Source organism: Streptomyces sp. NPDC041124, assembly GCF_055592385.1.
In genome coordinates this window covers 114858-345543 of the sequence record NZ_JBVIYR010000010.1, presented here as the reverse complement: position 1 = coordinate 345543, position 230686 = coordinate 114858, and the positions used below count along the sequence as shown (strand labels likewise).

Genomic DNA, 230686 nt, shown 5'->3' with positions numbered 1-230686 from the left:
AAGCTGCCGATGGGCCGGTCGGGGCTGGCGAGCCCCGCGCGGGAGCGCAGCACGGCGTCGGAGACGACCCGCACCGCCTCCTCCTGGCCGACGACCCGCTGGTGCAGGTGCTGTTCCAGACCCAGCAGCCGGTCCTTCTCCTCCTCGGTGAGGCGGCTGACCGGGATGCCGGTCTGCCGGGCCACCACCTCGGCGATCGCCTCGGCGTCCACCCACAGGCTCTGTCCCTCGTCGACCTCGTCCTCACCACCGGCCTGGACGATCCGCTCCTTCAGCTCCCCGATGCGGTCCCGCAGACGCATGGCCTGCTCGTACTGCTCGTCGGCGACCGCCTGGTCCTTGTCGCAGGTCAGCTGTTCGACCTCGCGCTCCATGGCCCGTACGTCCGTGCCCTTGGTCCGGGCCCGCAGCCGCACCCGGGCGCCCGCCTGGTCGATGAGGTCGATGGCCTTGTCCGGCAGCCGCCGGTCGCTCAGATAGCGGTCGGACAGCTCCACGGCCGCCACCAGCGCCTCGTCGGTGTAGCGCACCTGGTGGTGGGCCTCGTAGCGGTCCCGCAGCCCGCGCAGGATCTCGATCGCGTCCGCGGAGGTCGGCTCCGGCACCATGATCGGCTGGAAGCGGCGGGCCAGCGCGGCGTCCTTCTCGATGCGGCGGTACTCCTCCAGCGTGGTCGCCCCGACGACGTGCAGCTCGCCGCGGGCCAGGGCCGGTTTGAGGATGTTGCCGGCGTCCATCGAACCGCCCTCGCCGCCGCCACCGGCGCCGACGACCGTGTGCAGTTCGTCGATGAAGACGATCAGCTGGTCGGAGTGGGAGCGGATCTCCTCGACGATGGTGTTCATCCGCTCCTCGAAGTCGCCCCGGTAGCGGGTTCCGGCCACGACCGCGGTGAGGTCGAGGGCGACCACGCGCCGGCCGAGGAGCACGTCGGGCACGTCCCCCTCGGTGATCCGCTGGGCCAGCCCTTCGACGACCGCGGTCTTGCCGACGCCCGCGTCACCGATCAGCACCGGGTTGTTCTTGCCGCGCCGGGAGAGCACCTCGACGGTCTGCTCGATCTCGTCCTCCCGTCCGATCACCGGGTCGATGCGGCCCTCGCGGGCCATCGAGGTCAGGTCACGGCCGTACTTGTCCACGGTCGGGGTGCCCGTGGCGGGGCGGGGGCGCTCGGCCCGCGGCTGCTGGGTCTCCGGTGCCTCGGGCGGGGGAGCGGGGGCGTAGCGGGCCGCGTGCAGTATGTGTCCGGCGGCCGAGTCCGGGTTGGCGGCGAGGGCGCTGAGCACGTGCTCCGGGCCGATGTAGCCGACACCGCTCGCCCGGGCCATCTCGTGCGCGTCCAGGAGCGCGCGCTTGACGGCGGGGGTGAGGGACAGCGAGGTCGGCGGCGGGGCGTCGCCCGGGGCGTGCTGGACGGGGCCCGACCGGTCGTCGATCTCGGACGCCAGCGAGTCCGGGTCGGCGCCCGCCCTGCTGAGCAGACTCCGGGTCGGCTCGGCCGAGAGGGCGGCGCGCAGCAGGTGCTGGGTGTCCAGGTCACGGCTGCCGTGCTCGGCGGCGTACTGGGCGGCGCCGCGCACCAGTTCCCGTGCGGGCTGGCTGAGGAGCCTGCCGATGTCGATCTGGCGGGGGCGCTGTCCGCCGAAGAAGCGGGCGAGGAATTCTGCGAACGGGTCACCCTCCGGGCCGACGAAACCACTCGTCATCGTCATCCGTTCCTTCGCTGGGTCGACGTGCCGGGGCCGGGTAACCCGGCCGGGGCTCGCTCATGCCCACGATGACACGATCCGTCGGGGCGGGCATGTTCGCCGGCGCGGGCACGGCGATGGTGCGCACCCCCTTGACCCCCGAAGAGCGCGAACGCGGCGAGCGGCTCGGCCGGCTGCTGCGCGAGGCGCGCGGCAGCCGCAGCATGACCGAGGTGGCGGCGGGCGCCGGCCTCTCCGCGGAGACCCTCCGCAAGATCGAGACGGGCCGGGCCCCGACCCCCGCGTTCTTCACGGTGGCCGCCCTGGCGGCCGAGCTCGGCCTGTCCATGGACGCACTGGTGGGCCGCTGCGCGCCGCCGAGCGCGTCGATCGCCGCCTGAGCCGGGCGGCCTCCCGCCGCCTGAGCCGGGCCGCATCCCGCCGGAAAACTCTCCGTAGCGCCGCCGTAACACGACGGGTGTTACCTACGGATCCGAGTACTCCGGATCTGGCGGGAGTTGGGTATGAAGGCGGAGCAACTCCCGGACGAGATGCGGCAGTTCGCGGACTATCTGCGGTCTCTGCTGGCGCGGGTCGACCGGTACGGCGGCTGGTGTCCGGTGTTCCGGCAGCGGGACCCCGACGGCATGCGGGCCTGCGTCGAGGGGCGTGAACCGCCGCCCTGGGACGTGGTGGAGTCCCTGCTCCACGACCTCGCCGCCGCACACGGTCCGGCGGTCGCCGAGGCCGAGCTGCCGACGGCCCGCTCCCTGCACACGGCCGCGCTGGCCGCCCGCGACGCCCGGCCCGGCGCGCGGGAGGCCCTGAACGGCCGGCTGGACGCCGTGCTGCGCGAGCAGCGGTACGCGGCGCAGCGCAGGACGCGACTCGCCCGCCAGCTCGCCGCCGCCACCTTTGAGGAGGCCCGCGCCCTGCGCACCGACCTGGCCTGGGCCGACGACGACCACCGGCGCGCGGTGGCCCGCTGCGCGGAGATCACGGCCCGCCTCCGCTCCCTCGGCCGGCACACCGCCCGGGCACAACCCTTACCCCCACCGCCCGCACCGCACGAGAGCCACCTCCGCGCCCCCGGACCCGGCCGTACGTCCGCCGCCGAACGGGACCCGGCCGGCGCACGCGGGGAGCGTCCGGCCCCCGGCGGGCGCGACGCACCGGTGTCCTCCGCCGGTCCCGGCTCGTTCCCCGCGGCGGGGCGGGACCAGATGGCGCGGGAGCGGGACGTACGGGCCTCCTCTGCCGGACCGGGCCCCTTCGGCGCGAGCGCGAAGAGCCCGCTCCCGGAGAAGGCCGGGGCTCCGGCCTCCGGCGGACCCGGTGCCCCCGCCCCCGAGCGGCCCGCGGCCCGGGCGCGCGGGCGGAGGCGAGGAGGCGCGCGGTTCGCCGGTGCGGGCGACGGGGAGGCGGAAGCCGTCGTCACGCCGCCCGTCGCCGTGCCCGCCGCCGTGTCCGCCGCTCCCGCCGCGCGCGGGGCGCGGTTCGCCGGGGCCGCCGAGAGGCCGGGCGACGGCGCGGAACCCTGGGGCGAGCGGCCCGGCGGCGCGGCCGACCGGCAGGAGGTCGGCCGTACCGTCGCCGAGCTCGCGCGGCTGCGGGGCGAGGGACGGAGCGGGGAGGCCCACGCGCTGCTGACCGAGGCCGCGGCCTCGTCCACCGTACGGTTCCCGCTGCTCGCCGACGCGATGCTGCGGGCCGGGCTCGGCGCCGACTGGACGACACTGCTGTGGGAGGCCGCAGCCGCGCTGCCCGCCGACCGGCTCGCCGCCGCCGCCGACGCCCTCACCGGGGCGGGCCGCACCGCGGACGGCGAGCAGCTCCTCAGGCACGGCGTCCTGCGCCCGGCGGACGAGATCGGGCGGGCCGCGCTCGCCCTGGACGCCCAGGCGCGGCACCGCGAGGCGCGGGCGCTGCTCGACGCCTGCGTCCGCATGCGCGCCCCGGCGGACGCGGCCCGCGTGGCCGCCGCCGATCCGCGCCGGCTCGTCCCGCTGCTCCTCGCCGTGTCCCGGGGGGTCTCCGAGACGCGGCACCGGGATCTGCTCCACGCCCTGCGCGTCGCGGGCCTCACCGTCTGACCGGGAGCCGGCGGCCCGGCCGGCTCACCCACCGGGGTGTCAAACGCGATCGACTCGCGCGGCCTCGACGACGATGGTCTTGGCAAGGTCGTCCGAGGGGCTTACGTTCGTCCCTCTACGACCCGTTTCTACGGGTGTAGAGGCGCTGACGTCGCGTCGAAGGAGCAGCTCATGACCCACGTCGTACGTGCCGCTCTGGTCCAGGCGACCTGGACCGGCGACACCGAGTCCATGCTCGCGAAACACGAGGAGCACGCCCGCGAGGCGGCCCGGCGGGGCGCGAAGGTCATCGGATTCCAGGAAGTGTTCAACGCCCCCTACTTCTGCCAGGTCCAGGACCCCGAGCACTACCGCTGGGCCGAGCCCGTGCCCGACGGCCCGACCACGCGCCGGATGCGGGAACTGGCCCGCGAGACCGGCATGGTGGTCGTCGTGCCGGTGTTCGAGGTCGAACAGCCGGGCCACTACTACAACACCGCCGCCGTGATCGACGCCGACGGAACCGTCCTCGGCAAGTACCGCAAGCACCACATCCCCCAGGTGAAGGGCTTCTGGGAGAAGTTCTACTTCCGTCCCGGCAACCTTGGCTGGCCCGTCTTCGACACGGCAGTCGGCAAGGTCGGCGTCTACATCTGCTACGACCGCCACTTCCCCGAGGGGTGGCGGCAACTCGGCCTCAACGGGGCACAGCTGGTCTACAACCCGTCCGCCACGCACCGCGGTCTGTCGTCCCACCTCTGGCGACTGGAGCAGCCCGCCGCGGCCGTCGCCAACGAGTACTTCGTCGCCGCCATCAACCGCGTGGGGGTGGAGGAGTACGGGGACAACGACTTCTACGGCACCTCGTACTTCGTCGACCCGCGCGGACAGTTCGTCGGCGACGTCGCCAGCGACAGCAAGGAGGAACTCGTGGTCCGCGACCTGGACTTCGGCCTCATCGACGACGTGCGGCAGCAGTGGGCCTTCTACCGCGACCGCCGCCCCGACGCCTACGAAGGGCTGGTACGGCCGTGACCGACGACCTGCTGGGCCGCCACCGCTCCGTGCTCCCGGACTGGCTCGCCCTCTACTACGAGCAGCCCATCGAGATCACCCACGGCGAGGGACGCCACGTCTGGGACGCCGACGGCAACCGCTACCTCGACTTCTTCGGCGGCATCCTCACCACCATGACGGCCCACGCCCTGCCCGAGGTCACCAAGGCGGTGAGCGACCAGGCCGGGCGGATCGTCCACTCCTCCACCCTCTATCTCAACCGGCCGATGGTCGAACTCGCCGAACGCATCGCCAAGCTGAGCGGCATCCCGGACGCCCGGGTGTTCTTCACCACCTCCGGCACCGAGGCCAACGACACCGCCCTGCTGCTCGCCACCACCTACCGGCGCAGCAACACGGTCCTGGCGATGCGCAACAGCTACCACGGCCGCTCCTTCAGCTCGGTCGGCATCACGGGCAACCGCGGCTGGTCCCCGACCTCGTTCTCCCCCCTGCAGACGCTCTACGTGCACGGCGGGGTGCGCACCCGGGGGCCCTTCGCCGCCCTGGACGACTACGACTACGTCGCGGCCTGCGTCGACGACCTCAAGGACCTCCTCGGACACACCCGCCCGCCCGCCGCGCTGATCGCCGAACCCATCCAGGGCGTCGGCGGCTTCACCTCGCCGCCCGACGGGCTGTACGCGGCCTTCCGCGAGGTGCTGCACGAGCGGGGCATCCTGTGGATCGCCGACGAGGTGCAGACCGGCTGGGGCCGCACCGGCGAGCACTTCTGGGGCTGGCAGGCCCACGGCCGCAGCGGCCCGCCCGACATGCTGACCTTCGCCAAGGGCATCGGCAACGGCATGTCCATCGGCGGGGTCGTCGCCCGCGCCGAGATCATGAACTGCCTGGACGCCAACAGCATCTCCACCTTCGGCGGCACGCAGATCACCATGGCCGCGGGCCTCGCCAACCTCACCTACCTGCTCGAACACGACCTGCAGGGCAACGCCCGCCGGGTCGGCGGGCTGCTCATCGAGCGGCTGCGGGCGGCCGCCGCCCAGGTCCCGGCCGTCCGGGAAGTCCGCGGACGCGGGCTGATGATCGGCATCGAGCTGACGAGACCCGGCACCGACCGGGCCGACCCCGAGGCGGCGTCCGCCGTCCTGGAGGCGGCCCGCGAAGGCGGCCTGCTCATCGGCAAGGGCGGCGGACACGACACCAGTGCCCTGCGCGTCGCCCCGCCGCTGTCCCTCAACGTCGCGGAGGCCGAGGAGGGCGCCGACATCCTCGAACGCGCCCTGCGGAGCATCCGGTAGGAGCGGAACCCGAACAGAAGGACGCTGTCATGACCACCTGGGAGCCACCGGCGCCGGCCCTCTCGGTCCGGCAGGTCCTCGCCCTGGAGCGGGTGCTCGCCGGGGAGCCCGAGGTGGTGGCCGGCGCCGGCCGGCTGGACCGGCCGGTGCGCTGGGTGCACGTCGCCGAGGCCGCCGACGTCGGGGTGATGCGAAGTTCTACTTCCGTCCCGGCAACAGCGGCTGGCCCGTCTTCGACACCGCGGCCGGCCGGATCGGCGTCTACATCTGCTACGACCGCCACTTCCCCGAGGGCTGGCGCGCGCTCGGCCTCGCGGGAGCCGAGATCGTCTTCAACCCCTCGGCCACCTCACGCGGCCTGTCCGGCTACCTCTGGCAGCTGGAACAGCCCGCGGCGGCCGTCGCCAACGAGTACTTCGTCGGCGCCGTCAACCGGGTGGGCGTCGAGGAGTACGGCGACAACGACTTCTACGGCACGAGTTACTTCGTCGACCCCGAGGCCCGGTTCGCCGGCGAACCGGCGAGCGACAAGGAGACCGAACTCGTCGTCCGCGACCTGGACCTGGCGAAGCTCAGGGACGTACGCGACCGCTGGCAGTTCTACCGCGACCGCGCGCCCGGCGCGTACGGGCCGCTGACCGCACCCTGACAGCACCGACCACGCGAGGAGAGGGAGCACCATGAGCAGCCGTACCGTCATCCGCGGCGGCCTCGTCATCACCGCCTCCGACGAGATCCACGCCGACGTCCTGATCGAGGACGGCCGCATCGCCGCCCTCGCCGCCTCCGGCACCCCCGCCGCACAGGCGTTCACCGCCGGCCGCACCCTCGACGCCACCGGGAAGTACGTCATCCCGGGCGGTGTCGACGCACACACCCACATGGAGCTGCCGTTCGGCGGCACCTTCGCCTCCGACACCTTCGAGACGGGCACCCGGGCCGCCGCCTGGGGCGGCACCACCACCATCGTCGACTTCGCCGTGCAGAGCGTGGGCCACACCCTGCGCGAAGGACTCGACGCCTGGCACGCCAAGGCCGAGGGCAACTGCGCCGTCGACTACGGCTTCCACATGATCGTCTCGGACGTCAACGCCGGGACGCTCAAGGAGATGGACCACCTCGTGGAGGAGGGAGTCACCTCCTTCAAGCAGTTCATGGCCTACCCGGGCGTCTTCTACTCCGACGACGGCCAGATCCTGCGCGCCATGCAGCGCTCCGCCGACAACGGCGGGCTGATCATGATGCACGCCGAGAACGGCATCGCCATCGACGTCCTCGTCGAACAGGCCCTCGACCGCGGGCAGACCGACCCCCGCTACCACGGCGAGGTCCGCAAGGCCCTCCTGGAGGCCGAGGCCACCCACCGCGCCATCCGGCTCGCCCAGGTCGCCGGCGCCCCGCTGTACGTCGTGCACGTCTCCGCCGCCGAGGCCGTCGCCGAACTGGCCCGGGCCCGCGACGAGGGCCTGAACGTGTTCGGCGAGACCTGCCCGCAGTACCTGTTCCTGTCCACCGACAACCTCGCCGAACCGGACTTCGAGGGCGCCAAGTACGTGTGCAGCACCCCGCTCAGGCCGAAGGAGCACCAGGCCGCGCTCTGGCGGGGCCTGCGCACCAACGACCTCCAGGTGGTCTCCACCGACCACTGCCCCTTCTGCTTCACCGGCCAGAAGGACCTCGGCCGCGGCGACTTCTCCAAGATCCCCAACGGTCTCCCGGGCGTGGAGAACCGCATGGACCTGCTCCACCAGGCCGTCGTCGACGGGCACATCTCCCGCCGCCGCTGGATCGAGATCGCCTGCGCCACCCCGGCCCGCATGTTCGGCCTCTATCCGCGCAAGGGCACCCTCGCACCGGGCGCGGACGCCGACGTCGTGATCTACGACCCGGCCGCCGAGCAGGTCATCTCCGCCGACACCCACCACATGAACGTCGACTACTCCGCCTACGAGGGCGAACGGGTCACCGGCCGCGTCGAGACGGTCCTCTCGCGCGGGGTCCCCGTCATCACCGACCGGCAGTACACCGGACGCGCCGGACACGGCGTCTACACCCCGCGTGCCACCTGCCAGTACCTCACCTAGGAGCACCGCGCATGGACTTCGGACTCGTACTGCAGACCGACCCGCCGGCCTCGCGGGTGGTCAGCCTGATGCAGCGCGCCGAACGCAACGGCTTCACCCACGGCTGGACCTTCGACTCCGCCGTGCTGTGGCAGGAACCCTTCGTCATCCACAGCCAGATCCTCGCCCACACCACGCGACTGAAGGTCGGCCCGATGGTCACCAACCCGGGCACCCGCACCTGGGAGGTGACCGCCTCCACCTTCGCCACCCTCAACGACATGTACGGCAACCGCACCGTCTGCGGCATCGGCCGCGGCGACTCCGCGATGCGCGTCGCCGGACGCAAGCCCAACACCCTGGCCCGCCTGGGCGAGGCGATCGACGTGATCCGCGACCTCGCCGAGGGGCGGGAGACCGAGGTCGACGGGCAGCCGCTGCGGATCCCGTGGGTGCGCGACGGGAAGCTGCCCGTCTGGATGGCCGCGTACGGGCCCAAGGCGCTCGCCCTCACCGGCCGCAAGGCCGACGGCTTCATCCTGCAGCTCGCCGACCCGTACCTGACCGAATGGATGGTGAAGGCCGTACGCGCCGCGGCCGTCGAGGCGGGACGCGATCCCGCCTCCGTCACCATCTGCGTCGCCGCCCCCGCCTACGTCGGTGACGACCTGGCGCACGCCCGCGAGCAGTGCCGCTGGTTCGGCGGCATGGTCGGCAACCACGTCGCCGACCTGGTGGCCCGCTACGGCGAGCACTCCGGCATGGTCCCCGAGGCGCTGACCGCCTACATCAAGGAACGGCGCGGCTACGACTACAGCCACCACGGGCGGGCCGGCAACCCGTCCACGGACTTCGTGCCCGACGAGATCGTCGACCGGTTCTGCCTGCTCGGCCCGCCCGAGGCGCACATCGAGAAGCTGAAGGCACTGCGCGAGCTGGGCGTGGACCAGTTCGCCGTCTACGACATGCACGACGCGCAGGAGACGACGATCGACGCGTACGGCGCGGAGATCATCCCGGCACTCGACCGCTGATCCGGTACCACCGCCGAAGGGCACGCCCATGACCGCGACCGTCCCGCCCACGCCGTCCGACAGACCGATACCCGACCCGGCGGGACGCCTCGAGCTCCCGCCGGGCACCCGCCTCACCGACAGCCGCTTCGTCAACGACGACCTGCTGCCCGTGCCGCTGGCCCGCCGCCGCTGGACGACGTACAACTTCACCGCGCTGTGGGTGGGGATGGCGCACAACATTCCCTCCTGGCTGCTCGCCTCCGGCCTGGTCGCGCTGGGCATGGACTGGAAGCAGGCCGTGTTCACCATCGCGCTCGCCAACGTCATCGTGCTCGCGCCGATGCTGCTCACCGGTCACGCGGGACCCAAGTACGGCATCCCGTTCCCGGTGCTGGCCCGCGCCTCGTTCGGGCTGCGCGGCGCCAACCTGCCGGCGATGATCCGGGCCGGGGTGGCGTGCGCCTGGTTCGGCATCCAGACCTGGATCGGCGGCCAGGGCATCTTCGTGCTGCTCGGCAAGATCTTCGGCGGCTGGGCGAATGCGTCGGAGGTCGGCGGCCAGCCGTGGACGCTGTGGGTGTGCTTCGTGCTGTTCTGGGCGCTCGAACTGGCCGTCATCTACCGGGGGATGGAGACCCTGCGGCGGTTCGAGAACTGGGCCGCGCCGTTCGTCATCGTCGGTGCGTTCGTCCTGCTGGCCTGGATCGCGCACCGGGCCGGCGGTCTCGGCCCGCTGCTCGACCAGCCGTCGCGGCTCGGCTGGGGCGCCGACTTCTGGCCGGTGTTCTTCCCCTCCCTCATGGGCATGATCGCCTTCTGGTCGACCCTGAGCCTGAACATCCCCGACTTCACCCGCTTCGGCGCGGGCCAGCGCGCCCAGGTGTGGGGGCAGACACTCGGACTGCCCACCACCATGACCCTGTTCGCGCTGCTGTCCGTGTTCGTCACCTCCGGCTCGCAGGCGGTGTACGGGGCCCCGGTGTGGGACCCCGTCGCACTCGCCGCCAAGACGGACAACGTCTTCGGACTGCTCTTCGCGCTGGTGACGGTGCTCGTCGCCACCATCTCGGTGAACATTGCGGCCAACGTGGTCTCACCGGCGTACGACCTGGCGAACCTGGCGCCGCGGATCATCAGTTTCCGCACCGGCGCCCTGATCACCGGGGTCGTCGGCGTGGTGATCATGCCGTGGAAGCTCACCGAGACGCCCGAGCTGTACATCTTCACCTGGCTCGGCCTGGTCGGCGGGCTGCTCGGCACCGTCGCCGGCATCCTCATCGCCGACTACTGGATCGTCCGCCGCACCGCCCTGGACCTGCCCGACCTGTACACGCCCGGCGGCCGCTACTGGTACAGCTCCGGCTGGAACCCGCGCGCGGTCGCCGCCTTCCTGGTCGGCGGCGTGCTCGCGGTGGGCGGGTCCCACTCCGCCCCCGGCAAGGGTCCCTTCCCGGAGGACGGACTGATCCCCTTCCTGAAGCCCCTCGCGGACTACGGCTGGGCGGTGGGTCTCGCGGCGTCCCTCGTGGTGTACGTGGCGCTGATGGCCGGGCACCGGCGGGACGCCTGAGCGTGGGACCGCCTACCGGGCCGTGCCGAAGTCCTGCGTCCAGTAGTTGCCGGGCTGCGCGAGACCCACACCGATCTCCTCGAAGGAGCAGTTGAGGATGTTCGCCTTGTGGCCGGGGCTGGTCATCCAGCCGTTCATCACCTGCTCGGGGGTGGAGTAGCCGTAGGCGACGTTCTCGCCGTACGTGCTCCAGGTGTAGCCGGCGCGGGTGATGCGGGCGCCGGGGTCGGAGCCGTCGGAGCCGGTGTGCGACATGGTGCCGCTCGCCGCCATGTCCTCACTGTGCTTCTGCGCGGCCTGCGTCAGGGTGGCGTTCACCTTGACGGCGGAGCAACCGGCCTTGGCGCGCTCGGCGTTGACGAGCTCGACGACCCGGGCGACGGTACCGGACGCGGCGGGGGCCGAGGCGGTGGCGCTGGGCTTCGGGGCGGCCGTGGTGGGCTTCGGGGCGGCCGTGGTGGGCTTCGGGGCGGCCGTCGTGGGCTCGGGAGCCGCCGTGGTGGGCTTCGGCGCGGCCGTCGTGGACTCGGGAGCCGTGCCGGCCGGCCGGGACGCGGGCGCCGCGGGGGCCGTCTTCGCCGGCTCGTGCGACGGCTTGCGTGACGTGTGCGGCGGCTTGGAGCGGCTCGGCTCGGTGGTGCCCGGCTTCGGGGTGCCGGGCTTCGAAGCGCCCGGGGTCGCGGCCGGGGTGCCCGACGGCACCGGCGAGGGCGTGCCGTGCTGCTGGCCGCTCCACTGGCGGTACCAGTCGGGGCCGCCCCAGCTGTCGTGGTCCGCGGCCCGGGCGGCGCCGTCACGGCTCTGCCGTTCCCCGCCGCCGGGCCAGTCGGTACAGGCCATGGCGACCGAGGGTATGCCTATGACGCCGACGGCCATCGCCGCGACGACCGTCCGGCGGTACTGCTTGTGATGGCGGTGCTTTCCCATGAGTGACCTCACCCCTGCTGTCCGGAGGCTGGTCATTCTTGGGACGGCCGGGTGCGGGGCGCAAAGGGCCCACCTACTACCGCGTCTCGTAGACCGACAGGGGCCTTGCGGCGCTCGCGAGAGCGTGCCGACACCCGGTGACGGGCTCCTCGCGACACCTGCCGCCTCGTCAGAACGCCCCGCGCCGCGACGCGGTCCCGGCTCCCGGCTCCCCGCCGGACCACCACCCGCTCCGACCGGGGACGGTTTCACGGCAAGACGGACAAGTCCCCCATGTCGCCGGAGCGGTTCCTACTAAGCGCCCCGCGCAGATCGGGATCGCGCTGTGACAGATGTCACGGAACCATCAACTCCGGATCACTCCGGAGCGTTCCCCAGGGCGGCGACCGCCTCCTTGGCGGCCTTGATCGCGCCCTTGTTGATCTCGTCCGTGGCCGGCGCCTTCTTCGACTCGAAGTCGCTGCCGTTGTACGTCACGATCACCAGCGCGTTGGAGGCCCGTGCCAGCACCACGCCCTCACGCGTCTGCTGCTTGTCCTCGGTGGTGAGGTTCACGACCGAGTAGGCCGCGTCCCCGAGCCCGGGCACCTCGCCCCCGCCGCTCCTCTCCTCCACCCGCCCCTGGTACGACCGCTCCGCCGCCTCGTCCGACTCCAGCACCTCGTAGGACACGTCGAGCCAGCGGTACTCGTAGCCCTTGAGGGCGTTCCAGGAACAGGTGCGGCGCAGCTTCGCGTCCGTGGACGGTATCTCCTTGCCGGCCGTCTTGGCGCCCGGCACCAGGGACTTGACGCTCTTCTCGGTGACGCTGCCGCACGGCGCGGGCGCGGCGGCGTACGTCTTCACCGCCTGGGTCTGTGACGGGGTGGACGCGGACTGGGTCTGCGTCTTCTCGGTCGGCTTGTTCGCGGCGGCCTCCGGCGGGCCGGAGGACAGCGCCCATCCCGCCGCGGCGAGGACGACCACCGGGGACAGGCGCGCGGTCAGGGCGATCGGCAGAGGAAAGGAACGCACGGCGCACTTCTCGTGGGGTTGGTGCGGAAGGGGTCCGCACTGCGGACGGGACGCCAGTGTCACACGCATCGCGGTGGCGCGGAAGTGTCAACTCGCTCCGTAGGCGCGTGGTGACGGGGGCGTACCGTCCGGGGCACCCGGTTGCTTCGATTCCTGTGGGAAACAGGCCATGTGGGTGTGCGTCAGGGGACGCGAGCGATCCACTCCGGCGAGGTGAACTTCGTCCGCGCCAACTCCCGTGCGCGCGACAGCTCCTCGTCCGTCACCTTCCCGGAGGCGAGCCCGTACCGGGCGCGGAAGGAGCCGATCATCCGGTCGATGACGGCCTCGCGCGGCAGACCGGTCTGCCGGCGCAGCGGATCCACCCGCTTCTTCGCGCTCCTGGTGCCCTTGTCGGACAGCTTCTCCCGCCCGATCCGCAGCACTTCGAGCATCTTGTCGGCGTCGATGTCGTACGCCATCGTCACGTGGTGCAGCACCGCTCCGGGACCGCCGTCCTGACCCACGAGCCGCTTCTGCGCGGCGCCGGCGATCTTGCCCTGGTCGGTGGCGATGTCGTTCAGCGGCTGGTACCAGGCGCGGATCCCCATCTCGCCGAGCGCGCCGAGCACCCAGTCGTCGAGGTAGGCGTAGCTGTCCTGGAACGACAGCCCCTGCACCAGCGCCTCGGGCACCGACAGCGAGTAGGTGATCGTGTTGCCGGGCTCGACGAACATCGCGCCGCCGCCGGAGATGCGGCGCACGACCTCGATGCCGTGGCGTCGGGCGCCCTCGGGGTCGACCTCGTTGCCCAGCGACTGGAAACTGCCGATGATCACCGCGGGGGCGCCCCACTCCCACACCCGCAGCGTCGGCGGCCGCCGGCCGGCGGCGACCTCGGCGGTCAGCACCTCGTCCAGGGCCATGTGCAGCGCGGGGGGCTGCGGGCTCTCGTGGATCAGCTGCCAGTCGTAGTCGGTCCAGTCGGTGGCGTGGGCCAGCGCGCGGCGCACCGCGATCCCTACGCCCTCCGAGGTGAGCCCGTACATCACGGTCCCCTCGGGGAGGGCCGCGTCGATCCGGGCCGCCAGACCGGCGGCGTCGGTGTCGGCCGGCGCGCCGTCCAGGGCGCGGTTCACCGCTTCGAGCGCCTCGTCGGGTTCGAGGAAGAAGTCGCCCGCCACGCGCGCGCGGCGCAGCACGCCGTCCTCCACGTCCACGTCCACGACGACCAGCTTGCCGCCGGGAACCTTGTACTCACCGTGCACGGCTCCGCCTTTCGTCCCTACCGCCGGCGTCAACACCGGCAACCGCGGACGTGTTCCCCGCCCCCTGACCCGCGTCCGCGTGCCGACCGGGCCCGCCGTGACCGTCCGATGGCCCTCCGCGGCTCAAGTCCCTTGTTCACCATGGCGTTTCGAGATCGGAGAGTGCCGACCGGTGCCGGCCTCGGACGGCATCCGACGGACACCGGCGGGGGCGGGACGGGGCCCGTACCCGCCGGTGTCCGTCGGCGGCGCCGGGGCGGTCAGACGCTGACGGTGGTCCCCGACGGGGCCGGCTGGGGGTGCACGCAGTGCCAGCGGTGCCCGTCCGGGCCGTCGGACGCCTCCGGGAACGCGCCGGCGCACGCGTCGTCCGCCTTCCAGCAGCGGGTGCGGAACGGACAGCCGGAGGGCGGATTGGTCGCCGAGGGCACCGGGCCGTGCAGCACGATCCGCTCGGGACGCTCCAGCAGGCTGGGCGTGGCCGACAGCAGCGCCTCGGTGTACGGGTGACGGGACGCGCCGGAGACCTGGGCGGCCCGCCCCTCCTCCACCACACGGCCGAGGTAGAGCACCGCGATGCGGTCGGCCAGGTAGCGCACGGTCTGCACGTCGTGGGAGATGAAGACCATGGCCAGACCGAGCCGCGCGCGCAGGTCCACCAGGAGGTTGAGGATCTGGGCGCGCACCGACACGTCCAGGGCGCTGGTGGGCTCGTCGGCCACGATCAGCTCCGGCTCCAGGGCCAGCGCGCGGGCGATCGCCACGCGCTGGCGCTGACCGCCGGACAGCTGGCCGGGCAGCGCCTCCAGGGTGTGCCCGGGCAGGCCGACCAGGTCCAGCAGTTCCTCCACGCGCCGGTCGCGGTCCGTGCGGGTGCCGCGCCCGTGCACGTCCAGCGGGTCGCGCAGGATCCGGCGCACGGGCAGCCGCGGGTTCAGGGCCGTCGAGGGGTCCTGGAAGACGACGCCGACGCTGGCACCGAACCGGCTGCGGCGTTCCGCGGCGGGCATCCGCCAGAGGTCCTGGCCCTTGAAGTACACCTGGCCCTCGGTCGGGCGCTGGAGCCCGGTGACGACCCGGGCCAGGGTGGACTTGCCGCAGCCCGACTCGCCGACCAGGCCGAGGATCTCGCCGCGCCGGACCTCCACGGAGACGTCCGTCAGGGCGTGCACGGCGTCCCGGCGCAGGATGCCGCCGCTGCGTGCCTTGTGCCGGACGTGGATGCGGTCCAGCCGCACGAGCGGGTCCATGGTGTCCTCCGGGGCGGTCATCGGGCACCCTCCAGCGACTTGGCCGACGGACGCGCCGGCGCCGGGTGGTGGCAGGCGAAGAGGTGGTCGCGTCCGCCGTCGCGGTCGGCGGCGGGCGGCGGGGTGGTGGCGCACAGGCCGGTGGCGGCGGTGCAGCGGGAGGCGAACCGGCAGCCGGCACCGAACGCCTTGGGCGCGGGCACCACGCCGCGGATCTGGTGCAGCCGCTCCGCGCCCGCCTCCAGCGAGACGACGGAGCCGAGCAGACCCCGGCTGTAGTGGTGCGCCGGGTCCGTCAGCAGGGAGCGGGTGTCCCCGGCCTCGGCGACCTGACCGGCGTACATCACCGCGACCCGGTGGGCGAGGTCGCCGACCAGGGCCAGGTCGTGGGAGACCAGGACCATGGCGAACCCGAGCTCGTCGCGCAGCTCGACGAGCAGTTCGACGACCTGGGCCTGCACGGTCACGTCCAGCGCGGTCGTCGGCTCGTCGGCGATCAGCAGCCGCGGGCTGCGGGAGAGCGCCATGGCGATGAGCACGCGCTGGCGCTGGCCGCCGGAGAGCTCGTGCGGGTAGCTGCGCAGGGTGCGCTCGGGGGAGAGGCCGACCAGTTCCAGCAGTTCGGCGGGGGTGCGGGTGCCGCCGCGCGAGGTGAGACGCTTGAGCTGGGTGCCGATCAGGACGGACGGGTTCAGGGACGACATGGCGTCCTGGTAGACCATCGCGATCTCCGGACCCATCAGGGCCCGGCGCTCCTTGGGCGACATCGTCAGCAGGTCGCGGCCGCGGTAGAGGATCTCGCCCTCGGCCTCGGCGTTGCGTGCCAGCAGACCCATGACGGCGAGACTGGTGATGGACTTGCCGCAGCCGGACTCGCCGACCAGACCCAGGGTCTCACCCTCGCGGACGGCGAAGGAGATGCCGTCGACCACACGGATGTCGCCGTAGCGGTCGGGGAAGCGGATGGACAGGTCACGGACGACCAGCAGGTCGGGGGCGTCGTCGGCCAGCGGCGGGACGGCCGGCTCCGTCGCCTCGATCCGTGCGGCGAGCTCGGCGAGCGCGGCGTCCGCCGCGGCCCGGTCGGCGGCCGGCTCGGCGGCGGCGGTCTTCTCGACGGTGTCGCCGCCGTCGGCGCGGGCCTTGTCGGGGGAGGCGGCGGCGTCCGTCATGCCCTCCGACAGGACGTTCAGCGCGAGCACCGTGATCAGCAGGCACAGGCCGGGGAAGAGGGTCGCCCACCAGCCGCCCGACAGCAGGATCTGCCGGCCGTAGGCCAGCACGCTGCCCCAGCTGGGGTCGGGATCCTGCACACCGGCGCCGATGAAGGACAGGCTTGCCTCGAAGATGATCGAGTCGGCCACCATCACGGTCGCGAACACCAGCACCGGCGCGGCACAGTTGACGGCGACGTGCCGGGCGACGATGTAGTGGCGCCGGGCGCCGATCACCTGCTCGGCGGCGACGTAGTCCTCACCGTACTGCTCCAGCACGTTGGCCCGGACGACCCGGGCGAGCGAGGGGGAGTAGACGAAGGCGATGGTGAAGATGATGACCGGGACGCTGGGGCCGAACACGGCGACCAGTACGGCGGCGAGCGCGATCGGCGGGAACGACATGACGACGTCCAGCGTGCGCATCACCGACTCGTCGGCGAACTTGCGCGAGGTGGCCGCCAGGGCACCCAGGAACGAGCCGATGGCCAGCGCGAGGAGGGTCGCGCCGAAACCGATGACGAGGGAGTAGCGGGCGCCGTGCACGACCCGGGCGAACACGTCGCGGCCGGCCCGGTCGGTGCCGAACCAGTGGTCGGCGCCGGGCGGCTGGGCCGGGACGCCGGTGGCGAGCGGGTCCTGGGTGAGCAGCGGCGCGAACACCGCGCCCAGGACGACGACGAGGAGGACCCCGAAGGCGATCCGGGAGGTCAGGGGCAGGCGACGCAGGCGGGTGCCGGGCCGGAGCCGCTCGGCGAGGGAGCGTGGGGCGAACATCACACCGTCCTGATGCGCGGGTTGACGAGCAGGTAGAGCAGGTCGACGATCACGTTGACCACGAGGAAGGCGATGGCGATGGTGAGCACGGTGCCCTGGACCAGCCCGACGTCGCCGCCGTTGACGCCTTCGAGGATCAGCTTGCCCATGCCGGGCAGGTCGAAGATCGCCTCGATGACGACGGCGCCGCTGAGCATGTAGCCCACCTTGACGCCGAGCACGGTCAGCGGGGTGATCAGGGAGTTGCGCAGCACCGACCGGATGATCATGAACGGTGGCAGGCCGCTGCCGCGGGCGGTGCGCACGTAGTCGCGGTCGAGTTCGGCGACCATCGAGGTGCGGATCAGCCGGGCCAGCGAGGAGGCGACCGGCAGGGCGAGGGCGACGGCCGGCAGGGCGAGGCTCTCCAGCCAGCCGGAGAAGGAGTCGGCCGGGTTGACGTAGCCGCCGGTCGGGAGGACCTGCATGTTCAGCGCGAACTGCTGGATGAGCAGCACACCGAGCCAGAACGAGGGCAGGGCGATGCCGATCATCGACAGCACCCGGAAGGCCTGGTCGGGCCAGCGGTCGCGGTACACGGCGCTGAAGACGCCGAAGACCAGGGCCAGCACGATGGCCAGCGAGAGGCCGAGGAGCGTCAGCTGGAGGGTGAGCGGGAACGCGGTGGCGATCCGGTCGGCGACGGGCTGGCTGGGCGCCACGGTGACACCGAGGTCCCCCTGCACCAGATCACCGAGGAAGGCGAAGTACCTGACGGGCAGAGGGTCGTTCAGGCCGTGCTCCTCGGCGAACGCGGCACGCGCCTCGGGACTCGCGCTGTCGCCGAGCGCGTTGTACGCGGGGTCGGCCGGCGAGAACTGCAGGACCACGAAGACCAGCAGGGCGATACCGAGGATCATCACCGGCATCATCGCGACGCGGCGCAGCGCGAGCCGGAGAAAAGCAACCATCGTGAGGTTCCTAGTGATTGGGGCGGGGGCCGCCGCCCGGCAAGGCGCGGCGGCCCGCCGGCCTGGGCGTGCGGGGTCAGGCGCGGCCGACGCCGATGAAGGACAGCCCGGTGGTGGGCAGTGGCTTGAACCCCGTCAGCGTCCCGTCGCGCCAGGCGGTGGGCAGCTTGCGGTGCAGCACCGGATACAGGGCGGCCTCCTCGGCGACCAGGTCGGTCACCTGGCCCCACAGCGCCTTGCGCTTCGCCTCGTCGGCCTCCGCCGCGGCCTTGTCCAGCAGCGACTTGACCTGCTTGTAGGCGGCGCTGCCCGCCCAGCCGTAGCGCTTCTCCGGCCAGAAGCCGTAGTAGAACCAGCGCAGCAGCAGGTCGGCGTCGTTGCCGAAGACGGACGGGTCGCCCGGCGCGGCCAGGGCCTCGAACGTGCCCTTGTCGATCTTGGCGTACTGCGCGGCGGACTGCTGGATGTCCAGCTTCGCCTCGACACCGACCGCCGCCCAGCTCTCCTTGATCAGGGGCGCGATGTCCTTGACCCAGCCGTTGTCGGTGAGCAGCAGGGTGAAGGAGAGCTTGCCCACGCCCGCGTCGGCGAGGAGCTTCCTGGCCTTGGCCGGGTCGTGCTCGTAGACGGTGGCGGCCTTGTGGTAGTCGGGGTGCGGGGCCGGCACGTACCCGGTGGCCGCCTCGGCGTTGCCCAGCAGGGCGGTGGAGATGATCTTCTCGGTGTCCAGGGCGTACCGCAGCGCCTGACGCACCCGCTTGTCCGCGAAGCGCTTGTCTGCGGTGTTGAACATCAGGAAGAGCAGCCCGAAGGACTGGACGGACTCGACCTTGTCCTTGCCGGTGATGCCCTGGACGTCGATGTAGGGGACGTCCTCGATGGCCTGCACCCGGCCTGACTTGAGCGCGCTGACCCGGGCGGACGGGTCGGAGATCAGACGCCAGACCATCTTCTTGGCCTTGGCGGGGTGGGGGCCGTTGTACTTGTCGTACGCCTCCATGACGATCTTGTCCTCGCGGACCGCGGAGACGAAGCGGTACGGGCCCGAGCCGACCGGCTTGGCGTCGAAGGCCTTGGGGTCGGCGCCGGCGATCTTCTTCGGCACGATGCGCACCACGGATATGCGCGAGGGGAAGAGCGCGAAGGCGTACTTCAGCTTGAACTCCACCGTGCTCTCGTCGACCGCCTTCACCTGGTCGATGAAGGGCACGAACTGCGCCATCAGCGAGGCGTTCTTCGGGTCGAGGACCCGCTCGAAGCTGAACACCACGTCGTCCGCGGTGACCGCCGAGCCGTCGTGGAAGGTGGCACCCTTGCGGAGGGTGGCCCGGTACGTGGTCGCGTTGATCTTCTGCGGCATCCCGGTGGCCAGCGTCGGGCGGGCGACCAGAGTGGCCGGGTCGAGGTCGACCAGGCCCTCGAAGATGTGCATGTTGGCGGCGAAGGGGGTCGCACCGGAGGTGATCATGGGGTCGAAGCCCGTGGAGAGCGGGTAGGACAGCCCGGCTTCGATGGTGTCGGTGCTGCCGCCGGAACCGCCGGAGTTCTCGCTGTTGCTGCCCGGGCCTCCGCAGGCGGACAGGCCTGCGGTGATCGCGGTCGCCACACCGAGGGCGCTGGTGTATCTCATGAAGGTGCGGCGGTCGACGCCGGATGCGCTGCGCGGGGACAAGGAACCCTCCTGGCGGGGAGTCATGACGGGCGAGGATGCGGACTGGCTGATTCTGTGCGACGGGGATGGCGCGAATGTACCCGTCGAGGATGCATCAGACGTCTGATGTCTGATGCTTGATAGCGTGGGAACGTAGTCGGGCAAGGGAGAGGGGTCAAGAGGTGGCGGTGGGACAAAGGGCGATTCGGCATGATGCGCCGGAGCCGAAGGCGGCACGACAACCGTTGCGGCAGGAGGTCGTGGACGGCATCAAGTCGTACATTTTGCGCAACGAGCTGCGCCCCGGCGATCCGCTGCCGACCGAGCCGGCCCTGTGCGAGGCGCTCGGCGCCAGTCGCTCCAGCGTGCGGGAGGCCATCCGGATCCTCACCGCGCTCGACATCGTCGAGGTGCGGCACGGTCACGGCACCTACGTGGGCCGGCTGAGCCTGTCCGCCCTGGTGGAGAGCCTCACCTTCCGCGGTCTGCTCAGCCCCGACGACGACTTCCAGGTGATGAGCGACCTCGTCGAGGTGCGCGAGCTGTTCGAGCGCGGCATGGCGGAGCGGCTGGTGGAGTCCCTCAGCGACGAGCAGATCGACCGGCTGGCGGCCCTCGTCGACCAGATGCGCACGGCGGGCGCCGGTGAGGGGCACGGCTTCGTCGAGGCCGACCGCGCCTTCCACACGCTGCTCGTCGCCCCGCTCGGCAACGACCTCATCGGGCAGCTCTCCGCGGCGTTCTGGGACGTCTACGTCATCGTCGCGCCGCACCTCGACGTCTTCACGCACGAACACGAGGCGGCGACCATCGCCAACCACCAGCGCATCGTGGACGCCGTGCGGGACCGGAACCCGGCCGAGTTCGCGACCGCCCTCACCGAGCACTACGCGCCCGTGCGGCACCGGATCGCGGAGGCCCGGGCCCGGCGCTGACCGGCGTGTTTCCACGGCGGAGGCGGTCCCGGCGCGGGGCCGCCTCCGCCGCTTCGTGCCCCGTGCCGGGCCGCCGGCGGCGCGCGGCGACCGGCCGCGCGGGATCGCGCACGGCCGGCTCACCACCCTCCGGCCGGCCGGCGGGGCGGGGCACTTGACGGCCGACTCGCCGATCTCTAGGGTCCCAGGACAGCAGACATCAGACGTCTGCTCTCAGCTCCAGCCGTTGCGCTGCGCCGCGCGCACGCCTCACCCGACGGGGCCCCTCCATGCCACTGACGGACCTCACCCTCGCCCAGTGCCTGGCACTCCGGCCCGACCTCGACGAACCCGCCGACCTCGACGCGTTCTGGGACCGCACCCTGCGCACGGCCCGGGCGGCCGGCGGAACCCCGCGGTTCACCCCCGTGGACTCGGGCCTGACCCAGATCACGACCTACGACGTGTCCGTACCCGGTTTCGCGGGCGAGCCCGTACGGGGCTGGCTGCACCTGCCCGCCGGTGCGGACCGGCCGCTCGGCTGCGTCGTGGAGTTCCTCGGCTACGGACGAGGCCGCGGCCTGCCGCACGAGCAGGTCCTGTGGGCCAACGCCGGCCACGCGCACTTCATCATGGACACCCGCGGCCAGGGCTGGTCCACCGCCGGCGGCGACACCCCCGACACCGTCTCCCTGAACGGTGACGTACCCGGCTTCCTGACCCGCGGCGTGGACAGCCCGGACCACCACTACTACCGGCGCGTCTACACCGACGCGGTGCGCTTCACCGAGGCCGCCCGCGCCCACCCGGCGGTCGACCCCGACCGGGTCGTGGTCACCGGACACAGCCAGGGCGGCGGCATCTCCCTCGCGGTCGCCGGGCTCGTCCCGGGCCTGGCGGGCGTCATGCCCGACACCCCGTTCCTGTGCGACATCCGCCGGGGCGCCCTGGTCGCCGGCGCACCCCCCTACACCGAGATCGCGGAATACCTGAGCCTGTACCGCGACCGCACCGAGACCGTCCTCACCACCCTGTCCTACATGGACGCGGCGCTGCTGGCCTCCCGCGCCACCGCCCCCTCGCTGTTCTCCATCGCCATGATGGACGCCGTCTGCCCGCCGTCCACCTGCTTCGCCGCCTACCACCGCTACGGCGGCGCCAAGGACCTGCGGGTCTACGAGTTCAACGGCCACGAGGGCGGCGGAGGCCACCACCGGCGTGAGCAGCTCGCCTGGGTCCGGGACCTGCTCACCTCACCCCACACCCTCGACGACCCAGCCATCTCCACCCTGCACGATCCCCAACTCGCCTGACCCCTCCCGAGAAGAGGCCCGTTCATGCAGCGTAGAGCCACCCTGGCCACCGCCACCGCGGTCGCGACCCTGGCCCTCCTGGCCGCCGGCACGCCCGCCGCGCACACGGCCGACCAGCAGGCTGCCTTCGCCCCCAACACCCTCACCTCGCAGAACATCGCCACCGCGGGCACCGGCTCCCCCTACTACCGCATCCCCGCCCTGACCCGCACCACCAAGGGCACCCTCCTCGCGGCGTACGACGCCCGCCCCACCCTCGGCGACCTGCCCGGCAACCTGAGCGTGGTGCTGCGCCGCAGCACCGACGGCGGCGCCACCTGGCAGGCCCAGCAGGTGGTCCGCAAGGAGGCCGCCCCCAAAGGCTTCGGCGACCCCAGCCTCCTCGTCGACCGGGAGACCGGCCGCGTCTTCGTCTTCTACGCCGCCTCCGTGAACCAGGGCTTCTTCGGCTCGGCCACCGGCAACGACGAGAGCGACCCCAACGTCCTCCAGGCCGACTACAGCTACTCCGACGACGACGGCCTGACCTGGAAGCACGAGCGGATCACCGCCGAGATCAAGAACCCCGCCTGGGCCGGCATGTTCGCCGCCTCCGGCGAGGGCATCCAGTTGCGGCACGGCACCCACAAGGGCCGCCTGATCCAGCAGTACGCCATCCGCAACAACGGGGCCAACTACGCCGTCAGCGCCTACAGCGACGACCACGGGGCCACCTGGAGGATGGGCACCCCCGTCGGCCCCGGCGGCGACGAGAACAAGACCGTCGAACTCTCCGACGGCCGTGTCATGCTCAACAACCGCTCCGCTCCCTACCGCACGGTCGCGTACTCCAGCGACGGCGGTGTCACCTACACGCCGTTCCAGCAGGACAAGGAGCTCCCCGACCCCGCCAACAACGGCTCCGTCATGCGCTTCGCCCCGGACGTGCCCGCGACGCACCCGCGGGCGCGGTGGCTGATGTTCAGCAACACGGCGACCACCAACAGCCGCAGCAACCTCACCGTACGGCTCTCCTGCGACAACGGGCAGAACTGGCCGGTCCGCAGGACCGCCGAAGCCGGCTCGGCCGCCTACTCCACGCTCACCCCGCTCGGCAGCGGCACCATGGGCGACGACCGGGTGGGCATGCTGTGGGAGCGCGCCAACTACCAGCACATCACCTACTCGTCCTTCGACCTGCAGTGGCTCGGCGGCGTCTGCGCGCCCGTCACGATCACCCCGCCCGCCTCCCTGCCCGCCGGGAGGACCACCGAGGTCACCGTCCGCGTCGTCAGCCAGAACGACAAGGACCTGCCTTCGGGATCGGTCTCCCTCACCCTGCCCTCCGGCTGGAGCGCCCCGGCCGTCACCGTGCCCGCGCTCAAGCCCGGTCAGGGCGCCAACATGAGGATCCCCGTCACCGTCCCGGCGAACGCCACCGCGGGCGCCGTGCCGACGACCGCCACCTACCTCGTGCGCGGCTCCCAGCGGTCCTACGGTGACCACACGCTCACCGTGACCGCACCCTAGCGGCCCCGCCGCCGGGCCGCCCGCACCCCACCGGCCGCGGGCGGCCCGCCCTCCCCGTACCACCGTCCGCACAGCCCAGGAGTCACCATGTCCTCGTCCCAGCCCCTCCGCGGCGTCGTGCCGCCCGTCTGCACCCCCCTGGATGCGTCGGGCGACGTCGACACCGTCTCGCTCGCCCGGCACGTGGAACACCTCGTGAACGGGGGAGTGCACGGGCTGTTCGCCCTGGGCTCCAGCAGCGAGGTCGCCTTCCTCACCGACCGGCAGCGGGAGGTGACGCTGCGGACCGTCGTCGAGGCCGCCGCGGGCCGCGTCCCCGTCCTCGCCGGCGTCATCGACATGACCACGCCCCGCGTCCTCGTCCACGCCGAGGCCGCCCGCGAGGCGGGCGCCGACGCCCTGGTCGCGACCGCGCCCTTCTACGCCCGCACCCACCCCGTCGAGATCGCGCACCACTTCCGGACCCTGCGCTCCCGCGTCGGCCTGCCCCTGTACGCCTACGACCTGCCGGTCTCCGTGCACAGCAAGCTCTCCGCCACCCTGCTCCGCGAACTCGCCGAGGACGGCACGCTGGCCGGCCTCAAGGACAGCAGCGGCGACGAGGGCGGGCTGCGCCGGCTCATCGTCGAACTCGGCGGACGCCACGGCCGCGCCGACGGCCCCGCCCCCGCCTTCAGCATCCTCACCGGCTCCGAACTCACCGTGGACGCCGCCCTGCTGGCCGGCGCCGACGGCGTCGTGCCCGGCCTCGGCAACGTGGACCCCGCCGGTTACGTACGCCTCTACGACGCCGTCCGCGGCGGTGACGTCGACGGCGCCGTCAAGGAACAGGAGCGGCTGGTCGAACTGTTCGGCATGGTCGACGCCGGACCGGAGGACGAGATGGGCCGCAACTCCTCCGCCATCGGCGCGTTCAAGCACGCGCTGCGCCTGCTCGGGGTGTTCGCCGAGGGCACCACCGCCGCCCCGCAGGTCCAGCTCGGCGACGCCTCCGTCGCCCTCGTCGAGGAGCGGCTGCGCGGCGCCGGCCTGCTCCCGGTCCGATGACGGCACACGCTCCCGGCGGCGCACCGGTGATCGGCCTCGACCTCGGCGGCACGAAGATCGCCGCCGCTCTCGTCGCGGGCGACGGCACCGTCCTGGCCCGGCACTCCCTGCCCACCCCGGCGACAGCGGGGGCGGAGGCGGTGCTCGACGCGCTGGCCAGGCAGGCCCGCGCGGTGTGGACACCCGCGGCCACCGCGATCGGGGTCGCCGCCGCGGGAGTCGTCGACCCCGTCACCGGAACCGTCACCAGCGCCACCGACACCATCCGCGGCTGGGCGGGCACCGCTCTGGCCGCCGGCCTCGTCGCCCGCACCGGCCTCCCGGTCGCCTGCGACAACGACGTACGCGCGGCGGCGGCCACGGAACTGTCCGGCCCGCACCCGGGCGGCAGCGGATCCGGGACGACCCTGATCTACGCCGCCGTCGGCACCGGTGTGGGCGGCGCCGTCGCCGTGGACGGGCGCATGCTGCACGGGGCGGCCGGCATCGCCGGGCACCTCGGCCACCTCCCGAGCCCCGAGGCCGAGGGACTGCCCTGCACCTGCGGCGCCACCGGGCACCTGGAGGCGATCGCCGCCGGCCCCGGCATCACCGCCCACTACACCCGGATGAGCGGACTCCCCGCGGACCGCCTGGAAAGGGTCGCCGCCCGCGCCGCCGAGGGCGAGCCGCACGCCACCGCGGCCATCGCGCTCGGCGCCCGGGCCGTCGGCCGCGCCCTGGGCGGCCTCGCCAACGCCCTGGGGGCCGACCGCGTGGTCGTCGCCGGCGGAGTGCCCCGCATCGGCGCCCGCTACCTCGACGCGCTGGACGCGGCGTTCGCCGCCGAACTCATGCCCCCCTTGCGGAAGCTGCGGCCCGTACCGCCCCGCGGCGGAGCCGACGCCGCCGTCCTCGGCGCGGCCGCGCTCACCCGCACCCTGCCCCTGCACCACCCCCACACGACCGGAGCCCCGCGATGACCCCGCCCCTGGCCGACGCCCTCGAGGGCCGACTGATCGTCTCCTGCCAGGCCCCGCCCGGCGACCCGATGCGGCACACCGACACCCTGGTCCGCATGACCCTCGCGGCCCGGACGGGCGGCGCCGCGGCCGTGCGGGTCAACGACCCGGAGGTGGTCGCCGCCACCGTCGCCGCCGTGGACCTCCCGGTGATCGGCCTGTGGAAGGACGGCGACAGCGGCGTCTTCATCACCCCGACCGTGCGCCACGCCCTCGCCCTGGTGGACGCGGGCGCGGCGGTCGTGGCGGCCGACGCCACCGCCCGCCCCCGCCCCGACGGCAGCACCTTCGCCGACCTCGTCGAGGCCGTCCACGCGGCCGGCGCCCTGGTCATGGCCGACGTGTCGACCTTCGACGAGGGCCGCGAAGCCGCCGGGCGGGGCGCCGACTTCGTGGGCACGACCCTCTCCGGCTACGTGCCCGGCTCGCCCGTGCAGACCGCCCCCGACCTGGCCCTCGTCGCCGACCTCGCCGCCGCGATCGACGTCCCCGTGATCGCCGAGGGCCGCATCGCGACCCCGGAGCAGGCCGCCCGCGCCCTGCGGGCGGGCGCCCACAGCGTCGTCGTGGGCACCGCGATCACCGCCCCGACCGCCCTGACCCGGACGTTCGCGACCGCCCTCGCACCCTGAAGGACCCCGGCCGGGGGGCCGGACGGCGAAACGCCTCACGCCGGGCGGGACGCCCACCGGCCTCCCGCCGAAGCGCCCGCCCGCGCCCGGTCCGCGCCGCGCAGACCTTCACCGGCCCCTGACACGCCCACGGCACCGCCGCCCACCCCCGGTCGATAGCCTGCTGCCTGTTCGAGGCCCGAGGTCACCGGCGCACACCGAGGTGAGAGATGCAGTTCACCACCCGTCCCACCCTCCAGGGCACCTTCGGCATGGTGTCCTCCACGCACTGGCTGGCCTCGCAGTCGGCGATGGCGGTACTGGAGGACGGCGGCAACGCCTACGACGCGGCCGTGGCCGGGGCCTTCGTCCTGCACGTCGTCGAACCGCACCTCAACGGACCGGCCGGCGAGGTGCCGATCCTGCTCGCGCCGGCCGGCGGGGAGGTGCGGGTGCTGTGCGGGCAGGGCGTCGCACCGGCCGGGGCGACCGTCGCCCACTACAAGGGGCTCGGCCTGGACCTGGTCCCCGGCACCGGACCGCTCGCCGCGGCCGTGCCCGGCGCCTTCGACGCCTGGATGCTGCTGCTGCGCGACCACGGCACCAAGTCCCTCGCCGACGTCCTGAAGTACGCCATCGGCTACGCCGAGCACGGACACCCGCCCGTGGAGCGCGTCGGCGAGACCGTCGAGACCGTGCGCGAACTGTTCGAGACGCAGTGGACGTCCTCCGCCGAGGTGTACCTGCCCGGCGGCCGCTCCCCGCGCCCGGGTGAGCTGCTGCGCAACCCCACCCTGGCCGCCACCTGGAAACGGCTGCTCGCCGCGACCGCGGGAGCCGGGGACCGCGAGGCGCGGATAGAGGCGGCGCGGGAGGTGTGGCGGACCGGCTTCATCGCCGAGGCCCTGGTCCGCCAGTCGCGGCGCCCCACCCTGGACACCAGCGGCGAGCACCACAGCGGCACCCTCACCGCCGCCGACCTCGCCGGCTGGTCCGCGACCTACGAGGCCCCGGTGACGTACGACTACGGTGGCTGGACCGTGTGCAAGGCCGGGCCCTGGAGCCAGGGACCGGTCCTGCTCCAGCAACTCGCCCTGCTGCCGCCGGAGCTGCCCCGCCCCGGCTCCGCCGACTACCTGCACCTGCTGATCGAGGGCTGCAAGCTCGCCATGGCCGACCGTGAGGCCTGGTACGGGGACGCCGCCGAGGTGCCGCTCGACGACCTGCTGTCGGCCGAGTACAACGCCGAGCGGCGGACCGCGGTCGGCCCGCGCGCTTCCCACGACCTGCGCCCCGGCAGCCCCGGCGGACGTACTCCGCGACTGAGCGCCCACGCGCGGCTGGTGGTCACCGGGGACCCGGACTTCAGCCCGATGGGCGTCGGCGAGCCCACCGTCGCCAAGAGCCCCACGTCCCCCGTGCCCGGCGAACCCGAGGTCCGCACCGACGGCGGCACCCGGGGCGACACCTGCCACCTGGACGTCGTCGACCGCTGGGGCAACATGATCGCGGCCACCCCCAGCGGCGGCTGGCTCCAGTCCAACCCGGTCGTGCCCGAACTGGGCTTCCCGCTCGGCACCCGCCTGCAGATGACCTGGCTGGAGGAGGGCCTGCCCAACACCCTCACCCCCGGCCGCAGGCCCCGCACCACCCTCACCCCGTCCCTCGCGCTGCGCGACGGCGTGCCCGTCATGGCGTTCGGCACGCCCGGCGGGGACCAGCAGGACCAGTGGCAGCTGCACTTCCTCCTCGCCGTCGTCCTGGGCGCGAAGGTGCGCGGCGGCCTCGACCTGCAGGGTGCGATCGACGCCCCGAACTGGCACAACGACAGCTTCCCCGGCTCCTTCTACCCGCGGGGCATGCGTCCCGGCAGCGTCACCGTCGAGTCCCGCACGGACCCGGCGGTGGTGGACGCGCTGCGCCGGCGCGGCCACCAGGTCACCGTCGGCGACGCCTGGTCGGAGGGCCGGCTCTGCGCCGTCGCACGGGACCCCGCCACCGGCGTCCTCTCCGCGGCCGCGAACCCGCGCGGGCAGCAGGGCTACGCGGTGGGCCGCTGAGCCCACACACCGGGTGGCCGGCACCCCATTTTCATGCCGATTCCACCGGGGGTGCACCGGGAGGGACGGGAATGTCAGTGGCCCGTGCTCTCATGGAGGCATGATCGAGAACCGTGACGAAACCATCGACGAGTTTCTGACCCGGCACGCCTTCGACGTGGAGGACGCCGTACGCAAGGCCGCCGCGCAGGAGATCATGCCGCGCTGGCGGCGCCTCGCCGACCACGAGGTGGACCGCAAGGCGGGCCCGCACGACCTGGTGACGGACGCCGACCGCAACGCCGAGCTGTACCTCACCGGGGTGCTCGCCGCCCTGCTGCCCGGCTCCGTGGTCGTGGGTGAGGAGGCGGTGCACGCCAACCCGGCCTCCTACGAGGCGGTCCGGGGCGACGCACCGGTCTGGATCATCGACCCCGTCGACGGAACCCGCCAGTTCGTGCACGGCGAGTCCGGGTTCTGCACCCTGGTCGCCCTCGCCCGGCACGGAGTCGTCCACGCCTCCTGGACCTACGCCCCCGTCCACGACCGGCTCGCCACGGCCGTCCGCGGACACGGCGCCCACCTCGACGGGGAGCGGCTGCGCGCCGGCTCCCCGCGGCCCGGCGAGGACCTCCGGGTGGCCACCTCCCACCCGGACTTCACCACCGACGCGCAGAAGCGCTCGCTGCTCGGCCTGTGGACGGACGGGGTCGCACCCCGCCCCTGCGGCTCGGCCGGGCTCGAGTACCTGGCCGTCGCCCGCGGGGAGTCCGACGCCACGGCCTTCGGCTGGGAGGCGGCGTGGGACCACGCGGCGGGGCTGCTCCTCGTGGAGGAGGCCGGCGGCATCCACCTCACCCGCGCGGGCAGGCCCTTCGACATACGGGGCGGCAACACCCTGCCCTTCACCGCCGCCCGGGACGCCGCCACCGCGCGCCGGGTGGTGGACCTGCTGGCGGACGCGGCCTGACCCGATGGGCCCCGGGGGCGCCGGAGCCCCGGCATATCCTGATCCCCCAGTGGCCGCCCGCTGACAAAGGAGTCCGAAGGTGCCGTCGATGCTCGATGCGGTCGTGGTGGGGGCGGGGCCGAACGGGCTGACCGCCGCCGTGGAGCTGGCCCGGCGCGGTTTCTCGGTGGCCCTGTTCGAGGCGAAGGACACCGTGGGCGGCGGAGCCCGCACCGAGGAACTCACCCTTCCCGGCTTCCGCCACGACCCGTGCGCCGCCGCCCACCCCCTCGCCGTCAACTCACCCGCCTTCCGCGCCCTCCCGCTGGAGCGCCACGGCCTCACGTGGCTGCACGCGCCGCTGCCGATGGCCCACCCCTTCCCGGACGGCACGGCGGCCGTGCTGTCCCGGTCGGTCGCCGAGACGGCCGCCTCCTTCGGTCCGCGTGACGCCGGCGCGTACCGCCGCCTCGTCGAACCCTTCCTGCCCCGATGGGACACCCTGGCCCGCGACTTCATGTCCCTGCCGCTGACCGCGCTGCCCCGCGACCCGGTCACCCTCGCCCGCTTCGGCCTCGTCGGGCTGCCCCCGTCGACCTGGCTCACCCGCCGCTTCCGCGACGAGCGGGCCCGCACCCTGTTCGCCGGTCTCGTCGCCCATGTCATGGCCCCGTTGGGCGGCTTCGCCACGGGCGCCGTCGGGCTGGTCTTCGCCCTCGCCGCTCACGCCCGCGGCTGGCCCGTCGCCCGCGGCGGCTCCCAGGCGATCTCCGACGCCCTCGCGGCCTACCTGAAGGTACTCGGCGGCGCCGTCCACACCGACTACGAGGTCAAGCGCCTCGACGACCTGCCGCCCGCCCGCGCCTACGTCTTCGACACCTCGCCCACCGCCCTCGCCCGCATCGCCGGCTTCGGCGACCACTACGCGAAGTACCGCTACGGCCCGGGCGTCTTCAAGATCGACTACGCCTTGGACGGCCCCGTGCCGTGGACCGCGCCCGAGGCCCGCACGGCCGGCACGGTGCAGGTCGGCGCCGACAGCGGCGAGATCGGCGCTGCCCTGCGAGCCGCCTCCCGCGAGGGCCGCGCCCCCGACGCCCCGTTCCTCATCACGGTGCAGCCCTCTGTCGCCGACCCCACCCGCGCCCCCGCCGGGAAACACGTCTTCTGGGCCTACGGCCACGTGCCGAACGGCTGGACCGGCGACCTCACCGACGCCATCGAACGCCAACTGGAGCGCTACGCCCCCGGTTTCCGCGACCGTGTGCTGGCCCGGGCCACCGCCGGACCGCCCGAACTCGCGGCCCGCAACGCCAACTACGTCGGCGGTGACATCGCCACCGGCGCGGCCTCCGGACTCCGGCTGCTGCTGCGCCCCAGACTGTCCCTGTTCCCCTACGCCACCCCGCACCCCGCCGTCTTCATCTGCTCGTCGGCCACCCCGCCCGGCCCCGGCGTGCACGGCATGCCGGGCCACAACGCGGCGAAGGCCGTCTGGAGGAGGCTGCGCCAGACATGACCCCCACCCCCACCCTCACCCTCGTCCGGGGCGACATCACCCGCCAGAGCGCCGACGCGATCGTCAACGCGGCCAACTCCTCCCTGCTCGGCGGGGGCGGCGTCGACGGCGCGATCCACCGCCGGGGCGGCCCGGAGATCCTCGCCGAGTGCCGCGCCCTGCGCGCCTCCGCGTACGGAAAGGGCCTGCCCACCGGGCAGGCGGTGGCCACCACCGCCGGCCGTCTCGACGCCCGCTGAGTGATCCACACCGTCGGCCCGGTGTACCAGGGACCCGGCAGCGATCCCGCGCCGCTCGCCTCCTGCTACCGGGAGTCGCTGCGCGTGGCCGACGAGCTGGGCGCCCGCACGGTCGCCTTCCCGGCGATCTCCACGGGCGTGTACCGCTGGCCGATGGACGACGCGGCGCGCATCGCGGTCGACACGGTGCGGAACACGCCGACGGCCGTCGAAGAGGTGAGGTTCGTCCTCTTCGACGACCGGGCCCACGAGGCGTTCGCGGCGCAGACCGGCTGACCCGCCCCCGCCCGCCCCCGCTCACGTACGGCTGTCGTCGCCGCCCTCGGCGAGCCGGCGGCGCCGGAGGCCGGCGCCCGGGGTGCCGCTGTCGGCCTCGGCGGCGTCCGCGAGGGCCTCAGCCGCCGCCCGGGCCGCCTGGGCGGTGTCGTCGGCGGCCCGGGTGGTGCTGTCGTCGGCCGACGGCTTCTCCCGGGTGGCCGATGACGGCGGCAGCACCTCGGTGAAAGCGCGCGACACGCCCTGCAGGGCGGAGGTGATCTCGCTCGGGATCACCCAGAAGTTGTTGCCCGAGCCCTGCGCGAGCTGGGGGAGCGCCTGGAGGTACTGGTAGGCGAGGAGCTTGGGGTCGGGGTCGTTGCGGTGCACGGCCTGGAACACCTCGTCGATGGCCCGGGACTGGCCCTCGGCCTCCAGGATCGCGGCCGTCCGGTTGCCCTCCGCGCGCAGGACGGCCGCCTGCTTGTCGCCCTCGGCGGTGAGGATCTTCGACTGGCGCTGGCCCTCGGCCCCCAGGATCGCGGCCCGCTTGTCCCGCTCGGCGCGCATCTGCTTCTGCATCGCCTCCTTGATGGACTGCGGCGGGTCGATCGCCTTGATCTCGACCCGGTTGACCCGCAGCCCCCACTTGCCGGTGGCCTCGTCCAGCACCCCGCGGAGCTGGCTGTTGATGGTGTCCCGGGAGGTGAGGGTCTTCTCCAGGTCCATGGACCCCACGACGTTGCGCAGGGTGGTGACCGTGAGCTGTTCGACGGCCTGGAGGAAGCTGGCGATCTCGTAGAAGGCCGCCCGCGGGTCGGTGACCTGGAAGTACAGCACGGTGTCGATCTCGACGACCAGGTTGTCCTCGGTGATGACCGGCTGCGGTTTGAAGGAGACCACCTGCTCCCGCAGGTCGATCAGCGGGTGCACCCGGTCGATGTAGGGGATGACGAGGCTGAGCCCGGGGGTGAGCGTGCGGTGGTAGCGGCCCAGCCGTTCGACGTTGCGGGCGCGGGCCTGCGGCACGATGCGGACCGCTCGCACCACGGTGAAGATCGCGAACAGGGCGATGATCAGGCCGGCGATGAGAGGGGCGGAGATGTCCATGGCTTCAGTCCCTGGGGTAGACGAGCGCGGTGGCGCCGCTGATCTCTATGACGTCGACGGTCCTTCCCGTATGGATGACCAGGGTTTCGTCGTAGCTGCGCGCCGTCCACTCCTCGCCGTCGATCCGCACCCGGCCGCCCGTCCCCGTCACCTCCGACAGGACGTAGGCGGGCCTGCCGATCAGGGCGTCCGTGCCGAAGCGCGCGGCCTGGGGCTGCACCATGTGGCGCAGCGCGAGGGGACGGACGAACAGCAGCGTGCCGGTGGCGACCAGGGCGTACACCAGGAGCTGGAGCCAGAGCGGCAGCCCGACCGCGGCGACTCCCGCGGTGGCCAGCGCCGCCGCGCTCAGCATGCCCAGTGCGGCGGTCAGGGTGAAGATCTCCGCCAGGGCCAGCACGGCCGCGACGATCAGCCAGATCAGCCATGGATCCATGACGCGCCTCTTCTCACCGGTGCGGGGTTCGAGGGCCAGACCTTTGCTTCCACTTTAGGCGGGGGCGGGCCGGGATCCGAGAGGCGTGCGCCGAGAGGACCATCCCTATCGACGAACCCTCAGGACCGCACAGAATCGGACGGGATCATTGCTTCGGTTGTGTTCGGGTCCTAGGGTGTGGCTGGCTCAGTAGCAGCTCCGTCACCAACCGTCGTGGTTCCTGCCCGGAACAACGTCCCCCGCCCGGCGACGCGGCGACGGGGGAGTCCGACGTGCCCTCAGTCCGTGCAGCGCTCTGTCGAACCGAGGAAGGCCACGGTCCATGCCGCACCCCCACATGTCTCCCGCCGACCGGCCCACCCACCCCGACCGGCCGGTCGTCAGCCGCCGCCGTCTCCTGGAGTCCGGCGCCGCCCTCCTCGGCGCCGTCGCCCTGTCCGCCCCGCCGGGCGCCGCGCACGCGGCCGCCGGCCGGCGGGCGGCGGCCGGCCCGCCCCCGGAATGGAACGACTTCGGTGTCTTCACCGTTGGCACCCAGCCGCCGCACACCACCCTCATGCCGTACGCCGACGTACGGCAGGCCCTCGCCGGTGACCGCACCCGCTCGCCCTACCGGCTGAGCCTGGACGGCGCCTGGAAGTTCGCCCTCGCCGACCGCCCCGACGACCGGGACCCCGACTTCCACCGCACCGACACCGACGACAGCGACTGGGACACCCTGCCCGTCCCGTCCGTGTGGCAGCTGCACGGCCACGACGTCCCGATCTACCTGAACATCACCTACCCGTACTGGGGCCCCAACGGCCGCGGTGAGGACCCGCAGCCGCCCGCCGCCCCCACCCGCTACAACCCGGTGGGCCAGTACCGGCGCACCTTCACCGTCCCGCGCCACTGGACGGGCCGCCGCACCTTCCTGCACTTCGAGGGCGTCAAGTCCGCCCACTACGTGTGGATCAACGGCGAACTCGCCGGTTACGACGAGGACTCCTACACGCCCTCCGAGTACGACATCACCGACCGTCTGAGGCCCGGCACCAACCAGATCGCCGTGGAGGTGTACCGATACGCCGACGGCGACTGGCTGGAGGACCAGGACATGATCCGGCTGAGCGGCATCTTCCGCCCGGTGTACCTCTACTCCACCCCGGCCGTGCACCTGCGCGACTTCAAGCTGGACACCCCGCTGGACGACACCTGGACCGACGGCGAGCTGGCCGTCACCGCGAGCGTCCGCGCCTACGGCGAGGGCGGGAGCGGCCGGTACACGGTCGAGACCCAGCTGTACGACGCGCGCGGCCACGCCGTCTGGTCCCGCCCGCTCCAGCAGACCGCCGACATCGCGGCGGCCGGCGCGGGGGAGGACGTCACCGTACGGGCCGCGAAGGCCGTGACCGGGCCGAGGCTGTGGTCGGCCGAGCGGCCGTACCTCTACACGGCCGTCCTCCGGCTCCGCGACCCGGCCGGAGCGGTGGTGGAGACCCTGTCCCACCGGGTGGGCTTCCGCGAGTTCGCGATCAGGGACGGGCTGATGCGGATCAACGGCCGGCCCGTCTCCTTCCGCGGCACCAACCGTCACGAGATGCACCCGGCCCGCGGCACCGCCCTCACCCGCGAGGACATGATCGAGGACATCCGGATCATCAAGCGGACCAACATCAACTCCGTCCGCACCTCGCACTACCCGAACAACCCGCTCTGGTACGAACTCGCCGACGAGTACGGCCTCTACCTCGTCGACGAGACCAACCTGGAGACCCACGGCATCCGTTCCGAGTACCCCGGCAGCCACCCGCAGTGGACGCAGGCCTGCCTCGCCCGCGCCCGGAACATGGTGCACCGCGACAAGAACCACCCCTCGGTGGTCATCTGGTCACTCGGCAACGAGGCCGGCGGCGGCAGCACCTTCACCGCCATGCACGACTGGATCCGCTCCTACGACCCCACCCGCGTCATCCAGTACGAGGGCGACGACCGCCCCGGTGTCAGCGACATCCGCTCCCGGATGTACGAGAGCCCGGCACGGGTCGAGCAGCGCGCCCGGGACACCTCCGACACCCGCCCGTACGTCATGATCGAGTACTCCCACGCGATGGGGAACTCCAACGGCAACCTCACGAAGTACTGGGACGTCGTCCGCCGCCACGACGTCCTCCAGGGCGGCTGGATCTGGGACTTCGCCGACCAGTCCCTCCACACACCCGTCCCCGACCGCATCCTGCTGACCGAGTCCGGCCCGGCCGGACTGCGCGGCGAGATCCTCGCCACCCGCGGCACGCTCGACCGCGACAAGGGCCTGTCCGGCATCACGGTCTTCGAACGCCACGACAGCCTCGACCTCACCGGCTCCCTGACCCTGGAGGCCTGGATCACCCCGGACGTGCTGGGCTACCACCAGCCCGTCATCGCCAAGGGCGACACCCAGTACGCGCTGAAACAGACCGACCGCAGACTGGAGTTCTTCATCCACGCCGACGGCCAGTGGATCGCCGTCAACTGGACGCTGCCGGACGGCTGGACCGGCCGCGAACACCACATCGCCGGGGTCTTCGACGCGGACGCGGGCACCCTCGGCCTGTACGCCGACGGCGCGCTCCGGGCCACCCGCACCACCGACCGGCGGCCCAGCAGCAACACCGCCCCCCTCTCCCTCGCCTCCGACGCCGACAACCAGACCCGCGAGTTCAGCGGCACCCTCCGCCGCGCCCGCGTCCACGCCCGTGCCCTCACCGCCGCCGAACTGGCCGACGAGGGCCGCGGTCCCGGCGACGACGGCGTACGGTTCTGGTTCGACGCCGCCACCGTCGAGGCCGAGCGGGAACGTCCCGGCGCGGGGACGTTCCTCGCCTACGGCGGCGACTGGGGCGACAACCCCAACGACGGAGCCTTCGTCGCGGACGGCATCGTCACCGCCGACCGCGCCCACACCGGCAAGGCGGCCGAGGTCAAGCGCGTCTACCAGGCGATCCACGCGGCCTCCGGTCCCAGGCCGGGTGACGTCACCCTCACCAACGAGCACCTGTTCACCAACCTCCGTGACTTCGACGGCCGCTGGGAACTCGCCGCGGACGGCCGGATCGTACGGCGCGGACGGCTGACCCGCGACCAGCTCGACGTGCCACCGCAGGCCGCCAAGGACATCACCCTGCCCGTACGTCTGCCCGCGGACCCGGAGCCGGGTACCGAGTACTTCCTCCAACTCGCCTTCACGACCAGGGAGCCCACGAAGTGGGCCGAGGCCGGCTTCGAGGTGGCCCGCCAGCAGCTCCCGCTGGCGGCCACGAGCCCGCCCGTGACGCCGGTGCCGCTGCGCAGCGTTCCGGTCCTGCGGCACGAGGAACGGGAGGAGGACATCCGTGTCACCGGCAAGGGCTTCTCGGCCACCGTCGACCGGAGCAGCGGCACCCTCACCTCCTACGAGGCGGACGGCACCCCCCTCGTCACCTCGGGCCCCGTGCCCAACTTCTGGCGGGCGCCCACCGACAACGACCGCGGCAACGGCCAGCACCTGCGCAACCAGACCTGGCGCGACGCCGGCGCCCGGCGCACGGTCACGGACGTCGCCGTACGAGTCCTCGACGACCGGGCCGTCGAGATCACCGTCGGCGGCACCCTGCCCACCACCGTGGAGTCCGCGTACACCACCGTGTACACGGTCTTCGGCAACGGCGAGATCAAGGTCGACAACACCCTCCACCCGGGAGCCGCGAACCTGCCGTACCTCCCCGAGGTCGGCTCGCTGCTGTTCCTGCCGCGCCGCCTGGACCGCCTGCACTACTACGGCCGCGGCCCGGAGGAGAACCACTGGGACCGCAACACCGGCACCGACGTGGGCCGGTACGCCTCCACCGTGGCCGGCCAGTGGACCCCGTACATCCGCCCGCAGGAGAACGGCAACAAGACCGACGTCCGCTGGGCCGCCCTGACCGACGGCCGCGGACGCGGCCTGCTGGTGTCGGGCGAACCCCTCCTGGAGATCAACGCCTCGCACTTCACCCCGGAGGACCTGTCCGCCGGGGTCCGCCACGACTACCAGCTGACCCCCCGGGACGCCGTCGTCCTGCGGGTCAACCACCGGCAGATGGGCGTGGGCGGCGACGACAGCTGGGGCGCCCACACCCACGACGAGTTCAAGCTCTTCGCCGACCGCGACTACGCGTACACCTACCGGCTGCGCCCGCTGACCGGTGTGAGGGAGGCGACGGCGGCCGCGCGCCGGCCCACGGCGACCGAATGAGGCACACCCGTGGGAGCCCCGGGTAACCGGGCTCCCATGGGTGACATTCTGGTCGGAGCGTGTTCGTGGACGGACCGTCAACTCCTCGCGAGCGGCTGGTATCCGCGCGGACGACGGGACGCCGAGGGCCGGCTGCGGCACTACGCCTCCCGGCTGCCCGTCGTCGAAGTGGACTCCGGCTACTACGCGTTGCCCCGCCGCCGCAACAGCGAGCTGTGGGTGGAGCGCACACCGGAGGGCTTCCGTTTCGACGTCAAGGCGTTCTCCCTGCTCACCGGCCACCCCACGCCTGAGCGCGCACTGCCGCCTGACCTGCGCGGCCGGGCGGTGGGCGGCGACCTGCTCGACGAGGTGTGGGGGCGGTTCGCGGACGCGGTCGAGCCGCTGCGCGCCGCCGGGCGGCTGGGCACCGTACTGTTCCAGTTCCCGCCCTGGTTCGCACCCGGCTCCACCGCCGAGCGGACCCTCGAGGACTGCGCGCGGCGCACCGCCGGCTGGCCGCTCGCCGTCGAGTTCCGGCACCCCGCGTGGTGGGGTGCCGACCGCGCGGACGACACCCGCGCCCAGCTGACCGCCCTGGGCGCCACCGCCGTCGGCGTGGACATGGCGCAAGGGCTCACCGGCTCCCTGCCGCCCCTCGCACCCGTCAGCCGCCCCGGACTCGCCGTCGTACGGTTCCACGGACGCAGCCCGGCCTGGGGGAGGGGCAGCAAGGAGGACCGCTTCCGCCACGACTACGACGTGACCGAACTGGCCGCCTGGGTGCCCCGGCTGCGGCGCGCGGCGCGACGGACCGACGAACTGCATGTGCTGTTCAACAACTGCTGTGCGGACGCCGCCGTCCGGGCCGCCGAGACCATGCGCGGGCTGCTCACCGAGCCGGACCGCTGAACCGGGCCGCCGGACGATGCCACGCGCACGCCACGCCCCCGCGCCGGGCCGCGGCGGACCGGTCCGGGCGATCCGGACCGCCGCAGGACGGAGGACGTCGATGTCGGATTCCCGCCAGACCGGGGTGCCGCCGTACCCGATCCTTGAGACATGCGAATGGGGATGCACACCGACACCGAGCGCTGCGTGCGCGCCGTGCGGTCGAAGGACGCGCGGTTCGACGGCTGGTTCTTCACCGCCGTCCTGACCACCGGCATCTACTGCCGGCCCAGCTGCCCGGTGGTGCCCCCCAAACCGGAGAACATGGTCTTCCACCCCAGCGCGGCGGCCTGCCAGCAGGCCGGCTTCCGGGCCTGCAAACGCTGCCGCCCCGACACCAGCCCCGGCTCACCGGAGTGGAACCACCGGGCCGACCTCGTGGCCCGCGCCATGCGGCTGATCGCCGACGGCGTCGTGGACCGCGAGGGCGTCCCCGGCCTCGCCGCCCGGCTCGGCTACAGCACCCGGCAGGTCGAACGCCAGCTCCTCGCCGAGCTGGGCGCGGGCCCCCTCGCGCTCGCCCGCGCCCAGCGCGCCCAGACCGCCAGGCTGCTCATCGAGACGACCGGCCTGCCGATGGCGGAGATCGCCTTCGCCGCCGGGTTCGCCTCCGTGCGCACCTTCAACGACACCGTGCGGGAGGTCTTCGCCCTCTCCCCGGGCGCCCTGCGCACCCGCGCGGCCCCGCGGAGCACCACCCCGCCCGGCGCCGCCCCCGGCGCACTGTCCCTGCGGCTGCCGTTCCGCACCCCGCTCAACCCCGACAACCTCTTCGGCCACCTCGCCGCCACCGCCGTACCCGGAGTGGAGGAGTGGCGGGACGGCGCCTACCGGCGCACCCTCCGTCTGCCCCACGGACACGGCATCGTCGCGCTCGCGCCGCAGCCCGACCACATCGCCTGCCGCCTCACGCTCACCGACCCCCGCGACCTCACCGTCGCCATCAGCCGCTGCCGCCGGCTGCTCGACCTGGACGCCGACCCGGTCGCCGTCGACGACCAGCTGCGCACGGACCCGGTCCTCGCCCCCCTGGTCGACAAGGCCCCCGGCCGCCGGGTGCCGCGCACGGTGGACGAGGCGGAGTTCGCCGTCCGGGCCGTCCTCGGCCAGCAGGTCTCCACCGCCGCCGCCCGCACCCACGCGGCCCGCCTCGTCACCGCGCACGGCACACCGGTCGGCGACCCCGAGGGCGGCCTGACCCACCTCTTCCCGTCCCCCGGGGCCCTGGCCGCGCTCGACCCCGAGACCCTCGCCATGCCCCGTACCCGGCGCACCACCTTCACCACGCTGGTCCGCCGGCTCGCGGACGGAGAGCTCCGTCTCGGCGCCGACAGCGACTGGTCCGGGACCCGCGCCCTGCTCCTCGCCCTGCCCGGCGTCGGACCCTGGACGGCCGACGTCGTCGCCATGCGCGCCCTCGGGGACCCCGACGCCTTCCTCCCCACCGACCTCGGCATCCGCCGCGCCGCCCGGGAACTCGGCCTGCCGTCCACGCCGGCCGCCCTCACCGCCCGCGCGGAGGCCTGGCGGCCCTGGCGGGCGTACGCGGTGCAGTACTTGTGGGCGACCGACAGCCACCCGATCAACTTCCTCCCCGTCTGAGCAGCCGAGGACACGCAGCCGATGAAGCAGCACACCGTGATCGACAGCCCCTACGGCCCCCTGACGCTCGTCGCCGACGACGGCGTCCTGTGCGGCCTCTACATGGCAGGCCAGCGCCACCGCCCGCCGGAGGAGACCTTCGGCACGCCCGACGACACCCCCTTCACCGAGACGCGGGCTCAGCTGGCGGCGTACTTCGCGGGCGACCTGAAGGTGTTCGGCCTCCCCCTGCGTCTGGACGGCACGCCGTTCCAGCGCCGGGTCTGGGAACAGCTGGCGCGCATCCCCTACGGCGAGACCCGCACCTACGGCCAGCTCGCGGACGCCCTCGGCAACCCCAGGGCATCCCGCGCGGTCGGCCTCGCCAACGGCCGCAACCCGATCGGCATCATCGTCCCCTGCCACCGGGTCGTCGGCGCGAGCGGCGGCCTCACCGGCTACGGCGGCGGCCTGGAGCGCAAACAGCGCCTGCTGGACTTCGAACGCGCGGCGGCGCTGTTCTAGGACCTTCGGACCCCGCTCAGGCGGCGATCCGGCGCAGCAGCTGCGGCAGTGCCGTCCCGATCGGCTCGCGGATCACCTCGTCCGCGCGCTCGTCGTACGGCGTCGGCTCCGCGTTGACCACGATCAGACGGGCCCCGTGGTCGGCGGCCACGTCCGCCAGCCCGGCGGCGGGGTGGACCTGGAGACTGGTGCCGACGGCGACGAAGACCGTGCAGGCCTTGCTGATCGCCACCGCCTCGCCCAGCACCACGGGATCGAGGCGCTCGCCGAACATCACCGTCGCCGACTTCAGGATGCCGCCGCAGTCCCGGCACGGCGGATCGTCCTCACCGGCCTCGACCCGGGCGAGGGCGTCCTCCATCGCACCGCGCGCATGACACCTGGTGCACACCACGCTCCGTACCGTGCCGTGCAGTTCGAGCACCTTGCGGTCCGGCACGCCGGCCCGCTGGTGCAGCCCGTCCACGTTCTGGGTGATCACCCGCACCGCCGCCCCGGACCGCTCCAGCTCGGCCACGGCCCGGTGCGCGGCATTGGGCTCGGCCGCGAGCGCGAAGGTCTCGCGCCGCATCCGCCACGACCGGCGGCGGATCTCCGGGTCGCCCATGTAGTACTCGTACGTCACGAGCTTCTCGGCCTCCGGATCGCGGCGCCACAGGCCGTTCGGCCCGCGGTAGTCCGGGATGCCGGAGTCGGTGCTGACGCCGGCACCGCTGAGGAGGGCGACGAGGGGCTTGCTCATGAGCCGAGGGTAGGTTCCGCCACGCGCGCCCCGCGAACGGATATCGGCGCCGGTGCGCACTCAGCGCACCCGGTACCCGTCCTCCAGCTCCGCGGTGCCCGAACCGTCGGCGAGGACGTCCAGCGCGGCCAGCACCCGGCGCCCCGTCGAGCCCTCGAGGTACCCGGTCAGCTCCCCGCGCGGCACGAGCCGCCACGACAGCAACTCCGACTCCTGCAACCGGATCGCCCCGAGGTCGTCGTCGCCGAGCACCCCACCGTCGTACAGGTACGCCACCACCGGCGGCCGGCCCGCTCCCCGCACCCAGTCCACCGCCAGCAGCCGGCCGAGCTCCCGGTCGAGGCCGATCTCCTCGGCCGTCTCGCGCCGGGCACCCTCGCGCGGGCTCTCCCCGTCGTCCGACTCGATCGTCCCGCCGGGCAGCGCCCACCCCTCCCGGTAGTCCGGCTCGACGAGCAGCACCCGGCCCTCCCCGTCCCGGAAGAGCGCGGCGGCGCCGGCGAGGACACGGGGGAGGGAGGCGATGTAGGCGGCGTAGTCCTGGGTGTCCTGGGTGGTGGTCATGCGGGGAAGGGTAGTGGCGGTGCCGGGCCTCCTCCCGGCAACGGTGACCGGCTCACCGGGCGCACCACAGCACACGCCGTCCCACGGCCGGCACGGGCGGCGCACGCGCCGGGGCACGGGTGAGGGGCCACGCCCGCCGTCGCCTGCGGCCGGAGGCGGGGACGCGCCACCCGTCCGACGCCCCCGCCGCAGGCCCCACCCGCCCGTCCCGGGACCGGCGGGCCCGGCCGTCCGTCAGACCTCCGCCCGCGCCAGCCGCAGCGTCCGCTCCGCCAGTTCGCCGACGCGCACCCCGTCGAAGCCGAAGACGGCGCTGCGGACCGTGTCCCGCAAGGGGTCCTTCCAGTGCGCCGGGATCGCCGCGGCACCGCACATCACCCCGGCCACGGAGCCCGCCGTCGCCCCGTTGGAGTCGGTGTCCAGGCCACCGCGCACCGTCAGGGCGATCGTGCGGGTGAAGTTGCCGTCGCCGTACAGCAGACCGGCGGTGAGCACGGCCGCGTTCGGCACCGTGTGGATCCAGCCCAGGCCGGCCGTCTCCTCCTCCAGCGTCGTGAGCGTCTCCTCCCAGGCCAGCCCCGCACCGTGCAGTGAGGCCACCCGGCGCAGGGTGCGGGCGAGGCGGCTGCCCGCCGGGATCACCGTCAGCGCCTCGTCCAGCGCGTGCCGCACGGTGGGCGCGGTGAACGCCGCCGAGATCAGCGCCGCCGCCCACATGGCGCCGTACACGCCGTTGCCGGTGTGGGACAGCACCGCGTCCCTGCGGGCCAGCGAGGCGGCGCGGCGCGGGGCGCCCGGCCAGGTCCAGCCGTGGATGTCGGCCCGGATGAGGGCGCCGATCCACTCCTGGTACGGGTTGTCGTACGTGGCTGTCAGCGGGGGCTTCAGTCCGTTCGCGAGGTTGCGGTACGCCGCCCGTTCGGCCGTGAACGTCTGCAGGTACGGCAGCCGCAGCAGCCACAGGTCGCCCACCTGCTCGGTGCTGAACCCGAAGCCGTGGGTCTCCAGCAGGTGCAGGCCGAGGACCGCGTAGTCGATGTCGTCGTCACGGCAGCTGCCGCGGACGCGGCCGCGGACACAGGCCCGCCACTCGGGGCGCAGGTCACGCGCCTCGCTCTCGGACGGCGGCTCGGGCAGATAGTCGGTGAGGGGGAGGGCGTCGGTGCGCCGCAGGTAGCGGTCGATGCGCGCACGCGTCCACACCTCGCCCTGCTCGACCGGCTTGCCGAGCATGTTGCCCGCGATCCGGCCCAGCCAGCCTCCCAGGACGCGGTCGGCGAGTCCTGACTCCGTGCGCACAGCGGTCGTCGCGGTCATGCAACCGGTGTACCCGCTTGCGCGCCGTTCCACGAGGTGGGCAGGCCGTGGCGGCGGCCCCGCCCGCCGGTTAGGGTCACAGCGGCGCGACTGGCCTCCGCAGGTGCGCGAGGCCCGCAGAGCGAGGGGAACGCAAGTGGCGGACGCTGCAGGAAGCGGCACTCGTACGGTGCGGTCGGCACAACGGGTGCTCGTCGCCGCGGACAAGTTCAAGGGATCGCTGACGGCCGTCGAGGTCGCCGGACGGGTGACGGCCGGGCTGCGCCGGGTCGTACCGGACCTGGTGGTCGAGGCGCTGCCGGTGGCCGACGGCGGCGACGGCACGGTGGCCGCGGCGGTGGCGGCGGGGTTCGAGCGGCGCGAGGTACGCGTCACCGGACCCCTCGGGCAGCCGGTGACCGCGGCGTACGCGCTGCGGGACGGCACCGCCGTCGTGGAGATGGCGGAGGCCAGCGGGCTGCAGCGGCTGCCGGAGGGGGTCCTCGCGCCGCTCACGGCATCGACGTACGGCTCCGGGGAACTGCTGCGGGCCGCGCTGGACGCGGGCGCCCGGACCATCGTGTTCGGGGTGGGCGGCAGCGCCACCACCGACGGCGGTGCGGGCATGCTGTCGGCGCTGGGGGCGCGGTTCCTGACGGCCGGGGGCGAGCCGGTGGGGCCGGGAGGCGGAGGGCTGGCGGAGCTGGCGTCCGCGGATCTGTCCGGCCTCGACCCGCGTCTCGGGTCGGTCGCCCTGGTCCTCGCCAGCGATGTCGACAATCCGCTGACCGGTCCGAAGGGCGCGCCGGCGGTGTACGGGCCGCAGAAGGGTGCGTCGCCGGAGGACGTGGAGCGGCTGGACGCGGCCCTGGCGCACTTCGTGAAGGTGCTGGAGGCCGTCGTCGGGCCGCGGGCAGCCGATCACGCGGCGTCGCCCGGTGCGGGCGCGGCGGGCGGCATCGGATTCGGGGCGCTGCTGCTGGGCGCCGTGTTCCGGCCGGGCATCGCGGTCATGCTGGACGTGCTGGGCTTCGCGCCGGCGCTGGAGCGGGCCGATCTGGTGATCACCGGGGAGGGCTCGCTGGACGAGCAGACCCTGCACGGGAAGGCCCCCGCGGGTGTCGCCGCGGTGGCCCGCGCCGCCGGCAAGGAGGTCGTCGCGGTGTGCGGGCGGCTGGCGCTGCCGCCGGAGGTGCTGGGACGGGCGGGAATCCGGCGGGCGTACGCCCTGACGGACCTCGAGCCGGACGTGGCGCGGTGCATCGCCGAGGCGGGACCGATCCTGGAACGCACGGCGGAGCGCATCGCCCGCGACTTCCTGCGCTGACCCGCGGCGGGTCCGGCGGCCATCGCCTGGACCTATCGCCGCCTCACCGGGCGTGCCGGTCCCGGCCCGGGCCCCTGGCCGGGACCGTGTGGCGATCCCCCCACGCAAGACCCCCGCGCAGGACGGGCAGATCCGCGGAGGTGCGGTCACGGCCCGCTCACTGCAGACAGAGGGGCCCCGGACCCGACCGGGTCCGGGGCCCCTCGGGGCGCACCGAGGCGCTACGGCAGCTGGGCCGCCCTCGCCTCACGGCGGTTGTCGCGGAAGTTGTTCACCCGGCGGGCCGTGGCGAACAGCGGGATCACCGCGCCCATCACCAGCTGGAGCGCGCAGCCCGTCTGCAGCAGCAGCTGGCCGCTCGGCGCGTCGAACGCCCACGCCGCCAGCAGACCCATCGACAGCACGATCCAGGAGAGCATGGCCACCGCGAGGCGGCCCCGCGGCTTCGGGTACTCCACCCGGCTCACCATCAGCCAGGCCGTGCCCAGGATCGCCAGCAGCGTCGCCACGAACGGCAGCTCCAGCAGCACGATCGACACGACCGTGAGGGCGCCGAACGGTGACGGCATGCCCTGGAAGGTGCCGTCCTTCACCGTGACGCAGGAGAACCGCGCCAGTCTCAGCACCACCGCCAGCAGCACCACGATCGCCCCGACCGCGGCCACTCTCTGGTGCGCGTCGTCCGCGACCATGCCGTAGACCAGGACGAAGTACGCCGGCGCCAGACCGAAGCTGATCAGGTCCGAGAGGTTGTCCAGCTCCGCGCCCATCGGTGAGGAGCGCAGCTTGCGCGCCACCAGGCCGTCGAAGAGGTCGAAGACCGCCGCGCACAGCATCAGGATGACGGCGGTGGCCGCGCTGTGGCGGGCCATGCCGGTCTCCTGGCTGCCCTGGAGGTGCGGGATCAGGATGCCGGTGGTGGTGAAGTACACCGCCATGAAGCCACAGGTGGCGTTGCCCAGGGTGAGGGTGTCCGCTATCGACAGGCGGAGCGAGAGGGGCATCTCCTCCTCGTCGTCCGCCTCGTCGGCCTCCGGCACCCAGCCGGCCTGTGTCTCCGGATCAACCACGGTCAATGCGAGTCACCCCAGCCACGGTCTTCTGACCCACTTCGACGTCGACCTCCACGCCCTCGGGCAGGTAGATGTCGACACGGGAGCCGAAGCGGATCAGACCGATGCGTTCGCCCTGCTCGACCTTGGTGCCCCGGGGCACGTACGGGACGATGCGGCGGGCGACGGCGCCGGCGATCTGGATCATCTCGATGTCGCCGAGCTCGGTGTCGAAGTGCCACACCACGCGCTCGTTGTTCTCGCTCTCCTTGTTGAAGGCGGGAACGAAGCCACCGGGGATGTGCTCGACGGACGTCACCGTGCCGGCCAGCGGGGCGCGGTTCACGTGGACGTTGAGCGGGCTCATGAAGATCGCGACGCGGGTGCGTCCGTCCTTCCACGGCATGATGCTCTGCACCACACCGTCGGCGGGCGAGATGACCCGGCCCTGGGCGATCTCGCGCTCGGGGTCGCGGAAGAACCACAGCATCCCCGCCGCCAGGGCGGTGGCGGGGACGGCGACGGCCTTGGCGGCACCCGAGCGGCGGGCGCGCAGAAGGCTGACGGCTGCGGTGGCGACGGTCGGCAGGAGCCACGGCGAGGCTCCGCGCGCGAGGCGTACGCCGGCGAGGCTGTCGCGAGGTGCAGAGGTTTGGCTGTGGGGCATGGATGACCTTCGTAGCGGATGATGCCGCGCAACTGCGGGGGACGGCGGCTTTCCGGCGATCGTAGCGGCTTCCGGCCGCAACTGGGTAAGCCAGGCAACCAAGTCGACGGCTGAAGAGTGCATACGGGGTGTGATCCTCTTCTCCAAGAAAACACCCCGTACCCGGACATCTAGCCCTGGAATCGATACTCTTCGAGCAGTCGACGGCCGATGATCATTTTCTGGATCTCGGCGGTGCCTTCACCGATCAGCAGCATCGGCGCCTCACGGTAGAGGCGCTCGATCTCGTACTCCTTGGAGAAGCCGTAGCCGCCGTGGATCCGGAACGCGTCCTCCACGACCTCCTTGCAGTACTCGGAGGCGAGGTACTTCGCCATCCCTGCTTCGAGGTCGTTTCGTTCTCCGGAGTCCTTTTTGCGCGCTGCGTTCACCATCATGGCATGCGCGGCCTCCACCTTGGTAGCCATCTCCGCCAGCTTGAACTGGATGGCCTGGTGCTGGGCGATCGCCTTGCCGAAAGTGTGACGCTGCTGGGCGTACCGGACGCCCAGCTCGAAGGCACGCTGAGCGACGCCGCAGCCGCGGGCCGCGACATTGACGCGGCCGACCTCGACGCCGTCCATCATTTGGTAAAAACCCCGGCCGGTGACGCCGCCGAGCACCCGGTCGGCGGGAATCCGCAGGCCGTCCATGATGAGCTCGGTGGTGTCGACGCCCTTGTAGCCCATCTTGTCGATCTTGCCGGGGATGGTCAGGCCGGGACGGACCTCGCCGAAGCCGGGCTCCTTCTCCACCAGGAAGGTCGTCATCGACTTGTGCGGCGCCGTGCCCTCGGGGTGACCCTCGTCACTCCGCACCAGAACGGCCACCAGCGACGACGTCCCGCCGTTCGTCAGCCACATCTTCTGGCCGTTCAGGACGTACTCCTCGCCGTCCTTCACCGCCTTCGACGTGATCGCCGACACGTCGGAGCCGAGGGCCGGCTCCGACATCGAGAAGGCGCCGCGGATGTCGCCGGCCGCCATGCGGGGCAGGAAGTGGTCCTTCTGCTCCTGCGTGCCGTGCTGCTTGAGCATGTACGCCACGATGAAGTGCGTGTTGATGATGCCGGACACCGACATCCAGCCCCGGGCGATCTCCTCGACGCAGAGGGCGTACGTCAGCAGGGACTCGCCCAGACCGCCGTACTCCTCGGGAATCATCAGGCCGAACAGGCCGAGTTCCCTCAGGCCGTCGACGATCGCCTGCGGGTACTCGTCACGGTGCTCCAGCTCGGTGGCGACCGGGATGATCTCCTTGTCCACGAAGTCGCGGACGGTGGAGAGGATCTCCTGCTGGACGTCGGTCAGACCGGCGGTCTGGGCGAGACGGCTCATCTCTACTTCTCCTGCTCCCCGAGCTCCGGGCGGCCGGGCTGCTCGCCGCCGCGCTCCTTGATGTACGTCTCCGTGGGCACCATCACCTTGCGGCGGAACACGCAGACCAGCGTGCCGTCCTGCTTGTAGCCCTTGGTCTCGACGTACACGATCCCGCGGTCGTTCTTCGACTTCGACGGCCACTTGTCGAGCACGGTCGTCTGCCCGTAGACCGTGTCGCCGTGGAAGGTCGGCGCCACGTGCTTCAGCGACTCGATCTCCAGGTTGGCGATCGCCTTGCCGGAGATGTCGGGCACGGACATGCCGAGCAGCAGCGAGTAGATGTAGTTCCCGACGACGACGTTCTTGCCGAAGTCCGTCGTCCTCTCCGCATAGTTCGTGTCCATGTGGAGCGGGTGGTGGTTCATGGTGAGGAGACAGAACAGGTGGTCGTCGTACTCGGTGACCGTCTTCCCCGGCCAGTGCTTGTACGTCGCGCCGACCTCGAACTCCTCGTAGGTGCGTCCGAACTGCATCGCGCTCAGGCCTCCGGGATCTCGAACGTCGACGTGCGCCGCATGCCGGCGGCGCGGCCCTTGCCGGAGATGACCAGGGCCATCTTGCGGCTGGCCTCGTCGATCATCTCGTCGCCGAGCATCGCCGAGCCCTTCTTGCCGCCCGCCTCGGACGTGTAGTAGTCGTACGCGTCCAGGATCAGCTCGGCGTGGTCGTAGTCCTCCTGCGACGGCGAGAAGATCTCGTTGGACGCCTCGACCTGGCCGGGGTGCAGCACCCACTTGCCGTCGAAGCCGAGCGCGGCGGCGCGCCGGGCGACCTCGCGGTAGCCGTCCACGTTGCGGATCTGCAGGTAGGGGCCGTCGATCGCCTGGAGGTTGTTGGCGCGGGCGGCCATCAGGATCTTCATCAGGATGTAGTGGTAGGCGTCCGCCGGGTAGCCGGGCGGCTGCTCGCCCACGACCAGCGACTTCATGTTGATGGAGGCCATGAAGTCGGCCGGGCCGAAGATGATGGTCTCGACGCGCTGGGAGGCCTGCGCGATCTCGTTGACGTTGTTCAGGCCGCGGGCGTTCTCGATCTGCGCCTCGATGCCGATCTTGCCGACCTCGAAGCCCATGGTCTTCTCGATCTGGGTCAGCAGCAGGTCGAGGGCGACGATCTGCTGGGCGTCCTGGACCTTCGGCAGCATGATGCAGTCGAGGTTCGGGCCGGCTCCCTCGACGACCGTCACGACGTCCCGGTACGTCCACTCGGTCGTCCAGTCGTTGACGCGCACGACGCGGGTCTTGCCGGTCCAGTCGCCCTCGTTGAGGAACTTCACGATGGTGTGCCGGGCCTCGGGCTTGGCGAGCGGGGCGCAGGCGTCCTCCAGGTCGAGGAAGACCTGGTCCGCCGGGAGGCCCTGGGCCTTCTCCAGGAAGCGCGGGTTCGAGCCGGGCACCGCCAGGCAGGAACGCCGGGGGCGAAGGCGGTCGAAGGAAAGGGGCGCGGCGGAGCCGCCCGTTGGAAGGGCGGTGGCGGGCGACGGGTGGGCCGTCATGCGGGGACCTCCATGGGGTCGAGCTTGTTCGCGTTGCGGATCTCGTCGACGATGCGGCCGATGATCCCGGTGATGTCGAAGTCCTTCGGGGTGAAGACCGCGGCCACTCCGGCGGCCCGCAGCTCTTCGGCGTCTCCGCTGGGGATGATGCCACCGGCGATCACCGGAATGTCCGTGGCGCCGGCCACACGGAGCCGTTCGAGCACGTCCGGCACCAGCTGGGCGTGCGAGCCGGACAGGATGGACAGGCCCACCGCGTGCACGTCCTCGGCGAGGGCGGCGTCCACGATCTGCTCCGGCGTCAGCCGGATGCCCTGGTAGACCACCTCGAAGCCGGCGTCGCGGGCCCGCACGGCGATCTGCTCGGCGCCGTTGGAGTGCCCGTCCAGGCCCGGCTTGCCAACCAGGAAGCGCAGCTTGCCCACGCCCAGGTCCTTGGCCGTCAGTTCCACCTTGCGGCGGACCTCCGACAGGGCGGAGCCCTCCTCGGCGGCGACCGCGACCGGGGCGGAGGAGACACCGGTCGGTGCCCGGAACTCGCCGAACACCTCGCGCAGCGCCCCGGCCCACTCGCCGGTGGTGACACCGGCGCGGGCGCACTCCAGGGTGGCCTCCATGAGGTTGTCGGTGCCGCGGGCGGCCTCCTTCAGCTTCTCCAGCGCCTTGCAGGGGCGAGGGTGGTTGAAGGGCGGCTGGTAGCGGCTGTCGCGCCAGTTCCGCAGCGAGGCGACGACCCGGGCCTCCACCGCGGGGTCGACCGTCTGGATCGCGGTGTCCAGGTCGGCGGTCAGCGGGTTGGGCTCGGTGCCCTCGAAGGCGTTGACCCCGATGATCTTCTCCTCGCCGGACTCGATCCGGGCCCGGCGCTCGGCGTGCGAGGAGACCAGCTGGGACTTGAGGTAGCCGGACTCGACGGCGGCCATCGCGCCGCCCATCTCCTGGATCCGCTCGATCTCCGCGAGCGAGTCCGTGACCAGCTCCTCCACCTTCGCCTCGATCACCTTCGAGCCCTCGAAGATGTCGTCGTACTCCAGCAGATCGCTCTCGTACGCCAGGACCTGCTGGATGCGCAGGGACCACTGCTGGTCCCAGGGGCGCGGCAGGCCCAGGGCCTCGTTCCAGGCCGGCAGCTGCACGGCGCGGGCGCGGGCGTCCTTGGAGAGGGTGACGGCCAGCATCTCCAGCACGATCCGCTGGACGTTGTTCTCCGGCTGCGCCTCGGTCAGACCGAGGGAGTTGACCTGGACGCCGTAGCGGAAGCGGCGGTGCTTGGGGTTCTCGATGCCGTACCGCTCGCGGGTGATGCGGTCCCAGATGCGGCCGAAGGCGCGCATCTTGCACATCTCCTCGACGAAGCGGACGCCCGCGTTGACGAAGAAGGAGATGCGGCCGACCACGTCGCCCATGCGCTCCTGCGGCACCTGGCCGCTGTCGCGCACCGCGTCGAGCACGGCGATGGCGGTGGACATCGCGTACGCGATCTCCTGCACCGGCGTGGCCCCGGCCTCCTGCAGGTGGTAGCTGCAGATGTTGATCGGGTTCCACTTCGGGATGTGGGAGACCGTGTACGCGATCATGTCCGTCGTCAGGCGGAGCGACGGCCCCGGGGGGAACACGTGGGTCCCCCGGGACAGGTACTCCTTGACGATGTCGTTCTGGGTCGTGCCCTGGAGCGCGGTGATGTCCGCGCCCTGCTCCTCGGCGACGACCTGGTAGAGCGCCAGCAGCCACATGGCGGTGGCGTTGATCGTCATCGAGGTGTTCATCTGCTCCAGGGGGATGTCCTGGAACAGCCGGCGCATGTCACCGAGGTGGGCGACCGGCACCCCGACCCGGCCGACCTCGCCGCGGGCGAGGACGTGGTCGGAGTCGTAGCCGGTCTGGGTCGGCAGGTCGAAGGCGACCGACAGACCCGTCTGTCCCTTGGCGAGGTTGCGCCGGTACAGCTCGTTGGACGCCTCGGCCGTCGAGTGACCGGCGTACGTCCGCATGAGCCACGGACGGTCCTTCTGGCGCTCTGTCATGTCCCGGCCCTCAGATGTTCCGGAAGCGGTTGATGGCGTCGATGTGCTGCGCGCGCTTCTCGTGGTCGCGCACGCCCAGGCCCTCCTCGGGGGCCATGCACAGCACGCCGACCTTGCCCTGGTGCAGGTTGCGGTGGACGTCGTAGGCGGCCTGGCCGGTGTCCTCCAGGGCGTACGTCTTCGAGAGCGTCGGGTGGATCTTGCCCTTGGAGATGAGGCGGTTGGCCTCCCAGGCCTCGCGGTAGTTGGCGAAGTGGGAGCCGATGATGCGCTTCAGCGACATCCACAGGTAGCGGTTGTCGTACTCGTGCATGTAGCCCGAGGTCGAGGCGCAGGTGGTGATGGTGCCGCCCTTGCGGGTGACGAAGACCGAGGCGCCGAAGGTCTCGCGGCCGGGGTGCTCGAAGACGATGTCGATGTCCTCGCCGCCGGTGAGCTCACGGATGCGCTTGCCGAAGCGCTTCCACTCCTTCGGGTCCTGGGTGTTCTCGTCCTTCCAGAACTTGTAGCCCTCGGCGTTGCGGTCGATGATCGCCTCGGCGCCCATCGACCGGCAGATGTCGGCCTTCTGGTCGCTGGAGACGACACAGATCGGGTTGGCGCCACCGGCCAGCGCGAACTGCGTGGCGTAGGAGCCGAGTCCGCCGCTCGCGCCCCAGATGAGGACGTTGTCGCCCTGCTTCATGCCGGCGCCGTTGCGGGACACCAGCTGCCGGTACGCGGTGGAGTTGACCAGACCCGGGGCGGCGGCCTCCTCCCAGCTGAGGTGGTCCGGCTTGGGCATCAGCTGGTTGGACTTCACCAGCGCGATCTCCGCCAGGCCGCCGAAGTTGGTCTCGAAGCCCCAGATGCGCTGCTCGGGGTCGAGCATCGTGTCGTTGTGGCCGTCGCTGGACTCCAGCTCGACCGACAGGCAGTGGGCCACGACCTCGTCGCCGGGCCGCCAGGCGTTCACGCCGGGGCCGGTGCGCAGCACGACGCCGGCGAGGTCGGAGCCGATGATGTGGTACGGCAGGTCGTGGCGCTTGGTGAGCTCGCTGAGCCGGCCGTAGCGCTCCAGGAAGCCGAAGGTGGACAGCGGCTCGAAGATCGAGGTCCACACCGAGTTGTAGTTGACCGAGGAGGCCATGACGGCCACCAGGGCCTCGCCCGGGCCGAGCTCGGGCAGCGGCACGTCGTCGAGGTGGATCGACTTGCGGGGGTCCTTGTCGCGGGTCTCGAGGCCCGCGAACATCTCCGTCTCGTCCTTGTGCACGGTGATCGCGCGGTACGACTCGGGGAGCGGCAGGGCGGCGAAGTCCTCCGACGTGGAGTCGGGCGACTGGATCGCGGCCAGGATGTCCTTGACGGTCACGGTGTTGCCTCCGGCGGTGAGCGCCCTGAGGGAGGGGCGCTGGGGGTTACGTCGGGTGTGCTGCTGAGGGTCGGGGGTTGCCGTCGGTCCGGCGGTGGTGCTTCGGCAGCGCTTGGTGTGCGCGGGAGGGTGCCTGTGACGCAGGCGTCCGGACGTGCGGGCGGTGGGCCCGCCGGGACTCGCCCGGACTCCTTCAACGTATGGCACGCCGTGTCATCAGGCAAGGCACCCAGTGCCAGAACCTTGGCTCAGGTGAAACTTTTACCCATCAGATGAGCGATGATCGATCGAATGGGCCCGGAAGCGGGTCCTAAAAGGGGCCCTGACATGGCAAAACGGCCACCCGGTGGGGTGGCCGTCGTCACAGTGGCGAGGGAGCGTTTTCCGAGCCTCCGGGGGCCGCTCAGCGCTCCTTCAGTGCCTGCTCGATGGTCCGCATCACCTCGTCCAGCGGCGCGTCCACGTGCGCCACGGTCACCAGGACCTCGCCCTGCGCGGACACCGAGGCGGCCGGCCGCTGCGGGGGCGCGGCGCGCCGCCCCGCCATGATGCCGCTGCCGAAGGTCTTGCGGACGATCGCGAAGGCGTGGTCCAGCTGCGTCTCCACATCGCCCTGGCCGCCGGCCCTGAGCCAGCGCCGCAGCACGTGGTTGTGCGCGGTGACGACGGCCGACGCGGCGACCTCCGCGAGCAGCGGGTCGTCGTTGGCGTCGTCGTCGTGCGCGTGCTCGTCGAAGTGGCCGAGCAGATAGCGGGTGAAGAGCCGCTCGTAGCGGGCCACCGACGCGATCTCGGCCTCCCGCAGGGTGGGCACCTCGCGCGTCAGCTTGTAGCGGGCGACCGAGATCTCCGGCCGCGCCGCGTACATCTTCATGACCTCTTTGATGCCGCGGCACACCGTGTCCAGCGGATGCTCGTGCGCGGGCGCGGCGTTGAGCACCGCCTCGGCACGCACGAGGGTGTCGTCGTGGTCGGGGAAGATCGCCTCTTCCTTGGAACGGAAGTGGCGGAAGAACGTGCGGCGGGCGACCCCGGCGGCGGCCGCGATCTCGTCGACGGTGGTGGCCTCGTACCCCTTCGTCGCGAACAGCTCCATCGCGGCGGCCGCCAGTTCCCGGCGCATTTTCAGCCGCTGGGCGGCGGCACGGGAGCCCGCTGAGCTCTCCGGGGGCTCGGTCGTGGCTGGCGTACGTACGGACTTGGCGGGCTGGGACATGCCCTGAACGTACTGCATGTGCGCAGCTCGATGCGCGTGAGAGGGGCTTCCCCCGCCCTCCGCGGGCGGGGGAGGGGCGCTGCGGGCGGGCGGCGCGAACCGGTCGGGGTCGAGCAGCCCGCCCCACTGCGCGCCGCCCTCGAACCGGTCGCCGGGGCGCGCCTCAGCGCTTGGCATATTCGCGGAAGCCACGGCCGGTCTTGCGGCCGAGGCAGCCCGCGGCCACCAGGTGCTCCAGCAGGGGCGCGGGGGCGAGGCCCGGGTCACGGAACTCGCGGTGCAGCACCTTCTCGATGGCGAGCGAGACGTCGAGCCCGACGACGTCCAGCAGTTCGAAGGGGCCCATCGGGTAGCCGCCGCCCAGCTTCATCGCGGCGTCGATGTCGTCGAGGGAGGCGTAGTGCTCCTGCACCATCTTGACGGCGTTGTTGAGGTACGGGAACAGCAGGGCGTTCACGATGAACCCGGCCCGGTCACCGCAGTCCACGGCGTGCTTGCGGATCCTCCCGCACACCTCGCGCACGGTGGCGTGGACGTCGTCCGCGGTCAGCACCGTGCGCACCACCTCGACCAGCTTCATGGCCGGCGCGGGGTTGAAGAAGTGCATGCCGATCACGTCCTGCGGACGCGAGGTGGCACGGGCACAGGCGACGACCGGCAGGGAGGAGGTGGTCGTGGCGAGCACCGCGCCCGGCTTGCAGACCTTGTCCAGCGTCCCGAACAGCTGCCGCTTGACCTCCAGGTCCTCGGCCACCGCCTCGAGCGCGAGGTCCACGTCGGCGAAGTCGTCGTAGGTGCCCGTCGCACGGACCCGCTCCAGGGTCTGCGCGGCGGCCTCGGCGGTCATCCGGCCCTTGTCGACCGAGCGCGCCAGCGACTTCCCGATACGGGCCTTGGCGGCGGCCGCCTTCTCCTCGCTGCGGGCGGCCAGGACCACCTCGTAGCCCGCCTTGGCGAACACCTCGGCGATACCCGAGGCCATGGTGCCCGAGCCCGCGACACCCACCGAGCGCACGGTGCGGCCGGGGGCCCCGGAGGCGTCCTCGCGCGGGGTGAGGGCGTCGGGCACGACCGTCCCGCTGCCCGGCGCCTCGTAGGTGTAGAAGCCGCGCCCCGCCTTGCGGCCGGTCAGGCCAGCCTCGCTGAGCTGCTTGAGGACGGGAGCGGGGGCGTGCAGCCGGTCCCGGGACTCCGCGTACATGGCCTCCAGAACGGTGCGCGCGGTGTCGATGCCGATCAGGTCGAGCAGTGTCAGCGGGCCCATGGGCAGACCGCAGCCCAGCCGCATCGCGGCGTCGATGTCCTCGCGCGAGGCGTAGTTGGCCTCGTACATCGCGGCGGCCTGGTTGAGGTAGCCGAACAGCAGGCCGTCGGCGACGAATCCGGGCCGGTCGCCCACCGCCACGGGCTCCTTGCCCAGGTCCAGGGCGAGGTCGGTGACCGCCGTGACGGCCGCGGGCGAGGTGAGCACGCTGGAGACGATCTCGACCAGCTTCATGGCCGGTGCCGGGTTGAAGAAGTGCATGCCCAGCACCCGCTCGGGGCGGGCGGAGTCGGCGGCGAGCCGGGTGACCGAGAGGGCGTTGGTGCCGGTCGCCAGGATCGTCTCCGGCCGCACGATCGAGTCGAGTTCACGGAAGATCTGCTGCTTGGCCTCGTACGACTCCGGGGCCACCTCGATCACCAGGTCGGCTTCGGCCGCGGCGGTGAGGTCGGTGGAGGTGGTGACGCGGGCGAGGAGCTCGGCGCGCTGCTGTTCGGTGAGCCGGCCGCGCTCGACGGCGCGGGCGGTCGAGGCCTCCAGGGCGGCGACGCACTGCGCCGTCTGGGCCTCGCTGATGTCGATGCCGACGACGTCGCGGCCGGCCGCGGCCAGGACCTCGGCGATGCCGGTGCCCATCGTGCCGAGTCCGACCACGGCGACGGTGCGCAGCGGGGACAGGGAGGTGTCGGAGAGGGGAGTGGCCATCGCGGGACTCCAGGAATGAGGGTGACGACGGGAGACACGCCCGGTGCGCCGAGGGGCGCACCGGGTGCGTGCGGGATGCGGGTGTGGACCGGGCTGCGAGCGCACACGCCCGGCGCCGCGGAGAAGCGGCTGGTGGATCCGACCGGCCCTGTCCCGGGGCCGAGCCGTACTGCGGTACACGGGGTACCGAACCGACTGCGACTCACTGCGGCCGCGTCACCAGACCGCCGTGAGGAGGGTCGCGAGTGGGTAACTCGCTCGTCTGAGCTTAACTTGCGGGTAACGAGCGCGCCAGCCCCCCGGGTTTGTGATGTACGTCCCGCGTACCCCGCCCGGCACCTAACCTCGGGGGCATGGACGAAGAGGTGCGATCGCTCACGGAGCGCTTACGGGCGGAGTCGGGCGGATCGGCGGCGTACGACCGGCTGCTGGCCACGGACGACCCCGACACCCTGGCCGGCGTCCTCACCGCGCCCGGACAGCCGCTGTGGGCACGGGAACTCGCCGCGTTCCGGCTCGGACTGGCCGGTGACCGCCGGGCGTTCGAGGCGCTCGTCCTCCTCCTCAACCACCGGGACCCGCCGCGCTGCGCCTCCGCGGCCCACGCCCTCGCCCGCCTCGACGACCCGCGCACCGCCCGCGCCGCCGCCGCCCTCGCCACCAACGAACTGCGCGTCGCCTACGCCCTGCACCCGGTCCGCCTGCTCGCCCGACTGCGCGCACCCGAGGCGGTGCCGGCCCTGATCACCACCCTGCGCCGCAGGCTGCGCCCCCAGGACCCGTACCGCCGGGTCGCCCTCGCCTGCGTGGAAGGGCTCGGCGAACTCGGCGACCCGCGCGCCGAACCCGTACTCAACGAGGCCCTCGCGCACCCGGCACTGGCCGAGGCGGCGGTCCACGCCCTGTCCCGCATCCCCCGCCAGGGCGGCGCCGCCCGCGGCCGCACACCCGGACAGCGCTAGCGCCGCCGCCCGGTGAGCTCGCTCGCGGTGCGCGCTTTCCCGCCGCTGCCCGTACCGGGCCGGCGGAGCCCCCCGGGTGCGGCGGAGGCCGTCGCGGGGCGTTCCGGCGTCAGTCGGTGAGGTCCCTGGCGTACCGGACCTCCGGCACCGCCCGTCCGGCCACCTCGAAGGGCTCCTCGGTGCCGTCCGGGGCGAAGCCCGCGCGCTCGTAGAAACGGCGGGCGCGGAGGTTGCCCTTGAGGACCCACAGGTACATGCGCCGGTGACCGGCGCCGGCGCAGCGGCGGGACGCCTCGGTCAGCAGGGTGCGTCCCACGCCCTGGCCGATGCGCTCGGGAGGCAGGTACAGGGCGTACAGCTCGGCGTCCGCCGTGCGCGCCTCGCCGTCCCGGTAGGGGCCGAACGCGACCCACCCGGCGAGTTCACCGCCCCCGGTCTCGGCGACCAGGTCGACCGTACTGCCGTCGCCCGCCGAGAGGCGCGCGCGGTGCCGCTCGGCGTCGGCCGCGATGTCGAGGCCGTCGAGGTACGACTGCGGGACGAGACCCCGGTACGCGTGCTGCCACCCGCGTATCCGGATCGTGGCGACGGCCTCGCAGTCGTCGGCGGTCATGGGCCGCAACAGCGGCCCGCTCACGCGTCCACCACCGCGGGGGCCTCGATCCCCGGCAGGAACTCCGGGCGGACCAGCCCGGCGACCCGGACCGCGGACGCGGCCGGCAGCCGGTCGTCGGGCAGGTGCGCGGCGCGGGCCGCGCGGACGGCCGGCAGGTACGCCATGTCCGCGACGAGGTGGGCCGGTTTCGTCACGTCGTCGAACGTCGCACCCGCCGCCGGACAGCGCCTCAGGTTCTCGAGGACCCGACGGGCCCGGGCCCCGGCGTCGCCCTCGCCGACGGGCCCGCCGTCCTCGTCCGGGGCGAGCCGGCCGGAGACGGCGACGAGGCGGCCGGTGCCGGTCACCACGTGGGTGTACTGGGCCGCGGGAGCCACGCCGTCGGGGGTGGGGAGGCGGGTGAGGCGGGTCATGGAGTGCATGATGCCCCATGAGGCCGGCCCGCCTTGATCCCTGCGGTCGGCCCGGCGCCCGCCCCCGACGGGGCGTCGGCCCTCAGCCCCGCGGGCCGAGCAGGCCGTGCAGCGTCGAGCCGCGGGCCGTGTCCGGTGCCGCCTTAGACGTCAGCGGCTCCGGGTCCGGCAGCCCCGCGCACACCGCCTCGGCCTCGCCCCGGCCTCCGCGCGGCACCGTCCCGTCGGTGAGGTAGGCCACCAGGTGCCGGTCCAGACAGGAGTTCCCGCTCAGCGTGATGCCGTGGTTGCCGCTCCCCGACTCCACCACCAGGCTGGAACGCCCCAGCAACCGGTGGACGGTGACCGCGCCCTGGTACGGCGTCGCCGCGTCGTCCGTCGCCTGGAACAGCAGCGCCGGCGGCAGCGCGCTGTTGTCGACGCGCTCCGGCCGCAGGGACTCGGTCGGCCAGAACGCGCACGGCGCGTTGTACCAGGCGTTGTTCCAGGCCATGAACGGTGCCCGCTCGTACATCTCCCAGGTGTCCTTGCGCCACTGCGCCCAGTCACGCGGCCAGGAGGCGTCCCGGCACTCGACCGCCGTGTAGACGCTGTAGCCGTTGTCCCCGGCGGCGTCGTTCGCGCCGAAGTTCTCGTACGCCTCGACCAGCGGCCCGTCGTCCCCGTCGTTCACGTACGCGGCGAACGCCTCCGCGAGATAGGGCCAGTAGCCGTTGTAGTAGCCGCCCGGGATGTAGGTGTCCTCCAGTTCGGCCGCACCCACCTTGCCGTCGGCCGGGGCCTTCTTCAACTCCGCGCGCATCGCGTACCACTTGGCCTCGATCTTCTCCGCGTCGGTGCCCAGACGGTACGTCGTGTCGTGCTTGGCCACCCAGTCCATGAACGCCCGGTGGCGGTCGTTGAAGGCGAGGTTCTGGTTCAGGTTGGCGTCGTACCAGACCTCGGTGGGGTCGACCACCGAGTCCAGGACCAGACGGCGCACCCGGTCCGGGAACAGCTTGGCGTAGACGGCGCCCAGGTAGGTGCCGTAGGAGTAGCCGAAGTAGTTGATCTTCTTCGCGCCGAGGGCCCGCCGGATCACGTCCAGGTCGCGCACCGCGGCGCCCGTGCTGATGTGCGGCAGCAGATCGCCGTACTTCCTGCCGCAGGCCTCGGCGAAGGACTTCGCGCGTGCGAGCCCGGCCCGCTCCGCCTCGGGCGAGGCGGGCACCGAGTCGGGGCGCACCGGCCCGAAGTGGTCCGGCGCGCAGTCCAGCGCGGGTTCGCTCGCGCCGACCCCGCGCGGGTCGAAGCCGATGACGTCGTACTGCGCGGCCACCTTCTTCGGCAGCGACGACGCCACGAACCCGGCGAGCGTCAGCCCGCTGCCGCCGGGGCCGCCCGGGTTCACCAGCAGCGGGCCCTGGTACTTCTTCGCGGTGTGCGGGACGCGGGACAGGGCGAGGGTGATCGTGCGTCCGGCGGGGGCCGAGTGGTCGAGCGGCACCTCGACCGACGCGCACTGCAGCGTCGGGTAGTCGTCGGTGGCGCACTTCTTCCATGCGGGCTTCGCCACGGGGAAGGTGTCGGCGGCGCGCGGTGTGCCCGCTGCGGCGGGGAGTGCCGCGAGGCTTCCGGCCAGGACGACGGTGGCACCGCACAGCACGGCTGCGCGTCTTCTCATGGGTCCTCCCAGGACGGAAGTGCTGAGGACCGCGAGGCTCACGGCCCACGCGGCATCGTCCCGGTGCGAGGCCCTGGATGAACGTGTTGCGCCCATTGTTGACCCAATTGGGCCGCCGGAAGCGCTCGGATGCGCTGCCCGCGTGCCGGGCGGCGCCCGGGGCCTACAGGAGCGTGAGCTGGGTCGGCTCGGGTGTCTGAGGCTCGCTCGGTCCGGCGGCCCGCGCGCGCCGCGGCATGCCCGGGCGGGTGGGGCCGATGCCGTACTCCTCGGCCAGTTCGTGCACCTGACGGGTGATCTGCCGCTGGTACCACTTCGGGGCGTAGGCGCCGTCCGCGTAGAGCCGCTCATAGCGGCCGGTCAGGTGCGGGTGGTAGCACGCCAGCCAGGACATGAACCACTCGCGGGCGCCGGGCCGCAGATGCAGCACCAGCGGGGTGACGGAGGTGGCGCCGGCGGCCGCGACGGCCCGCACGGTCGCCCTCAGCTGCTCCGGGCGGTCGCTCAGGAACGGGATCACCGGTGCCATCAGGACACCGCAGCCGATGCCGTGCCCGGCGAGCGTGCGCACCACGTCGAGCCGCCGCTCCGGGGCCGGTGTGCCCGGCTCGACCGTGCGCCACAGCGTCTCGTCGGTGAAGCCCACCGAGACGGAGATGCCGACGTCGGTCACCTCCGCGGCCTGCCGGAGCAGTGGGAGGTCCCGCAGGATCAGCGTGCCCTTGGTGAGGATCGAGAACGGGTTCGCGTGGTCGCGCAGGGCGGCGAGGATGCCCGGCATCAGCCGGTAGCGGCCCTCCGCGCGCTGGTAGCAGTCGACGTTCGTGCCCATCGCGATGTGCTCCCCCTGCCAGCCGCGGGAGGACAGCCGGTGGCGCAGCAACTCGGGTGCGTTCACCTTGACCACGATCTGGCTGTCGAAGCCGAGGCCGGTGTCGAGGTCGAGGTAGCTGTGGGTCTTCCTCGCGAAGCAGTACACACACGCGTGCGTGCAGCCCCGGTAGGGGTTGACCGTCCACTCGAACGGCATGCGGGAGGCCCCCGGCACACGGTTGACGATCGAACGCGCCCGGATTTCGTGGAAGGTGATGCCGCGGAACTCCGGCGTGTCGAAGGTGCGGGTGGTCACCGCCTCCGCGCCGAACAGCGCGGCGTCGGCCCGGCCGTGTCCGGAGTCCGGGGTGAGGTTCTCCCAGCGCATGACGCCTCCTCGGTAGCACTGGCCCACAGAATAGAACAAGTGTTCCCTTGATCGTGCGGGTGGCCATGTTCGGTCACATACGGAACCCCGATTTGAGCGGCCGGGCGCGGGGGTGATTGGCTTGCCCCGACCCCGTTACCCCATGCCCTGGAGGAAAGCGATGGCGCAGGTCGAGGCCACTACGGAGCGGATCGTCGCGGCGGACGCGGAGACGGTGTTCGACGCCCTCGCCGACTACAGCGGCACCCGTGCGAAGCTGCTGCCCGAGCAGTACAGCGAGTACGAGGTCCGCGAGGGCGGCGACGGCGAAGGCACCCTGGTGCACTGGAAGCTCCAGGCCACCAGCAAGCGCGTGCGTGACTGTCTGCTGGAGGTGACCGAGCCCACCGACGGCGAACTCGTGGAGAAGGACCGCAACTCCTCCATGGTCACCACCTGGCGCGTCACCCCGGCCGGCGAGGGGCGCTCCCGGGTCGTCGTGACCACCGTCTGGAACGGCGCCGGCGGCATCGGCGGCTTCTTCGAGAAGACCTTCGCGCCCAAGGGTCTCGCCCGCATCTATGACGCCCTGCTGGCCAAGCTGGCCACGGAAGTTGAGAAGTAGGGGTCGTCGCGCACCCTCAAGATCCGAGAACCGGCGGGGAGTTGACGCCTCACCGGTTCGAGTGATCCGCCGACGGACCGCCTCTGTCCCGTAACTCGCCGCGCTTGCTCGTAGTTGTCGCTTTTACGCGGGAATTGTCCGGCGGAGCGACGAGGGGAGCGGCACGTGGGCGGGATCACTCTGACGCAGGACGAGCCGGTCACGGCACCACCGGCCGGGGGCCCGCCGCCCCCGGCTCCGGCAGGGGAGCCGGGCCTGAGCCCGCGCCGGGTCCGGCTCGTCTTCCTCGCCCTGATGCCGGCGCTGCTCCTCGCCGCGCTGGAGCAGATGATCGTCGCCACCGCGCTGCCGAAGATCGTCGGTGACCTGCACGGCCTGGACAGCATGTCCTGGGCGATCACCGCCTACCTGCTCACCTCCACCATCGGCCTCCCGGTCTACGGCAAGCTCGGCGACCAGCTCGGCCGCAAGGGCGTCTTCCAGTTCGCCATCCTCGTCTTCGTCATCGGTTCCGCGCTGGCCGGGCGGGCGACGACCATGGACCAGCTGATCGCCTACCGCGCGGTGCAGGGCGTCGGCGCCGGCGGACTGATGATCGGCGTCCAGGCGATCATGGCGGACATCGTGCCCGCGCGGCAGCGCGGCCGCTTCATGGGACTCGTCGGCGCCGCCTTCGGCCTCGCCTCCGTCGCCGGACCGCTGCTCGGCGGCTGGTTCACCGACCACCTCTCGTGGCGCTGGTGCTTCTACATCAACGTCCCCTTCGGTCTCCTGACCATGGTCGTCGTGGCCCTGGTGCTCAAGCTGCCCAAACCGGCCGCGCGGGGCCGCTTCGACGTCCTCGGCACCCTGTTGCTGGCGGTCGCCTCCACCTGCCTGGTGCTGCTGACCACCTGGGGCGGCACCGAGCACGCCTGGGACTCCCGCACCGTGCTCGGACTCGGCGCGGGCGCCGCCGCGGCCGGCGCGCTGTTCCTCGTCGTCGAACGCTTCGCCGCCGAACCCCTCATCCCGCTCCGCCTGTTCCGCGACTCCGTCTTCAACGTCACCGGCCTGGTGGGCCTGGTGATCGGCGTCGCCCTGTTCGGCGCCGCGAGCTATCTGCCCACGTACCTGCAGATGGTCGACGGGGCCTCCGCCACCGAGTCCGGGCTGCTGATGCTGCCGATGACGGGAGGCATCGTCGGTGCCTCCCTCGTCTCCGGCCAGCTCATCAGCCGCACCGGCCGCTACCGGTGGCACCCCGTCGCCGGCGCGGCCCTCTCCGTCGCCGGCATGTGGCTGCTCTCCCGCCTGGAGACCGGCACCCCCCGGCTGCACTACAGCGTCTGGATGGCCGTCCTGGGCACGGGCATCGGCATGGTGATGCCGGTGCTGATCCTCGCCGTGCAGAACGCGGTCCGCCCCGCCGACCTCGGCACGGCCACCAGCGCCCACAACTACTTCCGGCAGATCGGCGGCAGCGTCGGCGCCGCCGTCTTCGGCACGCTCTTCGCCGACCGGCTCGACGACGCGCTCACCGAACGCCTTCCCGCGGACGCGGCCGCGCCGGACGCCGGGTCCGTCACCCCCGAGCTGGTGCACGCGCTGCCGCCCGGGCTGCGCGACGCCTACGTGCAGGCCTACGCCGACGCCATGCCCCGCATCTTCCTCTACCTGGTGCCGGTGCTCGTCCTCGGCCTGCTCATCGCCTTCTTCCTCAAGGAGAAACCACTGGTGTCCCACCACACCCCCATCGCCGACCCCGCCCAGGAAGCACCGCGCTTCGACCCGCGCGTGCCGCCCGCCCGCCCCCACGCGGCCGGCGGGGCGTCCTCCGCCCCGCCGCGCCCGCCGCACACCGGCGGCATCCCCGTCTGCGGCACCGTCCAGCATCCCGACGGAACCGCCGTGCCCCGTGCGGCGCTCACCCTCATCGACGTGTCCGGACAGCAGACCGGACGCGGCGCCAGCGGCGAGGACGGCCGGTACGCGCTGGCCACGCCCGGCCCGGGCGCGTACGTCCTGATCGCGGCCGCCGGCGGCCACCAGCCGCAGGCGGTCTCCGTGACCGTCGGCGAGCGGCCCGTCGAACTCGACGTCGTCCTCGGTGGCGCGGGCCGCCTGGCCGGCAGCGTCGTCACCGCCGACGGCACCCCCGTACGGGATGCCGCCGTCACCCTCACCAACGTCCACGGCGAGGTCGTCGCCAGTACCCGCAGCGGGCGTGAGGGCGGCTACGTCATCACCGAGCTGGTGGCCGGCGAGTACACGCTCGCCGCGAGCGCCCCCGCCTTCCGGCCGGCCGCCCTCCCCGTCACCGTCCAGGCCGCCAGGGAGACCCGCCAGGACGTCGAACTCGCCGGCGGCGCCGTGCTCCGCGGCACCGTGCGGGCGGGCGGCGGACGGCCCGTCGAGGAGGCCCGCGTGACCCTCCTGGACGCGGCGGGCAACGTCGTCGACACCCTCACCACCGGACCCGACGGCACCTTCCGCTTCGTCGACCTCTCCTCCGGCGAGTACACCGTCATCGCCGCCGGCTACCCACCGGTCGCGACCGTGCTCCAGATGGCCGGCGGAGGCCGTACGGAACGCGACCTCCTGCTGGGTCACGAGGACTGAAACGGTCCTCCCCACGGGGAAACGCGCGCCGGTGCGAGCACCGGCGGGCCATTTCCCTGTCGCCGCACCTCGCGCCGGAGGCGGCCGGCCGGTGTCTGAGTAGCAGGCGGGGTCGGGCGGCACAACCCACGCGGGTCAGCGTCGTCGGGGGCGGGCTGTGGTGCTGCCCGCCATACCGTTGCGCATTGAACCACCCCTACGGTGCCGGACACCGGGCCGCCCCGACCGATCCACGCCGAAGGAGCGGCCCGGCGTCCCCCCCGCGCACCGAGGAGTCGCCATGCAGCCGCCGCCGCACCGGAGTACCGTCCCGCCCCACTTCCGCACCCGGCCCGTGCCGCCCCCTACGCGACGTGGCCGGTTCGGCCTGCTGTCCCGGCTCGCGGCCGTCGTCGCCCTGGTCCTGGTGCCGGCCCTGGCCGCACCGGCGCCGACGGCCCACGCCGCGGCCGGTCTGACCCGGGTCACCGGCTTCGGTGCCGACCCGGGCGGGCTGAACATGTACGTCCACCGGCCCGCCGCCCTGCCCGCCGACCCGGCGGTGGTGGTCGCCCTGCACGGCTGCGGCCAGGACGCCCAGACGTACGCCGACAACTCCGGCCTGCCCGAACTCGCCGACCGGCACGGCTTCCTGGTGGTCTTCGCCGAGACCACCAGTGCCAACAACGCGGGCAAGTGCTTCAACTGGTTCCAGCCCGCCGACAACCGCAGGGGCCAGGGCGAGGCCGAGTCGATCCGGCAGATGGCCGCGCACGCCGTCTCCGCCTGGGGCGCGGACGCCTCGCGGACTTTCGTCACCGGCCTGTCCGCCGGCGGCGGCATGACGTCGGTGGTGCTCGCCGCCTACCCGGACGTCTTCCGGGCCGGCGCGGTCGTCGCCGGGCTGCCCCACGGCTGCGCCGACGACATGATGGCGGCCTACACCTGCATGAACCCCGGAGTCGACCGGACCCCGGCCCAGTGGGCCCAGCGGGTCCGCGACGCCCACCCGTCGTGGACGGGGCCGTGGCCGCGCGTCGCCGTCTGGCACGGTGACCGGGACACCACCGTCGTGCCGCGCAACGCCGACGAACTGCGCGACCAGTGGACCGAGCTGCACGGCCTGTCCCGGACGCCGACCCGTACCGCCGTGATCGGCCCCAACTCCACCCGGCACGAGGAGTACGCCGCCGCGGACGGTTCGGTGGCCGTCGAGGTCAACCGGGTCCCGGGCATCGGGCACGCCGCGCCGGTCGATCCGGGCAGCGGACCCGAGCAGTGCGGCAGCACCGGCACGGCCCACTTCGCGGACTCGATCTGCTCCAGCCACTGGATCAGCCGTTTCTTCGGCCTCGACCGGCCCGGAACCGGCACCGGGACGCTGCCCGCTCCGACCGGCCTCGCCCCGGCCGCGGTCACCGACACCTCCATCGGCCTGACCTGGGATCCCGTGGACGGCGCCACGTCGTACGCCGTCCACCGCGACGGTGTCCCGGTCGCCACGGTGGACTCCGTGTCCTACACCGACAGCGGTCTCACCCCGGGCTCCTCCCACACCTACGCCGTCGCCGCCCGGGACGACGAGGGCAGGCCGGGACGGCTCTCCGGCACGGTCACCGCGCGGACCACCGGTGCGAGCGCCGCCTGCTGGACGGCCTCCAACTACGCCCATGTCCAGGCGGGGAGGGCCACCACCAGCGGCGGCTACACCTACGCCAAGGGCTCCGGCCAGAACATGGGCCTGTACAACCTCCACGTCACCCACACCCTGAAGGAGTCGCCCGCCGGCCACTTCACCCTCGCGGACGGGCAGTGCCCCTGACGCGCGACACGTTCACGGCCGCAGGCGTGTCCGCAGCGCCTGCGGCACCCCGCGCTGTCCCGCGAGGTCTGTAGCCCGGCCATCCACTGAACGAGCAGCTTCTATATGTTCCGAACACATAGGTATGACGGTGGGGCGTCCGTACTGTTTCCGGCCATGACAAGCGAAACGCCTCGTCCCGCTCCCCGCCCGGCGCCGGCCGGCGCCGCCGTGGACCTGACGTCCAGGACCGCCCTGGTCACCGGCGGCGGCAGCGGTATCGGCAAGGCGTGCACCGTGGCGCCGGCCGGGACCAGGCCGCCGCGCACGGCATCAGCGCCGGCGACGTCCTGACCGACGTGCTCCTCACCCGCTCACCCGTCAAGCGCCTCCTCGAGACGGAGGAGGTCGCCGCCGCCGCGCTGTGGCTGTGCGCCGACCACAGCAGCTCCATCACGGGCATCTCCCCGCCGCTCGACGGCGGCTGGGGAGCCGGCTGACCCGCCGCCCGTCCCCCTGACCGCCCCCCCCACGTCCGTCCCCGCACCTCACCCGAGAATCGGTGAACCCATGTCCGAGACCACACCCGCCAAGCCGGGCGAGCCCCGCCCCGGCGGCATCGCCCGCGTCGTCGGCGCGAGCCTGATCGGCACCACCGTCGAGTGGTACGACTTCTTCCTCTACGGCTCCGCCGCCGCGCTGGTGTTCAACACCCTCTTCTTCCCCAGCAGCGACCCGCTGGTCGGTACGCTGCTCGCCTTCATGACGTACGCGATCGGGTTCCTCGCCCGGCCGATCGGCGGCATGGTCTTCGGGCACTACGGCGACAAGATCGGCCGTAAGAAGCTGCTCGTGCTCAGCCTGCTGATGATGGGCGGCGCCACCTTCGCCATGGGCCTGCTGCCGACGTACGGCAGCATCGGCGTCGGCGCCCCGATCCTGCTCACCGTCCTGCGCCTGATCCAGGGCTTCGCCCTGGGCGGCGAATGGGGCGGCGCGGTACTGATCGTCTCCGAGCACGGCGGCGACAAGCACCGGGGCTTCTGGGCCTCCTGGCCGCAGTGCGGCGTTCCCGCCGGCAACCTGCTGGCCACCGCCGTCCTCGCGGTGCTGGCCTCCGTCCAGTCCGAGGCGGCGTTCCAGTCCTGGGGCTGGCGCATCCCCTTCCTGCTCTCCGGCGTCCTGGTCCTGATCGGACTGTGGATCCGCGTCTCGGTCTCCGAATCGCCTGTCTTCCTCGCTGCCCAGGCCAAGGCCGAAGCGGCCGCCGCCGAGGGAGCCGAGGAGAAGCCGCCCGTCGTCGAGGTCTTCCGCCGCAGCTGGCGGGAGGTGCTCGGGGCCATCGGGGTCCGGTTCGGCGAGAACATCTCCTACTACGTCCTGACCTCCTTCCTGCTGGTCTACGTCACCACCCACCTGGAGCTCCCCAAGAGCACCGCGCTGAACGCGGTCCTGATCGCCTCCGCCGTCCACTTCGTCACCATCCCGCTGTGGGGGGCGCTCTCCGACCGCATCGGCCGCAGGCCGGTGACGATGATCGGCGCGGTCGGCATGGCCGCCTGGGCGTTCGCCTTCTTCTCCCTGGCCGACACCCGGTCCTTCAGCGTGATCACCCTCTCCGTCACCGTGGGTCTGCTGCTCCACGGCGCCATGTACGGACCGCAGGCCGCCTTCATCTCCGAGATGTTCGACACCAAGGTCCGCTACTCCGGCGCCTCCGTGGGCTCCCAGCTCGCCTCCATCCTCGCCGGGGCGCTCGCCCCGATCATCGCCGTCGAACTTCTCAGGCGATACGGATCCTCGACGCCCATCGCCCTGTACCTCTGTGCCTCCGCCCTGATCACCGCCCTCACCGTCGTGGTCGTCAAGGAGACGCGCGGGCGCGACCTCACCCAGTCGGTCAAGGAGTCACCGACGCCCCCGCTGGGGCAGGAGCCGGCGCTCGCCCGCACCGACCGGGCCTGACGCCACCGCCGTACCGTGGTCCGCCCGTGAGCAGGAGACGGGCGGACCACAGGCACGCACCGAACTCCGCACCCGCCGTCCCGGCCGCCCGCCCCCGCTGGCGCGGGGGCGGCTCGGGCGTTCACGACGCGGAGGGCACCGGGCCGGCCCGGGCCGGGAGGAGGGGGACCGGTCGTTCCGCCCGCGAGCCGACGGGCCCGTCCTCGGCCACGGCGCCCGGCGGGGCACCGGACCACGGCCACGGCGCCGGCCGGGTCCGGGCAGAGGACGTCCCCCGTCGATGTCGGGCACTGTCGCCCGGCGCCTCGACCGCGTCGCACGGCCCTCGTTTCCGACGCGGACACGCCCGGCGCGGCGCTGTGAGGCGGACCGCGCCCCAGTGCCCCACCGCCGGAAACGCCGGAGCCCGGCGCCTGCGCAGGCGCCGGGCTCCGGCGTTTCCGGGGGACGGACGGGCTCAGGTGCCCGCGACGCGCCTCACCCCTCGCCCCGTCCGGGCATCGCGGCCCGCACCGCGGCGGCGACTTCGCCCGCGGCCGGCGGGAACAGGATCGAGTAGTGGTTGGTGTCGTCGACGCGGCGGGCCGGCATCCGGTCCGGGTCGAGGCCGGCCGCGGCGACACGGTCGGCATCGTAGAGCGCCCGCGGTTCGTCGAGCAGGCCCCGCTCGGCCCACAGCAGGGCGCCGCGCACCTGGGACCGGTACACGGCGGCCAGGACCTCGGGGTCCCCGAGCACGTCGGCGCCGTCCGCGCGCACCGCGTCGAGCACACAGCTGCTGCGCAGTTCGGGCGCGCGGCCCGTGAGGTCGCGGTCGACGTAGGCGGCCACCCGCGGGCCCCAGTGCGGGGCGAGCGCGGGATGGGCGCGGAAGAACGCGAGGTAGGCGTCCCGGTCCGTGAAGGTCATGGACAGCCGGTCCATCGCCGGACCGATGACGGCCTGCAGCAGCTCGTCGATGTCGGTGCCCGCGGGCGCGGGGAAGCCGAGGCCGCCGTCGACCAGGACCACGCGCGGGAAGCGTTCCGGGTGGCGGGCGGCGGCCAGCGCCGCCACGAAGGCGCCCATGGAGTGCCCGAGGAGCACCGCCTGCCGCCGGCCGAGGTGGTCGAGGAGCGCGACGGTGTCACGGACGTGCGCGGCCAGACCGTACGGACCGGGCAGCGCCGCGCTGGCGGCCCGCCCCCGCAGGTCGGGGGCGTAGAGGTCGGCGTCCGGCAGTTCCTCGGCCACGGCCGCGAACGCCAGGGAGTTGGCGGTGATGCCGTGCAGTGCGACGACCAGCGGGCCGGGGCCCGGCCACCGGGTGACGGCCAGGTCGCCGCCGCTCACCGGGACGGTGAGACTCCGCGTCTCCGGGCCCGCGCCGGACGTGGTCATGAACTCCTCCTTCGGCCCAGGGCGGTGATGCCGCCGGGCGCGGCGTAGACGGCGACGACGAAGAGCGCGCCGAGGACCAGCATGGGCTCCACACCGAGGTTCCAGCCACCGAGCCGCTGGTCGAGGTAGGTGAAGAGCACCCCGCCGACGAGGGGCCCCCAGCGGGTGCCGCTGCCGCCCAGCACCACCATCACCAGCAGGGTGAGGGTGAACTCCGGGGTGGAGGTGTGCGGGGTGGCGCCCGCCGTCACCAGCAGGTGCAGCACGCCGCCGAGGACGGCCAGGGCGGACGCGAGGGTGAAGGCGCCCAGTTTGTAGGCGAACGAGCTGCGGCCGAGGACCGCGACGCGCTGCTCGTTGTCGCGGATGCCCTGCCAGACACGGCCGACCGGACGGGCGGTGACGGTCCACACGACCGCCGCGACCAGGGCCAGGTAGCCGAGGGCGAGCCAGTAGATGTGGGCGGTGTTCTGCACGCCGACCAGCGCCGCCGGCACCCCGTCGACGTGCAGGGGCAGACCTTCCTCGCCGCCGGTGAGACCGCCGGGGTTGCGCTCCACGTAGATCGACCCGGCCTGGGCGAAGGCGAGGGTGACCATGGCGAAGCCCACGCTGCCGAGGGCGAGTGTGCGCAGCGAGATGGCGCCGAGGACGACGGCGGCCAGCGTGCCGAGGGCCAGGGTGAGCAGGGCGGCGGGCACCAGCCCCAGGCCGAGCTCGGCCATGGCCAGCTGGGTGCCGTAGGCGCCGCCGGCGATGTAGAGGGCGTGGCCGAAGGACAGCAGCCCGGTGCGGCCGAACATCAGGTCGTAGCCGAGCGCGAGTCCGCCGAAGATGAGGCAGAGCGCGAACAGCTGGAGCGAGCCGGGGGAGTTGACCGGCCCGTCGAGCAGGACCGGGATGTCCACCGCGGAGTACGGCAGCAGTGCGAGGAGCAGCAGCACGGCGGCCGGGACGGTCAGCGGCCGGAGCCTGGGCAGCCGCCCGGCCCGGTCCGCTGCGGGGCCCTTCACCGGTGCGGTGGCGGGCGTGGCCCGCGGGGTACGGGTGGCGGTCATGCCGTGCCTCCTGCGGTGTGTGTCCGGCGTGCGGTGAGCGCGCGGCGCAGCCGCAGCAGCGGCGCACCGGTGCCGGCCGCAGGCCGGGCCAGCACCACGGCGGCGAGCAGGAAGACGACGGCGAGGTCGCCGTATCCGCCCGCGTAGTAGTTGGCGTACTGCTGCACCAGGCCCACGCTGAGCGCCGACAGCGCGACGCTGGTGATCGAGACCAGGCCGCCGATGATCACGACGACGAAGGCGAAGACGAGCAGCGAGGTGCCCTGATGGGGGGAGAGCGAGCCGAAGTAGATCCCGCCGAGCACGCCGGCCAGCCCCGCGAGGGCGCCGCCCAGGGCGAAGACCAGGGTGAAGGCGCGGGTGACGTCGATGCCCAGCGCCGTCACCATGGCCCGGTCCTCGACCCCCGCACGGACGATGAGCCCGTAGCGGGTACGGGACAGGAACATCCGCACGCCGAGGAGGACGAGCAGCGCGACCGCGACCAGCAGGAAACGGTTGACGGGCACCCGGGCGCCGAGCACCCCGACGGTGCCGCTCAGCGCGTCGGGGACCGGGAAGGTGCGGGCGTCCGCGCCCCACACGGTCTGTACCAGGGCAGGGACGGCCAGTGAGAGCCCCACGGTCACCAGGATCTGCTCCCTGGCCCGGCCGTACAGCCGCCGGATGAGGACCAGTTCCACCACCACCGCGAGGGCGAGGCCGGTGGCCGTGCCCACCACCGCGGCGAGCAGCAGCCCCGGGACCCCGCCGACCGTCTCGGCGGTGCGCCAGGCGGTGTAGCAGGCGACGGTGAGGAACGCGCCGTGCGCGAAGTTCAGCACGTCCATCAGCCCGAAGATCAGGGCGAGACCGGAGGCGATGAGGAAGTACAGGGCACCCAGGCCGAGGCCGGTCAGGGTGAGCAGGACGAGGGTGTCCATCAGGCGGCTCCGTTGCTCGAGTGACTGCCGACACCCAGCAGCGCGGTCGTCCGGGCCGTGTCCGCGAGCAGTTCGCGCGCGTCGCCCGTGTGCACCACCCGGCCGGCGTCCAGCACGACGGCGCTCCTGGCCAGCCGGCGCACGACGGCGAGGTTCTGCTCGACGAGCAGCAGCGGTACCCGCTCGGCGGCGCGCTCCAGCACTTCGGCGGCCTCGGTGACCACGCGTGGCGCGAGGCCCTTGGTGGGTTCGTCGACGACGACGAGGACGTTGTCGTTGAGCAGGGTCCGGGCGAGGGCGACCATCTGCTGCTGGCCGCCGGACAGGGTGCCGGCTCGCTGGCCGCGGCGGGCGGCCAGTTCGGGGAAGAGGTCGTGCACGAGGTCGTAGTGGTGGGCGTGTCCCGGGCGTTCGGCGAGGGCGAGGTTCTCGGCGACGGTCAGGCCGGCGAAGACGCCCCGGTCCTCGGGGGCGTAGCCGATGCCGCGCCGTATGGTGCGGTGGGTGGGCTCGGCGGTGATGTCCTCGCCGGCGAGGGTGACGCGGCCCGCGGTCACCCGCCCGCCGTCGGGCAGCAGCCCGAGGATCGCGCGGAGGGTGGTGGTCTTGCCCACGCCGTTGCGTCCCAGCAGGGCGGTCACCCCGGAGGAGGGGACGTCGAAGCCCACGCCGGTGAGGATGCGTGAGCCCGCGATGTCCACGTCCAGGCCCCGGACGGTGAGGATCGGTGGCGGCGAGGTCACAGCTCATCTCCCAGGTAGGCCTGTTGAACGGTCGCGTCCGCCATGACCTCGGCGGGACTCGCGGCGGCGAGCAGCCGCCCGTGGTGCATGACGGCGACCCGGTCGGCCAGGCCGAGCACCACGTCCATGTGGTGCTCGACCAGCAGCACGGTCCGGCCCTCGTCGCGGTGCAGCGAGCGGATGAGGTCGGTGAGTTCGCCGGTCTCCTCCGCGGCCACCCCGGCCATCGGCTCGTCCAGGAGCATCAGCCGCGCTCCGGCCGTGCCGCCGTCGAGGGTGGGGGCCAGCAGCATCGCCAGCTCGAGTTTGCGCTTGTCCCCGTGGGACAGGCCGGCCGCGAGGTCGGCGCCGCGGTCGGCCAGCCGGACCCGCGCCAGCAAGCCGGTCACGTCGTCCGCGCCGACCCTGCGCACCCCGGCGGACCGGGCGGCCAGTTCGACGTGTTCGGCCACCGTCATGGTCGAGAAGACCGAGGACGACTGGAAGGTGCGCCCGATGCCCCGGCCGGAACGCCGGTGCGGGGCAAGGGCGGTGACGTCGTGACCGTCCAGGCGGACGGCGCCGCCGGTCGGCCGGATCAGGCCGCTGACCAGGTTGAACAGGGAGGTCTTCCCGGCGCCGTTGGGGCCGATGACGGCCAGCAGTTCCCCCTCGCGCACGTCGAGGGAGACGTCGCTGATGATGTCGGCGCCGCCGACGGACCAGCTGAGCCGGTCCAGTTGGAGTACGGGCGTCATGCGTCAGCCGATCTTCTTCTCGGCGGGCGCGACCTGCTCGGCGGGGAAGGTCCGCGACACCTCCGGTTCGCCGGCCGTGGTGAACTTCGCCTGGAAGGTGGGCTGGAGCAGCGCGTGGTCTCCCGCCCGCACGGTGTTCTGCCCCTTGACCCCGGAGAAGGTGAAGCCCTCGAGGGCCTTGACCATGGCGTCGGTGTCCGCGTCCGCCCCGCCGGCCCGGACGGCCTCGACGACCATCTGGGCGGCGTTGTATCCGTCCGGCGTGAACAGGTCCTCCTCCCACTTCTTCTTCCCGAAGTACGCCCGCATGGCCTCGGCTTCCGGGGTGCCGGCGGCGCCGGGCACGTAGTGGGCCAGCAGGGTGACCTTCTCGCGGGCCTTGCCGAAGACGGGGTAACTGGCCCGGCTGTCCAGGCCGGTGACGACCGTCGCGGCGTCCAGTACGCCCTGCTGCTCCAGGGTCGACCACATCGACTGGGCGGTGTCACCCGCCCAGGCCACGAACACCATGTCCGGTCCGGCCGCCTTGACCTTGCTCGCCACGGGGGTGAGGTCGGTGGCGCTGGGCGGGGCCAGCACCGGGGTCACGGTGGTGCCGCCGGTGCCCAGCACGGACTTGACGGCCGCCGCGTTGGCCTGACCGAAGGCGTTGTCCTGGGCGAGGACGACGACCTTCTTGCCCTGGGAGTCGCCGAGGATGCCCTTGGCGGTCATCACGTCCTGGTAGGTCTGGCGGCCGGAGCGGAAGGTGTACCGGTTGGCGGCGGTGAGCGCGTCGGTGGCGGCGGGCCCGCTGATGTACAGCGTCTTGTTCTGCGCCGCCACGGGGGCGATCTGGGTGGCCACTCCGGAGGCCGCGGAGCCGGCGATGATCGGCACCCCCTGGCCGATGCGCTGTTTGGCCAGGGAGACGCCCTTGGCCGGGTCGCCGCCGTCGTCGTCCTTCAGCAGGGTGACCTTGACGCCGTCGACGGTGCCCGTGCCGCCGGTGGCGTGGTCGAGGCCGGCCTCGAAACCCCGCAGGTACTGTTCGCCGTAGGAGGCCAGCGGTCCACTGGTGGAGGTGATGAGGGAGACCCTCACCTCCTTCGAAGCGGAGGAGGCGCTGCTGCCCGGGCTGGAGCACGAGGCGGTGAACGCGGTGGCGATCACGGCCACGGCGGTGGGAAGAAGGACGGATCTACGCATGACCGGACGGCTCCTCAATGCGGCGGTGGACGCGCCCGGAGCGATGGCTCCGTCACGGAAACACCGTGCCCTGGGCGGTACCCGGCAGTGTGTTTCCCGCCACCAGAGGCCCACAATGTGGTCCGCCTCCATGCGGAACGGCTCGACCATGTAGGCCGCACCCGTGGGTCGGCCGTCGCCGGGAGGTGCGGCACCGGGCTGCCCGCGGGCGCTCCGCCCCACGTCGGACGGGGCCGGTGCACCGCCCGCGGCGCGGACGGCCAGCCTCACCGACGGGGCCGGTGCACGCCCGCGGCGCGGACGGGCGTCGGCATCCGGGCCCGGTGGTGTGGACCTGTGACTGTCGAGGGGCCCTTGGCCAGCAGATTCTTCGGCATGTAGCGTCGTCCGCATGAAGATCCTCATCAGCGCCGACATGGAGGGCGCCACCGGCGTCACCTGGCCGGCCGACGTGCTGCCGGGGACCCCCCAGTGGGAGCGGTGCCGGTCCATGTTCACCTCGGATGTCAACGCCGCCGTGCAGGGCTTCTTCGACGGCGGCGCCGACGAGGTGCTGATCAACGAGGCCCACTGGACCATGCGCAACCTGCTCCTCGAACAACTGGACGAGCGGGCCGAGATGCTCACCGGCCGGCACAAGGCGCTGTCCATGGTCGAGGGCGTGCAGCACGGCGACGTCGACGGCATCGCCTTCATCGGCTACCACGCGGGCGCCGGCATGGAGGGCGTCCTCGCCCACACCTTCCTCGCCAACTCCATCACCGGCGTGTGGGTCAACGACGTACGGGCCAGCGAGGGCCTGCTCAACGCGCACGTGGTCGCCGAGTACGGCGTGCCGGTGGTCCTGGTCACCGGCGACGACGTGGCCTGCGAGGACGCGCTCGGCTACGCGCCCGAGGCCATGAAGGTCGCCGTCAAGGACCATGTGTCCCGGTACGCGGCGGTGTGCCGCACCCCCGCCCGCACCGCCGCCGACATCCGCGCCGCCGCCAAGGACGCGACCGCGCTCGCGGTGCGCCGGGAGCCCGTCGACGGCGGGCCCTTCACCGTGGCGGTGGAGTTCGACGCGGAGCACCTCGCGATGGCCGCCACCGTCGTACCGGGCGTGACCCGGACCGGTGAGCGGAAGGTCGCGTACACCAGCCCGACCATGTACGAGGGAATCCGCACCTTCAAGGCGGTCACCACGATCGCCTCGAACGCGGTGGAGGAGCAGTATGGCTGACGCGCGGGCCCTGGACGAGGTCGTGACCTTCACGTCCGACCTGATCAGGATCGACACGACCAACAGGGGCGGGGGCGACTGCCAGGAGCGGCCCGCCGCCGAGTACGCCGCCGCCCGTCTCGCCGAGGCCGGCCTGGAGCCGGTGCTCCTGGAGCGCACCCCCGGCCGGACCAACGTCGTCGCGCGCCTGGAGGGCAGCGACCCCTCGGCCGACGCGCTGCTCGTCCACGGCCACCTGGACGTCGTACCGGCCGAGGCGGCCGACTGGAGCGTCCACCCGTTCTCCGGGGAGATCCGCGACGGGGTCGTCTGGGGGCGCGGCGCCGTCGACATGAAGAACATGGACGCGATGATCCTGGCCGTGGTGCGGGCCTGGGCCCGTGAGGGCGTACGGCCCCGCCGGGACATCGTCATCGCCTTCACCGCCGACGAGGAGGCCAGCGCCGAGGACGGCTCCGGCTTCCTCGCCGACCGGCACGCCCACCTCTTCGAGGGCTGCACCGAGGGGGTCAGCGAGTCGGGCGCCTACACCTTCCACGACGGCGCCGGGCGGGAGTTCTACCCGATCGCGGCCGGCGAGCGCGGCACCGCCTGGATGAAGCTCACCGCCCGCGGCCGGGCCGGACACGGCTCCAAGGTCAACCGGGAGAACGCGGTGACCCGCCTCGCCGCCGCCATCAACCGGATCGGCGAACACGAGTGGCCGCTGCGCCTCACGCCGACCGTGCGGGCCGCGCTCACCGAGATCGCCGCCGTGTACGGCATCGACACCGACCTGTCCGACGTGGACGCCCTGCTGGACAAGCTCGGCCCCGCGGCCAAGCTCGTCGAGGCCACCGTCCGCAACAGCACCAACCCGACCATGCTGGACGCCGGGTACAAGGTCAACGTGATCCCCGGGGAGGCCGTGGCACACGTCGACGGCCGGTTCCTCCCGGGTGCCGAGGACGAGTTCCGGGCGACCATGGACCGGCTCACCGGACCGGACGTCGACTGGGAGTTCGCGCACCACGAGACCGCCCTCCAGGCGCCGGTGGACACCCCGACGTTTTCCCGGATGCGGGCCGCCGTCGAGGAGTTCGCGCCCGAGGGGCACGTCGTGCCGTACTGCATGTCCGGCGGCACCGACGCCAAGCAGTTCTCCCGGCTCGGCATCACCGGCTACGGCTTCGCACCGCTGAAGCTGCCGGAGGGCTTCGACTACCAGGCCCTCTTCCACGGGGTCGACGAGCGCGTCCCGGTCGAGGCGCTCCACTTCGGCGTCCGGGTCCTCGACCGGTTCCTGCGGACCGCCTGAACGCGTGGGGGAGACAGTGCAGACGGAGGCGTACGGCGAGTGGCCCTCGCCCATCGACGCGGCCACGGCCGCGGCCCACGACGGCAGCCCCGAGTTCGCGGGCTTCGTCGGCGACGAGGTGTGGTGGACCGAGCCCCGGCCAGCCGAGGCCGGCCGGCGCACCCTGGTGCGGCGGCACGCCGACGGCACGGAGGAGTCCGTGCTGCCGGCCCCGTGGAACGTGCGCACCCGGGTCATCGAGTACGGCGGCCTCCCATGGGCCGGCACCGTGCGCGACGGCGGCCCGGTCGTGGTGTTCGTGAACTTCGCCGACCAGCGCCTCTACCGGTGGGAACCGGGCGCCGCGCCACGCCCCCTCACCCCCGTCTCCCCGGTCGGGGACGGGCTGCGCTGGGCCGAGCCGGTGCTGCTGCCGGAGCGCGACGAGGTGTGGTGCGTCCTGGAGGAGTTCACCGGCGACGGCCTGAGCGACGTCCGCCGCGTCCTGGCCGCCGTGCCGCTGGACGGCTCGGCCGCCGACGACCGGGAGCGCGTGCGGGAGCTGAGCGAGGGACGGCACCGGTTCGTCACCGGGCCGCGCCTGTCGCCCGACGGACGGCGCGCCGCCTGGATCGGCTGGGACCACCCGCGCATGCCGTGGGACGGCACCGAACTCCTCGTCGCCGACGTCGCCCCGGACGGCACCCTCACCGGCGCCCGCGTGGTGGCCGGCGGCCCTGAGGAGTCCGTCCCCCAGGTGGACTGGACCCCCGACGGCCGGCTGCTGTACACCAGCGACCGCACCGGCTGGTGGAACCTCTACCGGGACGGGGAGCCGCTCTGCCCGCGCGAGGAGGAGTTCGGCGGACCCCTGTGGAAGCTGGGGCACCGCTGGTTCGCCCCCCTGGACGGCGGCCTGATCGCCGTCCTCCACGGCCGGGGCGCCCCCGTGCTCGGCATCCTCGACCCCGAGACCGGTGAGGTCTGCGACGCCGCCGGCCCCTGGACCGAGTTCGCGCCGACCGTGGCCGCCCACGGCGAGCGGGTCGTCGCCGTCGGCGCCGGACCGCGCAGCGGCCACGAGGTGGTGGAGCTGGACACCAGGACCGGCCGGGCCCGCGTGATCGGCGCCGAGCACCGGGACGCCGTGGACCCCGCGTACTACCCCGAACCGCGGATCCGCACCTTCACCGGACCGGACGGCCGGGAGATCCACGCCCAGGTGTACCCGCCGCACCACCCCGGCCGCACCGGCCCCTCCGACGAGCTGCCGCCCTACGTGATCTGGGCGCACGGCGGCCCCACCGGCCGGTCGCCGCTCGTGCTCGACCTGGAGGTCGCCTATTTCACCTCGCGCGGCATCGGCGTCGCCGAGGTCAACTACGGCGGCTCCACCGGCTACGGACGCGCGTACCGCAACCGGCTGCGCGAACAGTGGGGCGTGGTCGACGTCGAGGACTGCGCGGCTGTCGCGCGGGCCCTCGCCGACGAGGGCACCGCCGACCGCGACCGGCTCGCCGTGCGCGGCGGCAGCGCGGGCGGCTGGACCACCGCCGCCTCGCTCACCACGACCGACGTCTACGCCTGCGGCACCATCATCTACCCGGTGCTCGACCTCGCCGGCTGGGGCACGGGGGAGACCCACGACTTCGAGTCCCAGTACCTGGAGACTCTCGTCGGCCCGCGCGCCGAGGTTCCCGAGCGGTACGTGCGGCGTTCGCCCGTCGAGCATGCCGACCGGCTGTCCGTGCCGTTCCTGATGCTCCAGGGACTGGACGACGTGATCTGCCCGCCCGTGCAGTGCGAACGGTTCCTGGCCCGGCTGGCCGGCCGGGGCGTGCCGCACGCGTACCTCACCTTCGAGGGCGAGGGCCACGGCTTCCGGCGGGCGGAGACGATGGTGCGCGCACTGGAGGCGGAGATGTCCCTGTACGCCCAGGTGTTCGGGATGAGACCGCCGGGAGTGCCGACGCTGGAGCTGGAGGCGTGAGCCGGGTGGAAGAGCTGCGGCGGCCGCCCCGCCTCGCCCCCGGCGCCCGGGTGGCCGTCGTCGCCCCCAGCGGCCCGGTGCCCGAGGACCGGCTCCGGGCCGGGCTCGACATCCTGCGCGGCTGGGGCCTCGACCCGGTGGTGGCCCCGCACGTCCTCGACCGGCACGGCGGGCTCCGCTACCTCGCGGGCGGCGACGCCGGGCGGGCCGCCGATCTCCAGTCGGCCTGGTGCGACCCGGGCGTCGACGCGGTGATCTGCGCCCGCGGCGGCTACGGCGTGCAGCGCATGGTCGACTCCCTCGACTGGGAGGCCATGCGGGCGGCCGGACCGAAGGTGTTCGTCGGGTTCAGCGACATCACCGCGCTGCACGAGGCGTTCGCGGTCCGGCTCGGTCTCGTCACCCTGCACGGGCCGATGGCCGCGGGCCTCGACTTCGTGAAGAGCGCGCGCGCCCAGGACCATCTCAGGGCCACCCTCTTCGCCCCCGAGACGGTCCGCACCATCGTCTCCGACGGCACCGCCCTCGTCCCCGGCAGGGCCCGCGGAGTCACCCTGGGGGGCTGTCTCTCCCTGCTCGCCTCCGACCGGGGCACCCCGCACGCCAGACCCTCCGCCCGCGGCGGACTGCTCTGCCTGGAGGACGTGGGGGAGGAGACCTACCGGCTGGACCGCGACCTCACCCAGCTGCTGCGGGCCGGGTGGCTGGACGGCGTCCACGGGCTGCTGCTCGGCTCCTGGGCGCAGTGCGAGCCGTACGAGGGGGTGCGGACGCTGCTCGCCGACCGGCTCGGCGGACTCGGTGTGCCGGTGGCCGAGCAGTTCGGGTTCGGCCACTGCGACGACGGGCTCACCGTCCCCTTCGGCGTGGCCGCGGAACTCGACGCGGACGCGGGCACGCTGACCCTGGACGAACCGGCGCTGACCTGACACCGCCGGACCTCGACGAGCGGCGTCGAGCCGCTCGTCGAGGTCCGGCGGTGCGTCGTAGGGTGGCGGCGTGCCGCACACCACTTCCCGCTATCTCATCGAGGGCGCCCGCGTCGGGCTGCGTCACTTCACCCACGCGGACGCCGCCGAGTTCACCGCCCGCGCCCGGGAGAGCAAGGACCTGCACCACCCCTGGCTGTTCCCGCCGGACACCGCGGCCGCCTACGCCGCGTACGCGGGACGGCTGATCGAGGACCGCACCAAGGCGGGGTTCCTGGTCTGCGAGAAGGAGGCGGACGGCGGCCTCGCCGGCTTCATCAACATCAACAACATCGTCCACGGCGGATTCCTCTGCGGCGCGCTCGGCTACGGCGCCTTCGCGCACGCGGCGGGCCGCGGACTGATGCGCGAAGGGCTGCACCTCGTCGTGCGCTACGCCTTCGGGCCGATGCGGCTGCACCGGCTGGAGATCAACGTGCAGCCCGGCAACGCGGCCTCCATCGCCCTGGCCCGCGCCTGCGGGTTCCGCCTCGAGGGCTTCTCCCCGAAGATGCTCTTCGTCGACGGCGCCTGGCGCGACCACGAACGCTGGGCGATCACCAGCGAGATGACGGCGGGCCGCTGAAGAGCGCACTCCGCGCGGGTGAGCATGACCGGCATGCGGACCATCGTCGTGGCGGGCGCCCCCTCCACCCTGAGCCCTGCGTCCGATCGTCCGGTCCGCCCCGGGCGTCGCTCAGATGATCGGGCTACCGGCAAGGGCTCAGCAGACCCGGACTCCGTCGATCATGTTGTTCCAGGGGGTGTTCGCGAGGCTGTCCTCCGTGTGGGGTGCCGTGCTGCCGAACTTGTAGACCCAGGAGCCCTCCCAGTTGTAGAACTTGGCCACCGTGCCGGTGGTCTGGTTGTTCTTGTACGAGGTGAGGGTGTCGTTGTTGAAGGCGTAGTCGTTCAGGTCGCGCAATGCGCAGACGGTGAGCGACAGCTTGGTTCCGGTCCAGTTGGCACCCTGCCAGAGGCACAGGTACTCGTAGGAACAGCTGGTGTCGGCCACGCCGGGCACGGCCATCGTGATGGTCGCGCTGCCGTCCTTCGCCCGGATCTCGTTGTACTTCACCTGTTCCGCCGGAACCTTCATGTCCGCCAAATGGGCGTTCACCCGGTCCTGCAGCTGGGCCGCCTGCCGGGCCGAAAGGCCCACCGCCTTCGCCTCCGCCGCGTACGTCGACTCGGCCGGCCGCGTGGCCGGGTCCGTAGCGGCCGCGGCGGTGCTGCCGGCTCCGAGTGCCAGCGCCATGCCACACAGCAGGGCTGAGGCGCGCTTCGTGATCTGGGATCGGACATTCATGGGGTTTCCTCCGTCGGTGGGTTTCGCTTCATGAGCAGCCCCGTTGGTCGTTCACACGGCGAACAGGACGTCTGCCCCTCATGGCGGCACCCCTCGGTACCGCTCACACACCGATTTCAGCGGCCGGCGCATTGATTGGCAGGGCTGTTCCGGCGGCCAATCAATGGCCGGGCGTGACGTTTCGGGCCGGGCCGAGGGGTGCAAGGGTGAGGCGTCCGGTCCGGTGTGCGATGGCCGGCGAGGGGGCGGGTATGGCGGGGCGTCGTGAGGTGCCGGTGGATCCGGGGGCGGGTCCGGTGCAGCGGTTCGCGTTCGAGTTGCGCAAGCTGCGGACGGAGGCGGGCGGGATGACGTACCGGGCGATGGCCGAGCGGGTCGGCTACTCGGGTACGACCCTGTCGCAGGCGGCGGCGGGCGAGCGGCTGCCCACGCTGGCGGTGACCTTGGCCTACGTCGCCGCATGCGGGGGCCATGCGGGCGAGTGGGAAGCCCGGTGGAAACAGGTCGTGGACGACGCCGCCGCGGTCGGCGCGGAGGAGGAGGGACGTGAGGGGGCGGATGCGCCCTATCGGGGGCTGGCCCGGTTCGAGCCGGGCGACAGCGGACTCTTCTTCGGCCGGGACCGGCTCACCACCGACCTGCTGGATCTGCTGCGGCGCCGGCGGTTCGCCGCGGTGTTCGGCCCGTCCGGCAGCGGCAAGTCCTCCCTGCTGCGCGCGGGCCTGATCCCCACCCTCCAGCACTCCCAGGAACCCGGCTTGCGGCCGGCCGTGATCCAGATCCTGACGCCCGGCGAGCACCCCGCACGCGCCCACGCCCCTCTCCTGGACGCGAGCGGACCCGGCGACGGCGGCACGGACACGTTCGTGATCGTCGACCAGTTCGAGGAGGTCTACACCCTCTGCCAAGATCCAGCGGAACGCACCCGCTTCATCGACCTCCTGCTCGCCGCCCGCCAACCGGCGAGCCGGTTGAGGGTGCTGATCGCGGTCCGCGCCGACTTCTACGGCCGCTGCGCCGAACACCACGCCCTGGCCGACGCATTGCGCGACGCCAACCTGCTGGTCACTCCGATGAACCGGGACGAACTGCGCGACGCCATCGTCAAACCGGCCACAGCCACCGGACTGACCCTGGAACGCGCTCTGACCGCCCGCATCATCCGGGACGTCGCCGATGAGCCCGGCGGCCTGCCCCTGATGTCGCACGCGCTGCTGGAGACCTGGCGAAGACGCAGAGGACGGGCACTCACCGAAGCCGCGTACGACGCCGTCGGCGGGGTGAGCGGTGCCCTCGCCCGAACCGCAGAGCTCCTCTACACGCAACTTTCTCCTGAACAGGCGGCTGTCGCCCGCGATCTGCTGCTGCGGCTCATCACCCCCGGTGAAGGAGCCCAGGACACCCGTCGCCCCGCTGCCCGCACCGAACTGGCCGCAAGCACCCGCGGGGACGCTGCCCTGGTTCTGGAACGACTGGCCCGCGCCCGCCTGGTCACTGTCGACGACGACACCGTCGACCTCGCCCACGAAGCCCTGATCACCGCATGGCCGCGACTGCGCAGGTGGATCGAGACCGGCCGCGAACAACTGCGCGCACACCGGCGTCTGACCAGTACGGCCGGGGAGTGGGCGGAGCACGGCAGGGACGACGGGGTGCTCTACCGCGGAGCACGGCTGGCCGAGTGGGACGACCGGGACACGGGCCGGCTCAATGATCTCGAACAGGAGTTCCTGGCGGCGAGCCGCGACCGCGCGCAGGGCGAGCGGGCGGCGGTGAGGCGCCGTGTGCGGCTGACCGTGAGTGGGCTCACGGCGACGGTGGTCGCACTGACCGTCCTCGCGGGCGTCGCGTTCGTCCAGGCCCGGCGGGCGGAGGCCGGGCAGGCGCTCGCGTTCTCCCGGCAACTCGTGGCGAGCGCGCGCGGCCAGGCCCAGCTCGACCCCGAGCTGGGCCTGTTGCTGGCTACCAGTGCCTACCGGACCAGCGCGACCGACGAGACCGAGGCGGCACTGCGCCAAGCCGTGTTCGAGTCACGGGTGAGGGCCGTGCTCGCCAGCCACGACGGGCAGGTCCTCGGGATCTCGTTCAGTCCGGACGGCCGGTACCTCGCCACCAGCGGCGGCGACGGCGCGATACGGGTGTGGCGGTACGGCGCGACGCTGCGAGACCCGGTGGTGCTGCGCGGCCGCGACGGCGAGGTGTGGACGCCGGTGTTCAGCCCGGACGGCACCCGGATCACGGCAGCCGGCGAGGACGGCACGGTCTCGGTGTGGACGTGGGCAAGCGGCGCCGAGCCGGTGATCCTGCGAGGGCACACGGCACAGGTGTGGAGTGCCACGTTCAGCCCGGACGGCCGCAGCGTCGCCAGCGCCGGTGACGATGGCGCCGTACGGATCTGGGACGCCACGGGGAGAGGCGAACCGGTCGTGCTGCGCGGCCACGACGGGCGGGCGCTCGGCGTCTCGTTCAGCCCCGACGGACGCCGCCTCGCCAGCAGCGGCGGCGACGGAACGGTACGCGTCTGGGACGTCGGGAGTCGGCGGACGGCCGTGGTGCTGCGCGGGCACAGCAATTCCGTGGAGGCGGTCGCCTTCAGCCCCGACGGCCGGCGCATCGCCACCGCGAGCACCGACGGGACCGCGCGCCTGTGGGACCCCGACGCCCCGACCGAGTCGGTCGTGCTCGGCAGCCACGACGGCACGGCAGAGGGCATCGCCTTCAGCCGGGACGGCGCCCGGGTCGCCAGCACGGGCAACGACGGCACCGTACGGATCTGGAACGTGCGTCACCGCGCCGCGCCGCTGATCCTGCGCGGGCATCGCGGCACCGTGACCGCGGTCGCTTTCGCCGCCGACGGACGGCGCCTGGTGAGCGCCAGCGAGGACGGCACCGCACGGATCTGGGAGGCGGCCCCGGCGGGCGGCGACAGCGTCCTGACCGGTCACGACGGGCCGGTGTGGGCGACGGTGCCCAGCCGGGACGGCCGCCGGCTCGCCAGCGCCGGAGCCGACGGGACGGTGCGCGTCTGGCGGACCGGGAGCACCGCCCCGCCGACCGTGCTGCGCGGGCACGACGGCGAGGTCCTCGGGGTGGCGTTCAGCCCGGACGGCCGCCGGGTGGCCGGAACCGGCGACGACGGGACCACACGGATCTGGCCGGTGGACCACGCGACGGAACCCGTCGTACTGCGCGGCCACGACGGGCCGGTGTGGACCGCGGACTTCAGCCCCGACGGACGCCGGCTGGTCACCGGCGGCAGCGACGGCACCGTACGGATCTGGCACACCACTCCGGGCGCGGAACCCTTGGTGGTCGACACCGGCCAGGACAAAGTGCGGTACGTCGCCTACAGCCCCGACGGGCGACGCGTGGCCGCGGCCGGCCTGGACGGCACCATCCACGTCCTGGACCCCGCCACCGGCAAGGATCTGACGGTCCTCCGTGGTCACAACGGCCTGGTCTGGACCGTGGCGTTCAGCCCCGACGGACGGCACCTCGTCAGCGGCGGCAACGACGGGTCGGCCAGGCTGTGGGATCTCACCGAGCCCGGCAGACCGCGGGTACTGAACGGACATCAGGGAGTGGTGTGGAGTGTGTCGTTCGGTCTCGACGGCCGTCGGGTGGTGACCAGCGGCAACGACGCGACCACCCGGATCTGGAGCACGACCGGCAACAGCCCGCCCTTGGTCCTGCACGGATTCGGCGCCTCTGTGGAGAACGCGAACTTCCTGCCCGGCAACCGGTTCGTCAGCTCGCACGACGACGGCACCGTACGCGTCTGGACATGCCTGCCCTGCGAACCGATCGACGAGGTCCTGCGGCGTTCCCGGGACGGCGTCACCCGGGAACTGACCCATGAGGAACGGTCCCGTTACCTCAACGAGTCAGCCGGATGAGTCGGCTCTGGCGGGCTGTGGCCGACGGAGTGACGGCGGGTTCCACTGTCGGTCGCCGGATGAGGACTCTCGGGCGGGAATCAACACACGCATGTGACCTTGGTGTCGTCCGGGCCGGGGTACCGGCCGAGCATGCGCCACGGCCGGCGCCCCGCTCACCGGCACGGTGGTCGACGCCTCGCGTGAACCCGGCCCGCGGCGCCCCTGTTCACGCGGGCCCCGTGCGGCTTCCATGGAGATCGTGACGACGATCCGACGTGAGGTACTGACGCTGCCCGCCGCGCACCTGGGCCCCGACAACCCGCTGCCGCCCCTGCGGCCCCTCGACGAGACGCACCGCGTCGAGGACCGTGACAAGGCCGGTCTGCCGCGCGACATGGCCCGGCAGATCGGCTACGCGCCCCTGCACAGCCTGCTGCCCGTCCCCGTCCGCGACGGCTACGACCGCGACCGCGAACCCCGCCCCGTCGACGCCCTGGTGATCGAGAACGACCGGCTGCGCGCCACCGTGCTGCCCGCACTCGGCGGCCGGATCGCCTCCCTCGTCCACCTGCCCACCGGCCGCGAACTCCTGTACCGCAACCCGGTGTTCCAGCCCGCCAACTTCGCCCTCAACGGCGCCTGGTTCTCCGGCGGCATCGAATGGAACATCGGAGCCACCGGCCACACCACCCTGTCCTGCTCACCCGTGCACGCCGCCCGCGTCCCCGCCCCCGACGGCGGGGAGATGCTGCGCCTGTGGGAGTGGGAGCGGCTGCGCGACCTCCCCTTCCAGGTCGACCTGTGGCTGCCGGACGGCTCCGACTTCCTCCACGTCGGCGTCCGGATCCGCAACCCGCACGAGAAGCCGGTACCGACCTACTGGTGGTCGAACATCGCCGTTCCCGAGGAGTGCCGCGTCCTCGCCCCCGCCGAGGCGGCCTATCACTTCGGCTACGAGCAGCGACTGCGCCGGGTGCCCGTCCCGGAGCACGACGGCGTCGACCGCACCTACCCGCCCCGCAGCACCTACGCGGCCGACTACTTCTACGACGTCCCCGACGGCCGCAGGCGCTGGATCGCCGCACTGGACGCCGACGGCCACGGCCTCGCGCAGACGTCCACCGACGTCCTGCGCGGCCGCAAGCTGTTCGTCTGGGGCCGCGGGCCGGGCGGGCGGAGCTGGCAGCGGTGGCTGACCGAACCCGGCACCGGCGGCTACTGCGAGATCCAGGCCGGCCTCGCCCGCACCCAGCTGGAACACGTCGCGCTGGAGGCGGAGAGCGAGGTGTCCTGGCTGGAGGCCTACGGACCGTTCACCACGCGACCGGAGGGGGAGTGGCACGGCGTGCTGGACGAGGCGGAGACCCGGCTGGAAGCGGTGCTGCCGCGCGCCCGGGTCGACGCCGCGTACGCGGCCTGGCAGCCGTACGCGGACACCCCACCGGGCGAGCGGCTCGCGACCGGCTCCGGCTGGGGCGCGCTCGAAGTGCTGCGCGCCGGCCTGAAGCTGCCCGGCACGCCCTTCGACGAGACCACCCTGGCCGAGGAACAGCAACCCTGGCTGCACCTCCTGCGCGCCGGATCCCTCCCCGCCCCGTCCGCCGGCCGGCCGCCCGGCGGGACGCTGGTCGCCCGGCACTGGCGGGACATGCTGGAGACCGCGCCCGCCACCCCGCTCACCGAGTACCACCTGGGCGTCGCCCAGTGGCACGCCGGCGACCGGGCGCAGGCGGTGCGCAGCTGGGAGCGGGGCCTCAGGCACACCTCGCAGCAGTGGCCGGCGCTGCGCTGCCTGGCGGTCTCCGACCAGGAGGACCACAACCCGGGGCGGGCCGCCGACCGTTACCTGGAGGCCTTCGACGACCTGTGCCGGGAGGCCGGCGACGCCGCGGGCGACCGGACGGCCGTCGCCGCGGCGCTCGGCCGGGAGGCGGTCGACGCGCTGCTCGCGGTGGGGCGTACGACGGACGCGCGCTCCGTGTGGCGGCGGCTGGACCCCGCGACCCGGGCCCGCGGACGGTTCCGGCTGGTGGAGGCGGCGCTGCTGCTCGCCGAAGGGCGGAAGGAGGAGGCCCGCGCCGTGTTCGATGCGGGCTTCGAGGTCGCCGACCTGCGGGAGGGGGACGAGACCGTCGGGCGGCTGTGGGCCGCCCTCACCACCGAACACCTGCCGGATCGCTACGACTTCCGGATGCGGCCCACTCCGTGACCGTCCGGGTTCAGGCGCGGCGGTCCGCGTACTCGTAGACCGCCCCGTCCGGGTGCCGTGCGATGAGGTTGCGGCCCACCGGCGTGGGGACGGGCCCGGCGATGATGTCGGCGCCCATCTCCGCGAGCACCCGGCCGGCCTCCTCGACGTCCTGCACGGCGATGGTCGCGGCGACCCGGCGCAACACGTCCAGTTCCGCCGCCGGACCGCTCATCAGCAGGAAGCAGCCCACGGCCGCGACGTGGACGCCGGCCCGCTCGAAGCGGAGGGCCTTGCCGCCGGCCAGCCGCTCGTAGAAGGGGATGGCGGTCTCGATGTCGTCGACGCAGACGCGCAGGGTGGCACCCAGAATCTCCATGGGGACGAGCCTAGTTGGGGCAGGCCCGGACCGGGGTGCCACCCCGGACGCTTTCCACAGCGCCCTGCACACCGTCCACCGGCGGGAGTTACGGGGTCCGGGGCGCGGGTACCCGTCCGGCATGCAGCGTTTGGAGCATTTGGAGCATCTGGACAAGCACCTGGTCGACGAACTGGCCCAGGTGGCCCGCGAGACCGTACGCGAGGAACTGCGCGAGCAGGCGCGGGGGCAGCGCCGCAAGGCCGCCTTCTACGCCGGGTCCGGCGCCACCGCCCTGTACGCGGGCGCCGCCGTGTCGCTGGCGGTCGGTCTCGCCCTCGCCCTCGTCCTGCCGGGCTGGGCCGCCGCGCTGATCACGGCCGTGATCCTGGCCGTGGCGTCCTACGCCCTGCGCAGCGCGGCCCGGCCCTCGGCCCCCTCCACCCCGGGCACGGGGCAGATGGCCGCACCCGGCGGCGCCCCCGTCCCGCCGGTGCCCTCGACGCCGCCCACCGCGGGCGTCGTACCGCCGCGCCCGCACGAGTCCCGCGCGGCCGACACCCACCACCGGCTGTGACCCCCGCGGCGGCCCGGCCCCGCTGACGGTCGGCCCGGCCACCGGACGCGAAGGCGGTCGGCTCCAGGACAGCGGGGGTGTCCGGCGGCGGGATCCGACGGTCCGCCGTGGGCGGCGTACGGCCGCGGGGTGTGCGGGTCGTGGAAGCGCGTGCGGGGCGTCGGCGGCGACTCCCGGACGGGCCGGCCGCCGGTCCCTCGGGGCGGAACCTAGGCCTCCCCGGCAGCGGCGAGGTGGGCGTTCACGGCGGTGACACCGTCGACGCCCTGGCAGAGACCCACGACCACCGGGACGAGACGCGGATCCGGTACGTGTCCCCGAAGGGTGACGACCCCGTCCAGGACCTCGACCGCGACGGTGCCCTCGTCCAGGGCGAGGATGCGTTCCAGCACGTCCCGCTCGACCTCGCCGCGGATCTCGACGTCGGAGCGGATCAAGGCGTCGAGCAGGTCGCTGCGGGTGACGATGCCGGTGAGGAGTTCGTCGTCGCCGACCACCGGCAACTGCTTGACGTGCCGCCTGCGGAGTTCCCGCGCGGCCCGGGGGATCGTCCAGTCGGCGCGCGCGGTGAAGACGGGGCTGCTCATGAGCTCACCCGCGGTCCGGGCCCGGGCCCTGCCCCACGAGCGCTCGTCGTCTCCGTCCTGACCCTGCGCATCGGGCATGCCGGTCTCGTGCCGCAGCACATCGGACGCGGACACGACCCCGACGGGAGAGCCGTCGCCGTCGACGACCGGGGCCGCGACGATGTCGTTCGCGTCCAGCAGCGCGGCGACCTCCTGCAACGGCGTGTCGGGACGGAAGGTGAGGACCTCCTCGGTCATCACGTCACCGACCGTGCGGCGGTACAGCATGGCATCGGCCTCCTCCGCTGTGCGACGGGCCAGGCTCGGTCCGAGCGCGGGCGAACCGCGCGCGGCGCGTCCGCCTCCCCGCTCCTGCCGGCCCGTTCACGCCGTCTCCCCCCACCATGACAGCACCGCGCCGCTCCGGCGACCAGTGCCGTTCGGCCCGGCCGGGAGGCCGGCGGTCCCCTTGGCGACCGGAGGCGACGGGCGGTGCGTGTCGTCGTCGGTGCGTTCTGCCCGGAGCTCAGCCGGCCTGCTGGAGCCGCGGCAGCACCTTCGTGCGGTAGAAGTCGAAGAAGCCGCGCAGGTCCGGGCCGATCTGGTTGACGTAGACCCGGTCGAAGCCGGCGTCGGCGAACCGGCGGAGCTCGGCGACGTGCTCGTCCACGTCGTCGCCGCACACCCGGTTCTCGCGCACCATGTCCTCGGTGACCAGGGTCTGCGCCTGCTCGAAGTGCTTCGGTGAGGGCAGTACCTGCCCCAGCTCGCCGGGCAGCTGCTCGTTGGCCCAGAGCCGGTGCACGGTCCGCACGCACTCCTCGCGGTCGGTGCCGTAGCAGACCTTGGTGCCACCGCTGACCGGTTTTCCGCCGCCCCCGCCCTTGCGGTACTGCTCCACCATCGAGGCGTCCGGCACCATCGTGACGTACCCGTCGCCGACCCGCGCCGCCAGCTTGGTGGCCGCCGGTCCGAAGCCGGAGATGTCGATGGGGACGGGCTGGTCGGGGACGGTGTAGAGGCGGGCGTTCTCCACCGTGTAGTGGGTGCCGTGGTGGTTGACCTCCTCGCCGCTGAACAGTCGGCGCATCACCTGGATCGCCTCCTCCAGCATCTCCAGCCGTACGTGGGCGGGAGGCCAGTGGCCGCCGAGGATGTGCTCGTTCAGCGCCTCGCCCGTGCCCACGCCCAGCCGGAACTCTCCGGGGGACATCACCGCGCTGGTGGCGGCCGCCTGCGCCACCACCGCCGGGTGCGTGCGCACGGTCGGGCAGGTCACCGCCGTTCCCACCGGCAGGGACACCGCCTCCGAGAGCGCGCCGATCACCGACCAGACGAAGGGGCTCTGCCCCTGCTCGTCGTTCCACGGATGGAAGTGGTCGGAGATCCACAACGCCTGGAATCCGGCCTGCTCGGCCATCCGCGCCTGCTCGATCAGCTCCGCGGGACCGTACTGCTCGCACGAGAGGAAATAGCCGTACTCGGGCATGGGGGGTGCCTCCGCGACATGGGCGGTTGTGGTCCCGCGCCGGGTACCCGGAGGGCCGGGCGGCAACCGGGCCCGGGGCGCCGGCCCGACGTTTGGCGGCCCCGGCCAGGGGGACGCGGAAGGCTCCCGACGTACGCGACAGCGCCGGAGGCGAACCGTGAGTCGACCCCGCATAGTGATCGTCGGTGCCGGCTTCGCCGGGTACCGCACGGCCCAGACCCTGTCCCGGCTGGCCAAGGGCCGCGCCGAGATCGTCCTGCTGAACCCGACCGACTACTTCCTGTACCTCCCGCTGCTGCCCCAGGTCGCGGCCGGCATCCTGGAGCCGCGCCGGGTCACCGTCTCCCTCTCCGGCACGCTGCCGCACGTACGGCTGGTGCTGGGGGAGGCCGACCGCATCGACCTCGACGGGCGGCAGGTGCACTACACCGGGCCCGAGGACGAGGGCGGCACCCTCTCCTACGACCGGCTGGTGCTCGCGGCCGGAAGCGTCAACAAGCTGCTGCCGATCCCCGGCGTCGCCGAACACGCCCACGGCTTCCGCGGTCTGCCCGAAGCCCTCTACCTGCGCGATCACGTGACCCGTCAGGTGGAGCTCGCGGCCGCCACCGACGATCCCGGTACCTGCGCCTCCCGCTGCACCTTCGTCGTGGTGGGCGCCGGCTACACCGGTACCGAAGTCGCCGCGCACGGACAGCTGTTCACCGACGCGCAGGTCGCCAAGCACCCCATGCGGACCGGGATGCGGCCGCGCTGGATGCTCCTCGACATCGCCGACCGGGTCCTGCCCGAACTGGACGAACGGCTCTCCCGCACGGCCGACGGCGTGCTGCGCGAGCGGGGCGTGGACGTACGGATGGGCACCTCCGTGAAGGAGGCCACGCCCGACGGAGTGCTGCTGACCGACGGCGAGTTCGTCGACACCAGGACCCTGGTGTGGTGCGTGGGCGTACGCCCCGACCCGCTCGCCGAGTCCCTCGGACTGCCCATGGAACGCGGCCGGCTGCTGGTCGACCCGCACCTGCGCGTGCCGGGCCGGCCGGAGGTGTTCGCCTGCGGTGACGCGGCCGCGGTGCCCGACCTGGAGAAGCCGGGGTCCTACACCCCGATGACCGCGCAGCACGCGTGGCGGCAGGGCAAGGTGTGCGCGCACAACATCGCCGCGTCGTTCGGCGACGGTGAGCGGCGCGCCTACCGGCACAAGGACCTGGGCTTCGTGGTCGATCTGGGCGGTGTCAAGGCCGCCGCCAACCCGCTCGGCGTGAACCTCTCCGGCCCGGTGGCGGGCGCGGTCACCCGCGGCTACCACCTCGCCGCCATGCCCGGAAACCGGGTGCGGGTGGCCGCCGACTGGCTCCTCGACGCCGTACTGCCGCGCCAGGCGGTCCAGTTGGGGCTCGTACGGTCCTGGTCGGTACCGCTGGACACGGCGTCGCCCGAGCTGGCACGGGTGGGCGGATCGGAGCGGCAGCGGGAGCCGGGGGAGCGGCAGCAGGGGGCCGGGGAGAGGCAGCGGGAACCCGGGGAACGGACGCGGGCAGAGCCTGACCGGCCGGGCGCGGAACCGGCGAAGAACCAGCCGGGCGCGGAACCGGCGAAGAACCAGCCGGGCGGTGAGCCCGCCAAGAACCAGCCGGGCGGTGAGCCCGCGAAGAGCCGGCCCGCCGTCACACCGCCGCCCGATCAGCCGCCTCCCGGCCCGGACGTCTCACCCGGACCCGTCAGGCGCACCGACCGCTTCATCGAAGGAGACTCATGAACACCGGTGAACTCGTCGAGCTCGGACAGCAGTTGCGCGTGGACAGTGTCCGCGCCGCGGCCGCCGCGGGCTCCGGGCACCCCACCTCGTCCATGTCCGCCGCCGACCTGACGGCGGTGCTGTTCGCCCGCCACTTCCGCTACGACTTCGACCGCCCCGACCACCCGGCCAACGACCGCTTCGTCCTCTCCAAGGGCCACGCCTCGCCGCTGATGTACGCCGTCTACAAGGCGGCCGGCGCCATCGACGACGACGAACTGCTCACCTTCCGGGAGAGCGGCAGCCGCCTCGAGGGGCACCCCACCCCCCGCCGACTGCCCTGGGTCGAGACGGCCACCGGCTCCCTCGGCCAGGGCCTTCCCGTCGGCGTCGGCATCGCGCTGGCCGGGAGGCGGCTGGAACACGCCGACTACCGCGTGTGGGTGCTGTGCGGGGACAGCGAGCTGGCCGAGGGATCGGTGTGGGAGGCGGCCGATCAGGCCGCGTACGAGAAGCTGGACAACCTCACGGCGATCGTGGACGTCAACCGCCTCGGCCAGCGCGGACCTACCCGCCACGGCCACGACCTCGGCGCCTACGCCCGCCGGTTCCAGGCGTTCGGCTGGCACACCGTCGAGGTGGACGGCCACGACGTGGACGCCGTCGACCGCGCCTACGGCGAGGCCCTGTCCACCCGGGGCCAGCCCACCGCGATCATCGCCCGCACCCTCAAGGGCAAGGGCGTCGCCTCCGTCCAGGACCGCGAGGGGCTGCACGGAAAACCGCTGCCGGAGGCCGACGACGCCGTCGCCGAACTCGGCGGCCCGCGCGACCTGCGCATCCAGGCGCACCCGCCGTCCTTCGACGGAGCACGACCCGCCCGGCACGTCACGGAGCCCGCCCTGCCGCGCTGGGACAAGGGCGAGGAGGTCGCCACCCGCAACGCGTTCGGCGAGGCGCTGGCCGCCCTCGGCACCGCCCGCGGCGACGTGGTAGCCCTCGACGGGGAGGTCGGTGACTCCACCCGGGCGGAGTTCTTCGCCAAGGAGCACCCCGAGCGCTACATCGAGTGCTATATCGCCGAGCAGCAGATGGTCGCGGCCGCGGTGGGCGTCGCCTCGCGCGGCTGGACGCCGTACGCCTCCACCTTCGCGGCGTTCCTCACCCGCGCCCACGACTTCGTCCGCATGGCCGCGGTCAGCGGCTCCGGCATCAACCTCGTCGGCTCGCACGTGGGCGTCGCCATCGGCCAGGACGGCCCCAGCCAGATGGGTCTCGAGGACCTGGCGATGATGCGCGCCGTGCACGGCTCGACCGTGCTGTACCCGTGCGACGCCAACCAGACCGCACGGCTGGTCGCCGCCATGGCCGGCCTCGACGGCATCCGCTACCTGCGCACCTCGCGCGGCGAGAGCGAGGTGATCTACGGGCCTGACGAGGAGTTCCCCGTCGGGGGCAGCAAGGTGCTGCGCTCCTCCGGCAGCGACCGGCTCACCCTCGTCGCCGCGGGCGTCACCGTGCCCGAGGCGCTCGCCGCCGCCGAGGCACTCGAAGGTGAGGGCATCGCCGTACGGGTGATCGACCTGTACTCGGTGAAGCCCGTCGACCGGGAGACCCTGCGCACCGCCGCCGAGGAGACCGGCTGCCTGATGACGATCGAGGACCACCATCCCGAGGGCGGTCTCGGGGACGCGGTCGCGGAGGCCTTCGGCGACGGACGCCCCGTCCCGCGCCTGGTGCGCCTCGCCGTGCGCGACGTGCCCGGCTCGGCCTCGCCCGACGAGCAGCTGCGCGCCGCCGGCATCGACGCCGGGTCGATCGCCGCGGCCGGCCGGCTGCTGGTGGGGGAGGCGATCGTGTCGTGAGCGGCGACGGGCCGCGCACCGTACGGGCCGGGGGCCGCACGGTGGAGATCCACCGGCCCGGCAAAGTGCTCTTCCCCGGGGGCGGGGACACCGAGGAGTACACCAAGGGCGACCTCGTCGACTACCACCTGGCCGTCGCCCCGTACATGCTGCCGCACCTGCGGGGGCGCCCGCTGATGCTGGACCGGCGCCCCGACGGCGTCGGCGGCCCGTCGTTCATGCAGAAGAACACCCCGGACCACTACCCGGACTGGATCACCCGCGCCGAGGTCGCCAAGGAGGGCGGCACCGTCACGCACACGGTGTGCGACAGTGCCGCCACCCTGGCGTACCTGGTCGACCAGGCGAGCATCACCCTGCACCGCTGGCTGTCGCGCACCGGACCTCCCCGCTCCCGGCCGCGCTCGGGCGGGGGAACCCCCCTCGGCCATCCGGACCGGCTGGTGTTCGACCTCGACCCCTCGGTCGACGACTTCGAGACGGTACGGGAGGCGGCGCGGCTGCTGGGGGAGCTGCTGGACGAGCTGAACCTGCCCGCGGCGCTGATGACCACCGGCTCCCGCGGGCTGCACGTGATCGTGCCGCTGACCGGCAAGCACGACGTCGACGAGGTGCGTGCCTTCGCCCGGGAGGTCGCCGACACCCTCGCCGGAGCCCATCCCGACCGGCTCACCACCGCCGCCCGTAAGAAGGACCGCGGTGACCGGCTCTACCTCGACGTGCAGCGCAACGCCTACGCGCAGACCGTTGTCGCCCCCTGCACGGTCCGCGCCCTGCCCGGCGCGCCCGTCGCCGTGCCCGTCTCCTGGGACCAGCTGGACGATCCGGAGCTGCACGCCCGCCGCTGGACGGTCGCGAACGCCGTCGAACAGGTCCGTACCGACCCGTGGGCCGGGCTGCTGAGCCGGGGGCGCTCCCTGGCCCCGGCCCGCCGACGGCTCGCTGGACTGCGCTGAGCGAGGCGTACCCGCACCGGCCGGATGTGCCATCCGGACAGGGCAACCGGGTGAGCCCGGGAGGTTTGGCGAACCCGCTTGCGGCCACACGGAGGGGGAGGTGGCCATGTCGAACACGAAAAACACCGAAGAGTCACAGGATTCACAGGAATCCCAGGACTCACAGGACTCACAGAAGTCCCGGAAGCGGACCGACGACAACAGAAGCACCAAACGGCCCAGCCCCATGGAGGTGCTGCGCCAGGCGCGCGGGCAGCTCGCGGAGCTCACCGGTATGGAGGCCGAGTCCGTGTCGTCCTTCGAGCAGACGGAGGAGGGCTGGGCGCTCGAGGTGGAGGTCCTCGAACTCGAGCGGGTCCCCGACACGATGAGCCTGATGGCGAGTTACCAGGTCGAGCTCGACCCGGACGGGCAGCTCACCGGGTACCGGCGGGTCCGCCGCTACGAGCGGGGCCGTTCCGACGCGCGCAGGTCCGGCGGCCGCTAGGCCGCGCGACCGGACACTCGCCCACAGACAAGGAGGAACAACCGGAATGACAGTCGTACCGGCACAGCAGTCCGGCGGTGGGGGCGGCAGCAGCGGCCTCTACGACGTGCTTGAGCTCGTCCTGGACAGGGGGCTCGTCATCGACGCATTCGTGCGCGTGTCCCTGGTCGGCATCGAGATCCTCAAGATCGACGTGCGGGTCGTCGTCGCCAGCGTCGACACCTATCTCCGCTTCGCCGAGGCGTGCAACCGTCTCGACCTGGAGGCAGGGCCCCGCAAGAGCCCGGGCCTGCCCGAGATAGTCGGCGAGGTCACCGAGTCCGGTGCCCGCGGCAAGTCCAAGGGCGCCCTCTCCGGCGCCGCCGAGACCATCTCCGACGCCTTCAAGCAGGCGCGTGACGACGGGTCCGAGGAAGAGACCCGGTCCCGTCCGCGAGCCCGCAAGAGCACCGCGGCCCGCCGTAAGGAGGAGCAGGAGTGAGCACCTACGTCTACGGCATCACGGCGGCGACGCACCCGTCACTGCCGGAGGGCATGGGCGGGGTCGGCGACCCCTCGCGTCCCGTGCGCATCCTGCGGCAGGGCGAACTGGCGGCCGTCGTCAGCGACGCCCCCGACGGGCTCCGCCCCAAGCGCAGGGAACTGCTCGCCCACCAGAACGTGCTCAGCGAGATCGGCGCGGCCGGCTGTGTGCTGCCCATGCGGTTCGGCAGCGTCGCCCCGGACGACGACTCCGTCACCGGCGTCCTCGCCGAGCGCGCCGAGCACTACCAGGAGCGGCTGCGCGCGCTGGACGACCGGGTCGAGTACAACATCAAGGCCAATCACGTGGAGGAGGCCGTACTCCACCACGTGATGGCGGGGAACCCGGAGATCCGCTCCCTCGCGGAGGCCAACCGCCAGTCCGGCGGCGGCAGTTACGAGGACAAGATCCGTCTCGGCGAGATGGTCGCCGAGGCGGTCAAGGACCGGGAGTCCGAGGACGGCACCGCGCTGGAGCAGGCGCTGGAAGGAGCCGCCGACGCCGTGAGCGTGGGCCCCGAGTCCACGGGCTGGCTCGCCAACGTCTCCTACCTGGTGAAGCGGGAGTCGGCGGAGGACTTCCTGGCCGCGGTGGAGCAGGTCCGCAAGGACATGCCCCACGTCGAGATCCGTCTGAACGGACCGCTCCCCCCGTACAGCTTCGTCGAGCCCGGACCGTCCGAGCCGGCGGGCACCGCGGCCGGCGGAGCGCACACCGAAACGGGGTGACGTCATGGGCCTGATCTCGGAGGTGCTGCTGCTGCCGTTCGCCCCGGTGCGCGGCAGCGCCTGGGCCGTCCGGCAGGCGTTGCAGGAAGCGGAGCGTATCTACTACGACCCCGCGACCATCCGCGCCGAGCTGGCCCGACTGGAAGAACTGCTGGAAGCCGGAGAGATCACCGAGGAGGAGTTCGACCGGCAGGAGGACGAACTCCTCGACCGGTTGGAGACCGCGACGCGCACAGGCGCGGGTAGCGGGGATGGGACGGCACGATGAATCGAACGGGAATGGGCCTCGCGATCGGGGCCGGATACCTCCTCGGACGCACCAAGAAGCTCAAGATGGCGCTCGCCGTCGGCGGGCTGGTGGCGGGCAAGAAGCTGAACCTCAGCCCCAAGATGGTCGCCGAGCTGGTGTCCCAGCAGCTGCGCGACAATCCGCAGTTCAAGGAGCTGGGCGATCAGCTGCGGGGTGACCTGCGCGGTGTCGGCAAGGCGGCCTCCGGCGCGCTGGTCGAGCGGCAGCTCGGCTCGCTCGCCGACCGGCTGCACGGCCGGACCGCCTCCGTGCGCGACCAGCTCGACGGCGGCGGCCCGCAGGACCGTGCGGAGGACGACGAGGACGTCGACGACGAGCCGGAGGAGCAGGACCGCGGGCAGCCTCGCGACGAAGACCGCGACGAAGACCGCGACGAAGACCGCGACGAGGACCGGCCCTCCGCGAAGAAGGCCGCCGCCAAGAAGGCGCCGGCGAAGAAGGCCGTACCGGCGAAGAAGGCCGCGGCCAAGCGGACGGCACCGGCGAAGAAGACGGCCGCGAAGAAGAGCGCGGCCGGCTCCCGGGGCGCCCGCCCCCGCACGTCGAAGGGAGGCGGTGAACGATGACCGAGACCCTCGGAAAGGCCGGCTCCGCCGCACGTGACAACGTGAACGGCGCGTCGAAGAACCCCCTGGCCGACGTCGCCCACAGCGAGGCGGCGGACCGGCTCAAGGCGGAACTGCAGGACTACCTCGCCGCCCAGGCCACCCGCATGCTGAGCGGGCTCGGCAGCAAGCTCGGCGAGACCACGAACAAACTGAACGACATCGCGGAGGGCAACAGCCCGGGCTTCGCCAAGCTGGCCGCCGACGGCGGCCGCAAGCTGGCCGAGGGCAAGGGCCCGCTGCGCAGCGCCGTCGAGCTCGGCGCCTCACGGGTCAAGGACAACGTGATGGACAAGGTGAAGGGCCTGGGCGGAGGCGGGAAGAGCAAGCGCAAGCGCTCCTCCGGCAACAAGCCCACCGTCATCATCGAGCACATCGACGTCGGGGTGCCGCTGCGCACGGCGTACGACCAGTGGACCCAGTACCAGGATTTCAGCACCTTCGCCAAGGGCGTCAAGAGCGCCAACAAGAGCGACGACACCACCTCGGACTGGCAGGCGAAGATCTGGTGGTCGAACCGCAGCTGGAAGGCGACCACCACCGAGCAGGTCCCCGACGACCGCATCGCCTGGTCCTCGGAGGGCGCCAAGGGCACCACCAAGGGCGTGGTCTCCTTCCACCGCATCGCCGACAGCCTCACCCGGGTCCTGCTGGTCATCGAGTACTACCCGTCGGGCTTCTTCGAGAAGACCGGAAACATCTGGCGCGCCCAGGGCCGCCGCGCCCGGCTCGACCTGAAGAACTTCGCCCGTTTCATCACCATCAAGGGCGAGGCCGAGGACAGCTGGCGGGGTGAGATCCGCGACGGCGAGGTCGTCCGCAGCCACGAGGACGCGCTGGCCGAGGAGGAGGAGAAGACGGCGGAGTCCCAGGACGGCGACGCCGAGGAGCCGGAGGAGGACGGCGAACCGGCCGACGAGGACTCCGAGGGCGCCGAGGATTCGTACGACGACGAGGACGAGGACGGCGCAGGACCCGACGACGGGTACGAGGAGTCCGAGGAGGAGTCCGAGGAGTCCGCGGAGGAGCCCGCCGGCGACGGGTCCGAGGACGACGAGTACCCGGACGAGGAGTACGAGGACGAGGACGAGGAGGACGAGGCAGCGGCGGAGGGCGGCGAGCCGGAGTCCGAGTACGAGGATGAGTACGAGGACGCCGACGAGGCCCCGGCCGAGGGTGACGAGCCGGAGTCCGCGGACGAGGACGAGCGCGAAGAGAGCCGGAGCCGGCGATGACCACCCCCAGTCGGCTCCCCGACCCGTACGGCCAGGGCAGCGGTGCCAATCTCGCCGACATCCTGGAGAGGGTGCTGGACAAGGGCATCGTGATCGCGGGTGACATCCGCATCAACCTGCTCGACATCGAGCTGCTCACGATCAAGCTGCGCCTGGTCGTCGCCTCCGTCGACAAGGCGAAGGAGATGGGGATCGACTGGTGGGAGTCCGACCCGGCGCTGTCCTCGCGGGCCCGCCGCGACGAACTGGCGAGGGAGAACGCCGAGCTGCGTGAGCGGCTGGCCCGGCTGGAGGAACTGGAACTGGAGCCCCGTCGCGCACAGGAGGAGAGCACGTGACCGGACTGCGGTACGTCTACGCGGTCTGCCGCCCCTTCGGCACACCGCTGCAGGCGCAGCTGACGGGGGTCGGCGGCGATCCGCCCCGGCTGCTGCCGCACGGCGACCTGGTGGCGGTGGTCAGCCACGTGCCCGAGGGGGACTTCGCGGAGGAGCCGCTGCGCGCGCACCTGGAGGACCTCGACTGGCTGACCGCGGTGGCTCGCGCCCACCAGGGCGTGATCGACGCGCTCACCACCGTCACGACCCCGCTGCCGCTGCGGCTCGGCACCGTGTTCCGCGACGACAGCGGCGTACGGACGATGCTCGAGGCCCGGGGCGAGGACTTCCGGGCCACCCTGGAGCGGCTGGAGGGCCGGGTCGAGTGGGGCGTGAAGGTGTTCCTCGAGGCGGAGCGGGAGCCGCAGGCGCCCGCTCCGCCCGGGCCGAAGCCCGCCACCGGGCGGGACTACCTCCGGCAGCGGCGTCAGCAGACGAAATCGCGGGACGACGCGTGGCAGCGGGCCGAGGTCTTCGCGACCGATCTTCACCGGGCCCTGTCCGACAGCGCCGAGGACTCCCGGCTGCACGCTCCGCAGAATCCCGCTCTCTCCGGGGCCTCCGGGCGCAATGTGCTCAATGCCGCTTACCTCGTGCCGCGGGCGAAATCCGAGGAATTCGTGGAACGGGTGGACCGGACGAAGGACGGAATTCCCGGAATACGCGTCGAACTCACCGGCCCCTGGGCGGCCTATTCGTTCGCCGGTGAGGAATCGGCCGGGAAGGAGGACGCGTGACCGTCGTCGAGCGCCGCGAGATAGCCCTGGTGGACCTGCTCGACCGGCTGCTGGCCGGCGGGGTCGTCATCACAGGCGACATCACCCTGCGCATCGCGGACGTCGACCTGGTCCGTATCGACCTCAACGCGCTCATCAGCTCGGTGAACGCGCAGGTCCCGTCGCCCTTCGAGGAGTCGCCGTGACGGCCGGCCCCGACCACCGCGGCGAACCCCACGGCAGCCGGCGCAAGCGGCTCGACCTGGAGCCGGACACGGTCGAACGGGACCTGATCAAACTGGTGCTCACCGTCGTCGAGCTGCTGCGCCAGCTGATGGAGCGCCAGGCGCTGCGCCGCTTCGACGAGGGCGATCTGACCGAGGAGCAGGAGGAGCGGGTCGGGCTCACCCTCATGCTCCTGGAGGACCGGATGGCGGAGCTGCGGAACCGCTACGGACTGCGGCCCGAGGACCTGAACCTGGACCTCGGTCCGCTCGGTCCGCTGCTTCCGAGGGACTGAGTCCCCGGCCGCCGGCTCGCCCCGAAACAGGAATTCCCCGGGACCGTGTCCCGGGGAATTCCTGTTTCGGAGTGCCCGGACAAAGCGGTTCAGGCTTCCTTGCGGCAGAGGACCTCTCCGTGCAGCACGCTGAACCAGCCGTCCTCCCGCGCGCCCCACGCCCGCCACGCCGCGGCCACCTCCCGCAGCTCCTCCCGGGTGGCGTGGCCCCCTTCGACGGCCCGCCCGGCGTACGCCGACGCCACCGTGCGGTCCGCCCACAGGCCGCTCCACCAGGCGCGCTCCGGCGCGGTCGAGAAGGTCCAGGTGCCGGAGCCCGCCGTGACGTCCGTGAACCCCGCGGCGAGTGCCCAGGACTTCAGCCGCCGCCCGGCGTCCGGCTCGCCCCCGTTGGCCCGCGCCACCCGCCGGTACAGCTCCAGCCAGTCGTCCATCCCCGGCGACGGGGGATACCAGGTCATCGCCGCGTAGTCCGAGTCCCGTACGGCGACCAGGCCGCCCGGCCCGGTCACCCGCCGCATCTCGCTGAGCGCCCGTACCGGGTCGCCCACGTGCTGCAGCACCTGGTGGGCGTGGACCACGCAGAAGGTGTCGTCCGGGAAGTCCAGCGCGTGCACGTCGCCCGCCGCGAAGTCGACGTTGGTCAGCCCTCGCTCGCCGGCCACCGCCCGGGCCTGCTCCAGGATTCCCGGCTCCCGGTCGAGACCGGTGACGTGCCCGTCGGGGACGAGTGCCGCCAGGTCGGCGGTGATGGTGCCGGGCCCGCACCCGATGTCCAGGACCCGCATGTGGGGCCGCAGGGCACCGAGGAGGTACGCCGCCGAGTTCTCGGCGGTCCGCCAGGTGTGCGACCGCAGCACCGACTCGTGGTGACCGTGCGTGTAGACGGCGGTCTCCCGTGCTTCCGGCATGCCGAACCCACCCCTTCCGCTCTCGTAGGAGGGCCACGGTACGCGCGGCGGTCGTATGATGAGACCCGCGTATCGCATCGTGGACGCGGTCGCGTCGAAACGCGTTTGCCACCCGCGTCGACGACCCCGCACAATCCCCACCATGGGCCATCTGGAAGCAGCACATCTGGAGTACTACCTCCCCGACGGGAGGGCCCTCCTGGGCGATGTGTCCTTCCGGGTCGGGGAAGGCGCGGTCATGGCCCTGGTGGGCCCCAACGGCGCGGGCAAGACGACCCTGCTGCGCCTCCTCGCCGGCGAACTCAAGCCGCACGCCGGATCGGTCACGGTCACCGGCGGCCTCGGCGTCATGCGCCAGTTCGTCGGCTCCGTACGGGACGAGACGACCGTGCGCGACCTGCTGGTGTCCGTGGCCACGCCCCGCATCCGGGAGGCGGCCCGCGCCGTCGACCGGGCCGAGCACGCCCTCCTCACCGTCGACGACGAGGCCGCCCAGCTCGCCTACGCGCAGGCACTCGCCGACTGGGCCGAGGCCCGCGGCTACGAGGCGGAGACCCTGTGGGACATGTGCACCACGGCCGCGCTCGGCGTCCCCTACGACAAGGCGCAGTGGCGCGAGGTGCGCACCCTCTCCGGAGGCGAGCAGAAGCGCCTCGTCCTGGAGGCTCTGCTGCGCGGCACCGACCAGGTGCTGCTGCTCGACGAGCCCGACAACTACCTCGACGTGCCCGGCAAGCGCTGGCTGGAGCAACGGCTGGAGGAGACCCGCAAGACCGTCCTGTTCGTCTCCCACGACCGCGAGCTCCTCTCCCGCGCCGCCCAGCGCATCGTCTCCCTCGAACCGGGCCCCGCCGGCGCCGACGCCTGGGTGCACGGCGGCGGTTTCGCCACCTACCACGACGCCCGCCGTGAACGCTTCGCCCGCTTCGAGGAGCTGCGCCGGCGCTGGGACGAGAAGCACGCCCAGCTCAAGAAGCTCGTACTGAACCTGCGCCAGGCCGCGGCGAACAGCCCCGACATGGCCTCCCGCTACCAGGCCGCCCAGACCAGGCTGCGCAAGTTCGAGGAGGCGGGCCCGCCGCCGGAGCCGCCGCGCGAGCAGAACATCACCATGCGTCTGAAGGGCGGCCGTACCGGAGTCCGCGCGCTCACCTGCGAGCGACTGGAACTCACCGGTCTGATGAAGCCGTTCGACCTGGAGGTGTTCTACGGGGAGCGGGTCGCCGTGCTCGGTTCCAACGGCTCCGGCAAATCGCACTTCCTGCGACTGCTCGCCGGGGACGACGTGGCCCACACCGGCGGCTGGCGCCTGGGCGCCCGCGTCGTCCCCGGCCACTTCGCGCAGACGCACGCCCACCCGGAACTGCGGGGCCGTACGCTCCTGGACATCCTGTGGAAGGAACACGCCCAGGACCGGGGCGCCGCCATGTCGCGGCTGCGCCGCTACGAGCTGACCGGCCAGGCCGAGCAGACCTTCGAACGGCTCTCCGGCGGCCAGCAGGCCCGTTTCCAGATCCTGCTGCTGGAACTCCAGGGGGTCACCGCCCTGCTGCTCGACGAGCCGACGGACAACCTCGACCTGGAGTCCGCGGAGGCGCTGCAGGAGGGCCTGGAGGCGTTCGAGGGCACGGTCCTCGCGGTCACCCACGACCGCTGGTTCGCCCGCTCCTTCGACCGCTACCTGGTCTTCGGCGCCGACGGACACGTCCGGGAGACCCCCCACCCGGTCTGGGACGAACGCCGCGTCGAACGAGCCCGCTGAGCCCCCGTCCCCAGGGGCGCGGGGAACTGCGCAAAGGGGGTCTGGGGGCGAAGCCCCCAGGGACGGGACGGGAAGGGGCTGCGGGGGCGCGAACAGTACGGTCGCCCTCCTACCAGCGCAGCAACGCCCCCAGCCCACCCACCGGCGCATCCTCCCGCGGCCCCGCCGCATCCACCGCCAGCGCCGGAGCCCCCGTCGCGACCACCGACCGGATCAGCGCGTCGTCCGCCCGCGCCGCCCACGAGTTCTGCTCGCCCAGCACCTTCAGGTCCGTCCGCCGCACCGCCAGCTGGTCCGGGTCCTCCCCGATCCACACCTCCCGGTGCGCGTCCGGCCCGTCGGACCGGATCAGCAGCTCGCCGATCCGGTGCTCCCGCGCCGCCTCGACCAGCGCGGGCACGCCCTCCACGGCACCCGCGCGGCCCTCGTCGTCCGAGCCCCGGGCGGCGAGGAACCGCTCCAGCTCCCCGGCGGCGCGCGCGTGGACGTGCTCCGCGCGGATCCGCTCGACGTCGCCGTCGAGCAGCCTGCTGCCCGCACCGTGCGGCGCCTCGGCCACCAGGGCGTGCAGTCGCTGCGGCAGCCGCTCGTGCACGGCTCGCCGCTCACGGTCGTCGCCGACGAGGATCAGCAGGTCCGCACCGGTCTCCTCCTGGCAGACGGCGAGCGCGTCGGCGATCTCCGCGGCGTTGTGCTCCCAGGTGTTCTCCACCCGCAGCTGGAAGTGCCGCTCCGACCAGTCGACGGAAGCGGTCCGGTGCAGCGGCCACTGGCGACCGGTGACACCGCCCGCGTCGTCCCGGCCCAGGGCGCTGCGCAGTTCGAAGTCCGCGCCCCTGCGGTCCACGTAGGCGATCACGCACACGGGGTCCTCGCCGGCCAGGTCCAGCAGCGGCGCCACCCGCGGCAGCGGCGCCCACTCGGCCCAGTCGCGCTGCGGGGACCGGGCCAGCGGCGGGTCGAGCACCACCTCGCCGTCCCGGGCGAACAGGGCGCGGCCGTGCGGTTCGGCGGAGTGCCGCAGTTCCTCGATCGCGTGGCGCACCGCCTGACAGGTCGCCTCGTCGGCGCCCCGCTCGGCGAGCTCCCGTGCCATCGCCTGCGCGGTCAGCTGCCGCTCGCGGGGTGTGTTCTCCGTGTGCTGCGACGTGTCGACGTACACGGAGGCCCAAGGGCCGGGACGTTCGTAGAGTGGATGCAGGAATGCGAGTTCCATGAGCTCCCTCCCGGTAGCCGTTCGGGTTGTGCCTGTGCCGCGGGCGGGTACCCGGAGCCCGTGAACGCACACGACGAGCGGGGCACCACGATGACCGGAGTCGAGCCGAACCGCCTGGACGACCAGCAGCTCATGAAGGAGCTGGAGACCATCCACCGCACGCGCCACGACACGCTGCTGTACGGCTCCAACGGCGCACTGCGCGCCCACAACGAGCGGATGGCGCAACTGGAGGGCGAGTACCTGCGCCGCAATCCGCGCCGACCGGTGGCCTCGGGCCGCACCCGTGAGGGAGCCCGCGAACGGAACGCCGCGGACACCACGACGCCCGCCGCCCCGGGCACCTGACCGCCACCGCCACCACCGCGGCGACCGGCCGTCCCCGAGACGTGCCACCGGGGCCCGCGCGAGCGCGGGCCCCGGTGCGGTGCGCACGGCGGGCGTCAGGCCATCAGGCCGCTTCCGCCCCGAACACCTCCAGGTACGTCTCGCAGAACGCCTTCAGATCGTCCGGCTTGCGGCTGGTGACCAGCTTGTTCGGACCGTGGTCGCAGACCTTCACCTGCTCGTCGACCCAGGTCCCGCCGGCGTTGCCGATGTCCGTCCGCAGGCTCGGCCAGCTCGTCAGCTCCCGGCCCCGTACGACGTCGGCCTCCACGAGGGTCCAGGGGGCGTGGCAGATCGCGGCGACCGGGCGGCCCTGGTCGAAGAAGTCCCGCACGAACGAGACGGCCTTCCCGTCCATGCGGAGCACGTCCGGGTTGGCCACCCCGCCCGGCAGGACGAGGCCGCCGAAGGAGTCCGCCGACGTCTCACCGACGACCTCCTGCACGGGGAAGGTGTCCGCCTTGTCGAGGTGGTTGAACGCCTGGACCTTCCCCTTCTGCGTCGACACGAGCACGGCTTCGTGACCGGCGTCCACGGCGGCCTGCCACGGCTCGGTCAACTCCACCTGCTCGACGCCCTCGGGTGCGGTCAGGAATGCGATGCGCATGATGGTTCCTACGTCCCTTCGTCAGTCTTCGGCGGCTGTCGTACGCCGCTCTCGTCCGGGCCGCCCGGCTGGTGCGGGCCGCCGCCGGCCCCGGCAGCCGGAGCCCGGGTCAGGCGGTCTCCGTCTCCCGGCTCCGGGTCAGCGCCTCCGCCAGCTCCTGGACGCTGCCGTAGCGGTCCTGGCGCGGCAGCCGCTCCAGCGCCTCGACGAGCGTGTCGGGCGCGTGCCGCCGGTCCAGCGCGCGCATCAGCTCGCGCGGGCCCGCGGGGAACGCCCCACGGCTGAGGATCCTGGCCAGTTCCAGCCGCACCGACTCCAGTGCCGTCGGGCCGCGGCCGGGTGTCACCGGGCCGTACGCGACCGCGGGGTCGTCGTCGGCGAACGGCTCCGGGTCGTGCCACTCCTCGGTCCGGGTGGGATGCCCGGACCTGAGCAGACCCTGCAGTTCGTGCTTCATCTCGTCGTCACGGTGGACGCTGAGCCGGTCACTGCCTCGCTGCATGTCTCCCTCCAGATCCTTCGGGGGTGCGCACCGCGTACCCGGGCAGCGGAGGCCGACACAGGGATCGGACGGTGGATCGGCACGGCCCGGGTTTGCCTCCTGGGGAGCGGGAGACCCGGCAGGACACGCCCCCCACGAGCCTCCTGGAAAGGCCCGGCCATGGCGGTGCTCGCCCTGCTCATCCCTTCCTTCATGCTCGGCGTGGTCCTGATGCTGGGCCGCTACGAAGACCTCCTGCTGCCGCCCGTGCAGCCACCCGAGGAACCCGCGGAACCCGGACTCGGACGTTTGGGGCCCTGAAGCGGGGGCACGCGCACGGGAAGTGCTTCGGACAGGAGGCACCCCGTGGAAGCGGCACCTCGCCGCCCCCGGGCGTACCTGTCCTCTGTCCTCGGTCGGTAGGCCCACCACGGTGACATCCCGAGCACTTCCGAGGGAGTTGCACCGCAGATGCCGACCCGAGCAACCGCGAAGCACCACCCGCACGACGACGCCCCCGACACCGCGGCCGCCTTCCGCAGGCTCGCCGGACTCCCCGGCGGGGCGGAGCGCGACGCCCTCCGTGACGAGATCGTCGAGGCGTGGCTGCCCATGGCCGACCGCCTCGCCGGACGGTTCCGCAGCCGCGGCGAGAACTACGACGATCTGCGCCAGGTCGCCGCGCTGGGCCTGGTCAAGGCCGTCGACCGCTACGACCCCGCCCTCGGCAACGCCTTCGAGAGCTACGCCGTGCCGACCATCACCGGCGAGATCAAGCGGCACTTCCGCGACCACATGTGGACGCTGCACGTACCGCGCCGGGTCCAGGACCTGCGCAACCGGGTCCGCAGCGCTTCCCACGACCTCTCCCAGACGTCCGGACGCACCCCGACCGTGCCGCAGATCGCCGAGTACGCCGGGCTCACCGAGGAGGAGGTGCGCGCCGGGCAGGAGGCCCTGGAGAGCTTCAGCGCGCTCTCCCTGGACGCCGTGCTGCCCGGCAGCGACGACGGCTACTCGCTGGGCGACGCCCTCGGCGCGCCCGACCCGGCGCTCGACACCGTGGTCGACCGCGAGGCCGTCAAGGGCCGGCTGGCCGCGCTCCCGGAGCGGGAGCGGGCCATCCTCTACATGCGGTTCTTCGACGACATGACCCAGAGCGGCATCGCCGAGGAGCTGGGCATCTCGCAGATGCACGTCTCCCGGCTGATCAGCCGGAGCTGCGGCCGAGTACGGGAGCAGGTCATGAGCGACGCCGCCGGGGGCTGACGCGACCTTCACCCGCCCGGGTGTGCGGGTCCCGCCAATGGCGGGCGGCGGCGCGCGGCGCGGCGGCGGGCGGGCTGTGATGGCTGTGGGGCGAGACGACCGCCGTGGCCCCGCCCGCCGCTCGAAGGAGCCCGCACCATGCGCCGCACCGCCCGCGCCCTGTCCCTCGCCGCCGTCGCCGGCACCGTCCTCGGCGCGCTCGCACCGGTCGCGGTCGCGGGCACGGTCCCGGGCAGCGGAGCGTCATGGGCGACGGCCTCGCCCTCCCCGTCCCCCTCGCCCTGCCCGAAGCCCGGAGGCGGCCACGAGTGGGAGGAGCACGCACCCGGGAGCGCCGAGCCGGACGCGGACGGGCCGCAGGTGCTGGAGGACGGACCGGAAGCGCTGGAACCGGAAAGCCCCGGGGAACCCGGCGAAGAGACCCTCGAAGAACCGGAGACGCTCCCCCCGGACGGCACCGCACCGGACGCCGGCCTTGAGGGCGCCGCCACGGACGCGCTCCTCCCGGACGCCGGCCCCGAGGGCGCCGGCATCCCCGCCCCGCCCGGCACCGACACGGCCGCCGGACCGCAGGCCACGGATCACCGGGCCGCAGCCGTGAGGCCCGCCGCGCCGGAAACCGCCGGGCCCGTGCCGGTGGCATCCCGGCCCCCCGTCTCGAAGCCGGCCCGGCCCGAGCCGGTGCGGCCCGGCCCCACCCCCTCCCGAAGCACCCACTGCGCCCCCGCACCCTCCCGGCACCCCACACCCCCCGCGCACCACGGGGTCGACGCCGGCGGAGGCGGCGCCTTCACCGACTCGGTGCCCGCCCTCGCCGCCGGCGGCCTGCTCATCGCGGGGGCGTTCGGCGCCGCCGCCCACCGCGTGTACCGGGACCGGACCTCCCGCCCGGACGCCTGACGTCCCTCGCCCGTCCCCGGCCGCCGCCGCGGCGCACCACGCGCCACGGGCCGGCACTCATGGCACACGGCACGCGGGGTACTGGCTCGCCGAGGGCGGCACGAGCGGGCGCCGGGGCACGGCGCCCGGACACCAGGGACTGCGCGGAGGTAGGCATGCGGCTCACGCACCCCGAAGGCCACGGACCCGTCCGCTTCGGACCGCCGGACCCCGAGGACGGGCTCCCCGTCCTGCCCGAGCTGTCCGCCGTACTGGCCGCCGCGGCCTCCCGCGCCGGTGCCGAGCCGGTCGGCGGCGGCCCCGCGCTGCTGGACGCCGCCTGCGGCTACGGCGACCGGCGCGGACTGCCCGCCGCCCCCGACCGGGTGGCGGTCGCCCCCGGCGCTCCCGCCCTGCTGGTGGCCCTGACCGCCGCCATCGGCGGCGACGTGCTGGTGCCCAGACCCTGCGCCGCCTGGTGGGCCCCCTACGCGCGGCTGCTGGGCAGACCCGCCTTCTCCGTGCCGACCCCCGCCGAGAGCGGCGGCGTCCCCGACCCGTACGCCCTGCTGGAGACCGTCCGCCGGCTGCGCGCCGAGGGCGGCGACCCGCGTCTGCTGGTGCTGTCCGTCGCCGACGACCCCACCGCCACCGTCGCTCCGCCCGAACTGCTGCACGAGACCGTCGAGGCCGCCGTCGCCGAAGGGCTCCACCTGGTCAGCGACGAGACCTGGCGCGACACCCTGCACGACCCGCACGGCACCGTGCTGCTCAGCCCCGCCGAGATGCTGCCCGACCGGGTCACCGTCGTCACCGACCTGGTCGGCGCCCTGCTGCCGCCCGGCTGGCCCGCCGCGGTGGCCCGCTTCCCGGCCGGTGAGGAGGGCAACGCGCTGCACGCGCGGGTGCTCGACGTGCTGACCGCGCTCGACGCGCGGGTCGCCACACCCATCGCCGCCGCGGCGGTCTACGCGCTGTCCGAGCCGGAACCGGTCACCACGCGCGTCGCCGCCTCCGTACGCCTGCACGCCCGCCTGGCCGCCGCCGCGCACCGTGCCGTCGTTGCCGCCGGCGCCGTGTCCCGGCCACCGTCCTGCGGCCGCCATGTGTACGTGGACCTCACACCGCTGGTGCCCTCGCTCAGCGCCCACGGGGTCGGGGACGCCCAGGAACTGGAGGACTTCCTCACCGCCCGGCTCGGTATGCCCGCCCCGGGCGGTCACCGTTTCGGCGACGACCTCGAGGCGCCCCGGGTACGGCTGTCCACCGCCCCCCTGCTGGGCGGCACCGCCGACCTGCGCGCGGAATGCCTGCGCTCCGCCGACCCCCTGGAACTGCCCCACGTGCGCGAGGCGTTGGACCATCTGGCAACGGTCTTCGACGGTCTCCGTGACGACGCCCGGCGAAGGGAGTCCCCTCGATGACGCAGTGGCCCGAGCCGACCGGGAGAACCACCACGACGGCGTCACCCGGCGCGGCGGCACCGGACCCCGGCCCCCCGTCCTCCGCGCGGCCGCACCCGCCCCTGGCCGAACCCCGCCCCCTCGCCGAGCACCGGGTGTGGCCGCGCGCCTTCCACGACCGGCTGACCGCCCCGCTGCCCGGCCTCAAGGCCCTCGCCCGCTTCGCCCGCGAGGGCGCCGTGCGCCCCACCCCCGAAGGTCTCGCCGACATCCCCCGGCTGCCGTACGAGCCCGGACCGCTGCCCCGCGTGGACGCCCGCACGGTCGCCGTCACCTGGGCGGGGCACGCCAGCTGGGTGCTGCGGATCGGCGGGCTCACCGTGCTCACCGACCCCGTCTGGTCCCGCCGCATCCTCGGCACCCCGGCCCGTGTCACCCCCGTCGGTGTCGCCTGGGAGGCGCTGCCCCGGGTGGACGCGGTCGTCATCAGTCACAACCACTACGACCACCTGGACGCCCCCACCCTGCGCCGGCTCCCGCGCGACACCCCGGTGTTCGTGCCGGCCGGGCTCGGCCGCTGGTTCCGCCGCCGCCGGTTCACCCGGACCACCGAGCTCGACTGGTGGGAGGCCGCCGAACTGGACGGTGTCCGCTTCGACTTCGTACCGGCCCACCACTGGTCCAAGCGCACCCTCAGCGACACCTGCCGCTCCCTGTGGGGCGGCTGGGTGCTCACCGACCGGGAGGGCCGGCGCGTCCACTTCGCCGGTGACACCGGCTACGGCCACTGGTTCTCCCGCATCGGCCGCCGCTACCCCGGCATCGACCTCACCCTGCTGCCCATCGGCGCCTACGACCCCCGATGGTGGCTGGCCGACGTCCACTGCGACCCGGAGGAAGCCGTCCGCGCCGCCCAGGACCTCGGCGCGCGCCGCATGGCCCCCATGCACTGGGGGACGTTCGTCCTGTCCGCGGAACCTGTCCTGGAGCCCCTCCTGCGCGTCCGTGCCGCCTGGCAGCGCGCGGGACTGCCCCGCGAGGCGCTGTGGGACCTGCCGGTGGGCGCGTCCCGCGTCCTGGAGGAGTGAGCCGGGGCGGGGCCGTCAGCCCGTCGCCGGTCCGCGCAGCCGGTGCCACATGGCCGGGACCGCGCTGATCAGCAGAGTCAGCACGATCGCCGCGAGGACGCCCTGCCACGGCTCCCGGAACAGCGACCCGCCGAGGATGCCGATCAGCTGGTACGTCGCAGCCCAGGCCACACAGGCCGGCAGGTTGCCGTGCACGAAGCGGCGCATCGGCCACTTCGCGACGAGACAGGCCAGCATCACCGGCAGCCGCCCGGCCGGCATCAGCCGGGACAGCACCAGCACGGTCACCCCGTGGTCGGCGAGCTTGCGCTGCGCCTGCTGCAGACGGTCCTCCGGGGCCCGCCGGCGGATCGCCTCCAGCCAGCGCGAGCCGTGATCCGACTGCATCCCGCGCCGGCCCAGCCAGTACAGCGCCATGTCCCCGAGGAACGCGGCCAGCGACGCCGTGACGAGCAGCAGCGCCATCGAGAACGGCGCCATGCGGTGGAAGGCGACCACGGCCGCCGAACTCACCAGCGCGCCCGTCGGGATCACCGGCACCAGCGCGCCGGCCAGCACCAGCAGGAACAGCGTGGGATAGCCGATCGCCTGCTGGGTCGCCTCGGGGGTGATGACCGCGGGCGTGGCCGCCGACGGCAGGTACGCCGCGGGAAGGATCACCGTGCGACCTCCAGGCGCACGCTCTCCCCGTGCCCGAGCCGGTGCACGGCCACCCCGGGGGCGTGCCGGGCCGCCAGCCGCTCGAACTCGTGGCCCGGCGAGTGGAACTCGTGCGGGCGCACGGCGTCCATCCCGATCGGCCAGTACGTGCCGTAGTGCACCGGCACCGCGCTGGGCGCCCCCAACAGGGAGAGCGCCTCGGCGGCACGTCCCGCGTCCAGGTGCCCCTCACCCAGGTACGGCCCCCAGCCGCCCACCGGCAGCAGCGCCACGTCGACGGGTCCCACCTCCTTGGCCATCCCCTCGAACAGCCCGGTGTCCCCGGCGAAGTACGACCGCGCCTCCCCCTCCACGACGTAGCCGAGGGCGGGGGCGCGGTGCGGTCCGACCGGCAGCCGCCGCCCGTCGTGCCGCGCGGGCACCGCCCGTACGGCCAGCCGGCCGACCGTGGTCACCTCGCCCGGCGCCACCTCGCTCACCCTCAGGTGCGTGAGCCGGCGCAGCCCCGGCACCGCGCGTCGTGCGCCCCTGGGCACGAGCAGGCGCGTGCCCGGGGCGAGCAGGGCCAGGGACGGCAGGTGCAGGTGGTCGGCGTGCAGATGGGAGATGAGGGCCACGTCCGCGAGCCGCGCCTCGGCGGGCGGCACCGCGCCCCGCCGGCGCCGCAGGTGCGCCAGCCGGCGTGCGAACAGGGGGTCGGTGAGCACCCGGGTGTGCGAGTCCTCGACCGTGCAGGTGGCGTGACCCCACCACGTGACCTCCACCGGCACTTCCACGCCCCCTTCGTGCAACTCCCCGAAGCCTACGTGCAGGAGTAGGGTCGGCGGCGAAAACCGGAGGTGAGGGGGGCTCCATGGGACCGGTGAGGGTGACGGCGATCGCGAGTCTGACCGCGCTGGAGGAACTGGACACCGATCCGTTCCTGGTGGACTCCCGCAGCCAGCACGCCATGTGCGCCCGCTGGGCGGCCGAGCGGGGCCACGTCGTGGCCCGGGAACTGCTCGTGCGGGGGCTGCGCCCCGACCACTGCCTGCTGTGGGAGGGGGTGCGGCCCGGCGCCGACCTGTTCGTGGCGCCCAGCCTGCGGGTACTGGAACGGGCGCTGTCCTCGGTCGCGGAGTTCACCGCCGAGTGCGCGCGGCGGGGGGTGCGCGTGGAGACCGTGGACGGTGCGGAGCCGTCGTACGACGCGGCGATGAAGGCGCGGGTGCACCGCAGGCTGTCGATGCCGACCGCCGGCTACGACGGCCGGTGAGCCGCCGGCGGCCCGCGACCGGGGACGAAACGCCTGCTCCGGTCGTTGTGACAGGGTGATACGGCCGGACCGGCCGGGACGTGAGGTGTGCGGGGCGTGGGTGGCGGGCGTTGGCGACGGATCGCCAGTCAGATCGGGCGGAGTGTGACCGTGTGGGTGGTCTCCACGCTCACCATGCTGCTGCTCGCCGGGATCCTGCCGGACTTCCGGCTGCGCTCGGCCGACGGCGGCAGCGCCACCGACATCGCGGTCACGGCCGCCCTCGGCGCCGGCGCCTTCGGTCTGCTGTCCGCCCTGGTCTGGCCGCTGCTGGTGCGCCTGCTACTGCTGGTGCCGGCGCTGGTCCTCGGCCTGCTGGTGTTCTTCCTCAACGGCGCCCTGCTCTGGCTGGCCCTGTACGTCAACCCGGTCGAAGGGGGTTCGGCCGCCCCGGAGACGGCGGTCGTGGTCGCCGCGGTCATGTCCGCCGTCGCCTCGGCCACGGGCGCCGGCCTCGCCGTGCGCGACGACGACGCCTACCGCCGCCGCCTCTACCGCCTCGCCCACCGAAGACGGCGCTCGGTTCCGCCCTGCCCGGCCACTCCCGGCACGGTGTTCCTGCAACTCGACGGCGTCGGCCACGACGTGCTCCTCGACGCCGTCGACAAGGGCCTGATGCCGACCGTCGCCCGCTGGCTCGGCACCGGCACCGGCGACCACCCCTCGCACCGCCTCACCCGCTGGCGCACCGACTGGTCCAGCCAGACCGGCGCCAGCCAGCTCGGCATCCTCCACGGCAGCAACCACGACGTCCCGGCCTTCCGCTGGTACGAGAAGGCCCGCCGCGAGGTCATGGTCTGCAACCGGCCCACCAGCGCCGCCGAACTCCAGGCCCGCGCCATCGAGTACTCCGGCCACGCCGGACTCCTCGCCGACGACGGCGCCAGCCGCGGCAACCTCTTCGGCGGCGGCGCCGACGAACAGGCCCTGGTGCTGTCCATAGCCACCCGCCGCCGCGGGCCGGACGCCCGCTCCCGCGCGGGCTACTTCGCGTACTTCTCCGACCCCGCCAACGCGGTGCGCACCGCGCTGTCCTTCGTCGCCGAGGTGGGCCGGGAGATCGGCCAGTCCACCCGCGCCCGGCTGCGCAAGCAGCGCCCGCGCGTCGCGCGCGGCGGCCTCTACCCGTTCGTGCGGGCCTTCGCGACCGTCGTCGAACGGGACGTCGTGGTCGCCGCCGTCACGGGCGACCTGCTGGCGGGCCGCACCGCCGTCTACGCCGACCTGGTGGCCTACGACGAGGTCGCCCACCACTCCGGGCCGGTGAGCCGGGACACCGAGAAGGTCCTCCGGCGTCTCGACCGCTCCCTCGCCCTGATCGAGAACGTCGCCGAGCACGCGCCCCGCCCCTACCGCATCGTGGTCCTCTCCGACCACGGGCAGAGTCCGGGGGAGACCTTCCGCCACCGCTACGGCCTCACCCTGGGCGACCTGGTGCGGGCCGGCTGCGGACTGCCCGTGCCGCGCCGCGCGCGGCGCACCCACAGCGGCGCCGAGGCCCGGGCGGCGGTCCGGGCCGCGCTGCGCCGGCCCGTCGAGGAGGGCGCCGAGCACTACCGTCCCTCCCGCGGCTCGGAACCGATCGTGCTCGCCTCCGGCAACCTGGGCCTGGTCTCCTTCCCGGACGTGCCGCACCGGATGACCAAGGAGGAGATCGACGCCCGTCACCCCGCGCTGCTGCCGACCCTCGCCAACCACCCCGGCATCGGCTTCCTCCTCGTCCGCAGCGAACACCACGGCGGGGTCGTGCTGGGCGCCTACGGCGCGGAGATCCCGCTGGACGAGCTGGACGACGACCCCGGGCCGCTGGCCGCCTTCGGACCCGGCGCCGCCGACGTGGTGCGCCGCACCCACACCTTCCCGCACACCGCCGACATCATGGTCAACTCCTTCCACGACCCCGCCGACGGGGAGGTCCTCGCCTTCGAGGAGCAGATCGGCTCCCACGGCGGCCTCGGCGGCGCCCAGTCCCGCCCCTTCCTGATGTCCCCGCTCGCGCTGTCCCCGCCCGTGCCCGACGGCACGGAACTCGCCGGGGCCGAGCAGATCCACCAGGTGCTGCGGCGCTGGCTGACGGAGTCGGAGGAGGCGGGATCACCCGCGGCCCCGGACGAGAGGCGCGTGGCCTGAGCGAACCGTTGATCCGCCGGCCCCGCCCGAGGACGATGGCGTGATGAACCAGGCCGCCGCGTACACGCTGCGAGAGCTCCGGACCCTGGCCCCGGCGGTGCGCGCGGACGTCCTGCGCGTCCTGGACCGCGTCGTCCTGGACCTTCCCGCCCACTGGAGCCGCCGCGAGGGGATACCCCAGCTCCTGGTGTTCCCCGACCGGCAGGGGAACGCCCGGACACGACGGACCGGCCTGCGGGACCTGGCCCGGCACGGGTTCCTCGACGAGTTCCACCGCTGGGCCGCCGGCGTTCCGGCGGAAACGGCGCGGGAGCACGGCTGCGCCGCCCTGGTGTACGGCGACCGCATCCACGCCAGGATCAACCGGATCGGCCCCTTCGGGTCGGCCCGCTTCCTCCCGGACACCCGCGCGCAGGTCCTGGTGGCGCACCGGGACCTGCGCAGGGGGCCCGCCTTCTCGTTCCCCTTCGACGTCGAGGGGCGGCTCTTCCCCCGGCTCGTCCTCCACGACTGGGTCCACGAGACCCTCGACCGTGCCGGCGGGCCTGACCGCCCGAAAACGCGTTGCCCCGCCGCCGCCCGGCACAGTTCACTGGCCCCGGCGCCAGTCGTGATCCGCATGCTCCGGCCCGGCCGCCCGCGCTCCGCACCCCCCTTCCGTCCTCCGCCGAGCCCTCAGGAGACCTTGCGTGCAGGCAGCCGTCACCGTCACCCCCGCCCGTGTCCCGGAACTGCTGCTCGGTCTCGCGACCGTGCGGCCGGTGTTCCTCTGGGGCGCGCCCGGCATCGGGAAGTCCTCCCTGGTCAGGGACTTCGCCGAAAGCCTGGGGCTGGAGTGCGTGAGCCTGCTGGGCACCCAGCTCGCCCCGGAGGACCTGATCGGCGTGCCGCAGATCCGCGACGGCCGCTCGGTGTTCTGCCCGCCGGGGGCCATCGCCCGCGACGAGCCCTACTGCCTCTTCCTGGATGAGCTGAACGCGGCCACCCCGGACGTGCAGAAGGCGTTCTACTCGCTCATCCTGGACCGCCGGATCGGCGACTACGAGCTGCCCAGGGGCTCCATCGTCATCGGCGCCGGCAACCGCGCCACCGACAACGCGCTGGCCCGCCCCATCGCCTCCGCGCTCGTCAACCGCCTCACCCACGTCCACCTCGAGGTGTCCCCCCGGGACTGGCTCGTCTGGGCGGGGAACAACGGCATCCACCCGTGGATCACCGACCACCTCACCGACCGCCCCGACCACCTGTGGTCCAAGCCCCCGAAGACCGAGGAGCCCTTCTCCACGCCCCGCTCCTGGCACATGCTCTCCGACGCGCTGCACTCCTTCGGCCGCGACCTCGACGAGGACACCCTGAAGGTCCTGGCCCACGGCACGCTCACCCCCGCGCACGCCACCGCCTTCTGCGGCTACGTCAAGATCGTCCGCAGCCGCTTCGGGATCGACGCCGTGATCAAGGGCGAGGCCCGCTGGCCGCACCGGATCGAGGACCGCGACCTGCTCTACTACCTCGCCGACTCGTTCCGCGGACGCCTCGTCAAGGAGCTTCCGGCGAGCAAGGAACACATGTCGGCGAACGGCCGGCAGACCGCGTACCGCGCCAAGTCGCTGCTGGTGCAGCTCGCCGAGATCTCCGTCGAGGTCGCCCAGACCGTCATCGCCTCCGACCCCGACGGCAACCCGGTCCTGCCGGCCTGGTTCCTCGTCGAGGCGGCCCGTGACATGCCGCGCCTCGTGGAGGCGCGCCGGTGAGCGGCGCCCGAGCGAAGGGGCCGAAGAAGCGGGACCTCGCGCAGGAGGCGTTCGACACGGGACTGGGGCTGGTGCGGGCCAACCCCGCGCTGAACGCCGTCGAGTTCGACGTCTGCCGCCGGGAGAACTGCCGGCTGGCACCCCGTGACGGACTGGTCCGCGTGGACTCCGAGGCCGTCCTGCACGCCCACCCGGACCGCAGGGCGGATCCGCAGGAGTGGGCGTGGGCCCTCGCCCACGCCGTCCTCCACCTCGGCTTCGGCCACGTCCCGGCGGCCAAGGGCACCCGCGAACAGCCCGACCGCAGCGAGCTCGCCGCCCGCTGCGTCGTCGTCAACCGCTTCCTGCTCGGCTTCCCCGTCGGCAGGACCCCCGACCACCTGCCCGCCGCCTACCCCGACGGCGACGAGGAACGGCTCGCCGCCCACTGGCGCCGCGACGGCGTCCCGGCCGTGTACGAGCGCTGCGGCACGGCCGGCGGCGAGGCGGACCTGTTCCTCCAGGAGTGGTACGGCTGCTACGGGCAGCCGCCGGACCACCAGCTGGCGTTCGCCACCGCCCTCACCCGCACCGTGTCCGCCGCGATGGACATGGCGGCCGGCCGCCGCGACAGCCTCGACGGCACGCCGGCCCCACGACGCCCCTGGGAGCGGGCGCTCGGCTGGTTCGTGTCCTCCTACCCGCTGCTCGGCGGCATCGCCTCCGGCATCACCCTCGTCGCCGACGCCGAACTGGCCCGCGCCCACTCCATTTCCGTGGCGGCCGTCGACGCCGCGGCCGGTGAGATCTACATCAACCCGCTGCGGCACTTCGACGAGGAGGAGTGGCGGTTCGTCCTCGCCCACGAGATGCTGCACGCGGCCCTGCGCCACGGGGACCGCTGCGGCGGACGCGACCCGTTCCTCTTCAACGTCGCCTGCGACTTCGTCATCAACGGCTGGCTGGAGGAGATGCGGGTCGGCACCATGCCCGAGGGCCTGCTGTACGACAAGGACCTCGCCGGGCTGTCCGCCGAGGAGGTCTACGACCGCATCGCCGCCGGCCTGCGCCGGGTCCGGCGCTTCTCCACCCCGCGCGGCAAAGGGGCCGGTGACATCCTCGGCGCACCTCTCGGCCCTCCCCGTGACCACGTCGACCTCGACGGCTTCTACCGTCGCGGTCTCGCCCAGGGCCTGGACCTGCACGACCGGCAGGAGCGCGGCTTCCTGCCCGCCGGCCTCGTCCAGGAGATCCGGGCGCTCAGCCATCCGCCGGTGCCCTGGGACGCCCGGCTCGCCCGCTGGTTCGACGAGTTCGTGCCGAGCCCCGCACCGCTGCGGTCGTACGCGCGTCCCTCCCGCCGTCAGGCGTCCACCCCGGACATCCCCCGCGCGGGACGGTACTTCCCGCCCGAGGAGATCGCCCGCTGCACCTTCGGCGTCGTCCTGGACACCTCCGGCTCCATGGACCGCGTCCTGCTCGGCAAGGCGCTCGGCGCCATCGCCTCCTACGCCGGGGCCCGCGACGTACCGGCCGCCCGCGTGGTGTTCTGCGACGCGGCACCGCACGACGCCGGATACGTACCGGTCACCGAGATCGCCGGGAGGGTGCGGGTGCGCGGCCGGGGCGGCACCGTGCTCCAGCCCGGCGTCGACTTCCTCCAGCGTGCCGGCGACTTCCCCGCCACCGCGCCGATCCTGGTCATCACCGACGGCTGGTGCGACGACGTCCTGCGGGTCCGGCGCGAACACGCGTACCTGATCCCGCAGGGGGCACGGCTGCCGTTCACCGCCAGAGGGCCCGTCTTCCGGGTGAGTTGAGCCGTGATGTGATCGGATGGGGGAGGGCGCCCGGTGATCCGGGCACCCGGACCGAGCACCGCCGGACACACGTCCGGACCTTTTCGAAAGGATGCGTCATGGCAACCACGCGCTCCGCACACACCGTGTGGGAAGGCAGTCTCTTCAAGGGCAGCGGGGTCGTCGCCTTCGACTCCTCCGGCGCCATCGCCGAGCAGCCGGTCACCTGGGCGTCGCGTGCCGAGGACGCGAACGGGAAGACCAGCCCGGAGGAGCTGATCGCCGCCGCGCACTCCAGCTGCTTCTCGATGGCCCTGTCCAACGGACTCGACAAGGCCGGCACCCCGCCGACCAGGCTGACCACCTCCGCCGACGTCACCTTCGTGCCCGGTCAGGGCATCACCGGCATCCACCTCACCGTCGAGGGCACCGTCCCCGGCCTGGACGAGGCCGGATTCGTCGCCGCGGCCGAGGACGCCAAGGTGAACTGCCCGGTCAGCCAGGCACTGAAGGGCACCGAGATCACCCTGACGGCGAAGCTCGCCTGACCCGCCCGCCCAGGACGGGCGACCGCGGGCCGCCCGTCCTGGACGGCCCGCGGCACGTCCCCTCCGCTCCGGGGCAGTCCGCGGCCCGTCACCCTCCGGGAGCCGACCACCATGACGCCACGCCCCGCCGTCTCCGCGCACCGGGGAGGCACCGAGCGCGCCGCCCCGGCCACCTGGGAGGCGTACGAGGACGCGCTCGCCTCGGGCGCGGAGTATGTCGAGTTCGACGTCCGGCGCACCGCGGACGGCGTCTTCGTCGTCCACCACGACCCCCGGGCAGGGCACACCGGGCCGCCGCTGTCCACGCTCACCCACGCCGAGCTGAACGCGCGCGCCGGATACCCCGTGCCGGTCGTGGACGAGGTCATGGAGCTGGTCGCCGGGAAGCTCGTCGCCCATCTGGACCTCAAGGAGACCGGCCACGAGCGGGAGCTGATCGACCGCGCGGTCGCCCTGCTCGGCGCGGACGGCTGCGTCGCCACCACCCTCGAGGACCGCTCGGTCGCCGCCGTCACCGCCGCCCACCCGCGCGTGCGCACCCTCCTCTCCCTGGGCCGCGACGGCCAGGACCTCGGCCGGCGCCGCCTGGTCGCCACCCGCATCAGCGAACTGCTCCCCATGCGCCGCGTGCGCGCCTGCGGTGCCCACGGGGTCGCCGTGCACCAGCGTCTGGCCCGCGCCACCGTGCTGCGCGAGGCCGCGCGTAACAGACTGTTCACCATGGTGTGGACCGTCAACGAGGACGCGGCCCTGCGCGGCTTCCTGGGCGACCCGCGCGTGGACGTGCTGATCACGGACCGTCCCCGCCGCGCGGTGGAACTGCGCGGGCTCACGGACACCCGCACCCCCCGGTGAACAACCACCCGATCAAACCATTGACAACAGGGCGCTCAAGTTTTGTGCTGGAAGGTGCCGGAAGTCCGGAGAGGTGCCCTGGCGGAAGGGGACAGCGATGGGACGTGCCGTCGGAATCGACCTGGGAACCACGAACTCGGTGGTGGCCGTGCTGGAGGGCGGTGAGCCCACCGTCATCGCCAACGCGGAGGGCGCGCGCACCACGCCCTCGGTGGTGGCCTTCGCCAAGAACGGCGAGGTGCTGGTCGGGGAGGTCGCCAAACGCCAGGCGGTGACGAACGTCGACCGCACCGCCCGCTCGGTCAAGCGGCACATGGGCGACGCCCGGTGGCGCTTCCCCGCGGAGGGCTCCGTCGACGGCACCCGCTTCACGGCGCAGGAACTGTCCGCCCGGGTGCTGCAGAAGCTGCGCCGGGACGCCGAGTCGTACCTCGGCGAGGACGTCACCGACGCCGTCATCACCGTACCGGCCTACTTCGACGACACCCAGCGGCAGGCCACCAAGGAGGCCGGGGAGATCGCCGGCCTCAAGGTGCTGAGGATCATCAACGAGCCCACCGCGGCGGCCCTGGCGTACGGACTGGACAAGGAGAACGACCAGACCGTCCTCGTGTTCGACCTCGGCGGCGGCACCTTCGACGTGTCGCTGCTCGACATGGGCGAGGGCGTCATCGAGGTGAAGGCCACCAACGGCGACACCCACCTCGGGGGCGACGACTGGGACCAGCGCGTCGTCGAGTACCTCACCCAACGCTTCAAGGGGCAGTACGGCGTCGACCTGGCGCAGGACAGGATGGCGGTGCAGCGGCTGCGGGAGGCCGCCGAGAAGGCGAAGATCGAGCTGTCCTCGTCGACCGAGACCACCATCAACCTGCCCTACATCACCGCCTCCGCCGAAGGCCCCCTGCATCTCGACGAGAAGCTGACCCGTGCCCAGTTCCAGGAGCTCACCGCCGACCTGCTGGAGGGCTGCAAGAAGCCCTTCCACCAGGCGGTCAAGGACGCCGGCGTGCAGCTCTCCGCGGTCGACCACGTCATCCTCGTCGGCGGCTCCACCCGGATGCCCGCCGTCACCGACCTGGTCCGCGAACTCACCGGCAAGGAGCCGCACAAGGGCGTCAACCCCGACGAGGTCGTGGCCCTCGGCGCCGCCCTCCAGGCCGGTGTCATCCGCGGCGACGTCAAGGACGTGCTGCTGCTCGACGTCACCCCGCTGTCCCTGGGCATCGAGACCAAGGGCGGCATCATGACCAAACTGATCGAACGCAACACCACGATCCCCACCCGTCGTTCGGAGATCTTCACGACCGCCGTCGACAACCAGCCCTCGGTCGGCATCCAGGTCTACCAGGGCGAACGCGAGATGGCCGTCTACAACAAGAAGCTCGGCGTCTTCGACCTCACCGGACTGCCGCCCGCCCCGCGCGGCGTCCCGCAGATCGAGGTCGCCTTCGACATCGACGCCAACGGGATCATGCACGTCTCCGCCAAGGACCTCGCCACCGGCCGCGAACAGAAGATGACCGTCACCGGCGGCTCCGCCCTGCCGAAGGACGACATCGACCGCATGATGCGCGACGCCGAGAACTACGCCGAGGAGGACCGCAAGCGCCGCGAGAGCGCCGAGACCCGCAACCAGGCGGAGCAACTCGTCTACCAGACCGAACGGTTCCTGCGGGAGAACGCCGACAGGATCCCCGGCGACACCACGTCCGAGGTCGAGTCCGCCGTCACGGAACTGAAGCAGCTGCTGGAACGGGAGGCCACCGACACGGCCGAGCTGCGCGCCGGGGTGGAGAAGCTCGCCGCGGTGAGCCAGAAGATGGGCCAGGCGATGTACGCGCAGGCCACGCCGCCGCCCACCGGGGGCACCGGACAGGACACCTCACCGCAGGAGGAGGAGGGCGTCGTCGACGCGGAGATCGTCGACGACGACAGGAACACCGGCGGGCGCCGGGACGGCGCGGCCTGAACCCGGCCCGCCCGGTCTCACTGGTGCTCCCGGCACTCCCGCAGCAGCTTCTCGGTGCGCTGGGCCGACGCCGCCCGCGCCGTCATGTGGTCCAGCACCTCCAGGTGCACCGAGACCTCCTTGCGGGAGTCCAGGTACAGCGCCCCGGTCAGGTACTCGGTGAACACCATGTCCGGCAGCTCCGGCTCGGCGAAGCGGAACAGCGAGAACGGCGCGTACGTCCCGGGGTGCGGCCCGTCCGCGAACTCGGCGATCTGCAGGGTGATCCGGTCCCGCTCGGCGTATTCGAGCAGCTTGTCGAGCTGGTCGCGCATCACCCGGCCGTCGATGCTCACCGGACGGCGCAGCACCGTCTCGTCCATCAGCACCCACAGGTGCGGCGGGTCGGCCCGCTCCAGCAGCCGCTGGCGCTCCATGCGCAGCGACACGTGCCGCTCGACCGCGTCCCGCCCCGCGGTGCCGATCGTCCCGGCCTCCAGGACGGCGCGCGCGTAGTCCTCCGTCTGCAGCAGTCCCGGCACGAAGTGCGGCTCGTAGGAGCGGATGATGCGGGCGGCGCCCTCCAGGCTCACGTACAGGCTGAACCACTCGGGCAGCACGTCGTGGTACCGCTGCCACCAGCCCGGCCGGTTCGCCTCCTCGGCGAGCTCCAGGAAGGCGACGGACTCACTGTCGGGCACCCCGTACGCGGCCAGCAGCAACTGGACGTAGGGGATCTTCAGCGAGACCTCGGCCGTCTCCATCCGCCGCACGGTGGCCGGCGCCACCCGCAGGATCCTGGCCGCCTCCTCCCGCGAGAGGCCGGCGGCCTCCCGCAGCTCCTGCAGCCGCCTTCCCAGGACCACCTGGCCCACGGTCGGTGCGGCCCGCCGCTCACTCACGCCACGCCTCCCCAACGCGCCCGGGCACGCGCTCAGTCTGTCATGTTCCTCCGACACTCTCACGAGCCACCGGAATCCGCCCTGTTTCCCTGCTCCCCGTCGCCCTTACCCGGCGGGTAATCGACCCGGACGGGTCCCCGCGGGATCGTGGACGCACCGGGTTCCGGGCCGGCGCACTCCGGCCCGGGACCCGGCCCACCCCGCACGCCCCCGACGGAGAGTGACCCCTCATGTCCGCGACCCAGCTCGCCGTACTCGCCCGGACCGTGGAGCCGCAGCGGATGCTGCGCCGTTTCCTCACCCTCGACGCCGCGGTGACCGGTGCCAACGCGCTCGCCTACCTCACCCTCCCAGGACCCCTCGGGCGCCTCCTCGGCGTGGACTCCGGCCTGCTCCTCGGCCTCGGGGCGTTCCTCGCCGTGTACGCGGCGGGCGTGACCCTGCTGGCCGCCCGGCCGCATCCGCCGGCGGCCGGCGTACGGATCGTCGTCGAGGCCAACCTCGCCTGGACGGCGGTGAGTCTGGCCGCCCTCGCCCTGTGGCTCACCCCGACCACGGCCGGCGCGGTGTGGACGGTCCTCCAGGCGCTCACCGTGGCGGGCTTCGCCGTGGTCCAGCACATGGCCCTGAAGGCACGTCAGCTCAACCAGGACTGAAGGTACTTCGCCGTCGCCGGGTCCGCCGGGAGCAGCGTCTCCACGGCCAGCTCGGCGACGGTCACGTCCATCGGCGTGTTGAACGTCGAGATCGACGACACGAAGGACAGCCTGCGCCCCTCGTGCTCGATCACCATCGGCAGCGCGAAGTACGCCACCGGCTCCTGCGGTTCCTCCGCGAGCCTCTCGCCGCTCTCCGGGACCGGATACGCCGAGACCTCCTCGTACAGCGCCCGCAGCGGCTCGGAGCGGTGCAGCGCGATGTGCCGCCGCATCTGCTCCAGCAGGTGTCCGCGCCACTCCCGCAGGTTCAGGATCCGCGGCGCCAGCCCTCGCGGGTGCAGGGTGAGCCGCACCGCGTTCAGCGGCTGCGCCAGCAGCTCCTCGGGCATCCCGTCGAACAGGGCCATGACCCCCCGGTTGGCCGCCACCACGTCGTACATCGCGTCCACCACGAGCGCCGGATACGGCTCGAAGCCGCCGATCAGCCGTTGGATGCCGTCCCGCAGCGCGTCCAGCGCCGGATCGTCCAGCGGGGTGTGCGGGAAGCGGGGCGCGTAGCCGGCCGCCAGCAGCAGCGCGTTGCGCTCCCGCATCGGGACCTCCAACTGCTCGGCGAGCCGCAGCACCATCTCCTCGCTGGGCCGGGAGCGGCCGGTCTCGATGAAGCTGATGTGCCGGGCGGAGGAGTCGGCGCGCAGGGCCAGCTCCAGCTGGCTGACCCGCCGCTGCTCGCGCCAGGCGCGCAGCAGTGGGCCCACGCCCTCGACGGTGGAAGCGGCTCGGGACGGGACAGTGGTCATGTCAGGACCGTAGTCGAGAAGCCGCCGGTCCGGGGAGCCACGCGCTGCCGGCCCGGGCCCCGGCGGGCCTCCTGTGGCAGCCTGGGAACCCGGTACGCAACCCCGCACCCGTCGAAGGAGCGCAGGCCATGCCCGTCGAACCGCTGTCGCAGAAGGAGATCGAGGACCGGCTGGCGCACCTGCCGGGCTGGTCCCTCGACGGGGACCGCCTCAGCCGCTCCTACCGGCTCGGCTCGCACTTCGCGGCGACGGCGATGGTCGTCCACATCGCCCAGGTCCAGGAGGAACTCGACCACCACAGCGACCTCACCCTCGGCTACGACACCGTGTCCCTGTCCGTGCACACCCACAGCGCGGGCGGCACCGTCACCGCCAAGGACTTCGATCTCGCCCGCAGGGTGGAGGACCTGGCGCCCGGACACGGTGCACACTGAGGCGCGTGCTGGACTACGACGAGGAAGCGGAGCGCTACGACGTCCTGCGCGGCGGTGAACCGCGGGCGGCGGCCGCCGCCGAGGCCGTGCTGAGCCTCGTACCCGCCGCTGCGCGGGACCTGCTGGACGCGGCCTGCGGCACCGGCATCGTGACCCGGCGCTTCCCCGCCGCGCGCCCCGGCCTGCGGGTGACGGGTGTCGACCTGTCCCGGTCCATGACCCGGACGGCGGTGTCCCGGCTGCCGGGCGCCGTGGTCCGCGCGGACAGCCGCCGGCTGCCCTTCGGTGACGCCCGCTTCGACGCCGTGGTCAGCGTGTGGCTGCTGCACCTGATGTCCGGTCCGCAGGACGTACGGGCGGTCGTCGGCGAGTGCGCCCGCGTACTGCGGCCCGGCGGCGTCTTCGTCACCACCGTCGCCAAGGGCGCCTCCCACAACGTGGGCAGCGACATCGACGCGGTCCTCGCCGCCCGCCCGGCCGGCCCGGTGCCCGACGACCCCGCCGCCGTGGAGGCCTGCGCCGCGTCGCACGGACTGCACCCGGCGGGGGAGGCCCGCTTCCGGGGCCACGGACAGGGCCGCAGCCCCCGCCGCACCATCGAGGACCTGCGGCGCGGCTGGTTCGTCACGCTGCCGCCCGGGCAGCCTCTCGCCGAGGACTTCGCCGCCCGCCTGGCCGCGCTCCCCGACCCGGAACGCCCCCGCCCGGAGCCGGTGTTCCGTCTCCGCGCGTACCGCAAGCCACGGCCCGGCAACCTGGAGGGCGTCGGCGGCGACTGAGGGACGCAACCCATCCGTCCTCCCAGGAGGTCCGCCCCGTGACCCACCCCCGCAGGCACCGCAGACGCCGTGTCCTCCTTCCCGCGGCCCTCGCCGTCGCGACGCTCGCCGGAGCCGGTCCGACCGCGCTGTCGCAGCCGTCCGCCGAGGCCGCCACCGCCCGCCAGGTCGAGGCCCTCGACCGGGGCGTCGTCAGCGTCCACACCGGCACCGGCAACCTGGTCAGCTGGCGCTGGCTCGGCACCGACCCGGACTCCGTCGCCTTCAACGTCTACCGGGCCGGCACCAAGGTCAACGCATCCCCGATCACCGGCTCCACCACCTACTTCCACGCCGGCGCCCCCTCCCACGCCGACTACACCGTCCGCGCGGTCGTCGACGGCACCGAGCTGGGCGACTCGGTGCACGCGATCCAGTTCCGGACGGGCTACAAGGACGTCCCCCTCAGCCCTCCGCCCGGCGGCACCACCCCCGACGGGGTCGCCTACACCTACGAGGCCAACGACGCCTCCGTCGGCGACCTCGACGGCGACGGCGCCCTCGACATCGTCCTCAAGTGGCAGCCCACCAACGCCAAGGACAACTCCCAGTCCGGCTACACCGGCACCACGGTCGTCGACGGCATCCGGCTCGACGGCACCCGGCTGTGGCGCGTCGACCTGGGCCGCAACATCCGCTCCGGCGCCCACTACACGCAGTTCCAGGTGTACGACTACGACGGCGACGGCGAGGCGGAGGTCGCCATGAAGACCGCCGACGGGACGAGGGACGGCACCGGCGCGGTCATCGGCAACTCCTCCGCCGACCACCGCAACTCCAGCGGCTACGTGCTCTCCGGCCCCGAATACCTGACCATGTTCCACGGCCGCACGGGCCGGGCCATGGGCACCGTCGACTACGTCCCGGCCCGCGGCACCGTCTCCTCCTGGGGCGACTCCTACGGCAACCGCGTCGACCGCTTCCTCGCCGGCACCGCCTACCTCGACGGCGCCCGCCCCTCCCTGATCATGGCCCGCGGCTACTACACCCGCACGGTCATCGCGGCCTGGGACTGGCGGGGCGGCGCCTTCACCCGCCGCTGGACGTTCGACACCAACTCCTCCACCAACAGCGGCAAGGGCTACGACGGCCAGGGCTCCCACAGCCTCTCCGTCGGGGACGTCGACAACGACGGCCGGGACGAGATCGTCTACGGCTCGATGGCCGTGGACGACAACGGCAACGGCCTGTGGACCACGAGGACGGGGCACGGCGACGCCCAGCACCTCGGCGACCTCGACCCGTCGACGCCCGGCCTGGAGTACTACAAGGTCTCCGAGTCCACGGGCCAGCCGGCCGCCCTGTACGTCGACCCCGCCAGTGGCGCGGTCCGCTGGAAGCTCGCCGCCTGCTGCGACAACGGCCGCGGCGTCGCGGGGGACATCTGGTCGGGCAACTCCGGCCCCGAGATGTGGTCCTCATCCGACGGCTCCGTCCGCGACGAAGGCGGCGGCACCAAGGGCCGCAAGCCCTCCTCCGCCAACTTCCTCGCCTGGTGGGACGGCGACCCGGTCCGCGAACTCCTCGACGGCACCCGCATCGACAAGTACGGCACGGCCTCCGACACCCGCCTGCTGACCGGCTCGGGCGTCGCGTCGAACAACGGCACCAAGGCCACCCCGGTGCTGTCCGGCGACCTCCTCGGCGACTGGCGCGAGGAGGTCGTCTGGCGCACCGGCGACAACCGGGCCCTGCGCATCTACTCCACGCCCCACGACACCGACCGCCGCATCACCACCCTCCTCCACGACACCCTCTACCGCACCTCCCTCGCCTGGCAGAACACCGCCTACAACCAGCCCCCGCACACCGGCTTCTTCATAGGCGCCGGCATGCCGACCCCGCCCAGGCCGACGGTGTACGCGCCCTGAGCCCCGGCGGGCGAGGACGTTACGCGAGGTGAGCCGGACCGGCGGCCACCGAGAAGGCCACCGCGCACGCCGGAGCCGCCGCACGACACCACGGCGCCCCGCTTCTCCGCTTCGGCAGGGGGCGGGGCGCTTCGCCGTCCGCTCAACCGGTGATCGTTCCGCTGAACTCCGGGAAGCCGAGGCTGAAGTCGTCACTGTTCCGCTGCACCGTCACCACGATCTTCCTGCCGTACTTCGATTCGATGCTGTTGTCGTGGTTCTTCGTCGTCGAGACGCCCGGCGCCAGTCGGCCCTCGAGCGGCTGCGACCCGTTCTCGAAGAGGGTGAAGGAGGCCTCACCTCCGTTCGTGGCCCCCTCGACGATGAGCGACAGGTCGTCCAGAGCCACGGGCTCCTTGCCACCGTTCTCCAGCTTCAGCCCCACCCGGAAGTCGATGCTGCCGGGCTCCGGCGACTCCAGCAGGTCCTCGTCGTGGTCGGTGAACACCTTCGCGTCCGCCACGGTCACCTTCAGGCCGTCCGGCCACGTGTAGGACTCCCCGAACTCCAGACCGGTGACCTGCCGGCCGGTGCTGTCCCCGCCCGGTTCGGCTCCCTCGTCGGAGCAGTGCGCCATCCAGTCGGCCTGGCTGATGTTCTCGTCCATGCAGTCGACCGCCGGCGCGGTCGTGGAAGCCTTCCCCTTCGCCTCCGTGTCGCCGTCGTCTCCGCCGCCGCACGCGGTGAGCGCGGCCAGGAGCAGGGCAGCCGTGGCCGCGGTGGCGCGAACGCGCATAAGTCCCCCCAAGGTTGTACGTCGGACCACCGTAGACCGGCCGCAGGCGCGGTGTCGGGCGCTGTCACCGAGCCGTGACACAAGATCACCCCAGCGTCGTCACACCGTGAGCCGCCTGCACTCCCGGGCCCGCTCGGCGGGCTCACCGCCCGGCCCCGCCTGGACGCGGAACAGGCGGGCGCCGGGGACCCGCGTCACCGCCTCGTCGAGCCGGCCGTCCGTGAACAGGGCACCCACCCCGTCCTCCACGGCCCACCCGGCGGGCAGCACCCCGCCCGCCACGGCCGCCCGGTAGGAGTCACGGCGGCCCGGCTCACCGTCGTAGTGCGGACACACCGAGCCGGGCAACAGCCCCAGTCCGTCCGGCAGATGCGTCAACGGGCCGAAGGAGTCGGTGTGCGACCCCTCGGCCCAGCAGTTGGCTCCGGCACTGATCCCGCAGAGCAGGGTCCCGCGCCCGTACGCCTCCCGCAGCAGCCGGTCCACACCGTGCACGCGCCACACCGCCAGCAGGTTCGCGGTGTTGCCGCCCCCGACGTACACGACGTCCTGGGAGAGCAGGTATGCCCGCAGCGCCCCGTCGTCGAACTCCCGGCGGAACAGCGACAGCACCGACGCCTCGCAGTCACGCGCACCGAACGCGTCGAGGAACTTCTCCGCGTAGGCGGGGGCGTCCCCACTGGCCGTGGGCACGAAGCACACCCGGGGCCGGCGCCTCCGGGCGTGAGTGAGCATCCAGTCGTCCAGCAGCCCGTCGTCGTCGGTGGAGAAGCCCCCGCCCAGGAGGACGATGCGGCGTGCCGGGTCCGTCATCGGGCACCCGCCGGCCCGCCGTCCGGGCGCAGTCCGCTCCGGAGCCGCTCGAACGCGGTGGGGGAGGGCTGTCGGGGGAGGAAGGCACGGATGTGCTCGGCGCAGTCCGCCGCGCCGTCGGTGGTGGTGTCGCACTCGATGTCGTACACGCCGTGGGAGTGCACCTGGACGAACTGCCGGGCCGCGAGGCCGGCCGGGCGGTCGCCGCGCGCCTGCTCGCGCCGCCGCAGCTCCTCCAGTGAGCAGCGCACTCCCACCAGCACGACGTCCCGCGGGGGGAAGAGCTCCAGACAGTCCCGCAGGCGCCATTCCTCACTCAGTACGTGGTCGACGACCACGTTGTTGCCCGCCGCCGCCATGCCGGCGACGGCCCGGTGGAAACCCCGCCACGTGCGGTGCAGCACGTCGGGGAGGTCGTCCGCGGGGATCTCCCGGCGTGAGCGCATGGCGTGGAAGGAGTCCACGGGCATGTGGAAGTACGGCTCGTCCAGCACCCGCAGGAGCTCCCGCGCGATGCTGGACTTGCCCGAACTGGACGTGCCGTTCAGGAAGATGATGCGGCCGGGCACCCGGGGCTCCCTCGCTGTCGCCGGTGAAGTGGAGGGTCCATTCTCCACCGGCGCGACCTCAGCGCACGGTGCAGGCCCGGTCACCCACCTCGAAGGCCGTCGGCGCGGTGTTCGTCGCCGATCTGGTGGCCGTGAAGCCGAAGGCCGCCGACGAGCCCGCCGCCACCGTGCCGTTCCAGTCGGTGTTGCGTACCGTCACCGCGGCGCCGGTCTGGGCGGGGGACCCGTTCCAGAGCTGGGCGATCCTCTGGCCGTCCGCGAAGGACCAGGTGAGGGACCAGCCGTCCCAGGGGGTCCGGCCGGTGTTGGTCAGCCGGACGTCGGCCTGGAAGCCGTCGGCCCACTGGTTGGTGATCCGGTAGGTCACCTCGCACGTGCCGGTCGGGTCCGGGTCCGGGTCCGGGCCGGGGGCCGTGTCCGACGTGTCGCCGTAGACGACGCCGCGGCCGTTGGTCGCGACGTACACGCGGCCGTAGACCCGCGGGTCCCCGGTGATCGCCGCGCCGGTCCAGCCCCACTGGTGGGCGTCGTCGTTGACACGGGTCCAGGAGGCGCCCCGGTCCGTGGAACGGAAGATGCCGCGCACCCCGTCGATCTCCGCGCTGGTGAAGAGGGTCTGGTACGAGGCGCCGGGTGCCGCCTTGCCGAAGCCGACGGTGTCGGCTTCGTCGACGCCCGGCAGCTTGGTGAAGGTCGCGCCCGAGTCGGTGGAGTGCCACAGGCCGTACGGTCCGTCGCTCGCCCCGCCCGCCAGCCAGATGTCGCCCCTCGCCCCGGGGAGCGCCTTGAAGCGCACGCTGTCGCCGGCCGGGAGCCCCGTCGCGGACGAGGCGGTGAAGGTCGCGCCGCCGTCCGTACTGACGTAGAACTTCCCGGACTTGAAACCGTAGAACGTCTTCGGGTCCACCCGGTCGGACTCGACGACCGCTCCGGACGGGATGCCGGACGACGGGGACCAGGACGTGCCGAAGCCGGTCGCGTGGTGCACGCCGGCGCCCTGCGGGCTCCACACGAACCGGCTGCCGTCGGCCGCCGCGGCGACGGTGCCGCCGCCGCTCACACCCGAGGGGTCCGTCCCCGCGAACCAGTTGGCACCGTTGTCCGTGGAGAACGCGATGTGCGGGCCGGAGTCCAGGTTGCCGGACCGGACCACGATGCCCGGGTCGGACTCGGCGAAGTCCAGACTGGTCGTCGACGTGAAGTTCGGCTGCGTGAACATCATCGCAGGCACCGTGGTGAGGTCCGTGTGGCGGAAGCCGCCGATGTCACCGAGCGCGCTGATCAGCGGGGCGCCCGAGGGGGGAGAGATCAGGTCGTTGACGGCCGTCTCCTCCAGGCCCCGCACCATCGGGGTGATGGTGAACGGCGTGTCGTCGTCCCAGTTGGTCAGGTTCTCCGTGCCGTAGATCGTCGCGCCCGTCCCGTACATCATCCGGTCGGAGTCGAACGGGTCGATCTCCAGCGCCTCCGTCATCCATCCGAGTTTCGGCGTCTGTTCGGGCGGGGACGGGTTCGCGCCCCAGGTGAGCCAGGGCGACGACGAGACGTCCATCGTGTAGCGGTTCTCGCGGTTCGGGTACGACGTGTAGCTCCACGCCTGTGTCCAGGTGCCGCCGCTGTCCGTGGAGCGGAAGATCTGCGTGTCCGGCCACCAGGAGCTGTACGCCGTCGCCATCACCGTGCCCGGGTTCTGCCGGTCCACTGTCAGGCCGCTGAAGCCGTAGTACGTGTCGGCCTCCGCCACCGGGCTGATGTCCGTCCAGGTGCCGGTCGCCGTGGCGTACCGGTACAGCCGTCCCTTGCCCCCGTCGTAGGGTCCGCCGGTGTCGCTGTAGGCGAGGTACAGGTGGCCGTTCTCGGCGTCCAGGACACCCTTGTGCGCCAGGTGTCCGGTCGGCTGTCCGGCGACCCGCTGCCAGGTCGCGCCCGCGTCCGTCGTCCGGTAGACCGCGTTCTCCTTGTCGGCGACACCGACGTAGACCGTCTTCGTCGCCGCGCCCGCGCTGCCCGTCGACTCGTCGAAGGTCACCCAGACGACCCCTTGGTTGTCGGAGGCGTACCCGGAGGTGTCGCCCGGATCCTGCGCGTAGTTCCCGGGGTTGGGGAAGGCCGTCACCTTCGACCAGGTGGCGCCCGCGTCGGTCGACCGCCACAGCCCGTGGCCACTGGGCGCGCCCAGGTAGAGCACGCTGTTGCGGTTCGGGTCGACCGCCAGGCGTTCGCCCATGCCGCGCCCCGGCATGTTCCCGCCCAGCTTGAACGGCAGGTCCGCCTTCTTCCAGCTCGCGCCCCGGTCGGTGGAGCGCAGCACCGCGCCGTTGCCCGGGTCCCAGTCGTTGGTGTACGTGCCGACCGCCGCGTACACCCGGTCGGGGTCGGCGGTGTCGGAGGCGATGCTCGCCACGCCCGTGTGGCCCCAGTCGTCCCAGCCGACCGAGTCCAGCAGCGGGGTCCAGGTCCTCGTGGACTCCTGCCAGCGGTAGGCGCCGCCGATGTCGGTGCGGGCGTACGCCAGGTCCTTCTCGCTGCGGTTGAAGACGATGCCGGGCACGAAGCCGCCGCCGTCGACGCGCGCGTTCTTCCAGGTGTAGGTGTCGGCGGCGAGCGGGGTGGCCGGCTCGGGGACGCCGGCGGCCAGGGCGGGCGGGCCGCCGGCGAGCAGACCGGCCGCCAGCGCGAGCACGGTCGTGAGGATGCGGGTTCTTCGCACGGTGCGTTCCTTCCTCATGGGGGGAGGGGAGGGTGGAGGGAGCGTGCGAGGACCGGGCGGCCCTCCGTGCGTGGGAGGGCCGCCCGGCCGGTGGGACGGCCCACGGCGTCAGGTGCCGGGGCCGGTGGATGGCCCCGGTGTCAGGTACCGGGGCCGGTACGCGGAGCGTCGGCGGGGGCTATTCGAGAAGCTCCGCGTACGAGCCCATGGCCAGGGCGATGTCGGCCTGGGCCCAGAACCGGTGGTACGTGAAGGTGGGCGCGGCGCCGCCCGCGAGGTAGGACTCGATCTTCGACCACGCCGGGTCGTCCTGGTAGAAGGACCGGATCGAGGCGAAGGTCGACGACGAGTCGATCGTGTCGCCGTTGGGCATGGTGCCGGTCCAGCCGCTCGGGACGTGGATCGGGTCGTCGAAGCGGTTGTAGTCGGCGCGGGTCTCCGGGACGGCGATGCCGAGCGCGGTCTGGTTGTTCTCCCACATGCCGTCCAGGAGCGCCTTCGCCGTGGTGGCCGCCTCCGTGTCCCCGGAGCGGTCGGCGTAGTACGTCAGCGTCTTGGCGTACGCCGCGGCGACACCGACGTCGTTGGTGTAGTCGACGACGTCGACGTGCAGCGCGCTGTTGGCGCCGGGCGACGACGCGTTCCAGGTGTCGGGCTTGCCGGACCAGCGCAGCGTCGACGGCATCAGGAAGGAGCCGTCGGGGTTGATGGTGGTCTCGGACAGCGCCCAGTCCACCCACTTGTCGAGGACGGACTTGGCGAGCGCGTTGCCGGTCTGCTGGTACAGCTCGGCGACCCGCTCCATGGACCACGCCTGGAAGCCGAACCACTGGTTGGACGGCGGGTCGTGGTAGACCGGCTTCTCGTCGTAGTGCATGCCGTAGAAGGTCGGCGTGCCGGCCGGCGGGGTGGTGTACCGGCCCGCCCAGCTGTTGGTCGCGCCGCCCGCGATGCCGCCCTCGTCGGACTGCAGCCAGCGGTAGAACTCCAGTTGCCGCTGCATCGACTTGGCCCAGTCGTCCGCGCCCGTGGCCGACTTCGGCTTCAGCGGCGCGTAGTTGCTCAGCGCGTACGCGGCGAGGGGGTTCTGGTAGCCGCCGTGCGCGTGGCTGGAGCCGATGCGCCAGGCCCAGCCCGCCGAGGTGTCGGTCGCGCCGCCCCAGGCGTAGTACCAGGACAGCAGGTAGTGCGAGGCGTCCTTGCCGGTGCCGGCCGGGCAGGACGGGATGGTGCAGTTGCCGACCTTCTTGAAGTACTTGTCGTACATGGCGTAGCGCAGGTAGTCACCCATCTTCGCGGCCTTGGCGACGGTCGCGGAGACCTGGGCGCCCTTGCCCTGGTCCTTGGCCCACAGATCCGCCCAGTAGGCGGCCTGCACGGCCCGCGCGTCGGCGTCCGGGGCGTTGGTGAACTTCCACTGCTTGGCGTAGGAGGCGTCCTTGGTGAACAGGTCCAGGTAACCGTTCTTCCCGCCGTACTTGAAGGCGTCGCAGGTGGGCTGCGGGACGGTCTCCCACACCGACTCCTGCGGGCCGCGCTGGAAGGTGTTGATGTACGACGGTCCGGTGTCCGCCGGGCCGGCCTCGCACTTGCCGGGCGAGTTGCCGTAGCCGTACACGTTGTCGACGTCCTGGATCCAGTGCATGCCGTAGACGTCGTCCGTGCCGTAGGCGGACTTCAGCTCGGCCGCGATCGGGTCGGGGCCGACGGAGACGCCCGCGTCGAGCTGCGAGGGGTACTCGTCCGGGGTGTCGTGCTCGGGCGCGTACGTGGCCGGCTTGGAGGCGTTGTAGAACGAGTTCGTCGGCTGGTCGGCGCGGGTCGGGATCATGAACTTCTCCATGATGTCCCAGGCCCCGTTGAACTTGGACCAGTCACCGGTGACCTTGCCGTACATCGCCTGCAGCCACAGCAGGTAGCTGTACGCCTCCGAGGTGGTCTCGTGACCGTGGTCGGGTGCCTCGACGATCAGCGTCTCCACCGAGTGGTACGGGATGCCCTCGGGGGAGAAGTAGCCGTTGGCCGGGTCGGTGATCTTCCCGTACAGCTCCAGGAAGCGCGCGTCGTACGTCTTCGCCGCGCCCAGCTGCGTCACCGTGACCGCCGCCTTGGCGTGGCCGGGCGCCGCGGACTCGAACACGGCCGAGCCGCTGCCGGAGTCGTCGGCGGCGATCGTCACCCGCTGCGCGGTGTTCCAGTTGGACGGGGTGAAGGTGAGCGAGGCGCCGGAGGAGACCGACAGACCCGCGTTGCCACCGGCCCGGGTCGTCGTGACCGTCGTGTTCGCACTCGGCTGCTTGGACAGCTTCACCTCGTACGTACCCGACTCGCCCTGCTGGACGCCGAGTTGCGACGGTGTGGCGACCACGGCGGGACCGGAGGCGACCGTGATGCCGACCGGGGTCGAACTCGCGGAGGCGCCCATGCTGTCGTACGCCTTCGCCACCAACGAATGACTGCCCACGGTCAAGCCAGCGGCCGAAAGGGTGAACGGGGCGCTGGTGTCGGTGCCCAGCAGCTCGGTGTCGTCGTAGAACTCCACCTTGGTGATGGTCGCCTGGTCGGCCGCCGCGGCGGTGGCCGCGAGCGGGACCGTCTCGCCCTGCGTGTAGACCGCGCCGGCCGACGGGCTGGTCAGCACGGTGATCGGCGGCTGATGGGCACCGGCGCAGGTGGTGCCGTTGACCGCGAAGGACGTGGGGGCGGCGTTGCTGCCGCTGTAGGTGAACTGGCCGCCGGTCGTGACGGCGGCGCCGGCGGCGATCCGGCCGTTGTACCCGGCGTCCTTCACGGTCACGGTGGAGCCGGACTGCGACCAGGTGCCGCTCCAGCCGTTCACCAGCCGCTGGTTGCCCGTGTAGCCGTACGTCAGGGTCCAGCCGTCGATGGCCTCGGTCCCGCGGTTGGTGAGGGTCAGCTCCGCGGTGAAGCCGGAGCCCCAGTCGTTCGCCTTGTAGTCGACGCTGCACTGGACAGCGGCCGCCTGTGCGGGAGTGGAGCCGGTCGAGAGCATCGTCAGCGGCAGCGCCAGAGCCGCCGCCGCGGCCGTCAACAACCGCCGGACGCCGCCGCGTCTCCTGGGTGGGGGATGCATGTGCTGGTTCCTCCTGCGACTCGGTCATTGTCAAGCCTTGAACCAGTGGGAGCGCTCCCATAGTGAGGACGGGGTGGTGAGCGGTCAAGCCTTGTGGAGAATCGAAAAGATTCGACGATTCGAGTTGCGCGAAAGTCTGTGGTCCCCCTGTTCTTCACCGTCACTTGGCGCTAGCTTCATGAGCACCAGTGGGAGCGGTTCCATCAGTCGACGCGTCCGCCACGACGCGTCCGAGCTGCAAGGAGTCGCTCATGCGCCACCCCCCGCGTTCAGTACTTCGAGCCACCCCCGTGCACCTGTGGAGCACCTGACGCGGGGCCGCTCTCTCCCGTGGGATCCATGCGCCGTCGAGTGCTGCCCGGAACTTCCGGCCGGCACCACGGGCCCGTACCCGACCGGTCCGGACGGCATGTCCCACCCCGTAAGGCACCAGGCCGCGTGATCGTCCGCGCGCGCCCCGAAGGACAGCCCCCTACGGATAGGAAACCCGCACCATGAGTCGCACCAGAACCGCGCTCCTCGCCGCCACGGCGCTGGTCGCAGGCGCCGCCGGGACGGCGATGGCAGCCGTCCCCGGCGACGTCGGCGCGGCCGCCGTCCCCTGCACCGTGGACTACACGGTGCAGAACCAGTGGGACACCGGCTTCACCGCGTCCGTGAAGGTCACCAACAACGGCGCCGCGAAGTCGTCGTGGTCGGTCAAGTGGTCCTACGCCGGCAACCAGAAGGTCACCAGCGGCTGGAACGCCAAGGTCACCCAGTCCGGCGCGAACGTCACCGCCGCCAACGAGTCCTACAACGGCGCCCTCGCCACCGGGGGTTCGGCCACCTTCGGCTTCCAGGGCACCTACAGCGGCAGCAACGCGGTCCCGGCCACCTTCACCCTCGACGGGGTGACCTGCAACGTCGACTCCGGCGGCCCGACCGATCCGCCGGACCCGACCGATCCGCCGCCCGGCGACGGCGAGCGGGTCGACAACCCCTACGACGGTGCCAAGGTGTACGTGAACCCGGAGTGGTCCGCGAACGCCGCCGCCGAACCGGGCGGCGACCGCATCGCCGACGAGCCGACCGGTGTCTGGTTGGACCGCATCGCGGCCATCACCGGCGCCGGCGGCAAGATGGGACTGCGCGAACACCTCGACGCGGCGCTGGAGCAGAAGGGCTCCGGCGAACTGGTCTTCCAGGTCGTCATCTACAACCTGCCCGGCCGCGACTGCGCCGCCCTCGCCTCCAACGGCGAACTCGGGCCGACGGAGATCGACCGGTACAAGACCGAGTACATCGACCCGATCGCGGAGATCCTCTCCGACCCGAAGTACGCCGACCTGCGCATCGTCACCACGGTCGAGATCGACTCCCTGCCCAACCTGGTCACCAACGTCAGTCCGCGGCCGACCGCTGTGGAGAACTGCGACGTCATGAAGGCCAACGGCAACTACGTGAAGGGCGTCGGCTACGCCCTGAACAAGCTCGGCGACGTGCCCAACGTCTACAACTACGTGGACGCCGGCCACCACGGCTGGCTGGGCTGGGACGACAACTTCGGCGCCTCCGCCGAGACGTTCAAGCAGGCCGCCACCGCCGAGGGCGCCACCGTCGCCGACGTGCACGGCTTCATCGCCAACACGGCCAACTACAGTGCGCTGAAGGAGGACCACTTCTCCATCGGCGACTCCGTGGCGGGCAAGTCGGTGCGCGAGTCGAAGTGGGTCAGCTGGAACCGGTACGTCGACGAGCTGTCGTACGCCCAGGCCCTGCGCGAGAAGCTGGTCTCGCTCGGCTTCGACTCGAAGATCGGCATGCTGATCGACACCTCCCGCAACGGCTGGGGCGGGGCGAACCGGCCCACCGGACCCGGCGCCACCACCAGCGTGGACACCTACGTCGACGGCGGACGCTACGACCGCCGGTTCAACACGGGCAACTGGTGCAACCAGTCGGGTGCCGGTCTCGGTGAGCGGCCCAAGGCTTCCCCCGAGCCCGGGATCGACGCCTATGTGTGGATGAAGCCCCCGGGCGAGTCCGACGGGGCGAGCAAGGCCATCGACAACGACGAGGGCAAGGGCTTCGACCGGATGTGCGACCCGACGTACACCGGCAACCCGCGCAACGACAACAACATGTCGGGCGCCCTGCCCGACGCCCCGATCTCCGGGCACTGGTTCTCCGCCCAGTTCCAGGAGCTGATGAAGAACGCCTACCCGCCGCTGTCGTGACGGGCTGACCCCCGGTCCGCCGGGTCCGGGCCTCACGGTGCCCGGACCCGGCGGACCGCCGCACGTCCTCACCCCGGGCCGTCTTTGCGGAAGCGGCAACATCGTTTGCCCGCATCCGGTGCGTCGTCGCACGCTGGCGGCATCCGAGCGGAGAGGCTGACCCCATGGCGCACCACCACGACGACGACCGGCACGGACACGGACACGGACACGGACACGACGACGGCGACATCGACTGGGCCGAGATGGCCCACCTGCTCGAGACGCAGGCGGAACTCTTCACCCCGCTGTACGAACACGCCCTGAGCTGGCTGGCGAAGGAGGTGACCGAACCGGGACTGATCGTGGACGCCGGCAGCGGTCCCGGCGTCATCGCGTGCCTGTTCGCGGACACCTTCCCCGGCGCGCGGGTGGTGGCCGTCGACGGCTCCGAACCGCTGCTGGAGCGCGCCCGCGCCCGGGCGGAACGCGAGGGCGTCGCCGACCGGTTCGGCACCGTCGCCGGTGAACTCCCCGACGTGCTCGGCGAACTGGACTATCCCGCCGACCTGCTGTGGGCCAGCCGCAGCGTCCACCACCTGGGCGACCAGCGGGCCGCGCTGGCCGCCTGCGCCGCGCGGCTCGCCCCGGGCGGCACGCTCGCGGTGATGGAGGGCGGACTGCCCGCCCGTTTCCTGCCCCGCGACATCGGGTTCGGCCGGCCCGGACTCCAGGCGCGCATCGACGCGGCGGAACAGGACCGGTTCAGCCGTATGCGCGCCGAACTGCCGGGCTCGGTGCCCGCCGTCGAGGACTGGCCCGCGCTGCTGGTCTCGGCCGGCCTGCGCCACACCCGCTCGCGCACCTTCCTGCTCGACCTGCCCGCCCCGGCCACCGACCGCGCCCGCGCCTATGTGACCGCCGCCCTCACCCACACCCGCGACCTCCTCGCCGAGGACCTCGACGCCGACGACCGCGCCACCCTCGACCGGCTCCTCGACCCCGACGACCGCGCGAGCGTGCACCACCGGCCGGACGTGTTCGTCCTCGCGGCCCACACGGTCCATTCGGCGGTGCGCCCCGTGTGACGGCTTGACTTGGAGAACACTTCAACTGATGGACTCCCCGGCACGCAACGAGACACAGGGGGTTCCCATGACCGAGGACACGCGGGTCACGCTCATCACCGGGGGTGGCAGCGGGATCGGCGCCGCCGTCGCACGGCGGCTGCTGGACCAGGGACAGCGGGTGGTCGTCACCGGGCGCGGGGAGGAGCGGCTGCGCGGTTTCGCCAAGGAACTGGGCGAGCCGGAGGGGCTGTTGACCGTCCGGGGCGATGCGGCGGACTACGACGACGTGCGCTCCGCGGTCGGCGTGGCGCTGAGGGAGTTCGGCCGGCTGGACACCGTCGTCGCCAACGCGGGTTCCGCCACCCACGACTCGGTCGCCGAGGGAGATCCCGCCGGATGGACCCACATGGTGCTGACCAACGTCCTCGGTCCCGCGCTGCTGATCAGGGCCGCCGTCGACGCCCTGAAGGAGACCCGCGGACGCATCGTCCTGGTCGGCAGCGTCGCCGGGTTCGTGCCGACGCCGGGCAATCTGTACGGGGCGACCAAGTACGCGGTGACCGGGCTCGCCGAGAACACCCGGCGCCAGGTCACCGAGTGGGGCGTCGGCGTCACCCTGATCGCGCCCGGCCGGGTGGAGACCCCCTTCTGGGACGCCTACGGCAGCCTCCCGCCCGGTCACCTGCTGACCGCCGGTCAGATCGCCGACTCGATCGTGTGGGCCCTGTCCCAGCCGGCCGGAGTCGACGTCAACACCGTCGTCGTACGGCCCGTCGGGCAGCCCAACTAGACACGGGGCCGGCCTCCCCGACGCGGGGAGGCCGGCCCCGTGCCGTGCCGTGCCTTCAGCCGGCGTTGAACTCCGCCGGGTCGGGGCCCAGCCGCCGGTCCTCGTTGAGGGCGCTGATCGCGGCGAGGTCCTCGTCGTCCAGGCTGAAGCCGAAGACGTCGATGTTCTCCGCGATCCGCGACGGCGTCACCGACTTGGGGATGACGACGTTGCCCAGCTGGAGGTGCCAGCGCAGCACCACCTGGGCCGGTGTGCGGCCGTGCTTCCGGGCGATCGCCACGATCGCCGGGATCTCCAGGATGCCCTTGCCGGACCCGAGCGGCGACCACGCCTCGGTGGCGACGCCCTGCTCGGCGTGGTACTCACGCGCGGCGTGCTGCTGGAGGTGGGGGTGCAGTTCGATCTGGTTGACCGCCGGGACGACGGACGTCTCGGCGATCAGGTGGGCCAGGTGCTCCGGCAGGAAGTTGGACACGCCGATGGCGCGGACCCGGCCGTCGGCGTGCAGCTTCTCGAACGCCTTGTACGTGTCGACGTAACGTCCCCGGGCGGGCGTAGGCCAGTGGATGAGGTACAGGTCCACGTAGTCGAGGCCGAGCTTCGACAGGGACGTATCGAAGGCCCGCAGGGTGGAGTCGTACCCCTGGTCGCTGTTCCAGAGCTTGGTGGTGACGAACAGGTCCTCGCGCGGGACGCCCGAGCGCGCGATCGCCCGGCCGGTGCCCTCCTCGTTGCCGTAGGCCGCGGCGGTGTCGATGCTGCGGTAGCCCTCCTCCAGCGCCGTCGCCACGGCCGTCTCGGCCTCCGCGTCCGGCACCTGCCAGACGCCGAACCCCAGCTGGGGCATCTCGACGCCGTTGTTCAGGATGATCGGGGGGACCTTGCTCACGAGCTCTCTCGATCCTTCGGTTGGGGTCGGCTGTCACACCTGTTACCCCCATCGTCAACGATCACGGCCCGTGGCGCATTCCTGACCGGAGACATCACGCACGGTAGAGCGCCTCGACCTCCTCCCCGTACGCCTTCTCGATCGCCCTGCGCTTCAGTTTCAGCGACGGTGTGAGCAGTCCGTGCTCCTCGCTGAACGGCTGCGCCAGGATGCGGAAGGTGCGGATCGACTCGGTCTGCGAGACCAGGGTGTTGGCCGTGACCACCGCGCGCCGCACCTCCGTCTCCAGGTCCGCGTCGCGCACCAGCTCGGCCGGCGGCATCGGCGCCTTGCCGCGCATCGCCAGCCAGTGCTCCACGGCCTCCTGGTCGAGGGTGACCAGGGCGGCGACGTACGGGCGGTCGTTGCCGACCACGATGCACTGGCTGACCAGCGGATGGTCCCGGACCCGCTCCTCCAGCACCACCGGGGAGACGCTCTTGCCGCCCGAGGTCACCAGGATCTCCTTCTTGCGCCCGGTGATGGTCAGGTAGCCGTCCTCGTCCAGGGATCCGAGGTCACCGGTGGCCAGCCAGCCGTCGTGCAGGGTCTCGGCGGTGGCTTTGGCGTTGTTCAGGTAGCCCTGGAAGACGTTGTCGCCGTGCAGCCAGATCTCGCCGTCGTCCGCGAGGTGCACGGTGACGCCGGGCACGGGCAGGCCGACCGTGCCGAAACGGGTGCGCTCGGGCGGATTGGCGACCGCCGCCGCCGTCGACTCGGTGAGACCGTACCCCTCGTAGATGTGCACGCCGGCCCCGGCGAAGAACAGTCCGAGCCGGCGGTCCATCGCCGAACCGCCCGACATGGCGTGCCGGATCCTGCCGCCCATCGCCGCGCGCATCTTGGTGTAGACGAGCTTGTCGAAGAGCTGGTGCTGCATCCGCAGCGACGCCGACGGGCCGGGCCCGGTGCCCCAGGTCTTCGCCTCCATGGCGTCCGCGTACCTGATGGCCACGTCGACGGCCTTCTCGAAGGGCCCCGCGCGGCCCTCGCGTTCCGCCTTGCGCCGCGCCGCGTTGAACACCTTCTCGAAGATGTAGGGCACCGCCAGGAAGAACGTCGGGCGGAAGGCGGCCAGATCGGGCAGCAGGGCCGCCGCGTGCAGCTGCGGCTGGTGACCGAACCGCACCTTCCCGCGGATCGCCGCGACCTGCACCATCCGCCCGAAGACGTGCGCGAGCGGCAGGAACAGCAGCGTCGACGCCTCGTCGCCCCTGCGGGAGTGGAACACCGGCTCCCAGCGTGCGATGACGGTGTCCGTCTCGTACATGAAGTTGCCGTGCGTGAGCACACAGCCCTTGGGGCGGCCGGTGGTGCCCGAGGTGTAGATGACCGTCGCCACCGAGTCGGGCGTGACCGCCTGACGGTGCCGGTGCACCACCTCGTCATCGAGGTGGGCGCCCGCGTCGTACAGCTCCTGCACCGCGCCGGCGTCCAGCTGCCACAGCCGGCGCATCCGGGGCAGCCGGTCGATGACGGTGGCGATGGTCATCGCGTGGTCCTCGTGCTCCACGATCGCGGCCGTCACCTCGGCGTCGTGCAGCATCCAGTAGCACTGCTCGGCCGACGACGTGGGATAGACGGGCACCACCTGCGCGCCGACGGTCCACAGCGCGAAGTCGAACAGCGTCCACTCGTACCGGGTGCGGGACATGATCGCGACCCGGTCGCCGAACCGGATGCCGCCCGCGAGCAGGCCCTTGGCGAGGGCGAGCACCTCGTCGCGGAACTCGGCGGCGGACACGTCCCGCCAGCGGCCGGTGTCGTCCTTGCGGCCGAGCGCCACCCGTGAGGGGTCCTCCTCGGCGTACCGGAAGACCACGTCGGCCAGACCGCCCGCCGGAGGTTCCAAGGCCAACGGAGGGTTGGTGAATTCGCGCAAACCCCGCTCCCCGCTCGTCGGCGCCCGGACTGCCGCGGGACGTCGTCGTCCCGCCGGGCGCCGTGAAAGCTACCCCAAGGGCACGGAGGGCGGGAGGGGGCCGGAAACCCGGCGCGGCTCCCGTCCGCGCTGGTCAGGGGGAGGAAAATGCGCGCACAAGGGGAAGGGCCGGACAGAAACCTGACCGTGGAGTAAGTTTCGGTGGAGCTATCTCCACCGAATCTGTACGACCCCATGACCGGCCCTTGGGACGGCGCGGAAGCCCCACTCCTTCCAGCGCGCGCACCGGCCGGACCGTCACCCCCGTCACCGCCGTCCGCCGCGGTGCAGCCGGTCGCCGCCCGCCAGGACGGCCGCCGCCAGCGCGTCGGCGGCGCCCCGCGCGGCGGGCCGGTGCCGGCCGTGCACCACCACGAAGTCCACCTCGCCCGGCTGCGGCAGCCCCGCACGCTCCGGCATCCGCTCCAGCCCCGGCGGGATCAGCCCTCGCGAGTGCACCATCACGCCCAGCCCGGCGCGGGCCGCCGCGAGCAGACCGTTGAGGCTGCCGCTGGTGCAGACGATCCGCCACTGACGGCCCTCCCGCTCCAGCGCCCGCAGGGCCAGGGCCCGGGTGATGCCCGGCGGCGGGTAGACGATCAGCGGCACCGGACGGCCCGGGTCCAGGCGCAGTCCCGGCGTACCGATCCACACCAGCTCGTCGTGCCAGACCAGCTCGCCCCGGGGATCCTCCGGCCGCCGCTTGGCGAGCACCAGGTCCAGTCCGCCCGCGGCGAGCTGCTCGTGCAGGATGCCCGACAGCTCGACCGTCAGCTCCAGGTCGACCTCCGGGTGCTCGTGCCGGAACCGCCCGAGGATCTCCGGCAGCCGGGTCAGGACGAAGTCCTCCGACGCGCCGAACCGCAGCCGCCCCCGCAACCGCGTCCCGGTGAAGAACTGCGTCGCCTGCTCGTGCACGTCCAGGATGCGCCGGGCGAAACCCAGCATGGCCTCACCGTCCTCGGTCAGCTCCACCGAGTGGGTGTCCCGGCTGAACAGCTGCCGTCCGGTCGCCGCCTCCAGCCGCCGCACGTGCTGGCTCACCGTCGACTGGCGCAGTCCGAGCCGCCGCGCCGCCTGCGTGAAGCTCAGCGTCTGCGCCACCGACAGGAACGTCCGCAGCTGCGTCGGGTCGTACATGACACCTCAGCCTAGCCGCGCTCATCGCGGAACGTGATGACAGTGAGAGCGGTGTACCGGATTTCCGATCACGGGCGGGGGGAGCAGGATGGGACGGCACGATTCCGGCAGGGAGCACAAGCAAGTGGAGCACCGTGAAACGCCCGCACTGGCCGAGTTGGATACCGGTCGACCCGTACATCCTGCTCCTCCTCGCCACGGTGGGGCTCGCCGCGCTGCTGCCCGCCCGGGGGACGGGCGCGGACGTCGCCTCCGGTGCCTCGACCGCCGCCGTCGCACTGCTCTTCTTCCTCTACGGTGCCCGCCTCTCCACCCGTGAGGCGCTGGACGGGCTGAAGCACTGGCGGCTCCACGTCACCGTGCTGGCCTGCACCTTCGTCGTCTTCCCGGTGCTGGGTCTCGCCGCCCGCGGACTCGTCCCGGTGCTCCTGACCGACCCGCTGTACCAGGGCCTGCTCTTCCTCACCCTGGTCCCGTCGACCATCCAGTCCTCGATCGCCTTCACCTCCATCGCCCGCGGCAACGTGCCCGCCGCGATCTGCGCCGGCTCCTTCTCCTCGCTGGCCGGCATCGTCCTCACCCCGCTGCTCGCGGCGGTGCTGCTGGGCGGCGACGGGGGCGGGTTCTCCGGGGATTCGGTGCTGAGGATCGTGCTCCAGCTGCTGGTGCCGTTCGTCGCCGGGCAGCTGCTGCGCCGCTGGATCGGCGGGTTCGTCGCCCGCCACCGCACCGTGCTGGGCCTGGTCGACCGCGGCTCGATCCTGCTGGTCGTCTACACCGCGTTCAGCGCGGGCATGGTGCAGGGGATCTGGAACCGGGTGAGCCCCGCCCGGCTCGGCGCCCTGCTCGCCGTCGAGGCCGTCCTGCTCGCCGCGATGCTGCTGCTGACCTGGTACGGGGCCAAGGCGCTGCGGTTCGGCCGGGCGGACCGGATCGCCATCCAGTTCGCCGGCTCGAAGAAGTCGCTCGCCGCCGGGCTGCCCATGGCGAGCGTGCTGTTCGGGGCGCAGGCCGCGCTCGCCGTGCTGCCGCTGATGCTGTTCCACCAGATGCAGCTGATGGTGTGCGCGGTCATCGCCGGACGACGCTCGCACGACCCCGCCGAGGAGGCCGGCGGGGTCAGTGCCGCGGACCGAGGCGGACCGTCAAGAACCGGGGCCGGTACAGGGACACGTTCCGGCTGAGCATGGCGGCGGCCGAGGACATCTCCAGCCAGTTCACGTCGTAGCTCAGCACCAGCCGTCCGTCCCCGCTCAGCTCCGGGTGCGTCTGCGGGTTGTAGGCGGCCGTCCCGTTCCCGGGCAGTTCGGGGGTGAACTCGTGCGCCGGCCCGTGCCACGGCCCGGTCGGGGCGCAGGCCCAGTACGACGCCACCGTGGTCAGCCCCGCCGCGCCCGCGGCCATCGTGAACAGGACGTACGTCCCCCCGTCCCGGAGCACCGAGAACGCGCTGCCCACCCCGGTGCGCCGCCCGTCGCCGAGCACCGGATCCGGACGGGCGCGGGTCTGCCACTGTGAGCCGTCCCAGAACTCCCAGGCGGCCGGGTCACCGAGTCCGCCCTCCGGGACGCGCGCCACGTACGCGTGCGAGGCCGGACGGGAGGCGGGGCGGCCGTCGTCACCGCCGAACACGTAACTCCAGCCGTCCTCCTCGACGAGGGTGGTCCCGAACAGCACCCGCCGGGACGGATCGGCGACCTGCTGCTGGTCGAGCACCGTGACGACCGACTCCAGCCGCAGGTCGGGCAGGGAGAGCGTGGCGACCTCGGTGGCGGTGGGGACACCGTAGATCCACGGGTGCTGTCCGTCGCGGCGCACCCACAGCAGGACCTTCACGACCTGCTCGGCGGAGCCGGGGGAGCGCGCCTCGACCCGGGCGGCGACGGGCCAGCGCCACTGGCCCGGGGCCGGGTCGGGGAAGAGCGGAGCGGGCAGGGTGCCCTCGAGCCGGCCGTCGCGCATGAGCACGGCCGAGTTGCGCACCATCGGGGCGGTGGCGTCCCGCCAGGCGTACGACTCGCCGGCCGGGTTCGGCGGGCGGTGCACCCGGCCCAGGAACGTGTCGGAGAACAGCCACAGCAGCCGGCCGTCGGGCAGCCGCACCGAGTGGGTGCCGTCGCCGCCGGTCCAGTCGTCGGTGCGGCCGGCGTCGTCGCCGTAGCGGACGAACTCGGAGGTGAGGGCGGGCTCGGCGGTCCAGGAGGCGACCGTGCGGGGCCGGCAGTCGCCGGTGTCCTGTCCGCCGTCGTCGCCGGGGAGGCCGGTGAGCAGGACGGCGCCGAGGACCAGGGTCAGCGCCAGCGCGATCCCGGTCCCCGTCCGCTGCCGTGCTCGTGCTGCGTCGTCGGACACGCCCGGTGACGTTAGTGGATCGTCGCGGGCGGGGTCCATGGGGCCCGGTACGGGGGCGGGGCGCCGCGGCGGGGCGGGGGTGCTCCGCGCGGCGGGTCAGTCCCGGGCGGCCTCGGCCCTCAGGGTGATGCGGTCCTCACCCGCGTACACGTTCATGGAACGGCCGCGAAGGAAGCCCACCAGTGTCAGCCCCGTCTCCGCCGCCAGGTCCACGGCCAGCGAGGACGGTGCCGAGACGGCCGCGAGCACCGGGATGCCGGCCATGACCGCCTTCTGCGCCAGCTCGAAGGAGGCCCGCCCGGAGACCATCAGGATCGACCGGGACAGCGGCAGCCCGCCGCTCTGCAGGGCATGGCCGACCACTTTGTCGACCGCGTTGTGCCGGCCCACGTCCTCGCGGACGTCGAGGAGGCCGCCCTGCTCGTCGAAGAGGGCCGCGGCGTGCAGGCCGCCGGTGCGGTCGAAGACCCGCTGCGAGGCGCGCAGCCGGTCGGGGAGAGCGGCCAGCAGTTCCGGCTCCACGCGCAGCGGGGGAGTGTCGGCGATGGGATGGCGGGCCGTCGTGCGCACCGCGTCGAGGCTGGCCTTGCCGCACAGGCCGCAGGAGGACGTGGTGTAGACGTTGCGTTGCAGCGTGATGTCCGGGACCGCCACATGGGCGGCGGTCCGCACGTCGACCACGTTGTAGGTGTTCGACCCTCCCGCGCTCCCGGGTCCGCTCGAGCGGGAGGTGTCCCCGGCGGTGGCCCCGGCGCAGTAGACGATGTTCCGCAGGTCGTCCGCGGCGGCCAGCACCCCCTCGCTCACCAGGAAGCCGGCCGCCAGCGCGAAGTCGTCGCCCGGGGTGCGCATGGTGACGGCGAGGGGCCTGCCGTTCAGCCTGATCTCCAGGGGTTCCTCGGCGACGAGCGTGTCGGGGCGACTGGAGACGGCTCCGTCCCGGATGCGGAGCACCTTGCGTCGTTCCGTGACTCGTCCCATGTCCCACCAGTTCCGCTCGGTCCCGGCCTCCACGATCTCACGGCCCCGTACAGGGGGCGTGGGGCCGCTGTACCGGTGGGGTCCGACCCGTGTCCCCGGCAATCCGTTCCCCTGTCCCGGCCCGGCGGGGGCTGACGGAAGCCGACAAGCCTGGTGGGTGTTTCCTGTCGCTTCACCTGCCGTCGTACCGGTGAGTCACTGATCAGACTGGTGCATCCTGCAGCCAAAAACGAGGGGGATCCGCCCATGATCGGCTCACGCATCGCCGGCCTCGGCCACTACCAGCCCGCCCGGGTCCTCACCAACGAGGACCTCGCGGGCATGGTCGACACCAGCGACGCGTGGATCAGCAGCCGGGTGGGCATCCGGACCCGTCACATCGCCGGCCCCGACGAACCCGTCGACGAACTGGCCGCGCACGCCGCCGCCAAGGCCCTGGCGGCGGCCGGCCGCACACCCGCCGAGATCGACCTGGTCCTGGTCGCCACGTCCACCGCGATCGACCGCTCGCCCAACATGGCCGCCCGGGTCGCCGCCCGCCTCGGCATGCCCCGGCCCGCCGTCATGGACATCAACGTCGTGTGCGCCGGGTTCACCCACGCCCTCGCCACCGCAGACCACGCCGTGCGGGCCGGTGGCGCGAGCCGGGTGCTGGTCGTCGGCGCCGACAAGATGTCCGAGGTGGCCGACTGGACCGACCGCTCCACCTGCGTCCTCGTCGGCGACGGGGCGGGCGCCGCCGTGGTGGAGGCATGCTCCCCGCAGGAACGGGCGGGAATCGGCCCGGTGCTGTGGGGCTCGGTACCAGAGATGGGCAACGCGGTGCGGATCGAGGGGACGCCGCCGCGGTTCGCCCAGGAGGGACAGAGCGTCTACCGCTGGGCCGCCACCCGACTGCCGGTCGTCGCCCGCCAGGCCTGCGAGAAGGCGGGCCTGGCCCCGGAGGACCTCGCCGGGGTGGTGCTGCACCAGGCCAACCTGCGGATCATCGAACCCCTCGCCCGCCGGCTCGGCGCCGTCAACGCCGTCGTGGCCCGCGATGTCACCGAGTCCGGCAACACCTCGGCCGCGAGCATCCCGCTGGCCTTCTCCAAGCTCGTCGAACGGGGCGCCGTGTCGACCGGCGACCCCGTACTGCTCTTCGGCTTCGGCGGGAACCTGTCGTACGCGGGACAGGTCGTGCGCTGCCCCTGACCGGCCGTCCGGGCCGGCTGCCGCTGACGGGCCGTCCGCCGTCCGGGCCGGCTCAGGGCCGCTGACCGGCCGGGCAGTCGTAGGTCAGGCCGGTCGTGGCGGTACGGACGGCGGGGGACAGGATCCGCAGCTGCGCCCGTGCCTCGTAGCGGCCCGCGCCCTCGAAGGTCCACAGCAGGTGCAGCCGCGTCTGCCTCTGCCCCGGCGCCACCTCCTCGCGCAGGACACCGGACGACGTGCCGTCGCTGCGGGTCCAGCGGTAGGTCAGGGTGCCAGGGCGGCCGTTGGTGGTGACCGTGCCGACGAGGTCCGCGGTGCCGCCGCAGCCCACCGCCGCGGACGGCGCCGTGACCGCCGCGTCCCGCACCGCCAGCGACGGGCCGAGCCGCTGCCAGGCCAGCAGGGCCAGGACGGCGAGCAGCACGACGGCCGGCAGCGCGTACCGGCGGGCACCGGTACGGCGCGGCGGCAGCGGCGCGGGGGGCGGCGGCCGGGTGGACCGGTGCGCGAGCGCGCCCGGCACACCAGGGCCGAAACGCAGCACCGCACCCTCGATCCGGTCCGGCCGGACACCGGTGTCCCGTACGGTCGCCGTCACCGGGGTGTCCTGTTCGGGCCGCTGGATCCAGTGGCTCCCCAGCACGGTGGCGCTGTAGTCGTCGCCGGGTGGGGGAGCGGGCTCGTTCGCCGGCCTCATCGCAGCTCGCACCGCCTGGTGAGCAGGTGCCGGGAGGCGCCCCCGTCGGCGGACGCCGGTGTGGTCGTCGCCACCACCGTCCAGGAGCAGGCACGGTTGTGGAAGACGTGTTCGGCGGTCAGCGTGTACTGGGTGGCGCCGCCGCGTTCGAAGACCTGACCGGCGCCGTCCGGGCTCCCCGGACCGCCCGGGGTGTCGGCCGTGGACCAGCGGAGGCCGATCGACACCGGCCCGGGGCCGTCCGTGACGACGGTGACCGTGACCGTGGCGGCGTCGGGGCCCGTCTGCCGGAACTCCGACACGGTGACGTCCTCGACCGCGGGCGCGGGCGGGACGGTGGTGGTGGGGGACGCGGCCGGGGTGCCGGTCGCGGGCGTCGGGGCGGCGGGTGTGCCCGCGCCGGGATCGGTGCCCGGCTCCGTGCCCGGGTCGGGTCCCGCCCCCGGACCCGTGTCCGGGGTGGCCGGGCTCGTCCCGGGGGCCGGGGCCGTACCGGTGGCGCCGGGCGACGGTCCGCCGGGGCTCGCGGTCGCCGGCGCGGCGGGCGACCCCGCGGGAGTGGGCGGCGACGGCGGGGGCGGACCCGATGCCGCGTCGGGCACGGCGCTGGTGGTGGCCAGCGCCTCGGCGGCCCGCTCCCCCCTCCCGCCGGTGTCCGGTGGCGCGGCGTACGCCAGCAGGAGGGCCAGGAGCACGGCGGCCGCGGCGGCGAGCATCCCCGGCCCCGTCGGCTTCCACGCCTGCGCCCGGCCCCGCCCCGGCGGCCGGCGCAGCACGGTGTGCGCGGTGTCGGTCGCCGGCCGTCCCTCCGTACGGGCCGACGGCAGCAGCAGTGGGAGCAGCGCCACCAGCGCGGCCAGCCGGCGGCGGCCCCGCTCCTCCCAGCCGGGCCCGTACGCCGTGCCGGCGGCGGCCTCCAGTTCGGCGACGAACGCCTCGGCGTCGGCCGGCCGCCCGGACGCCTCCTTGGCCAGGCCACGGCGGACCAGGGAGCGCACCGCCTCGGGCACCTCGTCCGCCGGGACCGGTGCGTCGACGTGCCGCAGTGCCAGCTCGGCGATGTTGTCGCCCGCGTAGGGCCTGCGGCCGGTGAGGCACTCGAAGAAGGTCGCCGTGGCCGCGTACACGTCGGTGGCCGGGGAGGCGGGCTCGCCGCGCCACTGCTCGGGCGCCATGTAGGAGGGGGTGCCCGCCACCCCGGCGCGCGCACGGGTGCCGACCGCGATCCCGAAGTCCACGAGCTTCGACACGCCGTCCGGCGTGACCAGGACGTTCTCCGGCTTGTAGTCGCGGTGCACCACCCCGAGACGGTGCGCGTCGGCCAGGCCCAGCAGCGACCCCCTCAGGATGAGCAGCGCGGCCTCGGGATCCAGCGGGCCCCGCCGGGCCAGCAGGGCCCGCAGCGACACGCCGTCCACCAGCTCCATCACGATGGCGGCGCCGTCCGGGCTCTCCACGTACTCGTACAGGCCCGCGACGTGCGGACTGTCCAGCCCGCCGAGCAGCCGTGCCTCGGCGCGGAACCCGTGCACGAAACCGGGGCGCGTGTGCAGCGTCTCGCTGAGGTACTTGACCGCGACCGGCACACCGGTCACCTCGTGCACCGCCAGCACCACACGCCCGCTCGCCCCGGCCCCGAGCTCCAGCGACTCGGCGTATCCCGGCACCGTCCACGCACTCATCGACACCCCCCCGGGGCCGGTCTCCGTGCCCCGGAGCGGCACGGCACTCCGGGGCGTACGGCCCTCGCGATGACAGACACACTTCCCGCCACCGCGGTTGCGGAAAGCGCCTGCCTTCGCCCACCGGCGGCTCCGGACACCGGCCGTCGGTCCTGCACCGGGACGGCCCGTGCCGACCGGCCGCGGACGCGTCTTTGTCCTGTGAGTGGAAAAAGTAGGGGGCAATTCCTGCGCGACTTCTTCCCACCTCCGGCAGGCGCTGCTACTTTCCCCTCCGAAGGAACGCCACACACCGTGGCCGGAACCCGGCACGCACAGGCCGACGAGGCGGGGAGGGGCTCGTGAGACGCATGACGGCGCGACCCGCGAACGCCCATCAGGCACGGCTGCTGCGGCTGCTGCGTGACGGCGGCCCCAACTCCCGTGCCCAGCTGGGCGACCAGGTCGACCTCTCGCGGTCGAAACTGGCCGTGGAGGTGGACCGGCTGCTGGAGACGGAACTCGTCGTGGCCGACGGACTCGCCGCCTCGCGCGGCGGCCGGCGCTCCCACAACATCCGTCTCAACCCGCACCTGCGGTTCCTCGGCGTCGACATCGGCGCGACCTCGGTCGACGTCGCCGTCACCAACGCCGAACTGGAGATCCTCGGGCACATCAACCAGCCCATGGACGTACGCGAGGGGCCGGTCGCGGTCTTCGAGCAAGTGCTGTCCATGGCAGCGAAGTTGAAGGCCTCCGGGTTCGCGGAGGGGTTCGACGGCGCCGGCATCGGCGTCCCGGGCCCGGTCCGCTTCCCCGAGGGCATCCCGGTGGCTCCGCCGATCATGCCGGGCTGGGACGGCTTCCCCGTGCGGGAGGCACTCAGCCAGGACCTCGGCTGCCCGGTCATGGTCGACAACGACGTGAACCTGATGGCCATGGGGGAGCAGCACGCCGGTGTCGCCCGCACCGTCGGGGACTTCCTCTGCGTCAAGATCGGCACCGGTATCGGCTGCGGCATCGTCGTCGGCGGGGAGGTGCACCGCGGCGCCACGGGCAGCGCGGGCGACATCGGGCACATCCAGGCCGTGCCCGACGGCCGTCCGTGCGCCTGCGGCAACCGGGGCTGTCTGGAGGCGCACTTCTCCGGCGCGGCCCTCGCCCGGGACGCCATGGAGGCCGCCCAGCAGCAGCGCTCCGCGGAACTCGCCGGCCGGCTGGAGGCCAACGGCACGCTCAGCGCCCTCGACGTCGCCGCCGCCGCGGCGGCCGGTGACGCCACCGCCCTCGACCTGATCCGTGAGGGCGGCAACCGAACCGGCCAGGTCATCGCCGGCCTGGTCAGCTTCTTCAATCCCGGCCTGGTGGTGATCGGCGGCGGGGTGACCGGCCTCGGCCACACCCTGCTCGCCGCGATCCGCACCCAGGTCTACCGCGGGTCGCTGCCGCTGGCCACCAACAACCTGCCCATCGTCCTGGGGGAGCTGGGTCCCACTGCCGGAGTCATCGGCGGAGCCCGGCTGATCAGCGACCATCTGTTCTCACCCGCGTAAGCAGCACCGCCCTTCGCCACCCTGCTCGACCGCACGGAACAGCACCGCCCTACGTCACCTCTGCTCGACGGAACAGCTCCACCCATCGTCAGCTCCACCCTTCGCCACCCCTGCTCGACGGCACAGCTCCGCCCACCCCGAGCGCCCCGCGCCCGTCACGCCCACGTCACCGCAAGGCACCACGCCCGCCGTTCGCCGCACCGCCGACACGAGCGGCAACGCCCTCCGTTCCCCGCATCCGCCACCCACCAGCGCCCGCCAACGCGCTGCTCCGCCCTGCCCGCACACGCCTGCCCCGCGAGGGGACCGCCCTGACACCGGCCCCGCACGCCCGCCGAGGGGAATCCGCATGGCACCACAACCACCGCTGCTCAGCATGTCCGGCATCACCAAGTCGTTCCCCGGAGTCCGGGCCCTGGACGGCGTCGACCTCGACGTCCAGGCCGGCGAGGTGCACTGCCTGCTCGGCCAGAACGGCGCCGGCAAGTCCACCCTGATCAAGGTGCTGGCCGGCGCCCACCAGCCCGACTCGGGCACCATCCGCTGGCGCGGCGACGACGTCACGCTCCGTTCGCCGATCGCCGCCATGCGTCTCGGCATCGCCACCATCTACCAGGAACTCGACCTGGTGGAACACCTGTCGGTCGCCGAGAACGTCCACCTCGGCCACGAACCCACCACCGCCGGGTTCGTCGTCCGGGGCAGGACCGCCAAGGCGTCGACCGCCGCCCTCCTCGAACGGCTCGGCCACCCGGAGATCGACCCGGGCCGGCTGGTGGGGGACCTCTCGGCGGCGCACCAGCAGATCGTGTCGATGGCACGGGCCCTCTCCCACGAGGTGCGGCTCATCGTCATGGACGAGCCGTCCGCCGCCCTCGACCCGGACGAGGTCGACAACCTCTTCCGCATCGTCGGCGACCTCACCGCCGACGGCGTCGCCGTCGTCTACATCTCGCACCGGCTCGAGGAGATCCGGCGCATCGGCGACCGGGTCACCGTCCTCAAGGACGGCCGGGCCGTGGCCGGAGGACTGCCCGCGAAGTCGACGCCGACCAAGGAGGTGGTCGCGCTGATGACGGGACGCAACGTCGAGTACGTCTTCCCGCCGCGGCCCGCCACCGCCCCGCAGGGCGACCCGGTGCTGGTCGTCGAAGGACTCGCCCGCAAGGGCGAGTTCGCGCCGATCGACCTCCAGGTGCGCCCCGGCGAGATCGTCGGGCTGGCCGGACTCGTCGGATCGGGACGCTCCGAGATCCTGGAGACGGTCTACGGCGCCCGCAGGCCCGACACCGGCCGCGTGCTCGTCGACGGGAAGCCGCTGAAGCCGGGCAGCGTACGGGCCGCCGTGCGCGCCGGGCTCGGCCTGGCCCCCGAGGAACGCAAGGCGCAGGCGCTGCTCATGCTGGAGTCCGTCACCCGCAACGTGTCGGTCTCCACCCTGCCCCGCTTCGCGCGGCTCGGCTGGATCGACCGCGGCGCCGAACTGGGGGCGGCGCGCGCGGCGGTCCGCGAACTGTCCCTGCGGCCCGACAACCCGAACGTGCCCGTGCGCACCCTGTCCGGCGGCAACCAGCAGAAGGCCGTGCTCGCCCGCTGGCTGCTGCGCGGCTGCCGGGTGCTGCTGCTGGACGAACCCACCCGCGGCGTCGACGTCGGCGCCCGTGCGGAGCTGTACGCGGTGGTGCGCCGGCTGGCCGACGAGGGCCTCGCCGTGCTGCTGGTCTCCAGCGAGGTGCCCGAGGTCCTCGGGCTCGCCGACCGCGTCCTGGTCCTGCGCGAGGGCGACGTCGTCCACACCTCGCCCGCCCGCGAACTCGACGAACACCGTGTACTCGACCTGGTCATGGAAGGAAGCCCGGCGTCATGACGCAGCCCGTCTCCCCGCCGCGGGACAGCACCGGCAAGGTGCCGTCGGCCGCCGAACCACCCGCCTGGCGCGCCGTGCTGTTCCGCGCCGACGTCCGCACGATGTCCCTGCTCGGCGTACTCGCCGTACTGATCCTGATCGGCGGCATCACCAAACCGGACCAGTTCCTGGACACCCGCAACCTCCAGCTCGTCCTCACCCAGGCCTCCGTCATCGGTGTCGTCACCGTCGGCATGACCTTCGTCATCATCTCCGGCGGCATCGACCTGTCGGTCGGCGCGATCGTCGCCCTCGCCTCGGTGTGGGCCACCACGGTCGCCACCCAGGAGTACGGCTTCGCCGGCATCCTCTTCACCGCCGTCCTCGTGGGCCTCGGGTGCGGGCTGGTCAACGGGGTGCTCATCGCGTACGGCGGGATGGTCCCCTTCATCGCCACCCTCGCCATGCTCGCCTCGGCCCGCGGTCTCGCCCTGCAGATCACCGACGGGCGCACCCAGATCGTCACCGTCGACAGCGTCCTGGACCTCGGCGAGCGCGACTCCTACGTCCTCGGCATCCCGCCGCTGGTCCTGGTGTTCGCGGCCGTCACCGTCATCGGCTGGCTGGTGCTCAACCGGACCACCTTCGGCCGCCGCAGCGTCGCCGTCGGCGGCAACGCGGAGGCCGCCCGGCTGGCCGGCATCGACGTCCGCCGCCAGCGGCTCTACCTGTACCTGCTGTCCGGACTGTGCTGCGGCATCGCGGCCTTCCTGCTGATCGTCCTGGCCGGCTCCGGCCAGAACACCAACGGCAACCTCTACGAACTCGACGCCATCGCCGCCGCGATCATCGGCGGCACCCTCCTCACCGGCGGCCGCGGCACCATCGTCGGCTCCGTCCTCGGCGTCCTGATCTTCACCACCATCACCAACATCTTCGCCCTGAACAACCTGCAGAGCGACGTCCAGCAGATCGCCAAGGGCGCGATCATCGTCGCCGCCGTGCTGGTCCAGCGCCGTACCGCGAGCACGACCTGAGGAAAGGGTTCACCGCCATGTCACAGACGCCTTTCACGAGCCGCAGAGGACTGCTCTTCGGGGCGGCCGCCGTATCCGCCGGCGTGCTCGTCACCGGCTGCACGAGCAACGAGCCCAGTGAGGACAAGCAGGCCGCCGACAACCAGCCCGCCGCCGACGACAAGCCCGGCAAGCCGGTCACCATCGGCTTCGCCGGACCGCAGGCCGACCACGGCTGGCTGAACGCCATCAACGACAACGCCAAGAAGCGCGCGGAGAAGTACAGCGACGTCACCCTGGAGATCACCGAGGGTTCCAACGACACCGCCCAGCAGATCGGCCAGATCGAGACCCTCATCAACAAGAAGGTCGACGTGCTGGTGATCCTGCCCGCCGACGGCAAGGCCCTCACCCAGGTCGGACTCAAGGCGATGCGCGCCGGCATCCCCGTCGTCAACCTCGACCGCATCTTCAACACCCCGCAGGCGTACCGCTGCTGGGTCGGCGGCGACAACTACGGCATGGGCCTGAACGCCGGCCACTACATCGGCGAGAAACTCAAGGGCAAGCCGGACGCCAAGGTCATCGAGCTGGCCGGCCTGGACAACCTGGAGCTGACCAAGCAGCGCACCCAGGGCTTCGACGACGCGCTGAAGAACTACCCCAACATCAAGAAGGTGGCCCGCCAGGCCGCCGAGTTCACCGTCGAGTCCGGCCAGGCCAAGATGGCCCAGCTGCTCCAGGCCCAGTCGCGGATCGACGCGCTGTGGAACCACGACGACGACCAGGGCGTGGGCGCGCTGCGCGCCATCGAACAGGCCGGCCGGGACGAGTTCCTGATGGTGGGCGGCGCCGGAGCGCTCTCCGCCTTCGAAGCCATCAAGGCCGACGACGGTGTCCTGAAGGCCACCGTCCTGTACCCGCCGACCATGGCCGCCTCCGCGATCGACCTCGCCCGCGCCCTCGGCCAGGGCAAGGGCGTCGGCGGCCTCGCCGAGTTCGAGATCCCCTCGTCGGTGACCTGCTACTCGGCCGTCGTCGACAAGGACAACGTGGACCAGTACATGTCCACCGGCTTCAAGTGAGGCGCCCCGCCCCACGGGCCTGACCAGCCCACCGGGCGGGGGCCCACCCCCCGCCCGCCACGACGACGAGGAGGACATCCGCATGGCACAGCCGCAAGCGTCCGAAGGGGACCGGACGGGGAAGCCACCGCTGCGCATCGGCATGGTCGGTTACGCGTTCATGGGCGCCGCCCACTCCCAGGGCTGGCGCACCGCCCGGCACGTCTTCGACCTGCCGCTCAGCCCCGAACTGGCCGTGATCTGCGGCCGGGACGCCGACGCCGTGCGCGCCGCGGCCGACCGGCACGGCTGGGCCGGCACCGAGACCGACTGGCACACCCTGGTCGAGCGGGACGACATCGACCTCGTCGACATCTGCACCCCCGGCGACAGCCACGCCGAGATCGCGCTGGCAGCGCTCGCCGCGGGCAAGCACGTACTGTGCGAGAAGCCCCTCGCCAACACCGTCACCGAGGCCGAGGCAATGGCCCGCGCCGCGCAAGAGGCGGCCGGGCGCGGCCAGTTGGCGATGGTCGGCTTCAACTACCGCCGGGTGCCGGCGACCGCGCTGGCCCGCCGGATGGTGGCAGAGGGCCGGATCGGCACCCTGCGGCACGTGCGGGTGGCCTACCTCCAGGACTGGCTGGTGGATCCGCGGTTCCCGCTGACCTGGCGGCTGCGCCGGGAGCAGGCCGGTTCCGGATCGCTCGGCGACCTCGGCGCGCACATCGTCGACCTGGCCCAGTACCTCGCCGGCGAGCAGCTCGCCGGCGTCTCCGCGCTCACCGAGACCTTCGTACGGGAGCGGCCCCTGCCCGGCGCCCCCAGCAGCGGCCTGGCCGCCGTCTCCGCGAGCGGCACCGGGCAGGTCACCGTCGACGACGCCGCCCTGTTCACCGGCCGCTTCACCTCCGGCGCCCTCGCCTCCTTCGAGGCCACCCGGTACGCCACCGGACGCAAGAACGCGCTGCGCATCGAACTCAACGGTGAGCGCGGCTCGCTCGCCTTCGACCTGGAACGGCTCAACGAGCTGCAGTTCCACGACGGCACCGAGCCCGCCGCACACGCCGGGTTCCGCCGCATCCTCGTCACCGAACCCGACCACCCCTACCTCGAGGCCTGGTGGCCGCCGGGCCACGGCCTCGGCTACGAGCACACCTTCGTGCACCAGGCCCGCGACCTGGTCCACGCCGTCGCCGAGGGCCGGAGCCCCGAGCCCTCCTTCGCCGACGGCCTCCAGGTCCAGCGCGTCCTGGCGGCGGTCGAGGAGAGCGCCGAGAAGAACTCCGTCTACACCCCCATCGCCGCCTGAGAGGACGGACAACGGATGCCGCGCACCTTCACACTGTTCACCGGCCAGTGGGCGGACCTGCCCCTGGAGGAGGTCTGCCGACTCGCCCGCGACTTCGGCTACGACGGCCTCGAACTCGCTTGCTGGGGCGACCACTTCGAGGTGGACAAAGCGCTCGCCGACCCCGCCTACGTCGCCGGGCGCCACCAGCTCCTGGAGAAGTACGGCCTGAAGTGCTGGGCCGTCTCCAACCACCTGGTCGGCCAGGCGGTCTGCGACGCCATCATCGACGAACGCCACCGGGCGATCCTGCCCGACCGCATCTGGGGCGACGGCGAGCCCGAGGGCGTACGGCAGCGCGCCGCCGCCGAGATCAAGGACACCGCGCGCGCGGCGGCCCTGCTCGGCGTCGACACCGTCATCGGCTTCACCGGCTCCGCCATCTGGCACCTGGTCGCCATGTTCCCGCCCGCCCCCGAGTCGATGATCGAACGCGGCTACGAGGACTTCGCCGAGCGCTGGAACCCGATCCTGGACGTCTTCGACACCGAGGGCGTGCGCTTCGCCCACGAGGTGCACCCCAGCGAGATCGCCTACGACTACTGGACGACCGTACGCGCCCTGGAGGCCGTCGACCGCCGGCCCGCCTTCGGCCTCAACTTCGACCCCTCCCACTTCGTGTGGCAGGACCTCGACCCGGTCGGCTTCCTTCTGGACTTCCGCGACCGGATCTACCACGTCGACTGCAAGGAGGCCCGCAAGCGCCTCGACGGCCGCAACGGCCGCCTCGGCTCCCACCTCCCCTGGGGCGACCCCCGCCGCGGCTGGGACTTCGTCTCCGCCGGGCACGGCGACGTCCCCTGGGAGGACGTCTTCCGCATGCTGCGTTCCATCGACTACCAGGGGCCCGTCTCCGTCGAGTGGGAGGACGCCGGCATGGACCGTCTCCAGGGCGCCCCCGAAGCACTGACCCGCCTCAAGGCGTACGACTTCGAGCCGCCCAGCGCCTCCTTCGACGCCGCGTTCAACAGCTGACCCGAGCGCCCGGCGGCCGTTCCCGCAGCGGGGAGCGCCGCCCGGCGGCAGCCAGGGGCCGGGGGACCGGTGGGTCCGCCGTCCCCCGGCCGGGGCTGCCCGCATCCCGCTTTGTCCTGAACCGGGAAAAAGTGCAACCAGTCCGGTTCCAAGGGCTGTTCGCCCCGGACGAACGCGGTTACCGTCCCTGAAGTGCTCAGGACACGCACGCCTCCGGGGTGACGGCGCACCCCGGCGCCCGCACGCACCGCACGCACCACATGTCTTCGCACCTGTTCCGTACGGCCCCACCCCGTTCCCGGAGGGACTTCGTGCACAGAAGCAGACTCACATCCACCCACGCCACCAGGCGCCGACCCGCACTGCGCACCGGACTCGCCCTGTTCACCGGACTGCTGCTGGCCGTGGGCACCCCGGCCACCGTCGCCGGAGCCCACCCCGGACACCCGGAGCACGACGAACCGGCCGCCGCCGAGGGGCAGTTCCAGCAGGTGCCGCTCGCCAAGGGCGAACCCGAGACGGGCGAGCCGATGTCGCTCACGGTGCTCCCGGACCGCAGCGTCCTGCACACCTCGCGCGATGGCACCCTCCGCCTCACCGACCAGGGCGGCGTCACCAAGGTCGCCGGCAAGATCCCCGTCTACAGCCACGACGAGGAGGGTCTGCAGGGCGTCGGAGTCGACCCGGACTTCGAGAACAACCGGGCGATCTACCTCTACTACGCCCCGCCGCTCGACACCCCCGAGGGCGACGCCCCGGAGAACGGCACGGCCGCGGACTTCGCGAAGTTCGACGGCGTCAACCGCCTCTCCCGGTTCGTCCTCAACGCCAACGGCACGCTGGACATGGCCAGCGAGAAGAAAGTCCTGGACGTCGCCGCCTCCCGCGGCACCTGCTGCCACGTCGGCGGCGACATCGACTTCGACGCCGAGGGCAACCTCTACCTGTCCACCGGCGACGACACCAACCCCTTCGCCTCCGACGGGTACACGCCCATCGACGACCGGCCCGACCGCAACCCGGCCTTCGACGCCCGCCGCAGCTCCGGCAACACCAACGACCTGCGCGGCAAGATCCTCCGCATCAAGGTCGCCGAGGACGGCTCGTACACCGTCCCGGAGGGCAACCTCTTCGCCCCCGGCACCGAGAAGACCCGCCCCGAGATCTACGCCATGGGCTTCCGCAACCCGTTCCGGATGAGCGTCGACGACAAGACCGGCATCGTCTACGTCGGTGACTACGGACCCGACGCCGGCGCCGCCGACCCCGACCGCGGCCCGGCGGGACAGGTGGAGTTCGCCAAGGTCACCGAGGCCGCCAACTTCGGCTGGCCGTTCTGCACCGGCGACAACGACGCCTACAACGACTACGACTTCGCCACCGGCGCGTCCGGCGCGAAGTTCGACTGCGCCGCCCCGAAGAACACCTCCCCGCACAACACCGGTCTCACCGACCTGCCGCCCGCCCAGGCCGCCTGGATCCCCTACGACGGCGGCAGCGTGCCCGAGTTCGGCAGCGGCTCCGAGTCCCCGATGGCCGGCCCGGTCTACCGCTACGACCCCGAGCTCGACTCCTCGGTCAAGTTCCCCGAGGCGTACGACGGTGACTTCTTCGCGGGCGAGTTCGGCCGCCGCTGGATCAAGCGGATCGAGCAGAACGGGGACGGCACGGTCGCCAAGATCAACGACTTCCCGTGGACCGGCACCCAGATCATGGACATGGAGTTCGGCCCCGACGGCGCGCTCTACGTCCTCGACTACGGCGTCTCCTGGTTCCAGGGCGACGAGCACTCCGCCCTGTACCGGATCGAGAACGCCGAGGACGGCTTCTCCCCGATCGCCGAGGTCAGCGCGGACACGACGTCCGGCGCGGTCGGTCTGAAGGTGAAGTTCACGGCCTCCGCCAAGGACGCCGACTCCCCGGACCTCACCTACGGCTGGGACTTCGGCGACGGCACCACGGGCGAGGGACTCACCCCCACCCACAAGTACAAGAAGGCCGGCACCTACACCGCCACCTTCACCGCGAAGGACCCCGAGGGCAACACCGGCAACGCCAGCGTCCGGATCGTCGTCGGCAACACCGAACCCACGGTGACCATCGAGGTCCCGGGCAACGGCAGCCTGGCAGCCTTCGGTGAGCCCGTCCCGTTCAAGGTGAAGGTCACCGACCCCGAGGAGCGGGTCGACTGCTCCAAGGTCAAGGTCGTCTACAGCCTCGGCCACGACTCCCACGCGCACGAGCTGACCAGCGAGACGGGCTGCGAGGGCACCCTCGAGCCGCCCGCCGGCGACGGCGGTCACGACCCCAACGCCAACATCTACGGCGTCGTCGGCGCCAGTTACACCGACGGCGGGGCGAACGGCCAGGAGGCCCTGACCGGCACCGCCCGCACCGTGCTCCAGCCGCTGCACCGCCAGGCCGAGCACTTCACCACCCAGCAGGGCGTGTCGGTGATCGACAAGACGGGCGCGAACGGCGGCAAGACCGTCGGTGACGTCCACGACGGCGACTGGATCTCCTTCACCCCCTACCGGTTCGACGGGCAGAAGAAGCTGACCGTCCGGGCCTCCTCCGGCGGCTCCGGCGGCTTCGTCGAGGTACGCACCGGATCGCCCGACGGCACGCTGCACGGCTCGGCGTACATCCCGCCGACCGGCGGCTGGGAGACCTTCCAGAACGTCGACGTGCCGCTGCGCTCGCTGCCGAAGAAGACCACGGAGGTCTACCTGGTCTTCCGGGGCGGCGAGGGCGCGCTGTACGACGTGGACGACTTCGAGTTCTCCAAGGAGCCGTTCAAGCAGGGCAAGAAGGTCCTGGTCTTCTCCAAGACCGCCGGCTTCCGGCACGACTCCATCGGGGAGGGCGTCGCCGCCCTGAAGGAACTGGGCGCCCCGGCCGGCATCACGGTCACCGCCACCGAGGAGGCCCGCCAGTTCACCACCGCCAACCTCGCCAAGTACGACGCGGTCGCCTTCCTGTCCACCACCGGTGACGTCCTGAACGCCGAACAGCAGCAGGCGTTCGAGAACTACGTCAAGAACGGCGGCGGCTACATGGGGATCCACGCCGCCGCCGACACCGAGTACGACTGGGAGTTCTACGGCGGCCTCGTCGGCGCCTACTTCGACTCCCACCCGGCCATCCAGCAGGCCACCGTGCGCGTCCACGACCACGACCACCCGTCCACCGCGCACCTGGAGGACACCTGGGAGCGCACCGACGAGTGGTACAACTACCGCACCAACCCGCGTGACCAGGCCAAGATCCTCGCCACCCTCGACGAGACCACCTACCAGGGCGGCACCATGAAGGGCGACCACCCGATCGCCTGGTGCCAGAACTACGGCGGCGGCCGCTCCTTCTACACCGGCGGCGGCCACACCAAGGAGTCCTACGCCGACGAGGCGTTCCGCGGCCATCTGCTCGGCGGCATGCAGTACGCCACCGGCCAGGTCAAGGCGGACTGCAAGCCGGACAAGGGCTACCGGCAGATCTTCAACGGCCAGACCCTGGACGGCTGGAAGCAGGCCGGCCCGGGCAAGTTCACCGTCAAGGACGGCACCCTGGAGTCCGAGGGCGGCATGGGCCTGCTCTGGTACCAGGCCAAGGAGCTGACGTCGTACTCCCTCAAGCTCGACTGGAAGATGCGGGGCGACGACAACTCCGGGATCTTCGTGGGCTTCCCCGCCTCCGACGACCCCTGGTCCGCGGTGAACAAGGGCTACGAGATACAGATCGACGCCACGGACGCGCCCGACCGCACCACGGGCTCCGTCTACTCGTTCAAGTCGGCCAACCTCAAGGCCCGTGACCAGGTCCTGCGCCCGCCCGGCCAGTGGAACTCCTACGAGATCAAGGTCCGGGGCGAACGCCTTCAGGTGTTCCTCAACGGAGTCAAGATCAACGACTTCACCAACAAAGACCCCGAGCGGAGCCTGACCGACGGCTACATCGGCCTGCAGAACCACGGCGCCGCCGACCATGTCACCTTCCGCAACATCCAGGTGAAGGAACTGCCCTCCTAGGGCGACCGGAACGGCGGCGGGCGGAGGACGCCGGACCTCCGCCCGCCGTCCCGCCGGGCCCGCGCGCCCGGCACCCCGTGCGTCCCCCTCCGGCGCTCGCACCCGGTTCGCGTAAGACAAGGAGGCTGCCCATGTCCGCCGAACCGTCCCCCCTCCCCACCCCCACCACGTCCCCCGCCCCCCGCTTCGGCGTCTGGTTCATCGGCGCACGCGGATCCGTGGCCACCACCGCGATCACGGGCTCCGCCGCCGTCGCCGCCGGACTCCACCCGCCGACCGGCATGGTCACCGAGACCCCCGACTTCGCCCCGTGCGGCCTGCCCTCGTTGTCGTCCCTCGTCTTCGGCGGCCACGACACCGTCGACTGCCCGCTGCCCAAACGTGCCGAACACCTCGCCGCCGGCGGTGTCCTGCCGCACGGCCTGCCGTCCGCCGTACACACCGAACTCGCCGCAGCGGACGCCGAGATCAGGCCGGGCGGACCCCTGCCCCGCGACACGGACGGCGGCCCGGCCCGCACCGACGACGACTGGATCGACGTGTTCACGGCCGACATCCGTGACTTCGTCGACCGCCAGGATCTCGCGGGCGCCGTCGTGGTGAACGTCGCCTCCACCGAGCCCGCCCCCGCCGACGGCTCCCTCCCGCCCAGCTCCCTCTACGCGGCCGCCGCCCTGCGCGCCGGCTGCCCCTACGTCAACTTCACCCCCTCCACGGGCCTGCACCACCCGCGGCTGGCCGCACTCGCCGACTCCTCGGGCCTGCCCCACGCGGGCCGCGACGGCAAGACCGGGCAGACCCTGCTGCGCTCCGTGCTCGGCCCGATGTTCGCCCAGCGCGCCCTCACCGTGCGCGCCTGGTCCGGCACCAACCTGCTGGGCGGCGGCGACGGCGCGGCCCTCGCCGACCCGGCGGCCGCCGCGGCCAAGAACGCCGGCAAGGAACGCGTCCTCGCCGACACCCTCGGCGCCGCGCCCGAGGGCGAGGTCCACATCGACGACGTACCGGCGCTCGGTGACTGGAAGACCGCCTGGGACCACATCGCCTTCGACGGCTTCCTCGGCTCCCGCATGATCCTGCAGACCATCTGGCAGGGCTGCGACTCCGCCCTCGCAGCCCCCCTCGTCCTCGACCTCGCCCGCCTGACCCTCCGCGCCCGGCAGAAGGGCCTGAGCGGCCCCCTGACCGACCTGGGCTTCTACTTCAAGGACCCGGTCGGCGACGGCCCGGCCTCCCTCGCCGAGCAGTACGTGCGGCTACGCCACTTTGCCGGCCATCTGCGCACGGCCCCCGACGCCTCCGGGGCGCACCGGTGAACCGCCCGCCCCGCGACGCGTCCGCGCAGGGCGCCGCCCCACCGGCGGGGGCGGTGCCGGGGACGTCGGCGTCGCCGGGCACACCCCCGCCCGCCCGGGGAACCGACCTGCCGACAGGACCCGCGCCGGGCACGCCCACCGGGGACACCCCGCCGCAGGCCGGGACCGTGCCGACCGCGCACCGGCCGGGCGGACGGGTGCAGGCCCCGCCCATGTCGTCGGAGGCGGCTCGGAGGGCGTCCGCACCCGGGTGGCCGGCAGACGGGTCCGTGTCGTCGGACGCGGCCGGGGGAGGGAGCGGCCCGCACCTGCGTGCGCCGGCCGGTGGAGGAACGGACGGGTCCGCGCCGGAGGCCCCCGGGGTGGACGCGGCCGTCCGGACCGGGGACGCGGCGACGCAGGAGCGCGCCGCCCCACCGCCCGCGGCCGGGAGCGCCCGCACTCACCCGGACACGACAGCGGAACGCACGCGCATCGTCCCCGCGACGACCGGTGTCCCGGCTCCCGACGACGGTGCCGCCCCCCGCTCCGGGCGCCCGACCGCCTGGGCCGAACTGCTCCGCCTGCCCGCCCTCTTCACCGTCCCCGGAGACGCCCTGGCCGGCGCGGCCGCGGCCGGAGTACGCCCCGGCCCCCGCACCCTGCTCGCCATCGGCTCCTCCCTGTGCCTGTACGCGGCCGGCATGGCCCTCAACGACTGGGCGGACCGGGCCGAGGACGCCGTGGAGCGGCCGCATCGGCCGATCCCCTCCGGCCGGGTCCGCCCGGCCGCCGCCCTCACCGCCGCCGGTGCCCTCACCGGCGCCGGACTGGCGCTCGCCGCCGGTGCCGGACGCCCCGCCCTGGCGGTGGCGACGCCGCTCGCGGCGACCGTCTGGGCCTACGACCTGAAGCTCAAGCACACGCCCGCCGGCCCGGTGGCCATGGCCACCGCTCGCGGCCTGGACCTGCTGCTCGGCGCGGCCGCCGGCGGCGGCACCCGGGGCGGCACCTGGGCCGCCACCCGGGGCGGCATCAAGGGTGCTACCTGGATCGGAACCAAGGGCGGCGCCTGGGGCGGCATCCTTGCCGCGCTGCCCTCCGCCGCGCTGCTCGGCAGCCACACCCTCGCGGTCACGGCCGTCTCCCGCCGGGAGACCACCGGCGGCTCGGTCCTGGCCCCCCTGGCGGCGCTCGCGACCACGGGGGCACTCGCCCTGCTGGTCGGCCACCGCCGCCCCCGACTCCCGGCAGGCCGACGGGCAGCAGCCGCCCCCGGCCTGCCGGGTCCCGGCCCGGACGGCAGCCCTCCCCGGGCCGGCGGCCTCCTCGCCGCCACCCTCGCCGCCGCCTATGCCGCCACAGCCGCCCGCCCCTGCCTCCACGCCGCGCTGAACCCGTCACCCCAGCTCACCCAGCGCGCGGTCGGCGCCGGCATCCGTGCCACCGTCCCGCTCCAGGCCGCCCTGGCCGCCCGCTCCGGCGCGACCACCACGTCCCTCCTGGTCGCGGCCCTCGCCCCGGCCGGCCGCCGCTTCGCGAGACGGGCCGGCATGAGGAAGGTGAGCATCACATGAGCCCGGACCCTCACCACGGCGTGAGCCGGGACACCACCGGGGACGACCGTGCCCCGGCCCGGGACACGAACCGGGCCCCGCACCCGAACGCCCCCACCCCGCTCCGCTTCGGCTACGGCACCAACGGCCTCGCCGACCTCCGCCTCGACGACGCCCTCGCCCTCCTCGCCGACCTCGGCTACGACGGCGTCGGGCTGACCCTCGACCACATGCACCTCGACCCCCTCGCCCCCGGCCTCGCCGCCCGCACCCGCCGGGTCGCCCACCGACTGGACGAGCTGGGCCTCGGTGTCACCGTGGAGACGGGCGCCCGCTACGTGCTCGACCCCCGGCGCAAGCACGGCCCCTCGCTGCTGGACCCCGACCCGGACGACCGGGCCCGCCGCGCCGGCCTGCTGCTGCGCGCGGTCCGCGTCGCCGCCGACCTCGGCGCGCACGCCGTGCACTGCTTCAGCGGCGCCCTCCCCGACGGCACCGACGAGGAAACCGCCTGGAAACGCCTCGCCGAGACCCTCACCCCCGTCCTCGACGCCGCCGCCACCGCCGGTGTCCCCCTCGCCGTGGAACCCGAACCCGGCCACCTCCTCGCCACCCTCGCCGACTTCCACCACCTGCGGCGCACGCTCGGTGAACCCGAGCCCCTCGGCCTCACCCTGGACCTCGGCCACTGCCAGTGCCTGGAACCCCTCCCGCCCGCCGACTGCGTGCGCGCGGCCGCCCCCTGGCTGCGCCACGTCCAGATCGAGGACATGCGCCGGGGCGTCCACGAACACCTCCCCTTCGGCGAGGGCGAGATCGACTTCCCGCCCCTCCTCGCGGCCCTCGCCGCCACCGGATACCAGGGCCTGACCGTCGTCGAACTGCCCCGCCACTCCCACGCGGGCCCCCACTTCGCCGCCCACTCCCTCCCGTTCCTCCGCCGAGCCGCCCGACAGACGGTGACCGGCCCCCCGTACGGCGATCCCTCCGCCACCCCCGAAGGGAGCACCACCCCATGAACCGCCCCCATGCCACCCCGGCCACCCCGGAGGCAGACACCCCCGCAGGACCGGCGGCCCACGGTGACGGCACCACCCCCGCCCTCACCCCGCCCGCCGCGCTGCACCGCCACCTCACCGACCGGCTCGCCGGCGCCGCCCGCGCCTGGCTCGACCAGGCCCTGGACGAGGCCACCGCACACCCCGGCACCCACGGTCCCATCTCCGTGTGGGAGCTGCGCCTGGCCGAAGCCGGCCGCCGCTGCGGCCCCGCCCACGCCGACGCCGCCCGCGTCCTCATCCTGCACGCGGCCCAAGCCGACACCGAAGCGCTGACCCGCGTCTACTTCCAGGGCACCGCCGACGAACGCCGCGCCGTCCTGCACGCCCTGCCCCACCTCCTGGCCGGAGCCGACGCCCTCCCGCTCGTCGAGGACGCCCTGCGCACCAACGACACCCGGCTCGTCGCCGCCGCCCTCGGCCCCTACGGTGCCCGCCACCTGGACGCCCACGCCTGGCGGCACGCCGTACTGAAGTGCCTGTTCACCTCGGTCGCCCTCGACCACGTGACGGACCTGGCCCGCCGCGCCCGCGGTGACGGCGAACTCGCCCGCATGCTCGGCGACTACGCCGAGGAGCGCACCGCGGCCGGCCGCCCCGTCCCCGCGGACCTGCACCACGTCCTGGCCCTCACCGAGTCCGCCACCGCCACCGGGACGCACGGCACGGACGACCCCCACGGCAAGGAGTCCTGATGCGCATCTTCGACCCCCACATCCACATGACGTCGCGCACCACCGACGACTACGAGGCCATGTACGCCGCGGGCGTCCGCGCCGTCGTCGAACCCGCCTTCTGGCTCGGCCAGCCCCGCACCTCCCCGGCATCCTTCCTCGACTACTTCGACGCACTCCTCGGCTGGGAACCCTTCCGGGCCGCCCAGTACGGCATCGCCCACCACTGCACCCTCGCCCTCAACCCCAAAGAGGCCAACGACCCCCGCTGCACACCCGTCCTGGACGCACTGCCCCGCTACCTCGTCAAGGACAACGTGGTCGCCGTCGGCGAGATCGGCTACGACTCCATGACCCCCGCCGAGGACACCGCCCTCGCCGCCCAGCTCCAGCTCGCCGCCGACCAGGGCCTGCCCGCGCTGGTGCACACCCCGCACCGCGACAAGCTCGCCGGGCTGCGCCGCACCCTCGACGTCGTCCGCGAGTCCGCGCTGCCCCTGGACCGCGTCCTGGTCGACCACCTCAACGAGACCACCGTCAAGGAGGCCAAGGACAGCGGCTGCTGGCTCGGCTTCTCCGTCTACCCGGACACCAAGATGGACGAGGAGCGGATGGTCGCCATCCTGCGCGCCCACGGCCCCGAACGCGTCCTGGTGAACTCCGCCGCCGACTGGGGGAGGAGCGACCCGCTCAAGACCCGCAAGGTCGCCGACCTGATGCTCGCCGAAGGCTTCACCGACGACGACGTCGACCGGGTGCTGTGGCGCAACCCCGTCGCCTTCTACGGACTCAGCGGACGCCTCCGCCTCGACGTCGATGCCACCGACGCCACCCACGAGGGCAACTCCATCCTCCGCGGCACACCGGCAGAGGCGCCACGGCCCGCCGGCGCCCCCGCCACGGAGGCGTGAGCCATGCGCTTCCGCCACCCCGACGGCTCCACCGTCCACCTCGCCTACTGCACCAACGTGCACCCCGCCGAGACCCTCGACGGAGTCCTCGCCCAGCTCCGCGACCACTGCGAGCCCGTCCGCCGCCGCCTCGGCCGGGACCGGCTCGGCATCGGCCTGTGGCTCGCCAAGGACGCGGCCCGCGCCCTCGCCACCGACCCCGCCGCCCTGCGCCAACTGCGCTGCGCCCTCGACCAGCGCGGCCTCGAGGTCGTCACCCTCAACGGATTCCCCTACGAGGGCTTCGGCGCCCAGGAGGTCAAGTACCGGGTCTACAAGCCGGACTGGGCCGACCCCGAACGCCTGGAACACACCGCGGCCCTCGGCAGGGTCCTCGCCGGACTGCTCCCCGACGACGTCACCGACGGCAGCATCTCCACCCTGCCCCTCGCCTGGCGCACCGCCCACGACGAACAACGCGCCCGCACGGCCCGCACCGCCCTGCGCACCCTCGCCCAACGCCTCGACGCACTCCACGAACTGACCGGACGCTCCCTGCGCGTCGCCCTGGAACCGGAACCCGGCTGCGTCGTCGAAACCACCCGGGACGCCATCGCCCCGCTCACCGCGATCGGCCACCACCGCGTCGGCATCTGCGTCGACACCTGCCACCTCGCCACCTCCTTCGAGGACCCGCACACCGCCCTGGACGACCTCACCCGGGCCGGCGTCCCCGTGGTCAAGTCCCAGCTCTCCGCCGCCCTGCACGCCGAACACCCCCACCTCCCCGAGGTCAGGGAGGCCCTCGCCGCCTTCGCCGAACCCCGCTTCCTGCACCAGACCCGCACCTCCACCTCCGCAGGTTTGCGCGGCACCGACGACCTCGACCAGGCCCTCACCGGCGACGCCCTGCCCGACGGGGGCCCCTGGCGCTCCCACTTCCACGTCCCCCTGCACGCGGCCCCCGCCCCGCCCCTCACCTCCACCCTGCCGGTCCTGAAGACCGTCCTGACCCGGCTCGTCGGCGGCCCGCAGCCGCTCACCCACCACCTCGAGGTGGAGACCTACACCTGGCAGGCCCTCCCGCCCGAGCTGCGCCCCCGCGGCCGCGCCCAGCTCGCCGACGGCATCGCCGCCGAACTCACCCTGGCCCGCGACCTCCTGACGGACCTCGGCCTGAAGGAACTCCCATGAGCGACCCCACCCCCCTCCTCGTCCTCGACGTCGTGGGCCTCACCCCCCGCCTCCTCGACCACATGCCCCACCTGAAGTCGCTCGGCCGGTCCGGCTCCCGCGCCCCGCTCGGCACCGTCCTGCCCGCCGTCACCTGCGCCGCCCAGTCCACCTTCCTCACCGGCACCACCCCCTCCGAGCACGGCATCGTCGGCAACGGCTGGTACTTCCGCGAGCTCGGCGACGTACTGCTGTGGCGGCAGCACAACGGCCTCGTCGCCGGCGACAAGCTCTGGGACGCCGCCCGCCGCGCCCACCCCGGCTACACCGTCGCCAACATCTGCTGGTGGTACGCCATGGGCGCCGACACCGACATCACCGTCACCCCCCGACCCGTCTACTACGCCGACGGCCGCAAGGAACCCGACTGCTACACCCGGCCGCCCTCCCTGCACGACGAACTCACCGAGAAGTTCGGCACGTTCCCCCTGTTCCACTTCTGGGGGCCAGGCGCCGACATCGTCTCCAGCCAGTGGATCATCGACGCCACCCGCCACATCATGCGCACCCGCCGTCCCGACCTCACCCTGTGCTACCTCCCGCACCTCGACTACGACCTGCAGCGCTTCGGCCCCGACGACCCGCGCTCCCTCAAGGCGGCCGCCGACCTCGACGCCGCCCTCGCCCCGCTGCTGGACGACGCCCGCGCCGAGGGCCGCACCGTCGTCGCCCTGTCCGAGTACGGCATCACCCGCGTCGACCGGCCCGTGGACATCAACCGCGCCCTGCGCCGCGCCGGCCTCCTCGAGGTGCACACCCAGGACGGCATGGAATACCTCGATCCGATGGCCTCCCGCGCCTTCGCGGTCGCCGACCACCAGCTCGCCCACGTCTACGTGCGCCGCCCCGAGGACCTCGACGCCACCCGCGCCGTCCTCGACGCACTGCCCGGCATCGAGCAGCTCCTCGACGACGAGGGCAAGAAGAGCCACCACCTCGACCACCCGCGGGCCGGCAATCTCGTCGCCGTCGCCGAACCCGACGCCTGGTTCACGTACTACTACTGGCTCGACGACGCCCGCGCGCCCGACTTCGCGCAGCTCGTCGAGATCCACCGCAAACCCGGCTACGACCCGGTCGAACTGTTCATGGACCCCCTCGACCCCTACGTCAGGGTCAAGGCCGCCACCGCACTGGCACGCAAGAAACTCGGACTGCGCTACCGCATGGCGGTCGTGCCCCTGGACCCCTCACCTCTTCGCGGCAGCCACGGCCGCCTCCCCGCGAGCGACGACGACGGTCCGCTCCTCATCTGCTCCACCCCCCGCGTCCTCGGCGACCGCGTCGCGGCCACCGAGGTGAAACAACTCCTGCTCCGGCTCGCCGGACTCGGCTGACACCGCACCACGCACGGCCGCCGACATCCGACTACCGAGAGTGAAACACGCTGCACTGACAACGGCCGGCCCCGGCCGTCCCGGGACCGCCCCCGACCGCAGAAGGCAGGCCACTCGTGACCCAGTACTCCGACCCGTCCCGCACCCCCGACGTCGAGACGAGCCCGGACGAGGGACTGCGCCGCAGTCTCGGCGTCGGCCGGCGCCGCTTCCTCACCACCTGCACCGCCGTGGCGGCCGGAGCCGTCGCGGCACCCGTCTTCGGTGCGGCCCCCGCCCTCGCCCAGAACCACGACGGAAACCACGGACACGACCACGGCCGGGGGCAGCTGCTGGTCCCGCCGCACAAGCGCGGCATCATCCTCTACACCGTCCGTGACGCCACCGCCCGCGACCCCCTCGCGAGCGACCTGCCCTCCGGCTTCCGCGAGGTGTTCAAGCAGCTCGCCCGGCACGGCTACCGCCAGGTGGAGTTCGCCAGCTACCGCCAGCACGCCAACGCGCCCGGCGGGGACAACCTGGAAACCGTCCAGGGCGCCAAGCTGCTGCGCCGCTGGCTCGACGAGCACGGCCTGCGCGCCCAGGGCAACCACGGCTTCATCCCCTCCTCCTGGCCGCTGACCACGGCGGACGAGGACACCTTCAAGAAGCACCTGGAGATCGCCAACATCCTCGGCATGGACCACATGGGCACCGGCGGCGACCCCACCGGCAGCTCCCACCGCGCCGACTGGGACGTGGCCGCCGACAAGTGGAACGCCCTCGGCGCGATCGCCCGCCGAGAGGGCATCAAGCTCTACACCCACAACCACGACAGCGCCTACGGTTTCCTGCTCGACAGCGGCCCGCTGGACGACCAGGGCCGTCCCACCCGCAGCTCCGGCATCCGCAAGCTGGAGTACTTCCTGAAGGTCACCGACCCGAAGCTCGTCTGGCTGGAGATGGACGTCTTCTGGGCGCACGTCGCCCAGTACAAGTTTCACACCTACACCGCCCCCGACGGCTCCACCCGCAGGAGCGTCTTCGACCCCGCCGCCCTCGTCGCCCGCCACAGCAAGCGCTACCCGCTCTTCCACGCCAAGGACGGCGTCGTCGACACCACCAACGGCATGGGCTACGACATGGTGCCCTTCGGCACCGGCGACATCGACTACACGACCTTCTTCTCCCGGGTCGGGCAGAGCACCTACCGCAATCCGATGGTCGAGGACGACAACTCCCCGAGCGCCACCGACCCCGCCCAGTCGCTCCGCGAAGCCAAGATCAGCTACGACAACATGGCCGCCCTGCGCAAGCGCCGCTGCTAGCGGCCCCGCCCGCCCGGAAGCACGACGCCGGCCCGCCCCGCGGCACACCCGGGAGGGCCGGCGCACCGGCATGCCGCCCACATGCTCACCTCGCGCTCCCCACCGCTGCCCAGGGCACGGAAACGCAGGTGAAAGGCACTGCGAAACCTTGGTATGGTTGTCCATGTCGCCGCGGGGAACACCCCCGCACGGGCGGCAGACACCTTGTCCGGGTGGCGGAATGGCAGACGCGCTAGCTTGAGGTGCTAGTGCCCTTTATCGGGCGTGGGGGTTCAAGTCCCCCCTCGGACACTCAACGTCTGTGACAGGCGTATCGAGGACCCCGGCCGACGCGGCTGCGGGTCCTCTTCACTTTGGCGGGCACCGTCACGTAGGCCGTGGGCCCGAAGGGCGGGTAGCCCGCTGTGCGTGAATAGCCACAGTGAGTAAGCCGACGGCGCACGCCGCCCCGCCGGGTGACGATGAGGCGTCATGAGGCCGCAGCCCGGGTTTCCGCCACCTCCTGCTACAGCCGTCGCCCCAGGTGACCGGAGTTCCTCGGGGGAGGTGATGAATACCGCAGGGGAGGATCAGGACGATCCAGGCCGGCTCGGTCGATCTCGGCTATGACCGCGGACAGCGGCGGGCCTTCAAGGATTTCCGTGCAGCCGATCGGGTTGTCGAACTCTATGCAGAAAGCCCACTTCCCCAGTGATCCCGCCCGCAGTGAATCGCCCTTGGCGGGCGCGTCGGTAGCTTTCTTCGCAGGTATTCGGCGGGCCTTTGCAGCGTCAGCTCCGTAGATGTCGATCATTTCTTCCGGGCTTCTGCCGAGGGAAAGGCCCAAGCGGAACTGCTCCGCATTTTCCCACCGCCAGGGGCTGGGTATTCGGTCTCCCGGGGAGTGTCGTCGCATCCGCTGTAGTCCATTCACGGGGGTCAGCAGTTTCGCAACCAGCCCCACGCGCGAGTCCAGTGGATGATGTTACGTTCCGTAACATGACCGATGATGCGCTACGGCTGCTGCGGCAGGATCCCCGCCTGGCCGAACTGGCGACCTTACCCTTCGACTTCGACCTGGGCCGCGTTGCCCACGGCCATGTCGAGGAGGTCCGCCTCGCTTCGGGCGGGCGGCTGGAGCCGGTGGCCGGGGACGATACCGGCGGTACGTACTTCGTGTGCGCGGACGGCTCGGTGCTCTACGCCGATTCGGAGGGCGCCGCGGGGATCATCGGCTCCAGCGTCGACGAGGCCCTGGAGCTCGTGATCGGCCTGCCCGGCTGGCGCGGCTGTACACGTCTGTCGCCGGACGACGGCGAGGAGAAGATCCTGGCGTGCGTCGCGGAGACCGAGGACGGGATCCGTGAGTACTACGGGATCGACGAGGAGCGGGCCGAGCTCCGCGCGGCGCTGGGCTTCCCGGAACGCTCCCCGGTCGAACTGGTGGGCAGACTGCGTGCCGCGCTGCTGCGCACCGAGCCGGACTTCGTCCTGCTCGACGCGGATGAGGGGTGCGCGTACGACCTGTTGGGCCCGGTCGGCCCCCCGCTGTGGGAGACGGTACTCGCAGCGGGCCGCGCCGATCTCGCCCGCCTGCGCAAGGGCGACCACACGGCATGGCGTGAGGTGGCCGAGGACCCGGTCCGGCGCCGGATCGCCCTGCGGGCCGCGCAGTTCGACCGCGCCGAGGGCGATCTGGAGCTGCTGCGGCATCTGTTGCGGCACGAGGCACGGTCGTCGATGACGGACGAACTGCGGCTCGCGGCCGTACTGGTCGGGCTGCACGGGGACACCGCAGATCTGCCGCTGCTCCATGAGGTCCGGGAGACGGACTACGACACGGCGTGCGGCCTGGGCGGTATGCCGGAACCGGGTGCGGGCGCGGACGAGTTGCGACAGTGGGCGCGGGAGCTCGACGAGTCGATGTTCGGGACGGACCCGGCGGACGAGCCGGTCTTCACCTGGACCGACCTGGCGCGGGACCAGGGGATGACGGACCTTGCGCGGGTGACGCTGATCCGCGAACTCGACGGCATCGTCATGGACCAGAGCAGACTCCGCTGCCCCGGGGCGCCCCGCACCCTGACCACGGCTCCGCTGAGCGGGCTCGCCCGGGACTTCGAGGAACTTGGCGACCTTCCCCAGGCGCTGCGCGCCCAGCGCCTGTACGCCGCCCTCCAGGAGACGGCATGGGACCGGGCCTCGGCCCGGCACACCCTCGCCCGCATGGAGCGTGAGGCGGGCCGGCTGTCGCAGGCGGTGGACAGCCTGGCCGCCGTGCGTGACGCCCTGGCCACTCCGGGCGACGATTCGCTGAGCTACTGGCGGCGGGTCAACCTCGGCGGCTTCATCGCCGAGGAGCACTACCGGCTCACCCTCGCCCTGGCCGACGCGGGACGCCCCGAGGAGGCCCGTGCCCTCCTCACCGCCGCCGACGCCGTACTCGGCGAGCTCTCGGACAACGCCGCCAAGGGTGTCCGCGAGCTCGCCGAGCGGACCGCCGCCCGCGTGCGGGAAGTCGACTGAGGACAGACAGGGCGGGCGGCCGGCCCGCCAGGAAGCAGGCGCTGCCGAAGCAGTCGCCATTGACAGGCCGGGGCCCGGCAGACACGATCCGGCAGACGAAGCCGGCAGAGGGGACGGGACGGAACATGGCGGCGGACGCGCTCGACTGGGCGGGCGACCACATGTGCGTCACCTTCACCCGGGGCCTGGACCCCGCTGAGGTGTTTACCCGCTACGGCGCCGACCCGGACCGTTCCCGCCTGCTCGACGCGGACGCCGCGTCCGACCTGCCCACAGGGCAGTTCGCCGCCGGAGCGGTGTCGCTCCTGAGGGCAGGAGGGCTCGGCGACTGGACGTTCTGCGTCGAGGAGGATGGCGTCCTCGGCTCATGGCCCGAACTCCTCGCCGCCCTGTCCCGCAGCACCGAGACCTATAGCGTCGTGTCCACCGAAGGGCTTGCCGTTTTCCAGCACTGGCGCGACGGCCAGTGCCTGGAGAACTGCGAAGCCGGCCCGGAACAACCCCGGCCCGAACACTCCGGCCCTTGGTGGGACAGGGTCCAGGAAGCCCAGGCCGAGCACGAGGGGCCCGGAGTGGCCTCCGTGGTCGCCCTCGTTCTGGACCACCTCGGTCTCACCCTGGACGACGCGACCCTGGCCGCCCCCTGGCCCACGCTGACCGTCACGGAGGACGACGTCCCGACCGCACCACGCGGTGACTCCTACGCGGGCGAGGGCCCGGTCCCGCCGGGCGCCATCGAGATCCTGTAGGTCCCCGGGTAGCCTTCGCCGGCCCCGTGCCCGTCACGAGTCCGGGAACGGGTTTCGGCTTCCGCCACGGGCCGCTCCCTCCAGCACCGTGATGCGGGTTGTCCCGCTGTCGGTGGGCCTCGTACCCCCGCCCGCGGCGGGCACTTCGTCTTCGCCGAGCGGGACGTTTCTCGTGCCCTCGCCGACCGTCAGCGCGACGATGGTCGCGCTGACGGTGCAGGAGATTCCGGAACCCGTGCGGCAGACCTCGTCCACTCGGTCCGCTGCTTCTTCACTCCGGTTCCTCGGCCCGCAGGGTGCCGTCACGCAGGGCCTTGTCCGTGGCCCGTCCGATGACAGCGGTCGCTCCCGCGTCCACGGCCCCTCCGACAATGCCTCCCAGGATCGGGATCCCCTTGGCGAGCGTGATCGCGGCGCGTTTGGTTCCGTATTTTGAGACGAGGAAGAACCCGGCCTTCTTGTTGATGGCCCGGACCACCGCGATCGGAATCTTCTTGATCATCTGCTCGCCGAGCTTCTGACCGATCTTCACCCCGAAGGCCGCTAGGACGTTCTGCGCGCTCATCCCGATTGCGAGCATCATCACGACGGTCCGCACGTGCGGATCGCGGATGTCCCATCCCCGGAGGTGCGCAATGGAACCGGCCATCCGCATGTTGATGGCGAGGGACGCGGCCACGTTCGCGGGGATCGTCACGCCTGCGGTGATCAGGCCTCCGAGCCCGGTGACGAACCCCTGAGTCCCGGCCGCGGCCACGGACTCCTTGATGAGGCGGGAGATGACCGCGTCGATGTCGTCCTTCATATCCTCGGAAGAACGGCGCTCCTCGTCCTCAGGCGCCCGGTAAGCATCACCTTGCCGACGCGAAAGACGGTCCTCGGCCCAGGTCACCGAACCCGTGACCGGCCCCACGCCGTTCACCATGACCTTCTCCGCGAGATCGGCGATCCACCGCCCGGCCTTCTCGACCGCTCCCTCGTCAGGAGTCTTCTCGTCGGCCATCACAACCCCCTCTGCGAACGCCCCACCGGGGAGCGTCTCGCACTGCGGCGGGCAGGAGGAGGAGTCCGGTCGCCGGGGCGGCTGAAGCCGCATCCCCCTCGCTACCCCCCACCCTCCGCGCCACGACGCCCTTCGCCGCACCGCCCTTCATGAGCTGAAGCGGCTATACCTTCCCATGGAAGTGAAAGCGCCGTCAAACTCTACTGGCTGGCTTGCGTGCGCTCGACCCGAGGACGATGAGCGGACCGTGCCGACTACCCCGCCCCGCAACCGGCCTCCACCAGGAACGGGCTCGGCTGCCCGGTCCACGAGACGTACAGGCCGTCCCGGGCCCGGGTGCAGGCGACGAACAGCAGGCAACGTTCTGCGGCGAGGTCGGCCTCATGCTGGAGCCGGTCGACTTCCTCCGGGGTGATGGCCGAAGGGTTCGGCAGAGCGCGGTCGTCGACGCCGACGACGGCGGTGTAGCGGTACTCGAGCCCTTTGAAGGTGTGCATGGTGCCCACGTTGACCGCGTCGTCGGTGCGGGCGGCTCCCGCGCGGACTCGGCTGGCGGGGACCCCGGCCGCGATCAGGCGGTCCTTGGCCTTCTCGCAGGTCTTGTTGAACCGCGCGCAGATCCCGATCTCCCCGTACGCGGCTCCGTTGTCCACCCACGCGCGCACCTGCTCGATCAGGGCGTCGAGTTCGGCATCCTCCGTCTCCGCCTCGTGGACGCGCGGACCGGATCCGTGCAGGGACGAGCTGTACCCGATCAGGGTGTCGTGCCGTCCGCTGTCGGCCAGTTCGGCGTAGGGGCGGCCGAGCAGGAGTCCCGTCGCCCAGCTCAGGATCTCCTGGGTGGAGCGGTAGTTCTTGCGCAGCTTGGTCGAGCGGCCGGCGACGTTGATGCCGAGGGACTTCAGCGACACTCGGTTGTCGTAGATCCGCTGGTGCGGGTCGCCCGCGACGAACAGGTCGTCGGGGCGCCGCGGGGCGGCCGCGCGCAGCATCCGCCACTGGGCCGGGTGGAGGTCCTGGGCTTCGTCGACGACGATGTGCCGGTAGCACGGCCCCTGCCCGGTCAGCAGGTCGGTCGCTTCCACACAGGTGCCGAGGTAGGTGCGCAGCCCGTCCTCGGCCAGCCGCCGGGTGAACTCCTCCACGGTCCGCCACACCAGCGGCCGGGCGGAGGACGGCAGCGCGCTGCCGCGGCCCCGGCGCTCGCAGCGCTCGTACTCCTCCTGGCTGCGGATGTCCTGGGCGAGGACGACGTGCTTGTACTCCTGGGCGAGGAACTGCGGGGTGCCGGTGAAGCCGGTGGCCTCCGCGGCCTGCTCCCACCGGGCAGTCTCCTCGTACCCGGTGAGCGGTCGGCGCGAGGTGTTGACCACACGTCCGGCGAAGGCGTCGACGGTCATGACGTCGACCCGGTCGCGCAGGTCCGGGTGGTCGACGAGCAGGCAGAGCCCTTCGGTGAGGGCGTCCACGAGGGCATTGGTGAAGGTGGTGAGGAGGATGCGGTCGCCGTCGCGCAGGTGCCGCAGCAGGTGCCGCACCCGGTGGAGGGCGACGACGGACTTCCCGGTGCCGGGCCCGCCGGTCACCTGCGCGGGGCCGGAGTACGACGGGCGGTAGGCGACCTTGTGCTGGGCGGGGTGCAGGAAGATCCGCCAGGCGGTGAACGGCTTGTCGAGGATGTCGCGCAGTTCGTCGGCGTCCGTGACGACGGCGATCCGGGTGCGGGTGTGGGCGATGGCGGTCGCGTAGTCGGTGGTGTCGACGGGCTCCTGCGAGGCCGCGTCGGCCAGCGCCGGCACGACGACCTCCTGCCACGTCTGTTCGACGCCCGCGCCGAGGGCAAGGTGCTCCAGCACCTTGTACTGGTCCGGCGGGAAGAACCGCCCGAAGACGTCGAGCTGTTCCAGGCTGGTCAGCACGCGTGCCTGCGCGAGGGTGGTGGCGTCGATGCCGAGCGCGGCCATCTCCCCGTCGGAGACCTTCGCGAAAAGCCGCTGCTCCTCGGCGGGCGCGACGCGTTCGTAGGTGGGGGTCAGCTCCTCCAGGGTGGCGATCTCGCGGAGCTCCACGGCGCCGGTGACGGCGTTGATGGTCGCCTTCTGCCGCACCGCCCACTCGGTGGCCTCGTCGTGCGGGCCGACCCGGAGCAGCACGAAGGTGTCGCCCGTCTCGGGCGCGAGGACCACGCCGCGGTACCCCTGGGTGATCCGGATGGTCCGGATCTGCCGGTCCCTGGCCCTCTTGAGGGATTCCAGCTTCAGGCCGGGGTCCCTGAAGAGCTGGTCGAGAGTGAGCCGTTCGAACTTCTCCCAGGCGTCGAAGACGCCGTTCCTGACATGCTTCTCGAGCTTCTCCAACTGCTGACAGAAGGCCTTGTCGAGGGCGAGATGCGGCATGTCGGGAGTTTAGGCCGCCTCTGCGTGGCCGTGGGCCGCGGAGGTTCGTTCAGTGGCTGCCGTCCAGGTTTCGCCGGTCACTCACCGCCGAGTTCCCGGCTGCCCGGAGGCATCTGATGGCCAACCCTCTCAACCGGTTGCCGGGCCTGCCCCACGGCACCGGCCAGGCCGCCCGCCGGGAGACCGACGATCCGCCGGTCGGCGAAGAAGTGATCGCGGAGGGATTCCCTGAGGGCTCACTGGACCAGTTCGATGTGGGGGTGGGAGGGGTCGGCCGGGCAGGCGTGGAGCTGGAGGTGGTAGCCGCCGACGATGTCGATCAGGGTGAAGTTGCCGTCTCGGGCGCCCAGGGGAGGCGGGGCCGAGCTCGACGGTTCCTCCTCGGCGATCCAGGACGCGCCGATGCCGTCCCATTCCGAGGAGGCGATGGTGAGAAGCGGGACCGCCTCGGTGCCGCACTCGGGGCAGGGGCGGTCGACGGGGTCGATGTCGCCCCAGCTGGTCCAGCCGCCGGTCTTCCAGCCGGGAGCGGTGGAGAGGCCGCCCAGATAGAGCTCGCCCAGATCATCCATGTCGTACTGCGCGGGGTCGATCGTCCCCCAGCGGCTCGTGTCCTCCAGCTGGGCCCGAAGCTCCTCGTCCAGCTCCCCGGGGTGGGGGAAGTCGGTGACCTGCTCCGGTGAGAACAGGCACGGCTCCGGGAGGTAGGAGCCGTCCTGGATGACCGGCGGCTCGGGCGGTGCGTCGAGGACGTCGGTGACGGCGGCGGAGGAGCGCCAGAAGAGCGCGGTCCTGGGGTGAGGGCGTTCCGCGTGGTCGAAGGGGCACCACAGGACCTGGAGGAGGTCCGCGTCGGCCGGGCGGAGGAAGGGGACGTCGCGGGCATAGAGCTGGGCGACGGGCAGGAGGGGGATCGGGCCGTCGAACCACGGGCGGCCCGCCCCGATCCGCTCCCAGATCGCCTGTTCCTCGGGGGTCCGCTGGGGTGCCTCGGGGTCGAGGCGCAGCCGCTCGGCCGATGCGGCACGGACGCGGCGGAGGAGCCGGATGTCGTCCGGGGAGTGGACCGTCCGCGCCACGTGCTTGTCGTGCGGCTCGTCGCAGTACGGCCACGGCTCGCCGGCGGGCCACAGCAGCGGTCCGCCGACGGAACTGTCGTGCACGGTCGGGGACCCGGGGCGCGGGTGCAGTCGGGTCGCCGTGCGTGCCAGCGGAACCAGTTGAGGGAAGAGCGCGGTCACGTCGACCGGCCGCGGCGGGGTGGTGAAGGTGGCGTTCACGGCGGTGATACTGCCAGCAGCCTCTGACAGCAGGCGCGCCGATCCACGTCGGCCGGCACCACACGGCTTCCCCGGGTCGGCAGCTCTTCGGCCGGAGTGAGGAAGCGCAGGCCTTGCTGGCGGCGTTCGCCGCAGTGATTCCGCCGGTCGGCCTTCCCGGTGCGGGGCTGGGGCCCGGTTACCCGCCGTCGAGTTCCCGGCGGAGCATGGCCAGGACCTCCGCGGCCTCGGCGGCCACGTCGTGGTGCGGGCCATGGACAAGCACGACGTCCTCGTACAAGGCCTCCAGACAGGATCGGGCCTCCTGCGTGTTGCCCTGGCCGATCAGCAGTACGCCGATGTCACGGCGCAGCTCCACGGCGGCGTCGCTGACGTCGCTCTCGACGGCCCGTTCCACCTCGAGGACGGCTCGGAGTTCCGCCAGTGCCTCGGTCACCTGGCCGAGTTCGCCGCGGCAGCGGGCGGCCTGGGCGCGGCAGTCGCGGGCGGCCTCGTCGGTCGGCCCGTTGATGCGGCCGTAGGCCTCGGCGAGCGTCTCGAACTCGGGCAGGGCCGCCCGGTGGTCACCGGCCAGCTGCCTGCTGTACGCACGGCGTCGCCGCAGCCGCAGGACGGCCTTGTTCTCCGCGCCAAGGGCGCGCGCCAGCGGCTCGATCATCTCGCCCGCGACCTCGGCGGCCTGCGTGTAGCGCTCCTCCTCCATGAGGGCGATGTAGTGCTCGTCGACCTCCCGCAACCGCGCCCGCAGCAACTCCCGTTCCGGAGGCGACACCACATGCTCGGCGACCTGGCCGGGAGCCGCCGAGCCCGGGGCGACCCGGGGCCGGCTCTCGGCCCGGGCGCGGGGCGCGTAGGGGCGGCGGTAGAGCCCGGTCGGGTCCGGCGCACCGGGCGGCCCTGCCTCCCCGAGGGCGGAGGACTCACCGGGCGCGGGCAGGAACGGCATCAGCCGCTCGTACACCTCCTGCACGTCCACCGGTCGGCTCTCCGGCGTCTTGCGCAGCAGATGCAGCACCAGCGCCTCCAGCTCCTCCGGCACGTCCGCCCGCAGCTGCCGCAGCGGGGTGGGCGCCGCCCGGACGTGCCGGTCCATCAGCTCGAAGTCACTGGGGGCACTGAACAGTGCCCTGCCGCAAAGGAGTTCGTGGAGGACACAACCGAGGGCGTAGAGGTCGGTGCGCGGGGTGACCCGGGTGCCGCGCACCTGCTCGGGCGCCATGTACTGATGCGTGCCGATCGGCCGGCCGGAGGCCGTCAGCCGGGTGACGTCGGTCTGAAGCATCGCCGCGACACCGAAGTCGAGGACCTTCACCGTGCCGTCGCGTGCGACCAGGATGTTCGACGGCTTGAGGTCGCGGTGCACCACCGGTACGTCGTGCGCGTACGACAGCACGGTGGCGACCTGCGCCGCCACCGCCACCGCCCAGCTGACCAGCAGGGGCCGCTCCTCGTGTACGTACCGGGTGAGGGGGACACCCTCCACCAGTTCCATCACGAGGAACAGGTGCTCGTAGCCGCTGTCGAGCACCGCGTCGTACACCTGCGGTACACCCGGGTGCTGGATGCGGGCGGTGATCCGCGCCTCGCGGCGGAAGCGCCGCTCCAGCTCCTCGGCCAGCTGCGGCGTGGCGGCGACGGCCTGCGGCCGGATGCGCTTCACGGCGACGGGCCGGTCCAGCACCGCGTCGTACCCCCGCCACACGTCCCCCATACCGCCGTTGCCGAGCCGCTCCAGCAGCTCGTAGCGGCCCGCGATCGGTCTGTCCGGCACCTGTCCCCGCCCCGCGTCCTCACCGGCGCTCGCTCGTTCTCCCGAGCCCCGTCGGTCGCGGCCAGTTTCCCCGGAAAGGGATCACTGCGTCCAGCCGGGTCCTACGAGGGCGCGGTGGACGGGCCGGATCGCGCCACCGTGTCCAGTGTGTCCACCGTGTATTCGGCCCAGACCGTCTTGCCCGGGCCGTCCGGGCGCGGTGTGCAGCCCCAGCGGTCGGCGAGGGCCTCGACGAGCAGCAGACCGCGTCCGCCCTCGCCGTCGTCCGTCGCTGTGGCGGGGAGGCGGGGGAGGCTCTCGCCCCGGGTGTCGGTGACCTCGATCCGTACGGTGCGGGTGGCCGGGGTGGCGGTCAGACACAGGCGGAAGTCCCGGCCCGCCACGTGCCCGTGCCGCACGGCGTTGGCGCACAGCTCCGCGGCCACGAGCGTGACGGAGTCGTGCGCGTCGCTGTCGTACGGGACGCCCCAGGCGTCGAGGCAGTGTTCGCACATGCGCCGGGCGAGGCGGGCGCCGCGCGGGGTGGAGCTGAAGCGCATCGTGAACCGGTGCACCGTGACGGGTGATTGTGTTGCGGTCATGCACTCACGGTGGCGTGGTGTGGCCTAGCGTGACCAGTGGTGACGCGCTGACGCGGTGGGGAGTACCCGCGGGCGCACACCGTGTACAGGGCGGTACGACCGCGTGACGGCGGAAGTGGGGTGTGCGGTGACGGGTGAGGGTGAGGTGCCGGAGCAGCGGCAGGCGGAGGACGAACCGGCGCGGGGGGTCATCGGGGCGTTCGGACGGCAGTTGAAGCTGCTGCGGCTTCGGGCGGGGATGGAGCGGACCGAACTCGGCAAGCGGGTCGGGTATTCGGCGGACACGATCGCCTCGTACGAGCAGGGACGGCGAGTGCCACAGCCTCGGTTCATCGATCAGGCGGACGAGGTGCTGGACGCGGGCGGGGTGTTGATGGCCATGAAGGGGGAGGTGGGGCGGGCGCGGTATCCCGTCTTCTTTCAGGATGCTGCCCGGCTTGAGGCAAAGGCCTCCGCGCTGAGTGTGTATGCCGTCTACGCCGTGCCTGGCTTGCTGCAAACCGAGTCCTACGCCCGGGCTGTCTTCCACATGGAACGCCCCCTCCTCAGTGACGAGGTGATCGAGGAGCGACTTGGAGCACGCCTGCTACGACAGGAGATCTTCAGCCGTCAGCCGGCCCCCTTGATGAGCTTTGTTATCGAGGAAGCGGTACTCAGAAGACCACTCGGTGGGGCGGAAGTCCTAAGGGAGGCTTTGGAGCACATCCTGCTATTGGGGCAGTCCCGGAACGTAGAGATCCAAGTCATGCCGATCGGACGTGCCGACCACGGTGCACTCGGCGGTCCCTTCACTCTGATCGACACCGACGACGATCAACGGATCGCGTACGCCGAAGTGCAGGACCACAGCCGTCTCCATACGGACAGCAAGTATGTGCGTACGCTGGAAGCGCGTTATGGCATTCTCCGGTCACAAGCGCTGACCCCGAGCGAGTCGGCAGCGTTCATTGTGCAACTGATGGGAGAGACATGAGCGCCCAGCGGACCGAGCCGTCTGTAGGCGATGTCGGATGGATCAAGAGCAGCTACAGCACGGGGAACGGCGGTGAATGCGTCGAGGTCGCTGCCGTTGCTGACGCTGTGCTGGTACGGGACTCCAAGCACTCCGCCGGGCCCATCCTGTCGCTCGGGCCGAAGGCGTGGGCCGAGTTCGTGCAGAGGGCCGCGCGCGGCTGAGGCAGACGCGTCCTGGGGCACCGGCACCGGGTGGGTGCCGGTGCCCCAGGAGCTGTCAGAAGTCGTCCAGCCCTTCCTCCCGGCGGATCATCCGCCAGGCCGCGCGGCGGGCGCTGCGGTCGAGGTTGGACTTGAAGTCCCGGTCCGTCCCGAAGTACCGCTTGCCGAGCGTGTCGATCGTGGAGACATGGTCCATCATGTTCTCCTCGAACTTCTTGTCGAAGACGACGCCGAAGTTCTCCTCGTCGTTGACGAGGGCGGCCGCCCGAACCTTCGGGTCCTTCTTCGTCGCGTTGAAGGCCGGGAGGACGTCCTCCTCCGTGAACTCCGTGCCGAACTTCGCGTTGAACTTCTCGATCAGGTCCGACAGCAGCGACTTCTCAGCGTCCTTCCCGCCGCCGACCCCGTCACCGAACCCCTTGAGCTCGGCCGGACCCTCGGACACGAGGGACTTGTCGTGCTCGCCGGTCTTCTCGACGCGCAGGTGGCTGAGATCGACCTCCCCTATGTCGACGCCACCGTCCGCGAGGCGAGGCAGCCGGTTGAGCAGGTAACGCCCGTACAGGTACAGACGCTCCAGGTCGGCGTCCTGGTACGGGACGATCTGCGCGAGGAAGCCGTACTTGCGGACGTAGTCGTTGAGGTGAGCCCGGAACCCCTCGGCCGTCTCGACGTCGTCCTCCTCCTCGCTCTCCAGGAGGGTGCTGAAGCGGGTGACGGCGGGGGAGAGGAGCCGGTACAGCTCGGCGTGCAGCTTCTCCCACTTGGCCTGGGAGCCGCCGGCCTTCTCCTGCGCCTCGAAGTACGCGGCGACGAACTGGTCCATGTCCTGCTCCGAGATGATCGGCGCGGACATGACGCGGCTCTGGGCCGTGTAGAGGAGGTTCGGGTCGGAGGGCAGGGTGAGCGCCTCCTCGAAGTACGGGCGGAAGGCGTCCTGGATGTCCTCGGCCTCGTTGACGAAGTCCAGGACGGCCAGGTCGGCCTGCGACTTGCGGTCGGCGGTGCGGTTGAGGCGCGAGAGCGTCTGCACGGCGGCGATGCCGGTCAGCGTCTTGTTGACGTACATCGTCGTGAGGAGCGGCTGGTCGAAGCCGGTCTGGTACTTCTCGGCGACGACCAGGATCCGGTACTCCTGCTGCCCCTTGCCGCCGGCCTGCGCGGCCTTGTCGTCGGCGCGGGTGTAGGCGAACGCCTTGGGCAGCGCGCTCTCCGGCAGACCGCCGTTCTCCTTGCTCTCGGTGGTCTCCTCGCCGTCGAGGGTGAGGGAGCCGGAGAAGGCGACCAGGACGCCGAGGTCCGGGTACTTCGTGTCGTACGCGCGGTCGGCGATGTAGCTCTTGATGGCGCGGGCCATCTCCACGGCGGACTGGCGGGACGCCGTGACAACCATGGCCTTGGCCCGCCCGCCGAGCCGGCCGCGGGTGTGGGCGACGAAGTGCTCCACGATCACCTGCGCGTGCTGGGACACCGTGTGCTCGTGCATGAGCGCGAACCGGGCGAGCAGGCTGTTCGCCTTGGAGGGGTCGACCTCCTTCTCGTCGCGGTTGAGGTTCGCCAGCTTCCAGTAGGTGTTGTAGGTGACGTAGTTGCGCAGGGGGTCGAGGATGAAGCCCTCCTCGATGGCCTGGCGCATGGAGTAGGTGTGGAAGGGGCGGTAGACCGTCTCGCCGTTCTCCACGGCTTCCGTGCCGAAGAGTTCGAGCGTCTTGGACTTGGGGGTCGCGGTGAAGGCGAAGTAGGAGAGGTTGGCGGCCCGGGAGCGCTCGACCGCCTTCGCCTTCAGCTTGTCGTCCACGGTGACCGTGGTCGCGCCCTCGTCGTCCGAGTCGGCGTCCAGGCCGAGGTCGCGCAGGGCGGACTTCACGGCGGTGGCGGCGTCACCGGACTGGGAGGAGTGCGCCTCGTCCACGATGATCGCGAAGCGGGTGCCCTTGATCTCGGTCGGGTTGCGCTTGATGTAGTCGAGCAGCGCCGGGAACGAGTGCAGGGTGACCGTGACGATCTTCCCGGTGTCCCTGGAGAGCGCGCGGGCGAGCTGCTCGCTCTTCGCCCCGTGCTTCTCGTCGACCTTCACGACCAGGCCGTCGGTCTGCGAGAAGCTGCCGACGGTCGCCGAGAGCTGGGCGTCCAGCGCGCGGCGGTCGGTGATGACGATGACCTTGTCGAAGACGGGTTCGCCCGGCTTGATGCGGCCGTCGGCGAGGGCGTCGGGCCGCAGGACGGCGGGGTCCTGGCGGGCGTGCAGGTCGCTGAGGCGGTGGGCCAGCCAGCCGATGGTGTTCGACTTGCCGGAGCCGGCGGAGGCCATGACCAGGTAGTTCTGGCCGGCGCCGTGCACGGACGCGTGCGCGGTGAGCTTGCGGACCACGTCCCACTGGTGGAAGCGGGGGAAGATCGTCGTCTTGGTGGTGCCGCCGCCGGGGGTCTTGTGCTTCTGCTGGTGCACGAAACGCTGGAGGAGGTCGAGCCAGTTGTCCCGCTGCCAGACCTCTTCCCAGAGGTAGGACGTGGCGTACTTGCCGTGGGCGGTGGGTGCCGGGTTGCCGGCCCCGCCGGGCTGGCCGGCGCCGTTGGAGCCGGTGTTGAACGGCAGGAAGCGGGTGCTCTTGCCGCGCAGTTGCGTGGTGACGAAGACCAGGTCCGGGTCGACGGCGAAGTTGGCGATGACGCGGCGCGTGAAGATCAGTTCGGTCGGGTCGCGGTCGGTCCGGTACTGCTCCTTGGCCTGCTCGACGCCCTGACCGGTGAGCGGGTTCTTCAGCTCGGCGGTGGCGACGGGGATGCCGTTGAGAAACAGGGTCAGGTCGAGGCGGTGGCCCCAGTCGGCCTGCTTGGTGGCGTAAGGGAGCTCGCGGACGACGGTGAGGCGGTTGGCGCGGTAGCCGTCGAGGACGGAGGCGTCGGAGATGAGGTTGGGCTTGAAGTAGGCGACGCGGAGCCGGACCCCGCGGTCCTTCACGCCGTTACGGAGGACGTGGAGCAGCCCGTCGTCGGCGATGGCCCGGTCGAGACGCTGCGCGAAACCGCGCTGCGCCTCGTTGGGGTTGCCGCCGTAGACGGTGAGGAGCTCGTCCCACTCGTCGGGCTGGGTCGCGCCGATGAAGGTGAACAGCTCATTGGTGTCCAGGCCGAGGTCGGGCTGGTAGTCCTCGGGGTTCGCCTCGCGCCAGCCTCGTTCACAGAGGGCGGCGACGATGGCGGAACCGAAGGAGGACTCGTCGTGCGCGGGGCTCATGCGGAGACTCCTTCGGTTACGTTGCGGCCGCTGGCGGTGGAGACGTCGAACTGGCCGGTTACGGCGGCGGTGATGAGGGCGGAGCGTCGTTCAGCCAGCAGGCTGTTGGAGCGTCGGATCGCGTCCTGAAGCTTTCGACCCGGGCCGATCTCCCGTTGTACGGCGGTCACGATGGCTTCCTGCTCGTCCAGAGGGGGAACAGGGGTACTCAGGGCCAGGAACGATTCCGGGTACAAACGGAGGCGTGAGGTCCAAACTCCCTTGGAGTAACGGGTCATCTCCGTGACGTACTCGGGAGTCCTGAAGAGCAGGTCGAAATACTCGGGCAGCGTGTCCTGCGACGTGAAGCGGTAGACACCGTATGCCGGGCTGACGATGCCCTCGTGTCGGGACACTCCAAGCGCCCCCATCCAGGCCCAGAGCGTGTTGATGATGAGGTCTCCTGGCTGGCACTTCTTGTATCCGACCAGCGACTCGGCCTGAAACATGTACACGGTCTTCTCACGTCGTGGCGTGACACCTGTGAGATGAGAAACCGTCAGGAGTTCCTCACCGCCGTGCTGTGAGGGGTCGTTGACCTCGCGCATGAAAGTCTTGTTCCGCTTGATCGCCCAGTGGGACGGGATCGAGCCGAGGGGGCCGATTCCGCTGTCCTTGAAAGCGGTCTGTGCGTTTGTTCCTCGAAGGCAGTGCTGGCTGATCAAAGCAATGCGACGCTCGTCGATGAGAGACGAGGCTTGCTCCTTCGCAGCGACGAGCGTGTCGATACGCTTGGTCTCGGCGTCGAGGAAGTCGGCAATCCGGCGTTGTTCTTCAAACGGCGGAAGCATGATGCGTTCGTTTAGGACATCGGTCGATGAAAGATGTTTGACGGTGGTGGCGAAGGTTAGATCGTTGATGATTCGCAGTGAGGCCGGCAGCGCGTAGGCGACGAAGCGCATGTCCACTTGGGTCCGTTGGCGAAGCAGGCAGAGTCGCTGATTGAGAGCTGCCACACCGCGGTCCCATACGACCAGATTAAAGTCGCCGTCCATACCGATGACAACGTCTCCGTCCCTGAGGAGCGCGGACGGGGGAATATCGCCGGTCACGTAGGTCTCGAAGTCCTTTTCGGCGAGATCCCTAATGCGAACGAGTGGGATATCACCGTTCGGGCCAAAGCTCTCCGAGGGGAACGGGTACCCGTTAGTCAGGCAGACGAGATCGCCGATACGACGGACTTTCCAGTCATCCGGAAGTGTCTTCGATTCTGCTACAGAGCGTACATCCCATGCGAGACTCATTCCGTGACCTCCCCCAGCAGGCGCTGAATCTCTGCCTCCAGTGTCTTAAGTTCCGCGTCAATTTCGATCAACGGCCGCGGCGGCTCGTACACGTAGAAGTGCCGCGTGAACGGAATCTCATACCCGATCTTCGTCTTGCTGTGGTCGATCCACGCGTCCGGCACGTGCGGGTGGACCTCCCGCTCCAGGTACTCCTCGACGTCCTCACCCAGCGGGACGTTCTCGTAGTCCCGCAGCTCTACGTCCGGCTCGGGCTGCCCCTTGACGCGCTGGACTTCGCCTTCCGGGTCCCGTACCCCGACGACCTCCCGCAGCGCCTTGTTGAACGGCGCCCCCGTCGGCCACGTCCCGCCGGCCTGCACCACCGCGTCCTTCAACGCGAGCCAGGCCTCCTGCTTCGTGCCCCAACTCGTCCCCATCAGGGACTTGAAGGCGTCCGCCAGGACCGAGGCCTGTGGCAGCTTCTGGATGGCCTTGGACGCCTCCAGCGCCGCCAGGGTCTCCTCCGTCACCTCGAACCGCAGTTTCAGCGGGCGTTCGACGGTGATCCGCTGATACCCGAAGTCCTCGTTCCGGAAGACCTTCACCTTCCCATGCAGCGGGTGCTCGGCGTCGCCCGCCACCGCCAGCGCCTCGCCGTACAGCTTGACCACCGTGGCGATGTGCTCCTTGCCCAGCTGCTTGCGCTTGTCGCCGAGAGACTTCCGCATCTTCTGCCACTGGTCGCGGGCGTCCAACAGCACGACCTTGCCCTTGTGGTCCGGGCTCTTCCTGTTCGTCAGGATCCAGAAGTACGTGGAGATGCCGGTGTTGTAGAAGAGCTGGTCCGGCAGGGCGACGATGCCCTCCAGCCAGTCGTTCTCCAGGATCCAGCGGCGGATCTCCGACTCGCCCGAGCCGGCCGCACCCGTGAACAGCGGCGAGCCGTTGAAGACGATCGCCAGGCGTGAGCCGCCCCCGCCGTCCACGTCGACCGGCTTCATCTTGTCGATCATGTGCTGGAGGAACAGCAGCGAACCGTCGTTGATGCGCGGCAGGCCCGCGCCGAAGCGGCCAGCCTCGCCGAGTTCCCTGTGTTCGCGCTCGACCTCGTCCTTGACCTTCTTCCACTCCACGCCAAACGGCGGATTCGCCAGCATGTAGTCGAAGGTCTTGCGGGCGTGGCCGTCATCCGAGAACGAGTTGCCGAAGCGGATGTTCTCCGGGTCCTGGCCCTTGATCATGAGGTCGGACCGGCAGATCGCCCACGACTCGGGGTTGAGCTCCTGGCCGAACACCTCCACCGTGGCGTCCGGGTTCAGCTCCGTGATCAGGTCGTCCATCGCGGAGAGCATGCCGCCCGTGCCGCAGGCCGGGTCGAGGACCGTGCGCACCGCGCCCGGAAGCTGGAGCGCGTCGCCGTCCGGGGCGACGAGCAGCCGCACCATGAGCTGGATGACCTCACGCGGGGTGAAGTGCTCACCGGCCGTCTCGTTGGACTGCTCCGCGAAGCGGCGGATCAGCTCCTCGAAGATGTAGCCCATGTTGTGATTGGGCACGACCTCGGGACGCAGGTCCAGGTCGGTGAACTTGCCGATGACCTGGTAGAGCAGCCCCGCGCTGTCCAGCCGCTTGATCTGCTGGGCGAACTCGAAGCGGTCGAGGACACCGCGGGCGTTGTCGGAGAACGCGCCGACGTACACCGCCAAATTCTTCGCCGCGTTCTGCGGGTCCGCCGCGATCTTCTTCAGGGTCAGGCTGGACCGGTTGTAGAAGGAGTGGCCCGAGGCCCGGCGCAGGAAGCGGTCCGGGTCGATGTCGCCGTCCTTGTACTGCTCCGCGATCTCGGCGACCTTCTCGCGGGTCGGTTCCAGCACGCACTCCAGTCGCCGCAGCACCGTGAACGGCAGGATGACCTTGCCGTAGTCGGACTGCTTGTAGTCCCCCCGCAGGAGGTCGGCGACGGACCACGCGTGGTTCGCCAACTCCGTGTGCTTGCTGCTGTTCAAGACTTCTTCCGTTTCCCTTCCGGGGCTCATACGGATGACTGTGCGTGCGGGGGAGGGATGGTGTGTCCTCGTCCGTCCGCATCTGGTGTGGGGGTGGTGCCGGAGCCTAGGCCGGCCGCGGCACCAGTTGCCCGCCCGTGAGCCCCCCGCTCACGAGCTGTGCCGTCTCCTCGGCCAAGTCCCTCGTGCGCCGCGCCTGTTCACGCAACGCTTCCACATGCCGGAAGGCCTCGCCGTACCGGCGCTGCTCCTCCAGGGGCAGCAACGGTACGCGCAGTCGGCCCGGCGTGAGGTGGAGTGTGGAACTGCCGGTCGAGGCGCCGGCCAGGTTGGCCTCGGAGCTGAGGAAACCGAGGAGGAACCAGGGGTCGAGGCGCGCCGGGTCCGGGCGGAACAGGTGCACGCCCGCCCCCAGCAGGGCGCCTGCCTCCGCCTCGCCCGCGACCCGGGCCGCAGGACCCGTGCCGCCGACCAGGTTGCGGACCAGAACGTCGCCCTTGGCGATCTCCGGCATCTGCTCGGCCTGCACGTCCAACGCCTGCCCGGTCGGTCCGGATCCGCCGGCAATGTCACGGCCTGTCAGGACCGGGCGACGGTCCATGCCGTCGGCTCCCGCCTCCGTGTGCCCCGCCTCGGCGCCCGCTGCCCGCGGCGAGACCGGAACCGCGCGCAGCACCTTCAGCGCCCCGCCTCGGGCCAGGTCCGACACCGTGGCCGTGCGCCAGTCGCGGGCCGAAGCCCCCGCCGCGGCCCACGCCGCCGTGTCGGCCAGTTCGGCCACCGTCCGCACCGCCGCCGCCAGTCCTTCGCGGGCCGACGTGGCCTCGCGGGCCAGTTCCTGCGGGTCGATGTCGGCCTGAGAGGCCCGGACCTGACGCGCGGGCGTCACGTCGACCACCTCGTCAAGCAGGTCGACCACGCTCACTGCCCGCGCCACACCGGCCTGCGCCTCGAACCCGTCCGGGTCCTCGGCGTACGCCGTCCACGCGGAGAGAATCTGCTCCGTCACCCGCGCCCAGTCCACCGAACCCGAACGGGTACCGCCGCGCCCCGGCGCCGACGGCTCGTCGACGGTGTCGACGAAGAGGACCGTCTGGTACGCCGGCCGCGTCGGCTCCGGGCGTTGCAGTATCCACACCTGGAGGCCGATGTGGAGCGGGATCGCCGCTCCCGGCGGCAGGGCCGCCACCGCGCGCAGTGCGCCGCTGCGGATCAGCTCGGCGCGGATGCGGCGGCCGGAGGAACGGGACGCCGTCGCCGGCGGGAGGAGCAGCACGGCGTGGCCGCCCGGTTCGAGGTGCGCCAAAGCGTGCTGCACCCATGCCAGTTCGGACTCGGCCCGGGGTGGGAATCCGTACGCCCAGCGGGAGTCGTAGGCCAGGTCGTCGTGACCCCAGTCCCGGTCGCCGTAGGGCGGGTTGCACAGCACGGCGTCGACGGTGAGGTCGGGGAAGGCGTCGGCGCGCAGGCTGTCGCCCGTGCGCACGGTCACGCCCGCGCCCTCCCCGGCCGTCAGGAGCAGGTCTACCGCGGCACGCCGTGCCTGGACAGGCAGGCTGTCCTGCCCGTACAGCTTGCGTGCGCCAAGCGCGGCGGCGGCCGTCAGCAGAGTGCCGCTGCCGCAGGCGGGGTCGAGGACGTGGGCCGGGGAGCCCGGGACCAGACGGGCCAGCAGGTCGGCGAGCGGGGCCGGCGTGCGGTACGCGCCGCTCGCGGCGCTGTCCTCCAGCTCCCGCTCCGCCAGGACACCCAGCGTCGTCTGCGCGCCCTCGTCACGGATGCAGAGCAGCAGGGCGCGCAGGACGGTGGTGTCGGCGGCGGTGAACCGGACGGGCTCGGTGTCCGGCACCACGTCCGCCACCCCGGCTGCCGCGTCGTTCGCCTGCTTCACCAGGTCGTCGTCGGGCAGTGCGAGCAGACCGGCGAGGTCGTCGGCGGGACGGCGGGCCGCTGCGAGGACCAGTACGAGCAGGTCGGACACACCCGCACCCCCCTGTTCTCGCAGACGCAGGGTCGTGCGCAGCTCCCCGCTGGGTGTGGCCGCCGTGTGCTGTCCGCGCGAGGCGAGCCAGGCGCGGACCTCCTCCAAGTCGTAGAGCGGACTGCTGTCCGTGCCGCCCGCAGGGACGGGGAAGTCCTCGTGCCGGCGGCGCCAGTTGCTGACGGTGGCGCGCGTGACGCCCGCGATGCGGGAGATCTCGGCGGCTGTCACCTGGGCTGATGGTGCAGAGGGCTGCGGCATGAGTGAGGTCCTGGCTCTGATGGTCGGCGTGGTCACACCATACAGCACGCGTCAACTCGCGCAAGCTGTTGGACAGTGCTTTCGCGGCTGTGCTTACATGGTTCTGCTTCCGCCGGTAGGCAGCAGTCTACGGCGTGGGGCGACAGTTCCATGGCCACAGCCATGCCTCAACGCGCTCCGAACACTCGGAGCAGTCACAGCCCTCATCTGCCCGTCCCGCGCCGTCCGGCGGGTGGTGGGGGCCACGAGGGGTTCGAGGCGGGGCGACGGCTTATCGACCAACCCAGGGGGGACCCATGCGTCTGACCATGCCGACCGGCACGCCGGAAGGAATCCCGCTCACCGTCATGCCGTTCCGCGAGGACGCGGTCATCGGCACCATGTCCCTCGCGACCCTGGTGCGGCTCGTGCCGTCGCCGCGTCAGGAGGAGGACCCGCGCGCCCTGAAGACCGCGTCCGGACACGACCGGCGCCGCGCCGAACTGCGCGCCACCGTGCAGCGGACGCTGAAGTCCCAGAAGGGCAAGAACATCCCGGACTACGCTGAGTACATCGCCGCCGGCGTCCTCGGCAAGCACGGCTCCGCGTGGTCCACGCCGCCGATCACCCTCTGGCACGCGGGCGAGGTCGCCGCGATGAGCGACGAACTGGTCGCCGGGTCCGGTCTGCGGACCCTTACCGTCGCCCCGGACGCCATGGTGATCGCCATCGACGGTGAGACCCAGACCACTGCCTGGCACGACATCTACCGGGACCCGGAGTCCTTCGGCCTCACCTACACCGAACTCGGCCGACGGGTGCGCATCCCCTTCGAGCTCTACCTCGGCATCTCCCCGGCCGACGCCCGCCAGATCTTCTACGACCGCAACGTCAAGGGCGTCGACGTCGCCAAGAACCTGGCCATGTCCATGGACCAGCGCGACCTGGCCACCCGCCTCGCCTACACGGTCGGCGAGAAGCTCGAGGTCGAGTCCGACGGGCAGCGGATGCCGTTCGCCAAGCTGGTCAACACGGGCAAGCGGCAGCTCACCAAGACCGACAAGGAGGTGGTGACGCTGTCCGCGCTGCGGGCGCTGATTGTCACCACCGTCTTCGGTGCCAAGGGTGTGCAGTATTCGGCGGCCAACGTCAACGAGGGTGACCTGCCTTCCCACACCGACGCCGATGAGGTGACGACGGTGGTCGTCCGTCTCGTGTCCCGGCTCATCGAGGACCGTTTTCCGGACTTCGCCCGACGCAGCGCGATCACGGCCCCGGCCGTGATGGCGGGCCTGGGTGTCCTGCTGCACCGCGCGACCCCGTGGTGCGCCCCTCACGACGCGATGAGCTACGACACCGTGGAGCGCCTGCTCGCCGACGTCCGCTGGGAGCGCGAGCCCGTCTACTGGGACGGCGTCTGCGCCAGCGTGGGCGCCACCGGGCGTCTCAACTTCAGCGGCGGTGTGAAGGACTCCGCCGGCCGCGTCGCGGGCGCGCTCCTCGACCCGCACAGCGAGCCGGGCCGGAAGATCCGAGGGATGCGGAACTGAACAGGCCTGCGGCGCGGATCTGCTGACGCCGAGACCTTCCCAGCCGAACGCTCCTCCCCGGACGAGGCCCTAGCCGCGGGCACGGCCCACGGCTCCCGCACCCGGTGTGCGTGGCGACCAGGGTGCTATGCCGCGCCCGGAGCCGACCCTGTCCGGTCGGTCCAGCCCAGGCGCGGCGGTGCGGCTCCGCTTCCGCCGGCACGCGCGCCCCCTCTTTCCGCCACCCGTCAGTCCCCTTCCCCTCCCCTCCGTACAAGGAATGGCCCCATGAGCTACTCACACCTCTCCGGCACGCCCTCCTCTCCCTCCCCTTCGTCCCCGCGCGCCGTCTCAGCCGCCTCCACGGGTACGCCGGAGATGACGTCGCAGACGCCCCCCGCTGCCGCGCAGCCGTCGGCCGGGCGGCAGCCGTCGTGGTGCGGAGCGCGGCTCACCCGCGGCGCCTCGACGTTCCGCGCGCTGATCGCGGCGCCCCTGGCCCGCCCGCGCAGGGCCGTCCTCGCCGTGGCCGCGGCAGCCGTGGGCTGTTCCCTGTCCGCCTGCTCCGCCACCGGCGGCACCCAGACCGACACCGCGCCGCCGGCGGCCACCGTCAGCGCCTCGCAGGACGTCCGGAGCGCCGAGGACGCGCAGGACACTGGGGACACCCAGGACGACTCCGAGAGCGACACCATCGTCGTCGCGCTGGACAAGAACGCCACCTGGAACAACGGCGTCAAGGCGAACCTGAACGGCTTCAGCCGGGGTACTTCCGGGGAGTACGCCAGCCCGTCCGGCGAGCCCTACTTGGCCTTCTCCGTCACCCTGCAGAACGGCTCCAAGGCCACGATCGACCTGGCCCTGGTCAGCCTGTCCTGTCCGGACGGCGCCGACGAGATCTTCGACACGGACGCGGGCTTCGACGGCGCTCCGGACACGCACCTGCTGCCGGGCAAGTCGCAGACCTGGAAAGTGGCCTGCGTGTTCCCCAAGACGGCCCGGAGCGCCCAGATCGAGATCACGCCGGCCGACAGCTCCGACTCCGGCTGGTACCGCACCGCCATCTTCACCGGCCAGGTGCAGTAGCCCGGACCGCGCCCCCGCCGCGCCCGGTCACACGCTCTGCGGTGAAAGCGGTCGACGCTTTTCACGACCCATCCCCGTGGCGCGACTTCGGCTGCTTCCCTACCCGTGTGCATAAGGTCCGGTGAGTAACTTCCCTACCGGATAAGTGAATTCCTGGAAGGCGCGGAGGTGGGGAAGCGGCTGAGGAGTCATCAGGTCAAAGACCCGAACGTTTTTGTGCCGTCGCCGGACACCGCTTGCGCACCGAAGTCTCCATTCAATGTTCAATGCGACTCCACTCCGGTCGGGACGAAGAGGAGCCTCGAGGAGATCAAGGTGGTCGAGAAGCGCAGCGTGTTCTTCCGTGGGGAGCCGCGTATGAAGACGGGGTTGCCCCTCGAAGGGGAGGGCCCGGGATGTCGTGTGTCCAATCTGGTCGGGCGGGTGGGACGGCGCGCGCCGGGGCGAGCGCCGAGGGGTCGCGGGCAACGCCTGTCGCGTGGGTGCGGCGCGTGTATCCGGAGAGCGCCGCCCGAACGGCAGTCCAATGGGCGGCCCCCCCATCCCGTCCGTGTCGCCGGCGCGGATAATCTTCGGCTGTAGATTGCATTGATCGATGTGGCCGGGTCATCGCGATGGGGGTCGCGATTGCTGCGGACGTATCGCCCTCGGTGAAGCTCTGGCCACGCCTTTCGGGTGGTCGTGCGATTACTGCAAGGGCTGCTTGTGGAAACGGTGGGGGATGGGTGGGACGTCTTTGTGAGTGGTGCGCCGTCGGGTTGCGCCGGGCAGTGGCAGTAGAGGGCTGCGCCCGAGGAGGCGTTCGGTAGCGGCCCGTCCTCAGCGACGGGCCGAGGTGACGCGGAAGACCGTTCCATGCCGGGGAACTTCACGAACAGGGCATCGAAACCTCTCTTTTGGGGACAGGGTGGATCATTCTTACCAGGTGTGGCAGGACGTGCTGGCCGAGGAGTTCTTCGGACGGCAGCACGCCGGCCACCCGACGCTGTTCTACGTCGACGACGACGTCGAGCAGGAGCTCAGGCACGGATACGGCATCGAGGAGCCCCTCGCCCGGTGCGTGGGCAGGTTCCTGCGGCTGGAGACCGCGGAACCGTACGGCGCACTGGAGGACTACCGCTGGCGCCGGCGGCAGCAGGACAAGGACGGCGTACCCGCCTTCCTGCCGCTGCTCGCCTGCTCGGTGATGGCCGCGTCCCGGATGATGAACGACCACAACCACCGGGCCACCGCCTACCACGCCCGCTTCTCCGAGCTGCTGACCGGCGACGAGAAGCGACTGGGCAGCCACCACTACGAGCCGGTCTCCCGCATGTGGCAGGTGCTGGCCTCCTGGCAGCACAGCCAGAAGGGCGCGCGGGGCCTGTGCACCCTCCCCGCCCCCTCCGACCTGCCTTCCAACCGCAGCATGATCGGGTTCGCCCAGTCCCAGGCGCTCCTCAGCGGCGCGGACCGCTCCTTCCTGCCGAAGCTCTTCCGGTCGCTGCGGGAACACGGCACGACCTGGCCCCTGCCGGGAGAGACGCTGCTCGCCCAGATCGAGATCCGGGGCATGGAGCGGCACTTCTCCAAGAACTTCCGCAACACCCTGCGGGAGGAGGAGTTCCGCCCCTTCCTCGCCAAGCTGATCGGCAACTACGCCGCCTCCTGGGACGGTTCGGACGAACTGGTGCCCACCGGTGTCACCCGCGCCGAACTCCTGGTGCGCCTGGACGCGGGGCGTCTCGGCTGGGTGGCGCGCCTGCGGTCCGCGGAGCGGAAGGAGCGCATCGAGCTGAAGGGCGGCGTCGTCCTCGAGCAGCTCGGCGACACCCCCTACTACGAGGTGACGGGCCTGCCCGCCCCGGGTGCGGGCACCCTCACCCGGAGCATCCGCCGCGACGGGGACGGCCTGGTGCTCAGCCGCCCCGCATCCTCCGTCCTGGTGCTCGCGCGGGACGACGTGCTCGGGGTCTGGGCCGCCACCGACGGCTTCCGCCCGGGAGAGGCGCACGTGGTACTCGCCGCTCCGACCGCGCAGCGGGACGTTCAGCGGCTGCTGGACAAGGCCGCGACCACCGGCCGGAGCGCCGACACGAGCAAACTGCCCTGGGTGCCGCAGGGCTGGTCCCTGCACAAGCCTGTCACCTTCGACGACGGTGTCACCCTGCGCCGGGCGCTGAAGGAGGTCCAGGGCGCGGTCGGTCTCCTGCAGCCCCCGGCCCAGTTCAAGCTCCGCCTCGAAGGCGGACTGAAGCTCGCGCCCTCACTCGATCCCCACCTGTACCTCCGGGGAGGCGAGCCCCAAGTGGTCCTCCCGGACGCCGCGGAGGGCACGGGAGCCCTCCTGATCGACGGGAAGGAGCGGCCCGAGCTCCGCAAGGCGATCGCCGCGGGCCGCCCCGTCCCCCTGGCCGTGCTCCGGCTGGAGCCCGGCCGCCACACGGTGAGTCACGCAGGCGTGGAGATCGGCTTCGCCACCTTGGACCAGGCCGTCGTCGAACCGAAGACGACCAGGGTCTGCGGTTTCGCCGTCGTGGACGGTAAGGCCTCCCCGTCGCCCTCCCTCCTCGACGAGCGGACCCTGCGGACCGGCATCACCGGCGCCGACTGCACGAGCGCCATCACCCAGGAGTTGGCGGCCGTCATGGAGCTGTGCCGCCGGGACGCGGACGAGGTGCTGTTCGCGGCGGCCGACGGACGGCTGTGGACGCTTCAGGCCCCGGAGCAACCGGACTGGTGGACCGAACGCCTCCCCGACACCCCCGCCCCGCTCCGCTTCGAGGCCGGCTTCCACGGCATCGGCGGCTGGCTCCTGGAGCGTCGCAGCGGACGCTGGAAGGGCCGCCCGGTGAATCCCGGAACGCCGAAACCGAAGAGCACCGGCAACCCGCGGGCCTGGGCCCGCGCCGTCCTCAACGCCCAGCAGGCGTCCGTCGAACCCTCGTGGGCCGCGTACGTACAGGCGGCGAAGGAGCTGGACCGATGACGGGAACGACGAACAGCACCGAGTTCGGCGGGATCCTCCTGCGCTGGCTGAGCGAGAGCCGCAGCGGCAGGGCGTCCGCCCTGCGCGACGGTGTCCGCGACCAGGCCCGGGCATGGGGCCTGGAGCTGAAGGAGTACGCCGACTGGGACTGGATGCGCAAGGCCGCCGCCCTCGGCTTCATCGACGTGGACCCGCGCGCCGACCGCTGGTCGGTGGCCCCGCCGGTGCTGACCCGGCTGCCCCACGCCGACGGCCTCGCGCTGCTGACCGGCGCGCGCACCGCGCGGATCGAAGCTCGGGTCGAGGAGGCGGCACAGGAGTGGATGGAACTGATCACCGTCCCCCACCGGCCGGAGCCCGGTGAGGCCCCGCTGCCCGACACCCTCCTGTTCCAGTACGAGGACCCGCGGACCCTGAGGGAAGCCGCCGAGTTCCTCAGGGTCCGCTACGTGCCCTGCGCCGCCCTGCAGTTGGCGGAGCTGCTACCGCAGGCAGCGCCGGGCCCCGAGTCCGCGCCGCCCGGCGGCAGCACCGCCGACACACTGGAGAAGTACGAGCTGCGCCTCCAGCGGTTCGTCCCCGTGGCGAGGGACGACGAGGACGGCCTGTACCGGTGGCGCGGAGCCGACTACACACGCCTGACCCGCGTCCGCCGCAACGGCGTCTTCCACGCGGTGGAACGCGAGACGGGCGTCTACCTGGAACTCGCCCGCCACCGCACCGGCGCGATGCGCTGGCGGCCGGAATCCGGCGAGGGCCGGGCCGGCATCGGCCGGCTCTTCGTCGACCGGTACGCGCCCCTGCCCGCCCTGCACGAGCGCGCCGCCGTACTGTGCAGCGGCTTCCCGCCCCCGGTGGGCAAACAGGCGCAGACCCGCGCGTACGACAACGTGCCGCGGGCGCTCGCCGAGGCGATAGCGGCCTCGCTTCAGCAGAACCTGGAGACCATGCCGCGACCGGTGGCGGCCGTCGGTGGGAGGACCGAGTGAGCGTGGAACAGCAGACGGCGGCGGTGACGGACACCGACGTCCAGGACGTCATGGGCACGTTCGACGACCTGCGCAGCGCCCTCTTCCGCTACTACGACACCCCGTTCAGCGTCGACGACCGTTCCGTCATGGAGGAACGGCGCAACCTCCTGGACCGGGACAACGGGGCCTGGCGCGACCCGCTGATCGAACTGCGCCCGCAGTACGCCTCCCGGGACGTCGGCGTCGCGGAGTCCTTCGCCGAGGCCGGGGCGCACCCCGACGCGGCCGAGTTCGCCCGCTTCACCCTCCCCGACGGCGTGACCAGCCTCTACCAGCACCAGCACGACGCCTTGGTCGCCGCCTGCGGGGGCAAGGACTTCGTGGTCACCGCGGGCACCGGCTCCGGCAAGACGGAGTCCTTCCTGCTGCCGGTCCTCGCCGACCTGGTCGCAGAGTCCGCCCACTGGCAGGGCACCCGCGCCGTGCAGCGGGAATGGTGGCAGGGAGACGGCGACCACGTGCCCGGCCGACAGGGCGAGCACGGGCACCCCGCCGCCGTGCGCGTGCTGATCCTCTACCCCACCAACGCACTCGCCGACGACCAGCTGGTCCGGCTCCGTAAGTCGCTGGACAGCCGCGAGGCCCACGCCTGGCTGGACCGCAAGCGCAACGGCCACCGCTTCTACTTCGGCCGCTATACCGGAGCCACCCCCGTCTCCGGCAGCCGCGACTCCGACCCGGCGCACTTCCGTCTCCGGCAGTACCTGCAGGAGGTCCAGGAGCGGCAGCGCAAGGCCGACGAGAAGCTCGACGAGGAACTGCGGCCCTTCGTCCCGCGCCTCGGCGGAGCGGAGATGCACGCCCGCTGGGACATGCAGGCCGCGCCGCCGGACATCATGATCACCAACTATTCGATGCTGAACATCATGCTGCTCCGCAAGCAGGAGGAGCACATCTTCAGCGCCACGAGGAAGTGGCTCGAGGAAACCCCCGGCGCCCGCCTCACCCTCATCCTCGACGAGCTCCACATGTACCGCGGCACGGCCGGCACCGAGGTGGCCTACCTGCTGCGCAACCTCCGCCACCGCCTCGGCCTCGACAAGAACCCCGAGAAACTGCGCGTGCTCGCCGCCTCCGCCTCCCTGGAAGCCGGCCGGGACGACGACTTCCTCGACGGGTTCTTCGCCCTGCCCGGCTCCCGACGCGTGATCATCCCGGGAAAGACGAAGGAAATCCACGGCGGGGGAGACCTGGCCGCCCACACCGAACGCCTCGCGCAGGCCGCGAAGACCCCCGTCACCCAGGACGAAGCCGTCGCCCTGGCCCGGGAGACCAGCCTCGGCCCGGCGCTCCAGCACGCCCTCACCCCCAGCGGCAAGCCCCGTGCCCTGCCCGCCCCCGAACTGGCGAAAAACCTCTTCCCGGACGTCCCCGAGGAGCAGCGCCGAAACGCCCTCCACGGAGTCCTGCGCGTACTCGGCTCCGCCCAGGACCCCGGACTTCCCCAGCTCCGCGCCCACTTCTTCTTCCGGAACATCGAGGGCGTCTGGGCCTGCTCAGACCCGAACTGCCCCCACATCCCCGTGGAGCACGACCCCGAACGCCGCGTCGGCCGGCTCTTCGCCGAGCCCACATCCCGCTGCACCTGCGGCGCCCGCGTCCTCGAGCTCCTCTCCTGCCAGGCCTGCGGCGACCTCATGCTCGGCGGGTACGCCAGCCCCAAGGACACCCGGCGACGAAAGTTCACCGGGGCCCTCCACACCGACTTCCCGGACCTGGACCTGCTCCCCGACGAGGCCAGCGGCGCACCCACCGCGGCGAACTACGTCGTGTACTGGCCGCGCACCAAGGGCCTCGGCCTCGACGACCCCGGCTGGCACGCGGGCCTGTCCGACGGAGGGCCGCAGGTCGAGTTCGCGTTCCGCCGCAGCACCTACCAGCCCGCCACCGGCCGCCTGGAGAACCGGGACGTCAAGCACACCGGATGGTCGTTCCACATCTCCGTCCCCCTGGACAAGGAGGGCAAGAAGCCGGCCTACGACCCGGCCCGGCTTCAGGCCTTCCCCACCCGCTGCCCCGCCTGCGGCGACGACTGGGAGATCAAGCACGACAAGGACGGCCGCTTCGTCCCGCTGGAATCCCCCGACCGGCTGCGCAACGCGCCGGTCCGCCGGATGCGCACCGGTTTCTACAAGATCAACCAGGTGCTGGTGACCGAGGCCCTCGGCCACCTTCCCGACGGCCGGCGCAAGGCGATCGCCTTCTCCGACAGCCGTGACGACGCCTCCGAGCTCGCCAGCGGCCTCGCCCTCCGCCACTACCAGGACCTCCTCCGCCTGCTCAGCGCCCAGGCCGTCGAAAGCCAGGGGGATCCGTTCGGAGACCTCCAGCTGGTGAAGGCCCACTACGCCGGGGAAACCGCCGACCGTGCCGGTGCCCGTTCCGCCATGGAACGGCTGCGGGACCGCAACCCGGCGGACTGGGGGCGCCTGAAGGCGATCCTCGCCGACGACCTCGACGCGGAACCGGAACTCCTGCCCGACCTGGAACGGAAGTTCTCCGAACTGCCCTCCCTGGACGACCTCGCCTCCGACCTCGAAGGCATGCTGCTGGCCTATGGCGTCAACCCCGCCGGTCCCGCGGCCTCGCTCCAGCAGACCTCGGCCGGGCAGCCCTGGACCGCGCTCTACCACTGGGAGCGGGACCGCGAAGCGGTGGTGGAGACCCAGGCGCAGGAGGAACTGCTCAACCGTCTCCGCTCCCGCCTCCGCCTCGAGACCATCGGCAGCCTCTTCTCCGGCGGTGGCCGTGACTTCGAATCGCTCGGACTCGGCTGGCTCTGCCTGCGCGACGACCGCTCGCCCCTGGACATCGGCCCGGACAGCGACCAGGCCGTGGCGCGTGCCAGCCTGCGCATCCTCGGCCTGATGCGGCGCTTCACCCGGATACGTGCCTCGCTGCAGGGGCCGCCCGCACCTCTGAAGCGTTTCTGGAAGCAGGTCGCCGAACGCCAGGGCACCGATCTGGAGACGGTCAAGGACCGGGTGCTCGGCGTCTGGAAGGACGCCGTGGTCGACTACGTCATCAAGCCGGAGAAGGTGGCGCTCCGCTCCGGCGAGAACAAGACCTGGACCTGCCGCTCCTGCCACCGGCCGCACCTCCACCCGGGCGCGGGACTGTGCACCAAGTGCCTGACCCCGCTGCCCGCCGTGCCCCAGCAGTACAGCGGAGTCCTCGAGGACGACTACTACGCCTGGAAGGCCGCCCACCGCACCGGTGACTTCCCCCTGCGCACCGCGGAACTCACCGGCCAGACGGACCGGCTGGAGGCCCAGCGCCGGCAGGGCCTCTTCCAGGACGTCTTCCTCGGTGACGACGACGTCCCGCAGGCAGACGGCCTGGAACTGCTCTCCGTGACCACGACCATGGAGGCCGGTGTCGACATCGGCCCCCTCAACACCGTGATCATGGCCAACATGCCGCCCACCCGCTTCAACTACCAGCAGCGGGTGGGGCGCGCGGGCCGGCGCAACAGCCCGGTCGCCGTAGCACTCACCGTCTGCCGCGGCCGCAGCCACGACGAGCACTACTTCGCCCGCCCGGAAGCCATCACCAACGACCCGACCCCACCGCCCTACCTGGTCCTCGGCATGGTCTCCGTCTTCCGGCGGGTCCTGCTGGGAGAAGTCCTGCGCCAGGCCTTCGAGCCCTTGCAGCCGCAGGACCGCCGGAAGGGCCCGGACATGACGAGCAACGTCCACGGACAGTTCGGCCTCGCCGCCGACTGGCCGGCGCACCGCGGCGCCGTCCGCCGCTGGATCGCCGAGCGCCCTGACCGCGTCAGGGCCGCTGCCGCCGCCCTCCGGGCCGGCACACCGGAGAGCATCGCCGCCATCGACCCGGTGGCCGCCGTCGACGAGCTCCTCGGCCAGGTCGACGACGTGGCTGCCAGGCAGGTCGGCCACTCCGACCTCAGCCAGCGCCTGGCGGAGGCGGGTCTCCTGCCCATGTTCGGCTTCCCGGCCCGCTCCCGCCTCCTCTACCGGAGCATCCCGAAGAAGACCTTCCCCTGGCCGCCGGCCGACTCCGTCAACCGCGACCTGGCCGTCGCCCTCAGCAAGTTCGCACCGGGCAGCGAAACCCCGCAGGACGGCCGCCTGCTCCGCTCCAGCGGAGTGGTCTCCCTCGTCCCCAGCGGCCGCGGAGTGCAGGCCGCCGAAGAGCCCTTCGGACCGGAACAGCTGGTCGCCATGTGCCGGATCTGTTCCCACGTAGACCCGCAGGCCGTCGTCGACCCGGAGACCGGGGACGCCGGCACCTGCCCCGCCTGCGGAGCGGACAGCAAGTACTACCGGGCCGTCCCCTTCCGGGAGCCCGCGGGCTTCCGGGCCGCCCGAGAAGCACGGGACTACGACGGCTACCGGGAGCTCGGCTCCAACGCCACCAGCGCACGGACCGCCGCCGACCTGGAGAAGACCGCCCCGCGCATTCACCGTGCCGCCGACGACTGGATGGTCGTCCACACCGGCAGCGGCGACCGCTACATCGTCAACACCAACGCCGGAAAACTCTTCCGGTTCGCCAAGAACACCGGCCCGTGGCGCGGCTACCTCGCCCTGGACAATCCCAGGGCGGAAGCAGACCTGGAGATCGCCCTCGGCGCCACCCAGCACACCGACATGCTCTTCATCGGAGCCAAGGACGCCCTCGACACGGGCCGGGGCCTGCGCTTCGACATCTCGAAGTCCCAGCAGATCGACGGCTTCCCCGAGGCGTACCACGGCCGGCGCGCCGCCTGGTACTCGCTGGCGGCCCTGCTGCGCCGTGCCGCCGCCCCACACTTGGACGTGCAGCCGGAGGAACTCCTCAGCGGCATCCATGGCTCTGACGCCCCGGTGGCCGCTCCCGTCATGGCCTACCTGGCGGACAGCCTCGACAACGGCGCGGGCTTCAGCACCCACCTCGGCTCGGAGGAACACATCGAGGAGTTCCTCCAGACCGTCGACCGGTACGTGCACGACCTGGAGGCCGACCACCACGCGCGGAACTGCCGCAGCTCCTGCTACGCCTGCCTGCGCGACTACTCAAACATGCGCCTCCACCCGCTGTACGACTGGCGGCTCGCCCGCGACCTGACCGACGCCCTGCGCGGCCGGGAACTGCGGGTCGAGGCGGAGGACCACGCCGTTCTGCTCAAGGGCTGGGCGGACGAGGAGCCCGACGTCATCCTGAAGGAGACCGCCGCCGGCCCGGTGGCGCTCTTCACCTCGGACTTCACCGGCGAGCCCGTCGCGGTCGCCGTCAAGCACCCGCTGGAGTCCGCCAGTGAGGAGTGCGGGAGCGAACGGCTCCGGGCCCTGCGCCACGAGGTTCGTGCCGGAGGCCTCGCCGACAGGATCGCCTTCGTAGACTCCTACAGCCTGGACCGGACCCCTGCCGCGGTGATCGAGCACGTGCACACCTTCGCGGAGGAACTCTGATGACGGCAGGAAGCCCGCTGGGAGCGGGCCAGGACGAGCAAACCCACCTGGAGGAGGTGCGGCAGCGCGAGATCGCACGCCGCCTCGCGCTCCGCCAGGCACGCGCGCAGCGGACCCCCGGGGAAGCTACGCGAGCCGTGGAAGCTGTCGGCGGCCCCGCTCCGGTCGTTCCCCCGCAGAAGCAGCCGGAACCGGAACCGGTCATGCCCCAGCCGGTCCCCGAAGGGTTCGCCGACAGGGAGGCCTGGCAGCGCGCCCGCCCTTTCGTCGAAATCGTGCTGCCCGACGCGCTGAAGGCGGAGACTGGGACGCTGACCGCGCAGAAGTTGGCGCAGGCCGCGGCCGATACGGCGTCCCGACAGGACGATCCCGTCGCGGGCGTCTCCCTGCTCGTCATGGCACAGGATCACGGGCTGAACGTCTTCGACGGCCGACTCGACGACCGTGCCCGCGCCCTGCTGGAGGACAAGCCGCTGCCGCTTCTGGGGGAGCCGGGCAGCATGTGGCAGGCCTACCAGGACGACCGTCGCCTGATGGAGATTAACCTGTCCGTTCCTCGTCAGAGGGAGCTCCTGGCGAAGCTTCCCCGGCCGCTTCTCGACGACTACATCGACGAGGAGTGGATCGGCGCGGTCCCCGAACGCGACGGCACCTCCCGTGCCGCCTACTTCCGAGCCCGTCTGGACCCGGCGTCCCTCACCGACGAAGAGATGGACCTGCTGGCCTGGCCCCTGGAACGGGAGCGCCGAGAGGCCGGCCCGGGAACGGAACCCGGGCGTGACTGGCCGCAGGACTGGCGCCTGCTGGTGAGGCTGCAGGCCGGCGACGCCAAGGCCATTGCCGGGGAGTGGACCGACCTCCTGCCGCCGACGCGGAAGCTCCTGGACGCCCTGCGCGAGGTGCGGCGGACCGGAGAGGTCCCGGACGACCTCGTCGCCGACGAGCGGCTGTGGGTCCTCCTGGAGCGGGCCCACCCCAGCGTGCGCAGCGCGACCAACAAGAGGTTCAACGGCTGGATCGGCGTACGGACCCTGATCAGGGCCGTGCGACAGATGCACCGCGCCCTCCTCCACGGGGACGACGAGACGGCGGAACAGCGCAGGAGGGCCGCGGCCACCATGGCTGGGAGGCTCCGGCACCACTCGCAGCCGGTGCGCTGGGAGGCCCAGAACATCCAGGCCTACCTGCGCGCCGGCCAGGAGGTGGCGGAGTCCCTCAGACTTCTGGATCAGGATGTCGAAGGCCGCCCCCCGGTGCGGGACGAGCTCGGCGGAGGCGTCGTGGCCACGCTGCGGAAGAACCGGAGCTTCCTGGAGGGCCGGCCGGGCGGCGAGCGCGACCAGCCGCTCAACCCCTACCTGGTGCTCGGCGTGCCCGACGGGGAGAACGACTGGAAGAAAGCCTGGCGAGCCCTGAGGAAGGAGCTCGCCGACAGCGGACGCGTCCGGATCAACCGCGCCAAGGACATGATCGAGAAGGCCGAACGGGAGCAGCAGGAAGTACCCCGGTTCGCCGTCCCGCTTGCCCCGAACCGCTGGAATGATCCCGTCGGCACGAGCCACCGGCTGGAACTCCCGCCAGAACCCCTGCAGAGGCTCACCGAGCCGCCCACGGACAGCGACCGCGAGTGGTCCCGCACCGAGGCGGCCCGAGAAATAATCACCAGGGCGACAGAACGCCTTTACCCGGCTGCCGAAGACACCGCAGCCCTTGAAGACCCAGAGAGCAGCACATCGTGAGCACCAAAGCAGGTAAGGGCGCTAGTGGTTCCGGTCCCTGTGACGGATCCCGGCAGAGTCAGGGACGCGGGCCGAACAAGGGAAGCGTGCGCAATCGTGGTGAGCGCAGGGCGGCCGAGGCTGCTCCCTGGCGATTCACTGAGAGCCACCTGCCCGAGTTCGTCCCGGGGACTCTGGACGCCGCCACGATCCTGAAGTCGGTCAACGACACGCTCCTGCCGGTGGTGGAAAGGGAGTTGGAGGAGGCGACGGAGAAACTGAGCGCAGTTCTGGCCGGCATGGAGACCGAGGCCGACCTGGTCTCCGCCCTCCGGGTCGAGCTGATGCGTCGAGTGCTTCCCCAGTTCACAGAAGCGGTACGCAAGGGTGTGCTGGAGAGCATCCGCACACGCCAGATGCACCTGGCCCAGCTGGCCGTCCTGCACCGGCAGGCGCTGCAAGCGAAGACCTTGCAGGTGGTGCTGACCCGCTTGGAGGACGAGACGGCGAAAGCCGGCCTGCAGGTCGTCGGTGACACCGGTGATCAGTCGCTATTCAACGTTGTGGAGGACCAGCCCGGCGTGATGAGGAGCGGTGAGGTCACGCTTGAGCTCATGGTGCCGGCCTACATCGACAAGGAGTCCGGGAAACTCGTCGAACGCGGCTGGTTGCGGGCTGTTGCCGGGAAGGAAGCTCCGGCGACGGGCGTCGAGCCCAGTGCCGCAACAGTCGTGGCGGACCCGGCTCCTGCGCCGACCTACAGGGAGACGCTGCGTGCTGCGGTGAGTAAGCGGCTTGGCATGACGCAAAGGAGAACCCGATGACTTTCGGTATCGACTTCGGCACCAGCAACTCCGTGGTGGCGCATTGGAACGGGCACACCACCGAAGTGCTGCCTATCGACGGCGACAGCGTGCCCGCACAATGGCGGATGTCGGAGTTCGAGCAGCTCTTCCCTTCCGTGCTGTCCGTCCGGGACCTCCAGCGCACCCTCTGCTTCGGCTGGGAGGCGAAGACCGGCACCAGTGAGCCGCTCGACGCCGTGAAGCGCATGCTCGGCACCCGCTCCGGTGCCGAGCAGGACGGCGACGTTGACGGTCTCGAGGTAGCCGCCCAGCTCGAAGAACACCACGCTTGGGTCGGCTCGGAGAAGTTCCACAGCACGGTCGCGGCCGCCTCCCTCTTCAGCCGGATGAAGGAAGGCGTCTCCGCCCAGCTGCTCGACCTCTCCGACGCGGTCGTCACCGTCCCCGCAAAAGCCACAGGCGGCGCCCGCTACCGCACCCGCGCCGCGGCAGCACTCGGCGGAGTGAAGGTCCGGGCCCTGCTCAACGAGCCCACCGCGGCTGCGATCTCGTACGTTCGCGACGTTCCGATTCCCGGCCGTTTCCTCGTCTTCGACTGGGGCGGCGGCACCATCGACGTCACCGTCCTCGAATACGACGACGGCCTCTTCGAGGAGCAGACCTCCCGTGGCATCACCGCCCTCGGAGGCCTGGAATTCGACAACGCGTTGGCCCAGCTGATCCAGCAGAAGATCGGACTGGCCGCGGATCGGCTCACCAAGGCCGAACGCCGTCGGTGGCGCCGGTCGGTCGAGCTGACGAAGATCGCCCTGTCGTCCGTGCCGATGGACGGCGCGATTCACTTCGACCTCCCGGTCGGCCTCGCCCCCTCAGTTTCGAAGCGTGAGGTCAGAATTACCGCGGCCGAGTACACCGAGGCGATCACCCCGCTCATCACTCGCGCCTTGGAGGCGGTCCAGCAGGCCCTGGAGGACCTGGCCATCACCCCGGACGACATCGACTCCGTCCTGATGATCGGCGGCACCTCACAGATCCCGCAGGTGCGTCACGCCCTGGGCGAGCTCCTCGGTCACGACCGCGTCGTCGACAGCGGCCTGTGCCGGCCCATGACCGCCGTCGCCCGTGGCGCGGCTATCTACGCGGCCTCCCTCGATGGTGAGCTCGGTGACGAAAGCGACTTCTCCCTGGTGACCAGCTACGACCTGGGCACGGCCGTGCGCGCTGGCGAGCAGAAGGGCTTCCGCGCCATCATCCGGCGTAATGCCACGCTCCCTGCGGAGGGTTCGGCCAACTTCTACCCGGACACGCCGGGTGCTTCCTTCGTGCGCGTGCCGGTGATCGAGGGCGAGGCCGGCTACCCGGCCGACAGCGACCGTGCCTTCCCCCTGGCCAAGATCGAGGTGCACCTCCCGACCCGGGAACAGGACATCCGACGGAACAAGATCGAGATCAAGTTCCGCTACAACGAGAGCGGCATCCTGCGCTTCACCGCCACCCACGCGGAGAGCGGCGTGGTGCTCGCCGAGCGCGAAATCGACTCCTTCGGCCCTGACGGCACCCCGCTGCAGCACGGCCTCGACGACGAACTGACCCGCCTTCTGGCCCACACGGTCCGCCCGTTCGCCGACGGTTCCTCCCACGTCCGGCATCTCTCGGCAGCCGAAACGGCCAATGCCCGCCCCGCACCGATCGACATGTCCGTGCGCGTGGTGGAGGCCGACCCCGCGGTGACGGTCAACGGCGAGCCGCAGGACGTGGTGACGGGGGGACTCTGACCCGTCCTTTCCTTGCGTTCACAGCCGGTGATGCCGCCCGTGAGCACGTACTGCGGCCCCTTCCTCCCGGACGGGAGGAAGGGGCCGCAGTCTGGCCGCCGGACGGATCAGGAAGCCGAAGCGGCCGCCGGCGCCTCGTCCTGGTCGGCTTCGCCGAGGGACTCGCCCTCGTCCAGGCCGACGTCCTTCGTCTCCTTGCCGAGCAGCAGCGCCACCAGCGTCAGCAGTGCCATCGAGGAGAGGTAGACGCCGACCAGCCACGGCGAGCCGTCACCGGCGTCCCACAGGGCGACCGCTATGAACGGGGCGACGGCGGCGCCGAGGATCGAGCTGACGTTGTAGGAGATCCCGGAACCGGTGTAGCGCACGCTCGTCGGGAAGAGCTCCGGCAGCAGCGCGCCCATCGGGCCGAACGTCATGCCCATCAGTGTGAAGCCGAGCACCAGCCACAGCACCACACCCAGTGTGCCCAGGCCGATCAGCGGCACCCAGACCAGTCCGAAGACAAGGATCCCGGCGGTCACCCAGATGAGGGTGGTGCGGCGGCCGTACGTGTCGGCGAGCGGGCCGGAGACCAGGGTGAACACCGCGAAGAACAGCACACCGAAGATCATCATCAGGACGAAGGTGGTGTAGCTGTACCCGAGGCCGGGCACGGCGGCGTCCTCCGGCGTACGGCCGTAGCTCAGCGAGAACGTGGTCATCAGGTAGAAGAGCACGTACGTCGCCAGCATGAAGAACGTGCCGAGGACCAGCTGCTTCCAGTGGCTGCGGAAGACGGTGGCCAGCGGCAGCTTCCGTACCAGCCCGGCCTCCCTGGTCCTGGCGAAGACCGGCGCTTCGACCAGACGCATCCGCACCCACAGCCCGATCGCGACCATCACGGCGGAGAACAGGAACGGGATGCGCCAGCCCCAGCTCAGGAACGCGTCCGAGGGCTGGGACGGGTCGGCGCCCGCCGCGGACGGCAGCAGCGCGCCGATGATCAGGAACAGTCCGTTGCCGATGATGAAGCCCAGCGGGGCGCCCAGCTGCGGGAACGTCCCGTAGAGGGCCCGCTTGTTCTTCGGGGCGTTCTCGGTGGCGACCAGGGCCGCGCCGCTCCACTCGCCGCCGAGGGCGAAGCCCTGGGCGAGCCGCATCAGCACCAGCAGCGCGGTGGCGATCCAGCCTGCCTGCGCGTAGGTGGGGAGTACGCCGATGAGGAACGTCGCGATGCCCATGGTGAGGAGCGAGGCGACCAGTGTCCCCTTGCGGCCGAGCCGGTCGCCGAGGTGCCCGAAGACCACCGCGCCGATGGGGCGGGCGACCATCGCGGCACCGAACACGGCGAAGGACGACAGCAGGGCCGTGGTCGGGTCGCTGTTCGGGAAGAAGAGCGTGGGGAAGACCAGGACCGCGGCGGTCGCGTAGATGTAGAAGTCGTAGAACTCGATCGTCGTCCCGATGAGACTCGCTACGAGGACACGGGACCGCGAGTTGACGGGTGCCGCCGGGGCCGGACTGGTGGTTGGTGCTGGCATTTCACGGTCTTTCCAGGTGAACGGTTGCCCAAGGCTCTCAGACATCTCATCCAGCAGGAAAGGTGTACCGGAATGTGAGACGAGCCGGGCTCGGAAATTGTGTGGCCCCGCCCTCCCCGTCCTCCCTACACTCACCGGGCAGGCGCAGTCCCTCCCGGGGCCGCGCATCCATGACCAGAGGGGAGCCCGACCGTGCGTGACCACGCCACCGTCGCCGCTCCCCGTTCCCGGTCCCGCCGGTCCGTGGTGATCCTGGTGTCCCGGTCCTTCCGGTGCCCGCTGCGCGCCCGGCACCGGATGACCTGACGCACCTCTGCTCTCTTCGGCCCCCGCACACCAGGGGCGTCCGACGCCGTGCGCCGGGGACCATCGCGCCGCCCTTTTCCGGATCATCCGAAAGGCCACCGGCCATGCGCACCAACCCACTCGCCGCCGTTCGCAACCTCGGCATCCTCGCTCACGTCGACGCCGGCAAGACCACCGTCACCGAGCGGATCCTGTTCGCCACCGGCACCACGCACAAGCGCGGCGAGGTGCACGACGGCACCACCGTCACCGACTTCGACCCGCAGGAACGCGACCGGGGCATCACCATCTTCGCCGCGGCCGTCACCTGCGTCTGGGACGGCCACCGGATCAACCTCATCGACACCCCGGGGCACGTCGACTTCGCCGACGAGGTGGAGCGCGCGCTGCGCGTCCTCGACGGCGCGGTCGCCGTGTTCGACGCGGTCGCCGGAGTGGAGCCGCAGAGCGAGTCGGTGTGGCGGCAGGCGGACCGGCACGGTGTGCCGCGCATCGCGTTCGTCAACAAGATGGACCGGGCCGGCGCCGACCTCGACGCGGCCGTCGCCTCCATCCGGGAACGGCTGCACCCCGTACCGCTGGCGGTCCAGTTGCCCATCGGCGCGCAGGACACCTTCACCGGCGTCGTCGACCTGCTGCGCATGCAGGCCCTGACCTGGACCGACGAGGGCGAGGGGCGCGAGCCCGCACCGGTGCCGGACGAGCTGCGCGAGGAAGCGCACCGACGGCGCCGGCTGCTGGAGGAAGCCGTCGCCGAGCTGCATCCGGGCGCCCTGGAGGAGTTCTGCGACACCGGTTCGCTCGGCGCGGGCACGCTCGCGGCCGCCCTGCGGGACCTGACCCGCGACGGTGCCGCCGTCGTCGTCCTGTGCGGCTCCGCCTACCGCAACCGCGGCATCGAACCACTGCTCGACGCCGTACTCGCCTACCTGCCGTCGCCACTGGACGTGCCGCCGGTCGGCGGTACCGGCGACGACGGCACCGAGCAGCGGAGGGCCGCCGACCCGGCGGCGCCGCTGGTAGCCCTCGCGTTCAAGGTGAACGCGACCGCCACCGGGCGGCTGACCTACCTGCGTCTCTACGCGGGCACCATCGAGAAGGGAGACACGGTGTGGGACGCCACCGCGCGCCGCTCCGAGCGGATCGGACGCATCCTGCGCGTCCGGGCCGACCGGCACGAGCACGCGGACCGTGCCGTCGCCGGGGACATCGTCGCCGTGGTCGGACTGAAGTCCGCCCGCGCCGGCTCCACCCTGTGCGCGCCGGACGCCCCGCTGGTCCTGGAACCTCCGGGTGTCGCCGAGCCCGTCGTCTCCGTCGCGGTCGAGGCCCGAAGGGGCACGGACACCGGGCGTCTGGCGTCGGCGCTGGCGAGGCTCGCCGAGGAGGACCCCTCGCTGGTGGCGCGCACCGATCCGGAGACGGGACAGACGGTGCTGTCCGGCATGGGTGAGCTGCACCTGGAGGTGGCGGTGGAGAAGATCCGGCGTGAGCACGGGCTGGGCGTCACCGTGGGCCGGCCCCGGGTCGGTCACCGGGAGACGGTCGGCCGGGGCGTGTCCGCCTTCGTGTTCCGGCACGTCAAACAGGACGGCGGGGCGGGCCAGTTCGCCCATGTGGTGCTCGACGTCGAACCGTCGGACACCCCGGAGTCCGGCTTCGAGTTCCGCTCGGCGGTCGTCGGCGGGCGCGTGCCGCAGGAGTACGTCCGTGCCGTCGAGGCCGGCTGTCGGGACGCGCTCGCCGAAGGGCCCCTCGGCGGGCACCCGGTGACCGGGCTGAGGGTCACGCTCACGGACGGGTCGACCCACGTGAAGGACTCCTCGGACACCGCCTTCCGCACCGCGGGACGGCTCGGACTGCGGGACGCCCTGCGGGCCTGCGCGATGGTCCTGCTGGAACCGGTCGTCGAGGTCACGGTGACCGTGCCCGAGGACGCGGTCGGCGGGGTGCTCGGTGATCTGGCCGCGCGCCGCGGCCGGGTGACGGGCTCCGTCACCCGGGCGGGTGCCACGGTCGTCACCGCGACCGTGCCGCTGGCCGAACTCTTCGGCTACGCGACCCGGTTGCGCAGCCGCACCCAGGGCCGCGGCACCTTCACCACCCGGCCCACCGGCTTCGCGCCGGCGCCCCTGCCCACGCGGTGACGCGTGAACGGCGGCCCCTCCCGCACCGCGCCGGGAGGGGCCGCCGCCGCCGTACGGGCACGCCCCGACCGCCGGCGCCGGTCAGGGGTGTGCCCCGGCGCCGGGGCAAGGGGGCACCATCCGTTCTGGGCAGGAATGGGGAACGGCCCTTCGTCGCACGCGACGAGGGGCCGTTCCTGCGGTCCGGGTTGCCGGATCAGGCGTGGCGGTGGGAATGGCGGTTACCGGTGATCACGCGGTAGAGGGCGAGCAGGATGACGGAGCCGACGATGGCGGCGATCCAGGTGGACAGGTCGAAGAAGCCGTCGATGGAGTCGACGCCGAAGATCACCTTTCCGAGCCAGCCGCCGAGGAGACCACCCGCGATGCCGATGAGCATGGTGATGATGACACCGCCGGGGTCCTTGCCCGGCATCAGGGCCTTGGCGATGAGGCCCGCGAGCAGGCCGATGAAGATCCAAGCGATGATGCCCATGATAGGTCTCCTACCTCGTCGTATAAAGTTTCTGTTAGCACCCCGTCTTTACCGTCGGGCCGTTTCCAAACACCTCGCACCGTCATCTCTCGAACCGGTTTCCGTTTTGCCCCGTCCTGGCCTTCGCCGTCCGATGAGGGAGCCGCCGGCCGGCGGGTCGCATCACGTCTGTACCCTGCCGATCGAATGACTCGGCCGGAGGCGCTCCGTTCGTCACGCCGAGCATCACGGGCACAGCGGCACGGGCCGCGCGGACGATCGTCGCGGCCGGGGACCGAACCGATGGCGTCGCGTACGGGGCGCTGGGGCCGGGCGGTCGGATGCCCGCGCGCCACTACCCGGCGGTGACGTGCTGTTTCACCGAAGGAGCACCGCGGACGCGGAGAGGATCGGCTGCAGGGCGGCCGGGCCCCCGCCGGGGACCCGGCCACCGCTGTCACGTGGCGGCGAGCAGCGACTCCAGGGCCCCGGCGGTCGCCGGGTGCCGGGTCGTCAGCACGGCGCCCGCCGGAGACGGACCGGACGCCGCCGCCCACCCGCCGTCGCAGCCGAGCAGCCCCGCCACCGCGTCACACGCCGCCGGACGAGCGGCCAGCAGCGCCGCGCCCGGCCGAGCCGGGGCGCCGGGCCCTGCCCACCCGCCGTCGCAGCCGAGCAGCCCCGCCACCGCGTCGCACGCCGCCGGGTGCGCCGTGAGCAGCGCCACCCCACGGCGGACACCGGCCACGGGCTTCGCCGCGGACGGACTCGTCTGCGGCATCCGCCACGGCGGCACCCACGCGTCCAGCGCCGGCAGACGGCCCGGGAAGATCCGCCCCGCCTCGCGGATCAGCAGCGGGGCGAGGTCCGCCGCGCCCGCACGCAGCGTGGTGATCAGCAGCGGCAGCCACGGCAGCAGCACCGCGTCCGGCAGCCGCCCGAACGCGTTCGACACCGCCTCCACGACCACGTCCGCGAGGCCCGGCACCGGCTCCAGCGCGTGCACGAAGCCGCTCAGATAACGCGGGTAGGCGGGCACCACCAGCGGGTTGTCCAGCAATTCCGCGCACCGGGACCGCAGTTCCGACCGGGACAGGGTGCCGAGCTGCACCTGCGCCGCCCACAGCAGGGCCGTCTTCTCCGGGTCCTCCGGGTGGCACTGGGCGACCGCGAGCTCCAGCTGCGCCCGGTCGCAGCCGAGGGACAGCGCCAGGCTCTCCATGCTGAACAGGAAGCCCAACATCGCCGCCACCTGCCCCACCGTCGCGTCCTCGTCGCAGAACGCCGTCGGCAGCAGCGTGCAATAGTGCGCGTAACCCGTCTTGACGAAGGACTCGATCCAGCCCGGCAGCGCCGGCTCGTGGGTGCGGTAGTACGCCAGCAGCGCCCGCGCACGGCGCAGCACCTGAGGCGCCCCGTCGACGCTGCGCTCGGCGGCCAGCACCTTCAGCGCGTGCGTACCGAGCTCGTCGGCCAGACGGCGGCCGCGCAGGTACAGCAGCGTGTCCTCGACCGCCGCCAGCACGTCCGCCGTGGTCGCCTCCGGCCCGTACGCGGCGCGCCGCAGCCGCTGCTCCAGCACCTGTTCGAGGCTGACGCCCTCGTAGCCGAGCTCGATGAGGGCCCGCTGGTGGGTGCCGATCGCCAGGTCCCAGGACTCCTGGATCGACCGCTCCCCGAGCCGCCGCTCGCCCATGATCGGCCGTGCCGCGCCGTGCGGCATCAGCCGCCGCAGCATCCACAGCACGTCGGAGCACGCCCCCAGCTCGGGCCGGGACGTCATGTCGAGCAACGCCCTCTGCACACCGCGCTGTTGCAGCTTCAGCCCCAGTGGTTCGAGCCGGTCGTACACGTCCCGGGCCAGCGGCGGCAGCGCCTCGTAGCCCACCTGGCCGATCCGGTCGCCGCCCATCATGATCTCGACGAGCCGCCGCACGTCCCGCCGCCCGGGGACGCTGTCCTTCTCGATGCAGGTGACCGCCGCGTCCTGGAAGTCGTACGGGGTCGGCTTGGCCCGGTCCCGCATCCCGGCGAGCAGGATCGACGTCAGGAACACGGCGATGGCGTCGGCGGTGGAGGCGAGGTAGCCGTTGCGCCGGGCCGCCCGCACGATGTCCACCGACCAGCCCAGCAGTTCCGCCTCGTCCAGGGAGTCGAGCACCGGCGGCCGGCGCAGGAACCCGGACAGTCTGTCGCCCGCGGCCGCGGACGGCGCGGGGACGGCCGGGGCGGCGGCCGCCGTCTTCCTCCCGGACTTCTTCGTCCCCGCCTGGCCCTCCAGCCGGTACGGCTTCACCCGGCTCCGCTTCAGGCTCTTCGCCCACTCCGTCGCCGCGATCGACACCGAGCCGGCCGCCAGACCGAACTGCGCCTCGATCGCCGCGTGACTGGACGGGATCAGCCCGTACTGCCAGGTGGTCGCGGTGCGCGGCGAGATCGTGAACGTCCCTGAGGTGCCGTGCACCCCGAACTCCTCGACCCGGCTGGCCGCGTGGAACGCCCCGCACACGTACAGGCAGTCCTCCGGGTCCGTGCCGGTCGCCGCCAGGTGCTCGCGCATCCGCGTCCACATGTACCGCTCGCGGTCCTCGTCGACCCGCACCCGTGCGCCGTCCCCGGGGGCGAGCCGCCGGAACAGGCTGCCGATGAGGAACATCACCTGACGGTAGGTGTCGTGGTCGGCCGTGCCGCCGCCGAGCGGCACCTCGACGTACTGGTGCCACCACTCCGACCAGTGCCGCACCTTGCCGTGGCGCAGCAGGTGCTCCTCCAGCTCGGCGAAGCGCGGACGCAGGTCGCCGATCTCGACACCGACGGCCTCCCCGTGCAGCGCGGCCTCCGCCCCCTCCGGCGGCTCGGCCCCTTGGGGAGCGGGTTCGCTCCTGCTGTCCCACTGGAACACGTGGTCCGAGGACCGGTCGACGAGGACCAGTTCCACCCCCGGGGTGTCCAGCGCGTACGCGATCGCCTGGTACTCGGCCGACGCCTCGGTGATCGGCGCGACCACCGACAGCGGCGCCCACTCCGGGGGGAAGCCGTCGATGTCACCGGCGAACGCCTGCACCGCCACCGGCAGCCGGCAGTTGCGCAGCTCGGTCAGCAGCGGCGCCATGTCCTCGCACAGCTCCAGATACACGACCTTCGGCTGCTTCTCGCGCAGCCGGCGTGCCATGGCGAGCGCCGAGGCGGGGGAGTGGTGGCAGACGGGGAAGATCTCCAGCGGCTCGCGCACCGCCCGGTCGACGTCGTCGACCATGCCGAGCAGAATGCCCTCCAGGGCGTCCGGCCCGCCCGCGAACGTGGCCGCCGCCTCCTGGAGCTGCCCGCGCAGCGCGGCGAACGACGTGCTCCCCGTGCTCTCCTGAGGCCCGCTCATGACAGGGTGGCGATCGCGTCGCGGCCGCCCTCCAGGAACTCGGGCCACGACCCGCCCTCCTCCTTGCTGCGCGGCTCGACGACGCCGTGCAGGTACTTGTTGAGGATGGCCAGGTCCTCCGGCTCGCGCCGGGTCAGCGACCCGACCAGCGACGAGGCGAGGGCACGGGCGGTGAGGGCCCGCTCGCCGAAGAAGTTGCTGTGCAGGACGGCGTCCTCCAGCACACCGATCTGTTCAGCCGTCGACAGCGCCGACTCCAGCTTCTCGTCGTCGCTGCCGGCCGCCGCGGCCGAGGCGCGCAGGTCGGCGAAGCTCTGCAGCAGCACATCGAGCAGGGTCGGCGGCACGTCCAGGTCGATCGCGTGCCGGCGCAGCAGCTCCTCGGTGCGGAAGCGGACGATCTCCGCCTCGCTCTTCTTGTTCGTCACGACCGGGATGCGCACGAAGTTGAAGCGCCGCTTCAGCGCGGACGACAGGTCGTTGACGCCCCGGTCACGGCTGTTGGCCGTGGCGATGATGGAGAAGCCGGGCTTGGCGAACACGATGTTGTCGTCACCGCCCCCGCTCTCCAGCTCGGGAACGGAGATGTACTTCTCGGAGAGGATCGAGATCAGCGCGTCCTGCACATCGCTCGTGGACCGGGTCAGCTCCTCGAAGCGGCCGATGGCCCCGCCCTCCATCGCGGTCATGATCGGCGAGGGGATCATCGACTCCCGCGACTGCCCCTTGGCGATCACCATCGACACGTTCCACGAGTACTTGATGTGGTCCTCGGTGGTGCCGGCCGTGCCCTGCACCACCAGCGTGGAGTTGCGGCAGATCGCGGCGGACAGCAGCTCCGCCAGCCAGCTCTTGCCCGTGCCGGGGTCACCGATCAGCAGCAGGCCGCGGTCGGAGGCGAGCGTGACGATGGACCGTTCCACGAAGCTCCGGTCACCGAACCACTTCTGCGACACCTCCCGGTCCAGTCCGTCGGCCCGCTCGGAACCGAGGATGAACAGGCGCACCATCTTCGGCGACAGCCGCCACGAGAACGGCCTCGGGCCGTCGTCGATCGACTCCAGCCAGTCGAGCTCCTCGGCGTACTTGATCTCGGCGGGCGCGCGCAGCAGGTCGGACATGAGGGAAGGCCTTTCGTACGGTGGTCGAAGAGAGGTGGGTGTGACGCCGCTCGGTCGCATCACGTGAGGAACGTCTTGAGCTCGTGCACGAGCTTCTTGATGTGGCCGGAGATCACCGGCGTACCGAGGTCCTTGAACTTCTCCCGGAACCACGGGTTGACGCTGCCGCGGCCGCCGCTGGTCACCGAACCCACCGGGATGAACTTCGCGCCCGAGCGGTGGATGGCGGCCATGCTCTCGAACAGCTCGTGCGTGCGCCATTCGTAGAAGTCGGAGATCCACACCACGACGGTGTTGCGCGGCTCGGCGATCTTCGGGCGGGCGAGCGCCATGGCGACGGTGCCGTCGGTGCCCCCGCCGAGCTTGGTGCGCAGCAGCGTCTCGAACGGGTCGTGCGACCACGGAGTGAGGTCGAGGGCCTGCGTGTCGTACGCGATGAGGTGCACGTCGACCTTCGGCAGACCGGCGAAGATGGACGCCAGGATGGTGCAGTTGACCATCGAGTCGACCATGGAACCCGACTGGTCCACGACCACGATCAGCCGCTGCGGTGTCGTCTTGCGGCTGGTGTGCCGGTAGTACAGCCGGTCGACGTAGAGCCGCTCCTCCTCCGGGCTCCAGTTGGTGAGGTTCTTCCAGATGGTGCGGTCGAGGTCGAGGTTGCGGAAGACCCGCTTGGGCGGCACGGACCGGTCGATCTCGCCGACGGTCGCCTTCTCCACCTGGCTGCGCAGCACCTGCGCCACCTCGTCGACGTAACGGCGGATCAGCGCCTTGGCGTTGGCCAGGGCCACCCCCGAGAGGTTGTCCTTGTCCCGCAGCAACTGCTCGATCAGGGACATGCTCGGTGTCAGCTGCGACGCCAGCGCCGGGTCGGCCAGCACCTCGCGCAGCCGCATCCGCTTGACCAGACCGGCCTCGATCGCCCCCAGCTCCGGCCCGATCTCCGGTATCAGCCGGCTGAGGTCCGGCGTGGGCCCGCCGGCACCGGTACCGGTCGCACTGACGCCCCCTCCGCCGCCCGCCCGCCGTACACCGCCGCCCCGCCCGCCCCGCAGGTCGCCGGGCCGGCAGCCCAGCGCCCGCTCCAGCCAGCCCGCGTCGGACTGCCAGCGGGCCAGCTGCTCGGCGGTGACGGCACCGGAGCCGGAGGCGAAGACGTTGAGCAGCACCTTCGACGCGAGCGCCGCGCGCCGCACCTCCGCCGCCCGGTCACGGGTGCCGTCCTCGTCCGGCGCCGGCGTCATCAGCCCGTCGAACTCGGCCGCCAGCTCCGGATGCCGCTGCACCACGGAGTCGACCGACGCGCCCGGGTCGAGCAGCGCGGCCGGCAGACCGATGTCCTCGACCACGGCGAGGCTCGCCGACTCCAGGGACGCCTGCTCCTCCGGATCGAACAGCCGGGCCAGCAGCCGCCAGTACAGCACCTGCCGCCGGTTCTCGTCGGGGTCGGGCGCCGGGACCCCTCCGCTCGTCTCCTCGCTCATTTCCGCAGCAGCCTTCCTGCCCGCTCCCGCAGCACGGTGACGGCATCGGTGGCCGCCTTCTCGGCCCGCGCACCGGCCTTGTCGGTCGTGCCCCCGGCCCAGGCACCGGCGTGCACGACGACGCTCTTCTTCCGCACGGTCCGCTCGACGGCGAGCGGCTGCAGCAGGAACTCCCCGGCGTCCCAGCGCAGCAGACCGACACACGCACCGGACGCGGCGAACACCTCCGGGGTGAGCGGACCGGCGGCCGGAACCCGGTCGACGTCCACGGCGAGACGCACCCCGGCGACCTCCACGGCCGTGCCGTCCTCGCCGTCCTGCACCCCGTACCCCTCCAGCAGCACGGGCACGGCGATCCGCACCGGATGCCGGTCCAGGGGCGCTACGGGAGCGGAGACCGCGGAGGGCAGGGCCACCCGCGCGGTGGCGAACACGTCGGCGGGTTCGCCCGCCCGTGCCCGCTCGTCGTCCCACAGCAGGTCGCCCTCGGCGGTGACCGGCATCCCGTCAAGCTCCACGGCCCGCCCCTCGCTCACGGCGCCGAGCAGCGACATGTGCGGCCGGAGCAGCTGCCACAGCCCCGCCCCGACGACACTGTCGGGCTTCGGCGCGGACACACTGGCCCGCACCAGCCGCGCCGCCCCACCGTCCGCCGGCTCGAACACGCCGTGAACCTGCGCCTGTACGGCGGTGGCGTGCTCCTGGACGTCCACGCCCAGCGGCAGCAGACGGCCGGTCGCCCCGGTGACGGCGGGGGCGGGCGCCGCGCCGGGCAGCGTCAGCAGCACGGCCCGCGACCACAGATCGGCCCACCGCCGCACCGGGACACGCTCCAGCGTCGCCCCGGGACAGGACGCGGCGAGTTCGGCGGCGAAACCGTCGAGCAGCGCGGCCGTCCGGCGCAGGCCCGGCTCGGGCAGCATCGCGGACACGACGGGCGCGGCCCCGGCGACCAGCTCGTGGTCGATCCCGAGCCACCCGGCCCGCGCCAGGTCGCACAGCCAACTCCGCGCGGCGATCAGCAGGTTGACCGCACGCTCGTCGCTGCCGGCCGGTACGGGGCCGCTCTCCTGCGCCCCCGGCCGGCCGACGGCCTCCTCGATCCGCGCGACGAGCGCGTCGTGCGCGGAACCGAGCAGCGCGGTGCGCGCCGCGGCGAGCGCCACGAAGTGGTCCTCACCGGCCGCCCCGGCCGCCGTCTTCTCGGCGGCCTCGGCGACCCGCCCGGCCAGCGGCGACCCGGCCACCGCCTCGGCGAGCCCGGCGAGCCCGGCGGCCTGCGCGGGCTGCGGCCTGAGCAGCCCGTCGACGAGCGCGTCGTCGAACCCGTCCACGGCCGCCAGGGCCTCCTCCAGCCCGTCGACGACGTCGGTCAGCAGATCGGCACGCATCAGGCCACCGCCCTCGTCGTCGGGAACCACTGCATCTCCGGCAGCGGAGCGGTCGTCGGCGCGAACTCGAGGTAGGACAGGTGCCGCAGGAACCGGCTGAACACCTGCGCCGCCGCCGAACTGTCCCCCTGAGCGGGCCGGGTGCAGGACATGGCGCTGAAGACGGTGTGCGCGTCCGGGTCCTCGCCGGTGACCTCGACCTTCAGATACCGGGCCACGCGCTCGACGCCGTACTGCAGCACAGCCTCGTCGACGAGCGCACGTATGTGGTTGCAGAAACCGCCCCGCGCCCCGCCGCAGGGACGGTTGTTGTTGGTGCTGCACGCGAACGCGTACGTCCCCGCCGCGACCGACGACACGTACACCCGCCCGATGTCCGACCCGCTCGACACCACGCCCTGCAGCCGCCCGTCCGCCAACTCGGCGAACGGCACCTTGGCCAGCTTCCGCGGCCGTGCCGACGGCACCACCCGCGCCGTACTCGACCTCTCCCAGACGGACAACACACCACTCCCAAGCATGCGGAAAGGGGACGCCCTCGCCGGACCGGCGGGACGGGAAGGAATCTACCGAAGACCACTGACAACGCCGTCCGGGCCGCCGACCGGGTCCGCCGCCGGGCAGGGGCGCTGCCGTTCCGGGAGGCTGCGCCGGCGGCGGGACGGTGAGCAGGCGGTGCGGCGGACTAGGGGGTGTCCTCGCCCGCCCGGTCGTCCGCTGTGACGCGGCTGACGGTCCCCGCCAGGAAGAGCACCGCGGCGAGTACGGATACGACGCAGGCCATCGCGAACACGTCGGAGTTCTCGTCCTCGAACATGCCGACCGCGGCCAGGGCGAGGAACACCCCGGAGGTCTGCCGGCCGGTTCCGGCGGGCATCGGACCGGCGGTCCGCGCGCGGACGCGGGGGATCCACAGCCGCAGGAGCTCGGCGGTGGCCGCGAGGGCGACGAGCCGGGAGGCGACCATCGTGAAGGGGTGAGCCGTGTTGCCCGCCAGTTCGCCCACACCGACGACGGTGGTCAGGCAGAAGTAGAGGACCGGGATCAGCCAGCCGGGGTGTGCCCGGCTTCCCGGCACCGGCTGGGTCTCGGCCCGGTCCGGGACCTTGCCGAGGCCGACCCCGGCTGCAGACGTCCCCGCCGCGCGGGGGGAGGGGATCCCGGGCAGGGGCGACGCCCGAGGCACCGGGCGGAGCGCGCGCTGCTGCGCGCGGCGGGCGCGACGGCCGACGTCGCCGTAGGCGTCCATGTGGGCCGACAGCTGCCCCTGGAGGTCCAGCAGCTGCTCGGCCATCGTGTCGAACTCCGCCCGGCGCACGGTAGCGCGCCGCGCGGCCTCCCGTTCGGCGGTGCGGAGCGGGTCGAGGGCCTCGGCGTGCAGGCGTACGGCCTCCGCACGCGCCGACCCGGCGGAGCGCGGGACCTCTGCCAGTTCCTCGCGAAGGCGACGCCGTTCGGCCTCGATGATCTCGGTGATCCGGTGCCGTTCGTCCGCGGGCAGCTTGTGCGGGGCGCGGGCCTCCGCACGGGCGAGGGCGGCCCGACGCCACTCCAGCAGCGGGCGGCCGCGGTGCTCGCCGATGCCGTTGATGTGGACCTTGCCACCCTGGGTGCGGTGGATGTAGAGGACGTCACCGCCCTTGCCGTTCGGCGCCCTGCCCCAGCTCACGTCGTGGAAGTCGGCTGCGGTTCTGATGCCCTGTGCCGCCAGGCTGCGGATGAGGCCGGCCCCGATGCCGCTCACCTCACTGGCGGTGAGGTAGGTGCTGCCGAGCGCCCGCTCGACGGACTGACGACGCAGGACCGACAGCGCCTGGCCTTCGCGGCGCTCGCGTTCGCCGTCCAGCGCGTCGAGCCGGTGGGTCAGCGAGGCCTCCTGGCGGGCCTGTTCCTCGCCGATGCGGTGCAGCTTCTTGCTGTGGTCGGCCTCGACACGCTGTCGCTTCCGTGCCTCGAGGCCCAGGCGTCGCCGGTCGGCGACCTCGAAGGCGGGACGCTCGGAGAGGAGGCGGCGGACGGCGCCGATCGCTCCGATGAGCCGGCGGCGTTCCGCGCGCACGTCCGACGGGGAAGGCGTGGCGGACGGCGGGACGGGAGCCGATCCGTCCCTGCGGGGGGTGGTGCTGTCGATCAACGCGGGTTCCTCAGGCAGCGGGAATGTCGAAGGGGCATGGCCCGGTGGCGGGCGCGGTGAGGGAGTGAGGTAACCCCGTCGAGTACCCGCCCCGGCGCCGGAATCGGCCGGCCGGGTCGGGTCCGGCTCCCCGACGAGACGTCGTCGCACCGTCGCGGAAGGCAGGCGGACGCTCGCGCTCGGAGAGCGTGAGCGGAAAGGACCGCATCGCGAGCCGGCCCGGCTCGGCCCGCCCGTGCGGGAAGCGCACGTACACACCGGAGATGACCCGCGACCTCACGGAAAGGTTGTACGCAGCAGCGAGGAACTCGGCATCTCCCGGTTCGGCCCGCGCGAGCCCCGCGTCCTCCGCCCCTGGAAGTCGACCACCGGCACTGTCACGGACCACCCTCCGTGGCGGATCCTGCCTCGGGACAGTCCGTCGCCCGGGCCCGGTCGAACGGCACCCCCGGCCCCCTCGACCCACCGGGCGCCACCAGCGCCCTCGAAGCCGATTTCGACCGCCAGAACCGCGCCCTGGCAGCCGAGTTGACGCGGGCCGGCGCCCAGCACGTCACCACGCACTTCTACGGCCCGGGCACCCACGCCTGGGCCTGCCGGGAGCGCGAACTGCACGCCTCACTCCCGATGCATGCTGGATGCCCTCCGTGTGAACCACTGACCGGAGGCCTCGCGGTCCGGGGACCGTGGGCGGGGGCCTCGTGACCGCCTCGTCCAGTGCCTCGGCGCGCGCACCACCACTGTGGGCACCATCGGGCACCCGCGGTTCCACGAGCGCGACGTGCGATCTGCCGCTGCCGCGGAACGTCGCGGTCCGCAGTGCCGCCGATGCCCTTCAACCGCGTGCGCGGAGATACGCCTCCAGCTCGGCGGCGCCGGTCAGCATCGCCCGCGAACGAGCCGACAACCGCCCGTGCCAGTCGCGCAGCGCCCCCTCCAGGGGCTCCAGCCCACCCGCCTCCCGCACCTGTGCCAGCACGGGAGCAATCTGCACCAACAGGTAGCCACCACGCCGGAGTTGGTGCACCAACCGGGCGTCACGCACATCGGCCTCGCAGTAGACCCGGTACCCGGTCACCGGGTCGCGGCGCGGCCGTACGAGCCCGGCCTCCTCCCATGTGCGCAGGGTCGCCGGCCGAAGTCCCAGCTCCTTGGCCAACGGGCCGATGAACACCCGCCCGGGCCGCGCAGGTGAGGCATCACGCTCGGCGCCCGCCCCGGCGGAGAGGTCACGCAGGGCCCTCTCGACGGCCTGCAGCGTGCTCCGGTCGTCGAGCAGTTGGGCGTGACTCTCGTCGATCAGATGGAACGCCTCGTCGACGAAGCCCCGGTGCACGGCCTGCATGATCGCCGTCGCCGTTCGATGACCGTGGCCGGGCACCAGGGCGAGGAACGCCCGCAAGGCCCGTGCGTGCAGGGGAGTGTAGGTCCGGTACCCGTGGGCCGTGCGGTCGGCGGCGGGAAGGATACCCGCCTCCTCGTAGTTGCGGACCGCCTGGGTGGACAGACCGTGCCGCCGTGCCAGGTCGACCGGCCTGAGCTTCTCACCGCTTTGAAGGTTTCGCCCCACGCATCGCAGACTACCGCGCTCAAGTTTCCACCGAAAGTTCAACGATACCGTTGAAGGCATGGCAACCGACCTCAAGGACATCGCCCGTTCCGTCGACGCCGCAGCGGTGATGAAGCTGCTCCCGGCCCGCCCGCGCCTCCTCGCCCTGGGCGAGCCCACCCACGGCGAGGACACCCTCCTTGACCTGCGCAACGAGTTGTTCCGGCAGCTCGTCGAGCAACAGGGCTACCGGACGATCGCGTTGGAGACCGACTGCGTCAGGGGCCTCGCCGTGGACGCGTACGTCACCACCGGCACCGGCACCCTCGACGAGGTCATGGAGCACGGCCTCAGCCACGGGTGGGGCGCCTCAGCGGCCAACCGCGAACTGGTCCGCTGGATGCGCGCGTACAACGAGGACCGCCCGCGCCCCGACCAGGTCCGCTTCGCCGGCTTCGACGGCCCCCTGGAGATCACCGGCGCCGAGAGCCCGAGACGATCCCTCACCGCCCTCCACACGTACCTCACGGCGCACATCGATCCGGACCTGCTCCCCTGCTCCATGGACACGCTCGACCGTCTCCTCGGCACGGACGAGCGGTGGACCGACCCGGACGTGATGACGGACCCGTCCCGGTCCGTCGGCCGCACCCCGGAGGCGCGGGAGCTGCGGCTGCTCGCCGACGATCTCACCGCACTGCTGGACACACAGAGGCCCCACCTCGTCACGGCGACCTCGCCCGGCGACCGGTACACCGCCCACCTGTACGCACGCACCGCCACCGGTCTGCTCCGCTACCACTCCTGGACGGCCGACACCTCACCGTCCCGCATGACCCACCTCCTCGCCACGCGCGACGCGATGATGGCCGACAACCTCCTCGCTCTCACGGCCCGGGGCCCGGCACTCGTGTACGCCCACAACAGCCACCTCCAACGGGACAAGAGCTCCCTGCGCATGAGGGACCACCCGCTGCTGGAATGGTGGAGCGCCGGCGCCCTCGTGAGCACCCACCTCGGCGACCAGTACGCCTTCCTGGCCACCACCCTCGGCACGCTCCGCCACCACGGCGTCGACACCCCACCCCCGCACACCCTCGAAGGCCTGCTGTACGACCTCCCCGGGGACCGGTACGTCCTCGACGCCGCCCACCTGTCCACCGCCCTCGGCGACACGCCCGTTACCACCCGGGTCTCCGAGTACTTCGGCTACGCCCCCTTCGACCCGGCCCAACTGCCGTGCACGGAAGGGGTGGTGTACGTCAGGAACGTTACGTGCGAGTAGGGTCTGTCCGTCTCCGTGAGGCCCAGCCCGGTTCCCTCACCTCCCTTCGGAAGGACGTGACGGTGCTGCTGGTGGGTCTGGGTCTCTTCCTGGTCTGTGCCGTCGGCGCGCTCGTCACCGCGGCGGGCGCCGCCTCGGTGGCGCTCCCCGGCCGGCCCGAGCCCTGGGCGGTGCACCTGCTGCGCCGCGCGGCGTCAACCGCCGCGCTGGCGGCCGCGGCCGTCTACTCCCTGGGGTTCTCCGGTGTCGTGGCGTCGGAGCAGGCGTTCGGTGACGGCGCGGACTCGATCCCGGCCCCGGCCTGCCGCGACGGCTTCGACGACGAGACGACGCAGGGCCTCTCCCACCACCGCTCCTCGTACCTGCCGCTGCGCTTCGACTGCGTCCGCGACGACGGCTCCGTCTACTCCAGCGACCCCGACTACGTGTGGATGAACTGGGCGAGCGCGTCCCTGGCCCCGTCTGCCGCCCTGCTCGCCGTCGGCGCCGCCCGCGCGACCGCGTCCCGCGCCCGGAAGACCGCGACGGCGTCATGACCCTGCTCACGGTCTTCGTCGTGCTCGTGGTGGCCCGGGTCGCCCTGCGCGGCCTGCCGGCGCATCAGCGTCGGCCGTGGTGGGTGCGGACCGCGGTGTTCTGGTCCCTGCCGCTCCGAGGTCGCTCCTGCGCTGAGGCCGCCCGGGCGACCTGATCCACCGCCGCCGGCGCTGCCGAACACCGCCTGGGCAGAGCGGATCGCCGGTACGTCGTGGCAGCGTGTGCGGGCCCACCGCGGAGGAGCAGGGGCCGTCTGGGCGCCTCTGGCGCCGACGAGCGGGGACGGACCTGCCGGTGCGGCGGGGGCCGGCCGGACGCCGGCCCCCGCCGCACCGCTGTCGCCGGTTCAGCTGTAGGGGATCACCAGCACGGACTTGTCCGTGCCCGTCTGGAGCTTGGAGGTGCCGTTGCCGATGGCGCTCCACACCTCGAGGCGCACGGTGCCGCCGTTGAGGTTGGCGAGGCTGCCCGTGGACGCCTTGAGTCCACGGGCCTGCGTGTACTCCTCCCATCCGGTGACCGGGTCGGTCGCGAAGTAGTGGTAGGTCTCGGTCCGGTCGAAGCTTCCGTCGCCGGTGAAGTCGTAGCTCACCCGGGCCTGTTGCCCGAGACCGACCGTGGTGCCCGCGTCCACCTGGAGCCGGAAGGAGGTCCCCGCGCCCGGGGTGAGCGTGCCGTTCACGCCGCGGACCTGGTAGACGAGGGGCTGGTACGGGGTGCCGTCGCGGTTGGTGCCGTCGGCGGAGGCGATGGTGTCGCTGCCCGCGGTGCCGCCGGTCGCGGTGGTCAGGACGCCGCCGCCGCGCAGCTGGAAGGTGTTGCCGGTCGGCGGCTCCGGGTCCGGATCGGGGTCGGGGTCCGTGGACCCGGTTCCGCTGCCGGTCGCGGTGGAACGGGCCGGTACGGAGAGGGTCTTGCCGTCGGAGAAGGTGACGGTGCGCGCCGTGGACCCGTGGTTGTGGGCCGCGTACGTGCGGGTCGTGCCCTTGGTGAAGACGGCCGAGGTGGGGATGTCACCGGTCACGGTGGCGTCCGGGGCGCCGAGGGCGGCGAAGGTGTTGATCCAGTGGTAGGTGTGCGCCTTCGACTCCCCCTCCTCCGGGGTGTAGCCTGCGTGGCCCGCGTCCCACTTGGCCTTGGCCGTCGCGGGGTCGGCGAAGGACTCGAACTCCCAGAGCAGGTCGCGCCATTCGACGGCCGGGCCGCCGTTCTCCCGTTCCATCTCGGCGATGTTGCGCCGGATGGCGGCCTTCTCGCCGCCGAGGTGCAGCGATCCGCCGGTCACGGGCAGGACGTTGATGCCGTGGATCTCCTCGGGGTTGGCGGTCCACCAGGTGGCGTAGGCGGCGCCGCTGCCCCACACCATGCCGGCCGTGTCGTGGCCGAAGGAGGAGGGGAAGACCTGCTCGTCGGCGTCGAACCAGTACTGGGCGATCGACTCCGACTCGGTGGTCAGCAGGAAGGTGCCGAGGTCACGCAGCGAGGTGTCGCCGGTCGCGGAGCCCCACAGGATCAGCGCCGTGCTGAGGTTGGTGGACTCGGAGGAGGACTCCTGGTTGTTGCCGGCGGCGAAGCCCTGGTGCCCGGAGGCCCAGCCGTGGCCCGCGTAGACGTCGAAGCCGCGCAGGAAGGGGTAGGCGGTGTCGGTGCGGCTGGGGTTGGCGGTGTCCCGCACGAGGGTCTTGACCATGCCGCCCCACGCGGAGTCGGCGGCCCACGCCGGGTCGTACTGGGCGATGATCGCCGCCGCGTAGACGTAGTAGCCGTAGTGGAAGTGGTGGTCGTTCAGTTCGGTGTCGCTGCCGTAGGAGGCGGGGTAGCCGGTGAGCGTCTTCCAGTCCTTGTCGTAGCTGAACTCGTTCGCGCCTCCCGCGGTGAACCAGTCCTGGAGCTTGCCCTTCATCAGGCCGAGCATCCGGTCGCGGACGGCGGTCTCACCGATCTGGTCGGCGACCGGCACGAGTTGGGCGAGGCGCCCGAGGGCCTTGCCGGTCCAGTAGGTGTCGCTGGCTCCGGAGAAGGGGTCGGAGGCGTTCACGACGTCGTTCAGGTATCCGCGCAGCCGGGCGGCGTCCACGCCGTTCGACTTGGGCAGCGCGGGCAGGACCGGCGACGCCTTCTGGCTCGTGGTGAAGGAGGCCGACTCGCGGACCTTCATCGTGCCGCGCGGTGAGACGTACGTGTAGGACGTGAGGGCGTCCTTGGTGTTCAGCCACTGGTGGCGGTAGAGGGCCTGGAGCGTGCCGCGCTCGGTGCCTTCCTTCGCCTCGGTGGTGAGCGTGTAGGTGGCCCCGACCGTGCCCCCGGAGTAGTTCCAGGTGACCTTGGAGCCGGTGACGAAGCTGTACGCGTACTTCTTGAACGTCGCCAGCGCGCCGGTGGAGGGCAGCACGGCGACGGAGAAGTAGTCCTTGGAGCCGAGACCCGCGGTGACGGTCGATCCGGCGACGTTCCAGTCGCTGCCGGTCGGCGCGAAGAGGGCGTAGTGGTGCCCGGCGACGGTGATGCCGAGGACGTTGCCCTGGTCGGCGAAGACCGTGGGCGCGCCGGCGGTGGTGATCTGCGCGTTGCCGCCGGAACCCTTGGCGTAGACGAACGGGGAGCCGTGGCCGATGGTGGTGCGCAGGGTGCGGGCGCCGTCGGACCAGTACGGGGTGACCGTCCAGTCGGACCAGTCGTCGGCCTTGGTGTCGGGGGAGTTGAGGCCGCTGATCCCGATGGTGAGGTCGCGCTTGTGGGCGTACTCGTACTGGCGGCCGTCGCCGACGATCGTGGGGCTCGTCGGGTAGCCGACGTCGAGCCCGCCGGCGGTGGCCTGGTAGGTGAGGGGGTGCCCGTACATGGGGGTCGAGTACGGGTTGTCGCCGTAGCGCTGGAAGGCGAGGGAGGACCACCAGTCGTTGGTGGGCACCGGCCGGTTCTTCGCGGCGGCGGTCACCTTGGGGGTGACCGGGGTTCCGGTGTTGGTGGTGGGGCCCGACGTGCCGGGGGGCCGGGTGTCGGAGTAACTGCCGGAGCCTACGGGAACGGTGGCGGCGGCCGCCGGTGCGGCGGCCGGGCCGAGGCCGACGGCGGCGAGGGCCGAGGCCAGCAGCAGAACGGTGGCCGGTCTGGTGCGTGGGGATGGCATGCGTCACCTCAAGTCGTGACAGGGGGAGGTTCTGAGAGCGCTCTCAGATGGCCGGAACGTAAAGCCCATGTAATGCACGTGTCAATGGCTTGAACACAACCGGCCGCACGGAGCCCGTCATCCGTCATCTCTTCGAGGCCGGCCCGAGCCGGTGAACGGGGGGTCGCACGGACACCCCGTACACCCACCGCTACGACCGCTGAGCCCGGCCCGCACGGCCGCCTACGTGCTCGGAGGTGCCGGACCGACCGCTCGACTCGGTGTCCAGCACCGCCCCCACGGTCTTGCCGGGGCCGTCGCGGCGGTCGGTGACACCCCAGTCGTCGGCCAGGACGGTGATGACGGGGAGGGGCCCGCGTCCCGACTCGGACCGCGTCAGTCCCCGAGGGGGCGGCGACGGCCGGCCGGCGTTGTCAGCAGCGGCACGCGGACGTGGGGTCGGGGCCGTGTTGTCCTGATCGTTTCACGGTGCCGTCGCGGTTGTGCTCCGCCGAAGTGCGGGCGAGGGAGCGTCGATTAGCGTTCCTCGCGGCAGGGGCGTACGTCCGTGTGTTCGATACGGCGTGGGCCCTTCCTGTTTGTGTTCCCGCTCCGACGCATCACGGGGGTAAGACGAATGACCACGGGCAAAGGCATGGCGCAGGACGGATCGTTCAGGTCGTCCGGGACGTACCGGACGCCTTCCCGCCGGCGGCTGCTCCGGCTGGCCGGCGGCGCTCTCGCACTGGGCGCCCTGACCGCCGGGACGGTCGGCTGCGACGAGGGCGCCACGGACGCCGAGGACCCCACAAGCGCCGGTGGTGAGCGGCCGAAGGGCGACGACAGGAAGCCCGGCGACGGCGGCGCCACGGGCGGGGACGGCAAGGCTCCGAAGCCGCTGTGGACGAAGACGACCTCGGCCGAGACCTACGGGGACAACGACGAACTCGTCGTCGCCGCCGGTGTCGTGCTCGCCAGCGGCAGCCCGCTGGCCGCCCTCGACACCTCGACCGGCAAGCAGAAGTGGTCCCTGCCCGGCGGCACGGTCCCCGGAGCGCCCCTGCTGCTCGGCGAGGACACGCTGTACCTGGCCAGCAGCCGGTACGACGGCACCGTCACCGGATACGACCCGGCCTCCGGCAAGGAGACCTGGCGCAGCCGCCTGGGCAAGGGCTACCGGCAGCCGCGGCCCATCGCGGTGGACGAGACGCAGGTGTACGTCATCGCCGAGATCCTCGAGGACGACGGGTCGTCGAAGACCAACGTCATCGCGGCCCTCGACAGCACCACCGGCAGGATCGCCTGGAAGGAACAGCGCGACCTCGGCACCATGCAGGACGGCATCCACACCGCAGTCCGCGGGCGTCACCTCGTCTACACCGACCTCAAGAAGAACCTCACCGTCCGCGACACCGCCACCGGCGGCCAGGTGTGGACACAGAAGACGACCAGGACGAACTACGGCTTCTTCACCGTCCACGAGAACCTGGTGATCGTCCCGCAGGGGAACCGGCTCCAGGCCTTCAACCTCTCCGACGGCAAGGAGAAGTGGTCCCTGGAAGCATCGGAGTTCGCCCTCTTCAAGGAGCCGGCCGTGCTGGAGGACGTGCTCTACATCGCCGACAGCGCACGGACGTCGAGGGCCGTCGACCCGCGGAGCGGCAAGCTCCTCTGGCAGTCGACTGCCCTCGCGGACGCGGGACTCCAGGTGCCGCGCCAGTACGTCAAGGTGGGCGACACCCTCTACGGCGCCACGGACCTCGACACGGAGGGCGGCGTCATCGCCATGGACGCGAAGACCGGTGAGGTGCGCTGGACGTTCAACGACGGGACCGGCGACCACCACTCCTGGCTGGTAGCCACCGACGGCGAGCGCGTCTTCGCCCTGCACGGCACCGAGCTGCACGCGCTGCCGGTGTGACGCACGCGCCGGACGGGCGGCCGTGCGCCCCGCCAGGACGGGGCCGGACATCGGCCTCGTGGCCGTCCGCGAGCCCCGCTCCCGGGAGGATCCGGAGTGGGTCCTCCCGGGACACGCGTGAGGTCAGCGATGTTCCCTCGCGGGCCCGTCCTCGCGGACCTGCTCCGCCGGCGGGTGTCGTTCCTCCTTCCGTCCGGGGCGAGTGCGCAGCAGGACGGCGAGGGCCGAGGCGGCCGCGACGGTGGACACGCCGAGCAGCAGGATGCGGTCGGGGATCGCGCCCGCCCACCGGGAGAGCCGTTCCTCCCAGGCGAACTCCGCGTCCACTCCGATCAGGGACGGCAGGGCGGAGGTGCCGTCGAAGGCCAGGAAGAGGGCGCCCAGCAGGATGAACATCGTTCCGCCGGCCAGGGAGGTGGTGTGCAGCGGTACTTTCCCGAGGTGGATCACCCGGCCGCGCAGCCACGGCCGGCGCCCGAGGTCGTAGCGGTCCCACAGGGCGGCGAGGACGAACATCGGTACCGCCATGCCCAGGGCGTAGACGGCCAGCAGCGCGCCGCCCCGCCAGGGGTTGCCGCCCATGGCCGCGACGGTCAGGACGGCGCCGAGGATCGGCCCCGCGCAGAAGCCGGCCAGGCCGTAGACCGAGCCCAGCGCCAGCACGGAGGCCGCGGATCCCGAGCGGCGCCTGCCGGCCGCCTGCCGCAGGCGGCGCGAGCCGAATCCCCGGCCCAGCACCTGGGCCACGCCGAGCGCGATGACCAGCCAGCCGCCCGCCGTCACCAGGGCGTCCCGGTGTCCGTAGAAGAGCCGCCCGGCGAAGGAGCCGGCCACCCCGAGCGGCACCAGGGTGAGGCAGAGTCCGGCGTAGAACAGTGCCGTGCGGCTCAGGAGCCGGGTGCGGCTGGTGAAGGAGTACGCGAAGAAAGCCGGCAGCAGCAGGGCCGAACAGGGGCTGAGGAGGGCCAGCAGGCCGCCGAGGAAGGCGACCAGCACGCCGGGGTCACTCATCGCCGTCCCTCTGCCGCCGTGCCTGCTCGGCGGCCCCGTCGATGAGGTCGGTGAAGACGTCCGTGGGCTGGGCACCGAGCACCGGCCGGCCGTTGATCAGGAACGCGGGGGTGCTGGTGACCCCGATGCCGTAGCCCTCCTCGCTGTCCCGGGCGACCGCCTGGTGGGCGGCGTCGGAGGCCATGTCCTTCTCGAACCGCGCGAGGTCCTCGACGCCGGCCTTCCGGGCCAGGGCGATGAGGTTGTCCTCGCTGAAGTCGCCCGCGTTGCGCCGGCGCGGCTCGGCGTAGGCCTCGTCGTGGAACTGCCAGAAGCGGTTTTGCCGTCCGGCCGCCCAGCCGGCTCGTGCGGCCTGGTCGGACTCGGCGCCGAAGACGGGGAAGTTGCGCCACTCGATGCGCAGGATGCCCTCGTCGACGTAGTCGCGGACCAGATCCGGCTTGGTGTCGCGGGCGAAGCGGCCGCAGAAGGGGCACTGGAAGTCGGAGTACTCGATCAGGACGACGGGCGCGTCGGGGCTGCCGAGGGCGAGCGGATCGTCGGCGTCCCGGCGGGCCAGGGCGAGCAGCTGCGGGTTCGCCGGTTCCTGTTCTGCGGGGGTCGACACCGTGGCAGGAGCGGCCGTACCGCCTCCGGCGGTGTCGCGGCCGAGGGTGAGGGCGAGGACGGCGGTGACGACGGCGGCGGTCAGCACGATCACGGCGAGGACGCGCCGGGTGCGGCCGGGGCGTGGCCGCCCGGCTCGCGAAGACGCGGAGGGTGCGGATGTTTTGGGCATGGTGGTGCTCCGAGGGGTGGGAAGGAGGGAGGAGACGTCCGCGAGGGGGGCGGCGAAAGGCTCAGCGGCTGACGGGCACGGGGCACGTGTCGGCCGTGGAGAGCCTGCGCAGCGCCGCCTCGGCCAGCAGGACGAGGGAGACGACGGCCACCAGCGGTTGCAGCGGGGCCCAGTAGGTGAGCGCACCGGAGGTGCCCAGCAGGACCAGGACGAGCTTGTTGCAGACGGGGCAGCCCACCGCCAGCAGCGACAGCAGACCGCCGGCCGACCCGAGCCGTCCGACGGTCCTGGCGGACGGATCGTCGTGGTCCTCCGGGGCCCGGGAGCCCCGCGGCGGTTTGACGAAGGTGGCCAGAACGAGGCCGGCGAGCACCGCGGTGGCGGCGAGCACGGGGTAGTTCCACCACTGGACGGGGACGGAACGGGAGAACAGGGGCGAGGGCACCACCGCGGTGGGCACGCCCACCAGCACCGTGGTCAGTGCGGCACCGGCCGTGGCGGCGACCCACTGGGGGGACTGCCACGCGGCCAGCGTCGCTCCCGCCCGGCGCAGGGACCGGGAGGAGGGCATGAGAGGGACTCCGTTTCGCTGAGGAGGTGAAGGGACACGGCGCGCGGGCCGGTCTAGATCCTCAGGACGGAGAGCTGTACCAGGTCGGGTGCGGGCGGCGCGGACCCGGGCCCCGCGCATG

182 protein-coding genes, 1 tRNA gene and 4 pseudogenes (2 of these 187 only partly in view) are annotated in these 230686 nt (G+C 72.4%); 108 read left to right on the top strand and 79 right to left on the bottom strand.

The window, feature by feature from the left end:
• Positions 1-1706, bottom strand: partial view of an ATP-dependent Clp protease ATP-binding subunit gene (locus tag ACZ6A9_RS26635; RefSeq protein ID WP_468990000.1) — the 5' portion only. It extends 823 nt beyond the left edge of the window; 1706 of the gene's 2529 nt are visible here — the first part of the coding sequence; the start codon lies at positions 1704-1706; its stop codon lies off the left edge, out of view.
• A gap of 119 nt (positions 1707-1825) precedes the next feature.
• Between ACZ6A9_RS26635 and ACZ6A9_RS26630 the strand changes: the two genes are divergently transcribed.
• The 9 genes and pseudogenes from ACZ6A9_RS26630 to ACZ6A9_RS26590 all read left to right on the top strand — a co-directional run bounded on the left by ACZ6A9_RS26630 (position 1826) and on the right by ACZ6A9_RS26590 (position 10727).
• Positions 1826-2089, top strand: a complete 264-nt coding sequence (locus ACZ6A9_RS26630) for a helix-turn-helix domain-containing protein (RefSeq protein WP_468989997.1) — start codon at positions 1826-1828, stop codon at positions 2087-2089.
• 123 nt (positions 2090-2212) lie between these two features.
• Entirely contained in the window at positions 2213-3781 is a 1569-nt protein-coding gene (locus tag ACZ6A9_RS26625) for a hypothetical protein (RefSeq protein ID WP_468989956.1), read from the top strand.
• A gap of 171 nt (positions 3782-3952) precedes the next feature.
• The gene (locus ACZ6A9_RS26620; protein ID WP_468989953.1) at positions 3953-4795 is read left to right on the top strand and encodes a nitrilase-related carbon-nitrogen hydrolase; all 843 of its coding nucleotides are present in this window, start codon (positions 3953-3955) and stop codon (positions 4793-4795) included.
• Positions 4792-6078 carry an aspartate aminotransferase family protein gene (locus ACZ6A9_RS26615; RefSeq protein ID WP_468989951.1) on the top strand — a complete coding sequence of 429 codons (1287 nt, stop codon included), beginning with the start codon at positions 4792-4794 and terminating at the stop codon, positions 6076-6078. The genes ACZ6A9_RS26620 and ACZ6A9_RS26615 overlap by 4 nt, the downstream gene beginning before the upstream one ends.
• 29 nt (positions 6079-6107) lie before the next feature.
• Positions 6108-6296 (top strand): annotated as a pseudogene (locus ACZ6A9_RS26610) (PucR family transcriptional regulator ligand-binding domain-containing protein); the annotation flags it as partial.
• Positions 6272-6727: pseudogene (locus ACZ6A9_RS26605) on the top strand (nitrilase-related carbon-nitrogen hydrolase); the annotation flags it as partial. The pseudogenes ACZ6A9_RS26610 and ACZ6A9_RS26605, both read left to right, overlap by 25 nt.
• 31 nt (positions 6728-6758) lie before the next feature.
• Positions 6759-8162 (top strand): dihydropyrimidinase, encoded by a 1404-nt coding sequence (hydA, locus tag ACZ6A9_RS26600; protein WP_468989948.1) that lies wholly within the window; start codon positions 6759-6761, stop codon positions 8160-8162.
• Between the two features lie 11 nt (positions 8163-8173).
• Positions 8174-9175: a TIGR03842 family LLM class F420-dependent oxidoreductase gene (locus ACZ6A9_RS26595; RefSeq protein ID WP_468989946.1), complete on the top strand. Its 1002-nt coding sequence runs from the start codon at positions 8174-8176 to the stop codon at positions 9173-9175.
• A gap of 28 nt (positions 9176-9203) precedes the next feature.
• Positions 9204-10727, top strand: a complete 1524-nt coding sequence (locus ACZ6A9_RS26590) for an NCS1 family nucleobase:cation symporter-1 (protein ID WP_468989942.1) — start codon at positions 9204-9206, stop codon at positions 10725-10727.
• Positions 10728-10739: 12 nt separating this feature from the next.
• Here ACZ6A9_RS26590 and ACZ6A9_RS26585 read toward each other — a convergent pair whose 3' ends face one another.
• From ACZ6A9_RS26585 to ACZ6A9_RS26555, 7 genes are all read right to left on the bottom strand, one after another.
• Positions 10740-11654: a CAP domain-containing protein gene (locus ACZ6A9_RS26585; RefSeq protein ID WP_468989940.1), complete on the bottom strand. Its 915-nt coding sequence runs from the start codon at positions 11652-11654 to the stop codon at positions 10740-10742.
• Positions 11655-12011: 357 nt separating this feature from the next.
• Positions 12012-12668, bottom strand: a complete 657-nt coding sequence (locus ACZ6A9_RS26580) for a hypothetical protein (RefSeq protein ID WP_468989938.1) — start codon at positions 12666-12668, stop codon at positions 12012-12014.
• 182 nt (positions 12669-12850) lie between these two features.
• Positions 12851-13915: a lipoate--protein ligase family protein gene (locus ACZ6A9_RS26575; RefSeq protein ID WP_468989935.1), complete on the bottom strand. Its 1065-nt coding sequence runs from the start codon at positions 13913-13915 to the stop codon at positions 12851-12853.
• A gap of 260 nt (positions 13916-14175) precedes the next feature.
• Positions 14176-15186 carry an oligopeptide/dipeptide ABC transporter ATP-binding protein gene (locus ACZ6A9_RS26570; protein WP_468989932.1) on the bottom strand — a complete coding sequence of 337 codons (1011 nt, stop codon included), beginning with the start codon at positions 15184-15186 and terminating at the stop codon, positions 14176-14178.
• Positions 15183-17156, bottom strand: a complete 1974-nt coding sequence (locus ACZ6A9_RS26565; RefSeq protein WP_468989930.1) for a dipeptide/oligopeptide/nickel ABC transporter permease/ATP-binding protein — start codon at positions 17154-17156, stop codon at positions 15183-15185. Before ACZ6A9_RS26565 ends, ACZ6A9_RS26570 begins: the two co-directional genes overlap by 4 nt.
• Entirely contained in the window at positions 17156-18106 is a 951-nt protein-coding gene (locus ACZ6A9_RS26560; protein ID WP_468989928.1) for an ABC transporter permease, read from the bottom strand. The genes ACZ6A9_RS26565 and ACZ6A9_RS26560 overlap by 1 nt, the downstream gene beginning before the upstream one ends.
• Before the next feature lie 76 nt (positions 18107-18182).
• Positions 18183-19802 (bottom strand): ABC transporter substrate-binding protein, encoded by a 1620-nt coding sequence (locus tag ACZ6A9_RS26555; protein ID WP_468989926.1) that lies wholly within the window; start codon positions 19800-19802, stop codon positions 18183-18185.
• Positions 19803-19939: 137 nt separating this feature from the next.
• Between ACZ6A9_RS26555 and ACZ6A9_RS26550 the strand changes: the two genes are divergently transcribed.
• The 10 genes and pseudogenes from ACZ6A9_RS26550 (at position 19940) to ACZ6A9_RS26505 (ending at position 31174) form a co-directional block, all read left to right on the top strand.
• Positions 19940-20692 carry a FadR/GntR family transcriptional regulator gene (locus tag ACZ6A9_RS26550; RefSeq protein ID WP_468989923.1) on the top strand — a complete coding sequence of 251 codons (753 nt, stop codon included), beginning with the start codon at positions 19940-19942 and terminating at the stop codon, positions 20690-20692.
• Between the two features lie 269 nt (positions 20693-20961).
• Entirely contained in the window at positions 20962-21984 is a 1023-nt protein-coding gene (locus ACZ6A9_RS26545; protein ID WP_468989921.1) for an acetylxylan esterase, read from the top strand.
• Between the two features lie 24 nt (positions 21985-22008).
• Entirely contained in the window at positions 22009-23493 is a 1485-nt protein-coding gene (locus ACZ6A9_RS26540; protein ID WP_468989918.1) for an exo-alpha-sialidase, read from the top strand.
• A gap of 87 nt (positions 23494-23580) precedes the next feature.
• Positions 23581-24540, top strand: coding sequence for a dihydrodipicolinate synthase family protein (locus ACZ6A9_RS26535; RefSeq protein WP_468989916.1), 960 nt, complete (start codon positions 23581-23583; stop codon positions 24538-24540).
• The gene (locus ACZ6A9_RS26530) at positions 24537-25502 is read left to right on the top strand and encodes an ROK family protein (RefSeq protein WP_468989914.1); all 966 of its coding nucleotides are present in this window, start codon (positions 24537-24539) and stop codon (positions 25500-25502) included. Before ACZ6A9_RS26535 ends, ACZ6A9_RS26530 begins: the two co-directional genes overlap by 4 nt.
• The gene (locus ACZ6A9_RS26525) at positions 25499-26173 is read left to right on the top strand and encodes an N-acetylmannosamine-6-phosphate 2-epimerase (RefSeq protein ID WP_468989912.1); all 675 of its coding nucleotides are present in this window, start codon (positions 25499-25501) and stop codon (positions 26171-26173) included. The genes ACZ6A9_RS26530 and ACZ6A9_RS26525 overlap by 4 nt, the downstream gene beginning before the upstream one ends.
• 209 nt (positions 26174-26382) lie before the next feature.
• Entirely contained in the window at positions 26383-28212 is a 1830-nt protein-coding gene (locus ACZ6A9_RS26520) for a gamma-glutamyltransferase family protein (protein WP_468989909.1), read from the top strand.
• A gap of 100 nt (positions 28213-28312) precedes the next feature.
• Positions 28313-29161 carry an inositol monophosphatase family protein gene (locus ACZ6A9_RS26515; protein ID WP_468989906.1) on the top strand — a complete coding sequence of 283 codons (849 nt, stop codon included), beginning with the start codon at positions 28313-28315 and terminating at the stop codon, positions 29159-29161.
• Positions 29162-29249: 88 nt separating this feature from the next.
• Positions 29250-30659, top strand: a complete 1410-nt coding sequence (locus tag ACZ6A9_RS26510; protein WP_468989904.1) for a phytoene desaturase family protein — start codon at positions 29250-29252, stop codon at positions 30657-30659.
• Positions 30656-31174 (top strand): annotated as a pseudogene (locus tag ACZ6A9_RS26505) (O-acetyl-ADP-ribose deacetylase). Before ACZ6A9_RS26510 ends, ACZ6A9_RS26505 begins: the two are co-directional and overlap by 4 nt.
• 21 nt (positions 31175-31195) lie before the next feature.
• On the opposite strand, the gene ACZ6A9_RS26500 reads toward ACZ6A9_RS26505, so the two are convergent.
• Entirely contained in the window at positions 31196-32263 is a 1068-nt protein-coding gene (locus ACZ6A9_RS26500) for an SPFH domain-containing protein (RefSeq protein ID WP_468989902.1), read from the bottom strand.
• 4 nt (positions 32264-32267) lie between these two features.
• The gene (locus ACZ6A9_RS26495; protein ID WP_468989899.1) at positions 32268-32699 is read right to left on the bottom strand and encodes an NfeD family protein; all 432 of its coding nucleotides are present in this window, start codon (positions 32697-32699) and stop codon (positions 32268-32270) included.
• Between the two features lie 322 nt (positions 32700-33021).
• Here ACZ6A9_RS26495 and ACZ6A9_RS26490 point away from each other — a divergent pair, with 322 nt between their 5' ends.
• From ACZ6A9_RS26490 to ACZ6A9_RS26475, 4 genes are all read left to right on the top strand, one after another.
• Positions 33022-36933, top strand: coding sequence for a glycoside hydrolase family 2 TIM barrel-domain containing protein (locus ACZ6A9_RS26490; RefSeq protein ID WP_468989896.1), 3912 nt, complete (start codon positions 33022-33024; stop codon positions 36931-36933).
• A gap of 36 nt (positions 36934-36969) precedes the next feature.
• Positions 36970-37824: a DUF72 domain-containing protein gene (locus tag ACZ6A9_RS26485; protein WP_468989892.1), complete on the top strand. Its 855-nt coding sequence runs from the start codon at positions 36970-36972 to the stop codon at positions 37822-37824.
• 150 nt (positions 37825-37974) lie between these two features.
• On the top strand, positions 37975-39465 hold the full coding sequence (locus ACZ6A9_RS26480; protein WP_468989889.1) for an AlkA N-terminal domain-containing protein: 1491 nt from the start codon (positions 37975-37977) through the stop codon (positions 39463-39465).
• A gap of 21 nt (positions 39466-39486) precedes the next feature.
• Positions 39487-39969 carry a methylated-DNA--[protein]-cysteine S-methyltransferase gene (locus ACZ6A9_RS26475; protein WP_468989887.1) on the top strand — a complete coding sequence of 161 codons (483 nt, stop codon included), beginning with the start codon at positions 39487-39489 and terminating at the stop codon, positions 39967-39969.
• Between the two features lie 16 nt (positions 39970-39985).
• Here ACZ6A9_RS26475 and ACZ6A9_RS26470 read toward each other — a convergent pair whose 3' ends face one another.
• The 3 genes from ACZ6A9_RS26470 to ACZ6A9_RS26460 all read right to left on the bottom strand — a co-directional run bounded on the left by ACZ6A9_RS26470 (position 39986) and on the right by ACZ6A9_RS26460 (position 42592).
• Positions 39986-40711 (bottom strand): SIR2 family NAD-dependent protein deacylase, encoded by a 726-nt coding sequence (locus tag ACZ6A9_RS26470; RefSeq protein ID WP_468989884.1) that lies wholly within the window; start codon positions 40709-40711, stop codon positions 39986-39988.
• A 60-nt stretch (positions 40712-40771) separates the two neighbouring features.
• On the bottom strand, positions 40772-41275 hold the full coding sequence (locus tag ACZ6A9_RS26465; protein ID WP_468989881.1) for an NUDIX domain-containing protein: 504 nt from the start codon (positions 41273-41275) through the stop codon (positions 40772-40774).
• Between the two features lie 234 nt (positions 41276-41509).
• Positions 41510-42592, bottom strand: a complete 1083-nt coding sequence (locus ACZ6A9_RS26460; protein WP_468989878.1) for an ADP-ribosylglycohydrolase family protein — start codon at positions 42590-42592, stop codon at positions 41510-41512.
• 187 nt (positions 42593-42779) lie between these two features.
• On the opposite strand from ACZ6A9_RS26460, the gene ACZ6A9_RS26455 reads away from it, so the two are divergent.
• Complete coding sequence (locus tag ACZ6A9_RS26455; protein ID WP_468989994.1) at positions 42780-43898, top strand: glycerate kinase; 1119 nt, start codon at positions 42780-42782, stop codon at positions 43896-43898.
• 221 nt (positions 43899-44119) lie between these two features.
• Here ACZ6A9_RS26455 and pssA read toward each other — a convergent pair whose 3' ends face one another.
• The 9 genes from pssA to ACZ6A9_RS26410 all read right to left on the bottom strand — a co-directional run bounded on the left by pssA (position 44120) and on the right by ACZ6A9_RS26410 (position 55093).
• Entirely contained in the window at positions 44120-44938 is an 819-nt protein-coding gene (gene pssA / locus ACZ6A9_RS26450; RefSeq protein WP_189559904.1) for a CDP-diacylglycerol--serine O-phosphatidyltransferase, read from the bottom strand.
• 22 nt (positions 44939-44960) lie between these two features.
• Complete coding sequence (locus tag ACZ6A9_RS26445; RefSeq protein ID WP_190098528.1) at positions 44961-45617, bottom strand: phosphatidylserine decarboxylase; 657 nt, start codon at positions 45615-45617, stop codon at positions 44961-44963.
• Between the two features lie 170 nt (positions 45618-45787).
• A complete protein-coding gene (locus tag ACZ6A9_RS26440) occupies positions 45788-46993 on the bottom strand; it encodes an acyl-CoA dehydrogenase family protein (protein ID WP_468989876.1) in 1206 nt (401 codons plus the stop codon).
• A gap of 2 nt (positions 46994-46995) precedes the next feature.
• On the bottom strand, positions 46996-47508 hold the full coding sequence (locus ACZ6A9_RS26435; RefSeq protein WP_468989873.1) for a MaoC family dehydratase: 513 nt from the start codon (positions 47506-47508) through the stop codon (positions 46996-46998).
• A 5-nt stretch (positions 47509-47513) separates the two neighbouring features.
• Entirely contained in the window at positions 47514-48530 is a 1017-nt protein-coding gene (locus ACZ6A9_RS26430; protein WP_468989871.1) for an HpcH/HpaI aldolase/citrate lyase family protein, read from the bottom strand.
• The gene (locus ACZ6A9_RS26425; RefSeq protein WP_468989869.1) at positions 48527-50554 is read right to left on the bottom strand and encodes a protein meaA; all 2028 of its coding nucleotides are present in this window, start codon (positions 50552-50554) and stop codon (positions 48527-48529) included. The genes ACZ6A9_RS26430 and ACZ6A9_RS26425 overlap by 4 nt, the downstream gene beginning before the upstream one ends.
• A 10-nt stretch (positions 50555-50564) precedes the next feature.
• Complete coding sequence (ccrA, locus tag ACZ6A9_RS26420) at positions 50565-51908, bottom strand: crotonyl-CoA carboxylase/reductase (protein ID WP_468989867.1); 1344 nt, start codon at positions 51906-51908, stop codon at positions 50565-50567.
• Positions 51909-52311: 403 nt separating this feature from the next.
• Entirely contained in the window at positions 52312-53124 is an 813-nt protein-coding gene (locus ACZ6A9_RS26415) for a TetR family transcriptional regulator (protein ID WP_468989864.1), read from the bottom strand.
• Between the two features lie 163 nt (positions 53125-53287).
• Complete coding sequence (locus ACZ6A9_RS26410) at positions 53288-55093, bottom strand: 3-hydroxyacyl-CoA dehydrogenase family protein (RefSeq protein WP_468989861.1); 1806 nt, start codon at positions 55091-55093, stop codon at positions 53288-53290.
• A gap of 353 nt (positions 55094-55446) precedes the next feature.
• Here ACZ6A9_RS26410 and ACZ6A9_RS26405 point away from each other — a divergent pair, with 353 nt between their 5' ends.
• Complete coding sequence (locus ACZ6A9_RS26405; RefSeq protein ID WP_468989857.1) at positions 55447-56055, top strand: adenylosuccinate lyase; 609 nt, start codon at positions 55447-55449, stop codon at positions 56053-56055.
• Positions 56056-56164: 109 nt separating this feature from the next.
• Here ACZ6A9_RS26405 and ACZ6A9_RS26400 read toward each other — a convergent pair whose 3' ends face one another.
• From ACZ6A9_RS26400 to ACZ6A9_RS26385, 4 genes are all read right to left on the bottom strand, one after another.
• Positions 56165-56668 carry a GNAT family N-acetyltransferase gene (locus tag ACZ6A9_RS26400; RefSeq protein WP_468989992.1) on the bottom strand — a complete coding sequence of 168 codons (504 nt, stop codon included), beginning with the start codon at positions 56666-56668 and terminating at the stop codon, positions 56165-56167.
• Positions 56669-56688: 20 nt separating this feature from the next.
• Positions 56689-57084 carry a Rid family hydrolase gene (locus tag ACZ6A9_RS26395; RefSeq protein WP_468989856.1) on the bottom strand — a complete coding sequence of 132 codons (396 nt, stop codon included), beginning with the start codon at positions 57082-57084 and terminating at the stop codon, positions 56689-56691.
• Positions 57085-57166: 82 nt separating this feature from the next.
• Positions 57167-58747, bottom strand: a complete 1581-nt coding sequence (locus ACZ6A9_RS26390; RefSeq protein ID WP_468989853.1) for an alpha/beta hydrolase — start codon at positions 58745-58747, stop codon at positions 57167-57169.
• A gap of 163 nt (positions 58748-58910) precedes the next feature.
• On the bottom strand, positions 58911-59948 hold the full coding sequence (locus tag ACZ6A9_RS26385) for an Rv2578c family radical SAM protein (RefSeq protein WP_468989851.1): 1038 nt from the start codon (positions 59946-59948) through the stop codon (positions 58911-58913).
• 160 nt (positions 59949-60108) lie between these two features.
• Between ACZ6A9_RS26385 and ACZ6A9_RS26380 the strand changes: the two genes are divergently transcribed.
• The 5 genes from ACZ6A9_RS26380 to ACZ6A9_RS26360 all read left to right on the top strand — a co-directional run bounded on the left by ACZ6A9_RS26380 (position 60109) and on the right by ACZ6A9_RS26360 (position 66898).
• Positions 60109-60552, top strand: coding sequence for an SRPBCC family protein (locus ACZ6A9_RS26380; RefSeq protein ID WP_189559733.1), 444 nt, complete (start codon positions 60109-60111; stop codon positions 60550-60552).
• Positions 60553-60717: 165 nt separating this feature from the next.
• Complete coding sequence (locus ACZ6A9_RS26375) at positions 60718-63153, top strand: MFS transporter (RefSeq protein WP_468989849.1); 2436 nt, start codon at positions 60718-60720, stop codon at positions 63151-63153.
• Between the two features lie 280 nt (positions 63154-63433).
• Positions 63434-64954 (top strand): extracellular catalytic domain type 1 short-chain-length polyhydroxyalkanoate depolymerase, encoded by a 1521-nt coding sequence (locus tag ACZ6A9_RS26370; RefSeq protein WP_468989847.1) that lies wholly within the window; start codon positions 63434-63436, stop codon positions 64952-64954.
• 269 nt (positions 64955-65223) lie between these two features.
• On the top strand, positions 65224-65433 hold the full coding sequence (locus tag ACZ6A9_RS26365) for an SDR family oxidoreductase (RefSeq protein ID WP_468989845.1): 210 nt from the start codon (positions 65224-65226) through the stop codon (positions 65431-65433).
• Between the two features lie 70 nt (positions 65434-65503).
• A complete protein-coding gene (locus ACZ6A9_RS26360) occupies positions 65504-66898 on the top strand; it encodes an MFS transporter (RefSeq protein WP_468989842.1) in 1395 nt (464 codons plus the stop codon).
• Between the two features lie 477 nt (positions 66899-67375).
• On the opposite strand, the gene ACZ6A9_RS26355 is transcribed toward ACZ6A9_RS26360, so the two are convergent.
• From ACZ6A9_RS26355 to ACZ6A9_RS26330, 6 genes are read right to left on the bottom strand one after another with little or no spacing between them, the layout of a single operon-like run.
• Complete coding sequence (locus ACZ6A9_RS26355; protein ID WP_468989840.1) at positions 67376-68278, bottom strand: alpha/beta hydrolase; 903 nt, start codon at positions 68276-68278, stop codon at positions 67376-67378.
• Positions 68275-69336 (bottom strand): branched-chain amino acid ABC transporter permease, encoded by a 1062-nt coding sequence (locus tag ACZ6A9_RS26350; protein ID WP_468989837.1) that lies wholly within the window; start codon positions 69334-69336, stop codon positions 68275-68277. Before ACZ6A9_RS26350 ends, ACZ6A9_RS26355 begins: the two co-directional genes overlap by 4 nt.
• On the bottom strand, positions 69333-70259 hold the full coding sequence (locus ACZ6A9_RS26345) for a branched-chain amino acid ABC transporter permease (protein WP_468989835.1): 927 nt from the start codon (positions 70257-70259) through the stop codon (positions 69333-69335). The genes ACZ6A9_RS26350 and ACZ6A9_RS26345 overlap by 4 nt, the downstream gene beginning before the upstream one ends.
• Complete coding sequence (locus ACZ6A9_RS26340) at positions 70259-71002, bottom strand: ABC transporter ATP-binding protein (RefSeq protein ID WP_468989832.1); 744 nt, start codon at positions 71000-71002, stop codon at positions 70259-70261. The genes ACZ6A9_RS26345 and ACZ6A9_RS26340 overlap by 1 nt, the downstream gene beginning before the upstream one ends.
• Positions 70999-71739 carry an ABC transporter ATP-binding protein gene (locus ACZ6A9_RS26335; protein WP_468989830.1) on the bottom strand — a complete coding sequence of 247 codons (741 nt, stop codon included), beginning with the start codon at positions 71737-71739 and terminating at the stop codon, positions 70999-71001. Before ACZ6A9_RS26335 ends, ACZ6A9_RS26340 begins: the two co-directional genes overlap by 4 nt.
• A gap of 3 nt (positions 71740-71742) precedes the next feature.
• Positions 71743-72927 (bottom strand): substrate-binding domain-containing protein, encoded by a 1185-nt coding sequence (locus ACZ6A9_RS26330; RefSeq protein ID WP_468989826.1) that lies wholly within the window; start codon positions 72925-72927, stop codon positions 71743-71745.
• A gap of 391 nt (positions 72928-73318) precedes the next feature.
• Between ACZ6A9_RS26330 and ACZ6A9_RS26325 the strand changes: the two genes are divergently transcribed.
• From ACZ6A9_RS26325 to ACZ6A9_RS26305, 5 genes are all read left to right on the top strand, one after another.
• A complete protein-coding gene (locus ACZ6A9_RS26325; RefSeq protein ID WP_468989823.1) occupies positions 73319-74152 on the top strand; it encodes a M55 family metallopeptidase in 834 nt (277 codons plus the stop codon).
• On the top strand, positions 74145-75449 hold the full coding sequence (locus ACZ6A9_RS26320) for a M20/M25/M40 family metallo-hydrolase (RefSeq protein ID WP_468989821.1): 1305 nt from the start codon (positions 74145-74147) through the stop codon (positions 75447-75449). The genes ACZ6A9_RS26325 and ACZ6A9_RS26320 overlap by 8 nt, the downstream gene beginning before the upstream one ends.
• Positions 75450-75453: 4 nt before the next feature.
• Positions 75454-77418: a prolyl oligopeptidase family serine peptidase gene (locus tag ACZ6A9_RS26315; RefSeq protein ID WP_468989819.1), complete on the top strand. Its 1965-nt coding sequence runs from the start codon at positions 75454-75456 to the stop codon at positions 77416-77418.
• A 5-nt stretch (positions 77419-77423) separates the two neighbouring features.
• Entirely contained in the window at positions 77424-78347 is a 924-nt protein-coding gene (locus tag ACZ6A9_RS26310) for a S66 peptidase family protein (RefSeq protein ID WP_468989989.1), read from the top strand.
• 70 nt (positions 78348-78417) lie between these two features.
• A complete protein-coding gene (locus ACZ6A9_RS26305) occupies positions 78418-78972 on the top strand; it encodes a GNAT family N-acetyltransferase (protein ID WP_468989818.1) in 555 nt (184 codons plus the stop codon).
• 138 nt (positions 78973-79110) lie between these two features.
• On the opposite strand, the gene ACZ6A9_RS26300 is transcribed toward ACZ6A9_RS26305, so the two are convergent.
• On the bottom strand, positions 79111-79695 hold the full coding sequence (locus ACZ6A9_RS26300) for a peptidase inhibitor family I36 protein (protein WP_468989816.1): 585 nt from the start codon (positions 79693-79695) through the stop codon (positions 79111-79113).
• A gap of 251 nt (positions 79696-79946) precedes the next feature.
• Here ACZ6A9_RS26300 and ACZ6A9_RS26295 point away from each other — a divergent pair, with 251 nt between their 5' ends.
• Positions 79947-83591, top strand: coding sequence for an nSTAND1 domain-containing NTPase (locus tag ACZ6A9_RS26295; protein WP_468989813.1), 3645 nt, complete (start codon positions 79947-79949; stop codon positions 83589-83591).
• Between the two features lie 232 nt (positions 83592-83823).
• Positions 83824-85782 carry a DUF5107 domain-containing protein gene (locus ACZ6A9_RS26290; RefSeq protein ID WP_468989810.1) on the top strand — a complete coding sequence of 653 codons (1959 nt, stop codon included), beginning with the start codon at positions 83824-83826 and terminating at the stop codon, positions 85780-85782.
• Positions 85783-85792: 10 nt separating this feature from the next.
• Here the strand turns inward: ACZ6A9_RS26290 and ACZ6A9_RS26285 are convergent, their stop codons facing one another.
• Complete coding sequence (locus ACZ6A9_RS26285; protein WP_355932611.1) at positions 85793-86140, bottom strand: VOC family protein; 348 nt, start codon at positions 86138-86140, stop codon at positions 85793-85795.
• Between the two features lie 121 nt (positions 86141-86261).
• Here ACZ6A9_RS26285 and ACZ6A9_RS26280 point away from each other — a divergent pair, with 121 nt between their 5' ends.
• Positions 86262-86696: a phage holin family protein gene (locus ACZ6A9_RS26280; protein WP_468989808.1), complete on the top strand. Its 435-nt coding sequence runs from the start codon at positions 86262-86264 to the stop codon at positions 86694-86696.
• Between the two features lie 209 nt (positions 86697-86905).
• Here ACZ6A9_RS26280 and ACZ6A9_RS26275 read toward each other — a convergent pair whose 3' ends face one another.
• Complete coding sequence (locus tag ACZ6A9_RS26275) at positions 86906-87550, bottom strand: CBS domain-containing protein (protein ID WP_468989806.1); 645 nt, start codon at positions 87548-87550, stop codon at positions 86906-86908.
• Between the two features lie 238 nt (positions 87551-87788).
• Positions 87789-88751, bottom strand: coding sequence for an LLM class F420-dependent oxidoreductase (locus tag ACZ6A9_RS26270; protein WP_468989804.1), 963 nt, complete (start codon positions 88749-88751; stop codon positions 87789-87791).
• Between the two features lie 157 nt (positions 88752-88908).
• On the opposite strand from ACZ6A9_RS26270, the gene ACZ6A9_RS26265 reads away from it, so the two are divergent.
• From ACZ6A9_RS26265 to ACZ6A9_RS26205, 13 genes are all read left to right on the top strand, one after another.
• Positions 88909-90510, top strand: a complete 1602-nt coding sequence (locus ACZ6A9_RS26265) for an NAD(P)/FAD-dependent oxidoreductase (RefSeq protein WP_468989802.1) — start codon at positions 88909-88911, stop codon at positions 90508-90510.
• Positions 90507-92354 carry a transketolase gene (locus tag ACZ6A9_RS26260; RefSeq protein WP_468989800.1) on the top strand — a complete coding sequence of 616 codons (1848 nt, stop codon included), beginning with the start codon at positions 90507-90509 and terminating at the stop codon, positions 92352-92354. The genes ACZ6A9_RS26265 and ACZ6A9_RS26260 overlap by 4 nt, the downstream gene beginning before the upstream one ends.
• On the top strand, positions 92351-93310 hold the full coding sequence (gene ligD / locus ACZ6A9_RS26255) for a non-homologous end-joining DNA ligase (RefSeq protein WP_468989797.1): 960 nt from the start codon (positions 92351-92353) through the stop codon (positions 93308-93310). The genes ACZ6A9_RS26260 and ligD overlap by 4 nt, the downstream gene beginning before the upstream one ends.
• Positions 93311-93416: 106 nt before the next feature.
• Positions 93417-93797 (top strand): gas vesicle protein GvpO, encoded by a 381-nt coding sequence (locus ACZ6A9_RS26250; RefSeq protein WP_468989795.1) that lies wholly within the window; start codon positions 93417-93419, stop codon positions 93795-93797.
• A gap of 46 nt (positions 93798-93843) precedes the next feature.
• Positions 93844-94278 (top strand): gas vesicle structural protein GvpA, encoded by a 435-nt coding sequence (locus tag ACZ6A9_RS26245; protein WP_190098562.1) that lies wholly within the window; start codon positions 93844-93846, stop codon positions 94276-94278.
• A complete protein-coding gene (locus ACZ6A9_RS26240; protein WP_468989790.1) occupies positions 94275-95048 on the top strand; it encodes a GvpL/GvpF family gas vesicle protein in 774 nt (257 codons plus the stop codon). Before ACZ6A9_RS26245 ends, ACZ6A9_RS26240 begins: the two co-directional genes overlap by 4 nt.
• A gap of 4 nt (positions 95049-95052) precedes the next feature.
• Complete coding sequence (locus ACZ6A9_RS26235) at positions 95053-95316, top strand: gas vesicle protein GvpG (protein ID WP_468989788.1); 264 nt, start codon at positions 95053-95055, stop codon at positions 95314-95316.
• Complete coding sequence (locus tag ACZ6A9_RS26230) at positions 95313-95924, top strand: DNA primase (protein ID WP_468989786.1); 612 nt, start codon at positions 95313-95315, stop codon at positions 95922-95924. The genes ACZ6A9_RS26235 and ACZ6A9_RS26230 overlap by 4 nt, the downstream gene beginning before the upstream one ends.
• Positions 95921-97198: an SRPBCC family protein gene (locus ACZ6A9_RS26225; RefSeq protein WP_468989784.1), complete on the top strand. Its 1278-nt coding sequence runs from the start codon at positions 95921-95923 to the stop codon at positions 97196-97198. The genes ACZ6A9_RS26230 and ACZ6A9_RS26225 overlap by 4 nt, the downstream gene beginning before the upstream one ends.
• Positions 97195-97536 (top strand): gas vesicle protein, encoded by a 342-nt coding sequence (locus ACZ6A9_RS26220; RefSeq protein ID WP_468989780.1) that lies wholly within the window; start codon positions 97195-97197, stop codon positions 97534-97536. Before ACZ6A9_RS26225 ends, ACZ6A9_RS26220 begins: the two co-directional genes overlap by 4 nt.
• Positions 97533-98312, top strand: a complete 780-nt coding sequence (locus ACZ6A9_RS26215) for a GvpL/GvpF family gas vesicle protein (RefSeq protein WP_468989777.1) — start codon at positions 97533-97535, stop codon at positions 98310-98312. The genes ACZ6A9_RS26220 and ACZ6A9_RS26215 overlap by 4 nt, the downstream gene beginning before the upstream one ends.
• Complete coding sequence (locus ACZ6A9_RS26210; RefSeq protein ID WP_125502909.1) at positions 98309-98497, top strand: gas vesicle protein; 189 nt, start codon at positions 98309-98311, stop codon at positions 98495-98497. Before ACZ6A9_RS26215 ends, ACZ6A9_RS26210 begins: the two co-directional genes overlap by 4 nt.
• Positions 98494-98811 carry a gas vesicle protein K gene (locus ACZ6A9_RS26205; protein ID WP_468989774.1) on the top strand — a complete coding sequence of 106 codons (318 nt, stop codon included), beginning with the start codon at positions 98494-98496 and terminating at the stop codon, positions 98809-98811. Before ACZ6A9_RS26210 ends, ACZ6A9_RS26205 begins: the two co-directional genes overlap by 4 nt.
• 89 nt (positions 98812-98900) lie before the next feature.
• Here the strand turns inward: ACZ6A9_RS26205 and ACZ6A9_RS26200 are convergent, their stop codons facing one another.
• A complete protein-coding gene (locus ACZ6A9_RS26200; protein ID WP_468989772.1) occupies positions 98901-99722 on the bottom strand; it encodes a methyltransferase domain-containing protein in 822 nt (273 codons plus the stop codon).
• A 142-nt stretch (positions 99723-99864) separates the two neighbouring features.
• Between ACZ6A9_RS26200 and ACZ6A9_RS26195 the strand changes: the two genes are divergently transcribed.
• Entirely contained in the window at positions 99865-101484 is a 1620-nt protein-coding gene (locus ACZ6A9_RS26195; RefSeq protein WP_468989769.1) for an ABC-F family ATP-binding cassette domain-containing protein, read from the top strand.
• A 109-nt stretch (positions 101485-101593) separates the two neighbouring features.
• Here the strand turns inward: ACZ6A9_RS26195 and ACZ6A9_RS26190 are convergent, their stop codons facing one another.
• A complete protein-coding gene (locus ACZ6A9_RS26190; protein WP_468989767.1) occupies positions 101594-102700 on the bottom strand; it encodes a baeRF2 domain-containing protein in 1107 nt (368 codons plus the stop codon).
• A 60-nt stretch (positions 102701-102760) separates the two neighbouring features.
• On the opposite strand from ACZ6A9_RS26190, the gene ACZ6A9_RS26185 reads away from it, so the two are divergent.
• Positions 102761-103048 carry a DUF6158 family protein gene (locus tag ACZ6A9_RS26185; RefSeq protein ID WP_468989765.1) on the top strand — a complete coding sequence of 96 codons (288 nt, stop codon included), beginning with the start codon at positions 102761-102763 and terminating at the stop codon, positions 103046-103048.
• Between the two features lie 103 nt (positions 103049-103151).
• Here ACZ6A9_RS26185 and ACZ6A9_RS26180 read toward each other — a convergent pair whose 3' ends face one another.
• A complete protein-coding gene (locus ACZ6A9_RS26180; protein ID WP_468989763.1) occupies positions 103152-103694 on the bottom strand; it encodes a type 1 glutamine amidotransferase domain-containing protein in 543 nt (180 codons plus the stop codon).
• Between the two features lie 109 nt (positions 103695-103803).
• Positions 103804-104196, bottom strand: coding sequence for a DUF2795 domain-containing protein (locus tag ACZ6A9_RS26175; RefSeq protein ID WP_468989760.1), 393 nt, complete (start codon positions 104194-104196; stop codon positions 103804-103806).
• 159 nt (positions 104197-104355) lie between these two features.
• Here ACZ6A9_RS26175 and ACZ6A9_RS26170 point away from each other — a divergent pair, with 159 nt between their 5' ends.
• From ACZ6A9_RS26170 to ACZ6A9_RS26150, 5 genes are all read left to right on the top strand, one after another.
• Entirely contained in the window at positions 104356-104496 is a 141-nt protein-coding gene (locus ACZ6A9_RS26170) for a hypothetical protein (protein ID WP_468989758.1), read from the top strand.
• Positions 104497-104646: 150 nt separating this feature from the next.
• Entirely contained in the window at positions 104647-105444 is a 798-nt protein-coding gene (locus ACZ6A9_RS26165) for an RNA polymerase sigma factor SigF (protein ID WP_468989756.1), read from the top strand.
• Positions 105445-105582: 138 nt separating this feature from the next.
• Positions 105583-106344, top strand: coding sequence for a hypothetical protein (locus ACZ6A9_RS26160; RefSeq protein WP_468989753.1), 762 nt, complete (start codon positions 105583-105585; stop codon positions 106342-106344).
• Positions 106345-106499: 155 nt separating this feature from the next.
• Positions 106500-107747 carry an aminotransferase class I/II-fold pyridoxal phosphate-dependent enzyme gene (locus ACZ6A9_RS26155; RefSeq protein ID WP_468989751.1) on the top strand — a complete coding sequence of 416 codons (1248 nt, stop codon included), beginning with the start codon at positions 106500-106502 and terminating at the stop codon, positions 107745-107747.
• Positions 107744-108814, top strand: coding sequence for an MBL fold metallo-hydrolase (locus ACZ6A9_RS26150; RefSeq protein WP_468989750.1), 1071 nt, complete (start codon positions 107744-107746; stop codon positions 108812-108814). Before ACZ6A9_RS26155 ends, ACZ6A9_RS26150 begins: the two co-directional genes overlap by 4 nt.
• A gap of 15 nt (positions 108815-108829) precedes the next feature.
• Here the strand turns inward: ACZ6A9_RS26150 and ACZ6A9_RS26145 are convergent, their stop codons facing one another.
• Both ACZ6A9_RS26145 and ACZ6A9_RS26140 read right to left on the bottom strand, forming a co-directional pair.
• Positions 108830-109474, bottom strand: a complete 645-nt coding sequence (locus ACZ6A9_RS26145) for a DedA family protein (protein ID WP_468989749.1) — start codon at positions 109472-109474, stop codon at positions 108830-108832.
• Positions 109471-110244, bottom strand: a complete 774-nt coding sequence (locus tag ACZ6A9_RS26140) for an MBL fold metallo-hydrolase (protein WP_468989987.1) — start codon at positions 110242-110244, stop codon at positions 109471-109473. Before ACZ6A9_RS26140 ends, ACZ6A9_RS26145 begins: the two co-directional genes overlap by 4 nt.
• Before the next feature lie 83 nt (positions 110245-110327).
• On the opposite strand from ACZ6A9_RS26140, the gene ACZ6A9_RS26135 reads away from it, so the two are divergent.
• From ACZ6A9_RS26135 to dnaK, 7 genes are all read left to right on the top strand, one after another.
• Positions 110328-110729 (top strand): hypothetical protein, encoded by a 402-nt coding sequence (locus ACZ6A9_RS26135; protein ID WP_468989746.1) that lies wholly within the window; start codon positions 110328-110330, stop codon positions 110727-110729.
• An 87-nt stretch (positions 110730-110816) separates the two neighbouring features.
• The gene (locus ACZ6A9_RS26130) at positions 110817-112898 is read left to right on the top strand and encodes a phage holin family protein (protein WP_468989744.1); all 2082 of its coding nucleotides are present in this window, start codon (positions 110817-110819) and stop codon (positions 112896-112898) included.
• A 689-nt stretch (positions 112899-113587) separates the two neighbouring features.
• On the top strand, positions 113588-114649 hold the full coding sequence (locus ACZ6A9_RS26125; RefSeq protein WP_468989741.1) for an ATP-binding protein: 1062 nt from the start codon (positions 113588-113590) through the stop codon (positions 114647-114649).
• Positions 114646-116448, top strand: coding sequence for a vWA domain-containing protein (locus ACZ6A9_RS26120; protein WP_468989738.1), 1803 nt, complete (start codon positions 114646-114648; stop codon positions 116446-116448). The genes ACZ6A9_RS26125 and ACZ6A9_RS26120 overlap by 4 nt, the downstream gene beginning before the upstream one ends.
• 98 nt (positions 116449-116546) lie before the next feature.
• Positions 116547-116975 (top strand): OsmC family protein, encoded by a 429-nt coding sequence (locus ACZ6A9_RS26115; RefSeq protein ID WP_468989737.1) that lies wholly within the window; start codon positions 116547-116549, stop codon positions 116973-116975.
• Positions 116976-117086: 111 nt separating this feature from the next.
• A complete protein-coding gene (locus ACZ6A9_RS26110) occupies positions 117087-117830 on the top strand; it encodes a glycerophosphodiester phosphodiesterase family protein (protein WP_468989735.1) in 744 nt (247 codons plus the stop codon).
• A gap of 97 nt (positions 117831-117927) precedes the next feature.
• Positions 117928-119802, top strand: coding sequence for a molecular chaperone DnaK (gene dnaK / locus ACZ6A9_RS26105; RefSeq protein WP_468989732.1), 1875 nt, complete (start codon positions 117928-117930; stop codon positions 119800-119802).
• 17 nt (positions 119803-119819) lie between these two features.
• On the opposite strand, the gene ACZ6A9_RS26100 is transcribed toward dnaK, so the two are convergent.
• Positions 119820-120683 (bottom strand): helix-turn-helix domain-containing protein, encoded by an 864-nt coding sequence (locus tag ACZ6A9_RS26100; RefSeq protein WP_468989729.1) that lies wholly within the window; start codon positions 120681-120683, stop codon positions 119820-119822.
• A 230-nt stretch (positions 120684-120913) separates the two neighbouring features.
• Between ACZ6A9_RS26100 and ACZ6A9_RS26095 the strand changes: the two genes are divergently transcribed.
• The gene (locus ACZ6A9_RS26095) at positions 120914-121339 is read left to right on the top strand and encodes a hypothetical protein (RefSeq protein ID WP_468989727.1); all 426 of its coding nucleotides are present in this window, start codon (positions 120914-120916) and stop codon (positions 121337-121339) included.
• Here ACZ6A9_RS26095 and ACZ6A9_RS26090 read toward each other — a convergent pair.
• Positions 121321-122142: a helix-turn-helix domain-containing protein gene (locus tag ACZ6A9_RS26090; RefSeq protein ID WP_468989725.1), complete on the bottom strand. Its 822-nt coding sequence runs from the start codon at positions 122140-122142 to the stop codon at positions 121321-121323. The genes ACZ6A9_RS26095 and ACZ6A9_RS26090 overlap by 19 nt on opposite strands.
• 128 nt (positions 122143-122270) lie before the next feature.
• Between ACZ6A9_RS26090 and ACZ6A9_RS26085 the strand changes: the two genes are divergently transcribed.
• The 3 genes from ACZ6A9_RS26085 to ACZ6A9_RS26075 are packed head-to-tail and all read left to right on the top strand — an operon-like array spanning position 122271 to position 125265.
• Entirely contained in the window at positions 122271-122576 is a 306-nt protein-coding gene (locus tag ACZ6A9_RS26085; RefSeq protein WP_189559788.1) for a 4a-hydroxytetrahydrobiopterin dehydratase, read from the top strand.
• A gap of 5 nt (positions 122577-122581) precedes the next feature.
• Entirely contained in the window at positions 122582-123355 is a 774-nt protein-coding gene (locus tag ACZ6A9_RS26080) for a class I SAM-dependent methyltransferase (protein ID WP_468989723.1), read from the top strand.
• 38 nt (positions 123356-123393) lie between these two features.
• On the top strand, positions 123394-125265 hold the full coding sequence (locus tag ACZ6A9_RS26075) for a rhamnogalacturonan lyase (protein ID WP_468989721.1): 1872 nt from the start codon (positions 123394-123396) through the stop codon (positions 125263-125265).
• Between the two features lie 142 nt (positions 125266-125407).
• Here ACZ6A9_RS26075 and ACZ6A9_RS26070 read toward each other — a convergent pair whose 3' ends face one another.
• The 5 genes from ACZ6A9_RS26070 to ACZ6A9_RS26050 form a co-directional block, all read right to left on the bottom strand.
• A complete protein-coding gene (locus ACZ6A9_RS26070; protein WP_468989720.1) occupies positions 125408-126040 on the bottom strand; it encodes a hypothetical protein in 633 nt (210 codons plus the stop codon).
• A 99-nt stretch (positions 126041-126139) separates the two neighbouring features.
• Positions 126140-126853, bottom strand: coding sequence for a Type 1 glutamine amidotransferase-like domain-containing protein (locus ACZ6A9_RS26065; RefSeq protein WP_468989718.1), 714 nt, complete (start codon positions 126851-126853; stop codon positions 126140-126142).
• Positions 126850-127422 carry a chloramphenicol phosphotransferase CPT family protein gene (locus ACZ6A9_RS26060; protein WP_468989717.1) on the bottom strand — a complete coding sequence of 191 codons (573 nt, stop codon included), beginning with the start codon at positions 127420-127422 and terminating at the stop codon, positions 126850-126852. The genes ACZ6A9_RS26065 and ACZ6A9_RS26060 overlap by 4 nt, the downstream gene beginning before the upstream one ends.
• A gap of 58 nt (positions 127423-127480) precedes the next feature.
• Positions 127481-130132 carry a cellulose binding domain-containing protein gene (locus ACZ6A9_RS26055; protein ID WP_468989714.1) on the bottom strand — a complete coding sequence of 884 codons (2652 nt, stop codon included), beginning with the start codon at positions 130130-130132 and terminating at the stop codon, positions 127481-127483.
• 178 nt (positions 130133-130310) lie between these two features.
• Entirely contained in the window at positions 130311-133226 is a 2916-nt protein-coding gene (locus ACZ6A9_RS26050) for a glycoside hydrolase family 48 protein (protein WP_468989712.1), read from the bottom strand.
• Between the two features lie 494 nt (positions 133227-133720).
• Here ACZ6A9_RS26050 and ACZ6A9_RS26045 point away from each other — a divergent pair, with 494 nt between their 5' ends.
• The 3 genes from ACZ6A9_RS26045 to ACZ6A9_RS26035 all read left to right on the top strand — a co-directional run bounded on the left by ACZ6A9_RS26045 (position 133721) and on the right by ACZ6A9_RS26035 (position 137284).
• A complete protein-coding gene (locus ACZ6A9_RS26045; RefSeq protein WP_468989709.1) occupies positions 133721-135445 on the top strand; it encodes a glycoside hydrolase family 6 protein in 1725 nt (574 codons plus the stop codon).
• Positions 135446-135609: 164 nt separating this feature from the next.
• On the top strand, positions 135610-136512 hold the full coding sequence (locus ACZ6A9_RS26040) for a class I SAM-dependent methyltransferase (RefSeq protein WP_468989706.1): 903 nt from the start codon (positions 135610-135612) through the stop codon (positions 136510-136512).
• A gap of 67 nt (positions 136513-136579) precedes the next feature.
• Entirely contained in the window at positions 136580-137284 is a 705-nt protein-coding gene (locus ACZ6A9_RS26035; protein WP_468989702.1) for an SDR family oxidoreductase, read from the top strand.
• A gap of 55 nt (positions 137285-137339) precedes the next feature.
• On the opposite strand, the gene ACZ6A9_RS26030 is transcribed toward ACZ6A9_RS26035, so the two are convergent.
• The 3 genes from ACZ6A9_RS26030 to ACZ6A9_RS26020 all read right to left on the bottom strand — a co-directional run bounded on the left by ACZ6A9_RS26030 (position 137340) and on the right by ACZ6A9_RS26020 (position 141273).
• Positions 137340-138131 (bottom strand): aldo/keto reductase, encoded by a 792-nt coding sequence (locus ACZ6A9_RS26030; RefSeq protein WP_468989982.1) that lies wholly within the window; start codon positions 138129-138131, stop codon positions 137340-137342.
• 136 nt (positions 138132-138267) lie between these two features.
• Positions 138268-140094 carry an AMP-dependent synthetase/ligase gene (locus ACZ6A9_RS26025; RefSeq protein ID WP_468989698.1) on the bottom strand — a complete coding sequence of 609 codons (1827 nt, stop codon included), beginning with the start codon at positions 140092-140094 and terminating at the stop codon, positions 138268-138270.
• Between the two features lie 306 nt (positions 140095-140400).
• Entirely contained in the window at positions 140401-141273 is an 873-nt protein-coding gene (locus ACZ6A9_RS26020; RefSeq protein WP_468989696.1) for a LysR substrate-binding domain-containing protein, read from the bottom strand.
• A 134-nt stretch (positions 141274-141407) separates the two neighbouring features.
• Here ACZ6A9_RS26020 and ACZ6A9_RS26015 point away from each other — a divergent pair, with 134 nt between their 5' ends.
• The gene (locus tag ACZ6A9_RS26015; protein ID WP_468989694.1) at positions 141408-142457 is read left to right on the top strand and encodes a bile acid:sodium symporter family protein; all 1050 of its coding nucleotides are present in this window, start codon (positions 141408-141410) and stop codon (positions 142455-142457) included.
• Here ACZ6A9_RS26015 and ACZ6A9_RS26010 read toward each other — a convergent pair.
• Complete coding sequence (locus ACZ6A9_RS26010) at positions 142393-143625, bottom strand: DUF4185 domain-containing protein (protein WP_468989692.1); 1233 nt, start codon at positions 143623-143625, stop codon at positions 142393-142395. The two genes, ACZ6A9_RS26015 and ACZ6A9_RS26010, sit on opposite strands and share 65 nt — an antisense overlap.
• 96 nt (positions 143626-143721) lie before the next feature.
• Positions 143722-144606 (bottom strand): formate dehydrogenase accessory sulfurtransferase FdhD, encoded by an 885-nt coding sequence (fdhD, locus tag ACZ6A9_RS26005; RefSeq protein ID WP_468989691.1) that lies wholly within the window; start codon positions 144604-144606, stop codon positions 143722-143724.
• Positions 144607-144852: 246 nt separating this feature from the next.
• Between fdhD and ACZ6A9_RS26000 the strand changes: the two genes are divergently transcribed.
• Positions 144853-145800 carry a beta-ketoacyl-ACP synthase III gene (locus ACZ6A9_RS26000; protein WP_468989688.1) on the top strand — a complete coding sequence of 316 codons (948 nt, stop codon included), beginning with the start codon at positions 144853-144855 and terminating at the stop codon, positions 145798-145800.
• A gap of 52 nt (positions 145801-145852) precedes the next feature.
• Here ACZ6A9_RS26000 and ACZ6A9_RS25995 read toward each other — a convergent pair whose 3' ends face one another.
• Positions 145853-146497 (bottom strand): hypothetical protein, encoded by a 645-nt coding sequence (locus tag ACZ6A9_RS25995; protein WP_468989686.1) that lies wholly within the window; start codon positions 146495-146497, stop codon positions 145853-145855.
• Entirely contained in the window at positions 146494-148179 is a 1686-nt protein-coding gene (locus tag ACZ6A9_RS25990; protein WP_468989683.1) for a serine/threonine-protein kinase, read from the bottom strand. Before ACZ6A9_RS25990 ends, ACZ6A9_RS25995 begins: the two co-directional genes overlap by 4 nt.
• Before the next feature lie 350 nt (positions 148180-148529).
• Between ACZ6A9_RS25990 and ACZ6A9_RS25985 the strand changes: the two genes are divergently transcribed.
• From ACZ6A9_RS25985 to ACZ6A9_RS25900, 18 genes are all read left to right on the top strand, one after another.
• Positions 148530-149711 (top strand): ROK family protein, encoded by a 1182-nt coding sequence (locus ACZ6A9_RS25985; protein ID WP_468989681.1) that lies wholly within the window; start codon positions 148530-148532, stop codon positions 149709-149711.
• A gap of 349 nt (positions 149712-150060) precedes the next feature.
• Positions 150061-151578, top strand: a complete 1518-nt coding sequence (locus tag ACZ6A9_RS25980) for a sugar ABC transporter ATP-binding protein (RefSeq protein WP_468989679.1) — start codon at positions 150061-150063, stop codon at positions 151576-151578.
• Entirely contained in the window at positions 151575-152594 is a 1020-nt protein-coding gene (locus tag ACZ6A9_RS25975; protein ID WP_468989676.1) for an ABC transporter permease, read from the top strand. The genes ACZ6A9_RS25980 and ACZ6A9_RS25975 overlap by 4 nt, the downstream gene beginning before the upstream one ends.
• Positions 152595-152611: 17 nt before the next feature.
• Positions 152612-153658, top strand: a complete 1047-nt coding sequence (locus ACZ6A9_RS25970) for a substrate-binding domain-containing protein (protein ID WP_468989675.1) — start codon at positions 152612-152614, stop codon at positions 153656-153658.
• An 82-nt stretch (positions 153659-153740) separates the two neighbouring features.
• Positions 153741-154949 carry a Gfo/Idh/MocA family protein gene (locus ACZ6A9_RS25965; RefSeq protein WP_468989673.1) on the top strand — a complete coding sequence of 403 codons (1209 nt, stop codon included), beginning with the start codon at positions 153741-153743 and terminating at the stop codon, positions 154947-154949.
• A 15-nt stretch (positions 154950-154964) separates the two neighbouring features.
• Entirely contained in the window at positions 154965-155963 is a 999-nt protein-coding gene (locus ACZ6A9_RS25960; protein WP_468989671.1) for a sugar phosphate isomerase/epimerase family protein, read from the top strand.
• Positions 155964-156274: 311 nt separating this feature from the next.
• Positions 156275-159991 (top strand): ThuA domain-containing protein, encoded by a 3717-nt coding sequence (locus ACZ6A9_RS25955; RefSeq protein WP_468989669.1) that lies wholly within the window; start codon positions 156275-156277, stop codon positions 159989-159991.
• Between the two features lie 131 nt (positions 159992-160122).
• Entirely contained in the window at positions 160123-161307 is a 1185-nt protein-coding gene (locus ACZ6A9_RS25950) for an inositol-3-phosphate synthase (RefSeq protein ID WP_468989667.1), read from the top strand.
• 362 nt (positions 161308-161669) lie between these two features.
• Positions 161670-162863 (top strand): SCO3242 family prenyltransferase, encoded by a 1194-nt coding sequence (locus ACZ6A9_RS25945; RefSeq protein WP_468989664.1) that lies wholly within the window; start codon positions 161670-161672, stop codon positions 162861-162863.
• Positions 162860-163861, top strand: coding sequence for a sugar phosphate isomerase/epimerase family protein (locus ACZ6A9_RS25940; protein ID WP_468989662.1), 1002 nt, complete (start codon positions 162860-162862; stop codon positions 163859-163861). The genes ACZ6A9_RS25945 and ACZ6A9_RS25940 overlap by 4 nt, the downstream gene beginning before the upstream one ends.
• Entirely contained in the window at positions 163858-164595 is a 738-nt protein-coding gene (locus ACZ6A9_RS25935; RefSeq protein WP_468989660.1) for an EboA domain-containing protein, read from the top strand. The genes ACZ6A9_RS25940 and ACZ6A9_RS25935 overlap by 4 nt, the downstream gene beginning before the upstream one ends.
• Positions 164595-165485: a TatD family hydrolase gene (locus ACZ6A9_RS25930; RefSeq protein ID WP_468989658.1), complete on the top strand. Its 891-nt coding sequence runs from the start codon at positions 164595-164597 to the stop codon at positions 165483-165485. Before ACZ6A9_RS25935 ends, ACZ6A9_RS25930 begins: the two co-directional genes overlap by 1 nt.
• Positions 165486-165488: 3 nt before the next feature.
• Positions 165489-166658: a metabolite traffic protein EboE gene (gene eboE, locus ACZ6A9_RS25925; RefSeq protein WP_468989655.1), complete on the top strand. Its 1170-nt coding sequence runs from the start codon at positions 165489-165491 to the stop codon at positions 166656-166658.
• A complete protein-coding gene (locus tag ACZ6A9_RS25920) occupies positions 166655-168034 on the top strand; it encodes a nucleotide pyrophosphatase/phosphodiesterase family protein (protein WP_468989653.1) in 1380 nt (459 codons plus the stop codon). Before eboE ends, ACZ6A9_RS25920 begins: the two co-directional genes overlap by 4 nt.
• Before the next feature lie 116 nt (positions 168035-168150).
• Positions 168151-169341, top strand: a complete 1191-nt coding sequence (locus ACZ6A9_RS25915; protein ID WP_468989650.1) for a sugar phosphate isomerase/epimerase family protein — start codon at positions 168151-168153, stop codon at positions 169339-169341.
• Positions 169342-169547: 206 nt separating this feature from the next.
• A tRNA-Leu gene (locus tag ACZ6A9_RS25910) sits at positions 169548-169632 on the top strand.
• Positions 169633-170319: 687 nt separating this feature from the next.
• Positions 170320-171846 carry a hypothetical protein gene (locus ACZ6A9_RS25905; protein WP_468989647.1) on the top strand — a complete coding sequence of 509 codons (1527 nt, stop codon included), beginning with the start codon at positions 170320-170322 and terminating at the stop codon, positions 171844-171846.
• A 125-nt stretch (positions 171847-171971) separates the two neighbouring features.
• The gene (locus ACZ6A9_RS25900) at positions 171972-172595 is read left to right on the top strand and encodes a DUF6461 domain-containing protein (RefSeq protein ID WP_468989644.1); all 624 of its coding nucleotides are present in this window, start codon (positions 171972-171974) and stop codon (positions 172593-172595) included.
• Between the two features lie 271 nt (positions 172596-172866).
• On the opposite strand, the gene ACZ6A9_RS25895 is transcribed toward ACZ6A9_RS25900, so the two are convergent.
• The 5 genes from ACZ6A9_RS25895 to ACZ6A9_RS25875 all read right to left on the bottom strand — a co-directional run bounded on the left by ACZ6A9_RS25895 (position 172867) and on the right by ACZ6A9_RS25875 (position 179626).
• Positions 172867-173598, bottom strand: coding sequence for an EcsC family protein (locus ACZ6A9_RS25895; protein ID WP_468989641.1), 732 nt, complete (start codon positions 173596-173598; stop codon positions 172867-172869).
• Between the two features lie 254 nt (positions 173599-173852).
• Positions 173853-175994, bottom strand: coding sequence for a UvrD-helicase domain-containing protein (locus ACZ6A9_RS25890; RefSeq protein ID WP_468989639.1), 2142 nt, complete (start codon positions 175992-175994; stop codon positions 173853-173855).
• Positions 175995-176230: 236 nt separating this feature from the next.
• Positions 176231-177274 (bottom strand): hypothetical protein, encoded by a 1044-nt coding sequence (locus tag ACZ6A9_RS25885; protein ID WP_468989636.1) that lies wholly within the window; start codon positions 177272-177274, stop codon positions 176231-176233.
• A 178-nt stretch (positions 177275-177452) separates the two neighbouring features.
• On the bottom strand, positions 177453-179045 hold the full coding sequence (locus ACZ6A9_RS25880) for a serine/threonine-protein kinase (RefSeq protein WP_468989633.1): 1593 nt from the start codon (positions 179043-179045) through the stop codon (positions 177453-177455).
• A gap of 101 nt (positions 179046-179146) precedes the next feature.
• Complete coding sequence (locus tag ACZ6A9_RS25875) at positions 179147-179626, bottom strand: ATP-binding protein (RefSeq protein WP_468989630.1); 480 nt, start codon at positions 179624-179626, stop codon at positions 179147-179149.
• Between the two features lie 103 nt (positions 179627-179729).
• Here ACZ6A9_RS25875 and ACZ6A9_RS25870 point away from each other — a divergent pair, with 103 nt between their 5' ends.
• Complete coding sequence (locus ACZ6A9_RS25870) at positions 179730-180599, top strand: helix-turn-helix domain-containing protein (RefSeq protein ID WP_468989627.1); 870 nt, start codon at positions 179730-179732, stop codon at positions 180597-180599.
• Positions 180596-180802 (top strand): DUF397 domain-containing protein, encoded by a 207-nt coding sequence (locus ACZ6A9_RS25865; RefSeq protein WP_468989625.1) that lies wholly within the window; start codon positions 180596-180598, stop codon positions 180800-180802. The genes ACZ6A9_RS25870 and ACZ6A9_RS25865 overlap by 4 nt, the downstream gene beginning before the upstream one ends.
• Positions 180803-180857: 55 nt before the next feature.
• Here ACZ6A9_RS25865 and ACZ6A9_RS25860 read toward each other — a convergent pair whose 3' ends face one another.
• From ACZ6A9_RS25860 to ACZ6A9_RS25845, 4 genes are all read right to left on the bottom strand, one after another.
• Entirely contained in the window at positions 180858-184040 is a 3183-nt protein-coding gene (locus ACZ6A9_RS25860) for a type I restriction endonuclease subunit R (RefSeq protein WP_468989623.1), read from the bottom strand.
• Positions 184037-185323: a restriction endonuclease subunit S gene (locus ACZ6A9_RS25855; protein WP_468989621.1), complete on the bottom strand. Its 1287-nt coding sequence runs from the start codon at positions 185321-185323 to the stop codon at positions 184037-184039. The genes ACZ6A9_RS25860 and ACZ6A9_RS25855 overlap by 4 nt, the downstream gene beginning before the upstream one ends.
• Positions 185320-187311, bottom strand: coding sequence for a type I restriction-modification system subunit M (locus tag ACZ6A9_RS25850; protein ID WP_468989618.1), 1992 nt, complete (start codon positions 187309-187311; stop codon positions 185320-185322). The genes ACZ6A9_RS25855 and ACZ6A9_RS25850 overlap by 4 nt, the downstream gene beginning before the upstream one ends.
• A 106-nt stretch (positions 187312-187417) precedes the next feature.
• Positions 187418-189523, bottom strand: a complete 2106-nt coding sequence (locus ACZ6A9_RS25845) for an N-6 DNA methylase (RefSeq protein WP_468989615.1) — start codon at positions 189521-189523, stop codon at positions 187418-187420.
• A gap of 326 nt (positions 189524-189849) precedes the next feature.
• On the opposite strand from ACZ6A9_RS25845, the gene ACZ6A9_RS25840 reads away from it, so the two are divergent.
• The 8 genes from ACZ6A9_RS25840 to ACZ6A9_RS25805 all read left to right on the top strand — a co-directional run bounded on the left by ACZ6A9_RS25840 (position 189850) and on the right by ACZ6A9_RS25805 (position 205865).
• Positions 189850-191082 (top strand): DNA sulfur modification protein DndB, encoded by a 1233-nt coding sequence (locus ACZ6A9_RS25840; protein WP_468989612.1) that lies wholly within the window; start codon positions 189850-189852, stop codon positions 191080-191082.
• A gap of 267 nt (positions 191083-191349) precedes the next feature.
• Positions 191350-192147, top strand: a complete 798-nt coding sequence (locus tag ACZ6A9_RS25835; RefSeq protein WP_468989609.1) for a hypothetical protein — start codon at positions 191350-191352, stop codon at positions 192145-192147.
• Between the two features lie 907 nt (positions 192148-193054).
• Positions 193055-195115, top strand: a complete 2061-nt coding sequence (locus ACZ6A9_RS25830; protein WP_468989607.1) for a hypothetical protein — start codon at positions 193055-193057, stop codon at positions 195113-195115.
• On the top strand, positions 195112-196104 hold the full coding sequence (locus tag ACZ6A9_RS25825) for a hypothetical protein (RefSeq protein ID WP_468989604.1): 993 nt from the start codon (positions 195112-195114) through the stop codon (positions 196102-196104). The genes ACZ6A9_RS25830 and ACZ6A9_RS25825 overlap by 4 nt, the downstream gene beginning before the upstream one ends.
• A 2-nt stretch (positions 196105-196106) precedes the next feature.
• On the top strand, positions 196107-201566 hold the full coding sequence (locus ACZ6A9_RS25820) for a DEAD/DEAH box helicase (protein WP_468989601.1): 5460 nt from the start codon (positions 196107-196109) through the stop codon (positions 201564-201566).
• Entirely contained in the window at positions 201566-203305 is a 1740-nt protein-coding gene (locus ACZ6A9_RS25815; RefSeq protein WP_468989596.1) for a hypothetical protein, read from the top strand. Before ACZ6A9_RS25820 ends, ACZ6A9_RS25815 begins: the two co-directional genes overlap by 1 nt.
• Before the next feature lie 86 nt (positions 203306-203391).
• Positions 203392-204108: a hypothetical protein gene (locus tag ACZ6A9_RS25810; RefSeq protein WP_468989593.1), complete on the top strand. Its 717-nt coding sequence runs from the start codon at positions 203392-203394 to the stop codon at positions 204106-204108.
• Entirely contained in the window at positions 204105-205865 is a 1761-nt protein-coding gene (locus tag ACZ6A9_RS25805; RefSeq protein WP_468989590.1) for an Hsp70 family protein, read from the top strand. The genes ACZ6A9_RS25810 and ACZ6A9_RS25805 overlap by 4 nt, the downstream gene beginning before the upstream one ends.
• A gap of 107 nt (positions 205866-205972) precedes the next feature.
• Here ACZ6A9_RS25805 and ACZ6A9_RS25800 read toward each other — a convergent pair whose 3' ends face one another.
• Positions 205973-207388: an MFS transporter gene (locus ACZ6A9_RS25800; protein WP_468989587.1), complete on the bottom strand. Its 1416-nt coding sequence runs from the start codon at positions 207386-207388 to the stop codon at positions 205973-205975.
• Between the two features lie 410 nt (positions 207389-207798).
• Here ACZ6A9_RS25800 and fusA point away from each other — a divergent pair, with 410 nt between their 5' ends.
• Positions 207799-209841, top strand: coding sequence for an elongation factor G (gene fusA / locus ACZ6A9_RS25795; protein ID WP_468989584.1), 2043 nt, complete (start codon positions 207799-207801; stop codon positions 209839-209841).
• A gap of 196 nt (positions 209842-210037) precedes the next feature.
• On the opposite strand, the gene ACZ6A9_RS25790 is transcribed toward fusA, so the two are convergent.
• From ACZ6A9_RS25790 to ACZ6A9_RS25760, 7 genes are all read right to left on the bottom strand, one after another.
• Positions 210038-210316 (bottom strand): GlsB/YeaQ/YmgE family stress response membrane protein, encoded by a 279-nt coding sequence (locus tag ACZ6A9_RS25790; RefSeq protein ID WP_189559818.1) that lies wholly within the window; start codon positions 210314-210316, stop codon positions 210038-210040.
• Between the two features lie 436 nt (positions 210317-210752).
• The gene (locus ACZ6A9_RS25785; protein ID WP_468989580.1) at positions 210753-213671 is read right to left on the bottom strand and encodes a DUF5682 family protein; all 2919 of its coding nucleotides are present in this window, start codon (positions 213669-213671) and stop codon (positions 210753-210755) included.
• A complete protein-coding gene (locus tag ACZ6A9_RS25780) occupies positions 213668-214792 on the bottom strand; it encodes an ATP-binding protein (RefSeq protein WP_468989578.1) in 1125 nt (374 codons plus the stop codon). Before ACZ6A9_RS25780 ends, ACZ6A9_RS25785 begins: the two co-directional genes overlap by 4 nt.
• Positions 214793-214851: 59 nt before the next feature.
• Positions 214852-216279, bottom strand: coding sequence for a vWA domain-containing protein (locus ACZ6A9_RS25775; protein WP_468989576.1), 1428 nt, complete (start codon positions 216277-216279; stop codon positions 214852-214854).
• Positions 216276-217700 (bottom strand): hypothetical protein, encoded by a 1425-nt coding sequence (locus tag ACZ6A9_RS25770; protein WP_468989574.1) that lies wholly within the window; start codon positions 217698-217700, stop codon positions 216276-216278. Before ACZ6A9_RS25770 ends, ACZ6A9_RS25775 begins: the two co-directional genes overlap by 4 nt.
• Positions 217670-218191 carry a hypothetical protein gene (locus tag ACZ6A9_RS25765; protein ID WP_468989572.1) on the bottom strand — a complete coding sequence of 174 codons (522 nt, stop codon included), beginning with the start codon at positions 218189-218191 and terminating at the stop codon, positions 217670-217672. Before ACZ6A9_RS25765 ends, ACZ6A9_RS25770 begins: the two co-directional genes overlap by 31 nt.
• A 164-nt stretch (positions 218192-218355) precedes the next feature.
• Positions 218356-219804, bottom strand: a complete 1449-nt coding sequence (locus tag ACZ6A9_RS25760; protein WP_468989570.1) for a hypothetical protein — start codon at positions 219802-219804, stop codon at positions 218356-218358.
• A gap of 441 nt (positions 219805-220245) precedes the next feature.
• On the opposite strand from ACZ6A9_RS25760, the pseudogene ACZ6A9_RS25755 reads away from it, so the two are divergent.
• Positions 220246-220509: pseudogene (locus ACZ6A9_RS25755) on the top strand (hypothetical protein); the annotation flags it as partial.
• Positions 220510-220639: 130 nt separating this feature from the next.
• On the opposite strand, the gene ACZ6A9_RS25750 reads toward ACZ6A9_RS25755, so the two are convergent.
• Positions 220640-221374, bottom strand: coding sequence for a TioE family transcriptional regulator (locus ACZ6A9_RS25750; protein WP_468989568.1), 735 nt, complete (start codon positions 221372-221374; stop codon positions 220640-220642).
• A gap of 58 nt (positions 221375-221432) precedes the next feature.
• On the opposite strand from ACZ6A9_RS25750, the gene ACZ6A9_RS25745 reads away from it, so the two are divergent.
• From ACZ6A9_RS25745 to ACZ6A9_RS25735, 3 genes are all read left to right on the top strand, one after another.
• Positions 221433-222638 (top strand): erythromycin esterase family protein, encoded by a 1206-nt coding sequence (locus tag ACZ6A9_RS25745; protein ID WP_468989566.1) that lies wholly within the window; start codon positions 221433-221435, stop codon positions 222636-222638.
• Between the two features lie 62 nt (positions 222639-222700).
• On the top strand, positions 222701-223174 hold the full coding sequence (locus tag ACZ6A9_RS25740) for a hypothetical protein (RefSeq protein ID WP_468989564.1): 474 nt from the start codon (positions 222701-222703) through the stop codon (positions 223172-223174).
• Positions 223171-223329: a hypothetical protein gene (locus ACZ6A9_RS25735; protein ID WP_468989562.1), complete on the top strand. Its 159-nt coding sequence runs from the start codon at positions 223171-223173 to the stop codon at positions 223327-223329. Before ACZ6A9_RS25740 ends, ACZ6A9_RS25735 begins: the two co-directional genes overlap by 4 nt.
• A gap of 192 nt (positions 223330-223521) precedes the next feature.
• On the opposite strand, the gene ACZ6A9_RS25730 is transcribed toward ACZ6A9_RS25735, so the two are convergent.
• Entirely contained in the window at positions 223522-226305 is a 2784-nt protein-coding gene (locus tag ACZ6A9_RS25730) for a glycosyl hydrolase (RefSeq protein WP_468989560.1), read from the bottom strand.
• Between the two features lie 634 nt (positions 226306-226939).
• Here ACZ6A9_RS25730 and ACZ6A9_RS25725 point away from each other — a divergent pair.
• Positions 226940-228205: a PQQ-binding-like beta-propeller repeat protein gene (locus tag ACZ6A9_RS25725; protein WP_468989979.1), complete on the top strand. Its 1266-nt coding sequence runs from the start codon at positions 226940-226942 to the stop codon at positions 228203-228205.
• Between the two features lie 123 nt (positions 228206-228328).
• Here the strand turns inward: ACZ6A9_RS25725 and ACZ6A9_RS25720 are convergent, their stop codons facing one another.
• The 4 genes from ACZ6A9_RS25720 to ACZ6A9_RS25705 form a co-directional block, all read right to left on the bottom strand.
• A complete protein-coding gene (locus tag ACZ6A9_RS25720) occupies positions 228329-229216 on the bottom strand; it encodes a cytochrome c biogenesis CcdA family protein (RefSeq protein ID WP_468989558.1) in 888 nt (295 codons plus the stop codon).
• Positions 229209-229994, bottom strand: coding sequence for a DsbA family protein (locus ACZ6A9_RS25715; protein ID WP_468989556.1), 786 nt, complete (start codon positions 229992-229994; stop codon positions 229209-229211). Before ACZ6A9_RS25715 ends, ACZ6A9_RS25720 begins: the two co-directional genes overlap by 8 nt.
• A gap of 61 nt (positions 229995-230055) precedes the next feature.
• On the bottom strand, positions 230056-230565 hold the full coding sequence (locus ACZ6A9_RS25710; protein ID WP_468989554.1) for a hypothetical protein: 510 nt from the start codon (positions 230563-230565) through the stop codon (positions 230056-230058).
• A gap of 53 nt (positions 230566-230618) precedes the next feature.
• Positions 230619-230686 carry the final stretch of a hypothetical protein gene (locus tag ACZ6A9_RS25705; protein WP_468989551.1) on the bottom strand. The gene runs 391 nt beyond the window's last position, so the window shows 68 of its 459 coding nt (coding positions 392-459); its start codon lies off the right edge, out of view; the stop codon is at positions 230619-230621.

Bases quoted from the DNA above. Each gene is read 5' to 3' on its own strand.
- ACZ6A9_RS26475 (WP_468989887.1), top strand. From the start codon at position 39,487: ATGAAGCAGCACACCGTGATCGACAGCCCCTACGGCCCCCTGACGCTC.
- ACZ6A9_RS26070 (WP_468989720.1), bottom strand. From the start codon at position 126,040: ATGCGCGTTCGCGCCACCGCGGCCACGGCTGCCCTGCTCCTGGCCGCG.
- ACZ6A9_RS25875 (WP_468989630.1), bottom strand. From the start codon at position 179,626: ATGACCGCAACACAATCACCCGTCACGGTGCACCGGTTCACGATGCGC.
- ACZ6A9_RS26095 (WP_468989727.1), top strand. From the start codon at position 120,914: ATGTCCGCGACCCAGCTCGCCGTACTCGCCCGGACCGTGGAGCCGCAG.
- ACZ6A9_RS26490 (WP_468989896.1), top strand. From the start codon at position 33,022: ATGCCGCACCCCCACATGTCTCCCGCCGACCGGCCCACCCACCCCGAC.
- ACZ6A9_RS26085 (WP_189559788.1), top strand. From the start codon at position 122,271: ATGCCCGTCGAACCGCTGTCGCAGAAGGAGATCGAGGACCGGCTGGCG.
- fdhD (WP_468989691.1), bottom strand. From the start codon at position 144,606: ATGGGACGAGTCACGGAACGACGCAAGGTGCTCCGCATCCGGGACGGA.
- ACZ6A9_RS26030 (WP_468989982.1), bottom strand. From the start codon at position 138,131: ATGCCCCAGCTGGGGTTCGGCGTCTGGCAGGTGCCGGACGCGGAGGCC.
- ACZ6A9_RS26435 (WP_468989873.1), bottom strand. From the start codon at position 47,508: ATGCAGTTCGGACGCACCTACGAGGAGTTCGAGGTCGGCGCGACGTAC.
- ACZ6A9_RS26155 (WP_468989751.1), top strand. From the start codon at position 106,500: ATGCGGCTCACGCACCCCGAAGGCCACGGACCCGTCCGCTTCGGACCG.
- ACZ6A9_RS25855 (WP_468989621.1), bottom strand. From the start codon at position 185,323: ATGAGTCTCGCATGGGATGTACGCTCTGTAGCAGAATCGAAGACACTT.
- ACZ6A9_RS26285 (WP_355932611.1), bottom strand. From the start codon at position 86,140: ATGGAGATTCTGGGTGCCACCCTGCGCGTCTGCGTCGACGACATCGAG.
- ACZ6A9_RS26020 (WP_468989696.1), bottom strand. From the start codon at position 141,273: ATGTACGACCCGACGCAGCTGCGGACGTTCCTGTCGGTGGCGCAGACG.
- ACZ6A9_RS26380 (WP_189559733.1), top strand. From the start codon at position 60,109: ATGGCGCAGGTCGAGGCCACTACGGAGCGGATCGTCGCGGCGGACGCG.
- ACZ6A9_RS26395 (WP_468989856.1), bottom strand. From the start codon at position 57,084: ATGACCCGCCTCACCCGCCTCCCCACCCCCGACGGCGTGGCTCCCGCG.
- ACZ6A9_RS25840 (WP_468989612.1), top strand. From the start codon at position 189,850: ATGCGTCTGACCATGCCGACCGGCACGCCGGAAGGAATCCCGCTCACC.
- ACZ6A9_RS26160 (WP_468989753.1), top strand. From the start codon at position 105,583: ATGCGCCGCACCGCCCGCGCCCTGTCCCTCGCCGCCGTCGCCGGCACC.
- ACZ6A9_RS25710 (WP_468989554.1), bottom strand. From the start codon at position 230,565: ATGCCCTCCTCCCGGTCCCTGCGCCGGGCGGGAGCGACGCTGGCCGCG.
- ACZ6A9_RS26300 (WP_468989816.1), bottom strand. From the start codon at position 79,695: ATGAATGTCCGATCCCAGATCACGAAGCGCGCCTCAGCCCTGCTGTGT.
- ACZ6A9_RS26325 (WP_468989823.1), top strand. From the start codon at position 73,319: ATGAAGATCCTCATCAGCGCCGACATGGAGGGCGCCACCGGCGTCACC.
- ACZ6A9_RS26370 (WP_468989847.1), top strand. From the start codon at position 63,434: ATGCAGCCGCCGCCGCACCGGAGTACCGTCCCGCCCCACTTCCGCACC.
- ACZ6A9_RS26590 (WP_468989942.1), top strand. From the start codon at position 9,204: ATGACCGCGACCGTCCCGCCCACGCCGTCCGACAGACCGATACCCGAC.
- ACZ6A9_RS25775 (WP_468989576.1), bottom strand. From the start codon at position 216,279: ATGAGCGAGGAGACGAGCGGAGGGGTCCCGGCGCCCGACCCCGACGAG.
- ACZ6A9_RS26440 (WP_468989876.1), bottom strand. From the start codon at position 46,993: ATGAGCCGTCTCGCCCAGACCGCCGGTCTGACCGACGTCCAGCAGGAG.
- ACZ6A9_RS26410 (WP_468989861.1), bottom strand. From the start codon at position 55,093: ATGGCCACTCCCCTCTCCGACACCTCCCTGTCCCCGCTGCGCACCGTC.
- ACZ6A9_RS25780 (WP_468989578.1), bottom strand. From the start codon at position 214,792: ATGTCCGACCTGCTGCGCGCGCCCGCCGAGATCAAGTACGCCGAGGAG.
- ACZ6A9_RS26430 (WP_468989871.1), bottom strand. From the start codon at position 48,530: ATGACGGCCCACCCGTCGCCCGCCACCGCCCTTCCAACGGGCGGCTCC.
- ACZ6A9_RS25940 (WP_468989662.1), top strand. From the start codon at position 162,860: ATGAGCCCGGACCCTCACCACGGCGTGAGCCGGGACACCACCGGGGAC.
- ACZ6A9_RS25730 (WP_468989560.1), bottom strand. From the start codon at position 226,305: ATGCCATCCCCACGCACCAGACCGGCCACCGTTCTGCTGCTGGCCTCG.
- ACZ6A9_RS26565 (WP_468989930.1), bottom strand. From the start codon at position 17,156: ATGTTCGCCCCACGCTCCCTCGCCGAGCGGCTCCGGCCCGGCACCCGC.
- ACZ6A9_RS25890 (WP_468989639.1), bottom strand. From the start codon at position 175,994: ATGCCGCATCTCGCCCTCGACAAGGCCTTCTGTCAGCAGTTGGAGAAG.
- ACZ6A9_RS26180 (WP_468989763.1), bottom strand. From the start codon at position 103,694: ATGCGCATCGCATTCCTGACCGCACCCGAGGGCGTCGAGCAGGTGGAG.
- ACZ6A9_RS25995 (WP_468989686.1), bottom strand. From the start codon at position 146,497: ATGAGGCCGGCGAACGAGCCCGCTCCCCCACCCGGCGACGACTACAGC.
- ACZ6A9_RS26355 (WP_468989840.1), bottom strand. From the start codon at position 68,278: ATGACCACGTCCGGCGCGGGCCCGGAGACGCGGAGTCTCACCGTCCCG.
- ACZ6A9_RS26625 (WP_468989956.1), top strand. From the start codon at position 2,213: ATGAAGGCGGAGCAACTCCCGGACGAGATGCGGCAGTTCGCGGACTAT.
- ACZ6A9_RS26425 (WP_468989869.1), bottom strand. From the start codon at position 50,554: ATGACAGAGCGCCAGAAGGACCGTCCGTGGCTCATGCGGACGTACGCC.
- ACZ6A9_RS25985 (WP_468989681.1), top strand. From the start codon at position 148,530: ATGACGGCGCGACCCGCGAACGCCCATCAGGCACGGCTGCTGCGGCTG.
- ACZ6A9_RS26190 (WP_468989767.1), bottom strand. From the start codon at position 102,700: ATGGAACTCGCATTCCTGCATCCACTCTACGAACGTCCCGGCCCTTGG.
- eboE (WP_468989655.1), top strand. From the start codon at position 165,489: ATGCGCTTCCGCCACCCCGACGGCTCCACCGTCCACCTCGCCTACTGC.
- ACZ6A9_RS26525 (WP_468989912.1), top strand. From the start codon at position 25,499: ATGACCCCGCCCCTGGCCGACGCCCTCGAGGGCCGACTGATCGTCTCC.
- ACZ6A9_RS26620 (WP_468989953.1), top strand. From the start codon at position 3,953: ATGACCCACGTCGTACGTGCCGCTCTGGTCCAGGCGACCTGGACCGGC.
- ACZ6A9_RS26520 (WP_468989909.1), top strand. From the start codon at position 26,383: ATGCAGTTCACCACCCGTCCCACCCTCCAGGGCACCTTCGGCATGGTG.
- ACZ6A9_RS26040 (WP_468989706.1), top strand. From the start codon at position 135,610: ATGGCGCACCACCACGACGACGACCGGCACGGACACGGACACGGACAC.
- ACZ6A9_RS25765 (WP_468989572.1), bottom strand. From the start codon at position 218,191: ATGCTTGGGAGTGGTGTGTTGTCCGTCTGGGAGAGGTCGAGTACGGCG.
- ACZ6A9_RS26045 (WP_468989709.1), top strand. From the start codon at position 133,721: ATGAGTCGCACCAGAACCGCGCTCCTCGCCGCCACGGCGCTGGTCGCA.
- ACZ6A9_RS25735 (WP_468989562.1), top strand. From the start codon at position 223,171: ATGACCCTGCTCACGGTCTTCGTCGTGCTCGTGGTGGCCCGGGTCGCC.
- ACZ6A9_RS26495 (WP_468989899.1), bottom strand. From the start codon at position 32,699: ATGGATCCATGGCTGATCTGGCTGATCGTCGCGGCCGTGCTGGCCCTG.
- ACZ6A9_RS26530 (WP_468989914.1), top strand. From the start codon at position 24,537: ATGACGGCACACGCTCCCGGCGGCGCACCGGTGATCGGCCTCGACCTC.
- ACZ6A9_RS26595 (WP_468989946.1), top strand. From the start codon at position 8,174: ATGGACTTCGGACTCGTACTGCAGACCGACCCGCCGGCCTCGCGGGTG.
- ACZ6A9_RS26195 (WP_468989769.1), top strand. From the start codon at position 99,865: ATGGGCCATCTGGAAGCAGCACATCTGGAGTACTACCTCCCCGACGGG.
- ACZ6A9_RS26320 (WP_468989821.1), top strand. From the start codon at position 74,145: ATGGCTGACGCGCGGGCCCTGGACGAGGTCGTGACCTTCACGTCCGAC.
- ACZ6A9_RS26065 (WP_468989718.1), bottom strand. From the start codon at position 126,853: ATGACGGACCCGGCACGCCGCATCGTCCTCCTGGGCGGGGGCTTCTCC.
- ACZ6A9_RS26250 (WP_468989795.1), top strand. From the start codon at position 93,417: ATGTCGAACACGAAAAACACCGAAGAGTCACAGGATTCACAGGAATCC.
- ACZ6A9_RS26200 (WP_468989772.1), bottom strand. From the start codon at position 99,722: ATGCCGGAAGCACGGGAGACCGCCGTCTACACGCACGGTCACCACGAG.
- ACZ6A9_RS26470 (WP_468989884.1), bottom strand. From the start codon at position 40,711: ATGAGCAAGCCCCTCGTCGCCCTCCTCAGCGGTGCCGGCGTCAGCACC.
- ACZ6A9_RS26280 (WP_468989808.1), top strand. From the start codon at position 86,262: ATGCAGCGTTTGGAGCATTTGGAGCATCTGGACAAGCACCTGGTCGAC.
- ACZ6A9_RS25930 (WP_468989658.1), top strand. From the start codon at position 164,595: ATGCGCATCTTCGACCCCCACATCCACATGACGTCGCGCACCACCGAC.
- ACZ6A9_RS26545 (WP_468989921.1), top strand. From the start codon at position 20,962: ATGCCACTGACGGACCTCACCCTCGCCCAGTGCCTGGCACTCCGGCCC.
- ACZ6A9_RS25785 (WP_468989580.1), bottom strand. From the start codon at position 213,671: ATGAGCGGGCCTCAGGAGAGCACGGGGAGCACGTCGTTCGCCGCGCTG.
- ACZ6A9_RS26220 (WP_468989780.1), top strand. From the start codon at position 97,195: ATGACCACCCCCAGTCGGCTCCCCGACCCGTACGGCCAGGGCAGCGGT.
- ACZ6A9_RS26225 (WP_468989784.1), top strand. From the start codon at position 95,921: ATGACCGAGACCCTCGGAAAGGCCGGCTCCGCCGCACGTGACAACGTG.
- ACZ6A9_RS25805 (WP_468989590.1), top strand. From the start codon at position 204,105: ATGACTTTCGGTATCGACTTCGGCACCAGCAACTCCGTGGTGGCGCAT.
- ACZ6A9_RS26290 (WP_468989810.1), top strand. From the start codon at position 83,824: ATGGAGATCGTGACGACGATCCGACGTGAGGTACTGACGCTGCCCGCC.
- ACZ6A9_RS25825 (WP_468989604.1), top strand. From the start codon at position 195,112: ATGACGGGAACGACGAACAGCACCGAGTTCGGCGGGATCCTCCTGCGC.
- ACZ6A9_RS25790 (WP_189559818.1), bottom strand. From the start codon at position 210,316: ATGGGCATCATCGCTTGGATCTTCATCGGCCTGCTCGCGGGCCTCATC.
- ACZ6A9_RS26170 (WP_468989758.1), top strand. From the start codon at position 104,356: ATGGCGGTGCTCGCCCTGCTCATCCCTTCCTTCATGCTCGGCGTGGTC.
- ACZ6A9_RS26270 (WP_468989804.1), bottom strand. From the start codon at position 88,751: ATGCCCGAGTACGGCTATTTCCTCTCGTGCGAGCAGTACGGTCCCGCG.
- ACZ6A9_RS25865 (WP_468989625.1), top strand. From the start codon at position 180,596: ATGAGCGCCCAGCGGACCGAGCCGTCTGTAGGCGATGTCGGATGGATC.
- ACZ6A9_RS25960 (WP_468989671.1), top strand. From the start codon at position 154,965: ATGCCGCGCACCTTCACACTGTTCACCGGCCAGTGGGCGGACCTGCCC.
- ACZ6A9_RS26350 (WP_468989837.1), bottom strand. From the start codon at position 69,336: ATGACCGCCACCCGTACCCCGCGGGCCACGCCCGCCACCGCACCGGTG.
- ACZ6A9_RS26500 (WP_468989902.1), bottom strand. From the start codon at position 32,263: ATGGACATCTCCGCCCCTCTCATCGCCGGCCTGATCATCGCCCTGTTC.
- ACZ6A9_RS26515 (WP_468989906.1), top strand. From the start codon at position 28,313: ATGATCGAGAACCGTGACGAAACCATCGACGAGTTTCTGACCCGGCAC.
- ACZ6A9_RS25895 (WP_468989641.1), bottom strand. From the start codon at position 173,598: ATGGCCGACGAGAAGACTCCTGACGAGGGAGCGGTCGAGAAGGCCGGG.
- ACZ6A9_RS26535 (WP_468989916.1), top strand. From the start codon at position 23,581: ATGTCCTCGTCCCAGCCCCTCCGCGGCGTCGTGCCGCCCGTCTGCACC.
- ACZ6A9_RS26465 (WP_468989881.1), bottom strand. From the start codon at position 41,275: ATGACCACCACCCAGGACACCCAGGACTACGCCGCCTACATCGCCTCC.
- ACZ6A9_RS26570 (WP_468989932.1), bottom strand. From the start codon at position 15,186: ATGACCGCCCCGGAGGACACCATGGACCCGCTCGTGCGGCTGGACCGC.
- ACZ6A9_RS25970 (WP_468989675.1), top strand. From the start codon at position 152,612: ATGTCACAGACGCCTTTCACGAGCCGCAGAGGACTGCTCTTCGGGGCG.
- ACZ6A9_RS26630 (WP_468989997.1), top strand. From the start codon at position 1,826: ATGGTGCGCACCCCCTTGACCCCCGAAGAGCGCGAACGCGGCGAGCGG.
- ACZ6A9_RS25980 (WP_468989679.1), top strand. From the start codon at position 150,061: ATGGCACCACAACCACCGCTGCTCAGCATGTCCGGCATCACCAAGTCG.
- ACZ6A9_RS25835 (WP_468989609.1), top strand. From the start codon at position 191,350: ATGAGCTACTCACACCTCTCCGGCACGCCCTCCTCTCCCTCCCCTTCG.
- ACZ6A9_RS26230 (WP_468989786.1), top strand. From the start codon at position 95,313: ATGAATCGAACGGGAATGGGCCTCGCGATCGGGGCCGGATACCTCCTC.
- ACZ6A9_RS25720 (WP_468989558.1), bottom strand. From the start codon at position 229,216: ATGAGTGACCCCGGCGTGCTGGTCGCCTTCCTCGGCGGCCTGCTGGCC.
- ACZ6A9_RS26480 (WP_468989889.1), top strand. From the start codon at position 37,975: ATGCGAATGGGGATGCACACCGACACCGAGCGCTGCGTGCGCGCCGTG.
- ACZ6A9_RS25725 (WP_468989979.1), top strand. From the start codon at position 226,940: ATGGCGCAGGACGGATCGTTCAGGTCGTCCGGGACGTACCGGACGCCT.
- ACZ6A9_RS26090 (WP_468989725.1), bottom strand. From the start codon at position 122,142: ATGACCACTGTCCCGTCCCGAGCCGCTTCCACCGTCGAGGGCGTGGGC.
- ACZ6A9_RS25815 (WP_468989596.1), top strand. From the start codon at position 201,566: ATGACGGCAGGAAGCCCGCTGGGAGCGGGCCAGGACGAGCAAACCCAC.
- ACZ6A9_RS26000 (WP_468989688.1), top strand. From the start codon at position 144,853: ATGATCGGCTCACGCATCGCCGGCCTCGGCCACTACCAGCCCGCCCGG.
- ACZ6A9_RS26050 (WP_468989712.1), bottom strand. From the start codon at position 133,226: ATGCATCCCCCACCCAGGAGACGCGGCGGCGTCCGGCGGTTGTTGACG.
- ACZ6A9_RS26415 (WP_468989864.1), bottom strand. From the start codon at position 53,124: ATGTCCCAGCCCGCCAAGTCCGTACGTACGCCAGCCACGACCGAGCCC.
- ACZ6A9_RS26360 (WP_468989842.1), top strand. From the start codon at position 65,504: ATGTCCGAGACCACACCCGCCAAGCCGGGCGAGCCCCGCCCCGGCGGC.
- ACZ6A9_RS26445 (WP_190098528.1), bottom strand. From the start codon at position 45,617: ATGCCCCACAGCCAAACCTCTGCACCTCGCGACAGCCTCGCCGGCGTA.
- ACZ6A9_RS26385 (WP_468989851.1), bottom strand. From the start codon at position 59,948: ATGCGCTGGGAGAACCTCACCCCGGACTCCGGACACGGCCGGGCCGAC.
- ACZ6A9_RS26330 (WP_468989826.1), bottom strand. From the start codon at position 72,927: ATGCGTAGATCCGTCCTTCTTCCCACCGCCGTGGCCGTGATCGCCACC.
- ACZ6A9_RS26555 (WP_468989926.1), bottom strand. From the start codon at position 19,802: ATGACTCCCCGCCAGGAGGGTTCCTTGTCCCCGCGCAGCGCATCCGGC.
- ACZ6A9_RS26260 (WP_468989800.1), top strand. From the start codon at position 90,507: ATGAACACCGGTGAACTCGTCGAGCTCGGACAGCAGTTGCGCGTGGAC.
- ACZ6A9_RS25950 (WP_468989667.1), top strand. From the start codon at position 160,123: ATGTCCGCCGAACCGTCCCCCCTCCCCACCCCCACCACGTCCCCCGCC.
- ACZ6A9_RS26560 (WP_468989928.1), bottom strand. From the start codon at position 18,106: ATGGTTGCTTTTCTCCGGCTCGCGCTGCGCCGCGTCGCGATGATGCCG.
- ACZ6A9_RS25860 (WP_468989623.1), bottom strand. From the start codon at position 184,040: ATGAGCCCCGCGCACGACGAGTCCTCCTTCGGTTCCGCCATCGTCGCC.
- fusA (WP_468989584.1), top strand. From the start codon at position 207,799: ATGCGCACCAACCCACTCGCCGCCGTTCGCAACCTCGGCATCCTCGCT.
- ACZ6A9_RS26110 (WP_468989735.1), top strand. From the start codon at position 117,087: ATGACGCCACGCCCCGCCGTCTCCGCGCACCGGGGAGGCACCGAGCGC.
- ACZ6A9_RS26165 (WP_468989756.1), top strand. From the start codon at position 104,647: ATGCCGACCCGAGCAACCGCGAAGCACCACCCGCACGACGACGCCCCC.
- ACZ6A9_RS26335 (WP_468989830.1), bottom strand. From the start codon at position 71,739: ATGACGCCCGTACTCCAACTGGACCGGCTCAGCTGGTCCGTCGGCGGC.
- ACZ6A9_RS26390 (WP_468989853.1), bottom strand. From the start codon at position 58,747: ATGAGAAGACGCGCAGCCGTGCTGTGCGGTGCCACCGTCGTCCTGGCC.
- ACZ6A9_RS26035 (WP_468989702.1), top strand. From the start codon at position 136,580: ATGACCGAGGACACGCGGGTCACGCTCATCACCGGGGGTGGCAGCGGG.
- ACZ6A9_RS26460 (WP_468989878.1), bottom strand. From the start codon at position 42,592: ATGACCGCGACGACCGCTGTGCGCACGGAGTCAGGACTCGCCGACCGC.
- ACZ6A9_RS26485 (WP_468989892.1), top strand. From the start codon at position 36,970: ATGGGTGACATTCTGGTCGGAGCGTGTTCGTGGACGGACCGTCAACTC.
- ACZ6A9_RS25800 (WP_468989587.1), bottom strand. From the start codon at position 207,388: ATGCCAGCACCAACCACCAGTCCGGCCCCGGCGGCACCCGTCAACTCG.
- ACZ6A9_RS25935 (WP_468989660.1), top strand. From the start codon at position 163,858: ATGAACCGCCCCCATGCCACCCCGGCCACCCCGGAGGCAGACACCCCC.
- ACZ6A9_RS26115 (WP_468989737.1), top strand. From the start codon at position 116,547: ATGGCAACCACGCGCTCCGCACACACCGTGTGGGAAGGCAGTCTCTTC.
- ACZ6A9_RS25900 (WP_468989644.1), top strand. From the start codon at position 171,972: ATGGCGGCGGACGCGCTCGACTGGGCGGGCGACCACATGTGCGTCACC.
- hydA (WP_468989948.1), top strand. From the start codon at position 6,759: ATGAGCAGCCGTACCGTCATCCGCGGCGGCCTCGTCATCACCGCCTCC.
- ACZ6A9_RS26345 (WP_468989835.1), bottom strand. From the start codon at position 70,259: ATGGACACCCTCGTCCTGCTCACCCTGACCGGCCTCGGCCTGGGTGCC.
- ACZ6A9_RS26245 (WP_190098562.1), top strand. From the start codon at position 93,844: ATGACAGTCGTACCGGCACAGCAGTCCGGCGGTGGGGGCGGCAGCAGC.
- ACZ6A9_RS26135 (WP_468989746.1), top strand. From the start codon at position 110,328: ATGGGACCGGTGAGGGTGACGGCGATCGCGAGTCTGACCGCGCTGGAG.
- dnaK (WP_468989732.1), top strand. From the start codon at position 117,928: ATGGGACGTGCCGTCGGAATCGACCTGGGAACCACGAACTCGGTGGTG.
- ACZ6A9_RS25905 (WP_468989647.1), top strand. From the start codon at position 170,320: ATGACCGATGATGCGCTACGGCTGCTGCGGCAGGATCCCCGCCTGGCC.
- ACZ6A9_RS26510 (WP_468989904.1), top strand. From the start codon at position 29,250: ATGCTCGATGCGGTCGTGGTGGGGGCGGGGCCGAACGGGCTGACCGCC.
- ACZ6A9_RS25975 (WP_468989676.1), top strand. From the start codon at position 151,575: ATGACGCAGCCCGTCTCCCCGCCGCGGGACAGCACCGGCAAGGTGCCG.
- ACZ6A9_RS26400 (WP_468989992.1), bottom strand. From the start codon at position 56,668: ATGACCGCCGACGACTGCGAGGCCGTCGCCACGATCCGGATACGCGGG.
- ACZ6A9_RS26295 (WP_468989813.1), top strand. From the start codon at position 79,947: ATGGCGGGGCGTCGTGAGGTGCCGGTGGATCCGGGGGCGGGTCCGGTG.
- ACZ6A9_RS26235 (WP_468989788.1), top strand. From the start codon at position 95,053: ATGGGCCTGATCTCGGAGGTGCTGCTGCTGCCGTTCGCCCCGGTGCGC.
- ACZ6A9_RS26275 (WP_468989806.1), bottom strand. From the start codon at position 87,550: ATGCTGTACCGCCGCACGGTCGGTGACGTGATGACCGAGGAGGTCCTC.
- ACZ6A9_RS26175 (WP_468989760.1), bottom strand. From the start codon at position 104,196: ATGCAGCGAGGCAGTGACCGGCTCAGCGTCCACCGTGACGACGAGATG.
- ACZ6A9_RS26405 (WP_468989857.1), top strand. From the start codon at position 55,447: ATGGACGAAGAGGTGCGATCGCTCACGGAGCGCTTACGGGCGGAGTCG.
- ACZ6A9_RS25965 (WP_468989673.1), top strand. From the start codon at position 153,741: ATGGCACAGCCGCAAGCGTCCGAAGGGGACCGGACGGGGAAGCCACCG.
- ACZ6A9_RS26585 (WP_468989940.1), bottom strand. From the start codon at position 11,654: ATGGGAAAGCACCGCCATCACAAGCAGTACCGCCGGACGGTCGTCGCG.
- ACZ6A9_RS25990 (WP_468989683.1), bottom strand. From the start codon at position 148,179: ATGAGTGCGTGGACGGTGCCGGGATACGCCGAGTCGCTGGAGCTCGGG.
- ACZ6A9_RS26540 (WP_468989918.1), top strand. From the start codon at position 22,009: ATGCAGCGTAGAGCCACCCTGGCCACCGCCACCGCGGTCGCGACCCTG.
- ACZ6A9_RS25920 (WP_468989653.1), top strand. From the start codon at position 166,655: ATGAGCGACCCCACCCCCCTCCTCGTCCTCGACGTCGTGGGCCTCACC.
- ACZ6A9_RS26150 (WP_468989750.1), top strand. From the start codon at position 107,744: ATGACGCAGTGGCCCGAGCCGACCGGGAGAACCACCACGACGGCGTCA.
- ACZ6A9_RS25715 (WP_468989556.1), bottom strand. From the start codon at position 229,994: ATGCCCAAAACATCCGCACCCTCCGCGTCTTCGCGAGCCGGGCGGCCA.
- ACZ6A9_RS25745 (WP_468989566.1), top strand. From the start codon at position 221,433: ATGGCAACCGACCTCAAGGACATCGCCCGTTCCGTCGACGCCGCAGCG.